Source organism: Comamonas sp. E6 (assembly GCF_001010305.1).
In the GTDB taxonomy this organism is placed as follows: Bacteria; Pseudomonadota; Gammaproteobacteria; order Burkholderiales; family Burkholderiaceae_C; genus Comamonas; species Comamonas thiooxydans.
This window is the reverse complement of the sequence record NZ_BBXH01000016.1, coordinates 1-179,608: the sequence shown is the minus strand read 5'-3', so window position 1 is coordinate 179,608 and position 179,608 is coordinate 1. Positions and strand designations below refer to the sequence as shown.

The 179,608-nt window shown below is 61.3% G+C and carries 157 protein-coding genes, 3 tRNA genes and 2 pseudogenes; 64 read left to right on the top strand and 98 right to left on the bottom strand.

Going from position 1 to position 179,608, the window contains the following annotated elements; genetic code table 11:
* Window positions 1–63: 63 nt before the first annotated feature.
* The 6 genes from gltX to folC form a co-directional block, all read right to left on the bottom strand.
* On the bottom strand, window positions 64–1,473 hold the full coding sequence (gene gltX / locus CSE6_RS15485) for a glutamate--tRNA ligase (protein ID WP_059440907.1): 1,410 nt from the start codon (window positions 1,471–1,473) through the stop codon (window positions 64–66).
* Between the two features lie 150 nt (window positions 1,474–1,623).
* Window positions 1,624–2,835, bottom strand: a complete 1,212-nt coding sequence (locus CSE6_RS15480) for an O-succinylhomoserine sulfhydrylase (RefSeq protein WP_034378566.1) — start codon at window positions 2,833–2,835, stop codon at window positions 1,624–1,626.
* A gap of 298 nt (window positions 2,836–3,133) precedes the next feature.
* Complete coding sequence (gene purF, locus CSE6_RS15475; RefSeq protein ID WP_003061095.1) at window positions 3,134–4,642, bottom strand: amidophosphoribosyltransferase; 1,509 nt, start codon at window positions 4,640–4,642, stop codon at window positions 3,134–3,136.
* Between the two features lie 196 nt (window positions 4,643–4,838).
* Window positions 4,839–5,336 carry a CvpA family protein gene (locus CSE6_RS15470; protein WP_034393958.1) on the bottom strand — a complete coding sequence of 166 codons (498 nt, stop codon included), beginning with the start codon at window positions 5,334–5,336 and terminating at the stop codon, window positions 4,839–4,841.
* 28 nt (window positions 5,337–5,364) lie between these two features.
* Window positions 5,365–6,327 (bottom strand): SPOR domain-containing protein, encoded by a 963-nt coding sequence (locus CSE6_RS15465; protein ID WP_059440906.1) that lies wholly within the window; start codon window positions 6,325–6,327, stop codon window positions 5,365–5,367.
* 58 nt (window positions 6,328–6,385) lie between these two features.
* Window positions 6,386–7,711 carry a bifunctional tetrahydrofolate synthase/dihydrofolate synthase gene (gene folC, locus CSE6_RS15460; protein WP_054075615.1) on the bottom strand — a complete coding sequence of 442 codons (1,326 nt, stop codon included), beginning with the start codon at window positions 7,709–7,711 and terminating at the stop codon, window positions 6,386–6,388.
* Between the two features lie 100 nt (window positions 7,712–7,811).
* Between folC and CSE6_RS15455 the strand changes: the two genes are divergently transcribed.
* The 4 genes from CSE6_RS15455 (at window position 7,812) to argG (ending at window position 10,963) form a co-directional block, all read left to right on the top strand.
* Entirely contained in the window at window positions 7,812–8,174 is a 363-nt protein-coding gene (locus CSE6_RS15455) for an ArsC family reductase (protein WP_034393955.1), read from the top strand.
* A 125-nt stretch (window positions 8,175–8,299) separates the two neighbouring features.
* Window positions 8,300–9,052: a glycine zipper 2TM domain-containing protein gene (locus CSE6_RS15450; protein ID WP_012837577.1), complete on the top strand. Its 753-nt coding sequence runs from the start codon at window positions 8,300–8,302 to the stop codon at window positions 9,050–9,052.
* A 149-nt stretch (window positions 9,053–9,201) separates the two neighbouring features.
* Window positions 9,202–9,519 (top strand): pyrimidine/purine nucleoside phosphorylase, encoded by a 318-nt coding sequence (locus tag CSE6_RS15445; RefSeq protein ID WP_003057202.1) that lies wholly within the window; start codon window positions 9,202–9,204, stop codon window positions 9,517–9,519.
* Window positions 9,520–9,625: 106 nt separating this feature from the next.
* The gene (gene argG / locus CSE6_RS15440) at window positions 9,626–10,963 is read left to right on the top strand and encodes an argininosuccinate synthase (protein ID WP_059440905.1); all 1,338 of its coding nucleotides are present in this window, start codon (window positions 9,626–9,628) and stop codon (window positions 10,961–10,963) included.
* Between the two features lie 108 nt (window positions 10,964–11,071).
* On the opposite strand, the gene CSE6_RS15435 is transcribed toward argG, so the two are convergent.
* Window positions 11,072–11,527, bottom strand: a complete 456-nt coding sequence (locus CSE6_RS15435; protein ID WP_034360486.1) for a hypothetical protein — start codon at window positions 11,525–11,527, stop codon at window positions 11,072–11,074.
* 141 nt (window positions 11,528–11,668) lie between these two features.
* Window positions 11,669–13,663: an acetate--CoA ligase gene (acs, locus tag CSE6_RS15430; RefSeq protein WP_034407401.1), complete on the bottom strand. Its 1,995-nt coding sequence runs from the start codon at window positions 13,661–13,663 to the stop codon at window positions 11,669–11,671.
* Between the two features lie 359 nt (window positions 13,664–14,022).
* On the opposite strand from acs, the gene CSE6_RS15425 reads away from it, so the two are divergent.
* The 7 genes from CSE6_RS15425 to proX (CSE6_RS15395) all read left to right on the top strand — a co-directional run bounded on the left by CSE6_RS15425 (window position 14,023) and on the right by proX (CSE6_RS15395) (window position 21,411).
* On the top strand, window positions 14,023–14,661 hold the full coding sequence (locus CSE6_RS15425; protein WP_034393946.1) for a YqhA family protein: 639 nt from the start codon (window positions 14,023–14,025) through the stop codon (window positions 14,659–14,661).
* 39 nt (window positions 14,662–14,700) lie between these two features.
* Window positions 14,701–14,892, top strand: coding sequence for a hypothetical protein (locus CSE6_RS15420; RefSeq protein WP_152668585.1), 192 nt, complete (start codon window positions 14,701–14,703; stop codon window positions 14,890–14,892).
* A gap of 488 nt (window positions 14,893–15,380) precedes the next feature.
* Window positions 15,381–16,676: a glycine betaine/L-proline ABC transporter ATP-binding protein ProV gene (proV, locus tag CSE6_RS15415; RefSeq protein ID WP_139032104.1), complete on the top strand. Its 1,296-nt coding sequence runs from the start codon at window positions 15,381–15,383 to the stop codon at window positions 16,674–16,676.
* A 15-nt stretch (window positions 16,677–16,691) separates the two neighbouring features.
* Window positions 16,692–17,936: a glycine betaine/L-proline ABC transporter permease ProW gene (proW, locus tag CSE6_RS15410; protein ID WP_012837572.1), complete on the top strand. Its 1,245-nt coding sequence runs from the start codon at window positions 16,692–16,694 to the stop codon at window positions 17,934–17,936.
* A gap of 20 nt (window positions 17,937–17,956) precedes the next feature.
* On the top strand, window positions 17,957–19,012 hold the full coding sequence (proX, locus tag CSE6_RS15405; RefSeq protein ID WP_059440904.1) for a glycine betaine/L-proline ABC transporter substrate-binding protein ProX: 1,056 nt from the start codon (window positions 17,957–17,959) through the stop codon (window positions 19,010–19,012).
* Between the two features lie 174 nt (window positions 19,013–19,186).
* A complete protein-coding gene (proX, locus tag CSE6_RS15400; RefSeq protein ID WP_059440903.1) occupies window positions 19,187–20,257 on the top strand; it encodes a glycine betaine/L-proline ABC transporter substrate-binding protein ProX in 1,071 nt (356 codons plus the stop codon).
* Between the two features lie 107 nt (window positions 20,258–20,364).
* On the top strand, window positions 20,365–21,411 hold the full coding sequence (proX, locus tag CSE6_RS15395) for a glycine betaine/L-proline ABC transporter substrate-binding protein ProX (RefSeq protein WP_080747114.1): 1,047 nt from the start codon (window positions 20,365–20,367) through the stop codon (window positions 21,409–21,411).
* A gap of 76 nt (window positions 21,412–21,487) precedes the next feature.
* Here proX (CSE6_RS15395) and CSE6_RS15390 read toward each other — a convergent pair whose 3' ends face one another.
* Window positions 21,488–22,000: a hypothetical protein gene (locus CSE6_RS15390; RefSeq protein ID WP_059440902.1), complete on the bottom strand. Its 513-nt coding sequence runs from the start codon at window positions 21,998–22,000 to the stop codon at window positions 21,488–21,490.
* A 124-nt stretch (window positions 22,001–22,124) separates the two neighbouring features.
* Here CSE6_RS15390 and CSE6_RS15385 point away from each other — a divergent pair, with 124 nt between their 5' ends.
* Complete coding sequence (locus tag CSE6_RS15385) at window positions 22,125–22,823, top strand: DUF3334 family protein (RefSeq protein ID WP_034360471.1); 699 nt, start codon at window positions 22,125–22,127, stop codon at window positions 22,821–22,823.
* Window positions 22,824–22,897: 74 nt separating this feature from the next.
* Here CSE6_RS15385 and CSE6_RS15380 read toward each other — a convergent pair.
* Window positions 22,898–24,927: pseudogene (locus tag CSE6_RS15380) on the bottom strand (PQQ-dependent dehydrogenase, methanol/ethanol family).
* A gap of 339 nt (window positions 24,928–25,266) precedes the next feature.
* Here CSE6_RS15380 and CSE6_RS15375 point away from each other — a divergent pair.
* From CSE6_RS15375 to CSE6_RS15365, 3 genes are read left to right on the top strand one after another with little or no spacing between them, the layout of a single operon-like run.
* Window positions 25,267–25,749 carry a MarR family winged helix-turn-helix transcriptional regulator gene (locus tag CSE6_RS15375; protein ID WP_034378540.1) on the top strand — a complete coding sequence of 161 codons (483 nt, stop codon included), beginning with the start codon at window positions 25,267–25,269 and terminating at the stop codon, window positions 25,747–25,749.
* Window positions 25,750–25,801: 52 nt separating this feature from the next.
* On the top strand, window positions 25,802–26,998 hold the full coding sequence (locus CSE6_RS15370) for a multidrug effflux MFS transporter (protein ID WP_059440901.1): 1,197 nt from the start codon (window positions 25,802–25,804) through the stop codon (window positions 26,996–26,998).
* Window positions 26,999–27,051: 53 nt separating this feature from the next.
* Window positions 27,052–27,630, top strand: a complete 579-nt coding sequence (locus tag CSE6_RS15365) for an SMI1/KNR4 family protein (protein ID WP_034407389.1) — start codon at window positions 27,052–27,054, stop codon at window positions 27,628–27,630.
* Here the strand turns inward: CSE6_RS15365 and CSE6_RS15360 are convergent.
* The 3 genes and pseudogenes from CSE6_RS15360 to fumC form a co-directional block, all read right to left on the bottom strand.
* Window positions 27,585–27,764: a hypothetical protein gene (locus tag CSE6_RS15360; RefSeq protein WP_059440900.1), complete on the bottom strand. Its 180-nt coding sequence runs from the start codon at window positions 27,762–27,764 to the stop codon at window positions 27,585–27,587. The genes CSE6_RS15365 and CSE6_RS15360 overlap by 46 nt on opposite strands.
* Window positions 27,751–27,981 (bottom strand): annotated as a pseudogene (locus CSE6_RS15355) (SulP family inorganic anion transporter); the annotation flags it as partial. The gene CSE6_RS15360 and the pseudogene CSE6_RS15355, both read right to left, overlap by 14 nt.
* A gap of 90 nt (window positions 27,982–28,071) precedes the next feature.
* Window positions 28,072–29,463 (bottom strand): class II fumarate hydratase, encoded by a 1,392-nt coding sequence (gene fumC / locus CSE6_RS15350; RefSeq protein WP_034360456.1) that lies wholly within the window; start codon window positions 29,461–29,463, stop codon window positions 28,072–28,074.
* Window positions 29,464–29,708: 245 nt separating this feature from the next.
* Here fumC and CSE6_RS15345 point away from each other — a divergent pair, with 245 nt between their 5' ends.
* The 8 genes from CSE6_RS15345 to CSE6_RS26715 all read left to right on the top strand — a co-directional run bounded on the left by CSE6_RS15345 (window position 29,709) and on the right by CSE6_RS26715 (window position 37,396).
* Window positions 29,709–31,895 carry a bifunctional diguanylate cyclase/phosphodiesterase gene (locus CSE6_RS15345; protein WP_238585715.1) on the top strand — a complete coding sequence of 729 codons (2,187 nt, stop codon included), beginning with the start codon at window positions 29,709–29,711 and terminating at the stop codon, window positions 31,893–31,895.
* A gap of 135 nt (window positions 31,896–32,030) precedes the next feature.
* Entirely contained in the window at window positions 32,031–33,584 is a 1,554-nt protein-coding gene (locus CSE6_RS15340) for a fumarate hydratase (protein WP_003061052.1), read from the top strand.
* Between the two features lie 135 nt (window positions 33,585–33,719).
* The gene (locus tag CSE6_RS15335) at window positions 33,720–34,220 is read left to right on the top strand and encodes a GNAT family N-acetyltransferase (RefSeq protein WP_034360451.1); all 501 of its coding nucleotides are present in this window, start codon (window positions 33,720–33,722) and stop codon (window positions 34,218–34,220) included.
* A gap of 300 nt (window positions 34,221–34,520) precedes the next feature.
* On the top strand, window positions 34,521–35,240 hold the full coding sequence (locus CSE6_RS15330) for a hypothetical protein (RefSeq protein ID WP_059440912.1): 720 nt from the start codon (window positions 34,521–34,523) through the stop codon (window positions 35,238–35,240).
* A 208-nt stretch (window positions 35,241–35,448) separates the two neighbouring features.
* Window positions 35,449–36,033: a hypothetical protein gene (locus CSE6_RS15325; protein WP_059440898.1), complete on the top strand. Its 585-nt coding sequence runs from the start codon at window positions 35,449–35,451 to the stop codon at window positions 36,031–36,033.
* Between the two features lie 79 nt (window positions 36,034–36,112).
* Complete coding sequence (locus tag CSE6_RS15320) at window positions 36,113–36,745, top strand: DUF938 domain-containing protein (protein ID WP_059440897.1); 633 nt, start codon at window positions 36,113–36,115, stop codon at window positions 36,743–36,745.
* Between the two features lie 11 nt (window positions 36,746–36,756).
* A complete protein-coding gene (locus CSE6_RS15315) occupies window positions 36,757–37,278 on the top strand; it encodes a DUF2199 domain-containing protein (protein WP_059440896.1) in 522 nt (173 codons plus the stop codon).
* Window positions 37,268–37,396 (top strand): hypothetical protein, encoded by a 129-nt coding sequence (locus CSE6_RS26715; protein WP_274522630.1) that lies wholly within the window; start codon window positions 37,268–37,270, stop codon window positions 37,394–37,396. The genes CSE6_RS15315 and CSE6_RS26715 overlap by 11 nt, the downstream gene beginning before the upstream one ends.
* Before the next feature lie 4 nt (window positions 37,397–37,400).
* Here CSE6_RS26715 and CSE6_RS15310 read toward each other — a convergent pair whose 3' ends face one another.
* The 8 genes from CSE6_RS15310 to CSE6_RS15275 all read right to left on the bottom strand — a co-directional run bounded on the left by CSE6_RS15310 (window position 37,401) and on the right by CSE6_RS15275 (window position 45,294).
* Window positions 37,401–38,279 carry a TIGR00730 family Rossman fold protein gene (locus tag CSE6_RS15310; RefSeq protein WP_034360441.1) on the bottom strand — a complete coding sequence of 293 codons (879 nt, stop codon included), beginning with the start codon at window positions 38,277–38,279 and terminating at the stop codon, window positions 37,401–37,403.
* Window positions 38,280–38,496: 217 nt separating this feature from the next.
* The gene (gene crcB / locus CSE6_RS15305; RefSeq protein ID WP_034378558.1) at window positions 38,497–38,874 is read right to left on the bottom strand and encodes a fluoride efflux transporter CrcB; all 378 of its coding nucleotides are present in this window, start codon (window positions 38,872–38,874) and stop codon (window positions 38,497–38,499) included.
* A 53-nt stretch (window positions 38,875–38,927) separates the two neighbouring features.
* A complete protein-coding gene (mnhG, locus tag CSE6_RS15300; RefSeq protein ID WP_045840133.1) occupies window positions 38,928–39,356 on the bottom strand; it encodes a monovalent cation/H(+) antiporter subunit G in 429 nt (142 codons plus the stop codon).
* Window positions 39,353–39,631 carry a K+/H+ antiporter subunit F gene (locus tag CSE6_RS15295; RefSeq protein ID WP_059440895.1) on the bottom strand — a complete coding sequence of 93 codons (279 nt, stop codon included), beginning with the start codon at window positions 39,629–39,631 and terminating at the stop codon, window positions 39,353–39,355. The genes mnhG and CSE6_RS15295 overlap by 4 nt, the downstream gene beginning before the upstream one ends.
* On the bottom strand, window positions 39,628–40,128 hold the full coding sequence (locus tag CSE6_RS15290; RefSeq protein ID WP_034360432.1) for a Na+/H+ antiporter subunit E: 501 nt from the start codon (window positions 40,126–40,128) through the stop codon (window positions 39,628–39,630). Before CSE6_RS15290 ends, CSE6_RS15295 begins: the two co-directional genes overlap by 4 nt.
* Window positions 40,125–41,957: a monovalent cation/H+ antiporter subunit D gene (locus tag CSE6_RS15285; RefSeq protein WP_034407379.1), complete on the bottom strand. Its 1,833-nt coding sequence runs from the start codon at window positions 41,955–41,957 to the stop codon at window positions 40,125–40,127. The genes CSE6_RS15290 and CSE6_RS15285 overlap by 4 nt, the downstream gene beginning before the upstream one ends.
* On the bottom strand, window positions 41,954–42,319 hold the full coding sequence (locus CSE6_RS15280) for a Na+/H+ antiporter subunit C (RefSeq protein ID WP_003061035.1): 366 nt from the start codon (window positions 42,317–42,319) through the stop codon (window positions 41,954–41,956). Before CSE6_RS15280 ends, CSE6_RS15285 begins: the two co-directional genes overlap by 4 nt.
* Window positions 42,319–45,294, bottom strand: coding sequence for a monovalent cation/H+ antiporter subunit A (locus CSE6_RS15275; RefSeq protein WP_045840132.1), 2,976 nt, complete (start codon window positions 45,292–45,294; stop codon window positions 42,319–42,321). The genes CSE6_RS15280 and CSE6_RS15275 overlap by 1 nt, the downstream gene beginning before the upstream one ends.
* 224 nt (window positions 45,295–45,518) lie before the next feature.
* Between CSE6_RS15275 and CSE6_RS15270 the strand changes: the two genes are divergently transcribed.
* The 4 genes from CSE6_RS15270 (at window position 45,519) to murI (ending at window position 48,237) form a co-directional block, all read left to right on the top strand.
* Window positions 45,519–45,983, top strand: a complete 465-nt coding sequence (locus tag CSE6_RS15270; protein WP_034360423.1) for a GNAT family N-acetyltransferase — start codon at window positions 45,519–45,521, stop codon at window positions 45,981–45,983.
* Window positions 45,984–46,032: 49 nt separating this feature from the next.
* Window positions 46,033–46,623, top strand: a complete 591-nt coding sequence (locus tag CSE6_RS15265) for a hypothetical protein (protein ID WP_059440894.1) — start codon at window positions 46,033–46,035, stop codon at window positions 46,621–46,623.
* Between the two features lie 239 nt (window positions 46,624–46,862).
* On the top strand, window positions 46,863–47,255 hold the full coding sequence (locus CSE6_RS15260; RefSeq protein ID WP_238585714.1) for a hypothetical protein: 393 nt from the start codon (window positions 46,863–46,865) through the stop codon (window positions 47,253–47,255).
* A gap of 85 nt (window positions 47,256–47,340) precedes the next feature.
* Entirely contained in the window at window positions 47,341–48,237 is an 897-nt protein-coding gene (gene murI, locus CSE6_RS15255) for a glutamate racemase (RefSeq protein ID WP_059440893.1), read from the top strand.
* Between the two features lie 9 nt (window positions 48,238–48,246).
* Here murI and CSE6_RS15250 read toward each other — a convergent pair whose 3' ends face one another.
* The 9 genes from CSE6_RS15250 to CSE6_RS15210 form a co-directional block, all read right to left on the bottom strand.
* The gene (locus CSE6_RS15250) at window positions 48,247–48,864 is read right to left on the bottom strand and encodes a M48 family metallopeptidase (protein ID WP_059440892.1); all 618 of its coding nucleotides are present in this window, start codon (window positions 48,862–48,864) and stop codon (window positions 48,247–48,249) included.
* 74 nt (window positions 48,865–48,938) lie between these two features.
* Window positions 48,939–49,568 (bottom strand): DUF6806 family protein, encoded by a 630-nt coding sequence (locus tag CSE6_RS15245; RefSeq protein WP_003061017.1) that lies wholly within the window; start codon window positions 49,566–49,568, stop codon window positions 48,939–48,941.
* 226 nt (window positions 49,569–49,794) lie between these two features.
* Window positions 49,795–49,883: transfer RNA gene (locus CSE6_RS15240), tRNA-Leu, on the bottom strand.
* A gap of 99 nt (window positions 49,884–49,982) precedes the next feature.
* A tRNA-Gly gene (locus CSE6_RS15235) sits at window positions 49,983–50,058 on the bottom strand.
* A gap of 99 nt (window positions 50,059–50,157) precedes the next feature.
* Window positions 50,158–51,780, bottom strand: a complete 1,623-nt coding sequence (locus CSE6_RS15230; protein WP_034410455.1) for a FadD3 family acyl-CoA ligase — start codon at window positions 51,778–51,780, stop codon at window positions 50,158–50,160.
* A gap of 3 nt (window positions 51,781–51,783) precedes the next feature.
* Complete coding sequence (locus tag CSE6_RS15225; protein ID WP_012837543.1) at window positions 51,784–52,851, bottom strand: ferredoxin--NADP reductase; 1,068 nt, start codon at window positions 52,849–52,851, stop codon at window positions 51,784–51,786.
* A gap of 82 nt (window positions 52,852–52,933) precedes the next feature.
* Window positions 52,934–54,670 carry an FAD-binding protein gene (locus CSE6_RS15220; protein WP_059440891.1) on the bottom strand — a complete coding sequence of 579 codons (1,737 nt, stop codon included), beginning with the start codon at window positions 54,668–54,670 and terminating at the stop codon, window positions 52,934–52,936.
* A gap of 15 nt (window positions 54,671–54,685) precedes the next feature.
* On the bottom strand, window positions 54,686–56,416 hold the full coding sequence (locus CSE6_RS15215; RefSeq protein ID WP_059440890.1) for an FAD-dependent oxidoreductase: 1,731 nt from the start codon (window positions 56,414–56,416) through the stop codon (window positions 54,686–54,688).
* A gap of 104 nt (window positions 56,417–56,520) precedes the next feature.
* On the bottom strand, window positions 56,521–57,708 hold the full coding sequence (locus CSE6_RS15210) for an acyl-CoA dehydrogenase family protein (protein WP_045840125.1): 1,188 nt from the start codon (window positions 57,706–57,708) through the stop codon (window positions 56,521–56,523).
* 288 nt (window positions 57,709–57,996) lie between these two features.
* Between CSE6_RS15210 and CSE6_RS15205 the strand changes: the two genes are divergently transcribed.
* The 5 genes from CSE6_RS15205 (at window position 57,997) to tesG (ending at window position 62,677) form a co-directional block, all read left to right on the top strand.
* Window positions 57,997–58,974, top strand: coding sequence for a flavin reductase (locus tag CSE6_RS15205; RefSeq protein WP_003071341.1), 978 nt, complete (start codon window positions 57,997–57,999; stop codon window positions 58,972–58,974).
* A gap of 79 nt (window positions 58,975–59,053) precedes the next feature.
* Window positions 59,054–59,893 (top strand): alpha/beta fold hydrolase, encoded by an 840-nt coding sequence (locus CSE6_RS15200; protein WP_059440889.1) that lies wholly within the window; start codon window positions 59,054–59,056, stop codon window positions 59,891–59,893.
* A 4-nt stretch (window positions 59,894–59,897) separates the two neighbouring features.
* Window positions 59,898–60,692: a 2-hydroxyhexa-2,4-dienoate hydratase TesE gene (gene tesE / locus CSE6_RS15195; RefSeq protein WP_034396858.1), complete on the top strand. Its 795-nt coding sequence runs from the start codon at window positions 59,898–59,900 to the stop codon at window positions 60,690–60,692.
* A 6-nt stretch (window positions 60,693–60,698) separates the two neighbouring features.
* Complete coding sequence (gene tesF / locus CSE6_RS15190; RefSeq protein ID WP_004341179.1) at window positions 60,699–61,622, top strand: acetaldehyde dehydrogenase TesF; 924 nt, start codon at window positions 60,699–60,701, stop codon at window positions 61,620–61,622.
* 14 nt (window positions 61,623–61,636) lie between these two features.
* Window positions 61,637–62,677 carry a 4-hydroxy-2-oxovalerate aldolase TesG gene (tesG, locus tag CSE6_RS15185; RefSeq protein ID WP_059440888.1) on the top strand — a complete coding sequence of 347 codons (1,041 nt, stop codon included), beginning with the start codon at window positions 61,637–61,639 and terminating at the stop codon, window positions 62,675–62,677.
* 149 nt (window positions 62,678–62,826) lie between these two features.
* Here the strand turns inward: tesG and CSE6_RS15180 are convergent, their stop codons facing one another.
* The 4 genes from CSE6_RS15180 to CSE6_RS15165 all read right to left on the bottom strand — a co-directional run bounded on the left by CSE6_RS15180 (window position 62,827) and on the right by CSE6_RS15165 (window position 67,996).
* Entirely contained in the window at window positions 62,827–64,926 is a 2,100-nt protein-coding gene (locus CSE6_RS15180; RefSeq protein ID WP_059440887.1) for a TonB-dependent siderophore receptor, read from the bottom strand.
* A 351-nt stretch (window positions 64,927–65,277) separates the two neighbouring features.
* The gene (locus tag CSE6_RS15175; RefSeq protein ID WP_034360532.1) at window positions 65,278–65,481 is read right to left on the bottom strand and encodes a hypothetical protein; all 204 of its coding nucleotides are present in this window, start codon (window positions 65,479–65,481) and stop codon (window positions 65,278–65,280) included.
* Window positions 65,482–65,832: 351 nt separating this feature from the next.
* Window positions 65,833–66,777 carry an OB-fold domain-containing protein gene (locus CSE6_RS15170; RefSeq protein ID WP_059440886.1) on the bottom strand — a complete coding sequence of 315 codons (945 nt, stop codon included), beginning with the start codon at window positions 66,775–66,777 and terminating at the stop codon, window positions 65,833–65,835.
* A 4-nt stretch (window positions 66,778–66,781) separates the two neighbouring features.
* A complete protein-coding gene (locus CSE6_RS15165) occupies window positions 66,782–67,996 on the bottom strand; it encodes a thiolase family protein (protein ID WP_034360356.1) in 1,215 nt (404 codons plus the stop codon).
* A gap of 210 nt (window positions 67,997–68,206) precedes the next feature.
* On the opposite strand from CSE6_RS15165, the gene CSE6_RS15160 reads away from it, so the two are divergent.
* The 3 genes from CSE6_RS15160 to CSE6_RS15150 are packed head-to-tail and all read left to right on the top strand — an operon-like array spanning window position 68,207 to window position 72,152.
* Window positions 68,207–69,214, top strand: a complete 1,008-nt coding sequence (locus CSE6_RS15160; protein ID WP_059440885.1) for a YCF48-related protein — start codon at window positions 68,207–68,209, stop codon at window positions 69,212–69,214.
* A complete protein-coding gene (locus CSE6_RS15155; RefSeq protein ID WP_034360350.1) occupies window positions 69,211–71,694 on the top strand; it encodes an RND family transporter in 2,484 nt (827 codons plus the stop codon). Before CSE6_RS15160 ends, CSE6_RS15155 begins: the two co-directional genes overlap by 4 nt.
* Window positions 71,694–72,152, top strand: a complete 459-nt coding sequence (locus tag CSE6_RS15150) for a nuclear transport factor 2 family protein (protein WP_059440884.1) — start codon at window positions 71,694–71,696, stop codon at window positions 72,150–72,152. The genes CSE6_RS15155 and CSE6_RS15150 overlap by 1 nt, the downstream gene beginning before the upstream one ends.
* 169 nt (window positions 72,153–72,321) lie before the next feature.
* Here the strand turns inward: CSE6_RS15150 and CSE6_RS15145 are convergent, their stop codons facing one another.
* The 14 genes from CSE6_RS15145 to CSE6_RS15080 form a co-directional block, all read right to left on the bottom strand.
* Window positions 72,322–73,425: a dienelactone hydrolase family protein gene (locus CSE6_RS15145; RefSeq protein ID WP_052052641.1), complete on the bottom strand. Its 1,104-nt coding sequence runs from the start codon at window positions 73,423–73,425 to the stop codon at window positions 72,322–72,324.
* A gap of 71 nt (window positions 73,426–73,496) precedes the next feature.
* A complete protein-coding gene (locus CSE6_RS15140) occupies window positions 73,497–75,008 on the bottom strand; it encodes a DUF1302 domain-containing protein (protein ID WP_004341209.1) in 1,512 nt (503 codons plus the stop codon).
* 35 nt (window positions 75,009–75,043) lie between these two features.
* Complete coding sequence (locus tag CSE6_RS15135) at window positions 75,044–76,423, bottom strand: DUF1329 domain-containing protein (protein ID WP_034360342.1); 1,380 nt, start codon at window positions 76,421–76,423, stop codon at window positions 75,044–75,046.
* 281 nt (window positions 76,424–76,704) lie between these two features.
* Complete coding sequence (locus CSE6_RS15130) at window positions 76,705–78,411, bottom strand: class I adenylate-forming enzyme family protein (protein WP_034396842.1); 1,707 nt, start codon at window positions 78,409–78,411, stop codon at window positions 76,705–76,707.
* Between the two features lies 1 nt (window position 78,412).
* Window positions 78,413–79,540, bottom strand: coding sequence for an acyl-CoA dehydrogenase family protein (locus CSE6_RS15125; protein WP_034396840.1), 1,128 nt, complete (start codon window positions 79,538–79,540; stop codon window positions 78,413–78,415).
* Between the two features lie 133 nt (window positions 79,541–79,673).
* Complete coding sequence (locus CSE6_RS15120; protein WP_034396838.1) at window positions 79,674–80,870, bottom strand: acyl-CoA dehydrogenase family protein; 1,197 nt, start codon at window positions 80,868–80,870, stop codon at window positions 79,674–79,676.
* Window positions 80,871–80,882: 12 nt separating this feature from the next.
* Window positions 80,883–81,950 carry an MBL fold metallo-hydrolase gene (locus tag CSE6_RS15115; RefSeq protein ID WP_059440883.1) on the bottom strand — a complete coding sequence of 356 codons (1,068 nt, stop codon included), beginning with the start codon at window positions 81,948–81,950 and terminating at the stop codon, window positions 80,883–80,885.
* Window positions 81,943–83,754 (bottom strand): long-chain-acyl-CoA synthetase, encoded by a 1,812-nt coding sequence (locus CSE6_RS15110; RefSeq protein ID WP_059440882.1) that lies wholly within the window; start codon window positions 83,752–83,754, stop codon window positions 81,943–81,945. The genes CSE6_RS15115 and CSE6_RS15110 overlap by 8 nt, the downstream gene beginning before the upstream one ends.
* A 42-nt stretch (window positions 83,755–83,796) precedes the next feature.
* The gene (locus tag CSE6_RS15105; RefSeq protein ID WP_034396832.1) at window positions 83,797–84,978 is read right to left on the bottom strand and encodes an acyl-CoA dehydrogenase family protein; all 1,182 of its coding nucleotides are present in this window, start codon (window positions 84,976–84,978) and stop codon (window positions 83,797–83,799) included.
* Between the two features lie 17 nt (window positions 84,979–84,995).
* Entirely contained in the window at window positions 84,996–86,168 is a 1,173-nt protein-coding gene (locus CSE6_RS15100; protein ID WP_059440881.1) for a lipid-transfer protein, read from the bottom strand.
* Window positions 86,169–86,200: 32 nt separating this feature from the next.
* Window positions 86,201–86,617 carry a MaoC family dehydratase gene (locus tag CSE6_RS15095; RefSeq protein ID WP_059440880.1) on the bottom strand — a complete coding sequence of 139 codons (417 nt, stop codon included), beginning with the start codon at window positions 86,615–86,617 and terminating at the stop codon, window positions 86,201–86,203.
* Window positions 86,618–86,629: 12 nt separating this feature from the next.
* Window positions 86,630–87,733, bottom strand: a complete 1,104-nt coding sequence (locus CSE6_RS15090) for an acyl-CoA dehydrogenase family protein (protein WP_059440879.1) — start codon at window positions 87,731–87,733, stop codon at window positions 86,630–86,632.
* Between the two features lie 15 nt (window positions 87,734–87,748).
* Window positions 87,749–88,693, bottom strand: coding sequence for a Zn-ribbon domain-containing OB-fold protein (locus CSE6_RS15085; protein WP_059440878.1), 945 nt, complete (start codon window positions 88,691–88,693; stop codon window positions 87,749–87,751).
* 18 nt (window positions 88,694–88,711) lie between these two features.
* A complete protein-coding gene (locus CSE6_RS15080) occupies window positions 88,712–89,503 on the bottom strand; it encodes an SDR family oxidoreductase (RefSeq protein ID WP_059440877.1) in 792 nt (263 codons plus the stop codon).
* 108 nt (window positions 89,504–89,611) lie between these two features.
* Here CSE6_RS15080 and CSE6_RS15075 point away from each other — a divergent pair, with 108 nt between their 5' ends.
* A complete protein-coding gene (locus tag CSE6_RS15075) occupies window positions 89,612–90,424 on the top strand; it encodes an enoyl-CoA hydratase (RefSeq protein WP_059440876.1) in 813 nt (270 codons plus the stop codon).
* Window positions 90,425–90,496: 72 nt separating this feature from the next.
* On the opposite strand, the gene CSE6_RS15070 is transcribed toward CSE6_RS15075, so the two are convergent.
* Together CSE6_RS15070 and CSE6_RS15065 are read right to left on the bottom strand one after the other, a co-directional pair.
* Window positions 90,497–90,898, bottom strand: a complete 402-nt coding sequence (locus CSE6_RS15070) for a GFA family protein (protein ID WP_059440875.1) — start codon at window positions 90,896–90,898, stop codon at window positions 90,497–90,499.
* Between the two features lie 148 nt (window positions 90,899–91,046).
* Complete coding sequence (locus tag CSE6_RS15065; RefSeq protein WP_059440874.1) at window positions 91,047–91,814, bottom strand: SDR family NAD(P)-dependent oxidoreductase; 768 nt, start codon at window positions 91,812–91,814, stop codon at window positions 91,047–91,049.
* Between the two features lie 108 nt (window positions 91,815–91,922).
* Here CSE6_RS15065 and CSE6_RS15060 point away from each other — a divergent pair, with 108 nt between their 5' ends.
* From CSE6_RS15060 to CSE6_RS15050, 3 genes are all read left to right on the top strand, one after another.
* Window positions 91,923–92,834: a LysR family transcriptional regulator gene (locus CSE6_RS15060; RefSeq protein ID WP_059440873.1), complete on the top strand. Its 912-nt coding sequence runs from the start codon at window positions 91,923–91,925 to the stop codon at window positions 92,832–92,834.
* A 43-nt stretch (window positions 92,835–92,877) separates the two neighbouring features.
* Window positions 92,878–93,318, top strand: a complete 441-nt coding sequence (locus CSE6_RS15055; RefSeq protein WP_034378490.1) for an acetyltransferase — start codon at window positions 92,878–92,880, stop codon at window positions 93,316–93,318.
* A 408-nt stretch (window positions 93,319–93,726) separates the two neighbouring features.
* Window positions 93,727–94,638 carry a bifunctional GNAT family N-acetyltransferase/nucleoside diphosphate kinase regulator gene (locus tag CSE6_RS15050; RefSeq protein ID WP_034378487.1) on the top strand — a complete coding sequence of 304 codons (912 nt, stop codon included), beginning with the start codon at window positions 93,727–93,729 and terminating at the stop codon, window positions 94,636–94,638.
* A gap of 162 nt (window positions 94,639–94,800) precedes the next feature.
* Here the strand turns inward: CSE6_RS15050 and CSE6_RS15045 are convergent, their stop codons facing one another.
* Complete coding sequence (locus CSE6_RS15045) at window positions 94,801–95,178, bottom strand: steroid Delta-isomerase (protein ID WP_034378486.1); 378 nt, start codon at window positions 95,176–95,178, stop codon at window positions 94,801–94,803.
* A gap of 146 nt (window positions 95,179–95,324) precedes the next feature.
* Window positions 95,325–96,098, bottom strand: coding sequence for a 3-alpha-hydroxysteroid 3-dehydrogenase (locus CSE6_RS15040; RefSeq protein WP_034378482.1), 774 nt, complete (start codon window positions 96,096–96,098; stop codon window positions 95,325–95,327).
* Window positions 96,099–96,253: 155 nt separating this feature from the next.
* On the opposite strand from CSE6_RS15040, the gene CSE6_RS15035 reads away from it, so the two are divergent.
* From CSE6_RS15035 to CSE6_RS15010, 6 genes are all read left to right on the top strand, one after another.
* A complete protein-coding gene (locus CSE6_RS15035; RefSeq protein WP_034378481.1) occupies window positions 96,254–98,269 on the top strand; it encodes an NADPH-dependent 2,4-dienoyl-CoA reductase in 2,016 nt (671 codons plus the stop codon).
* Window positions 98,270–98,285: 16 nt separating this feature from the next.
* On the top strand, window positions 98,286–100,412 hold the full coding sequence (locus CSE6_RS15030; RefSeq protein ID WP_059440872.1) for an NAD(P)/FAD-dependent oxidoreductase: 2,127 nt from the start codon (window positions 98,286–98,288) through the stop codon (window positions 100,410–100,412).
* A 187-nt stretch (window positions 100,413–100,599) separates the two neighbouring features.
* Window positions 100,600–101,184 (top strand): nucleotidyltransferase family protein, encoded by a 585-nt coding sequence (locus tag CSE6_RS15025; RefSeq protein ID WP_059440871.1) that lies wholly within the window; start codon window positions 100,600–100,602, stop codon window positions 101,182–101,184.
* A 123-nt stretch (window positions 101,185–101,307) separates the two neighbouring features.
* Window positions 101,308–101,784 carry a GNAT family N-acetyltransferase gene (locus CSE6_RS15020; protein WP_034396803.1) on the top strand — a complete coding sequence of 159 codons (477 nt, stop codon included), beginning with the start codon at window positions 101,308–101,310 and terminating at the stop codon, window positions 101,782–101,784.
* 237 nt (window positions 101,785–102,021) lie between these two features.
* Window positions 102,022–102,513, top strand: coding sequence for a hypothetical protein (locus CSE6_RS15015; protein ID WP_034396802.1), 492 nt, complete (start codon window positions 102,022–102,024; stop codon window positions 102,511–102,513).
* Between the two features lie 279 nt (window positions 102,514–102,792).
* Window positions 102,793–103,626, top strand: a complete 834-nt coding sequence (locus CSE6_RS15010) for an aminoglycoside phosphotransferase family protein (RefSeq protein ID WP_083994745.1) — start codon at window positions 102,793–102,795, stop codon at window positions 103,624–103,626.
* A 52-nt stretch (window positions 103,627–103,678) separates the two neighbouring features.
* Here the strand turns inward: CSE6_RS15010 and CSE6_RS15005 are convergent, their stop codons facing one another.
* The 4 genes from CSE6_RS15005 to CSE6_RS14990 are packed head-to-tail and all read right to left on the bottom strand — an operon-like array spanning window position 103,679 to window position 105,956.
* On the bottom strand, window positions 103,679–103,939 hold the full coding sequence (locus tag CSE6_RS15005) for a hypothetical protein (protein WP_059440870.1): 261 nt from the start codon (window positions 103,937–103,939) through the stop codon (window positions 103,679–103,681).
* A gap of 18 nt (window positions 103,940–103,957) precedes the next feature.
* Window positions 103,958–104,350 (bottom strand): nuclear transport factor 2 family protein, encoded by a 393-nt coding sequence (locus CSE6_RS15000; RefSeq protein WP_059440909.1) that lies wholly within the window; start codon window positions 104,348–104,350, stop codon window positions 103,958–103,960.
* Window positions 104,351–104,367: 17 nt separating this feature from the next.
* Window positions 104,368–105,267, bottom strand: coding sequence for an MBL fold metallo-hydrolase (locus CSE6_RS14995; RefSeq protein WP_059440869.1), 900 nt, complete (start codon window positions 105,265–105,267; stop codon window positions 104,368–104,370).
* 50 nt (window positions 105,268–105,317) lie between these two features.
* The gene (locus CSE6_RS14990; protein WP_059440868.1) at window positions 105,318–105,956 is read right to left on the bottom strand and encodes a DsbA family protein; all 639 of its coding nucleotides are present in this window, start codon (window positions 105,954–105,956) and stop codon (window positions 105,318–105,320) included.
* A gap of 79 nt (window positions 105,957–106,035) precedes the next feature.
* Between CSE6_RS14990 and CSE6_RS14985 the strand changes: the two genes are divergently transcribed.
* Entirely contained in the window at window positions 106,036–106,971 is a 936-nt protein-coding gene (locus tag CSE6_RS14985) for a LysR family transcriptional regulator (RefSeq protein WP_059440867.1), read from the top strand.
* Between the two features lie 33 nt (window positions 106,972–107,004).
* On the opposite strand, the gene CSE6_RS26100 is transcribed toward CSE6_RS14985, so the two are convergent.
* The 3 genes from CSE6_RS26100 to CSE6_RS14975 form a co-directional block, all read right to left on the bottom strand.
* The gene (locus tag CSE6_RS26100) at window positions 107,005–107,148 is read right to left on the bottom strand and encodes a hypothetical protein (RefSeq protein WP_165571734.1); all 144 of its coding nucleotides are present in this window, start codon (window positions 107,146–107,148) and stop codon (window positions 107,005–107,007) included.
* An 84-nt stretch (window positions 107,149–107,232) separates the two neighbouring features.
* Window positions 107,233–108,003: a glucose 1-dehydrogenase gene (locus CSE6_RS14980; RefSeq protein ID WP_034360265.1), complete on the bottom strand. Its 771-nt coding sequence runs from the start codon at window positions 108,001–108,003 to the stop codon at window positions 107,233–107,235.
* A 237-nt stretch (window positions 108,004–108,240) separates the two neighbouring features.
* Complete coding sequence (locus CSE6_RS14975) at window positions 108,241–109,665, bottom strand: coniferyl aldehyde dehydrogenase (RefSeq protein WP_059440865.1); 1,425 nt, start codon at window positions 109,663–109,665, stop codon at window positions 108,241–108,243.
* Window positions 109,666–109,789: 124 nt separating this feature from the next.
* Here CSE6_RS14975 and CSE6_RS14970 point away from each other — a divergent pair, with 124 nt between their 5' ends.
* The 3 genes from CSE6_RS14970 (at window position 109,790) to CSE6_RS14960 (ending at window position 113,251) form a co-directional block, all read left to right on the top strand.
* On the top strand, window positions 109,790–111,124 hold the full coding sequence (locus CSE6_RS14970; protein WP_233425231.1) for an MFS transporter: 1,335 nt from the start codon (window positions 109,790–109,792) through the stop codon (window positions 111,122–111,124).
* Between the two features lie 22 nt (window positions 111,125–111,146).
* Window positions 111,147–111,983 carry an SDR family NAD(P)-dependent oxidoreductase gene (locus CSE6_RS14965; RefSeq protein WP_034360252.1) on the top strand — a complete coding sequence of 279 codons (837 nt, stop codon included), beginning with the start codon at window positions 111,147–111,149 and terminating at the stop codon, window positions 111,981–111,983.
* A 158-nt stretch (window positions 111,984–112,141) separates the two neighbouring features.
* Window positions 112,142–113,251 carry a Rieske 2Fe-2S domain-containing protein gene (locus tag CSE6_RS14960; RefSeq protein ID WP_034360249.1) on the top strand — a complete coding sequence of 370 codons (1,110 nt, stop codon included), beginning with the start codon at window positions 112,142–112,144 and terminating at the stop codon, window positions 113,249–113,251.
* Window positions 113,252–113,427: 176 nt separating this feature from the next.
* On the opposite strand, the gene CSE6_RS14955 is transcribed toward CSE6_RS14960, so the two are convergent.
* Both CSE6_RS14955 and CSE6_RS14950 read right to left on the bottom strand, forming a co-directional pair.
* Complete coding sequence (locus tag CSE6_RS14955) at window positions 113,428–114,153, bottom strand: EthD domain-containing protein (protein WP_059440864.1); 726 nt, start codon at window positions 114,151–114,153, stop codon at window positions 113,428–113,430.
* A complete protein-coding gene (locus CSE6_RS14950) occupies window positions 114,150–115,445 on the bottom strand; it encodes an MFS transporter (RefSeq protein ID WP_238585713.1) in 1,296 nt (431 codons plus the stop codon). The genes CSE6_RS14955 and CSE6_RS14950 overlap by 4 nt, the downstream gene beginning before the upstream one ends.
* A 297-nt stretch (window positions 115,446–115,742) precedes the next feature.
* On the opposite strand from CSE6_RS14950, the gene CSE6_RS14945 reads away from it, so the two are divergent.
* The 3 genes from CSE6_RS14945 (at window position 115,743) to CSE6_RS14940 (ending at window position 118,158) form a co-directional block, all read left to right on the top strand.
* Window positions 115,743–117,185 (top strand): amidohydrolase family protein, encoded by a 1,443-nt coding sequence (locus CSE6_RS14945; protein ID WP_274522629.1) that lies wholly within the window; start codon window positions 115,743–115,745, stop codon window positions 117,183–117,185.
* Entirely contained in the window at window positions 117,179–117,457 is a 279-nt protein-coding gene (locus CSE6_RS26710; protein ID WP_274522628.1) for an amidohydrolase family protein, read from the top strand. The genes CSE6_RS14945 and CSE6_RS26710 overlap by 7 nt, the downstream gene beginning before the upstream one ends.
* A gap of 260 nt (window positions 117,458–117,717) precedes the next feature.
* Window positions 117,718–118,158 (top strand): hypothetical protein, encoded by a 441-nt coding sequence (locus tag CSE6_RS14940; protein WP_059440863.1) that lies wholly within the window; start codon window positions 117,718–117,720, stop codon window positions 118,156–118,158.
* 102 nt (window positions 118,159–118,260) lie between these two features.
* Here CSE6_RS14940 and CSE6_RS14935 read toward each other — a convergent pair whose 3' ends face one another.
* The 7 genes from CSE6_RS14935 to CSE6_RS14905 all read right to left on the bottom strand — a co-directional run bounded on the left by CSE6_RS14935 (window position 118,261) and on the right by CSE6_RS14905 (window position 130,260).
* Window positions 118,261–119,886, bottom strand: coding sequence for an AMP-binding protein (locus tag CSE6_RS14935; protein WP_059440862.1), 1,626 nt, complete (start codon window positions 119,884–119,886; stop codon window positions 118,261–118,263).
* Window positions 119,887–120,151: 265 nt separating this feature from the next.
* The gene (locus CSE6_RS14930) at window positions 120,152–121,510 is read right to left on the bottom strand and encodes an MFS transporter (RefSeq protein WP_059440861.1); all 1,359 of its coding nucleotides are present in this window, start codon (window positions 121,508–121,510) and stop codon (window positions 120,152–120,154) included.
* 103 nt (window positions 121,511–121,613) lie between these two features.
* A complete protein-coding gene (locus CSE6_RS14925) occupies window positions 121,614–124,025 on the bottom strand; it encodes an acyl-CoA dehydrogenase (protein ID WP_059440860.1) in 2,412 nt (803 codons plus the stop codon).
* A 29-nt stretch (window positions 124,026–124,054) separates the two neighbouring features.
* The gene (locus tag CSE6_RS14920; RefSeq protein ID WP_059440859.1) at window positions 124,055–125,761 is read right to left on the bottom strand and encodes a GMC family oxidoreductase; all 1,707 of its coding nucleotides are present in this window, start codon (window positions 125,759–125,761) and stop codon (window positions 124,055–124,057) included.
* An 86-nt stretch (window positions 125,762–125,847) separates the two neighbouring features.
* Window positions 125,848–128,007, bottom strand: a complete 2,160-nt coding sequence (locus tag CSE6_RS14915; RefSeq protein ID WP_059440858.1) for a 3-hydroxyacyl-CoA dehydrogenase NAD-binding domain-containing protein — start codon at window positions 128,005–128,007, stop codon at window positions 125,848–125,850.
* Between the two features lie 17 nt (window positions 128,008–128,024).
* Window positions 128,025–129,230 (bottom strand): acetyl-CoA C-acetyltransferase, encoded by a 1,206-nt coding sequence (locus CSE6_RS14910; RefSeq protein ID WP_059440857.1) that lies wholly within the window; start codon window positions 129,228–129,230, stop codon window positions 128,025–128,027.
* Window positions 129,231–129,516: 286 nt separating this feature from the next.
* Entirely contained in the window at window positions 129,517–130,260 is a 744-nt protein-coding gene (locus CSE6_RS14905) for an SDR family NAD(P)-dependent oxidoreductase (protein WP_034378320.1), read from the bottom strand.
* Between the two features lie 184 nt (window positions 130,261–130,444).
* On the opposite strand from CSE6_RS14905, the gene CSE6_RS14900 reads away from it, so the two are divergent.
* Window positions 130,445–131,578, top strand: coding sequence for a CaiB/BaiF CoA-transferase family protein (locus tag CSE6_RS14900; protein WP_059440856.1), 1,134 nt, complete (start codon window positions 130,445–130,447; stop codon window positions 131,576–131,578).
* A gap of 269 nt (window positions 131,579–131,847) precedes the next feature.
* Here the strand turns inward: CSE6_RS14900 and CSE6_RS14895 are convergent, their stop codons facing one another.
* From CSE6_RS14895 to CSE6_RS14780, 24 genes are all read right to left on the bottom strand, one after another.
* On the bottom strand, window positions 131,848–133,296 hold the full coding sequence (locus tag CSE6_RS14895; protein ID WP_238585716.1) for a sensor domain-containing diguanylate cyclase: 1,449 nt from the start codon (window positions 133,294–133,296) through the stop codon (window positions 131,848–131,850).
* A gap of 616 nt (window positions 133,297–133,912) precedes the next feature.
* Window positions 133,913–135,160 (bottom strand): LuxR C-terminal-related transcriptional regulator, encoded by a 1,248-nt coding sequence (locus tag CSE6_RS14890; protein ID WP_034360209.1) that lies wholly within the window; start codon window positions 135,158–135,160, stop codon window positions 133,913–133,915.
* Between the two features lie 41 nt (window positions 135,161–135,201).
* Window positions 135,202–136,404 (bottom strand): acetyl-CoA C-acyltransferase, encoded by a 1,203-nt coding sequence (locus tag CSE6_RS14885; RefSeq protein WP_059440854.1) that lies wholly within the window; start codon window positions 136,402–136,404, stop codon window positions 135,202–135,204.
* 136 nt (window positions 136,405–136,540) lie between these two features.
* Window positions 136,541–137,026: a MaoC family dehydratase gene (locus CSE6_RS14880; protein WP_034378318.1), complete on the bottom strand. Its 486-nt coding sequence runs from the start codon at window positions 137,024–137,026 to the stop codon at window positions 136,541–136,543.
* A gap of 2 nt (window positions 137,027–137,028) precedes the next feature.
* Window positions 137,029–137,814 (bottom strand): SDR family oxidoreductase, encoded by a 786-nt coding sequence (locus tag CSE6_RS14875; protein ID WP_034360199.1) that lies wholly within the window; start codon window positions 137,812–137,814, stop codon window positions 137,029–137,031.
* 215 nt (window positions 137,815–138,029) lie between these two features.
* Entirely contained in the window at window positions 138,030–139,208 is a 1,179-nt protein-coding gene (locus CSE6_RS14870; RefSeq protein ID WP_059440853.1) for an acyl-CoA dehydrogenase family protein, read from the bottom strand.
* On the bottom strand, window positions 139,205–140,344 hold the full coding sequence (locus tag CSE6_RS14865) for an acyl-CoA dehydrogenase family protein (RefSeq protein WP_238585712.1): 1,140 nt from the start codon (window positions 140,342–140,344) through the stop codon (window positions 139,205–139,207). The genes CSE6_RS14870 and CSE6_RS14865 overlap by 4 nt, the downstream gene beginning before the upstream one ends.
* 68 nt (window positions 140,345–140,412) lie before the next feature.
* Window positions 140,413–141,288, bottom strand: a complete 876-nt coding sequence (locus CSE6_RS14860) for an SDR family oxidoreductase (RefSeq protein WP_034360188.1) — start codon at window positions 141,286–141,288, stop codon at window positions 140,413–140,415.
* 57 nt (window positions 141,289–141,345) lie between these two features.
* A complete protein-coding gene (locus CSE6_RS14855; RefSeq protein ID WP_080746042.1) occupies window positions 141,346–142,935 on the bottom strand; it encodes an amidase in 1,590 nt (529 codons plus the stop codon).
* Window positions 142,936–144,501 carry an amidase gene (locus CSE6_RS14850; protein ID WP_059440851.1) on the bottom strand — a complete coding sequence of 522 codons (1,566 nt, stop codon included), beginning with the start codon at window positions 144,499–144,501 and terminating at the stop codon, window positions 142,936–142,938.
* 100 nt (window positions 144,502–144,601) lie between these two features.
* Window positions 144,602–145,756, bottom strand: a complete 1,155-nt coding sequence (locus CSE6_RS14845; protein ID WP_059440850.1) for an acetyl-CoA C-acetyltransferase — start codon at window positions 145,754–145,756, stop codon at window positions 144,602–144,604.
* Complete coding sequence (locus CSE6_RS14840) at window positions 145,753–146,892, bottom strand: acyl-CoA dehydrogenase family protein (protein WP_034378310.1); 1,140 nt, start codon at window positions 146,890–146,892, stop codon at window positions 145,753–145,755. The genes CSE6_RS14845 and CSE6_RS14840 overlap by 4 nt, the downstream gene beginning before the upstream one ends.
* A gap of 17 nt (window positions 146,893–146,909) precedes the next feature.
* Window positions 146,910–148,064 (bottom strand): acyl-CoA dehydrogenase family protein, encoded by a 1,155-nt coding sequence (locus tag CSE6_RS14835; protein ID WP_034360180.1) that lies wholly within the window; start codon window positions 148,062–148,064, stop codon window positions 146,910–146,912.
* 28 nt (window positions 148,065–148,092) lie between these two features.
* Window positions 148,093–148,851 carry an enoyl-CoA hydratase family protein gene (locus tag CSE6_RS14830; RefSeq protein WP_034360178.1) on the bottom strand — a complete coding sequence of 253 codons (759 nt, stop codon included), beginning with the start codon at window positions 148,849–148,851 and terminating at the stop codon, window positions 148,093–148,095.
* 22 nt (window positions 148,852–148,873) lie between these two features.
* The gene (locus CSE6_RS14825; RefSeq protein ID WP_034360176.1) at window positions 148,874–149,962 is read right to left on the bottom strand and encodes a nitronate monooxygenase family protein; all 1,089 of its coding nucleotides are present in this window, start codon (window positions 149,960–149,962) and stop codon (window positions 148,874–148,876) included.
* Complete coding sequence (locus CSE6_RS14820; protein WP_059440849.1) at window positions 149,959–150,861, bottom strand: enoyl-CoA hydratase; 903 nt, start codon at window positions 150,859–150,861, stop codon at window positions 149,959–149,961. Before CSE6_RS14820 ends, CSE6_RS14825 begins: the two co-directional genes overlap by 4 nt.
* Before the next feature lies 1 nt (window position 150,862).
* Window positions 150,863–151,633, bottom strand: a complete 771-nt coding sequence (locus CSE6_RS14815; RefSeq protein WP_034360171.1) for a CoA-transferase subunit beta — start codon at window positions 151,631–151,633, stop codon at window positions 150,863–150,865.
* Between the two features lie 12 nt (window positions 151,634–151,645).
* Window positions 151,646–152,524, bottom strand: coding sequence for a CoA transferase subunit A (locus tag CSE6_RS14810; protein ID WP_034360169.1), 879 nt, complete (start codon window positions 152,522–152,524; stop codon window positions 151,646–151,648).
* Between the two features lie 16 nt (window positions 152,525–152,540).
* Window positions 152,541–153,443, bottom strand: a complete 903-nt coding sequence (locus tag CSE6_RS14805; protein ID WP_059440848.1) for a VOC family protein — start codon at window positions 153,441–153,443, stop codon at window positions 152,541–152,543.
* A gap of 293 nt (window positions 153,444–153,736) precedes the next feature.
* The gene (locus CSE6_RS14800) at window positions 153,737–154,819 is read right to left on the bottom strand and encodes an alkene reductase (protein WP_059440847.1); all 1,083 of its coding nucleotides are present in this window, start codon (window positions 154,817–154,819) and stop codon (window positions 153,737–153,739) included.
* 9 nt (window positions 154,820–154,828) lie between these two features.
* Window positions 154,829–155,476, bottom strand: coding sequence for a nuclear transport factor 2 family protein (locus CSE6_RS14795; RefSeq protein WP_034378307.1), 648 nt, complete (start codon window positions 155,474–155,476; stop codon window positions 154,829–154,831).
* Window positions 155,477–155,491: 15 nt separating this feature from the next.
* Entirely contained in the window at window positions 155,492–156,259 is a 768-nt protein-coding gene (locus tag CSE6_RS14790; protein WP_059440846.1) for an SDR family NAD(P)-dependent oxidoreductase, read from the bottom strand.
* A gap of 12 nt (window positions 156,260–156,271) precedes the next feature.
* Window positions 156,272–157,003, bottom strand: a complete 732-nt coding sequence (locus CSE6_RS14785) for an SDR family NAD(P)-dependent oxidoreductase (RefSeq protein ID WP_034396751.1) — start codon at window positions 157,001–157,003, stop codon at window positions 156,272–156,274.
* Between the two features lie 234 nt (window positions 157,004–157,237).
* Window positions 157,238–158,725, bottom strand: coding sequence for a short-chain fatty acyl-CoA regulator family protein (locus CSE6_RS14780; RefSeq protein WP_059440845.1), 1,488 nt, complete (start codon window positions 158,723–158,725; stop codon window positions 157,238–157,240).
* A 170-nt stretch (window positions 158,726–158,895) separates the two neighbouring features.
* Here CSE6_RS14780 and prpC point away from each other — a divergent pair, with 170 nt between their 5' ends.
* Genes prpC through prpF form a run of 5 tightly spaced genes read left to right on the top strand, consistent with a single transcriptional unit; the run spans window position 158,896 to window position 165,091 of the window.
* Window positions 158,896–160,092: a 2-methylcitrate synthase gene (gene prpC / locus CSE6_RS14775; protein WP_083994743.1), complete on the top strand. Its 1,197-nt coding sequence runs from the start codon at window positions 158,896–158,898 to the stop codon at window positions 160,090–160,092.
* 24 nt (window positions 160,093–160,116) lie between these two features.
* Window positions 160,117–160,605, top strand: a complete 489-nt coding sequence (locus CSE6_RS14770) for a GntR family transcriptional regulator (RefSeq protein WP_238585711.1) — start codon at window positions 160,117–160,119, stop codon at window positions 160,603–160,605.
* Between the two features lie 25 nt (window positions 160,606–160,630).
* Window positions 160,631–163,258, top strand: a complete 2,628-nt coding sequence (gene acnD / locus CSE6_RS14765) for a Fe/S-dependent 2-methylisocitrate dehydratase AcnD (protein ID WP_059440843.1) — start codon at window positions 160,631–160,633, stop codon at window positions 163,256–163,258.
* Between the two features lie 9 nt (window positions 163,259–163,267).
* Window positions 163,268–163,843 (top strand): 2'-5' RNA ligase family protein, encoded by a 576-nt coding sequence (locus CSE6_RS14760; RefSeq protein ID WP_034410325.1) that lies wholly within the window; start codon window positions 163,268–163,270, stop codon window positions 163,841–163,843.
* 54 nt (window positions 163,844–163,897) lie between these two features.
* Window positions 163,898–165,091 carry a 2-methylaconitate cis-trans isomerase PrpF gene (gene prpF, locus CSE6_RS14755; protein ID WP_059440842.1) on the top strand — a complete coding sequence of 398 codons (1,194 nt, stop codon included), beginning with the start codon at window positions 163,898–163,900 and terminating at the stop codon, window positions 165,089–165,091.
* A gap of 51 nt (window positions 165,092–165,142) precedes the next feature.
* Here prpF and CSE6_RS14750 read toward each other — a convergent pair whose 3' ends face one another.
* On the bottom strand, window positions 165,143–166,090 hold the full coding sequence (locus CSE6_RS14750; protein ID WP_004341372.1) for a sensor domain-containing diguanylate cyclase: 948 nt from the start codon (window positions 166,088–166,090) through the stop codon (window positions 165,143–165,145).
* Window positions 166,091–166,321: 231 nt separating this feature from the next.
* Entirely contained in the window at window positions 166,322–168,331 is a 2,010-nt protein-coding gene (gene prpR, locus CSE6_RS14745) for a propionate catabolism operon regulatory protein PrpR (protein WP_083994742.1), read from the bottom strand.
* A 183-nt stretch (window positions 168,332–168,514) separates the two neighbouring features.
* On the opposite strand from prpR, the gene CSE6_RS14740 reads away from it, so the two are divergent.
* From CSE6_RS14740 to CSE6_RS14730, 3 genes are all read left to right on the top strand, one after another.
* Window positions 168,515–169,489, top strand: coding sequence for a tripartite tricarboxylate transporter substrate binding protein (locus CSE6_RS14740; protein WP_059440840.1), 975 nt, complete (start codon window positions 168,515–168,517; stop codon window positions 169,487–169,489).
* Between the two features lie 75 nt (window positions 169,490–169,564).
* Entirely contained in the window at window positions 169,565–170,566 is a 1,002-nt protein-coding gene (locus CSE6_RS14735) for a tripartite tricarboxylate transporter substrate binding protein (protein ID WP_059440839.1), read from the top strand.
* A 128-nt stretch (window positions 170,567–170,694) separates the two neighbouring features.
* Window positions 170,695–171,555: an oxaloacetate decarboxylase gene (locus CSE6_RS14730; RefSeq protein WP_059440838.1), complete on the top strand. Its 861-nt coding sequence runs from the start codon at window positions 170,695–170,697 to the stop codon at window positions 171,553–171,555.
* Window positions 171,556–171,709: 154 nt separating this feature from the next.
* On the opposite strand, the gene CSE6_RS14725 is transcribed toward CSE6_RS14730, so the two are convergent.
* Window positions 171,710–173,047 (bottom strand): PLP-dependent aminotransferase family protein, encoded by a 1,338-nt coding sequence (locus CSE6_RS14725; protein ID WP_059440837.1) that lies wholly within the window; start codon window positions 173,045–173,047, stop codon window positions 171,710–171,712.
* A gap of 90 nt (window positions 173,048–173,137) precedes the next feature.
* Here CSE6_RS14725 and CSE6_RS14720 point away from each other — a divergent pair, with 90 nt between their 5' ends.
* The gene (locus tag CSE6_RS14720) at window positions 173,138–173,761 is read left to right on the top strand and encodes a DJ-1/PfpI family protein (protein ID WP_034360510.1); all 624 of its coding nucleotides are present in this window, start codon (window positions 173,138–173,140) and stop codon (window positions 173,759–173,761) included.
* 204 nt (window positions 173,762–173,965) lie between these two features.
* On the opposite strand, the gene CSE6_RS14715 is transcribed toward CSE6_RS14720, so the two are convergent.
* A complete protein-coding gene (locus CSE6_RS14715; RefSeq protein WP_152668586.1) occupies window positions 173,966–174,532 on the bottom strand; it encodes a TetR/AcrR family transcriptional regulator in 567 nt (188 codons plus the stop codon).
* A gap of 150 nt (window positions 174,533–174,682) precedes the next feature.
* Here CSE6_RS14715 and CSE6_RS14710 point away from each other — a divergent pair, with 150 nt between their 5' ends.
* Window positions 174,683–175,900 carry an MFS transporter gene (locus CSE6_RS14710; RefSeq protein ID WP_059440835.1) on the top strand — a complete coding sequence of 406 codons (1,218 nt, stop codon included), beginning with the start codon at window positions 174,683–174,685 and terminating at the stop codon, window positions 175,898–175,900.
* A gap of 42 nt (window positions 175,901–175,942) precedes the next feature.
* Here CSE6_RS14710 and CSE6_RS14705 read toward each other — a convergent pair whose 3' ends face one another.
* Window positions 175,943–176,866, bottom strand: a complete 924-nt coding sequence (locus CSE6_RS14705) for a LysR family transcriptional regulator (RefSeq protein WP_059440834.1) — start codon at window positions 176,864–176,866, stop codon at window positions 175,943–175,945.
* A gap of 128 nt (window positions 176,867–176,994) precedes the next feature.
* On the opposite strand from CSE6_RS14705, the gene metE reads away from it, so the two are divergent.
* Window positions 176,995–179,316: a 5-methyltetrahydropteroyltriglutamate--homocysteine S-methyltransferase gene (metE, locus tag CSE6_RS14700; RefSeq protein ID WP_059440833.1), complete on the top strand. Its 2,322-nt coding sequence runs from the start codon at window positions 176,995–176,997 to the stop codon at window positions 179,314–179,316.
* A gap of 210 nt (window positions 179,317–179,526) precedes the next feature.
* On the opposite strand, the gene CSE6_RS14695 is transcribed toward metE, so the two are convergent.
* A tRNA-Cys gene (locus tag CSE6_RS14695) sits at window positions 179,527–179,600 on the bottom strand.
* Between the last annotated feature and the right edge of the window lie 8 nt (window positions 179,601–179,608).

Genomic DNA, 179,608 nt, shown 5'->3' with positions numbered 1-179,608 from the left:
CTCTCTGCAAGACAACCTTTTAATCAGTCGCGTTTTGCAGAGACTTGAATTATAGACAGGTTTTTAGCGTTTTTTCAAACGCGCGATAACTTTTTCACGTCCGAGCAATTCCAGCACCGCATCGACCGAGGGAGTATGGGCCGTGCCCACGGTCAGAACACGTACGGGCATGGCCAGCACGGGCATCTTCACGCCCTGCGCCTTGAGCAGCTCCTTGATCGCAGCCGCAATGGCTTCCTTGGTCCATTCCACGTTTTCCACCACGGCAGCAAATGCATCCAGCACGGGGTTGGCCGCCTCGGTTACATGTTTGGCGTAGTCTTCCGCATTGCGCTCCACGCTTTCCACATAGAAGACCTTGGCCCAGTTGGCCAGATCCACCAAGGTCTCGCAACGATCCTTGAACAAGGCAGCAATACGCACCAGACGGTCATCGGCGTCGATCAGGCTCTCGGCCACACCCACCTTGACGACAAAGGGCTTGACCAGTTGAGCCAGCTCGGCGTCATCCATGGCCTTCAGATGCTGGGCATTGACCCAGCGCAGCTTGGCTTCGTCAAACTGGCCAGCACTGCGGCCCAGGTGATCCAGGTTGAACCACTCCAGGAACTGGGCGCGACTGAAGATTTCGTCGTCGCCGTGGCTCCAGCCCAATCGGGCCAGATAGTTCACCATGGCATCGGGCAGATAGCCTTCATCGCGGTACTGGGTCACGGCCTTGGCGCCGTTGCGCTTGCTCATCTTTTCACCTTGCTCGTTGAGCACGGTGGGCAGGTGGGCAAAGGTAGGCACGGTGGCACCCAGCGCTTCAAAGATGTGAATCTGGCGCGGCGTGTTGTTCACATGGTCGTCGCCACGGATGACATGGGTGATGTTCATGTCCATGTCGTCCACGCAGACGCAGAAGTTATACGTGGGCGTGCCGTCGGGTCGGGCAATCACCAGATCGTCGAGCTCGGAGTTCTGGAACTCGATACGGCCCTTGCACTTGTCGTCCCAGCCCACCACACCGGTTTGCGGAGTCTTGAAGCGCAGCACGGGCTTCACGCCTTCGGGAATCGCGGGCAGGACCTTGCCCTCCTCGGGGCGCCATGTGCCGTCGTAGCGCGGCTTTTCCTTGGCAGCCATCTGCTTTTCACGCAGCGCGTCCAGTTCCTCCATGCTCATATAGCAGGGGTAGACATAGCCTTTTTCCTGCAAGGTCGCCAGCACCTGCTTGTAGCGATCCATGCGCTGCATCTGGTAGAACGGGCCTTCGTCATGGTCGAGCTGCAGCCACTCCATGCCTTCCAGGATCACGTCCACGGAAGCCTGGGTGGAGCGCTCCAGATCGGTGTCTTCAATGCGCAACACGAAGTCACCGCCATTGGCGCGCGCAAACGCCCAGGGATAGAGGGCCGAACGAATATTGCCCAGATGGATGAAGCCCGTGGGCGAAGGGGCAAAGCGGGTGCGAATTTTGTTGTTTGTCATATCAGAAATCCTTGTACGACATTCCCCGTGCCAAGGCTGCGGCGCTTGATACGCACGCAGTCTCGGCCAGAGATGCCGAGCAAGAGCCGCCTCGCAGCGCAGGCATAGTCCCCCAGGAAGGGGAAGGCGCGAAGCGACTCAGGGAGTGTTTCACAGCGTATCCAGTCCGCGAGCCAGGTCGACCTTGAGGTCTTCCAGATGCTCAAGACCCACGGAAATACGAATCAGACCCTGACCCACGCCGGCAGCCTGACGCTGGTCCTCGGTCAGACGACCATGCGAGGTGCTGGCCGGATGGGTGATGGTCGTCTTCACATCACCGAGGTTGGCTGTAATCGAGCACAGACGCGTGCTGTCCACGACATGGAAGGCATTGACACGCAGTTGCTCGGCACCCTCGCCCACCACATCGAAGGCCAGCACCGCACCGCCCATGCCATTTTGCTGGCGCATGGCCAGCTCGTGCTGAGGATGGCTCTTGAGGCCCGGGTAGTACACACGCGCCACCTTGGGATGGGCTTCCAGCCAGGCGGCAAACTCCAGCGCTGCTGCGCTTTGCGCCTTGACGCGCAAAGCCAGGGTTTCCAGACCCTTCATCACCGTCCAGGCATTGTAGGGAGCGATGTTCAGACCGCCGCTGCGCAAGAAAGTGCCCATGACCTTGTCCACGAGGGCAATGGTGCCGCAAACCGCACCGGCCATGACGCGGCCTTGGCCGTCGAGGAACTTGGTGCCCGAGTGCACGACGAGGTCGGCGCCGAACTTCACGGGCTGCTGCAGCACGGGAGTGGCGAAGCTGTTGTCCACGGCCAGCAGCGCGTTGTTGGCGTGCGCCAGCTCGGCCAGTGCGGCGATGTCGCAGAGATCGGTCAGCGGGTTGGTGGGCGTCTCGGCAAACAACATGCGCGTGTTGGGCTTGATGGCCGCCTTCCAGGCTTCGATATCGGTCTGCGAGACAAACGTGGTTTCCACACCGAAGCGTGCCATTTCGGTTCCCAGCAGCTTGATGGTGGAGCCGAACATGGACTGCGAACAGATCACGTGATCGCCCGTCTTGAGCGCCGTCAGCGCCACCAGCAAGATGGCCGACATGCCGGTGGAGGTCGCGACCGCACATTCCGTACCTTCCATGGCCGCCAGACGCTTTTCAAAGCTGGTGACCGTGGGGTTGCCGGTGCGGCTGTAGGTGAAGCCCGGCTCTTCATTGGCAAAGCGGCGCGCTGCGGTCGCCGCATCGGGCTGCACAAAGCTGCTGGTCATGTACAGGGCTTCGCAATGCTCGCCCCACTGGCTGCGCTCGACCGCTTCGCGCACGGCCAGAGTTTCAGGATGCAAACCTTCGGGTAATGTCTTGTTGGTCACAATCGTCAAATCCAGATGGTTGGTACCGGTCATGAGTCCGCTGCAGACCGCCAATCAGGCCCGCACGCATGCTGCTCTACCAGCTTGACCGGCGGCACTCGCCGTGCCGGTCTTTGAATATGCCTTGCTCACATTCCAAAAAATCCGAGTCAAATCAGACTCAAACGCTTTATGGACATACGTCATGTGCTCACTATTAAAGAGCACACCGACCGCGCGGCTCTGCCATTGTCCTCCCGAATGAAAAGGGTTGCCTAAGCAACCCTTTCCGACTCGGTCATCCGCTGCGCTTTAACGCTCAGCTTTCCTGAGCATTGGGCAGAGAAAGGCGCGAAGTGTCTTCGCTCTCCTCTTCGCTGCCGCGGTTGCGGCCCTCGTTGAGCGCCGTCACCTCTTCATCGGAAATATCGCCAGTGATATAGATGCCGTCGAAACACGATGCCTCGAAACCGCTCACCTGGGCATTGATCTTGCCCACGGCCTGCTTCATGGCTTCCACGTCCTGATAGATCAGCGCATCGCAGCCGATGACCTGGCGAATTTCCTCGACCGTGCGGCCGTGAGCCACCAGCTCGGAACGCGTGGGCATATCGATGCCATACACATTGGGGTGACGCACGGGAGGCGCAGCCGATGCCAGATACACCTTGTTGGCACCTGCATCGCGCGCCATCTGCACGATTTCCTTGGAGGTGGTGCCGCGCACAATGGAGTCATCGACCAACAGCACATTGCGGCCCTTGAACTCGCTGCTGATGGCGTTGAGCTTCTGGCGCACCGACTTCTTGCGAGCACCCTGGCCCGGCATGATGAAGGTACGGCCCACATAGCGGTTCTTCACAAAACCTTCGCGATAGGGCTTGCCCAGCAACTGTGCCAGTTGCATGGCGCTGGGGCGGCTCGATTCGGGAATGGGAATCACCGCATCGATTTCATTGGGCGGCACCATGGAGATCACGCGCTTGGCCAGCGTCTCACCCATGTTTAGACGAGCCTGATAGACCGAAATGCCATCCATGGTGGAGTCGGGACGTGCCAGATACACATACTCGAACACGCAGGGATTGAGCTGGGTCTTTTCAGCGCATTGCTGGCTCTCGACGCGACCGTCGTTGTGGACGAAGATCGCTTCGCCGGGAGCAATGTCGCGCTCGAACTGATGGGTTGTACCTTCCAGCGCCACGGACTCGCTGGCCAGCATGATGGTGCCATCATTGCCGCGGCCCATGCACAGCGGACGAATGCCAAAGGGATCGCGGAAGGCCAGCAGGCCGTAGCCGGCGATCAGCGCGATCACGGCGTAAGAGCCCTTGATGCGCTTGTGCACCGCACGCACGGCCTTGAAGATTTCCTCGCTCTGCAGCGGAGCGCCGCTGGAGGCGCGACCGATCTCGTGCGCCAGCACGTTGAGCAGGACCTCGGAGTCGCTTTCGGTGTTGGTGTGGCGATGGTCGGTGTCCGCCAGTTCGCGGCGCAGTTGCTTGGCATTGGTGAGGTTGCCGTTGTGCACCATGACGATGCCGAAGGGCGCATTCACGTAGAAGGGCTGAGCCTCTTCCTCGCTGGAGGCATTGCCCGCCGTGGGATAACGCACTTGACCCAGCCCCACATCACCGGGCAGAGCACGCATATTGCGGGTGCGGAACACATCCTTCACCATGCCCTTGGCCTTGTGCATGAAGAACTTGCGTTCCTGCTGGGTCACGATGCCGGCTGCATCCTGCCCACGGTGCTGCAGCAGCAGCAAAGCGTCATAAATCAGCTGATTCACGGGTGTGGTGCTCACCACACCAACGATTCCACACATAGTTGCGTTCCATCTGTTCGCGAAAGTCGCCCTTCGCCACACTCGCCTGCTTCGCCACCCATTGGCTAGCCTGCGCTTTGATATCCGGCATGGCGGATCACGCCAACACCAAACTCTCGTCGGCACCCACTGCGTTTTACAGCAAGCGCCTTAGCCACTTTCAACCCTTAGGTAAATTGCGGCAAAAAACTTCGCTTCAAGAGGATGCCTTGGGCAGATACTGCCCCCACTCCTCTGGCAGAGCCGGCAGCACCCAGCCCAGCGCCTCGGTCAACCAGGGCGCCAGCACCGAGTCCTGCCACCACAAAGCCTTGTGCAGCGGCGTGTACTGGATCACCAGAGCCAGCACCAGCAGCAGCAGGCCACCACGCAAGACACCGAACAATGCGCCCAGGGTGCGATCCACAGGTCTCAGACCCACGGCCTCAATCAACTGCTTGGACAGCCAGGAGATCACTCCCCAGGCAAACATGGATCCCACCAGCAGCAGCACAAAGCCCGCCGCATAACGCAGTTGCATGTCCCAACCATCCAGCGGCAGCCATACCGCCACCTCTTGCGCCCAGGTCCGCGCGACCATGAAGGCCACCAGCCAGCCCAGCAAGGACAGGACTTCATAGACCAGACCGCGCCAGGCCCCCAGCAACAAGGAGCCCAGCACAACGACCACAAAAATCCAGTCCAGTGTGCTCATCAATCAAACCGTTGCCGGAAAACCGGTCTCAAGCCTTGAACACCGATGCCGGCAAGCCCAGGGCCTTGGCCCTGGCGGCAGCCTTCTCGGCTTCTTCGCGGCTCTTGAAAGGCCCCATGCGAACACGTGTGCGCTTGCCGTCCTTGGTATCCACGGTCTGGGTAAAGGCTCCGGCACCCAGCTTGCCCTTGATTTCGTTGGCCTTGCCGACTTCGGCAAAGGCACCGATCTGAACGATAAAGCGCTCGTTAGTCGCTGCAGCCTCCTTGACCGGTGCCGCTTCCGAGGTACTGCGCCCCTCCAGCAGTGCACGGGCACGAGCGGCCTCATCCACCTTGGGCGTGTCCGGCTTGTGCTTGGGCTCGGGTTTGGCTTCCGGCTTCTTGACCTCAGGTTTGACCTCGGCCTTGGGCTTTTCAGGCTTCGGTTCCGGCTTGCGCTCTGGCTTTACTTCCGGCTTGGGCTCCGGCTTGGGCTCCGGCTTGGGCTGAGGTTTGACCTCTGGTTTGGGCTCGGGCTTGACCTGAGATGCCACCGCAGCGGCAGTTCCGACGGCAGCCGCAGTGACCGCAGCCCCGACCACCGGCGCAGCAGGCACCACAGCGGCCGCCGCAGGAGCTGCAGGCCTGGCCGAGGGGGCAAGCACTTCTTCGCCATCATCCAGAGAAGCATTGGCAGCAACACGCCCTGACGGTGCAGCCGTCTGGCTCGCCACCTGGGTGCCAGGCACGACCTCGGGAGCTGAGTTGGCCTGATCGGGAATTTCAATCGGAATATTGACCGGAATGGGACGTGGCTGCGTATCGAACAGCAGCGGGAAGCCCACCACACCGATCAGCACCAACACGGCCGCCCCGATGAGACGATGACGTGCGCGGCGGCGCATGGCTTCCACGCTTTCGCCCTGGGCCAAGCGGCTGGGGCGCTTGGCTCCGGCCACGGACTCGGCTTCGTCTTTTTTGCCAGGCCAACGGAAATTGAAAAATGCCATGAGTGAGGACTTGTTGAGGCCTGCCACCTGACAAAAGCCGGGGCGGCAGGCCGCTGACTCAGTGAGCCAGGTGTTTGGCGTTCAGACGAGGCGTGCCGTTTTGCAACACTCCGCCCACGGTGAAGAACGATCCAAAGACCACGATTCTATCAGCCGCCTCCGTTGCCGCGACTGCGGCATCCAGGGCCTGCTGGGGATTGGCAAAGGTCTGCATGCTCACATCTTTGCGGATCACGCCCTGGGCCTGCAACTGCTGCAGCTTGGCCTTGAGGTTTTCTGCAGAATCCGCACGCGGCGTGGGCAGATCGGTGAAGTACCAGCGATCGACCAGCGGCCCCACCTTGGTGAGCATGGGCTCCCAGTCCTTGTCGGCCATGGCACCGAATACAGCATGCGTAGTCGGGAAGTAGCCCATGGCATCGAGATTCGCCGTGAGTGCCGCCACCGAATGCGGGTTATGCGCCACATCCAGCACCAGCGTGGGCTGACCGGGAACGATCTGGAAGCGACCGGGCAGCTCCACCATGGACAAGCCCGTGCGCACGGCCTGTGCCGTCACCGGCAGCTTGCCGCGAATGGCCTCATAGGCGGCCAGCACGCCGGAAGCATTCATCAGCTGATTGGCTCCGCGCAGCGCCGGATAGGCCAGCCCCGCATAGCGGCGGCCACGGCCGGCCCAGCCCCACTGCTGCTTGTCGCCGTCGTAGTTGAAGTCCTTGCCGAAGCGCCAGAGATCGGCACCGATTTCGGTCGCATGGTCGATCACGCTTTGCGGCGGCACGGGGTCGCTGACGATGACGGGACGACCGGCACGCATGATGCCGGCCTTTTCGCGGCCAATGCTTTCGCGATCGGGGCCCAACAGTTCCATGTGATCGAGATCGATGCTGGTGATGATGGCGCAGTCGGCATCGATGATGTTGGTGGCATCGAGCCGGCCTCCCAGACCCACCTCCAGAATCGCCACATCCAGCCTGGACAGGCTCATCAGGCGCAATATTGCCAGCGTGGTGAACTCGAAGTAAGTGAGTGCAACCTCTTTGCCATCCTTGACCCTGGCCTGCTCCACCGCTTCAAAATGCGGTATCAGCTCCTCGGCCTTGACGATCTCGCCGCCCACACGGCAGCGCTCTTCAAAGTGAACCAGATGCGGCGAGGTATAGACACCGGGGCGATAGCCGGACTGCAGGGCCACGGCCTCCAGCATGGCACAGGTCGAACCCTTGCCATTGGTGCCGGCCACCGTGATGACGGGGCAGTCGAATTGCAGGCCCATGCGCTGTGCGACTTCACGCACGCGATCCAGACCCAGGGCGATGTTCTGGGGATGCAGGCGCTCGCAATAAGCCAGCCAGGCATCCAAGGTGGGGAATATGGTGTGCATACTGGGCGCTATTGTCGCCCACTGTCAGAGGCCCTATGGCTGCCGGCACTTGGCAAATGCGTTACATCTGACTCCAACCGTTTCACAGCTACCGAACACCATGAGCAAGATCACCACCGTCTACGGCATCCCCAATTGCGACACCGTCAAGAAAGCACGCAGCTGGCTCAGTGAGCAAGGTATTACTTACGAATTCCACGACTTCAAGAAACAAGGCGTTCCCGCCGAGCGTCTGCCCCAGTGGATGCAGGCCGTGGGCTGGGAAAAGCTGCTCAACCGCCAGGGCACGACCTGGCGCAAGCTCGATGACGCGACCAAGGCCTCTGCCGTGGATGCGCCCAGTGCCGCCGCCGTGATGCAGGAGCACGCCAGCACCATCAAGCGACCCGTGGTGGAATGGGCCGACGGGAAAATCACCGTTGGTTTCAAGGCCGATGAATGGGATACGCTGCAAAACACATAAGCAACCGCTCACATTTACACATGGCTTTACCTAGTTTTACGGTGCCGAGTGCTTGAGTTTACGCAGATCCCCTAAACTTTTCGGTGATCTGATGCGTTAAAGCTTCAGAGACAGGAGAGATGTTGATGAAAACTCTGGCAGTTTTGACTTTGACCGCCGTGGCCGCCACCGGGGCCTATGCCCAGGAGCGCGGTCGCGTGCTGTCCTCGACCCCCATCACCCAGCAGGTCGCCGTGCCACAGCAGGTCTGCAGCGACCAGCCGGTGGCGGTTGCACCTCGCCCCACCGGTGCGGGTGCCGTGGTCGGAGCCATTGCCGGCGGCCTGATCGGCAATGCCATCGGTGGCGGCGGCGGCCGTGCAGCAGCCACGGCAGCCGGCGTTGTCGGCGGTGCCATGCTGGGCAATCAGGCCGAAGCCTCCGGCCCGGTGCAGTACCAGAACATGCGCCAGTGCAGCACGCAGACCTTCTACCAGAACCGTACCGTGGGCTACAACGTGACCTATGAGTACAACGGTCGCAACTACACCACGCAGACCGCCAACCCGCCCGGCCAATGGATTGCGCTGAATGTGCAGCCCGTGGCCAACGACCCGGTCTACAGCAACGACGGCTACTACAGCACCCAGACGCCTCCCCAGGGCGCCTACAGCACCAGCTATCCGCAGAACTACGACAGCGGCTATTACGCCCCTCAGCCCGTGGCGCCCACCTACTCGGTAGGCTCGACCTACTCGGCGTCTGACTATGTGGCTCCGCTGCTGATCGGCGCCGCCATCGGTGCAGGCGCCTACTACGCCACCCGCCCCCATTACTACCGCCCTGGCTACCGTCCGGGCTGGCACGGAGGCCACGGCGGCCATGGCTGGCGCCGCTAACCCAAGCCGATCCGGCCTTGCAGGCCGCTCAGGAGCCCCGTCACGGGGCTCTTGTTTTTCCTGCCTTTGCCTGGCATTCGCACAGGTGCAAATCCCGTGGCCTAAAATCAATGCTTTTGATCTTCGACCACGCACAGCGTACTTCTTCCATGACCACCGAAACCATCGCAGGCGTCAGCCTCACCACCAAGGCCAATGTTTACTTTGACGGCAAGTGCGTCAGCCACAGCTTCACGCTGGCCGACGGCACCAAGAAGTCGGTGGGCGTGGTGCTGCCTGCAACGCTGACCTTTGGCACCGCAGCCGCAGAAATCATGGAATGCGTGGGCGGCTCCTGCGAATACAAGCTCGACGGTAGCGACGAGTGGAAGAAGTCCTCGGCCGGCGAGAGCTTCCAGATTCCCGCGAACTCCAAGTTCGACATCCGCGTAACCGAGGCTTACCACTACATCTGCCACTACGCGTAATCCGCGCCTGGCCCGGCTTCGGGTCAGACCCGAGAATTTCAAGCCTTTTCAGCCCCAATCGCTTACCCATCAAGCGCTTGCAGCTATCACTTTGAAGAGAAATCTCATGGAAACCATTCTGCAACATGTTCCCGTCGGCCAGAAGGTCGGCATCGCCTTCTCCGGCGGCCTGGACACCTCTGCCGCCCTGCGCTGGATGAAGAACAAGGGTGCCCTGCCCTACGCCTACACGGCCAACCTGGGCCAGCCCGACGAAGCCGATTACGACGAAATTCCCCGCAAGGCGATGGAATATGGCGCAGAAAAGGCCCGTCTGATCGACTGCCGCCCCCAGCTGGCAAACGAAGGCATTGCCGCCATCCAGTCCGGCGCCTTCCACATTTCCACCGGCGGCATCACCTACTTCAACACCACGCCCCTGGGCCGTGCCGTGACCGGCACCATGCTGGTGGCTGCCATGAAGGAAGACGACGTCAACATCTGGGGTGACGGTTCGACCTTCAAGGGCAACGACATCGAACGCTTCTACCGCTACGGCCTGCTCACCAACCCCGCGCTGAAGATCTACAAGCCCTGGCTGGACAGCAACTTCATCAACGAGCTGGGCGGCCGTGCAGAAATGTCGGCCTTCATGACCAAGGAAGGTTTCGGCTACAAGATGTCGGCCGAAAAAGCCTACTCCACCGACTCCAACATGCTGGGCGCCACCCACGAAGCCAAGGATCTGGAGTTCCTGAACTCCGGCATCCGCATCGTGAACCCCATCATGGGCGTGGCTTTCTGGAAACCAGAAGTCGAAGTCAAGGCTGAAGAAGTCTCGATCACCTTCGAAGAAGGCCGTCCCGTGGCCATCAACGGCAAGGAATACACCGATGCCGTGGAAGTCTTCCTGGAGCTGAACCGCATCGGCGGCCGCCACGGCCTGGGCATGAGCGACCAGATCGAAAACCGCATCATCGAGGCCAAGAGCCGCGGCATCTACGAAGCCCCCGGAATGGCCCTGCTGCACATTGCCTACGAGCGTCTGGTGACCGGCATCCACAACGAAGACACCATCGAGCAGTACCGCATCAACGGCCTGCGCCTGGGCCGTCTGCTGTACCAGGGCCGCTGGTTCGACCCCCAGGCCATCATGCTGCGCGAATCCTCGCAGCGCTGGGTGGCCCGAGCCGTGACCGGCACCGTGACGCTGGAACTGCGCCGCGGCAACGACTACTCCATCCTGAACACCGAGTCGCCCAACCTGACCTACGCTCCCGAGCGTCTGTCCATGGAAAAGGTCGAAGATGCGCCTTTCAGCCCCATCGACCGCATCGGCCAGCTGACCATGCGCAACCTGGACCTGATCGACACCCGCGCCAAGCTGGCCATCTACTCGCAAGCCGGCCTGCTGAGCGTGAGCAGCGCCAACGCCCTGCCACAGCTGGGCAACGACAAGAAGTAATTCGGTTCGCCTGCGTGAAAAAGCCGCTGCAGTGCAGCGGCTTTTTTCATGCCGAATACGCCTCAATCGCTTGTAGGCAAATCGATTGAAGCTATCAGTATTGAGGCATCAGCGATTGATCTGGTGCACCTGCTGTTCCAGCTGCCCCACATAGGCTGCCGTGCTGTTGTCCGACTCCTGGGCACGCTGCACCAGATGCGCTTCCAGCACATCAAGCCGGGCCATCACCTCTTCCTTGTCCCTGGCATGCAGTGCTTCCAGCACACCGCGCAGCTCCGTGAAACGCGAAGCCTCGGCCTTGTCGGCCAGATCGCGCTGGGCCTGCATCTCCTTGGCGTGACGACGTGCCTCCAGCAGCACCGAGCCCTGCATCCACAGCACATAGGCGATGAAGAACACGCTCAGCAAAATCGTCAGCGCCAGCATGAGCACGCCCAGCGGTGCCTGGATTTCGGTCACGCCCAGCGAAACTGCAGCAGGGGCCGACAGCGCCGTCCAGTTGAAGGCGGCCAATACGGCAATCAGGGCCACGATGATGGCAATGCAGATGGTGCGAAAGTTCATGCTCTTCTCCTTGTACTCCGGGATGCCTTGTTTTAACCCAAGATCGCACCGGCTTGCGTCAGCAAGCGCCAGAAATGACAAAGCCGCTGTTGCCAGCGGCCCTGTCGTCATGATGCGTTCAGATCAGCGGCATGCGCCGGCTCAATTGGCCTCCGACAATTGCTCGAGGATCGCGGGATTCTCCAAGGTGCTGGTGTCCTGGGTGATCGCCTCACCCTTGGCCAGCGAGCGCAGCAGGCGGCGCATGATCTTGCCGCTGCGGGTCTTGGGCAGGTTGTCGCCGAAGCGGATGTCCTTGGGCTTGGCAATCGGGCCGATCTCCTTGGCCACCCAGTTGCGCAGCTCGGTCGCAATCTGTCTGGCCTCTTCGCCCGTGGGCTTGCCGCGCTTGAGCACCACAAAGGCGCAGATGGCTTCGCCGGTCAGGTCGTCGGGACGGCCGACCACGGCGGCCTCGGCCACCAGATCGGTCTTGGCCACCAGGGCCGACTCGATTTCCATGGTGCCCATGCGGTGGCCCGAGACGTTGAGCACATCGTCGATACGGCCCGTAATGCGGAAATAGCCGCGATCTTCGCTGCGCACGGCGCCGTCGCCAGCCAGGTAGTAGCCCTTGAGCTCGTCGGGGAAGTAGCTCTTCTTGAAGCGCTCAGGGTCGCCCCAGATGGTGCGAATCATCGAAGGCCAGGGCTTTTTCACCACCAGGATGCCGCCGGCGCCATTGGGGATCTCGTTGCCGGCCTCATCGACGATGGCAGCCGTGATGCCGGGCAGGGGCAGGGTGCAGGAGCCGGGCACCAGAGGCGTGGCACCGGGCAGCGGCGTGATCATGTGGCCGCCGTTCTCGGTCTGCCAGAAGGTGTCCACGATGGGGCAGCGCTCGCCGCCCACATGCTTGTGATACCACATCCAGGCCTCGGGATTGATGGGTTCGCCCACCGAGCCCAGCAGGCGCAGACTGGACAGATTCCAGTTCTTCGGGTGGACGCTGGGGTCGGAGTCCGCGGCCTTGATCAGCGAGCGGATGGCCGTGGGTGCCGTGTAGAAGATGCTGCACTGGTGGCGCTCTATCATCTGCCAGAAACGGCCCGCATTGGGGAAAGTCGGCACGCCTTCGAAGACGATCTGCGTGGCACCGGCCGCCAGCGGGCCATAGGCCACATAGCTGTGGCCGGTGATCCAGCCGATATCGGCCGTGCACCAGAAGACATCGCTGTCCCTGACATCAAAGGTCCACTCGAAAGTCTGCTTGGCCCACAGCACATAGCCGCCGGTGGCATGCTGCACGCCCTTGGGCTTGCCAGTGGAGCCACTGGTGTAGAGGATGAAGAGCGGGTGCTCGGCATTGACAGGCACGGCTTCGCACTCGGTGGATTGACCTGCCAGCGCATCGGTGAAGCTGATGTCGCGGCCCGCGACCATATTGCAGGCAGTGGCCGTGCGCTCGTAGACCAGCACGCTCTTGACGGCTTCGCAGCCGCCCAGCGCAATCGCGTCATCGACGATGGCCTTGAGCGGCAGCTCCTTGCCGCCGCGCATCTGATAGTTGGAGGTGACGACCAGACTGGCGCCCACGTCCACGATGCGCTCCTGCACGGCCTTGGCCGAGAAGCCGCCGAACACTACGGAATGCGTGGCGCCGATGCGTGCACAGGCCTGCATGGCCACCACGCCCTCGATGGTCATGGGCATGTAGATCAGCACACGATCGCCCTTTTGCACGCCGCGCGCCTTGAGCGCATTGGCGAACTGGCTCACGCGGGCGAGCAACTCTTTGTAAGTAACCTTGGTGACCTCGCCGCCGTCGGCTTCAAAGATGATGGCCGTCTTGTTCTCCACGGGCGTGCCCATGTGCTTGTCCAGACAGTTGGCGCTGGCGTTGAGCTCGCCATCTGCAAACCATTTGTAGAACGGCGGGTTGCTCTGGTCCAGCACCTGGGTGAAGGGCTTGGTCCACTTCACGTTCTCGCGGGCCAGCCGTGCCCAATAGCCTTCATAGTCGCGTTCGGCTTCGTCGCACAAGGCCTGGTACTGCGCCATGCCCGAGATGCGGGCCTTGGCGGCGAAATCCGCCGGGGGCGGGAACACTCGGTTTTCCACCAGCACGGATTCGATGGTTGATGTCGCAGCGCTCATCGTTTTGTCTCCTGATGCATAAGCAATGAAATAATTGTGGGTGTACTGTCAAGGCTCGGTCTTACACCCCACTGACTGAAATTGACAAGCGGCTTTTGCGTGCCGTCAAGTCTGTCATTCGCTCCCATTTTTGCAGCAGAAAGTGCCTGCTTGGTGTTGATTTGCTTGCACTTTTTTCAAAATACCCTGGAACAAACCCTTAGAATCGCGCACCTGCTGCTGCAGAGGCCTGGGCCCACATTACGGCCTGCTCTCGAAGGCGCAGGCAGTCCGGGACGCGGCCCCAGCAAAACCAGTCTTACAAGGTGGCGGCATCCCGTTGCCCACCCATCGCATCCAGTCCGCCCCGAGCACACATCATGAGCCGCATCCCTTCCGACGAAGCAGGCAATTCCACCCACCACACGCCGCATGGCGGCTTCCAGCCCTCTGGCGCATTGCGCCCACTGCCCTCGCTGATCTTTGCCAGCCGCTGGCTGCAGCTGCCGCTGTACCTGGGTCTGATTGCCGCCCAAGGTGTCTATGTCTGGCACTTTCTGCTGGAGCTCTGGCATCTGGTGGAGGCGGTCTTCGGCAATCAGGAAGCCCTGCATGCCCTGATCACCAATATTGGCTACAAAAGCGATGTCCAGATCACCCATCTGAACGAAACCATCATCATGCTGGTGGTACTGGCCTTGATCGATGTGGTCATGATCTCCAACCTGCTGATCATGGTCATCGTGGGTGGCTACGAAACCTTTGTCAGCCGCATGGGCCTGGAATCCCACCCCGACCAGCCCGAGTGGCTGAGCCATGTGAATGCCTCGGTACTCAAGGTCAAGCTGGCGCTGTCCATCATCGGCATCAGCTCCATCCACCTGCTCAAGAGCTTTATCAACGCCGGCAGCTATGAAGTGCAGGTGCTGATGTGGCAGACCATCATCCATGTGGTCTTCCTGCTCAGCGCCCTGGCCATTGCGCTGACCGACAAGCTCACCCAAAGCGCTCATCATTGAGACAGCACGTCCTCCCCAAAAAGCCCCGCATGGTTGACCATGAAGGGGCTTTTTTCATGCCCGTGGCAGCGGCAAAACGCGTCAAAAGCTGACAACCGGCAAAAAAAAGCCCTCGATAAGCTGCCACGCCTTATCTATCAAGCACTTGCGCCTCCTGTTTTTGCGTATGCAAATGTTTCAATGGCGCGATTTCCGGCGGATGCAGACAGCAAAGCTTACAGTTTGATTTGACGCATAAAACCCAATTCGATATATTAAAAAGTCATTTACAACCTGCCGTGCAGGTCGTCACCGCATTGTTGAGATGCGGTTGACTCACTTCCCGGCGGATCGTTGTGTCAATTCATGAGCGCTTGCCGCTCTTTGGCGCAGCCCCGTCAACCGGGCCGAAACACGGCCCTGATGTAGGGGGCTCTCCCCGGCCGATATTGCCGGGGTTGGCCTGACAAGAAGCCGTGCAGACGCGTGCCAGTCGGTACCCGCTCTGCCAGCCAGCTGCTTCTTCCAATTTGCCAGCTCTTGCGCACACCTGGCTGTGCCATCCGGGCTGAAAACTCGGCGCCATCGCTGCGCCATCTGCATTGCGCAGCCCTGTCCACAAGGCCGGGCTGAGCTGCGGCATCAGGGCTTTTATTTTGGCTTGTGCGCCAGCGCCCACCGGCATTGTCGGCTGTGGGCGCTGGACTGTGTTCCATCTCATCAAAAAGGAGAACGCCACAGTGGCCAAGCAAATCGCTATCGATCATGTCTTCAAGGTCTTCGGCAACGATCCGAAAACCGCGCTCAACCTGGTGAAACAGGGCCGGAGCAAGCAGGAGATCCTCGCCCAGACCGGGCAATCCATCGGCGTGTTCGACGCCGACTTCACCATCGAGGCCGGTGAAATCTTTGTGGTCATGGGCCTGTCGGGCTCGGGCAAGTCCACCCTGGTGCGCATGCTCAATCGCCTGATCGAACCCACCAGCGGCCGCATCCTGGTCGACGGCCAGGACATCAATACGCTCAATGACAAGGAACTGCGCGCACTGCGCCGCAAGGACATCTCCATGGTGTTCCAGTCCTTTGCCCTCATGCCCCACCTCACGGTGCTGGACAACACGGCCTTTGGTCTGGAGCTGGCCGGCGTGGACCGCGCCACACGCCAGCAGCAGGCGCAGGATGCCCTGGAGCAGGTAGGCCTGGGTGCCTGGGGCGCCTGCTATCCAGACGAGCTCTCCGGCGGCATGCAGCAGCGCGTGGGCCTGGCCCGCGCGCTGGCCTCCGACCCGTCCATTTTGCTGATGGACGAGGCTTTCTCCGCGCTGGACCCCATCATCCGCACAGAAATGCAGTCCGAACTGTTGCGTCTGCAGGAAATCAAGCGCCGCACCATCGTCTTCATCTCTCACGATCTGGACGAAGCCATGCGCATTGGCGACCGCATCGCCATCATGAAGGACGGCATGGTCCAGCAGGTCGGCACGCCCGACGAGATTCTGCGCAACCCGGCCAACGACTATGTGCGCACCTTCATTCAGGGTGTGGATGCGGCAGCCGTGTTCAAGGCCTCCGACATCGCTCGCCAGGCGCTGACCGTGATTTCGGAGCACAGCGACCGCGGTTGCCGCGCCGCGCTTCGCCTGCTGGAGGACTCCGACCGCGATTACGCCTATGTGCTCAATGCACGCAAACGCTTTCTGGGCGTGGTCTCGTCGCAGTCGCTGCGCGATGCGCTGCACGGCCACGAGGGGATGCTGGGCCTCAAGCACGCCTTTATCTCCGATGTGCAGCCTATAGCCAGCAGCACGCCGGTGGCCGAACTGTTCGGCACCGTGGCCACTCCGGCCTACCCGCTGCCCGTGGTGGATGAAGAGGGCAAATACCTGGGCGTTATCAGCCGCACCACCATGCTCAAGTTCCTGGATCGTGCCACCCCGCCGGTGCCGCCACCTCAGAAGGAAATTCCGCCCATCAAGCTGGATCAGCACTTCCAGCCCAAGCCCAACACGCAAGCTGCCCAGCACGCTGCGCATTAAAAGAAGGGAGCCGATTTGAACGATAACGCACTGAACAACCCCAACACAGAAACCACCAGCACGGCTTTTGACGACCCGTGGGCCGCAGCCTCTGCGCCAGCCACCGAGCCGGCCAGCGCCAATGTCACTAGCTCGGCGGCAGATGCCGATCCCTGGGCTGCCTCCTATGCCGATGCGGATGCCGGCTCAAGCACCGATGCCTGGAGCAGCGGCGATGCTGCCAGCCAGGCCAGCAGCACCGACTGGCTCAGCGCTCCCTCGCCCACCGATGTGCCCGAGCATGACGGCGGCATAGGCCAGCTCTGGCACCAGATCACCACCGAAGGCCTGCCCGTGCAGGACTCGATCAACAACGGCCTCACCTGGGTGGTTGATCATTTCCGTCCCTTCTTCCAGGCTGTTCGCACCCCCATCGACGCCACGCTCAACGGCGTGACCGATGTGCTGCAGACCATCCCCATGCCCGCGCTGGTGCTGCTGATTGCCCTGCTGGCCTGGCAGTTTGCAGGCCGCAAGCTGGCCATTGGCTCGGCAGTTTCGCTGCTGATTGTGGCCCTGCTGGGTATCTGGTCCGAAGCCATGGTCACGCTGGCCCTGGTGCTGACCTCGCTGTTCTTCTGCATCGTGATCGGCCTGCCCGTCGGCATCTTGCTGGCCAGCAGCGACCGAGCCCAGCGCTGGACGCGCCCGCTGCTGGACGCCATGCAGACCACACCGGCCTTCGTCTATCTGGTGCCGGTGGTCATGCTGTTCGGTATCGGCAATGTGCCCGGCGTGATCGTGACCATCGTGTTTGCGCTGCCGCCGCTGATCCGCCTGACCAATCTGGGCATTCGCCAGGTACGCCCCGACCTGATCGAGGCCAGCCGTGCCTACGGTGCATCGCCCGCCCAGTTGCTGTGGAAAGTCCAGCTGCCGCTGGCCATGCCCTCCATCATGGCCGGTATCAACCAGGCGCTGATGCTGTCCCTGTCCATGGTGGTGATCGCTTCCATGATCGCCGTCGGCGGTCTGGGCCAGATGGTGCTGCGCGGCATTGGCCGTCTGGACATGGGTCTGGCCACCGTCGGCGGCCTGGGCATCGTGCTGCTGGCCATCGTGCTGGACCGCATCACCCAGGCCATGGGCGAGCCCAAGCGCGGCAGTGCCCGCTGGTGGGCCACCGGCCCAGCTGGTCTGGCCGTGCGTCTGCTGGGCAACAAGCGCTCGGCACCGGCTCCCAAGCCCGGCAGCGAAGCCACCAAGCCAGCAACGATCTGAATCAAGAACAAGGAGAACGCATGAGTACAGCCACCAACACTGCCAGCATCCGCCACGGCCTGGGCCACTGGCTGCTTGCCAGCACAGCCGCAGCCTCCATGGCCCTGTCCATGGTGAGCACCGCTGCTTTCGCTGCCGACGAACTGCCGGGCAAGGGCGTCAAGGTCCAGCCGCTCAAGAGCTCGATTGCCGAAGAAGCCTTCCAGACCCAGCTCGTCATGAAGGCCCTGGAAAAGCTGGGCTACGAGGTCCAGCCCATGAAGGAAGTGGAATACCCCACGGCCCATATTGCACTGGCCAACGGCGACGCCACCTTCATGGCCAATCACTGGAACCCGCTGCACGCCGACTACTACAAGAATGCGGGCGGCGACGCCAAGCTCTACCGCAAGGGCGTGTTCTCGGCCAATGCGGCCCAGGGCTATCTGATCGACAAGAAGACGGCCGATGCGTACAAGATCACGAATCTGGGTCAGCTCAAGAGCCCCGAAATTGCCAAGCTCTTCGACACCGACGGTGACGGCAAGGCCGATCTGACGGGCTGCACGCCGGGCTGGGGCTGCGAAGCCATGATCGAGCACCAGCTTGGCGCCTACAAGCTGCGCGACACCGTCACTCACAAGCAAGGCACCTATTCGGCGCTGATGGCCGACACCATCACGCGCTACAAGGCCGGCAAGCCCATCCTCTACTACACCTGGACGCCCTACTGGGTGAGCAATGTGCTCAAGCCCGGCAAGGATGTGGTGTGGCTGGAGGTGCCGTTCTCCGCGCTACCCGGCGAACAGTCCGGCACCGACACCAAGCTGGCCAACGGCAAGAACTACGGCTTCATTGCCAACAACCAGCAAATTGTGGCCAACAAGGCCTGGGCCGAGCAGAACCCTGCGGCAGCCAAGCTGTTTGAAATCATCAAGCTGCCCGTGGGCGACATCAACGCCCAGAACTACATGATGAGCCAGGGCCAGAACAAGGCCTCCGACATCGAGCGTCACACCGACGGCTGGATCAAGGCCCATCAGAAGACTTTCGACGGCTGGATCAGCCAGGCGCTGGCGGCTGCCAAGAAGTCCTGATCACAATCCCCGAATCACGGCGACCGCTTGCGCGGCCGCCGTTTTTTTATCACCGGGCCGCCTCAAGATAAAACGCCCCTCCTGGAGGGGCAGCGAACCACACGCAGTGGGGAGCGTGGGGTGTCATTTTCAATCGGGCCGCAGGCCCACCCAAGCCAAGGAGAGACAAGAACAATGAGCAAGTCTGTGCAGACCCAGACCCCAAACCGACGCACCAGGCGCCAGCTGCTGCTGGGCATGGCCGGCGCCGCAGCGCTGAGTCTGGGCCAGTCACCGAGCTGGGCAGCCGGCCAGAATGTGCCTGGCGATGCGCTTCCGGGCAAAGGCATCACCGTGCTGCCCGTCAAGAGCGCTCTGGCCGAGGAGAACTTCCAGACGCTGCTGGTGATGAAGGCGCTGCAGCAGCTGGGCTATACCGTCAAGCCCTGGGAAGAGCTGGACTACCCGCTGATCCACGTGGCCGTGGCCAATGGCGATGCCAGTTTCATGGCCAACCACTGGAACCCGCACCACGCCGAGTTCTATCAGCAGGCCGGTGGCGACGCCAAGCTCTCGCGCAAGGGCGTGTATGCAGCCGGTGCGGCCCAGGGCTACATGATCGACAAGAAGACGGCCGACGAACACAAGATCACCCATCTCGACCAGCTCAAGGATCCTGGACTGGCGGCCCTGTTCGATATCGACGGCGACGGCAAGGCCAATCTGATCGGCCCCAACGCCGGCTGGGGCGGCGAGGCCGTGGTGGCCCACCAGATCAAGGCTTTCGGTCTGGAAAACACCGTCAGCTACACACAGGGCAACTATCCGGCCCTGATTGCCGACACGCTGGCGCGCTTCAAGGCCGGCAAGCCCGTGCTGTACTACGCGTGGACACCGTACTGGCTCAGCAATGTGCTGCGCCCGGGACAGGAAGTGGTGTGGCTGCAAGTACCGCGCTCCTCCATGCCCGGCGTGCAGGCCGGCACCGACACCCGGCTGCCCAATGGCCGCAACTACGGCTTTCCGCTCAACAACGAGTACATCGTGGCCAACAAGCTCTGGGTCGAACAGAACCCGGCTGCCGGCAAGCTGTTCGAGATCATGCAGATTCCCATCAGCGACATCAGCCGCCAGAACCAGCTGCTGCGCGAAGGGGAAAGCAAGCCCGCCGATATCCACCGCCATGTGGACGCCTGGATCAAGGGCCACCAGAAGACTTTTGACGCCTGGATTGTCCAGGCCAAGGCCGCAGCCCTGAAATCCTGATTCGCCAACTGCGCACCGAACCAAGTTCGGGCGCCGTTTCTTGCATCAACCCTCTCGCTTTTTTCATGCCGATTTCGGGGTAGGCACCCAGCATCCAAGGAGTATTCATGCACCGCGACACGCCCGCACATTCCCCTCTCCCAACCCTGCAGCCCCGATACCGCTATCTGGCTGCCATCGCCTTGCTGAGCTTTGGTGCTGCTGCCGCTCAAGCGCAAACGAGCTCTGGCGATCTGCCCGGCAAAGGCGTCTCGGTGCAACCGCTCAAGGGCACGGTGGATGAGGAAATGTTCCAGACCCTGCTGGTTTCGCGTGCTCTGGAGAAGCTGGGCTACCGGGTACAACCCGTCAAGAGTCTGGAAAACGGCACCCAGCATGTGGCCGTGGCCCAGGGCGATGCCACCTTTACCGCCACTCACTGGATGCCGCTGCACCGTGCCTTCTATGAGAGCAATGGCGCAGACAAAGCCTTCTATCGCGCAGGCACCTATTCGCGCAATGCGGTCCAAGGCTATCTGATCGACAAGGCCACGGCCGAGAAGTACCGGATCACCAGCATCACGCAGCTCAAGGACCCCAAGCTGGCGGCGCTGTTCGACACAGATGGCGACGGCAGGGCCGATCTGACGGGCTGCAACCCGGGCTGGGGCTGCGAGCTGGCCATCAACAAACATCTCAAGGGGCTGGATCTGGAGTCCAGCATCACCCACAGGCAAGGCAACTACCAGGCCTTGATTGCCGACACTATCACCCGCTACAAAAGCGGCAAGCCCATTCTCTACTACGTCTGGACCCCGTTCTGGGTGAACACCGTGCTGCGCCCGGGCAAGGAGGTCAGCTGGCTGGAGGTACCCAATGTCCCCGGTGCCCGGGGGGAAGACCAGACCCAGCTACCCAATGGCAAGAATTATGGCTTCCAGCTCAATCAGCAGTACATCCTGGCCAACAAGGCCTGGGCCGAGAAAAATCCGGCCGCTGCCAAGCTGTTTGCCGTGATGCAGCTGCCTATCGAGGACATCAACGCCCAGAACATGCGCATGCGCCAGGGCGAGAGCAGCTCGGCCGACGTCAGCCGCCATGTGGACGGCTGGATCAAGGCCCATCAGCAGACTTTTGACGGCTGGCTGGAGCAGGCGCGCGCCGCTGCAAAATAAGGATTAAAAACGGCTGCAGCGCTTTATGGCAAAGCGCTGACAGCCATCAAAAGTGATTTCGACAGCGGGCCACAGCCTACCAATTGGCCTTGGCATTGCGGCAGGCCGCCTGGCTGGACAGGGCGACAAAGCGCTCCACCCGCAGCGCCAGCATCTTGCGCCCCTGTCGGGCCAGCACCGGATCAGCCACGGCTCGCTCCACCACCCTGCCCTGTATCTCGGCCAGCATGGCGACGGTGGCACTGCTGCGCGTGTTCAGATAGGCCTGCTCCAGCAGCACGCTGTCTCCCTCGGGCAGCACGCCGATGATCTGGCCGCTTTCGCATTCCTGAAACCGGGCCGTCTCGCCGTCCAGGCTGTACAGGCCCTGCCAGCGCCCGCTTTCCTCGCTAGGCTTGAGGCCTGCGGCGGCAGGGCCGGCCTGCCTGACCTCGGTCTGGGCCTGGGCCTGCTTCTTGCCCGTCAGACCGGTCCAGGTCTTGTCCCAGGTCTGGGAAACCTTGTCCGTCATGCCGGACAAGCTCGAACAGGCGGTCAAACCCGTCACAACAATGACACTGGCCGCCAGGCGCCACAGCTTGCTCTGCATGAATACCTCTGATTTTCCAAAAGCAGGCACGTTAACAGACAGCGGCAGCCGTCAATTGCTGCAGATATCTCTATGCAACAAAGTGTTGCATACATAATCAGCGATCTCTTGAACCAATGCAGCCATGAGCCAACCCACCGCCCCCATCGTCCACGGCACCGAAGATGTGCTGATTGCCCTGTGCAACTCCGTCTCGCGCGTGCTGCAGGTGGCCACCCAGTGCCCGATTCAGTACTCGGGCATGGTGCAACGCATCACCAAGACCAGCCTCAAACCCGATATCGGCTGCTTTGTGCTGATCGATGGCGGCTTTTCTGCGCTCATCATCATCAACTTCTCGGCCGATGCGGCCATGGAGCTATACCGCAGCTATCTGCTGTCCATGGGCATGGCCGAGAGCGATCTGGCCAGTTCCTATACCTCGGACGATGTGAGCAACGTCATGGGCGAACTGATGAACCAGGTCGTTGGCGACTTCACCAGCAAGGTGCAGCGTGAGCTGCAGACCCATATCGCGCAAAGCCAGCCCAAGATGATCCGCCTGAACAAGCAGGTCAATCTGAGCGTGGATGCCAATCTGGATGCCCCGGAAGCGCGCCGCGTGACCTTCTACACAGGCAACAACAACATCTTCTATCTGGAGATGGCGGTGGATCACATGGAGTTCATCAAGATCAAGGACTTCGAGGCCCAGGAAAAACCGGACCCTGATCTTGTCATGGCCCAGGCCCGTGAAGCCCAATCTGGACAAGCGCCTGCCACTATCAATACTGCTGTAGCCTCCAGCGATACAGACGACCTGCTCAAGTCGCTGGGCCTCTAAGACAAGAGCCCTGCCGTGCCAACGACGGCCCGGGAGCTCGCGTTTGCAGGTGATCGGTCTTGCGTCGGCGGCGCTTACCGGCCTTTTTCTGCCGGCAGGCCCGGTCTTACCGCATCTGCCATTGCGAGAATAAAGGCGCGTAGCTTTTGCACATCGTCATCGCTGAGCTTGCCCGCAAAATCGGGCATGCCACGCGAAGTGGCCGGGCCGTTGATGATGAAGCTGCCCAGATTGTCAATCATGGCCACAGGCAGATAGGTCAGGCTGGGCAGGGCTCCGCCCTTGCTGATGCCAGGATAGCCGTGACAGGCAATGCAGTTGCTGTTGTAGAGTGCGGCCCCGGCCGGCACCAGTTGCTGGTCGTACTTGAGCCCACCGATCAGGGCATTCATCTGATAGGCCACCCGTTCCGGCATCGGGGCCTTGCCTCCCAGCACAAAGGTATAGACCGTGCCGGGGCTCTTGAAGTCGGCCACGCGGTCACCGAGGCCAAAAGCACCACCCCAGCCCACGGCAATCGAGACATATTGCCTGCCGTCCAGTTCATAGCTCACCGGTGCCGCAATCACACCGCTGCCCATGGGAGCAGCCCAGAGCTTTTTGCCGCTTCTGGCGTGATAGGCCACCAGCCGCGCATCGGCCGTTCCCTGAAAGACCAGATCACCGGCCGTCGCCAGCGTTCCTCCATTCCAGGGCGAGACATGCTTTCGATGCCAGGCTTCCTTTTGCCGCACCGGGTCCCAGGCGATCAGGCGACCAAAGGGCGGGCTGCTGGGCTCCAGCATCACGCGCCCCGTATTCCAGCCGGTATTGCTCATGAGCTGGCCCGGCGTATTGCTGTTGAAGCCGCTCCAGTTCGGATCGTCGGCCATGGCCGTGGGAATATGCTGGGCCGGAATATAGGCCAGCCCTGTCTGCGGGCTATAGGCCATGGAATGCCAGTTATGCGCCCCCAGAGGGCCGGGAATGATCTCGGCCTTGCCGGCGCCGCGCACGGCCTCCTCCATGATGGGACGGCCGTTGCCGTCATAGCCCCTGGCCCAGTTCACGGGCACAAAGTTCCTGGCGGAGATGAATTTTCCGCTCTGACGGTCGATCACAAAAAAGTAGCCGTTCTTCGGCGCATGCAGCAATACTTGCGCAGCTTGCCGTCAATTCTGATGTCAGCCTGCACGATATCCTGGGCAGAAGTGAAGTCCCAGTTATCGCCCGGCGTTTCCTGGTAGTGCCATTTGTAGGCACCCGTGTCCGGGTCCAGCGCCACGATGGAGCCCAGATAGAGGTTGTCTCCCCCCGCAGGACTGCGCTTGCGGTGCGCCCAGGGTGAGCCATTGCCCACGCCGATATACATCTGATCGAGTTCAGGATCGAACACCAGCGAGTTCCAGACCGTTCCGCCACCGCCGCTCTCCCAGTACCTGCCTGCCGGGTCCCAGGTTTTGGCCGCCTCCTCCAGCGCCTTGCTCTCATAAGCCTGAGCTGGATCGCCTGGCACGGTATAAAAGCGCCAAACCTGCTTGCCGGTCTCGGCGTCGTAGGCCGTCACATAACCGCGAGCACCATATTCGGCGCCGCCATTGCCGATATAGACCTTGCCCTTGAACACGCGCGGAGCACCCGTGATGGTGTATGAAAAATTCTTGTTGCCTATGGTGTCCGTGGACCAGACCTGCCGGCCCGTGGCAGCGTCCAGCGCAATCAGCCGCCCGTCGAAAGCACCCACAAACACCTTGCCCTTGTAGACGGCCACACCGCAGTTGACCACATCGCAGCAGCCTTTGTAGGCCATCTCGCGCGGCACCTGTGGGTCGTAGGTCCACAGCGCCTTGCCCGTACGCGCATCCACCGCATGCACCACGCTCCAGGGGGCGGAAACATACATCACGCCATTCACCACGATGGGAGTGGCTTCCACGCCGCGCGACGAATCGAGCTTGTACGACCAGGCCAGGCCCAGTTGGTCCACATTGCCACTGTGGATCTGCTTGAGCGGGCTGAAGCGATTTTCCTGATAGTTCAGCCCATGGCTGGGCCAGTCCTTGCCGGTCCTGGCATTGGCTTCGATATGAGCGTCATCCACATGCTGCCCAGCCAGCGCCGGCATGGAAAGCCAGCCCAGCAATCCTGCAACGGCCAGGCTCACCAAACGCCGGTTTGGCCTGTGGTGGGTGCGGATGCACGCAGGGTTTTGCATAGAGTCTGTCTCCTGTGGTGATGGGTCGCTCTGCCGCAGTTCTCCCGCCAGCTTCGGAAAATTCTTGGGCAAACAGGAGCAGCTCGCATCACAGGCAAATCCGCACTCCGTTTGGACGATGCGTCGCACGTCTGACAAGGTGCCATGTCCGACGGCAGCAGGTCACAGCATCCTGGCTTAAAACCCTGTTAACAAGATAAATACTGTTTGCGCAATAATTTGAATACCAACTATTTAAATGCATTCGGAATGTCCAGCACCACCTCACTGTCCAGTCGTCAGCGCCAGCTCATGTTTGTCATGGCGCAGGTCAACAAGCAATGGCGTCGCACGCTGGACAAGGTCCTGGCACCCCTGGGTCTGACGCAGGCGCTGTGGCTGCCCCTGGTCCACCTGGAGCGCAGTGCGGGTGCCATGCGGCAAAAGGACCTTGCTCTGGCGCTGGCGCTGGACAGCTCTTCCATCGTGCGCCTGATTGACGGCCTTCAGGCCCAAGGCTGGGTGGAACGCATCGATGATGCCGATCGGCGCGTCAAGCGCATACAGCTCACGACGGCCGGACTAATGCAGGTCGAGACCGTCAAGACCATCGTGGCGGATGTCCGCAGCGAAGTCATGCAGGAGCTGCCCCCCGATCTGCTGGATGCTGCACTGGATGCACTGGAAACCATGCTGGAAAAGATGGCTGCGCTGGAAGCAAGCGCCAGCGAGGGCTCCCAGCCCGAACGCTGAACTAGCGCCACACACAACAGAACCCTCACGGCCAGTTCCGGATTTCACTTGTATGCAAAGTCCCGTCACCCCTGTACGCAAAGCGCCGCTCTGGCTGCTGGTCATGGTCACCATCGCCGGCACCATGGCCATGCATATGTTCATCCCGGCTCTGCCCGATGCAGCTCGCCACTTCGGCGCCAGCAGCGGACAGATGCAGCAGACCATCACCGTCTACATCCTCGGCCTAGCACTGGGCCAGCTGATCTACGGCCCCATGTCGGATGCACTGGGCCGCCGCCCTCTGTTGCTGGTCGGGCTGTGTCTCTACACCGTCGCCAGCCTTGCGGCCTTCCTGGCCCCCAGCGCGAATATGCTGATTGGCGCGCGCCTGATTCAGGCTCTGGGCGGCTGCGCCGGCCTGGCACTGGGCCGCGCCATTGTCCGCGACACTGCGACACCCGAAACCGCCGTGGGCAGTCTGGCCTTGCTCAATCTCATGATGATGATTGGCCCGGGCATCGCCCCCTCCATAGGCTCAGGGCTGGATGCACTGTTCGGCTGGCGCATCATTTTTGCGGTGCTGGCGCTCATGGGCGCGCTGACGGCCATCGGAGTCTGGCGCCTGCTTCCTGAGACCGGTCACCCCACCGGCAAGCTGAACTGGCGCACCGTGCGCAATGACTATCGAACCTTGCTGGGTTCACCCCAGTTTCTGGGCTTCGCCATAGGCGGCGGTAGCGCCACCACATCCATGTACGCCTTTATTGCTGCAGCGCCGTTCATCTTCATCGAGCAGTTGCACACCAGCAAGGCGCAGCTTGGAATCTACCTCGGGGTGCTGATGGCCGGCATGGCAGCAGGCAATGCGCTGGCACGCCAGCTCATCAAACGCTGGCCACTGGAGCGGCTGATACTGGGCGGCAATATGCTGAGCCTGGGCTGCGCGGCAGCACTGGTAGTCCTGACGCTGCTGCAGCTGATCAACGTGCCCGCTGTCGTGACATTGATGCTGCTGTTTACCTTGGGTTCCGGCATGACCAGCCCTGCCGCACTCTCCAAGGCTCTGGGCGTGCACAGCGATTTGACGGGATCGGCCGCCGGCGTCTACGGCTTTTCCCAGATGGCCGTGGGCGGTCTGTGCACGCTGGGAGCCAGCCTGGGCAGCAGCCCTGCTCTGTCGGCCTTTGCCGTGCTGCTGATTGCCTGCGTCGTGGGCCAGCTGGGCTTTCGCAGCGCACTCAGGATGAAATCGGCCTCTAGTGCTTGATGGAAAATCGTAAACAGCTATATATTCAGTAGCAAACAGATTCAAGGAGCACCATGTCATCCATCGCCCAAAGCTGGCAGCGCATCAGCGCCTGGTATGCCCAGAACACACCCAAAGACACTCTGGTCTTGGCCGATGGCGCCAGCGAGGCAGAAATTGCCGAGCTGGAAGCCGCCCTGGGTCAACGCCTGCCGGACGATGTGCGTGAGTCACTGGCCCTGCACAACGGCGCGGCCAATGAGGCCTATCTGTTGTACTTTGGCGAGCTGCTGTCCACACAGCGCATGCTGGAGGTCTGGCAGATGTATGCGGACATGCAAAAGAGCGAAGGCTGGGGGCTTGGCCCGGACTACAACCCTGACTATCTGCAAGGCCCCCTGCGCCCCGTGTACTGGGATGCACTGCGTATTCCCCTGACCGACAACTGCGGCGATGGTGCCATGCTGGACCTTGCGCCAGCGGCTGGTGGCCATGCGGGCCAGATCATCGAGTTTGATCACGAGGCAGGCCCCAAGGGCGTGTTTGCACCCAGCTTCTCGGCCTGGCTGGCACTGCTGGCCGACGAGCTGGAGCAAGGCAAGCATGTCTATATCGAAGACGCAGGCTGCGTGGCACCGCCGGGCACCTGGTGAAAATCGGCGTTCAAGGCCTGCACGGCAGCGTCCACCCTCCAGGCCGAATAGCAGTCGGGGTTGAGCCCCGGCATCTGCACGCGCTGCAGCAGCTCGCGCAGACTGTCCTTGACGCGGGCCAGCCGCAGCAGCACAGCCCGCTGAGAATGAGGTCGACGACACAATCGCAAAGCGGCTGGTACCGAGCAGCCCATAGACCAGCAAGCCCGCAAACAGCGCAATCACCCCGGCCTGGGACGGCGCACCGGCAATGCCTGAATAGGCCACGGCCACGGCCTCGGGCAGCAGCAGCCCCGCGATAGACAGGCCCGCAATCCAGTCCGCGCCCACAGGCATCCAGCGCGCAGTCATAAAGGCTTGTGCAGATTGCTGGTCACACCTGACCAGCCGGGCAAAAAGAAAAGAGCCCGGCAGGCGGGCTCTTTTCAGGACGGAACCGGCTTACAGATTGCCGACCATCTGCTCGGGCACGACCCACCGATCGAACTGCTCGGCCGTCACATGGCCGCTGGCAATGGCCGCGTCACGCAGGCTGCTACCCTCCTTGTGCGCCTTCTTGGCAATATAGGCTGCCTTGTCGTAACCGATATGCGTGTTGAGCGCTGTCACCAGCATCAGCGAACGGCCTACCAGTTCGTCAATGCGCGCACGGTTTGGCTCTATGCCCACGGCGCAGTGATCGTTGAAACTGACCATGCCGTCGGCCAGCAGGCGCACGCTTTGCAGGAAGTTGTGCGCCACCATGGGGCGGAACACATTGAGCTCGAAGTTGCCCGAGGCTCCGCCGAAATTGATGGCCACATCGTTGCCGAACACCTGGGCGCAAAGCATGGTCACGGCTTCGGACTGCGTGGGATTGACCTTGCCCGGCATGATGGACGAACCCGGCTCGTTCTCCGGGATCGAGATTTCGCCCAGGCCGCTGCGCGGCCCGGATGCCAGCCAGCGCACGTCGTTGGCGATTTTCATCATGCTTGCAGCCAGCGTCTTGAGAGCGCCATGTGCATAAACCAAGCCGTCGCAGCTCGCCAGGGACTCGAACTTGTTGGGCGAGGTGACAAACGGGGAGCCCGTCAGTCTGGCCAGTTCTGCCGCCACGCCTTCGGCGTAGCCTTTGGGTGCATTCAGCCCCGTACCCACGGCCGTCCCCCCCAGTGCCAGCTCATACAGATGCGGCAATGCGGCCCGCACATGGGCTTCGCCATGGGCCAGCTGGGCAACCCAGCCGGATATTTCCTGACCCAGCGTCAGCGGCGTGGCATCCTGCAAATGCGTGCGACCGATCTTGACGATATCTGCAAAGGCTTCGCTCTTGGCCAGCAGCGTGACACGCAACTTGGCGATGGCGGGCAGCAACTTGTGCTCGATGGCCGTCACCGCAGCCACATGCATGGCCGTGGGATAGACATCGTTGCTGGACTGGCTTTTGTTCACATCGTCATTCGGGTGCACCAGACGGGCTTCACCGCGCTCGCCGCCCATCAGCTCGCTGGCCCGGTTGGCCAGCACCTCGTTGACGTTCATATTGGTCTGGGTGCCGGAGCCGGTCTGCCAGACCACCAGGGGGAACTCATCGGGATGCTTGCCCGCGAGCACCTCATCGGCGGCCGCATTGATGGCTCTGGATTTTTTCTCGTCCAGCAGACCCAGCGCCTGGTTGACGCTGGCAGAGGCCTTTTTGACCTGCGCCAGCGCAGCAATGATTTCACGCGGTTGCTGCTCGCCGCTGATGTCAAAATTCTGCAGCGAGCGCTGCGTCTGCGCGCCCCAGAGCTTGTTGGCGGGTACATCGATCAGGCCAAAAGTGTCTTTTTCCTGGCGGGTGACTGTCATGGAATCGCTCCTTGCAATACAACTCGGCGCAGCTGGCTGAAGAAATCTGGCTGCCGTTGGCCGCAAACGGAAGTCGACCCACCGCCAGGCAGGCCACTTCCACAACCGGTTCATGCTAGCTCAGCCCGGCAGGCGGCAAGCACAATCGAGGCAACACCCCTGCGCCGGCAAGGCCAGAAATACATAGTTACATTAAATCAATGTCGGACAAAGAATCCGACCGGCCTTGCTGGCCCGCCACATCAATGTTCACTGATCTTTCCACCCCCATCGCCACCACCGTCATGACATCAAGTTACAGCACGATGATGGTGTGTGTCTCCATCGTCATCGCGGTATTTGCCTCTTTTGTGACGCTGGGTCTGGCCCGTCGCATGCGCATGGCCTCGGGCAGAATCGGACGCATCTGGTGGGCCATCGGCGCCATGGTGATGGGCACGGGGGTCTGGGCCATGCACTTCATCGGCATGCAGGCGTTTGAGCTGCCCATCACCCTGGGCTACAGCGGTGCTCTGACGCTGGCATCCTGGGTCGCGGCAGTCGCGGCATCGGCATTGGCCTTTGGAATGGCAACCAGGGCCGAATACCGCTGGCCTCATTTTCTGGGCGCCTCGCTGCTCATGGGCGGCGGCATCTGCGCCATGCACTATCTGGGCATGCTTGCCATCGAGATGTCCATCCCGATTGCCTGGGACTGGCCGCTGGTGGCGGCCTCCGCTCTGATCGCTGTACTGGCCTCGGCCACGGCGCTGACTCTGTTTCGTGCACTTTTTTCGCTCTCCGGCAAGCGGCTGTGGCTGTTCCAGACATTGGCGGCACTGGTCATGGGCTTTGCCATCTGCGGCATGCACTACACCGGGATGTCGGCGGCCAGCTTTGCCAGCGGCTCGGTCTGCCTGAGCGCGGACGCTCTGAGCGGCCCCGAGCTCACCACCATCATCATCATCACCACGGTCATGCTGCTGATTGCGGCGATGTTCAGCACCTTGCTCGATGCGCGCCTGCAGAGCACGGCCTTCAAGCTCAATCAATCGCTGCAGGAAACCAATGCCAAGCTGCAACTGGCCAATACCGAGCTGCGCCAGCGCGCCTTTGCCGATCCGCTGACCAATCTGCCCAACCGCCTGCTGTTTGAAGATCGTCTCATCCATGCCCTGCTGCGCCTGGAGCGCGCCAACCGCTCACGAATCAAGGAACGGCTGGGAATCTTGTTTGTGGATCTGGACGGATTCAAGCCCATCAACGACTCCTTTGGCCACGCCGCAGGCGATCAGATCCTCGTCAGCGCGGCCGAACGCCTCATGGCGGAAGCCCGCAGCAGCGATACCGTGGCCCGCGTGGGCGGAGATGAGTTCCTGGTGCTGCTGGAGGACACCCAGGACGTGGCCGCCTGCATGGCGGTGGCCAATCGCATTCTCAAGGCGCTTAGTCAGCCCTTTCGCCTAGGCAACAAGGAGCTGCAGATCACCTGCTCCATCGGCATCGTGGCCTTTCCCGACCATGGTGACCGCGACCACCTGATCGCCAATGCCGACGCCGCCATGTACGCAGCCAAACGCAATGGCGGCAACGGTTTTGCAGTGTTCGAGCCGCATATGGGCAGCGACGCCTCCGAGCAGCTGGAGCTGCAAAACGACCTGCGCCACGCCATTCAGCGCGGTCAGATGGAGCTGCATTACCAGCCCAAGATCGACAGCGAGCGCGGCAACATCATCGGGGTCGAGGCGTTGCTGCGCTGGGCTCACCCGGAGCGCGGCATGATAGCGCCCGATACCTTCATCCCTCTGGCCGAGCGCTTCGGCATCATCAACAGCCTGGGCAACTGGGTGATCGAAGAAGCCTGCCGCCAGTTGGCCCTGTGGCGCGATATGGGACTGCAGATGCGGGTGGCGATCAATCTTTCCGTGCACCAGCTGCGCGAAAGCGGCCTGGCAGATCGCATCACCCAGACGCTGCTGCGCCACGACGTACAGGCCAGCCAGCTGCTCTGCGAGATCACCGAATCCGTGGCCATGGAAGACACCCAGGCCACGCAGCGCGCAATCGAGGAATTGCGCGACATCGGCATCTTTCTCTCTATCGACGACTTTGGCACCGGCTACTCCAGCCTCAACTACCTGCGTCAGTTGCCCGCGCAGCAGTTGAAGATCGACCGCAGCTTCATCCGCGACCTGGAAACCGAGGAAGATGCCCGCGCCGTGGTCCATGCCGTCGTGCGCCTGGCCCATGCCCTGGGCCTGCGCGTGGTGGCCGAGGGGGTGGAAACTGCGGGTCAGCGGGACATCCTGATCGACATGCAATGCGATGAGCTTCAGGGCTACTTCTACGCGCGCCCCATGTCGGCGGACAGCCTGCTGGCCTGGGCAAGAGGCGATCGCCGAGGTGGTCAGGCCGATTTCTCGGCCTCCATCCTCGGCGCACTGACCGGCTAAACGCCGCACAGCACCCACCAGTCATATATAAGACTGGTGGGTTATGGCTGCAAGAATTGTCGTCTGGACCGATAATCGATGGGTTTACCGTGCGCGCCCCACGCGTACAGATTGCAACCCCCGAGAAGCTTCACGATGACCACCTCCATCCGCCAGCAGGACCTGATCGATTCGATCGCAGGTGCCCTCCAGTACATCAGTTACTACCATACGCCGGATTTCATCCAGCATCTGGCCCGCGCCTATGAACGCGAGCAAAGCCCTGCGGCCAAGGATGCGATGGCACAGATCCTGACCAACTCCAAGATGGCGGCCACCGGCCAGCGCCCCATCTGCCAGGACACCGGCATCGTCAACGTGTTCCTGAAAGTGGGCATGGACGTTAAGTGGGAAGGCTTCACCATGGGGTTGGAAGACGCCATCAATGAAGGCGTACGCCGTGGCTACAACCACCCCGACAACACGCTGCGCGCCTCCGTCGTGGCCGATCCCCAGTTCAAGCGCAAGAACACCAAGGACAACACCCCCGCCGTGATCAATGTGCAGATCGTGCCCGGCGACAAGGTGGACGTGACCGTGGCCGCCAAGGGCGGCGGCTCCGAGAACAAGTCCAAGATGATCATGATGAACCCCAGCGACAACATCGTGGACTGGGTTCTGAAGACCGTCCCCACCATGGGCGCAGGCTGGTGCCCGCCCGGCATGCTGGGCATTGGCATCGGCGGCACGGCTGAAAAGGCCGTCCTGCTGGCCAAGGAAAGCCTGATGGAAGACCTCAACATGTACGAGCTGCAGCAAAAAGCTGCCAGCGGTGCAGAGCTCGACGACGTGGAAAAGCTGCGCCTGGAACTGTTCGAAAAGATCAACGCCCTGGGCATCGGTGCCCAAGGCCTGGGCGGCCTGACCACGGTGCTGGACGTCAAGATCAACATGTACCCCACGCACGCGGCCTCCAAGCCCGTGGCCATGATTCCCAACTGCGCCGCCACGCGCCACGCCCACTTCGTGATGGATGGATCAGGCCCCGTGCACCTGGATGCCCCCTCGCTGGACACCTGGCCCAAGATCGACTGGCACCCCGACTACAACAAGTCCAAGAAGGTCGATTTGAACAATCTGACCAAGGAAGAAGTGGCCAGCTGGAAACCCGGCGACACACTGCTGCTCAACGGCAAGATGCTGACCGGCCGCGACGCTGCCCACAAGCGCATCCAGGACATGCTGGCCAAGGGCGAGAAACTGCCTGTGGACTTCACCAACCGCGTGATCTACTACGTAGGCCCCGTGGACCCCGTGCGCGACGAAGTGGTCGGCCCTGCAGGCCCCACCACGGCCACCCGCATGGACAAGTTCACCGACATGATGCTGTCGCAGACCGGTCTGATCTCGATGATCGGCAAGTCCGAGCGCGGCCCCGTCGCCATCGAGGCCATCAAGAAGCACAAGAGTGCCTATCTGATGGCCGTGGGCGGCGCCGCCTACCTGGTCTCCAAGGCCATCAAGCAAGCCAAGGTCGTTGGCTTCGAAGACCTGGGCATGGAAGCCATCTATGAATTCGACGTGGTAGACATGCCTGTCACCGTGGCCGTGGATGCCGGCGGCACCAGCGCCCACATCACCGGCCCCGCGATCTGGAAGGAAAAGATCGCGACCGGGGAATTCAAGGGCATTGAAGTGGCCGGTGTGTAATCACCCAGCAGGCCCCGCCATAAAGAACCGCCTTCGGGCGGTTTTTTCGTCCCGAAGCTTAAAGAAAGCAGTTGAAATAGGCTGATGGGCCGAATTGGCCTTTTCCCGATATTTTTCGAAACCCCAATCCAACGCATGCATATCCGAGCAGAACTCCCCACCGATGCCAAGGCCATCGAGCAAGTGACGATCCAGGCCTTCAAGGACGCACCGCATACCGATCACACCGAGCAATTCATCGTGCGTGAGTTGCGCGCAGCCGGGGCGCTTGCCCTGTCCCTGGTCGCAGAGATTGACGAGCAAATCGTCGGGCATGTCGCCATCTCTCCCGTCACCATCAGCGACGGCAGCCAGCACTGGTTCGGCCTGGGCCCCATCTCCGTCATTCCCCAAAGACAGCGACAGGGTATTGGCAGTGCACTCATGCAGGCAGCCATCAGCGCTCTGCAAGCGCAGTCTGCGCGGGGATGCGTGCTGCTTGGCGATCCGGACTACTACCGACGCTTTGGTTTCCGGACGGTGCCGGGCCTGGTGCTGCCCGGAGTGCCTGCCGAGTACTTTCAAGCACTGTCTTTCGAAGGCCTGCCGCCGCAAGGCGAAGTGAGTTATCACAGGGCATTCAACGCCCGGGACTGAGCCTGCCGGTTTTGAAAGTCTGTCGGCTCGGCGGCGAGGCGGCATCCACACTCGGCCATCGGCGCAGCACCGATGACAAAGCCGATGTGCTGGCCAAGCCGACATGGGGTACACAGCCGCCATCAGCAAGCAAAGCTTTCGGGGTTCACGGCAACGCGATGCCTAGTCTTCGTCGAAATCAGGGCTTCTTGGTAAATACGAGACACAGATACCAAGCATGCTAATTAAGATATGCGACAGAGTGGGTATTTGTCTGACGCCGTCCAGAATGATTTGCATCGCAAGCACAAGGAGTTCAGCATGAGCCATGTCGCAGCAAAGATGGTGACCGGTGCGCTGGTGGCGCTCTCGGGCTTTGCTTCCGCACAGACTCAGCAGCCATCGGCTGCGCCCAAACCGCTGCCCCCCCCTGCGACTCAGGTATTGGTCCCCCAGGGAGTCTATGCGCAGATCGACACCAGACTGGGGCAGGAGGCGCTTCGCTTGCTGTCGCAGGGTACGCCTCAGCAGCAGCAAGCCGTGCTCGAGCGCATACGCGCCGCGCCCGAGCGCTTTCAACCGCCCGTGTTCTATGTGCTGTCGCAAACACTGTTCAAGGCAGGTCTGCGGGACGAGGCTGCCTTCTGGTTCTACGCCGGCCAGCTGCGTGCCCGCTTCGACGCCAATCGCTGCGCCGACGTCACTGCCAGACAAGCGGTCGATGTGATGAATCAGAGCTATGGAGCCCCCATCAACCGCCATCTGTTTCAGGATCTGGACAAGGCTCAGGAGTTGATCGCCAAGGTTGTGGACTGGGATCGCCGCACACCCCACGCCTACGACCCGCACTGGATCAATCTGCACGGGATGCAGGCGGTGCAGGCCTCCCGGGACCCGCAACTGGCCGCCAGGCTGACGATGGAATCGCTGAGCCTGCCAGCCGCGCAGTGGCCTAGCCTGGCCGAGCAGACGCGCACCAAGTATCTACAGGGCTATCAGGAAGCCATCAGCCAGCTCAAAGCCGAATCAAAATCCAAGTGAACGATCGCTTCCGGCCCGCCGAAATCAAAGTCAAAGGTTCTATATCCCTTATGTAGAAATCGCTTGCGGCTACTCTTTTTGAATAATCTTCCGGCAAGACTCCACGCAATCTTGATGGCAGCCCCTATTGGCGCATGCCCTGTTTGCTCTACGATGACTCAGACCTCTGCACCCTGGGCCACTGCAATGCCACTCAAAAGGAGTCCTCATGCACAAGATTTTTGCGCTGTTGACGACCACCGCCCTCGTCGCCTTGCTGACCGCCTGCCTGGTACCTGAGCGCTTCTCCGCCAGCGTGGAAGTGCAGGCCGATGGCGGCTACAGCTACCGCTTTGACGGCACGGTGGTGAATGCCCTGGCCGTAATGAAGCTCAGAAAACAAGGTGTGCTGAGCGAGAAAGATCACCAGGAGCTGGCGGCGCAAGCACAGCAGCTGAGCCGCGAACCCGAGGTCAGGAAAGCCGTCTACAAAGGCAATGCTCGCTATGCGCTGGAGATTGCCGGCCAGCGAAAGCCCGGTGAAGGCCTGCAACTGCTGGACATGTTCACCGTGCAGACCGACAGAAACGGCGTGATGACGATTGCCGCCAAACCGCTCAAGGACAAGGAAAAGAGAGACTTCGCGCAACTGGGCATCACCATGAACGGCAGCCTGAAGGTCAGCCTGCCCGGCAATGCCGAGGTACTCTCGCAAAACGCCAGCTCCACGCCCACGCTGGGCCTGGGCGCGTACAGCTGGAAAATCGGCAGCCTGAACGTACGACCCGAGATCAGGCTGCGCTTAAAACCGTGAAGGCTGTCGCAGTGCTCGGACTTGGCATTTCGGGAGAAGATGCCTGCACGATTTCCCGTGTCTGCCCGCCAAGACCCTTATGACCCCAAACCTTCCATCGACAGCCCTGCAACTGCCTTATTCCCAGGCCTGCGAAAACAATCAGGCCGCTATTCTCGAAGTGCTGAAGTCCGCTTTTCAGCACAGCCGGCATGTGCTGGAAATAGGCTCCGGCACCGGGCAGCACAGCGTGTACTTCGCACCGCGCCTGCCGCAGCTGGTCTGGCAGACCAGCGACCTGGCCGACAGTCATGCAGGCATCCAGGCCTGGCACGCCGCCCATGGAGCACCCAATCTGCGTGCTCCGCTAGAGTTCGACCTGGCAGCCGATGCCTGGCCCGCAACCACGGATCCATCAGGCTTTGATGCCGTCTTTACCAGCAACACCTGCCATATCGTGGCCTGGCCGCTGGTGCAGCGCATGTTTGATCTGGTGGGCTCGCACTTGCCCGAAGGCGGCGTGTTTGCCATCTATGGCCCGTTCAACTACGGCGGCCACTTCACCAGCGACAGCAACCGCGCCTTCGACGCCTGGCTGCGCCAGCGTGATGCGCGCAGCGGCCTGCGCGATTTTGAAGCCATCGTGGCCCTGGCCGGTCAGCACGGCCTGCAGCTTGAACTCGATCAGGCCATGCCGGCCAATAACCGCACGCTGGTCTTTCGCAAACGCTGAACTCTTACATCATGGCCGCCATCTTTGCCTACCAATGCAGCAAATGCGATCAGATTCACGAAGGATCGCCAAGCTTTGCTTTCGATGCCCCTGCACCCTACCGACGCCTGAACGAGCAAGAACGCGAGGAATGGGCCGAGCTGAGCGACGAGCTCTGCGTCATCGCCCACCCCGAAGGCACGCAATACTATGTGCGCGCCCTTCTGGAAGTGCCGATCCATGGCCTGGACGAGCCCTTTCTCTGGGGCATCTGGGTGTCGGCCAGCGAAGCCAGTTTTCAGCGCTATCTGGACTCCTTCGACAAACCTCCCGAAGACCCGATTTTCTTTGGCTGGCTGTCCAATCTGATTGCCGTCTACCCCACGCAAAAATCACGCCCGGCCGATGTGCATATCCAGGCCGACGGCACACGCCCGCGCGTGGTGCTGCACCGCTGCGATGAGGAAAGCGATGCGCTGGTCGTCGATCAGCATGAAGGCATTTCGATCGCGCGTGCCCAGCAACTGGCCGAGCAATCGCTGCATGGCATTTAAGCCAAACATGGCCCAAGCGCTGGCTCCTCAAGAGCTATCTTCATGCATTGATGGGCAACAAAAAACCGCCAGAGGAAAATCTTCTGGCGGTTTCTGGCCGTTTGGTGATCAGGCGTGACTGCTTATCCGTTGCTCCAGCCAGTCTGGTAGAACTGCTGGATGAAGGACCAGGCCTCGGCCGGATCATCGGTGTAGCGGAACAGGTTCAGATCCTTGGCGGAAATGGTGCCCTCTTCCACCAGCACATCGAAGTTCAGCACCCGCTTCCAGAACTCCGTGCCGAACAGGATCACGGGCACGGGCTTGCTCTTGTGGGTCTGCACCAGCGTCAGCACTTCAAACAGCTCGTCCATGGTGCCGAAGCCCCCAGGAAAGGCCACCAGCGCCTTGGCGCGCATCATGAAATGCATTTTGCGCAGTGCAAAGTAGTGGAACTTGAAGCTCAGCCCCGGCGTGATGTAGGGGTTGCCATGCTGTTCATGCGGCAGATAGATGTTCAGCCCCACATTGGGAGCACCCGCATCATGCGCGCCGCGGTTGGCCGCCTCCATGATGCCGGGGCCACCGCCCGTGCAGATGTAGAAGCGCTCGCTGGGCGCCTGCTTCATGCCTTCGGTCGCCACGATGCGCGCAAAGGCGCGTGCCGCCTCATAGCGCTCGGCATTGCGCATGCCACGTTCGGCCAGCGCCATGCGCTGGGTATCGCCGCTGGCCTTGGCTTGCGCAAGCTGCTCGCGCGCCTGCTCCATATCCACAAAGCGTGCGCTGCCGTAGACAACCACCGTGTGCTCGATGCCGCGCTCGATCTGGGTCAGATCTGGCTTGAGCATTTCCAGCTGCATGCGGATGCCACGGGTTTCGCGGCGGAACATGAACTCCGGATCGGCGAATGCAAGGCGGTTGGATTGAGGTTCCAGCTCTTTGCCGTTATGGGCCTGGTTGTGCAGCTCGGCCCAGGCATTGGCCAGATCGGTATCGGACAGGGGTGAAGAAATTTGCATGGACCCTCGGTTCTTAGAATGCTGAGCAGCACGGACTACAGCCATCCCTAAAGATTTCGTAGCGCTGACCGCCCATCCGTCAAGTACTTCAAGCTCAAATGCACCTGTAGTGCAGATGATGCTTGCACTATACGCTCACAAAGCTATAGCCCTGGAGAGTATTTCGCCTCTAAACGCTGAAGCAGTTTGCCGCAATAGTGGCAAATGGTCTGCCAGCTTAACGGCTGAACCCGATGCTCCAGCTGAGCATACCCATGTAGGTCATGAACAGAGAGCCGACCAGATGCACACAGGCCCAGCCCAGGGCTGCGGCCAGGCGCTGCTGCTGCAGCAGGCCGATGACCTCGGCCGAGTAGCTGGAAAACGTGGTCAGAGCACCGAGAAAGCCGGTGATGATGGCCAGTTTCCAGGCCGGGTCCAGCTGGGGCATGGCCTGAAACAGCGCGATGAAGACGCCGATCAGATAGCCGCCGATCAGATTGGCGGCAAGAGTGCCCCAGGGCATGCTGGCTCCGGCACTCAGCCACAGTCCCAGCCCCCAACGCGACAGGGCGCCTAGGCAGGCACCGATGCAGATGGCAACAATATTGAGCATGGCTGCCAATCTAGCGCAAGACCGCGGCCCTGAAAGGCTTGGGCGGCAGGATTTCAGGCTTTATGCGCCGCAGGCTTTTCATCGGCCTCGGCGGCCTCTTCCTCGTCCAGGGGTTCGTTGCGCACCAGATTGCTGAGCGTGGGCGGTACGCTCTCTCCTGCCCGGCGCGAGCGAAACAGCGCCGCGCGCATGAGGAAGATGGTGGTGATGGGCACGGTCACGGCAATGAAGATGGCAATCAGCACCGAGTGCATGACAAAGCCCTGGCCGCTGACGGAAAAATAGATCCAGGTGGCATGCATGATGAGCCAGCAGCCCATGGTGGCGATGATGGAGGGCGCGTGCACGCGCTCGAAATAGCTTTTGAGCCGCAGCAAGCCCACGGAGCCCATGAGAGCAATCAGCGAACCACCGAAGACCAGGGCCGCCACCAGAATCTGGGCCCACAGCGGCAGATCCACGCCAATGACCTCGGTACTCATTCGATCACCTCGCCGCGCAACAGGAACTTGGCCATGGCCGTGGAGCCGACGCAGCCAAACAGAGCCACCAGCAAGGCTGCCTCGAAATAGTTGGTGCTGTCATACAGAATGCCCATGACCAGCATGACCAGCATGCCGTTGAGATACATGCAGTCCAGCGCCAGCACGCGATCTTGCGCATGCGGCCCCTTGAGCAGACGCAGCACCGAGCAGCCCATGGCCGCCAGCAGCATGACCAGAGATGCCATCAGCACCCAATAAAACCAGGGATTCATTCAAAAATCTCCATCAGCAGGCTCTCGTAGCGGGACTTCACAAAGTCGGCCATCTGCTTGGCATCCTCCACCTCCAGCGCATGCAGCAGCAGCATGGAGCGGTCGCGCGAGATTTCGGCCCAGGAAGTGCCGGGCGTCAGGCAGACGATCATGGCCAGTACTGCCAGCCCGTTGGGATCGCGCAGCTCGAGCGGAATATGGACAAAGGCCGCCGGGTGCTTGCGCATGCGCGGCAGCAGCAGAAAACGCACCACATTGAAGTTGGAGACCGAGGTGTCGCAGACCACACGGAATGCCAGCTTGAGAATGCTCAGCGGATGGCTGACCCGCACCGGCAAGGGGCGCAGGCCGCGCAGCAGCACGGGAATCAGCAGGCCCAGGATCAGGCCCAGCAAGATCTGGCCGGCACTGACCGAGCGGTTGAGCAGCAGCCACAGCACCAGCAGAGCTACCGACAGCAGCGGTGCCGGGAAGATGGATTTCATGATGTTCTTCATGGGCGGCCCTCCTCTTTCTGAGCCGAGGCGGCGGTCTGGGTAGCGGCATCCTGCGCAGCTTCGCTTTCATCGCCGATACCGGGGACGGGCTCCGCCTGCATTTCCAGCGCGGCAGCACGTGCCGCCGCCTCGGGACCCGCAGCCTCCTGAGCCTTCTTCTCCTTGGGCGCAGGTACCGGAGCAAGACCCAGGACGGTACGCACATAGACATCGGGCGAATGCAGGGCATTGGCCGCTCGCTGGGTATAGCGCATCACATCATCGGCCTTGACCGTCAACACCACACAGCACAGCAGCAGTGCAACGATGGGCAGGCCTTCCGCCACCTTGAGTGATGGCGCGCTCTGCTCCGGATTGGCCCAGAAATGTCGGATGCCGGCGCGCGTGAGTGCCACCAACGCCATCAGACCGGTGATGATGAGCAGGGCCACCATGCTCCAGCCCAGCGGACCGGCCTTCACACCACTGGATGTCCCCATGCCCAGCGGATTGAGCAGGCTGGTCAGCATGGCGAATTTGCCGAGAAAGCCGGCCAGAGGCGGCAGGCCCGAGATCAGCAAGGTGCAGGCCATGAAGCTCAGACCCAGAAAAGCCGCCGCTGCCGGGAAGGCACGGCCGATCATGAGCTCTTCATCATCGTCGAGATTGAAGCCTTCGGTGGGCAACAGCTCTGCATTGAGGAATGGCGCTTCATCATCCTCATAGGGCTCGCCCGCGTCATCATCCACGCGCCAGCGGTCCACCACATCGGCGATCAGGAACAGGGCCGCAACTGCCAGCGTGGAGCCCGGCAGGTAATACAGCAGGCCGGCTGTCAGCAGATTCTGGCCAAAGCCCGTCGCGGCCAGCAGGGTACCGGACGAAAGAATGGCGGCGAAGCCCGCCAGATGGGTCAACCGTTGCGAGCCCAGCATGCCTATCGCACCAAAGGCCATGGTCAGCATGCCGCCCACGATCAGCCAGGTACTGCCAAACAGGGCCGATGCCCCGGCTTCCGAGCTGAACAGCAAGGTCCACAGGCGCAAGATGACATAGACCCCCACCTTGGTCATGAGCGCAAACAAGGCTCCCACCGGCGCAGTCGCCGCACTGTAGCCAGGCACCAGCCAGAAATTCAGCGGCCACAGCGCCGCCTTGATCAGAAAGGCCGTTCCCAGCACACCCGCTGCCGCATGCAGCAGGCCGCGGTCGGCGTCCTGCACCTGCGGAATGGCGCGGGCCAGATCGGCCATATTGAGCGTTCCGGTAATGCCGTAGAGCATAGACACGCCGATCAGGAACAGCGAAGACGCTGCCAGATTGATGGCGATATAGTGAAGGCCGGCCTGAATGCGCGTGCTGCCGGAACCATGCAGCAGCAAACCGTAAGAGGCGGCCAGCATGATCTCGAAGAACACGAACAGATTGAACAGATCGGCCGTGATGAAGGCACCGCTGAGCCCCATCAACTGCAGCTGGAACAAGGGGTGGAAATGCACCCCGGCCTTGTGCCAGCGCGCAGCGGAAAACACCAGCGCCGCCAGTGCCACCACATAGGTGACCAGCAGCATCAGAGCAGTCAGCCTGTCCAGCGCCAGCGCGATGCCAAAGGGCGCCGGCCAGTTGCCGGGCATATAGACCGACATGGTGACGGCAGAGCCCGCCTGGTTGGTCCAGCCCAGCAGCATGACCACGATCACCAGACTGATCGTGGTGGACAGGATGTTCATGCCCAGCTTCAGGCGCTGACGCTCTTCACGCAAAAACAGCATCAGCGCTGCCGTCAGCATGGGCAGCATGATGGGAGCCAGCATCAGGTGCGGCATCAAACGCTCGGTCCACCCAGTCATAGCATTTCCTGTTCGGTACGCGAGTGCACGCCATCCACATGGTCGTTTCCAGAAGCGCCGCGCGATGCCAGCAGCACGACCAGGAACAGCGCCGTCATGGCAAAGCCGATGACGATGGCTGTCAGCACCAGGGCCTGAGGCATGGGGTCTGCATAGTGCGACAAATCGGTCGGCACACCGTTTTGCAGCACCGGCACCTTGTTGATCGACAGGCCCTGGCGCCCCATGGAGAAGATGAACAGATTGACGGCATAGGACAGCAGCGCCAGCCCCATGATGACCTGGTAGCTACGCGGGCGCAGCAACAACCAGACGCCCGAGCCGGTGAGCACACCGATGGCAATGGCCAAAACGATTTCCATTACATACCTCCCCTTGCCAGTGCTGCAGCTGTGGCTGCCTGCACCTCGGCCTCGGCCTTTTTGGCCTCTTGTTCCTGCTCTTCCAGCAAGCGTGCATGGAAGCGGTGTCCGCGCACCGATTGGTGGGCTATCGCCGTCAGGATCAGCATGGTGGAGCCCACCACCAGCGCAAACACCCCGATATCGAAGAAGGTGGCGCTGGCGAGATGCACATGTCCCACCAACGGCAGCGAAAAGTCAAAGCTGTGGCTGGTCAGGAAGGGGTAGCCAACGGCCACCGAGCCCAGGCCTGTGCCCAGCGCAAAAAGCAGACCTGCGGCAATCCAGCGACGTGGATACAGCGGCAGATGCGCCTCCACCCAATGCGTGCCCGAGATGATGTATTGCATCAGCAAGGCGACCGAAAACACCAGCCCGGCCACAAACCCGCCGCCAGGCTGGTTATGGCCGCGCACAAAGATATAGGCAGCCACCAGCGTCGCAAACGGCAGCAGCAATCGCACCAGCACGGCTGGCACCATCAGGTAGCCCACGGCTGTATCGCTGGCATTGCGCGGGTTGAGCAGGTCGGTCTGCAAATCGCCAGGCACATAACGCTGCTGCTCCGGGATGTCCATGGCCTCGCGTGCCGGACGGAAGCGGCGCAGCAGCGCATAGATGACGATGGCCACAATGCCCAGCACCACGATTTCGCCAAAGGTGTCAAAGCCGCGGAAGTCCACCAGCATCACATTGACCACATTGGTGCCGCCACCGCCGCCCAGCGCGTTTTCGAGGAAAAAGGTGGAGGTGCTTTCATAGAAAGGCCGGCTCATCATGGCAAACGCCAGCCAGGCCATACCGCCACCAGCAATCAGCGACAGCACCAGATCGCGCAGGCGGCGTGCCTTCGCCCTGGCATCGGCGTTATCGGCCGTGCGCATATTCTTGTCCCGCTTGGGCAGCCAGCGCAGCCCCAGCAGGATCAGCACCGTGGTGGCGACTTCCACCACCAGTTGAGTCAGAGCCAGATCGGGAGCCGAGAACCAGAGGAAGGTCAGCACCGTGCACAGGCCCGTGCCGCCGAGCATGATCAATGCAGTCATCCGGTGGTACTTGGCTTTCCAGGCCGTGCCCAGCGCACACAGGCAGCCAATCGCCCAGAGCAGGACAAAAGCCGAAGACACGGGCAAAGTGCCGCGATTGCCCAGCTTCATGCCCCATAGCCACATTGGCAATGCTGCTGCCACCAGAGCAACGCAGACCAGCCACAGCATCTGCCACTGCAGGCGGCGCGTGGACAGATTGCGGCGCCCCGCCCGGCCCAGCCAGGTGATGCGAGCCAGCAGACTCTCAAAAATCCTGCGACCGCTGACACGGCCCAGCACGGGCGTCGTATCAAAGTGTCCGACCGTGCGCTGCCAGCGCAGCATGGTGTAGAGCAAGATACCGCCAGCCAGCGCCACCAGGCTCATGATGAGCGGCATATTCCAGCCATGCCAAATGGCCAGGCTGTACTGCGGCAAGTCACCGCCTACGACTGGAGTTGCAGCGACAGCCAGAAAACCGCCCACTGCCCAGGCCGGGAAGATGCCGACGATCAGGCAAGCCAGCACGAGCAGCTCCACCGGTACACGCATCCAGTGCGGCGGCTCGTGCGGCTCGTGAGGGAGATCGTTTGCCTGGGGCCCAAAAAAGACATCGAACGTAAAGCGCAGCGAATAGGCCACGCTGAACATGCCCGCCACGGTCGCAACCACGGGTAGCACAGTCTTGACCCAGGGTGCTGCATCCAGATAGACGGTCTCGGCAAAGAACATTTCCTTGGAGATGAAGCCGTTGAGCAAGGGCACGCCGGCCATGGCGGCACTGGCCACACAGGCCAGCGTGGCCGTGATCGGCATCATGAAGCGCAGGCCCGAGAGACGCCTGATGTCACGCGTGCCGCTTTCATGGTCCACAATGCCAGCAGCCATGAACAGCGAAGCCTTGAAGGTCGCATGGTTCATGATGTGAAACACCGCCGCCACGGCGGCCAGCTTGCTGTTCAGGCCCAGCAGCAAGGTAATAAGACCCAGGTGTGAAATCGTCGAATACGCGAGCAAACCCTTGAGATCATGCTGGAACATCGCGCAATAGCCGCCAATCAGCAGCGTCATGGCACCTGCTCCACCGACCAACCAGAACCATGCATCGGTGTCTGCCAGCACCGGCCACAGCCGTGCCAGCAGAAACACACCGGCCTTGACCATAGTGGCCGAGTGCAGATAGGCCGACACGGGCGTGGGAGCCGCCATGGCGTTTGGCAGCCAGAACTGAAATGGAAATTGAGCACTCTTCGTTAGCGCACCAAGCAAAATCAGCACCAATGCCAACAGATAGAGGTGACTATCGCGAATCTGCTGCCCTGCAGCCAGAACATTGTCGAGGTCATAGCTGCCCACGATATGACCCAGCACCAGCATGCCCACCAGCATGGCCAGCCCGCCCGTTCCCGTGACCGTCAAAGCCATGCGTGCGCCCCGGCGCGCATCCTTGCGGTGATACCAGTAGCCGATCAGCAGGAACGAAAAAAGACTGGTCAGTTCCCAGAAAAATACCAGCTGAATGATGTTTCCCGAGAGCACCACCCCCGCCATGGCCCCCATGAAGGCCAGAAAAAACGAGAAAAAGCGCGGTACAGGATCAGTGGGCGACATGTAGTAGCGCGCGTAAAGCACCACCAGCGCACCAATGCCGAAGACCAGCATGGAGAACAGCCAGGCGAACCCGTCCATGCGGATCACCAGATTCAGCCCCAGCGCCGGCAGCCAGGAAATCTCCTGCCTGAGCACCGCTCCATCGGCCATTTCCGGGAACAGCATCCCTACCTGAATTGCGCATATCAGCGCAATGACACCCGCGAGTGTTGATTCAGTATTGCGCGCATTTGCAGGCAATAAAGCAGCCAGAAGGCTGCCTGCAAAAGGTAGGAGGATGAGGTATATCAAGGGCATGGGCGGATCATTCTAGAGGTTGACGTTATTTTTTCCGCTATAAAAACCTGAGCATTTCACAGACTTTAGACCACAGTTCACCTTTAGTTGATGACAGAAAATCCATCAAAACAGCGGGTTGCATGCAGATAAAGAAGTGCTTCCACAGCCGCCCTTGCGCGCGGCACCGGTGTCATACATCTGCTGCAAACCATTTTTGCCAAACTCAATCAATCTGCCAACCCATGCATGTACGCAGCTATCGCCCCGGAGATGAAGTCGCGCTATGGCAGGTGTTTCACGATGCTGTTCATCAGCTGGCAGTGAATCACTACAGCCAGGTGCAGCTTGACGCCTGGGCGCCACAACATCCCGACTGGATGGAGTGGCGCCAGCGCATCCAGGCACTCAAGCCTTTTGTCGCTATCTGCGCCAATGACTCACCCATGGGTTATGCCGATCTGCAGGCCAATGGCTATATCGACCACTTTTTTGTAGCCCCGCAATATGCGCGCCAGGGCGTGGGCCGATTGCTGCTTGCACATATCGAACAAGCAGCACGGCAAAACGGCCTGTCTGAGCTGACCGCCGATGTCAGTCTCAATGCCCAGGCTTTCTTCGCTCATTTCGGCTTTGAGCTACAGCGCCAGCAAATCCCCGTCGTACGTGGCATTGCCCTGAGCAACGCGCGTATGCGAAAAACTCTTTGAGCCTGGCTCAGATCAAACTACCGGCAGCACCCCAACCGATGCAACAAGCATGAACTGGCTCTGGAAACCCGAAACACCCAATCCACAGAAATGGCTGATCGTCGCTTTCATGGCGGTGATGGTGGGCGCACTCGCCCCCATTTTCTGGCGCAGCTTCATACCCGATGCGCATTGGCAGCTGATCGCGCTGTATCTGGCGCTGGCACTTACGGCAGCCGCCGGCATCTGGCTGCTGCGACTCCATAGGCTGGGACTTTGGCAACCGGCAGGCCCCTGGCTCAGCTACGGCCCCATCAAGCGCTGGCTGATGGCCTTGCTATGCACCGCTTTCATGGCTTTCATGCTCTGGCTCAACCTGGCAGCAACCCTGCCCATGGCCTATACGGCGGTCCTGGGAAGCAATACCAGCATGCAGACCATTGCCGAGAAAAAACGGGGCACAGGCCGCCATGCCTGCCGCCATCAGCTCAAGCTGCCCGAAGTCGACTACCTGTTTTTCGAGTTCTGCATTGATGAAGATGGCTACGACAGCCTGCCATCTGCCCCATTGCCCGCCTCGCTGTCCATGCGCGAAAGCTACTTCGGCAGGCTTGTGGACAGCATTCGTCTGGCGGCCCCACAGCAAAAAGATGAGCACTGATCGCTGTGCCACAATAAAAAAACATCTGACTGACTACTGAAACTACCAGTAAACAAACGCTTTCAGCTCCTTTTTTATCTTTTCAAGCCGTCATGCAAATTCTTCTGCCTCCACTGATGCTGATTTCCGGAATGGGCTTTGTGCTCAGTGCAATCACACATTTGGCGGCATTTGCAGGGCAGATCGATGCACTTGAAACACACTTGCCTCAAGATGTCCTGGAGACATTCACAAGCGCCATGACCATCGGGATTTTTGCCGTCTGGATGCCTGCGGCACTGATTGCTCAGCGCATCAACAACGGCAATCGCCTGCAGTTTTCCTGGAAGAAGGTGCTCGCAGGCTGCCCCTCCTGGATGCGCAACACTGCCTATGCGGTCTTCATTTACGCTTTTGCCAACTTTTTTCTCGGCATTGCGGGCGGCATGGCGGAGCAGCAGCACGGCTTGCGCGTGTTCTCGGGCCACTGGATGATCTTCTACGGCATGGCGTTTTGCATCTTCTTCTCGAGCTGGAACCTGCCTTCCATGCTCAAGACCCGCCACTGCCCGGCCGGGCATGAAGTCGGTCATGGTGATAATTTCTGCCCGACCTGCGGCTTGCCTGCAGCCCAGGACAGCCCGAATCCCTGATAAACCATAGCCCTGGAGGCGCCGCCGGCACCCAAAGCGGCGCATACTGACGGCCGCACCATCGCCTCCACCTACCTCTTGCACCATGCCCACTCCTCACTCCCCCATCGGTATTTTTGATAGCGGTGTGGGCGGCCTCAGCGTGCTGCAGGCACTGCGCCATGAGCTGCCGCACGAGCAGTTTGTCTATCTGGCCGACAGTGGCAATGCACCCTATGGCGATGCACGCGGCGATGCGTTTGTGCAGGAGCGCAGCCTGGCCATTGCGAAATACCTGCTGGAGCAGCACGACATCAAGATTCTCGTGATTGCCTGCAATACCGCCACCGCTGCGGCCGTGGAACTGTTGCGCGAACGCCTGCCGCAACTGCCCGTCATTGGCGTGGAACCGGCGATCAAACCTGCCTCTTTTTCCAGCCAGACCCATCATGTGGGCGTGATGGCTACCCGGGGCACCATCTCCAGCCAGCGTGTGGCACGCCTGGTGTCGGAGCATGGCCAACGCGCCGAGTTTCACCTCCAAGCCTGCGACGGCCTGGCCAGGGCGATCGAGCAAAGCACGGAGCAGGCATTGCCCGAGGATGCAAGCGCCACGGAGATCAGAGCGCTGTGCGCAAAGTACACAAGCGCTTTGGGGAGTTTCGGCCTTAAGACAGGACAGATGGATACGCTGGTGCTGGGCTGTACCCACTATGTGTTCGTCAAGGACGATTTGCGTGCCCTGCTGGGGCCCGATATCCAGTTCCTGGACACGGGGGCCCCCGTGGCACGCCAGACCCGGCGCATGCTGGAGCAGCGCAATCTGCTGGGAGCCGAGACCGATGGATCGCTGCAGCTGGCCCAGGCCGATCAGATTCAGCTCATGACGACCGGCCGCCTGACGGCCATGCAAGCCGCGGCCCAGCGCTGGCTGGATCTGCCCGCAGGCTGCAGCCTGGCCGTCAACGTGTGCTCGCCAAGCGCCTTGGCCACACCCGCCTGATCTGCGCCATCAGCTCCAGAGCAGCTCGCCACCCTGGTCCAGATAGCTGAGGTAAAAGCGCACATCGAACTCCAACTGATGGTAATCAGGCTCCATATGCGTGCATAACTGATAGAAAGCCTTATCGTGATCCATGATGCGGATATGCGCGAGCTCATGCACGCAAATCATGCGCAAAAACGCATCTGGCGCCTGCTTGAACATGGCCGCCACATGAATCTCGTGCCGGGCATTGAGCCTGCCGCCATGCGCAATCGCACGCCGCGTATGCAGACCCAGGGCATTGCGCACCACATGAATCTTGCTGTCGTAGGCCACCTTGTTCAACTGCCCTGCATTGCGCAGATATTGCGCCTTGAGCGCATCGACATAGTCATAGAGCGCCCTGTCCGTGCGAACCGCGTGGGCCTGCGGATATTTGCGCAGCAGCCAGTCACCGGCCCTGCCCGCGAGCAGCCAGTCGCGCACCTGATTCTGCAGCGATGGCGCGTAGCCCGAGAGATAGGGCAATGCCAGAGGCATGGATGCATTCACCCCTTCTTCGCCCATGCTGGCGCGCGCAGCCCTGTCCTTGCGCAGCTGCTGGGTAACGGCTCCTGAATACTTGGGTGTAGGAATGGGCTTCATGACAAAAGACAAGCCCTCCGCCACAGTCTCGGGACTGCAGCACAGAGGGCTTTGACAGCGGATGATCGAAGGAATCAATGCAGATGGCGCGGGCGGCGATTGCCGCCATGACCGGAGGCCGAGCCCCCCGATCCACCACGCGGCGGCTTGCCCAGCTCCAGCGAGCTGACCAGGGCTTCGAAGCGCTGCGAGAACAGCTTGTCGATCTCCTGCACCACTCCGCCGAGCTCTGCGCCGTCAAAGTGACGCTCCATCATGTTGATGACATCCTGCACCAGCAGATCGCGCTGCACCTGCATGATGGCCGCAGGATTGGGGCCAACAAACAGCATCAGGAAGTCATCGCGGCTTTGCGCCTCGGCAGGAGCCTCTTCCTCGTCGAACTCGGTGTCGTAGAAGGTCACTTCGATGGGCGAGCCCTGCTCGGCCAGCTCGTTGAGCCCCATGCACATATCGTCCAGGGACTGACGAAAATCATCGTCACCACGCACGGTCCAGCACATCTGCAGCAGGTGCTCCTTGGCGTCGAACTGAATGCCGGGCTCTTCTTCATAGAGACTTCCCTCGCCGTCGGTCAATGAGCGCGCGCCAGCATAGGCCCACAAGGGACGCAATGCATCTTGCAGCTGCTCATACGTAACATCAGCACGGAGCAGAACCTGTCCGTGGACATGAATTTCAAAAGCAGCGTTGTAACTAGACATCTTTTTTCTCTGGGAGTGCAGGCCTCGTCAGCATGACAGAACTGCAAGCCATATTGCATCGAAGCCAGGACTTTTCCAAGCGCCTTGGCCAAGCCTGACGCCCACAGCCCTACGGCATCGCAGTGGCTGAATTTTCCCACCTTCAGCAAGACTGCGGGCAGCAACGGCTACTCAAGTCACAAATAAAAAAAGCCCGCTACACAAGATATAGCAGGCTTTTCAATTCTGGTGCCCCGAACCGGAATCGAACCGGTACGCTTCGTTAAAAGCGGCAGATTTTAAGTCTGCAGTGTCTACCAATTTCACCATCGGGGCCCACTTCACAACCGGCGCAGGGCGCCAGCGAGAAGTATTGCATCAGCCATGCGACCAAAGCAATAAAAAAGGGAAGCTTTTGCTTCCCTTTTCAAAATCTGGAGCGGGAAAACGGGTTCGAACCGTCGACCTATACCTTGGCAAGGTATCGCTCTACCAACTGAGCTATTCCCGCATTTCTGCAAAGCCGTTCGCCTTACAGAGCAGACTTGAATTATAGCCACGATTTTGAGCCGGTTTTCGAAAACCGCGTGGCTTTTTCAGATAGTCCTGTTCAGGCCGGCTGTGAAGCAGGCGCGAGCCGGCTCTTGACGATCTGCAGCAGATCGCGCTTTTGCACCTTGTTGGAGGCATTGACGGGCAGGCCATCGAGCTGCAAAACAAAGCGCGGAACCTTGTAGTTGGCCATATTGGCGCGGCACCAGGCGATGAAGGCCTCCTGGTCCAGTGCCACGCCGTTGCATGTCACCACACAGGCACAGCCTACCTCGCCCATGCGCTCGTCGGCCACCCCGACCACGGCAACCTGCGCCACATCGGGGTGGTTGGACAGCATGCGCTCGATTTCTGCGGGGTAGCAGTTGAAGCCGCCCACGATGAACATATCCTTGAGGCGGTCGGTAATACGCAGGTAGCCGCGCTCGTCAAGCACTCCCACATCGCCTGTATGCAACCAGCCATCGGCATCAATGGTTTCTGCCGTGGCCTTTTCATCCTCGAAGTAGCCCTGCATGATGTGATAGCCGCGCAGCAGCACCTCCCCCGCTTCACCTGGGGCAACAGGCTGTCCTTGCTCGTCCACACAGCGCACCTCGGTCCCGGGCAGGGCCTTGCCACAGGTATTGGCCACGGTTTCCACATTGTCGGAGGGCTCGCAGAGCGTGGCACAACCGCCGCACTCCGTTAGGCCGTAGGCCGTGGTGACATTCATGATGCCCAGCTCCTCGCGCATGCGCTTGATGAGAATGGGAGGTACTGTGGAAGCACCGGTCACGGAGGACTTCAGCGAACTCAGATCGAAATTCTTGAGCCCCGGATGCGCCAGCATGGACAGAAACAGAGTGGGCGGCCCGGGCAGGAAGCTGATACGGTCGCTCTCGATGCGATGCAAGATGGCTTGCGCATCAAATACCTGCTCGGGATAGACGGTGGAGCCCTGCAGCAAGGCCGCCACCCAGCCGGCCTTGTAGCCAAAGGTGTGAAAGAACGGATTGACGATCAGGTATCGGCTGCCTTCGGTCAAACCCACCACATCCGACCAGGCCTTGAAAGCCAGGATCGTCGGGCGGTGCGCGCACATCACTCCCTTGGGGCGTCCCGTGGTGCCGGAAGTGAACATCAGATCGGCCGTATCGTCGGGTTTGATCCGGGCTTCACGCTGCTGCTGGGCTTCGGCAGTCGTGCCATCGGCCCTGGCCATGAACTGCGCCCAGTTCATATCTGCGCTGGGTAGCACCTTGTCACCGAGTACCACCACCTGCTGCAGTGTGACAGGACGCAGGCCGTTCAGCAGATCCGGATAGTAGTTGTTCAGGAAGTCGCCCACGCACACCAGCACCCTGGCACGGCTGCGTTCGAGAATATCGGCAGCCTCGGCGCCCTTCATGCGGGTGTTCAAGGGCACCAGCACGCCGCCCGCAGCATGCACACCGCAGGCGGCAACGATCCACTCGCTGAGATTCGGTGCCCACAGAGCCACACGGTCGCCGGCCTGCACGCCCAGACTCATCAAGGCACGAGCGGCCAGGCGGCTTAGCTGCTGCAGCTGGGCATAGCTGATGGATTTGCCGTTTTCGACAATCGCCGCGCGGTCGGAAAAGCGGCTGACCACGTCAGCCAGCATACCGGGCAAGGTCAGCGAAGACTCGGGCATCGCGTTCTGGTTGGTATTCGACATAAGTTACTCCGGAAATTTGACGCGCAGCTTTTCGCTGGTGGGCACGGATTGACAGGCCAGCGTCCACTTCTTGGACAGATCCTTGGCATCCAGCACTTCGTTGTGTCGCAGATGTACGCTGCCGTCCTGCACCTGGCACATGCAGGATGCGCACATGCCGGCCTGGCAGGAGTAGGGCACATTGATGCCGGCGCGCAGTCCGGCCTCCAGAATGGTCTCCGTGCCACTGCAGTTGAATTCGTATTCCTCGCCGTCCAGACGCAACTGCACCAGGGCCTGGTCGACAGCAGCCTCCACGGGAGCAGTTGCCTCCTGCATCAGTTGCAGAGTCTCCTCGTCAGGCAGAGAGACAAAGCGCTCCACATGTACCTGCTCGGCAGGCATGCCGGCCTCGATCATCGCGGCCTGTGCGGCATCCATGAAAGGGCCCGGCCCGCAGATAAAGGCCTGGCCAGCATCGGCCACCCAGGGCGTGGCCCAGGCTGCGAGCTGCTTCTGCGAAGGTGCGCCTTGCACAGAGTCCAGCCAGTGAATGACCTGCAGGCGATCTGGATACTCGGCCGCCAGCTGCTGCAGGTCCTTCTTGAAGATCACCGAGCGCTCATCACGGTTGGCATAGAACAGCACCACATTGCCCTGATGCTGCTTGAGTACGGTGCGCAAGATGGAGAACACCGGTGTGATTCCGCTGCCACCGGCCAGCAGCAAAAAGTTCTGAGACAGATTCCGGGGCGAGAACAGGCCCGAGGGAGGCATCAGCTCGATGGAATCACCCACCTGAACCCTGTCGCAAACCCAGTTGGAGCCTCGTCCCTTGTCGACGCGCTTGACAGTCACCCGCAAGGCATCGTCGAGCATCGGGGCACTGGACATGGAGTAGCAGCGAGGTACATAACGGCCCTCGATAGGCAGTCGCAGGGTCAGAAACTGGCCGGGACGATAGCTGAATTGCTCAGCCAGAGCCTCTGGCACCTCGAACACAATTGACTTGGTATCGTGCGTCTCGTCAATCACCGCGCGCACGCGCAGCGGGTGATACCGCGATGCGGTTGTTGTGGCTTCACTGCTCATTTCTTCTTACCCCTTACTCACTCACTCTTTTGTGCAACCTTGCACTGGCGCCCCGGCACAAGATCGTCCCCAATCCACGGGGTCAGGAACTGACGCTCTCCACAGCGCTTGCCTGCGGACACACTGCCTGGGCAGCAGGGGACTCGTCCCCTTCCAGTGCAGCCGCCTTGCCCGCTCGGCGGCCCGAGAACACGCAGTCGGCCAGGGACAAGCCGCTCACATAACGCGAGGAGGCCACACCAATGGCGGTGCGCCCCGCGGCATACAGCCCGGGAATGTCATAGCCGGCACCGTCAATCACTGCACCGTTGTCCTCGTTGACCTTGAGGCCCCCCAGGCTCAGGACGGCCAGCGGGAACATCTTCTGGCTGATGGAGATATCGATGGCAAACAGCGAGCCGCCCTTGAACTCATGACGCATGTCCTGGGACTTGCCCAACGGGTCTTCGGTCTCACCGCGTGCAGCGGCATTGGCGCGATCGAACTGGAGCTGCAGCACTGTTGCATCCATGCGAAGCTTTTTGGCCAGGTCGGCGACAGATTTGCCCTTGATCGCGACCTTGTACATCAGCGCCAGCGCGGGCATGGACTGGAAGGCCCACAAACCGCCAAACAGGCACTGCCACGCAGCCTGCCTGCGCAGCTTGCTATCAATGATGAGCCAAGCCTGTCCCCCCTGCTTTTCCATCATCTCGTAGCCGAGCTTGGCACCGTAGACCTGTTCATTGCAGAAGCGCTCGCCTTTGGTGTTGACCACCAGACCCTTGGGCCAGACCGAGGGTGGGGTGATGAAGCGCCAGGCCGAAATATTGTTCAGGTCCTGAGCGATCCCTCCCACAGATTGCCCGAGGCGCAGACCAGAGCCATCGCAGCCCGCAGCACCGGTCAGCCAGCCGGGCTTGTAAGCCGGCGCATGCCGTTCCAGCAACTCCGAATTGAAGATATAGCCGCCAGTGGACAGCACCACACCTTTGCGAGCACGGATGTAGCGCTTCTCGCCGATCTCGCTTTCGATCTGCGCAGCTTCACGACGACCCGCCTGGGCACGTGGTGCCTGATACAAACGCCACTTGGCCACCAACTCATCGAGTTTCTTGTGGCGTTCGGTACGTGGATCGCCTTCGGGCAACACCATCACCTCCACGCCCAATACACGGCCACTGTTCTTCTCGCGCACCAGGCGCTGGACGCGGGCCTGCGTCAATGTGCGGGCTCCGTGCGCCAATGTGGATTTTTGCAGCGCGGCAAAGAACGTCGCACCCGACTGCCCCTTGGCCACCACGCGATGACCGCGCGGTGCAGGCTTCTTGACCAGTTGCGGGTTGCCGTAGGCGGGCACCACTTCGTTGCCCGAGTAGTACAGATACATGCCATCGGTCGGATAGGAGGTCTTGTACGCAGGCATGGTCGACGCAAAGGTAGCGCCCTGCTTTTCCAGCCAATTCAGGTTGGCCACGCTGTCGCGGCTGAAGCGAGCCAGTGTCTCGTCACTGACCACACCATTGACCTCATGCTTGAGGTAGGCAGTCATGGCTTCGGGTGAGTCCTCGAAGCCCGCCTCCTTCTGGTACCTGGTACCGCCACCGGCATAGACCACACCACCCGACAGCACACTGGCACCACCGCCACTGAAGCGGTCTATCACCAGAACTTCGGCCCCCTGCTCGCGCGCCTCAATCGCTGCACTGGCACCTGCGCCTCCCCAGCCGACCACCACCACATCGCTTGCATCGGACCACTGAACCTCATCGGCCGACCCCACATCCAAGACTGCCCCCACAGGATTGATGGTGCTGACATGCTTTTTGAAATTGGACATCTCTGCGCCTCCAGATCAAACCGTCTTGCCCAGCAGATGCGGGTTCTCGAGGGGCAGGGGCTTACCCACCATGTCGGCCACGGCGCGAAAGGCAAAAGTCATGGCAGGCCCCAAGGTGGAACCGGCGCCTGCGTAGGCCGGCCCCATGACGGAGGCGGAGTTGTTGCCCACGCAGTACAGCCCCTCGATGATCCTGCCTTGCGTGTCGAGCACACGCCCCTCTCTATCGGTAAGCAGCCCTCCCTTGGTGCCGATCTCGCCGGGCCACAGGCGCATGGCGTAGAAAGGACCTTTCTCGATGGGGCCGAGGTTGGGATTCTTGAGACGCGGATCGCCGTAGTAGCGGTCAAACACATTGCCGCCCCGGTCAAAGTCCAGATCCTTTCCGGTTCTGGCGTATTCGGTCATGCGGCGCGCACTGTCCTGCAGGCCAGCAGCGTCCACGCCGATCTGGCGCGCCAGATCTTCCAGCGTCTCGCCCTTCCAGTAGACATTGTTCAGCCAGCTCTTGCGTACCTTGCTGTCCGGCACGGCCGAGCCAGGCATCAGCGGCCCCATGGGGTTTTGCGCGCGGAAGCTGGCGTCGAACACAATCCATGCAGGCACGCCGCCATTGCCCTTGGCATGTTCGGCCAGCATGGCCTGCTGAAATTCCGGATAAGGGCCGGACTCGTTGAGAAAGCGCTGCCCTATGCTGTTGACAACCATGCACCCCGGCAGCGAGCGCTCCACGAAAATGCCGCGAAAGGCCGGCTCCTTGGGAACATCCATGGTGGGCACGCCCCAGGACCAGTCCATCAGCGCCAGCTGCGCGCCCACGGCCTGACCAGCCCGGTGAGCATCACCGGTATTGCCTCCCACTGGGGTGGCCGTCCACTCTGCCTTGGTGGGCTTGTTCAGATACTGGTCACGCATCTCCTGGTTGCGCTCAAAACCACCAGCACCCAACAACACGCCACGTCTGGCGTTGATCTGCTGGCGCTGACCATTCCTTTCAACGATGACACCCGTCACACGGCCCGATGCATCCTTCACCAGCTCCTTGAGCGGAGAGTTGCGCCACATCTCGACACCGACCTTGTTGGCAGCAGTCAGCAGGCCTGCCACCAGCGCCTGGCCGCCCGTCATGCGACGATCGCGCTTGGTCTTGTTGCGCCAGGGGTAGTCCAGAAAATACTTGAGCATGATGCCCAGGATGGTGAAGCGCGACTTGAGCTCGCGCGAGAGCATGGAATGCGCCTCGAAGGCACTGATGCTCATGCGGCCGAACAACTGATTGCCGGGAGGGCCCGGGCGCATGGTTTCCAGCGCCGTCAGGCCCAGCCTGGCGGCATTGAAGTCAACCGGATCCATGGTGCGACCGCCGGGCCTGGAGCCTTCGATATGGGGGTAGTAATCCGCATACTTGGCCATGGCGCGATAAGGAATCCCGATCTGGCGCAGATACTCGGCCATCTTGCTGGCGGTTTCCACATAGGCCAGCACGCGGTCGTCCGTCGCCATGCCGCGCACACAGCGCTTCATATAGCCAAATGCGGTTTCCAGATCGTCCTTGATGCCAGCGGTCTTCTGATCGTAATTGAGCGGGATCCAGATGCCGCCCCCCGACAGGGCCGAAGTGCCGCCGAACAGCTCTGTCTTCTCCACCACCAGAGTCTTGAGGCCCTGCTCCTGCGCGCGAATGGCGCCCAACATGGCACCTGCCCCCGACCCCACGACGATCAGGTCATATTCTTGTTCTGCCATACCTTGTCTCCGTCAATCTTTTGTTTTATGGATGGACTCTCGCAAATAGACGCTGGCGGCAGCCTCCGTTGTGAGAGCGCTGCCGCAGCTTGGCCCGAATTCAATCAGACAAAGGGCTCCTGGTTGGGAATGCCCAGCACATGCGAGCCATAGGCGCGCACATAGGCATCCGTATTGTTCGCAATGTGGGTACGTCCCTGATGGATGTCGCGGAAGATGCGCTCGATGGGGTTGTTCTTGAAAGTACCGCTGGCTGCGCAGGCACGCATCAGCTCATTGGCATGAAAGCCCGTCAGCTTGGGAACGTATGACGCCTGAGCACGCTGCAGCAGACGCTCCTCCAGCGTCAGCTGAATACCAGTCTTGGCCGCATCCACAATGCGTGCGTAATTGCGGAAGAGAACCATCTTGAGCTGGTCCAGCGCAATCGTGGCTTCGGTCACGGCCGTCTGGGCGTTCACGTCCTCGGCCATCCTGTTGCCATGCTTTCCAACGTGCGCCGTCGCGCGCTCGGTGAACGACGCGATGGCGCTTTCCAGCGCGCCCAGGCAGGCGGTGGACACCGCACGCTGGAACACATGGGTAAAGGGGATGCGGAACAGCCAGCTGGTGTTTTCCATGCGGCCGGGGCAGCCCACATCGCTGTGGTCGTTGGTGTACTGGATGCGATGTGCCGGGACAAACGCGTTTTCCACCACGATGTCATGACTGCCTGTACCGCGCAGGCCCAGCACATCCCAGTTGTCCTCAATGCGGTAGTCCGCCTTGGGCACCAGAAAAGTCACATGCTCCAGGCCAGGCGTGCCATCACGCTTGGGCAGCAGACCGCCGAGAAACAGCCAGTCGCAATGCTTGGAGCCGGTGGAAAAGCTCCAGCGACCGTTGAACCTGAATCCGCCTTCCACGGGCTCGGCCTTGCCAGTAGGCATATAGGTCGAGGCGATGCGCACGCCGTTATCCTTGCCCCACACATCTTGCTGAGCCTGGTCGGGGAAAAGCGCCAGCTGCCAGGGGTGAACGCCGACCACCCCGTAAATCCAAGCCGTGGACATGCAGCCCTTGGCCAGCTCCATCTGCACGCTGTAGAACACACGGGGATCCATTTCATAGCCACCCCAGCGCTTTGGCTGCAGCACACGGAACAGCCCCGCCTCAGCCATCTCCTGAACGGTTTCGTCGCTGATCTTTCCTTCGCGATCCGCCTGCTGCGCGCGCGCCGCCAGCTTGGGCGCCAGAGCCTTGGCACGCTCGATCACTGCCAGCGCATCAGGGGTGAGGTAGTTATCTGTCATTGTGTTCATTCAGGTCTCCAGTTGCCGCTCCACCGGACGGCTTGTGGTGTGGTGGGCAAGGCCTTTTCGCCTATGACAGAAATGCTCTCACCATGCAATTTTCCGTTCATCGTCCGATCAGACTAACGATGAAGCAGGCGTTTGCGGACGTCTCCAAAGCCTGATCCCGCACAGCAAAAGCACGGAGCCTAGGACAAACACCAAGCCCTGTTTTGCGCTGCTAGTCCATGTGAAGGATTCATAAAAGCCCTGTTCGCAGCACTCTTGCACCAAGGAGACATTCACCCCATGCAAAGCACTGCAGCAACCTTCGACCCCAAAGACTTTCGCCGCGCCCTGGGCATGTTTGGTACCGGGGTCACCATCGTCACCACCCGTGCAGAGAATGGCGAGCCTGTAGGAATCACCGCCAACAGCTTCAACTCGGTTTCGCTGGAGCCCCCCATGGTTTTGTGGAGCCTGGCCAAGAACGCCCGCAGCCTGCCTGTGTTCCAGAACGCCGACACCTGGAATGTGCACATCCTCTCCAACGAGCAAGAAGCCCTGTCGAACCGCTTTGCCCGTGCTGGCGAAGACAAGTTCTCCGGCCTGCCGCTGGACTCCGAGGCAGCCCATGCCCCGCTGCTGCAGGACTGCAGCGCGCGCTTCAGGTGCAAGACGGCATTTCAGTACGACGGCGGCGACCACATCATCTTTGTGGGCGAGGTGACCGACTACGACGCCAACCCACACCCTCCCCTGCTCTACGTGACCGGCGGTTACGCCCTGGCTTCACGCAAGGCCAACGCCGTGGCCAGCGAACCTGCCGCAGACACCAATACCGCCTACTCGGAAAACCTGATCGGATATTTGATGGGCCGCGCGCACTTTCAATTCCTGAGCGGCTTGCGCAAGCCCATGGCTGCTTACGGCATGACCGATGCCGATTTTTACGTGCTCTCGCTGCTGAGCATCCAGCAGCCCCAGTCGCCTGCCGAAATTGCATCTCACATGGCCTACACCGGCACCGACATCGGAGCCGTGGCCCTGCAGTCGCTGATCAGCAAAGGCTGGGTGGAGGAAAGCCGCGAGCGCGCCGAGTCGCTGCAGCTCACGCCCCTGGGCAACGAAGCCATCTTGCGTGTGCTGGCGGCAGCCAAAGCCGTGGAGACCGATTTGATAGCAAGCCTTGGCGAGATGGAGGCAGCCACGCTGCGCAATCTGCTCAAAAAGGCGATTGCCGCCACCGATCCCGGCCTGCCCAAGCTCTGGCAAGCCAGGGCTTGATAAGCCTCGTCATCCCAGATTTCTCACCCGAAGGCAGGAGACAGCCTTCGCCTATCCACTCCAAGCATAAAGAACAGAGATGAGCCAATTTTCCATCCCAGAAGGCAAGTATGTGGACATCGGCAATGTGGCCGGTCATCCTCAGCGCGTTCACTACCATGAGCAAGGCTCTGGCGACCCCGTGATCTTTTTGCACGGCGCTGGCACCGGTGCCAGCGGCTACAGCAACTTCAAGGGCAACTACCCCGAGTTTGCTGCGGCCGGCTTTCGCTCCATCGTTCCCGACCTGCTCGGTTACGGCCTCTCGTCCAAGACCGAGGAGCCCAGGCAGTACGACATGGATTTCTTCATCGCCGGCGTCAAGGGACTGGTGGAGCAGCTGGGCCTGAAAAACATCACCCTGCTGGGAAATTCGCTGGGCGGTGCCGTGGCGCTGGGCTATGCGCTCAAGTACCCCGAGGACGTCAAGAGCCTGATCCTCATGGCACCTGGTGGCGTGGAAGAGTTTGAAGCCTATATGGCCATGCCCGGCATTGCCAATATGTTCAATGTCTACAAGTCGGGCAAGACCGGCCCCGAAGCCATGCGCGCCGTCATGAGCATGCAGGTGGTGGACCAGTCGCTGCTGACGGAAGAAATCATCAATGAACGCGCCCCGATTGCGCTGACCCAGACCGAGGCCTCGCGCCAACGCCTGTACATCCCCAATATGACCGAGCAGCTGCCTGATCTGAAGTGCAATGTGCTGGGGTTCTGGGGCATGCAGGATGCCTTCAATCCCGTGGGTGGTGCCGACAAGCTGGCCAAGGGCATCAAGAACTGCCGCGTGGTGCTGGTCAACCAGTGCGGCCACTGGGTGCAGGTCGAGCATCGCGAGATGTTCAACCGCACCTGCATAGACTTCATGAAAAACGGTTGAAGCCATGAGTGACAAGCAATTCATCGAACAGCAAGGCCAGCGCCTGTATGACGCGCTGCGCACCGCCAGGACGCTGGCTCCGCTAACCGAAAGCCACCCCGAAATGACGGTGGAAGACGCCTATCACATCTCCCTGCACATGCTGCGCCTGCGCGAAGCATCGGGCGAACGTGTGATCGGCAAGAAGATAGGCGTGACCTCCAAGCCCGTGCAGGACATGCTGAATGTGCACCAGCCCGACTTCGGCTTTCTCACAGACAGCATGCAGTTTGAAGACGGCGCAGCCGTCTCGCTCAAAGCATCCGGCCTGATCCAGCCCCGCGCCGAAGGCGAAATTGCCTTCATGCTCAAGAAGGATCTGCAAGGCCCGGGAGTGACCAAGGAAGACGTGCTGGCCGCCACCGAGTGGGTCGCCCCCTGCTTCGAGATCGTCGATTCGCGCATCAAGGACTGGAAGATCAAGATCCAGGACACCGTGGCCGACAACGCCTCCTGCGGCGTCTTCGTGATCGGCAAGCAGCACACAGATCCGGCTTCGCTGGATCTGGCCGCTGCCGCCATGGAAATGCGACGAAACGGCCAGCCCGCAGGCTCTGGCCTGGGCAGTGCCGTGCAGGGCCACCCTGCTGAAGCCGTAGCCTGGCTGGCCAACACATTGGGCGCTTTTGGCATTCCTTTCAAAGCCGGTGAAGTGATTCTCTCTGGCTCTCTCGCCCCCCTGGTGCCCGCCGCCGCCGGCGACCATTTCGACATGGTCATCGAAGGCATGGGTACTTGTTCCATTCAATTCACCGAGTAAGAAACCATGACGCAAAAAAAGATCAAGTGCGCACTGATCGGCCCCGGCAATATCGGTACCGATCTGCTCATGAAACTGCAGCGTTCCCCCATACTGGAGCCTGTGTGGATGGTCGGCATCGACCCTGAGTCCGATGGTCTCAAGCGTGCCCGCGAGATGGGCATCAAGACCACGGCCGACGGTGTGGATGGCCTGCTGCCCTTTGTCAAGGAAGACGGCATCCAGATCGCCTTTGACGCTACCAGCGCCTATGTCCACGCCGAAAACAGCCGCAAGCTCAACGAGCTGGGCGTGCTGATGATCGACCTGACGCCTGCAGCGATCGGCCCCTACTGCGTGCCCAGCGTGAATCTGGCCGAGAAGGTTGCGGAAAAGGCCATGAACGTGAACATGGTCACCTGCGGCGGCCAGGCCACCATCCCCATGGTGGCTGCGGTTTCGCGCGTGCAGGCCGTGAGCTACGGAGAGATCGTGGCCACGGTATCGAGCCGCTCGGTCGGCCCCGGCACGCGCAAGAACATTGACGAGTTCACGCGCACCACATCTGGCGCGGTCGAGAAAATTGGCGGCGCCCAAAAAGGCAAGGCCATCATCGTCATCAACCCCGCCGAGCCGCCGCTGATCATGCGCGACACCATCCACTGCCTGACGGTGGATACGCCCAAGCCTGCCGAGATCGAAGCCTCGGTGCACGCCATGATCAAGGAAGTGCAGAAATACGTGCCCGGCTACAAGCTGGTCAACGGCCCCGTGATCGACGGCAACCGCGTCTCCATCTATATGGAAGTCGAAGGCCTGGGCGACTACCTGCCCAAGTACGCGGGCAATCTGGACATCATGACCGCCGCTGCGGCGCGCACGGCCGAGATGTTTGCCGAAGAAATCCTCGCCGGCCGTTTCGAGTTGGCCGAAGCCGCTGTTGCCGTCTGATCCAGGAGAAGAACATGTCCCTCAAAGGTAAGAAGATCACCGTTCACGACATGACGCTGCGTGACGGCATGCACCCCAAGCGCCACCAGATGACCCTGGAACAGATGAAGTCCGTGGCCACTGGACTGGATGCCGCTGGCGTGCCCCTGATTGAAGTGACCCATGGCGACGGCCTGGGCGGCAGCTCGGTCAACTACGGCTTTCCTGCTCATACGGACGAGGAGTACCTGTCCGCCGTCATTCCGCTGATGAAGCAGGCCAAGGTCTCGGCCCTCTTGCTGCCCGGCATCGGCACTGTCGATCACCTGAAGATGGCCCACGAACTGGGCGTCTCCACCATCCGTGTGGCCACGCATTGCACCGAGGCCGATGTCTCCGAGCAGCACATCGCCATGGCCCGCAAGATGGGCATGGATACCGTGGGCTTTCTCATGATGGCGCATATGAACAGTGCCGAAGGTCTGGTCAAGCAAGCCAGGCTGATGGAAGGCTACGGCGCCAACTGTATCTACATCACGGACTCGGCCGGCTATATGCTGCCGGACGACGTGAAGGAACGCCTGTCCGCCGTGCGCCAGGCTCTGAAGCCCGAGACCGAACTGGGTTTCCATGGCCACCACAACCTGGCCATGGGCATCGCCAACTCTCTGGCTGCAGTGGAGGTCGGTGCCAACCGCATCGACGCTGCGGCTGCCGGCCTGGGCGCCGGTGCGGGCAACACGCCCATGGAAGTGCTGGTAGCCGTGTGCGCGCGCATGGGGATTGAAACCGGCGTGGACGTGTTCAAGATCCAGGACGTGGCCGAAGACCTGGTCGTGCCGTTGATGGACTTTCCCATCCGCATCGACCGCGACGCGCTGACCCTGGGCTACGCAGGCGTCTATGGCAGCTTCCTGCTGTTTGCCAAGCGTGCCGAAGCCAAGTACGGCATCCCCGCGCGCGAGCTGCTGCTGGAACTGGGCCGCCGCGGCATGGTGGGCGGCCAGGAAGACATGATCGAAGACACGGCACTGACCATGGTGCGCGAGCGCCAGAGGCAGGCTGTGGCGGCCTGATACGTCTGACTTCAGGCTCTCTTTGCCACTTTGATCGGGTTCAGCGGCTGCTTGGGGCGGCCGTTGAACCCTTTTTTTGCGGCATCGGCCTGAGCATCAGGCCTCCATCCATCCAGGCCAGCCTGCCCGGGCTACATGGCACATCTTTTCTAGAAGCGATAGCGCGCCACCACCTGGGCCGAGCGCGGTGCGCCCGGCAGGTTGAGGTTGGGCGAGCTGCCATGACCGGCCACGATGTAGCGACGATTCAGCAGATTGTTGAGCTTGAGCTGCACATCCCAGGAGCCCATGCGGTAGTAGGCCATGGCATCCACTGTGGTGTAGCCTGGCAAGGTCACGGTATTGCCGGGATTGGCGAACCGGGCGCCGACATAGTTCAGCCCCCCACCCAGGCCGAAGCCGTGGCCCAGTGCCTTGGTCACCCATAAGTTGGCGCTTTGCCTGGGCGTCAGCGTGGGGCGCTTGCCCTGGACCGGCTGGCCGGAATCGACGGCAGGCGATGTGGTCATCTCGCCATCGAGGAATGCATAGCCGGCCCAGACCTGCCAGGTCGGTGCAATCTCTCCGGCAAACGTCAGCTCCAGCCCGTTGGTGCGCTGCACGCCCAGAGGCACAACGGTGTTGCTTGTGGGGTCGACGCTCTTGATATTGGTGCGCTCGAGCTTGAATAGCGAGGCCGTGACCGAAGCCTTGCCGTCCGGCAGATCCCATTTGACTCCGACTTCCTGGCTGGTCGTTTTCTCCGGCGCCAGCTGTGCATTGTTGGCAGCCAGCGCAAAGGTTTCACCAGAAGGCTGGAAGGACTTGCTCCAAGAAGCATAGTAGGACCACGCCGACGAGGGCTGATAGACCAGCCCGACGCGCGGACTCCAGGCAGTGTCCGTACGGCTCAGATCCGGCTTGCCGGGCTGACGCTCATGCGTTTCCTGCTGGAAGCGGTCATAGCGCACACCAGCCAGTGCCTTCCACTGAGGACTGATGGTGACCAGATCCTGCAGGTAGGCGCTGGCCACCTTGAAGACGCTGTGATTGTCCGCCGCAGGCTTGCCGTCGATGCGCAGCGGCAAAGTCGGCAGCACCGGATTGAACAGCGAGACCGTTGCCACATTGGCTCGGCTGTATGACAGCAGATCCTTGCTCTGTCGGCCGAATTCAAAGCCGTACAGCAGCTGATGCTTCATCCCGGCGAACTCGAGCTTCTGGCTCAGCTCGGTCTGGTTGAAAAATCCGCTCTCGTCACGCTGCACATTGCCGCGTGTCAGCGATGCCGTCATCGCCTTCTCGTTGACCGAGCCCACGAGAGTGTTGTTTCTATCCAGCGAATAATCGTAGTAGCGCAAGGCATTGCGCAAGGACAGGCTGTCGCTGATCCGGTGATTCAGCGTGGCCCCCAGCGATGCCACTTCGGCACGGCTTACATCCACATCCCTGGCATTGGCCGCGCCGTAATAGGTACCGGGTGACACATTGACTGGCCGGCCCTGGTACGCGGGGATGCCGAAGTCCGTGAGGCGGCTGTCCTTCAGATAGTCGGCCTGCAGCAGCACGCTGGTGTCCGAGCTGGGCTTGATCAGCACCGATGCCGCAAGCGCCTTGCGATCGAGAAATTGCTGGTCGCGGTAGCTGTCGGCGCGCTCAACGGCGCCGGTCAGGCGATAAGAGACCGCACTGTCCTGCGGCGCGCGCGCCAGGTCGAACTCGCCACGGCGCTGGTTCCAGCGCCCCAGAGTCAAGCCCACTTCACTGAGATTGACGCCGGGCTTCTTGGTGATGCGATTGATCAGGCCGCCCGACGAGCCGCGTCCGTACAGCACCGATGCCGGACCCTTGAGCACTTCGATCTGCTCGATATTGGACAGATCGCGGAAATACAGCGCGTCATCGCGCAAGCCGTCCACAAACTGGTCGGCAATGGCGGAGAAGCCGCGGATGGTGACCTGATCGCGCTGACCGTCACCATGAGAAAAGCCCACACCAGGCACGGCCTTGAGAGCGTCCTGCATGGATTGAGCGACCTGATCGCGCAGCAGGCTCTGAGGCACCACATTCACGGTCTGAGGAATATCACGCAACGGGGCCTCGATCTTGGTGGCGCTCGTTGCCGTGGGTGGGTTGTAGCCGGAATCGGGCTGGCGATCGCTGCGGACCTGTACTTCCTCCAGCACCACCTCTGAAGCTTGCTGCGCCCACGCTGCACCGGAAAAAGCCAGCCCCAATGCCGCTGCCAGCGGCGAATACCTCAATGCCATGAATGCCTCGTTATACGGAGTTTTAATTCGGCTTGGCGGGTATCGTCCGCAGCAGGGACTACGGCATCAATTGGCTACAACCTGTGTGCTGTGCAAAAGCGTGCGCATCATAAGCGAGAATCAGTCTCATTTACCTGTACTTTACAGTACAGAAATTATCTGGAGATCAAAGTCATGTACATGCTTTGAAAGCAACAAGAGTCCATGGCTTAACAAAGCCGTATCTGCCCCTCCGAGGCGGGCTGGAGGCGATGCCGATACAACGGCAACTCGCTGCCATCAGGCCGCCGATTTCAGGACCGATCAAGGGAAAACGAGAGGACTCAACCGGCAGAGCTTTCAGCCCAGGGCTCAATAGCCCGATGCAAAAACCGCGTTCCAGGAGGTCTGGGCACTGGCCAGCACGATGCCAGCGGGCAGCTTGACCGCAGACTCCGCCTGCCCTGCCACAGCGGTACCCTGCGGCAGATTCATGGCAGGCAGGTACAGCGCCAGCGCGGCAGCCACCAGCGACACTGCGCGAAGCGCATTCATCCAGCGAAAAGAGGTTTTCATGCTTGTCTCCTTTACAGGCTCTATGGCCTTTCTGGTTTGCAGTATGGCCAGCACGGAAAACGCAACATCGTCCATTTTGATGAGCAGGTATTTACTTAGGTGGCAACCCCAGATCGCCGACCCGAGGGCGCCGCCGCATGGCTTTGACTCCTGCCGGCAGAGTTTCAATAATTTGATAGCTGCCATCGCTTTTAATACATAGGTATACAGCCAATTTGACTGATATTTCTCGCATTCCAACAGAGACAGGATCCCATCTGTGTACGGCCGCAAAAAAAGGGCTTTGCTTGCGCAAAGCCCCAACCCTTGAAGAAACTGAAACACCCGCCTTCACCGGGCGGGCAACGGCGATTACATGTAGAGAATCACCAGGTCGTTGATGACTGCAGGACGGTCCTGGCCGACCACATGGATGTTGAGCTCCATCGTGGCCTGCACGCCGCTCTTGACCTGCTCCACAGCCTTGATGCGAGCCCGCGCACGGATCTTGCAGCCGGAGGGCACGGGGGTCGGGAAGCGCAGGCGGTCCGAACCATAGTTGACCATGTTGTTGAAGTCCACCACCTCGTAGTCCAGCGGAATCCTGAGCTGACTGGCCAGCACCTGCACCAGAGCGCCGTGGGCGATGGTGGTGCCGAACGGGCTTTTCTCCCGCGCCTGCACGGGGTCGGTGTGAATCCAGTAGTCGTCGCCGGAGAGCTTGGCAAACTCGTTGATGACTTCCTGGCTTACAGTGAACTCGTTGGACCAGGGGCTGTACTCCTCGGACACCAGCGACTTCATGGCCTCGATGTCCTTGACGGAAATCTTGCGCTTGGCTGCGGCAGCCTCCTCCACCACGGCAACCGCAACTGCGGCCTCGGCGTCGGCCTTGATGACGGTCGGGTGGCTGCCCGCACGGGCGGTAAAACGCAGCAGGGTGACCTCGCCGGGGCGCTCGTCAAACACGGGACGCACCTCCATGCCCACCTTCAGCGCCTCGGGATCCACGCCGACCATGGTGGTGTTGATGCGCACGCCTTCACGGAGTTCGACCACGGCCAGGGCCTGGGGCATCTCGTCCGTGAATTCGGGCATGGTGGGAATGCGTGCGATGGTGAAGCTGTAGAGCGTGCCTTCGCCCGACACTTTGTTCCACTTCAGGGTGCGCGATCCGCAAGTGGGGCAATGGGTGCGTGGGAAAAACAGCGAGTGTCCACGATCGCATTGCTGAATGCGCACTTCGTGGGCCTTGAGACCCTCCCAGTACGGCGCAGAAATTTCCGTGGGATGGGGCAGAGGTTTGTTCCAAGCCATGTTCTTATGCTCCCCGCAGGATCAAGGCGCCCTGCTCGCTCATCACGCCACCGGTGCCGGACACATAGGCCAGATCGTTGCGACCCAGCTGCCTGTCGCCGGCACGCCCCTGAATCTGGTGCACCGCTTCAATCACCTGGGACATGCCGCCCGCTGTTCCGGACTGACCGAAGCTCAGCTGGCCGCCATGGGTATTCATGGGGAAGTTGCCCTTGAAGGTGAAATCGTTGTTGCGCAGAAAGTCCATGCCCTTGCCCTTCTCGCAAAAGCCCGCGTCTTCCAGCGTCAGCATCACGGTGATCGTGTAGCAGTCATAGATCTGCGCCATATGCATGTCTGAGGGACGCATGCCCGCCATTTCGAAAGCCTTGGCAGAAGCCGGGCCGATGGGGGTCTGCAGCATGTCGGCCATATAGGTGGGTGACTTGCTGCTCACATGCTCGCCGCAGCCGACGATGCTGACGGGGCGGTGTCTGGTGGTTTTGGCGCGATCGGCACGCGTGACGATCATGGCGCCGCCACCCGCAGCCGGCAGCACGATTTCCAGCACATGCAAAGGGTCGGCCACCATGCGCGAGTTCAGCACGTCATCCACCGTGATGGGCTGACCGTAGAACATGGCGTCGGGGTTGTGACAGGCATTGAAGCGCTGGTCCACGCTGATGCGTGCCAGAGCGGCCGCGTCGTAGCCATGGACCGCGCCATAGCGCTGGGCGATCATGGCATAGCCGGTGTTCTGCGCCATATGGCCATAGGGCAGGTCCATCTCGGCCTCGGGCGCTCCAAAGCGAGTGCTGTGGCCGCCAAAGCGGCTGGCCTTCATGACTTCCTTGATGTGGTCGTCATGTTCTGAGATCGGTGCCATGCGCGAGGGCAGCACGCAGACCACGGTGTTGCACAGCCCCAGCTCGATCGCAGCAGCCGCGCGCCAGACCATGGCCACGGAACTGGCTCCCCCCAGGTCCACGACTTCGGCAAAGTTCAGGCGCACGCCCAGGTATTCGCCGGCCATGGCCGGCACAAAACAGCTGGCTTCATGAAAGTGCGGAGCGCTGGTGATCAGACCGTCCACCTCGGACAGCTCCATGCCGGCGTCCTCCAGAGCCTGCAGCGTCAGATCGGCCACCTGTTCCAGATGGAACATGCGCGGCGCCGTTGCGTACTTCTGCGGCTTGTACTGCGCGACGCCAACCAGCGCCGCTTTTCCTTGCAAACCCATATGTCTCCCTTACCAAGAAAGTGTGCATTCATTGTGTAAATGAAGCAGACCGAATCCATCGTCTGTAGAGACTAAAAAGCCGGCCCCGTACATACCCCTAATTCTCCGGGCAAACGTCCATTCGGACGATGTTGCTGAAGCTCCAAATCAAGAACCTGCACCCGTGTTTGCAATACATGCACAGCGTGTACGAATCAATAAGGAGACAACGTGAAAACAGCCGTCGGTATAGGCGCAGCAGCATTGGTGGCCTTTGCCTCAGCGCTCGCCTTTGCACCCCGCACACCGCCCCCCCTGGCCCCCACCACCATTGGCATCGAGCGCAGTCACTTCAACACCATCACGCAGGCGGGTGATCGTCTGCTGACAGCCGGCGCACTCGGTGAAATCCTGTACTCGGACGACAAGGGTGCTCACTGGCAGCAGGCACAGATCAAGGAACAGCGTCAGGCGCTCATCGTCAGCATGGCTTTTGCGCCCGACAGAAAGACCGGCTTCGCCGTGGGGCACGAAGGCTGGATTCTGCGTACCAAGGACGGAGGCAGCACCTGGGAGGAAGTCGCTTTCTCCAAGGAAAACGGAGAGCCTCTGATGTCGATCGCGCGCCTTCCTTCGGGCGACTGGATCAGTGTCGGCGCCTTCGGCCGTGCCATCACCTCCAAGGATAACGGTCAGACCTGGGAGCAGTTGCCCCTGCCCTCAGAGGTGGAGGACAAGCACATGAACCGCATTGCCAGCTCCGAAGATGGCAAGCACTGGCTGATAGTGGGCGAGCGCGGCCTGGTCATCAAGTCCGAGGACTCCGGCGCAAGCTGGCAGATCGAGCCCGGGTTCTACAACGGATCTTTCTACAACGCCATGCCTACACGCGACGGCGGCTGGCTGATCTATGGCATGCGCGGCAACGCCTTTGTGCAGGCCGCACCGGGCGCGCAATGGGTCAAGTCGACGATTCAGGCTCCGGTCTCCTTCTTTGGCCATGCCCAGGAAAAGGACGGAACCATCATCCTGGTAGGACAGGGCAGCATGCTCGGCCTGAGCAGGGACGGCGGCAAGAGCTTCAGCCTGCAACGCGCCAAGGGCCGCGCCACCCTGACCGACATTGTGCTTACCGGCCCCGACAGCGGATGGATGTCCAGCGACGCAGGCCTGCAACCCTTTCCCCCACCACAACAAGCCAAGGCAGCCGCTCAGGCTAACCCAGGAGCGACACAATGACTCTGAGCGAACCCACCAGCCGGCTGGACCGGTTTATTGCATCCACGGCACGCTGGCTGATCTCGTGGAGCAAGTCCATAGTCGTGCTGACGCTGATTGCCACGGCATTGCTGGCTGTCTCGGCCATGCGCACGCACCTGGATCCGGGCTTCAACAAGTTGATCCCCATGCGTCATGAGTACATGACGGCATTTCTCAAGCATTCAGCCACCTTCTCCGGAGCCAACCGCATTCTGGTGAGCGTGGAATGGAAGGGCCGGCAAGGCGATATCTATAACAAGGAATTTCTCGAAGCCCTGCGTGGCGTGACGGACGAGGTCTTCTTCACCCCCGGCGTCAACCGCGGCCAGGTGTATTCGCTGTTCACACCGAACGTGAAATACATCGAGATCACCGAAGACGGCTACGTGGGCGAGGTGCTGATTCCTTCGCGCTTCGAGGCCAACGAACAAGGTCTGGCCCAGGTACGCTCCAACGTGGCCAAGTCCGGTCAGATCGGCTCTCTGGTCAGCAACGATCTGAAATCCGCCATGGTGCGCGCCGACCTGCTCGAGGTCGACCCAAAGACCGGAGAAAAGCTCGACTATCACAAGGTTGCGCAGCGCCTGGAAGAGATCCGCAGCAAGTTCGAAGGCAAGGACATCTCCATCCACATCATTGGTTTTTCCAAGGTACTGGGCGATGTGATGGACGGCCTGACCACGGTGATGACCTTTTTTGCCATCGCCTTTGTCATCACGGCCATCATGCTGCGTCTCTACACCAAGTCAACCAACATCACGGTGGTCGGCCTGGCCGTGGCACTGCTGCCCGTGATCTGGCTGCTGGGCATTTTGCCGCTGATCGGCTACGGCATCGACCCCATGTCGATCCTGGTTCCCTTTCTGATCTTCTCCATCGGTGTATCCCATGCGGTGCAGATGACGGGAGCCTGGAAGCATGATGTGCGCGCCGGCCTAAGCTCCAGGCTGGCCGCCGAGAACGCGATTCGCAAGCTGGCCATTCCCGGAGCTCTGGCGCTGCTGACCAATGCTCTGGGCTTCATGGTCATCATGCTGATCGACATCCCCATCGTGCACGAGTTGGGCGTGACCGCCTGCATGGGCGTGCTGCTGATGATCATCACCAACAAGGTGTTCCTGCCCGCAGTGCTGGCCAATCTGCGTCTGGAAAAAAAGGCCATGCAAGCCCCCTCTTCCTCAGCCAATGGCCGTAACCCCATCTGGTGGAAGCTGTCGGCACTGGCCGAAGGCAAGCCCGCAATGCTGACTCTGGTGGTGTCGCTGCTGCTGCTGGCCGCCGGCACCTACGAATCGCGCAATCTGCTGACAGGTGATGTGGGAACGGGCGCTCCCGAGTTGCGCGCCGAGTCGCGCTACAACCGTGATAACGACACCATCATCGGCAGCTATTCCATAGGCATGGACGTGCTGTCCGTCTTCGTCGAAACCTCCAACCTCGACGAAGGCTGCCTTAACTGGCAGGTGATGAACGCCGTGGAGCGCTTTGAATCGCGCATGCGCCGGGTTGACGGTGTGCAATCCGTCTCCACCGTCTCCGGTCTGGCCAAGATCGCGGCCTCCAGCAACAACGAGGGCAACCCCCGTTGGGCAGCTCTGCAGCGCACCGAAGCCGCGTTGCGTTCGGGTGCCAAGGCACTTTCTCCCGATCTGGGCCTGAACACCGAGGGCTGCAAGGTCATCAATCTGCAGGTCTTCCTCAAGGACCACGAAGGCGCCACGCTGACCCATGTCGTCAATGAGGTGCGTGATTTCATCGCTGCGGACAAGACGCCCAACGTCAAGTTCCTGCTGGCTGGCGGCAACGCCGGCGTGGCGGTCGCGACCAACGAAGCCGTGGAACATGCCGAAGTGCAGATGCTGGGCTCCATCTTCGGCGCCATCACGCTGCTGTGCTGGCTGACCTTCCGCAGCTGGCGCGCCGTGCTGTGCATCGTCGTGCCCCTGGCCATCGTCTCCATACTCTGCAATGCCTTGATGGCCATGCTGGGCATAGGTCTCAAGGTCCCCACACTGCCCGTGGTGGCGCTGGGCGTGGGCGTGGGCGTGGACTACGGCATCTATCTGTTCGAGAGCATGCAGCATGAGCTGCGCGAGCGAGACATCACGCTGCGCGAGGCTTTCTATGAAGCCATGCGCCAGCGCGGCAACGCCGCCATCTTCACGGCGCTGACCATGTCCATAGGAGTGGGTACCTGGGCGTTCTCGGCACTGAAGTTCCAGGCCGACATGGGCATCTTGCTGGCCTTCATGTTCCTGGTGAACATGCTGGGCGCGATCTTCCTGCTGCCTGCCATGGCCTACTGGCTGAATGTGGGCGCGGCGGAAGCCAGGGCGCGCATCAAGCGCCTGCACCGGCAGCCCAGACACGCCCATGCGACGGGCAGCGCAGGCGGTATCAGCCATGCGGGCGGCATGCTCAAACCCGAGCCCCAGTCATCCGTGAACGGCAAAGTGTGATGCAGACCGCAGCAAGCACGCTGGAGCAGGTTCTTCTTGAACATGCTCTGGCCCAGACCCTGACCCGCTACGCCACGGCCTGCGACACACGCAACTGGGACTTGCTGCAGCAGGTGTTCACACCTGACTGCACCACGGTCTACGGTGGCAACTACATCTGCGAAGGGGTCGCCAAGGTCCGCCGCATGATCAGCACCCATCTTGACGGCTGCGGCCCCACCCAGCATCTGCTGGGCAATCTGGAAGTCGATGCAGCCGACCCGCAGCGCCCGCTCAGCAGGATTCAGGTGCGAGCCGCGCATCAGGGACTGGGCGAGCGCAGTCATCTGCGCTACGACGCCATTGGTTTCTATGAAGACGAATGGGTAAGGCTGCCCGAAGGCTGGCGCATCCAGAAGCGCAGCATGACCATGTTGCTTGAGATCGGGGAGCGCTCCGTGCTGCAGCCCGGCACCTGAGCTGCCGCACTCCATCAATCAAGCCGCGCGGCCACGCTGCACGGCTTTTCTGCTTCCGGACGACTCAATTGACAGAAGCCTACGCTCCATCAAAAAAGAACTTCGGGCAAATTTGACACGTGAAAAAGGCCAGCATTTGCTGGCCTTCTGCTTTTCCGCCGAGTCCTGTCTACTGCTCGAACTTTACCTTGAGAAACTGCAGCAACTGCTTGCCGGCCAGACTGCGTGCGGTTTCATCGCGTCCGGCGATATAGCCCACCTTGACGCAGTCCCCCAGAGCCTTGCCGCTCTGCACCCGAATCCTGTAGCGGGTCTGGCGATCGGACTGGGCCCCGGCGGGAATCAGCGGCTGGCCATTGAGGACGGGAAAGTCCTTGTCATTGAACTCTATCGTGCAGCCGGACAGATAGGGGCGGTTCGTCATCTCTCGTGGCTTGTCGCTTTCCCAATCATGGCCTGCTCTGGCATAAACCACCGTACTGACCTCGGAGCCCGCCTCACGCAGGATTTTTTCCTGCTGCGCACAGGCCACCAGATCATTCGATGCATCCTCCCCCGCTCTGAAGCTGAGCAAAGGCGAACCCGTGGTTTTGCGTGACTGCAGCAGCGCATAGCAAGGCCCGTAAAAGTCCACATGCAAGGCAAAGGGCTGAATGAAAGGCGCCAGCTTGTCACGAATGCGCGCATCCAGGCTCATGCGTGCCGCAATTCCGCCTTTGGAAAATCCCATCACCCCGATACGCCAGCCATCGATGGCCGGGTGCTTGTTCAAGGCCTTGAGGGCGGCATAGGCATCGGCCACGGCATCGAACTCGGAGGTACCCATGATCTTGAGCGCATAAGGCATGTCTTCGCTGATGCCACGCGGCTTGAAGTTATCAACCAACAGCGCAGCTATGCCGTTGTCGGCCAGCATCTGGGCCGTTTCGCTCTCGCGCCCGGGAATGGCCCCCGCGCCACCTGGCAGGACAACCATGGCCGGTACCTGCTTCTTTTCGCTGGCCCCCTTGGGCAGGAACAGCTTTCCCATACCCATGGTTGCCTCTGCCCTGGCAGGCTGACTGAGCAGCACATCGAGGTCGTACGGGCTGCTGGACTTGAAACGGATATCGCCCTGTGTATCACCATGCAGCTCCGTGGGGGCCATCAAGGGAGCCACCTTGGGCAAAGGAGGCAAAGCATCGAACAGATGCTGTCCTGATGCCGCACTGCTCATCAGGCTCAGGGCTGCAGCTCCCAAAGGAGTTACCCATTTTCCGGTCAGTATTTGCATTCGCTTGCGCCTCTTTCAAACACAAAAGCCCGGAGAGCCGGGCTTTTGTGGTGTTGGCTCGTTGGTGTGGTTCAGAACGAGTACTTGGCGGTAACAGACAGCTGGTCGCGGTCGGCCAGCGGGCGTGCACGCAGGGAATCGGCAGAAGGATTGCCCAGGTAGTTGATGTAGGCCACGTTGATCGAGAAATTGCTCTTGCGAACGAAAGTCGCGCCAATGCTCAACCGGCTGTCGCTCTGGCCGCCGCCGAAGGTGCCAACCAGAGAACGGCCGCGCAGTTGCGACTGGTAGCTGATGGGGATGCTCAGATCCCAGCCTTCGAAGATGCCGGGGTAGCCCAGCGTCAGGGTCGCACCGGCCACCAGGGAGTTGCGGGTCTTGAAGCTCAGGTTATCGGTAGAGCTGCCATCGGCCACACTGATCACGCGAGAGCCGGAAATTTCGGCAGCCAGGGACATGTCGTCCGCGATACCGGTGCGGCCGATATTGAAGATACCGCCGACGTTGCCCTGCACAACATCGCCACGCACCGCCACACCATTGCCGTTGAGCACTGGCGTACCTTTTCGATAGCTGGCTTCACCAAATGCAGAGAACTTGCCGAAGGTCGTGCTGACCGTCGTTCCCAGCATCTTGATGTCGTCGAAATAGCGAACCTGATAGCCGGTCGGTATCGCACCATTCATGTTCACGACCAGCGATGGAGTGCGGTCGTTGTAGTTCAGGTAGTACAGACCGACTTCCGTCTCGTCGGTGACGCGGTAGCGACCGCCGATACCCCACTGACCCGAGCTGCTGGGCCGGATGTCGGTACCGCGTCGCAGGCCGCGACAGGTCGCACCGTTGTAGACGCCCAGGCAGGAGGCGCCGGGACCCAGGGCATTGCTGGTGCTGGTGTACATGCCGGGAGCCGGCAGCAGCGTTTCATGGAAGCCGAACTGGTAGTGACCAAGCAGCGAGAGTTTGGGACTGACTTCCAGCGAAGCCGAGATCTGATCTTCCGGCAGAAGGATTTCCTTGACCTCAGCGCCAGGCGAAGCTGCCTTTGCTGCATCGCTGGGTCCCTGGGCCGCAGCGATATTGGCAAAGTACATGGACTCGCCCCAGTTCACCACCTGCTTGCCCAAGCGTACCGTGGCGCGGGCCTCGCCCATGTTGAAGCTGGTGTAGGCGTAGGTATCCAGAAGGCGCGAATAGCCGCCACCATAGCGCTTGGCGGCAGAGTTGAACTCATTGACGGGACCTGCCGTGCTGATCGGTCCCTTGTTATCGTTGCGCTGGTGATATACGTCGTCATAAAAGGTGCTGGCATTCAGCACAAAGCCGCTGTCACCTTTTGACAGCTTGCTTTCCCAGACGGCACCCAGTCGGTTCGCCGTCAGAGCACCTTTCTTGAAATTGTTGTTGCCGTCTGTGTTCAGCACCGGAGACGGGTTATCCAGACGAACACCCAGGCCATAGCTCACGTTCAGACGCCAGTCGAACTTGAGGCCATCTCCCAGCTCGACAGTCTCCCCCGCCTGAACTGCTCCCATACCCAAGGACAGCAGTGCCGCCACTGCGATGGGCGTGAGTTTCTTCATATTGTTTTTCATAGTGAGTCGCTCGTTGATAAAACTTAGTTGCCCGCGTTGCGTGCGGCTTCTGGTGTGAACATGGCGGGCACGAGATCACCCTTGTTCAGGATGGGTCCTTGGGGACGCTCCTGAAAAAGGTTGTAGCCCATGTAGCCGCCGGAATTCAGGTCGTGATAGAAGGACGTGCCTGCATGCCAGGCCTTGATGTCAAAGGAGTAGTAGTAGTTGATGAAGGCGTGCTGCCACAACTGGCCACGCGCGTCGTACATGTCCGCGGCCACTGCCTGGCCGGTGTCCTCGTCCACGAACAGCACACGCTTGCCATACACATGTCGGAAACCGTCCTTCAGCGTGCCTTCCACGGCCCAGACTCTGCGCAGCTCGTAGCGCATGAAGTCGGGGTTGGCATGACCGGGCTTGAGCAGGTCGGCATACTTCACCGTGGGCTGATGGATCTTGTAGTTGTTGGCGGGGATATACATCTCCTTCTTGCCCAGCAGCTTCCAGCTGTAGCGCTCTGGCGAGCCATTGAAGAGACGATCCGAGTCGATGGTCATCTTGCCGCCGGTACCAGCCATGGGCTGGTCAAAGCCATACTCGGGCACCTGGCGCACGCGGCGTGTACCGGGGTCATAGCTCCAGGCCAGGCGCTTGTCCTTGCCAAAATTGACGGGCTCCACCGAGTGGGTCACACCGCCCTTTTCACGCTCGGGGGCCAGCGTTCTGGTGCGGGTATAGGCCATCACGCCCTCGACCGGCTTGCCAAGCATTTCAGGCTTGTTGACCATGTCCAGGTTCAGGTTCTGCATACGGCCAAAGCTCATGCTGCCGTCCGACAGCACATTCGCCATGTCACGCGTGATGGCCTCGGTGTAGGCACGCGTGGGCAGCAGGTTGTTCCAGATCACTTCCTGCCCGGTCTTGGGAATCGGGAAGTTGATCGCACCAAAGCTACCCTTGATTCCCATGCCGTTATCGACGACCTCGGACTCCAGTGCATTCTTCTTCAACACTGCACAGACCTCATCGGTGTAGCGGAAATCGCGATGCCCCTTGTAGACCGGAATCTGCATGGTCTTGGAATACTTCTGGAACATGGCTTTCTGACCAGCACTGAGCTTGTCGCCATACTTCTCCATGTTCTCCGCAGTGATCACGAACAGTGGTTTTTCATCGGCATAGAGATCCACGGGGTGCTTGCCGCTGGATTGCACATGAGCCACGCCTGCAGGGGCACCGACCCATTTGCCTGTGAACTCTGGAATCGTGCCTTCCTTGTTGCCGGCCTTGATGGCACCCACGCATGTCAATTCCTTGCCCAGCTGTTCTGCCTCGTTCGCCGGCACCTTCGCCCATACCGACGTCGCCACCATCAAACCCACTGCCGCTGCGAGTGGAGTCTTGGCTGTCACAAACTTCATCTCTGTCTCCTAGGTTCTAGAACTTATTTTTGGCGGGTGCTACAAACGAGGTACATTGCCTCGCATCGCCCCATTGGTTTTGCCGTTTGCAGGCAGTTGCATACTGCGTCAGCAGGTCTCTTCAACCATCGTCTGAGTTGACTACTGACAGACCCTAGCGACCTAGTCCACATGGGTCACCTGAAGCGCCGCCCCGAATGAAAAAACCTGCTGGTGCACGAAGCAGCAGCAGGCTTTCGGAGCGTGATCGGGAAAGTCCTAGGACCACCCAATTCCGTGCATCAGGTCAGCAGGTGAGCGCACTCCTTGCGAATCGATGCCTTGAGCATCTTGCCTGCGGGATTGCGAGGCAAAGGCTCCGCGCGCACAACGATCCGACTGGGAACCTTGTAGCCCGCCAGACGCTGTGCCACGAACTCGCGAAGCAGCTCGGGAGTCACCTGACTCCCGGACTTTCCGACCACCACGGCAACGACCTGCTCGCCCGTGACCTCATGCGGCATGGAGAACACAGCAGCCTCTTCCAGTGCCTCATGCTGCAGCAGACAGGCCTCGACCTCCGCCGCAGCAATCTTTTCACCGCTGCGGTTGATCACGTCCTTGATGCGATCGACGATGGTCAAAAAGCCTTCATCGTCCAGAACGCCTATGTCTCCGGTGTGGAACCAGCCGCCCTGCATGGCTTTGGCTGTGGCCTCTGCATCACCGCAATAGCGCTCCATCAGGGTCACGCCACGCAGCCAGACCTCACCGGGCTCACCGATAGGCAAGGCTGTGCCATCCAGGTCTGCGATTCGTACCTCGATGATGGGCGACAGCACCCCCGAGCTGCGCGGATGCGCCTCGAACATGCGCCCCGAGCTGCCTGCGCAGACTCCATTGGATTCGGTCAGTCCAAATCCAATGCCTGACATGCGCCCCTTGAACTTGGCCAAAACCTCATCGATCAGGCGCGGGTGCAGGCCCGCTCCGCCAAAGCCCACACCGGAGAGGTTGCCAGAGCTTTCAGGCTGCTCGAAGCCGGGCAGTCCAATGAGCTGCTGCACCATGCTGGGCGCACCATTGAACTGCGTGACCTTTTCCTTGCGAATCAGCTCGGCCGCCTTCTCTGGCTCCCAGCGGTGCACGAAGATCAGGCGGCGACCATGGCGCAGGCTGACCAGCAACTGGGCATGCAGGCCGCTGACATGAAACAGAGGAACTGCCGACAAGGTCGTGGGCTGCAGCTGTCGCGCCATGATGGCGGCGATGGCGTCCGGCGAAGTCATGGCTGCCACTGCACCGATGAAGTCAATATTGAAGATGCCCTGGCAAACGGCGCGGTGGGTGGATTCCACGCCTTTGGCCCGGCTGGTGGCACCCGAAGTGAACAGAATCAGCGCAGGCTCATCGGCACTCAGCTGCGGCGACACGAATCCATCATGACCGCCTGCGGTCAACTCCGACCAGCTGATATCGCCCCCCTCGCCATCCACCACCACCGTCTTGATGGCAGTCTGCGCAATGGCCTGGCTGATGCGAGCATGGCGGTCCGCATCACAGATCAGCATCACCGGCCCGGTGTCCTCCAGATTGGCCATCAGCTCGCTGCTCAGGCCAAAACTGTTCAAAGGCACCGGCACTGCGCCAAGCAAGGCAATGGCAGCAAAAGCCACGGCCCATTCGGGACGGTTGCGCATGGCAATCGCCACCCGGTCGCCGGGCTTGATGCCGCGCTGCTTCTGCAAACGACTGGCCAGTGCATCGGCTGCTGCAAAGAACCTGTCAAAGGTCCATCGATCCTCGCCATAGACCATGAACTCGGCCGCACCATGAACCCGGCCGGCGTCAATTACCTGTGCCAGATTCTGAAAGGCATTGCGATAGGCTGCCACGCTGCGCCCATCGGACAGCGTGACCTGCTGCACTTCAAAAGGTGCACCCTGCGAAGTCAGCTGCTCACGAATGTTCCTGATCTTTTCACCCATAGAAACCAAGGCATCGCTCATCTCAGAAACCTTTCAGTTGTGCAAAGCGGTTGCGGTGATAACCACCGTCGCCCAGCAGGCGTTGCAGAACGCGTGCCCGCTTGAAGAACAGGCCAATATCCAGCTCATCGGTCACCCCGATGCCGCCATGCAACTGGATCGCCTCGTTGCACAGCTTCTCGCACAAGTCAGATGCCTTGGCCTTGGCCGCACTGACCAGCTCGGGCACCTTGGCTTCCAAACCTGAATCAATGGCCTCGAAAGCTGCCAGCACACAGCTCTCCAGCAGCTCAAGCTCCACATACAGACGTGCAGCACGGTGCTGCAATGCCTGGAATGAGCCGATCTGCACGTCGAACTGAACGCGCTCCTTCAGATAGCTAACCGTACGATCAAACACCTCACGCATCAGACCCAGAGACTCTGCGGCCAGGCAGGCACGGGCTCGATCCAGCACTTCATCAAGCACCTGAGCAGCAGGCCGGGCCACCAACGCCATATCAGCACTCAGCTCCACCTTATCGAACTGCACGCGGGCCATGTTACGGCTGTCAATCATGCACATGGGTTTGATGCTGACGCCTTGTGCATCAGCTGGCACCAGCCACAAACCGGGAGCCCCTTCGCCAGACGCCGCCAGCACCACAAAGCCATTGGCGCCCACGCCATCCATCACAAAGGCTTTCTCACCGCTCAGGCACCAGCCCGTGCTGGTCTGCTCGGCTACCGTGCTCAATCTGGCTGAAAGATGCTGGCCGGACTTTTCATCCAGAGCCAGTGCCAGCCTGGCCTGCCCGCTGCCCAGCAGGGGCAGCCACTGCGCCTGCTGGGCTTCGGAGCCGGCGCGAATCAGCAGCTCAGGTGCGATCACGGCCTGGCTCAGCAGCGGCTGTGCCGACAGGTTTCGGCCGATGGCTTCAAACACCGCGCCCATGCCCAGATAGCCCGCAGCCAGCCCGTCATGCGACTCGGGCAGCACCGCCACGGGCCACCCCATCTCCACCATCTGCTGCCACAGTTGTGTATCAAAGCCCTGTTCCACCTTGTCATCCCGCAGACGGCGCTGCTGGGCCACGGGTGCCTCCTGCGCGAGAAAGGCAACAGCACTGTCCTTGAGCAATTCCTGCTCTTGCGACAAAAGCATGGTCATATTCTTGTCTCCATTTCAATTCGTTATCCTCAGCCTGCGCGACCAGCACTGCCCAGCTCAGAGCCGGCGAGCAAGGACCTGGGCAGCCCCGTCGCCCCGCAGCGAGGCTGTCGCCGCACAGCGGCTCAAGGGGTCAAGGCAATTCCAGCACTCGCTTGGCAATGATGTTCAGCTGCACTTCCGAACTTCCGCCTGCAATCGTGTAGCTCTTGGAGCGCAGCCATGCACGACCTATATCGATCTCATCGGCTGTGAAATCATCGCCTGCCTCCCAGCCCAGACCGCGCAGGCCCAGCACCTGCTCCAGCAGTTCGTACTTGGCGACTTCCTGCTCGGTCTGCACCAGCTTCATGATGCTGGAGGGGCCAGCAACGTCCTGACGCGCCAGAGCCTTCTCGGTCACCCGACGATGGGTCAGAGCGAAAGACTGTGCATCCATTAGCAGTCCAGCCAGCTTCTCGCGCAGCGCACCATCGCTGATCCGCCCCTGCTCGTCCACCATGTAGGGCAAGGCGGTCTTGAGTGCATCGTGCGACGGCGCGCCACCTTCCGTGAACTTGGACATAGCCGCACGCTCATGCTGGAGCAGCTTTTTGGCCAGCGACCAGCCTTCGCCTTCCTTGCCCACAAGCTGTCGCACAGGCACCCGCACATCGTCGAAGAAGACCTGACAGAAACTGGACTTGCCGCTGATCAGCTCTATGGGCTTGACCGTGACGCCGGGACTCTTCATGTCGATCAGCAAAAAGCTGATGCCGTCTTGCTTCTTGCCTTCGCTGCTGGTGCGCACCAGCGCATACATCCAGTCGCCCTTGTCTCCGTCCGAGGTCCAGATCTTGCCCCCGTTGACGATATAGGCCTCGCCCTGCTCGTCCGTCACGCGCCTGGCCGAGGTCTTGAGGCTGGCTAGATCGGAGCCGGCATTGGGCTCCGAAAAGCCCTGACACCAGCGCTGCTCGCCGCGCATCATGGGAACCAGATGCTCGAGCTTTTGCTCATGCGTCCCCACCTCCACCAGAACCGGCCCCAGCATCCACACGCCCAGGTTGTACTGGGGCTGACGGCAGCCAAGACGGGCCATCTCCGTGTCCAGGATTCGGGCTTCCCTGGGGGAGAGTCCACCGCCGCCGTATTCACGCGGCCATGACGGTGCAAACCAGCCACGGTCACGCATGCGCTCGAACCACAGCTTCTGATCCTCGTTCAGAAACTGCAGCTTGGAGCTGCCCCAGACCATCTCCTCTGAAACAATGGGCCGGCGCATGCTCGCAGGACAGTTCTCCTCCAGCCACTGCGCCACTTCTTGTTTGAATGTTTCCAGTTCCGTCATGGCTTCCTCACCTCAGGCCAACGAGAAATATGCAATCTTGCCCTCACCCGGGGTACGCAGCAGCGTTCCATCCTGGTGAAGCAGGTTCAAATGGGCTATCGTTTCCCCTAGTGCCATCAGGCGATCCACGGGGCTGCGCAGCCTGGGAAAGAGCACGGGCACCAGCTCCGCAGCCGTTGCCCGCCCCACCTGGCCCAGATGTCCGGTCAGCAGTGCAAACTGCTCGGCATGGTGCTCGAGCACCTGCACCAGGCGCTCATGCAGGCCGTAGAAAATGCCCTGGTGCGATGGAAGCACCAAGGTCTCGGCCGGCAGCTCACGCAAACGATGCAGCGAATCGATCCAGAGCTTGAGCGGATTGCCCTCGGGCTCGATGGGGCTGACCATCACATTCGAGGTGATGCGCGGCAGCACCTGATCACCGGCCAGCAAAATGCCGTCTTCCTCGCAATACAGACAGGCATGCTCGGGCGAGTGCCCCTCGCCCAGCACAATGCGCCATCGGCGCTCCCCGATCTGCAGCACCTCACCCGGACGAATGCGCTGGTAATGGCTGGGCTGCCTGGGCATGAACGGATCCTTGCGCATGGCAGCCAGCATGTCGTCCAGCTCTTCGCTGCTCACCCCGGCACGCGCATAGAACTCGCGATGCGCCTCGGGCAGAGGATCGGGCGGCGGCCCCATCAGCGAGCGCAGCATCATGAACTCGCCATAGCTCATGAGCAGCGGCACGCCAAAGCGCTCCTGCAACCACCATGCCGCACCCGCATGGTCGTAGTGACAGTGGGTGCAGATCACACGGGTCAGCGGCTGGCCGGCCAATTTCTCCGTGAAGATCTTCTCCCACAGCTCGAAGGTGCCGGGAATTCCCAGCCCCGTATCCACCACCGCCCAGCCGTCGCCGTCCCTGAGCAGATAGACATTGATATGGTCCAGAGCCATGGGCATGGGCATGCGCAGCCACAGCAGGCCGGGGACGATCTCCACATGGCTGCCATCGGCTGCAGGCGGCGCAAAGGGATAACGCAGCACATCTGCGGGCTTGGCCCGTACGCGCTCCTGCGCGACGGCGCTATCCACGCAGAGCCTCTTCAAGCGTTGCAGCGTTCAGCGGCACATAGGTCTGCAGCTTGTCATTGCGCACAAACAGCGGGTCGCCAGTCTGAGCGCTGTCATAGCCCTGCTTTTGCAGATCCACCTTGCGCAGCTTGTAGTTGCCGGTCATGTCCGGCGTATCCATCAGACGCACGAACAGTGGTGCCGCATAGCGCGGCAGACGAGCGATGGCCATCTTCCAGAAGGCCTTGGGATCGAATTGGGCTCCCTCATGCATCACCAACGCTGCCATGCCCGCACGGCCACCGTGACCGGGAACCTGCACACCATAGACGGTAATCGCATCCAGCCCCTGAAAGTCCCCGAGTGCGTCGCTGACCTCCATGGTCGAGACGTTCTCGCTCTTCCAGCGGAAGGTATCGCCGATACGATCCACAAACCAGCAGTAGCCGTCTTCGTCGCAGCGCAGCAGATCGCCCGATGTCCACCACACATCGCCCTGCTGGAAGACATTGCGCAGCAGCTTCTTTTCGGAGGCCTCCTCGCTGGTATAGCCTTCAAAGCGCCCAGCAACCACACCGGGATACTGGATGACCATGCCGATGGCCTCGCCGGGCTCGTTCACGCCGGCCAATTGCAAGAAGCCGTTTTCATCTCGGATGTAATCGCCTTTTTCCTGGTCGTAGCGAACCAGGCGCAAATTGGTTTTTTCCCAGAAGGGAACGCGGCCGCAGGAGCCGATGCGATTGTCCAGGTTGATGGTATTGGTGTTGGACTCCGTGCCTCCCCAGCCTTCATAGATCTGGAACACGGCGCCAAAGCGCGATGTCCATTGCTGCCATATCTCGGGCGTGAGACCGGTTCCGGCCATCTTGCGCAAGCTGTGCTCCCGGTCGCTGTCCGTCGCGGGCGCGCTGAGCAGGAAGCGGCAGATCTCCCCCACATACTGGCAAAAGGTAATGCCATGTGCGCGGATATCGCGCCAGAACTCGCTGCGGCTGAACTTGCGGCGCACCACGATGCGCGCTCCTGCAGCCATGGCGGTTGCCGTCAGCGACATGGAAGCCGCGCCGTGGTAGAGCGGCAAAAAGCAGTAGAAGCAGTCATCCCGGGTGATTTCCCACAGCAGCTGCATGGAGTCCCCCGCCATCAGCCAGCGTGCATGGCTGATGACCGCGGCCTTCGGCAGGCCGGTGGTGCCGGAGGTGAATATGTACTGCGCCGTATCGCCGGCCACCACGCCCTCGCGCCACTCCAGCGGTACGGCCGTGCCGTCCCGGCTCATGGCAAGAGCCTGCAAATCAGAGCCGAACTGCTGAAGAACTCCCGCCGCGGCGGGGCGCACTTCATCCGGCCAGTGCCAGTAGCTCAGCGCGGTGTTCAGTCCTTCGGTCTGCGCAAAGCGCTCTGCGCACTCCTCGCCCACGATCACATGGCTGGCGTTGGTCACCTCCAGTGCGTGCGTCAGAGGCTTGCCCATCACATGGGTGTTGATGAAGGCCACCACGGCACCCAGCTTGGCCACGCCAAACCAGGCAAAGAAGAAGGCTGGGCGATTCTCGATGGCCATGGCCACCACATCGCCCTTTCTCACACCCTGCTCGTGCAACGCACGTGCCACTTGATTGGCGCGCTGGTTGAATTGCGCATAGGTGTAGCGCACATCGCCCTCGGTCAGAAAGATGCGCTCGCCGAAATCTCGCGCACAGTCCTCCAGACGATCAGCCATGGTGTAGGGCGTATCGGCCAGGTACTTGGCCGCAATGGGCGCGCGACGATCCAGCTTGAGCTGGGTCTGCTCGCGCGACACCACAATCGTGTCGCTCATCACATGTCTCCTTGGTATTTGTTATGTGTGAGATGTCTTCGATCAGCGCTGGGGGCGCGGCATTCCGAGGCCGAACTGGGCAATCAGCTCGCGCTGAATTTCGTTCGTGCCGCCACCGAAGGTGTTGATGGTGGAGGCGCGCAGCTCATACTCCAGCTCGCCCATCAGATAGGAAGCCGCCGAGCCACCACGCACCAGAGCGCTGCTGCCCACGATGTCCATCAATCGATGCAGCACCTCGACCACGCCTTCCGAGCCATAGACCTTGGTGGCAGATGCCAGGCTCACGTCCATGGCACCGGCTTCCAGACTGGCCGCGATGCGGAAGTTGGTCAGTCGCATGGCTTCAAGGCGGGCATAGCACTCCGCAAGACTGCGTCGCACCCAGGCCTGATCGACAGCGCGACGGCCCTGCTCATCCTTGGCCTTGGCCCATTGCAGCACCTTGACGAAGGGGGCGAACACCTTGTCCGACCAGGCCCCCAGACCCAGGCGCTCGTGGTTGAGCTGTGCAGTGATCAGCTTCCAGCCCCCATTGAGCTCACCGATCAAACGTGCTGCCGGCACTTCAACGTTGTCGAAGTACGTGGCTGCCGTGTAGTTGCCCACGGTCTGAATCAGCGTATGCGAAAAGCCCTTGTCCCTGGTATCCACCACCATGATGGAAATACCCTTGTGGCGAGCCAGTTCCTGGTTGGTACGTGCGGCCAGCCACACATAGTCGGCAGATTCAATGCCCGAAGTCCACAGCTTCTGGCCGTTGACCACGAAATGCCCGGTCTGAAGATCGCCCTGCAGCTGAGCCTGTGTCTTGAGCATGGCGAGGTCGGAGCCAGCACCGGGCTCGGAGTAGCCAATGGCGAAAATGATGTCGCCGCTGGCCATGCCGGGCAGAAACTCCTGCTTCTGCGCCTCGGTGCCATGCTCCATCAGCGCGGGGCCGACGGTGCTGATGGTGACGAAAGGCAGGGGAGCTCCGGCAATATTGGCTTCCTCAAAGAAGATCAGCTGCTCGGTGGCCGACAGGCCCTGGCCGCCGAATTCCTTGGGCCAGCCTATGGCCAGCCAGCCATCGCGCCCCATCTTGCGGATCAGTTCGCGGTACTCGTCGCCGCCCTCTGCACCGCGCATGCGGGCCTTGAGCTCGGGCGTCATCAACGCCTGAAAGTAGTCACGGCACTTCAGGCGCAGCGCATGCTGCTCGGGAGTCAGGTCAATGAACATGAATGTCTCCCTTGCAATCAGGCCTCGTCGCCCAGAATCAGGCCGCTGGTGGGCACGCCTGTACCGGCGGTCACCACCATGTTGTGCACGTCCTTGACCTGATTGACGGAGCTGCCACGGATCTGGCGCACGGCTTCGGCAATGCCGTTCATGCCATGGATATAGGCTTCGCCCAGCTGGCCGCCATGGGTGTTGATGGGCATGGAGCCGCCGCGTGCATGCTCGCCGGCGCGAATGAAGTCCTTGGCCTCGCCGCGCTTGACGAAACCGAACTCCTCGAGCTGAGGCAGCACAAAGGGCGAAAAATGGTCGTACAGCACTGCGCTTTGCACATCCTTGGGAGTCATGCGGCTTTGCTGCCACAGCTGACTGGCGACATGCCCCATTTCAGGCAGGCCGGTGATGTCCTCGCGGTAGAACGAGGTCATGGACTGCTGACCGTCAGAGATACCCTGGGCAGCCGCCTTGATGTAGACCGGCTTGGCCTTCATCTCACGGGCACGGTCGCTCGATGTGATGACCATGGCCACGGCCCCGTCGGACTCCTGACAGCAGTCCAGCAGGTGCAGCGGCTCGCAGATCCAGCGGCTGGCCTGGTGCTCCTCCAGTGTGATGGGCTTGCCGTAGAAGAATGCGTTGGGATTGGTGGCTGCAAAGTCGCGCACGGCCACGGCCACGCGGCCGAAGTCCTCGCTGGTCGCACCGAAGGCATGCATATAGCGGCGGGCAAACATGCCCACCCAGGATGCCGGCGTATGAAAGCCGTGGGGCATGTACCAGCCATAGTTCACGTTGTCAAAGAATGGCGTGCTGCCAAAGCCATAGCTGCCGGTGCCAAAGCGGTACCAGCTGCGCTCATTCATGGCGCGGTAGACCACGACCGTCTTGGCAACGCCCGTGGCCACGGCCATGGCCGCATGCAGCACGGGGCCGCAGGCCGCGCCACCACCATGCGGAACCTGCGAGAAAAAGCTCACATTGCGAGCCCCGAGCAGGCGGGCGATTTCATACTCGGGGACCTTGTCCACGGAGTACGAGGAAAAGCCGTCCACTTCCTTGGGGTCGATGCCGGCATCGCTCAGCGCAGCCAGCGTGGCCTCCATGGCCAGACGCAGCTCGGTACGGCCCGAGTTCTTGGAAAATTCTGTTGCACCCAGACCCACAATGGCGGCGCGACCGGAAATATTCATATCGTTCACAGGAATGTCTCCGCTTGTTGTTCTTAGGCCAGGGCCACTTGCACAGTGCCGCTGACGTGAGAGCCCATGGCATTGCTGCCCTTGAGCGTGATCTGAACGCTGCGCGTGGCCTCGTTCTTCTCGGTCACGGAGCCCGTGAACTTCATGGTGTCGCCGGGGTAATTGGGAGCCCCCAGGCGAATCTTCAGATCCATGAGACGCGCATCGTCGCCAGCCCAGCTCTCGACAAAGCTCTGCACCAGACCGTTGGTGGTCAGGATGTTCATGAAGATATGGGGTGAGCCCAACTCTCGCGCGGCATCGCGGTCATGATGTCCGGGGAAATAGTCACGCGTGGCGATGGCGCCGCCGGCAATCAGCGGCACGGTGATGGGCACGCTGACGGGCTGCAGTTCGTCGCCCACGTTTACCAACTCGAAGCGAATAGATTGATTTGCCATGTTGTTGTCTCCTTAGCGGTCTTCGGGCAGGTCGTACTTCCAGCCGAGCGTGTCGTTGTCTGCGAGCCACTGGCCCAGCGCTTGCAGGTGCTGCTCGGCACTGCCGACTTCGGCAGCCAGTGCACGACACCAGAACATGAAGCGGTGAATGTGATAGGTCACATCCACGCCCATGCCGCCATGCACATGCTGTGCAACGCGGCCTACCTTCAGGCCCAGCTCGTTGGACTGGGCGCGCACCGCGTGGGCCTGCGGCGTGCAAGGCAGGCCGGCATCCAGACGCCAGACCAGCTGGCTCAGTGCGCTGCGCTGCGCCTGCATGAGGATGTAGCCGTCGGCCATCTGGCCCTGCACCAGCTGGAAAGTACCGATGGGACGGTCGAACTGCTTGCGCTCGCTCACATACTCCACGGTGCGGCGCAACTGCTCCTGTGTCACGCCCTGCTGCAGGCTGGCCAGGCAGGCGATTGCCATTTCGTTGACCCAGTCCAGCGCACGGCCGCCCAGCACGGCCAGCACCGGCGTGTTGCGAAAGCTGATGTCGGCCACCGCACAGTAGTCTTCGCGCATGCCGGCCACGCGGCTGACGCCATCCGCCTGCAGGCTCACCAGCACCAGCTTGATCTCATCGCCCGCCGCCGCTGCCACCAGAGCCACCCTGGCCTGTTCGCCCAGCGGCACGGCTTGCAGCTGGCCTTTGAGTCGCTCACCCTGCAGCTCAAGCGCCGGCCCGCGTGTAGCCACTGCAGCCTGCAGCGACAGAGCCAGCAACTCGCCCTCCATGGCGGACTGAACGACTGCGTCCTGCCCTTGGGCAAACCTGGCAATCGCGGCAGCAGCGACCTGCTGCTGCCACAGCGGAACCTGCGCCAGCGCACGGCCTTGCTGCTCCAGCACGGCCAGCATCTCGCTCATTCCCAGACCCAGGCCGCCTGCAGCTTCCGGCACCAGGATGCTGTGCAGGCCCGCAGCCACGCACTGCTGCCACAGATCCTGCATGAAAGGCTGGCCCGAGGCATCGTGCTCGCGCAGCTTGTCGTCGGTGCAATAGTCTGCAAACAGGCTTTGCGCCATGTCTGCAAATGCACGCTGGTCTTCACTGAGTTGAAAGTCCATGACGGTCTCCTCGCATCAGCCCACGGGACGGAACTGGGCCAGAGTCAGATCACCGTCGAAGGTGTTGAACTCAACCTGCACCTTTTGACCGATCTGCACCTCGCCGGGCTTGACGCCGACCAGCTGGGCAATCAGACGCACGCCCTCTTGCAACTCCACCAGACCGATGGGATTGGGGTGGTCGAAAGGCGGTACTTCGGGGTAGTGCATGACCACGAACGAGTACACCGTGCCCTGGCCGCTGGCCTGCACCGTGTCCCAGTCGAACGAATGGCACTTGGGGCAGACGGGACCGGGTGGATGGTGCAGATCTCCGCAGCTCTTGCAGCGCTGAATCAGGAGCTTGCCTTCCTTCAGGCCTTCCCAGAAGAAGCGGTTGTCATCGCTCACGCCGGGAGCGGGCCGCTTGATCTTCGGGGCGGCCGCCTGCGCGGGTTCGGCCTTTTGCACATTGGCGGGACGGAACTTGAAGACGCGGAACATCAACTGGCCGACCTTCTCGTCTTCGCCATTCGCTGCCTTGATCGAGAAGTACTCCATGATCTGCGTGACAAAGTAACCCGTGCCCAGGGCCGTGGTCTTCTCTTCGCTGATGGCTTCCAGGCGTGTCGTGTAGTACAGGTCTTCACCTTCGAGCACATCGCGCTCGAAGCTCAGCTCGGAATTCACCGCCACGGTGGAAGGAAAGTCGTGCGCTTCGATCAGCTTCAGAACTTCATAAGGATTCTCTGTCGTGGAGCCTGGCGGGTAGTTGTTCTGCACCGGCCCTTCCATGCACCAGACCTGCAGCATCGCGGGAGGGGCAATGGTCTTGCCATCCTTGTTGGTCTTTACGGCCACCCCCATCAGCTCGCTCCACTGACGAATCATGGGGCTGTTGACCTTGTCCCAGGCATAGACACGCCCGTATTGCTTGCCCACGTATGCGCGGACCTCTGCCATCCAGTCTTGATCGGTCAAGATTGTCTCCTTTGAAATTCAGTGTTTTTGTTGCACGGATTCCGAGTTCGATGCGCTCAGAAATGCGGGGCGCTCACCACCGCCATGCAGCAGCAGATTGGTGCCGCTCATGTAAGAGGCGTTTTCGGAAGCCACATACAGACAGGCATTGGCAATGTCCTGCGGCTCGGCCAGACGACCCGCAGGAATGGTCCCGGCGACAGAGGCAATTCCCGCCTCATCCCCGAAATGCAGGTGCGACTGTTCGGTGCGCACCAGGCCGGGGCTGACCGCCACCACACGCACCCTGGGCGCCCACTCCACGGCCAGAGAACTGACCAGGCTAAGCACTGCAGCCTTGGCCGCTCCATAGGCCGCCGTACCGGGGGAAGGACGCAGCGCGCTGATGCTGCCGATGCAGACAATCACGCCACCGCCATCCTGCTGCTGCATCACGGCATTGGCGGCCTGCGAGGCGTGCAAGGTCGAGAACAGATTCAGACGCAGCACGCTTTCATGAAAGCGCGGAGACACCGTAGCGGCATCCACATGGGGGGCGCCACCGGCGTTGTTGACGAGAACGTCCAGACGGCCATGGCGGCGCTGCACCTCATCGACCATGTCCTTGACGGCCTGGGCCTCGCGCACATCGCATGCAACGAAGTCTGCGCTACTGCCATTGATGCTTGGCAACGCTTCAGGTTGCTGACGGCCGCACACCACTACCGTGGCACCTGCCGCGAGAAACGCCTGGGCAATGCCCTTGCCGATGCCCTTGGTGCCGCCAGTGACCAGCACTACCTTGTCTTGAAAGCTTTTGTTCGTATCCATGCCTGCCAATTTAGGTTTCGGCACCAGCAGCAGATACGTCCAAAAGGACGATGTTGCTCTATCCCTTGAAAACGACCATCGTCCCTGTTCAACTCCTTGGGAATTCCTATGTCGGCATCGCTTTCCGCTATTGAAAACATGGACGCCGCGCAGCGAGAGCTACTGGTTCGGCATCAGGACCATGGCGTGGCAATCGTTCAGCTCAACCGCCCCGAGGCAACGAACGCGCTGAGTCTTTCTCTGCAGGCTGCGTTGTCCAGGACCTTCGCTGAGCTGAGCGCAGACGCCAGCGTGCGCTGCATCGTTCTGACCGGCGGCGACAAGGTATTTGCGGCAGGCGGCGACATCAAGAGCATGGACTCCTGCGGCCCCATAGAGATCATGAAGCGCCACACCGAGCGCGTCTGGGCCCCCATTGAGAAATGCCCCAAGCCCATCATTGCAGCGGTCTGCGGCTATGCCTTTGGCGGCGGGGCCGAGCTGGCCATGCATTGCGACATCATCATTGCGGGGCAAGGGGCCAGCTTTGCACAGCCCGAGATTCGCATCGGCATCATGCCCGGTATCGGCGGCACCCAGCGGCTGGTGCGCGCCGTGGGCAAGTTTCAGGCCATGCGCATTCTGCTGACCGGCAAGCCCGTCAGCGCCGACGAAGCCTATGCCATGGGTCTGGTCAGCCTAGTCTGTGCAGACGATCAGGTAATCCCTGAGGCGCTGAAAATGGCAAAACTGATTGCCAATATGCCGCCACTGGCCGTGGAACAGATCAAGGAAGTGGTGATTGCAGGCATGGACGCCTCGCTTGATGCCGCCCTGATGCTGGAGCGCAAGGCCAACCAGATCCTGTTTGCGACCCGCGACCAGAAGGAAGGCATGAATGCGTTCATTGAGAAACGCCAGCCGGTGTTCAAGGGGGAGTGAACGCATCAAGCCAGGGCCGCAACATCGCCTTGCTGGAGGGCGGTGCAGCAGCCCGAGGGGCTAAGGCGGCCCTCAGTCATTGCGCATGCAGCCACCGGCAAAGCTTGACCACAAAGGCTGCGACTCCAGATGTGTATGCTTTTGCTTGAGAGCCGAAAAAGGCGAGTCCAGCGTGCCCAGTGCGATACATATCCAGTCGGCCCAGTCACCGGCCTGCCTGGACCAGAACAGGGATGAGCCGCAGTGCTGGCAAAACTGCCTGTGCACGGAAGCCGACGATGCATAGGATTTGATGTCGCTTTGCCCAGAGACTATGCACAAATCCTTGCGCGGCACGGCGCCATAGCTCGCAAACGCGGAGCCATGGCTTTTACGGCACTGCCCGCAATGGCAGTGGGTCACGGCCCTGGGCGGCGACAGCAGCCGATAGCCGACTCTTGCACATAAACAGCTTCCCAGATAGTTATCGGGCACGACTCGGTCTCCAAATCCTCTATCCCCAACACCTGGTCCGCAGGCATCGAATATCTGCCGCTGCGTGTCTGCATGCATCCCATATGCCTTGACCGCCCTGGCGCTGCCGGGCAAGGCCGCGTTCCGAATGGAGTTGCCCGGCGTACGCTCAGAGCATCATGCCACCAGACACTTCAATGCGCTGGCCCGTGACCCAGTTGTTGCCATCGGCAAGCAATGCGGCAACCGCGGCGCCCACATCGTCGGGGCGCCCCGCCCGGCCCATGGCGGTCAGGCCGCTGATATGGGCGTTGAGCTGTGCATTGTCGCGCACCACGCCGCCACCGAAATCCGTCTCTATGGCGCCGGGGGCAATGGTGTTCACGGCGATGCCGCGTGCACCAAGCTCCTTGGCCAGGTAGCGCGTCATCACCTCAATGCCGCCCTTCATCACCGCATAGGCGGCGTAGCCGGGGAGACTGAAGCGTGCCAGCCCGGACGAGGTATTGATGATGCGTCCGCCGTCCCGGATCAGGGGTAGCAGTTTCTGCGTCAGAAAGAACGTGCCCTTGAGGTGAATATCGACGAGCAGATCAAACTGCTCTTCCGTGGTTTCGGCAAACGGCGCCACCAGGCCGATACCGGCATTGTTCACCAGATAGTCCAACTGTTCGCGCTGCCAGGTATCGGCCAGCACGCGCCTGACGCTGTCCGCAAATGCGGCAAAGCTCTTGCTTTCACCAACGTCCAGGCGCAGCGCCACGGCGCGACTGCCCTGTGCCTCGATGCGGGATACCAGCTCCTGCGCATCGCTTTCGCTGTCCTTGTAAGTGATGATCAGATGAACGCCGAGCTCGGCCAGCTTGAAGGCTTCGCTACGGCCCAGGCCACGGCTTGCGCCGGTGATCAATGCGATACGGGGTGCAGATGCTTGCATGTCGGTCTCATGGAGGATGTCAACAAGCCAGCACTTTAGGTGTTCTCCATTCATGAATAAACACTTTGAAAAATATCGCACTGTTCACTTTGAAAATACAATAAAGCCATGGATTTCAATGCGCTTCATGTGTTCACCCGCGTTGCCGAACTCTCCAGCTTCACCCAGGCCGCAGAACAGCTCGGGCTGACCAAAAGCCGTGTGTCTACCGTGGTGCAGCAGCTGGAAAAGCAGCTGGGAACCCGTCTGCTGCAACGCACCACCAGACATGTGCGGCTGAGCGCCGATGGCGAGCAGTTCCTTGAGCGCAGCAAGGAACTCATGGCCGACCTGGAACAGCTGCAAGCCATGTTCCAGCCTGCCGCCAGCGGGCTGCGAGGCAGTCTGCGCATCGATATGCCCAACTCTCTGGCCCGGGATGTCGTCATTCCGAAACTGCCCGAATTCCTCTCGGCCCACCCTTTGCTGGAAGTAGGCATCAGCACCAGCGACCGCCGCGTGGATGTGGTGCAGGAAGGCTTTGACTGTGTGGTGCGCATTGGCCCGCTGGCAGATACCGACCTGATCGCCCGCACCATCGGTGAGATGGAGATGTGCAATCTGGCCAGTCCCGCCTATCTGGAGCGCCACGGCACGCCCGCAACACTGGCCGATCTGTCACGGCACCGCATCATTCACTATGCGAACCAGCTCGGGCGGCATGGCGCGGGCTGGGAGTATCAGCACGGCAAGGAGACCGCCTTGCAGCCCATGCGCTGCGCCCTGGTGGTCAACGGCACGGATGCCTACCAGGCAGCCTGTCTTGCCGGCCTGGGCCTGATTCAGGCACCCGTCCGGGGTGCGCGCCATCTGCTCGATCAGGGCCTGCTGGTCGAAGTCATGCCCGACTTCAGGGCGGCGCCCATGCCGGTGTCCCTGCTGTATCCGCATCGCAGGCATATCGCGCCGCGGGTCACCGCATTCCTGAACTGGATCACCGAGGTGCTGGAGCCCCATCTGGCAGACATGGAGCGCGCTTGATGCCTGGCCACGGGACAAGCGTGTTCGTACGCATAATCCGGCGATGACTTCCATTCGAGCTTCCCGCCCCGACGAAGGGGCACGAGCGATCGAGATCTGGCGCCAGGCCGTTGATGCCACACATGACTTTCTGAGTCCGCAGGATCGCGCAGAGATTGACGAGATGGTGTGCGGCTTTCTGCCAGACGCCCCGCTTTGGTTCGCCGTCGACGAGCACGACCATCCCCTGGCATTCATGCTCATGGACCAGGGCCATATGGAAGCGCTGTTTGTGGACCCCGACTTCAGGCACCAGGGCCTCGGTGCGACGCTGGTGCGCCACGGCCTGGCACTGCATCCCGAGATGAGCACCGATGTGAACGAGCACAACGCTCAGGCAGTGGGCTTTTACGAACGCCTGGGCTTCAAGCGCACGGGCCGCTCCCCGCATGACGGACAAGGCCGCGCCTACCCCATCATCCATCTCAAATACGCCAATCCCTGAATGACCGGCCGGCTGGACTACGCACGTCGACCCGGCACGGATCGCAACATCCAGCGCTTCAAATGCTATCTAAATAAGAGCATATTGCGCCTGTCTTTTATTGACTATGACCACAAAACATTCAAAATTCGAATGCAGTCAGGCGCAAGCAGCTTCTGAATACAGAGCATCGCAGTCGCCGGCTGCTGCTGTGTTGCAGCGCCGGCGCCATGGTTTCTCCGGCTCCGGGGCAAGCGCCGCACGCCACACCACAGGCTCGCCATAGACCGAGCAAAGAGATGCGAGATCAGCGCTGCGCCTGCGCAGCAGAATCCGCTTGCCTAGAATCGGCGCCTGTGTCGAAAGAACCGTCATGGCCCGCGCCGTGGCCATGAAAGGCTTTCATTCTTGCAACCGACGGTGTTGAAGATGAGCAAGCCTTTCATATCCCTGTGTCCGGAAATCACGCGGGCCAATGCACTGAATCTGATGGACTGGCTGAGCGACGAAGACGTCGTGCGTCACCTCAGCGATTCGCGTCATGTCTCGCGTCACATAGAGCAGCTCATTGACCGGGTTCAGCTGCCCATACTCACCCATCTCTTCAATCAGGGCGGCCGCTTCTTCATGGCATACGACCGCGACGACCTGCCCGTGGGCTTCGTGCGCCTGATCCGCAATGGACCGGACTGCGAAATCGTGCTGGTCATCGGCAAGCGCGACAACTGGGGGCGCAAGCTCGGTGCCAGCGCCTTGCACGAGGGCATGAAGCTGGCCTTTTTCGACATGCGTGCCGAAAGACTGATTGCGAGGATCCATGCCGACAACACGCGCTCGCTCAAGGCCTTTGCGCACAACGGCTTTGTGCTGGAGAGTGAAACGCCCGCACTCAAGTCCTATGCGATGACGGCGCAGCGCTACCTCCAGCGCTTGCGCGCCGGGCTGCCGGGAGCGGCGGGCGGCATTTGCATCACCGCCGTGGATCAGTCACGCCTCAGAGATCTGCTCGCCCTGGAATGGGAGTCGCAAGCGGTCGATCTGGAGCATGAAATCGAGCGTGCCGCCGTCGTCGATGCCCGGCAGGTACAGCGCAATGTGGTCACGATGAACTCCAAAGCCTTGCTGCGCCTCGATGAGGTGGCCGTCGAAGTGGCCCTGGTCTATCCCGAGGATGCCGATGACAGTGCAGGAAGGCTCTCGGTTTTCTCGGGCGTGGGCACGGCCATTCTGGGCTGTCGGGAAGGAGACCGCATCGACTGGCGGATTCTCGATCGCACCTGCCATATCCGGATCGAGAAAGTGCTCTACCAGCCCGAGGCAGCCGGGCACTTCCATCTGTAAGCCGGCTCAGGCTGGGGGCATTCACTGCACCGCCTTGAACAACAAAATCAATAGCATCTCCCGCTGTATCTCAATGGATTTCAGATTCAAAGAGTCTTGTAATCCTTTTAAATCAAGCGAAGACAGCTTCCATATCAGAAGCAGTCAAGCGCCTACCCCTCCTCAGACGGCGGCGTGAATATTCTTCTCGCCAAACAAGGCGCGCATGCTCACCACCTTGCCGGCGCCATTGAAGCGAAAGTGATCGATGGGCGCAATCACTGTCTTTCGGCCCTGATACTCGAAACTAACGGTGAAAGCGAAGGCCGCCTCGTCGGCAACCGCGCGCACCTCCTGCGTCAGCTCCACCACTAGCGGCAGCTTGAGCGAGTTGGCGTAAAACGCACGAATCGCAGCCGTGCCGCACCTCGGCTCGGAGCCCACGGGGTCTTCCACCGTGGCGTCATCGGCAAACAGCGCGACGATGCCGTCCAGATCGCCAGCGTTCAGCGCAGCCACATAGCGCTGCACAACCGCGGTCATATGTTCTGGGGTATTCATCTCAAATCATCCTTTTAGCAAGCGCCGTTGGAAACCGGCAATGCCCAAACAAGGGACGGCAAGCAAAAAAAGCCGCCTTGCGGCGAGGCCATAGTCTCCCTCCCGCAGAGAGAGGGGGGAAGACGCAGGGCCTGCCTCGGGGGAGGTCAGAACTGTGTCGGACGCATCACCGCATCAATGCCGCCATCAATGACGATCTGCGCTCCATGCACATAGCTTGCGGCCGGGCTCATCAAAAAGGCGATGACCGACGCCATCTCGGACGGCTCGGCTCGGCGGCCCATGGGAGGCACGAACTTGGCAATGGATTCGCCATAGCGCGGATCCTGCAGACCCGCCTGCAGCAAGGGAGTCTCGGTCGCGCCGGGGGCGATGGTATTCAGACGCACGCCGGCCTCGCCCCAGACGGCGGTGCGTTTGCGCACAGCCACCGTCAAGGCATTCTTGCTGCCCGCATAGGCCAGATTGCCGCCCTGCTCTCCCGCTTGTTCGACAATGGCGCGGGCCTTGGCTTCCTCGCCGGCCTCCAGTGCCGGTGCCAGTGGGTTCTTGTCAAAAGCCAGATGCGCGGAAGCCACGGACGAGATGACGACGGCTGCGGGCTGCCGGCCCTGTTTCAGCAGCGGCAGAAAAGCATCCATCAGCTCGGTCGCGCCAAAATAATTGACCGAAACCACATTGCCGAGCACCTTGGTCTGCGGCCCCAGGCCGGCGCACAGCACCAGGCCGTCCATGCCCTTGCTGCACTTCGCCAGTACATCGGCAATCGCCTGCTTTCGACCTTCGGCCGTCGAGAGATCGGCAATCACTTCCGCATCGCGTATATCGATGCCTACGATCTGGTGGCCGGCCGCTTCCAGGACCTTGCGCGTAGCGGCACCAATGCCGGTGGCGCAGCCGCTCATCACGATGATGGACATGTCTTGTTTCCTTTTGTCTGGGTGGTGATGGCGCACATCTAAGCCCATCATGAAAACTCAGACTACATGCAAACGGACGATGTAATTCCCCTAGGGAAAATTTACCGTGGCCCTTCCTACACTGGCGCAACATCTGCGCGTGAGGAAATCCAGCCATGTACCCCCATCTCTTCCAGCCCATCACCATCGGCCATATCACCCTGAAGAACCGGGTTCTGATGGGCTCCATGCATACCGGGCTGGAGGATCAGGCGCAGGGTTTTGAAAAGCTGGCCCTCTTCTACACCGAACGTGCACGGGAAGGGCTGCAGCTCATAGTCACCGGGGGCTTTGGCGTCAACGAGTACGCACTGGGAATGCCCGAGCATGCCGAGTTCTCGACACTGTGCACGCCAGAGCAGGCGGCGCGACACCGCCTCATCACCGATGCGGTGCATGCCGAGGGCTGCCATATCCTCATGCAGGTACTGCATGTGGGCCGCTACGACCACGGCAGCGGCGGCGTCTCGCCCAGCAGCGTGCTCTCCAGGCTCAGCAACCGCAGCTCGCGCGAACTCAGCGCGGCCCAGATCGAGCAGATCATTGCCGACTATGTGCGCTGCGCCTGCCTGGCCCGCGAAGCCGGCTATGACGGCGTGGAAGTCATGGGCGGCGAGGGCTATCTGATCAACCAGTTTCTGGCGCCGCTGACCAACTTCCGCACCGACGAATGGGGCGGCAATGCCGCCGGCCGCAGCCGCTTTGCGCTGCGCATCGTACAAGGCATACGCGCGGCTGTGCCCGAGAACTTCGTCATCAGCTTTCGCCTGTCTCTGATGGACCTGGTCGAGCATGGCAGCCACTGGAAGGAAGTACTGGACCTGGCCCGCCAGCTGGAAGCCGCTGGCGTGAACCTGTTCAACACCAGCGTGGGCTGGCATGAGGCGCGCATTCCCACCATCGCCATGATGGTGCCGCGCGCTGCATTCAGCTGGGCTGCCGAGCAACTCAAGCAGGCAGTCAGTGTTCCCGTGGCGGCCAGCAACCGCATCAATACCCCCGAAGTGGCCGATGACCTGATTGCCCAGGGTCATGCCGACATGGTGGCCATGGCTCGCCCCTTTCTGGCCGACCCGGCCTTTGTGCGCAAGGCGCAGGCGGGCCAGAGCAGCGCCATCAACACCTGCATTGCCTGCAATCAGTCCTGTCTGGATCGCATCTTCACGCGCCAGCAGGTCAGCTGCCTGGTCAACCCCAGAGCCTGCCGCGAATGGGAATGGCCGCAGGAAAAAGCCGCAGTTCCGCGCAAGATCGCCGTGCTCGGTGCTGGACCCGCAGGACTGGCCTGCGCGCGCGAGGCGGCCGACCGAGGCCACAAGGTGACGCTGTTCGAGCCCGGCATCCGCATCGGCGGCCAGTTCTTTCTGGCGCAGAAGGTGCCCGGCAAGCAGGAGCTGGGCGAGACGCTGCGCTACTTCGAGCATGAGATCCAGCGCCTGGGCATAGAACTGCGGCTCAACACCACACCGGACATCAACACCCTGAGCGTCTTTGATCACGTGGTCGTGGCCACGGGAGTGACACCGCGGCGCAGCGGCATTGAGGGCGAGAACAGCTCCAAGGTGGTGGACTATATCGAGGCCTTGCGCAGCCCCCGCTTTGTCGGCGAACGCGTGGCCATCGTGGGCGCGGGGCCGCTGGGCTTTGACATGGCCGAATTGCTGGCCCATCACAAGGCCGACGACGGCAGCGTGGCCGCCTTTGACCGCGAATGGGGCATTGATCCAAAGCGCGAGCAGCGCGGCGGCATCAAGGCCAGCGAGAAAGCCGATTCGCCGCGTCAGATCTGGCTGCTTCAGCGCAGCAAGGCGGCCATGGGCAGCACCTTGCCAACCACCACGGGCTGGATTCGCCGCGCCCGGCTCAAGAACAAAAGCGCACGCATGTTCAACGATGTGGAGTACATCCACGTCGACGACAACGGCCTGCACCTGCGCATACGCGGCGAGCAGCGCTGCCTGAGCGTGGACAACATCGTGGTCTGCGCCGGCCAGGAATCACATGACCCCTGGTCATCAAGACTTCAAGCACAAAACATTGCGCACACAGTGATTGGGGGCGCGCGCAATGCCCACAAAATTGATGCAGCGCGCGCCATCGAAGAAGGGGCCGAACTCGGCCGAAAACTATAGGAGACAGCGAAACAAAATGAGCAATCCCCACGCATCAATGCTGGAGCCGGGCCGTATCGGCACCATGGAGCTGAAGAACCGCATCATCATGGCCCCCATGGGCGAGAACTACGGCGGCACCGACGGTATCTGCGGCGAACGCGCCCAGGACTATTACGAAGAGCGTGCCAAGGGCGGCACCGGCCTCATCATCATGGGCACGGCCGCCATCTCCTGGCCCACCGGCACCAGCGAGCCGCACCAACTGGGCATCTCCAACGACAGCTTCATCCCCGGTCTGGCCGAAGTCACGCGCCGCGTTCACTCGCACGGCGGCAAAGTCGCCATCCAGATCAATCACAGCGGCAAGGTCGCTGCCAATGACCGCACCCACGGGCGCGAGATGTGGGTGTCCTCGATTCCGCCCGACGGCCCTGTGGCCGAAGCCATGCGCACCGTCACGCCCAAGGAGTTCTCGACCTTTGTGGGAGTTGGCCCCTACCCCGACCGCTACCGCGTGATGGACAAGGCCGATATTGCACAGATGGTGGAATGGTTTGCTGCGGCCGCCCTGCGCGCCAAGCAGGCCAACTTCGATGCTGTGGAAGTGCACTGCGCGCACAACTACATGATCGCCAACTTCCTCTCTCCCTTTTTCAACAGCCGTACCGACGAATACGGTGGCAGCTATGAAAACCGCAGCCGCCTGCTGCGCGAAGTGCTGACTGCCGTGCGCGAGCGCGTGGGCGCCGACTTCCCCATCTGGGTGCGTATCGACGCCGAGGAAATGCACACGCCCGGCGGCATCACCATGGACGAGGCGCTCAAGACCGCCAAGCTCTGCGAAGAGCTGGGCGTGGATGCCATCAATGTCTCGGCCTATGCGCGCCTGCCCACAGGCACGGCCTTCACCGATGCACCGATTCCGCAAAAGCAGAATGCCTATCGCGAATTTGCCACCGGCATCAAAAAGGCTGTCGGCATTCCCATCATCTCGGCCGGCCGCTGGGAGCTGGATGCCGCCGCCGCCGCCATCAGCAATGGCGAGATTGACTTTGTGGCCATGGGCCGCAAGCTGCTGGCCGACCCCGACCTGGCCAACAAACTGCAAGCCAACGCCGCCCAGAGCGTGCGCCCCTGCATTTATTGCTATGCCTGCGTAAGCGAGATTTTCATCAACAAGGGCATCAAGTGCGCGGTCAACGCACAGACCGGCCACGAGGCGAGCAGGACCATCACCTTTGCCGAAAAGCCCAAGCATGTACTGATCGTCGGTGGCGGCCCTTCGGGCATGGAGGCCGCCCGCGTCGCCGCCCTTCGCGGCCATCGCGTGACGCTGGTCGAGCGCAGCGACCGCCTGGGCGGCACGCTGTTCTTTGCCGCACTGGCCTATCCCGAGAACGGCCGCCTGCTCGACTATCTGGTGCGGCAGATGGACCACCCGAACATCCAGCTGCGCTTGAACACCACGGTCGACGCCGGGCTGCTGGCCGAGCTGCAGCCTGACGAAATTCTGGTGGGCACCGGCGCCAGGCGTGCCGCGCCCGCCATCGAAGGCGCGCAGCAAAGCCATGTCTGGAGCGGCGACGAACTGCGCCGTCTGATGACGGGCGATCGCGCCGAAGAAATTGCCAAGGCCAAGCTGAATCTGGCCGAGCGCGCGCTGTTCAAGGCCGGCGGCATGTTCAAGGTGACGGACAGCACGGCAGCGATCCAGAACCTGTCCAAGCTGTGGATGCCCCTGGGCAAGCGCGTGGTCATCATCGGCGCAGGCCTGGTCGGCCTGGAACTGGCCGAGTTCCTGCTCGATCGCGGCCGCGAAGTCACCGTACTGGACCCCGGCACCCATCCCGGTACCGAGCTGGCCATCGTGCGCCGCTGGCGCGTGTACGACGCCGTGAAGAAGCACGGCAAGCTGCTGATGCAGTCCAACGTCACGCGCATCGAGCGCAAGGAAGTCGTCTGGACGGACAAAAAAGGCGAGGAATACCGCACGCCAGCCGACTCCGTGGTGCTGGCCATTGGAGCCGAGGCTGACTCCGCCGTTGCCGACCAACTGCAATCCCTTACCCGGACTCCCGTGCGCCGCATCGGCGACTGCCAGGACCTGGGCTATATCGAGGGCGCCATGCATTCAGGCCATCAGGCCGGACGCGAAGTCTGAAGATACTCCTTGATAGCTGAAACCGCCTGCGCGCTCCATGCACGCAGGCGGTTTTCTATTGGAGTCATCGCATTTCGGTAGAACGGAGCAAGAGGCTTAATCTGGCCGGAAGCGGGTCTCCGCAACTGCAGCAAAATAGGCTCGAACCTGCCTCTCACTTTTGCTCCACCAAGGATTGACTGTCCCGATGCCTACGCCTGAGCGCTTCGTTGCGGATGTCCTCCAAAATATCAACAATCGTACGATTCTTGAACGCTGGGATGATTTGAATCTTCCAGATGGCTGGCTTGTTGCAGGCTGCTTATTTCAGACAGTTTGGAATTTGCAGGCGCAGCGGAATCCAGAGGATTCCATCAAAGACTACGATCTCTTTTACTTTGATCCATCGAGCACCACTGACGGTGCGGAGCAGAAGATGCAAGCACATGCCGATCGCGTTTTACGCGACCTTGGCATCAGGATTGAAGTCACGAACCAAGCTCGGGTTCACTTGTGGTACGAGTCATATTTCGGTCGCCCATATGAGGCACTGCGAAGCTCTTGCGAGGGAATAGACCGATTCCTGATCCCAGCTACCTGCGTGGGTCTTCGCCCAGGCGGCCTCTATGCACCGAACAGCCTGGATCTGATCTATGACGGAGTTTTGGCACTCAATCCATTGACGCCGCATCGTGAGCTTTTCCAGCAAAAGGCCGAGTCTTACCAAGCGCGTTGGCCATGGCTGCGAATCGTTGCCCACGGTCATCAGCCTCAGAGAATTGATGCACTCTGATGTGTGCCTGCATGTCCGCCCAGGGTCGTGCTGGGACGGTGGCCTACCGGCCACGAGCAGACCTTACACTTCGGTGCAGGCCGTTCAATTTACTCACGGCTCGCACTATGAAAAGTCTTTCCCATGTCTAAAAGTGACGCTGCAACAACTGTCGTAGTAAGAGAAGTCCAGCCACATGACTTTGAAGCCTGGCTTTCACTCTGGGATGGCTATAACGCTTTCTATGGAAGGTCCGGAGCTACCGGACTGGCGAAGGAAATTACCCAAAAGACCTGGGAGCGATTCTTCAATCCCATCGAACCTGTATTTGCGCTGGTCGCTGAAGATGCAGGAGAAGTGGTTGGTCTAGCGCATTACATATTTCACCGTAGTACTACGAGACTTGGTCCGGTCTGCTATCTGCAGGATCTTTTCACGGCCCCGAAAAGGCGTCAGCTTGGAGTTGGAAAGGCCCTGATCAGCAAGGTCTATAAGCAAGCAATGCTGGCTGGCTCAAATCGCGTCTATTGGCAAACACAAGCAACCAATGAAGCCGGCCGAGCGCTCTACGACAAGTTAGCCAAACATAGCGGTTTCATCGTGTATAGCCATGAACTGTAGTCTCTCACTCCAGATGGGCGAATGAGGCTCGTCAATTAATGCTGGCTTTGGGTTGACTCGATGCTCGAATGCAGCCGCTGCTTTCAACCAGGACGCTCTTGCCCAATGCCGGCCTCTGCATCGACCTGGTCAGGGCATGCATGGCCCACAGCGTCCAGCTCGAGATAGACCCAGCCTCACGAGCTGTATAAAGAAACAGTAGACTTTGGACTTGATAGCTCCAGGAAAAGTCCAGACATGCCAGCAGAACTCGAACCAGAAGACGTCTCCATCTTCGAAGACCGCCTTTGGCACCACAAGGGCTGGGAAGCCCGCGTCATCAAGAATGAAGACGACGATGGATGGGCGGTGTCAATGACTCAGGACGGCCAGGCGGAACCAGCTCTGGTCGGACCATGGACCATGGGGCGCGACAAGAAGAATCCCAAGCCTCTTGACGTGTCGGCCTTCAACACGCTGGTGAAAACTGCCAGCGAAGTGATACGTCGCCATGAGCAGCACCAGGCAGCGCTGTTGCACAAAGCCATACAGATTGAAGTTCGCGGATTGCGCGTGACGGTGGCTCTCGATATTGAGCCCGATGAGGACAATCCCACGGCGACTCTCACGGCCACCGCGGCGGACGGCAGCGAATTGGCCAAGGTACGAGTCCGGCCGGACCATAGTCTCACCCGTGCTTCTGCACAGCACTGGGCAGACGCAGGCTACCCGCGTGAGAGCGAGGACTGAACCTCCGGACAAGACCCTTGTTCAGAAGTCGGGGGCCCTTTCAGGGCGACCAATGTCCGTAGCATGGCCTTGGCTGCTTGTGGAAGCTGACTTGAGCACCGGAAGAATGTAATGCCGGAGAAATTGAGCACACCACCCAGCCGACCTTCCCAGGCATGCCCGACACTGCGGAGCCCCGGTCAAGGAGCTGCATTGACCCGTTGAAACCACAGCCGTCAGCGGACATTGGATATCGCACCACATCTTCGGATTGCATGAGTTAGCTCGAAAATCAGCCAGATGCCCAACCTTGACCTGTTTGATATCCATCTCCACCGCTGGAGTGCGAAGGCGGCTGGTGACCCCTTCACAACTCATACAAGTGACCTTCTGCCAGTCATCCTTGCAAGGAACTGGGCAGATCTTCCTGCGATGATCAAGATCACGCGAAACCTTGACGAGCGCATCGGCGGCAGAGTGCTTCAATGGTGGGACTGCAATGGCGCAGCGCAAGTCTATGCTTGCGACCAAGATTCAGGAGCGCTGCTGATGGAGCGCGCAACCGGCTCCAGGCATTTGCTGCACATGGCTAGAGAAGGCGAAGATGATGCAGCGACAAGCTGTATCTGCCACACCATCGAGCAACTGCATTCAAAGAGATCCTCGGCACCACCCGAAGAACTGCTGCCGCTGACGGATTTTTTTAGGTCACTCGCGTTGATGGCGCAGCAGGAAGGCGGTTTGATGGCCGAATGCGCAACGGTGGCAGCTGAGCTGCTGCATGAGCAGCGCGAGCCTGTCGTCCTGCATGGCGACGCGCACCATGGCAACATACTCGATTTCGACAGACGTGGATGGCTGGCGATAGATCCAAAGCGCGTCACAGGTGAGCGGTACTACGACTACGTTAGCGTGCTGTGCAACCCCGACCTGGAGACTTGCACCGACCCGGGGCGCTTTGCGCGGCAGCTTGAAGTAGTCATCAATGTCACGGGGCTGGAACGTTGGCGTTTACTCAAATGGGTGATGGCTCACGCCGCTTTGTCGGCAGCCTGGTTCCTGGAGGACGGAGAGCGCACCAGGGCCAACAGGCAGCTGGCCGTTGCGCATCTCGCCCGACAGGCACTGGGATGAGGCTTCCAGCTCTGCCGCCAAAAAGCCGGCTCTCGGACGGCCGGCCTCGGGTTCACGCGCCGGACCGAGCGCGCAGCGCCGCTTCGAACCGAGCCAGCTCCTGCTGCAGCGTGCCGCGCTGCCTGAAGCGCAGGCCTGCCCGCTCATACCAGTTCTCGGCGTCCTCCAGATCGCCTTCCTGCAGATGCAGCAGTCCGTGCAGCCAGGCCGCGAGCAGGCCTTCATGTCGCTGCACGGCATCGTGCGCGGCATTCCATTGCCCGGCTCGCATCAGCGACAAAATGACTTGCAGCTGCGCATTGACTTCGCTCATGACAGGACTCCGTCGCGCTCAGGCCAGCAGCGCCTGCTGCACCAGGTGGCTGTCCACATACTGCTCCATGCTCGTGATCCTGCCCTCCTTGAGCCGGTACAAGTGAGCGAAGCCCGCCGTCATCGCCTTGCCCGTTTTGCGGTAGGTTCCCGAATAGACGCCGAAAGCTGCCACACGGTCGCCATCGGCCAGGTAGGTGTGGACCTTGGCGCTGTAGCCGTCCCACTCCGTCGCCAGCCGCTGGAACACGCCCGCGACGATCTCCTGCGGGCCGACATAAGTTCCTGCATAGGGAAAACCGGCGGCCTCGGTCCATTGAGCATCGGGCGCCAGTGCTGCCAGCAGATTCCTGCCGTTCTCTTCGGACGAACCTTCGTAGGTCGCGCGGATGATATCCAGATTGGTGGTCATGGTGTGCATCCCGGGCTTCAGCCCCACTTCATCTCACCCATGGCCACCTTTGCGCCGATCTGCAGCGCGGCGGCCAGGCCGGCGTCAGGGTAGCGCTTGTTCATGGCTGCGATCAGCGCGTCGCCATTGGCCGCCCTGGCCAGCTCCTGTTCGAAGGCCAGCAGGTACTCGCGGGTGTAGTTCACGGCCGAAACATCCAGCGCTCCATGCGCGCCCAGGTGGCCCGGCACGATCACGGCCGGATTGCGCGCAGCGATGGCTTCCAGGTTCTTTACCCAGGCCGCGCGAGAGGCTGCCGTCGGGGTATCGGCCGTCCACACATGCAACCCGGAGAAGATCAGCACGCCACCGAAGACTGCATTCAGCGAGGGGACCCACAGGTAGCGGCGGTTCTCCAGTCCTTGTGCCTTGACGATTTCGATGGTGTTGCCTTCCAGCATCAGTGCAGGGCCGTCATAGGCTTCAGGAAAGACGATGTCGGCAAGCTTCTGCGGACCGTTCTCCTTGAGCTGGGGCGCCCAGGTAGCTATCTTCTTTTGCACATTGGCACGGATGGCGGCAATGGTGTCGGAGGCTGCCAGCACCCTGGCGGCGGGGAAGGCGGCCTTGATCGGGCCCAGGCTGAAGTAATAGTCCGGGTCGCTCTGGCTGACGTAGATGGTGGTCAGCTGCTTGCCCGATGCCTTGATGGCTTCGGCCACGGCGCGTCCATCGGGCAGGGAAAAGCCGCCGTCGATGAGAATGGCCTCCCTATCGCCCGAGAGCAGCACGGGCGCACGGAAGAAGCCTTTGTCGCCTGCGGGAAAGTGCTTCCATTGCAGCGTGGAATGGCCGCTCACAGCTGCGGCGCAACCAGCCAGGCCTGTGACAATGCCGGCAGCGGCGGCGGTTTGAACAAAGTCTCGACGATTCATCATGATGGTCCTTCAGTGAATTTCAAAAATGGCGGGGGTCAGACGCGAAAGGCTCAGGCCGCGCTGAGCTGCTCGGCAAAGGCCTGCGGGTTGGAGTAAGCGGCACTGGAGTTCAGCAATTGGCGCTGGCCATTGGTTTCCAGGATGAAGCTTGGAACGCCACGCGCGCCAAGCTGGCTCTGCAGCACCTTTGCGCCTTCGATGCGGGCGCGATTGGCAGCCAGTAGTTCTCCATCGGACCGGAGCAGGCTTGCAGCAGCCTGCTCCAGCCCCAGGGCCTGCAGAACGGCCATCAACGTGTCCGGTTGCGTGATGTCCTCGCCATTGACGTAGCGGGCATGCTGAATGGCCTCAAGGGCGTCAAGCTCATGCTCTGGGGTGCACAGACTGACGGCGCTCAGCGCCAGAGTGGCTGGGCCGCTGTCGAACAGTTGCTGACGATCCGACAGCACATGGCTGCGGTAGCGCTCGCTAAAGCGCTGGCCCGTCAGGCGCTCGATGCGCTGATCGTTGCTCCAGGCATAGGCGGCAAAGCCATCGTCCATGAGACGTGCACCCGCGCCTGCGAAAAGGCCGCTGGGCAGCAGGCGCAGTTCAACCTCAGGCACTTTGCCCAGAGCCGCCACCGCTGCGGCGGCACCGTAGCACCAGCCGCACAGGGGGTCGAATACGTAATGCAGGGTCTTGGTCACCGAGGGCTCCTTTGCTTCAATACCGTGATCGTAGGAACAAAGCATTGACAGAAAAAGCCTGATCGAATAGATAAACTGTATGTCAATAGCAAACAATTCAGAAGAATCCGTCGCCGGCAGGCTTGCCAATCTCAAGCGCCTGGCCTACTTTGCAGCCGTGGTGGAAACCGGCAGTTTCACGGCGGCTGCGGACCGGCTGGGCATCACCAAGGCCGTGGTCAGCCAGCAGGTCGCAAGGCTGGAGCGCGAATTCCACACGACGCTTCTGACCCGCACCACCCGCAAGGTCGTTCCCACCGATGCAGGCCGGATCTTTTATCAACGCTGCGCATCCATCCTCAAGGAAGCGGGCGATGCTTTCGACGAGCTGGGGGAAGTTGCGGCCGAGCCTTCGGGAACCTTGCGTCTGACCGCCCCGCTGGACTATGGCATCACGGCAGTGGTGCCAGCCATCACCGAGTTCACGCGGCACTACCCCCAATGCAAGGTGGACGCCGTGTTCAGCGACCAGCCGCTTGATCTGATGTCGGGGCAGGTCGAGCTGGCAATCCGCGTCGGCTGGCTTTCCCACTTGAATGTACAGGCCCGTCAGATCGGGAGCTTCAGGCAATTGCTGGTCGCCGCTCCCTCATTGCGCCGGCAAGTGACGCAGCTCAAACAGCCACAGCACATCAGCGAGCTGCCCTTTGTCGCGAACACGGCCTTGCGTGAACCCTGCAACTGGAGCTTCTCGCGCAGCGAGCTGGACCGCCAGAGCGTGACAGTGCACCCTGCGATCTCGCTCGATGCGACACTGGCCGTGCGCGAAGCCGTGCGTCATGGGGCTGGCTTGTCGGTGCTGCCCGACTTTGCCGTGGCCGATGATTTGAAGAGCGGCGCGCTGATACAGGTGCTACCCAGTTGGTCGCTGCCATCGGGGGGCGTTCATGCCGTGTTCCCGACCGCACGATTCCGACCGGCAAAGGTCAAAGCCTTCGTGGACCTGATGCAGGAGCAAATCCGCTCCAGGGCATGACCAAGGTCGGCCATCAGACAGCTGACAAGCGGCTCAGGCGATGGCATGCTGAAGCCACATCGGACCACCACCACACAGCAGCCACGCCATCCGGGCAGCAGCTTGCAGACCTTGCAATTGCGCTTGACCGGGAACGCAGCGGCTCGATTCCTGCTGCGGATCGAGTTCAAGCGACATCGTCAAGAGTGCATAGAAAAAGGGAGCCCAAGCCCCCTTTTTCTGTGCGAGGCGGTCGCTCCCGCCTGAGCGATGCCATCAGACTCAGAAGTTGGGCGCTTCCACACCTCCGTCCACCCCCAGCACTTTACCGGTCACCCAGCTCGATGCGGGGCTGGCCAGAAACAGCGCGGCACTGGCGATGTCTTCGGGCTGGCCCATGCGTGCCATGGGTGTGGTCTTTTCCATGCGCTCCTTGCGATCCGGCGTGAGAAACGGCGCCAGTGCATCGGTCATGATGGTGCCGGGCTCGATGGCGTTGATACGCACCCTGGGACCGAAGTCCTGCGCCAGGCAGCGTGTCATCTGGTTGAGAGCGGCCTTGGCCGCACCATAGGCGCTGAAGTACTTTTGCGAGTAGCGTGCCGCCGTCGACGAGATATTGACCACGGCTCCGCCACCCGCAGCTTCCATGGCCGCGGCCGCCTTCTGAATCAGCGTGTATGCAGGCACCACATTGAACGCCAGCATGTCGCCCACGGCCTTGCCCGCCACCTTGCGCGGGTCGTTGGGGCCGCCACCGCCCACATTGTTGATGAGCACATTGATCTTGCCCAGCTCCTCCACAGTGCGGACGATGAGCTTGTCCAGATCTTCTTCCTTGTTCACATCGCCCTGCACGGCAATGGCGCGGCGGCCCAGCGCTTCAATTTCGGCCTTGACTGCCTTCAGATCCGCCTCGGTGCGCGCAAACAGCGCCACATCGGCGCCGGCCTTCGCCAGCGTGACAGCGCATGCACGACCGATACCCTTGCCCGCGCCGGTCACCACGGCCACCTTCCCCTCCAGCGAAAACTGGCGAAAAATCTCGTTCATGTCTCTTCCTATGATTGCGTTCAGACCCGCCCATGCTCTGTACGAAACGCTTTCAGGACATCAGCCAAACGGACCATGGGACAAGCCCCATGGTCAGCCCCGGCAGCTTGCGTCAACACGCAAGAATCGAGCCCTTGAAATTGATAGCGCTGCACCAGGGCAGAGCCGCGAATCAGGCAAAGTCCAGATCAGGGGCAGCGAGCAAGGGCCAAAGCGGCCCCGCCGCCGCGCAACGGCTCAGGGGGTGACTGCTGCCTGCAGCATCTGTTCGAACTGCTCGTTATAGGGCGGCAGCATGCCCCACTCGCGACGCGGGTCGTGGTTGCCGGCCTTGTAGACGGAGCGGGCATGGCTGAACTCGAGAAAACCCTCGCGGCCATGATAGTGGCCCATGCCCGAAGCGCCCACGCCGCCAAACGGCGCATCCTCCAGCGCCGGATGCATGACCACATCATTGATGGAGACACCGCCGGACAGCGTGTTGTCCAGCACCCAGTTCTGCTCCGTCTCGTCGCTACCGAAGTAGTACAGAGCCAGCGGGCGCTCACCGGCATTGATCGCGGCCACGGCGTCGCGGATGTTCTGGAAGCTGCGCAGCACCACGGCCGGGCCAAAGATTTCGTGCTGAGAGATTTCCGCTTCAGCTGGCGGGTTGACTACCAGCGCCAGCGGCAGGCGGCGGTCTGCGCCGGCTTGCGCGGCACCGACTTCCAGCACGGTCAGACCGCGCGCCTTGGCATCATCGACATAGGCTTTCACACGTGCGTGGTGGCGCTCGTTGATCACGGGCGTCATGTCTGCGTTGCCTGTCACCGAGGGATACAGCGCCTGGTATTGCGAGACAATGCCATCGGCCAGCGCCTGCAGGCGGGATTCATGGACCCAGACCACGTCGGGTGACACGCAGAGCTGGCCGGAGTTGAGCGATTTGCCTACGGCGATGCGCTCGGCCGCATTGGCGATGTCGGCGGAATCGCCCACCAGCACGGGAGACTTGCCACCCAGCTCCAGCGTCACGGGCACCAGGTTCCTGGCGGCAGCAGCCATGATGAGCTTGCCCACGCTGGTGGAGCCCGTGAAGACCATATGGTTCCAGGGCTGCTCGGCAAACGCCGCAGCCACTTCGGGGCCTCCCTGCACCACGGCCAGCACCTGGGGATCAAAGCGCCTGGCCACGGCCTCGGCCAGCACCTGGGCCGTACGCGGCGCAATTTCGGAGGGCTTGAGCACGGCCCGGTTGCCAGCCGCGAACGCGCAGGCCAGCGGCGACAGCAAGGTGAACAGCGGTGCATTCCAGGTGCCGATGATGCCGATCACGCCCTTGGGCTGGTACTTGACCCAGGCCGTGGCGCCAAACATGTCAAAGGGTTTGACGCTGGGACGTTCGGAGTCACCCAGCCAGTCCCTGAGGTGATCGCGTGCATGCTTGAGCGAGGAGAGCGAGCCAAGAATGTCATTGGCCAGCGAGAACACGGCGGGGCGGCCACCAAAGTCTTCGCCCATGGCCTGGCAAAGTTCCTCCTTGTGCTCCACCAGCATATCGATGACTTGCTGAATGCGCTGCATGCGCACATCGGCGCTGACCGCAGCCTCTTCGATAAAGGCCTGTTTTTGCATGTCCAGCAACTGGCGAATGCCGATGGACGAATTCGTCTGGGTCATTTTGTCTCCTCGATATTTCTCTTGAAAGCCATGAACGGAAGGCACATGCTCAGACCTCCGGATTTCGCGGTCGTCGTCCAAAAAGACGATGGCATAACCCTAAGCCCCTCGCACGATGCAGCGCATGCACACCCCTCAAACTCCGCCTCCCGCCGTCAGCTGGCGCACTCATCTCAGCCTCGCCCTGCTGGCGCTGGTCTATATTTTCTCCTTCATTGACCGACAGGTTCTGTCTATTTTGCTGGAGCCCGTCAAACAGGAATTCGGCGCCTCAGATACCGAGATGGGTTTGCTCACGGGGCTGGCCTTCGGTCTGATCTATGCCATGCTGGGTGTGCCTGTGGGGCGTCTGGCCGACACACGCAACCGCCGCAACATCGTGGCCCTGTGCTGCGGGATCTGGAGCCTTGCCACCGCTGCCTGCGGCATGGCCACCCAGTACTGGCACATGCTGCTGGCCCGCATGAGCGTGGCCGTGGGCGAAGCCGGCGGCATGGCGCCCTCGGTGTCCATAGTCTCGGATCTGTATCCTCCCAAGATGCGTTCGTTTGCCATCAGTCTGTTCATGATGGGCCCCAACCTGGGAACGCTGCTGGGACTGGTCATAGGCGGCATGGTGGCCCAGCATTACGGCTGGCGCTCCGTGTTTCTCGCCTTCGGCATTCCGGGCGTCATTCTTGCGCTGCTGGTGTATTTCTTTGTCAAGGAGCCGGCACGTGGCGCCTATGAAAGCATCAAGCCCGCAGCTCAAGACAGTGCTCCGCGCGAATCCATGTTTCGCCAGATAAGGCGCCTGCTGGGCATGGCGCCGCTGCGCTATATCTGCATCGCCTGCGGCGTGGCCGGTATTGCAGGTTATGGCTACGGTGTCTGGGCGCCGAGCTTTTTCATGCGCATTCACGGCATGAGCATCTCTCACGCCGGCCTGGTGTTCGGCCTGGCCAGCGGCCTGGGGGCCGTGTTCGGCGCCATGTTCTGCGGCTGGCTCAGCGACAGATTGACCCAGCGCGACTCGCGCTGGCAGCTGCGTCTGGCCGCCATGGGCACCTTCTGCGCCGTGCCTGCAGGCGTCGCCGTGTTTTTCTGGCCTGTATCCGACTTCTGGACGGTTGCCGGCATCAAGGTCCCCTATGCCATGGCATTCGCCCTGCTGTTCGGCTTTTTTGCGAGCTGGTTTGCCACGCTCTCATACAGCGCCGTCAGCCAGATGGTGACTGCAGCCGAACGCAGCGTCGCCTCGGCACTTCTCAATCTTTTCATGACCTTGCTGGGCGTGGGCCTGGGTCCACTGGTAACCGGCATTCTGTCGGACTACTTTGCCCGGACCCATGGCTCCGAAGGCCTGCGCTGGGCGCTGATGGGTGTGACCTCGCTGCTAGTCATCACTTCGCTTTTCTTCGCCTTGGCCATCCGCCCCTATAAGCAGCGCCTGCAGCAGTTGCAGATGAATGCCGCCTGATCATCAAAAATTGGAGACTCTCATGAGCCGACCCGTAGTTCTCATCACCGGTGCCAGCCGCGGCATTGGCGCTGCAACCGCCGTCTTCTTTGCCACCAAGGGATGGCGCGTGGCCATCACCGCCCGCACGCTGACCGAAGGTGCGCAGATGGAAAACCAGCTGCGCCTGCCCAACGGCCAGCTTCTGTCCGGCAGTCTGGAGTCCACAGCCAAGGCCATTGAGGCCGCTGGGGGCGAGGTGTTTCCGCATGTCATGGACCTGATGGACCTGAGCAGCCTGGACAAGGCCGCCGACGCCGTACTGACACGCTTTGGCCGTGTCGATCTGCTGATCAACAACGCCGTCTACCAAAACCGCGAAATCAACCACCTGATCCCCGAGATAACGGCTGAGTCGCTGCAGCGCTCCATGCTGGGCAATGTCATCGCCCCTTTCCATCTGGCTCAGCGCCTGCTGCCGGCCATGGCGTCACAAGGCGGCGGCCGCATCATCAATGTGTGCTCGGCTGCGGGCCAGTACAACCCGCCCGTGCCCGCCGACCAGGGCGGCTGGGGCTTTGCCTATGGAGCCTCCAAGGCCGCCATCGCGCGCCTGGCCGGCTGCATCAACACCGAATACAAGCAGCAAAATGTGCGCGCCTTCAGCGTCAACCCCGGCGTGGTGAGCACCGAGGCCGTCAAGGCCACGCTGGGCGACGATGGCCTGCTGGCTCAGCGCTATGGTGCCTCCACCCCCGAAGAAATTGCGGCGGCACTGTTCTGGCTGGGCACTGAGAAAGACGCTCTGCCACTGGCCAAGAGTTACACCATGATTGACCTGCAACCACTTCACAAAGAGCGCGTGGCTGCGACCATGTGAGCCGCAGGTAAGCGTGCGCAAACACCCAACCAAGGGCAAACCCTGTGCGGTTTGCGCCAGATCAAAGCCGCGCCTTCACTCGTCCAAACAGAGTATGCGCGGCGACGCCGCTTGCCAGAAGATTCATCCGTCCAAAACTAAATACGGAGACCTCTGCAATGGCAACCACGAAGGACTACCGCCTCGGTGAATTCACCTACCCACGTGGCTGGTTCATGATTTCCGAGGCCAAGGCGCTCGACACCCACAAGCCCGTGGCCGTGCGCTTCTTCGGCCAGGATTTCGCGCTGTACCGTGGCCGCGAAAGCGGCAAGGTCGTGCTGCTGGACGCTTACTGCCCCCATATGAAGACCCATCTGGCAGCGCCCAATGCCACCAGCTATGTGGTGATCGACGGCGGCGGCAGCAATGTGGAAGGCGACGGCATCCGCTGCCCCTATCACGGCTGGCGCTTCGGCGCGGACGGCAAGTGCAACCACATCCCCTATCACGACGGAGCCATTCCGGCAGCGGCTGCGGTCAAGAGCTGGAAGGTTGTTGAGCAGTACGGCGCCATCTGGGTCTGGTTCGATCCCGAAGGCGGCGAGCCCGACTACGATCTGCCCACTTTTGGCGACTGGCATGACGAGACCTATGTCAACGGCCAGTGGGACTACCTGGGCGAGCTGAACCAGCACCCCATGGAGGTCGTGGACAATATTGCCGACTATGGTCATCTGAGCCCCATCCACGGCTCCACCGTGGCGCGCTTCGAGAACGAGTTCAAGGGCCACAACGCCATCCAGCGCCAGTGCGGCGGTCACCGCACCCTGGTGGGCGAAGGCGGCGCCAGCGCCGATCTGCACACCGACACCTGGTACCACGGCCCCTCCATCCTGGTCTCCAAGGTCAGCGGCATGTTCAACTCCTTCATGATGATCATGCACACCCCCATCGAGGACGGCAGGATCAAGGTCTGGCACAACCTGCTGGTCAAGACTGCACACGGCGGCCTGCCCACCAAGGCGGACGAAATCGCGGCCAAACAGTACCAGGAGGCCAGCCGCCTGGCCTTTGCTCAGGACTTCGAAGTCTGGTCTCAGAAGGCGCCCTGCCTGAACCCGCTGTTCATCCCCAGTGACGGCGCCTTCCTCAAGGCCCGCATCTGGTACAAGCAGTTCTACAACCCCCGCGCCAAGGCGGCCGAGTATCTGGACCAGTGCGAAGGCAGGTACATTCCTCGCGGAATGGTGGCCTATACCCAGGAAGCCGAGGAAGCGACGGCCTGATCCCGAGAATCTCCAAGGCCAAAGGCCCATGCGCTTGCATGGGCCTTTTTTTGTCGGGGTGAAGGTCTGCCTTTTAAAACCATAGCTTCCAGCGCTTTATCTCCATGGAAATTCAATACAAAACATATTGAAATCCTTATTCATAAAGCGCAAGCAGCTACTATCTTTTCAATCCCTCAAGGTCTGGCATGTGTCACCTCCGTCAGCATGAAGACATGCTCGCCCCAGCCGAACTCGCCGTCCTGCGCACGGGCCGAGACATCGAGTGAAGCCGCTGCCGCCTGCGCCTGCTCCACCGTGTCAAACCACCACTCGACCACATGGCGGTAGCCGTAGCCGGAAGGAGGCTGCTCATCAATGGTGTTGCAGACAATGCGGCTGGCCAGGTCCAGAGCAAGGCTTTGCCACTGCGGTGGACAAATCTCCGGCAAGGCCGCAGCACCCCGCCAGACGTCGCTGCGCTGCAAAAAGCCGATCAACATGACTTGTTTATGCTGCGGCAAGACATCTGTGCACAGGTTGCCACGCAACACCTGCTGACGGCATAGCAGCGAGAAATTGCGAACATAGTCGGCAAACACGCGCGGCTCGTCGGGGCGCATGACGGCCAGGGTTTCGGGGTCGCTCCAGATCGCAGAGCCCGCTTCGCGCTCGGCCAGCACCATGAGGTTGACGCCGTCATAGTCCTTGCCCAGCTCTGCGGCATCTGCCTGCAGATGGCGTGAGCACTGGGCCACGGCCTTGACGCGCTGGCCCACGTTGCGACACTGGCGGCCCAGCGCGGAATGCTCGCGCCATGCCTGCGCGAACTCCTCTGGGCGCAGCGCCGGGTTGCGCCGCGCCAGATAGATCATCTTCCAGACGACGCAAGAATCCTTCTCGGTCACTTTTTCCGCCTTCATGCGGCAGCGACCACGGGCGCGTGGGCCTTGCGATAGGCGCCGGGGTAATGCTGCAGAGCACGGTAAAACGCCCATACCGCGGGCAGCAGCGTGCACATCATGATCGCCATGGCATAGCGCAGGCCTTCGCCGGGCGCAACAGTGTTGAGCACATCACTGAGCCAGCCGGCCACGATAGGCCCCACTCCGTTGCCTAGCAGGGCTCCGGCCATCAACACCATGGCGCTGGCCGTGGCTCGCCGCTCGGTCGGCACGACCAGGCTCAAGGCAGCGTAGGTGGCCGGAGCCCACCAGGATGTGAAGAACGAATAAATCAACATGCAGGCCATGGACAGCATGAACATGTCCGAGCCCACCAGCAGATAGCCAAAACCCAGCACCATGGCCAGGCTGGTACCGATCACGGGGATGCGAATCTGCCAGCGCACATCGCTGCGCGCCAGCCGGTCCGTCAACCAGCCAGAAAAGAGGCTGCCCGAGACCGAGAGCACAGCGGCCCCTGCAGAAATCGTCCCCGCCTGTTTGAGACTGAGATCGAAACGCCGCGCAAGCAAAGCCACATTCCAGGCGCCGATCGAGATTCCCGCGATCAGGACACAAGCAGCGCCCACGATTAGAAATCGGGTCACGGGCTCGCTCCATATCAAGGCGACGGCAGATTTGGCCTGCTGCCGGCCGTCCTGCGGCTCGGAGATCACCTGCGCGATGGCCCGAACGGGTTCGCTGATGCTCAGGCGCAGCACCAGGGACAAGACCATGATGGCCACACCAATGATGACCATGGTCACACGCCACCCCCACCACTCGGCAAACAACGGCCCCAGAAGCAAGGCCAGCAAGGCGCCCATCGCATTGCCGACACCAAAGACACTCATGGCACGCGAGCGCTCATGGGGCTTGTACAGATCGGCCAGTATGGACATGGACGCAGCGCCGCCACCGGCATCCCCCAATGCGGCACCGGCGCGCGATGCAGTCAGTCCACCCGAGCCAGTGGCCAGCGCGCCCAGCGCCGCCACGCTGCCACCAACGCCACGGCACCAGGCAATCAGGCTGCGGCGCTCTTTTCTGTCTGCCAGTCGTCCCAGAGGAATGCCCAGCACTGCGAACGTCAGCGCAAAACCGAGTCCGGTGATCAGGCCGATCTGCAAGTCCGAGAAGCCGAACTCCTGCTTGATGGGCTGCAGCAGCACAGCCAGGATCTGCCGGTCCATGAAGGTCAGGGCAGACAAGGCCGTCAGCAGCGCCAGCACATACACTCTTGATGAGCTTTGATGATTTTTGTTTGTCATTGTTTTCTTGGTTTTTTGCATCACGTCATGGCTCTCGTCGCTGCTCACGCCTCAGCAGCGCTGTCTGCCCTCGGACGCAAGGAGCGCGAGAGCAGGTCTTCGCGCACGTCTCGCATCGCGGCCGCATCCATGTCGAGTCCGATGGCGCCGCCTTGAGCATCGTGGTCATGAGCAGCCGCCCTCACATCGTCCCAACGGACGATTCCCTAACCCGGATTGGCCTTGGGTGCGGATTGCCTCTTAATGGAATGCGGCTGCGGGCTCGACCGCATGCCAGAACCTCAAGGAGACTGACACATGCAGCAATTCGACTTGCTGATCCGCAACGGCCGCATCGTGGACGGCACCGGCGCCCCTGCTTACCGCGCAGACCTTGGCGTGCGCAACGGGCGCATCGCCGCCATCGGCCAAGACCTGGGAGCCGCCGCGCAGCAAATCGATGCCGACGGATTGCTGGTGACGCCGGGCTTTGTGGATGTGCATACCCACTTTGACGGTCAGGCGACCTGGGATGAAAGGCTTTGGCCAAGCTCCCAGCAGGGCGTGACCACCGCAGTGATTGGCAACTGCGGCGTGGGATTTGCCCCCTGCCGGCCCGAGGACCGCGACACGCTGATTGAGCTCATGGAGGGCGTGGAAGACATCCCCGACACCGCGCTGCATGAAGGCCTGCCCTGGAACTGGGAGAGCTTTCCTGAGTATCTGCAAGCCTTGGCAGGGCGGCACTACGACATCGATATTGCAGCCCTGCTGCCTCACGGTCCGCTGCGCGTCTATGCCATGGGCGAGCGCGCCATACGGCGCGAGCAGGCCAATGCCGAGGACATCGGCAACATGCGGGAGCTGATCAAGCAAGCCCTGGCAGCCGGAGCCGTTGGTCTGTCAACCTCGCGCACCATGGCCCATCGTTCCAAGTCGGGGGACTTCACCCCCATGTACCAGGCCGTGAGCGAGGAGTTGCTGGAGCTGGGACTCTCGCTCAAGAGCTATCCGAACAGCGTCTTCCAGATGATCTCGGACTTCGAGCACATCGAGGACGAATTCAGCATTCTCACACGCGTCAGTCAGGGCACGGGCTGCGCCGGCACTCTCACCGTGCTTCAGTATCCGCACCGCCCGCAGCTGCACCGAGAGCTGCTACGGCATATTGAAACAGCCAATGCCGGCGGGCTGCGCATCATGGGCCAGGTGCTCAACCGCCCTGTGGGCGTACTCATGGGGTTTGAATGCAGCCTGAACCCCTTTTCCTGCAAGCCCAGCTATGAAGCGCTGGCACAGCTCAGTCCGGCAGAACGCATCAAAGAGCTGTCCCGACCAGGCACGCGCAGCGCCATCCTCGGCGAGAAGGACCGCAATCCCCACCTGTTCATGGAGTACTTCGGCCAGAACTTTGCGGGCATGTACCCCTGGAGCGGCCAAGAGCCCAACTATCTGCCGCAAGAAGGCGATTCGGTTCAGGCTCTGGCCGACGCAGCCGGCCAGCCACCGCTGGATTGGATGTATGACTTCATGCTGGGCAATGAAGGTCAGGCACTGGTCTATCTGCCCATGGCCAACTATCTGGACCATGACTGCAGCGCCCTGCACGAGCTGCTCGGCCATCCCCACACCGTACCCGCCTTGGGCGATGGCGGTGCCCATGTGGGCACCTCTGCGACGGCAGCGCCACGACCTTTCTGCTCACCGAATGGGTGCGCGAGCGCGGCCTGTTCAGCATCGAGCAGGCCGTCCATATGCTGACGCAGCGGCCGGCTTCGCTCTACGGATTTGCCGACCGAGGAGTCCTGCAGGTCGGCAAACTGGCAGATCTCAACCTCATCGATCTGCAGGCACTCAAAATTCTGCCGCCGCACATAGCTCGCGACCTGCCCGCCGGCGGCAAGCGCTTCCTGCAAGGCGCGCAGGGCTATCGCTACACCATCAAGTCCGGCCAGATCACCTACCGCGACAGCATGGCCACCGATGCATTGCCGGGCCGCTTGCTCAAGCGCAGCGAGCACAGGGTCAGCTGAGCGCTGCCGATCCTCCCCACCAGGCCTCGAAGCAAGCCCGGCTCTTGAGGCCTGCGCTCGTTTTTCATCCCCTCCTCATCCAAAAACGGACCAGATCCGTCAGACCCGCCCTGCTTGCGAGCAATCATCCTCCCTGGCCTCCTTCGCAGAAATAGGGCGCCTCGACCAAGCGCCTTGAGCAGGCACATCGAGCAGATCGTGTTCACGCCATGTGGATGCCAGCGATATAGTGACCCCGTCATCTTCCACGTCCATACCCCATGCATTTGCGCAAGTTCCGTATCCCGCCTCAGACCTGGCTCATGCTGCTGAGCTTTTGCGTCATGCCTTGCAGCGCGCAGGAAGCTGCGGCCTGGGAAAAGCAGGTCACGGGCCGCACTTCCATCACCCCGCTGGGCACGATTGACTACGAGGTGGGCTACAGCAGCGCAGGCTTTGACCATTTCTCTTCTGAAATCGTGGCCAGATGGAATGACGGGGGAGCGCAGGAGCAGACGCTGTACGAAGGCATTTACGACCGGCCGCCCGCCAAGGTCTGGGGGAACGGGCCCCATCTTTGCATTGCCATGCAGACCTGCGCGCGCTATTCGGATCGCTGCAGCCGGTATGTGATTGCACACCGCTATGACACGCAAGCCAAAGCCTTTGTGGCGCTGAAGTCCGAGAAGACTGCCCGCCGGATCTGCGCTGCGCCACGCTGAAGATAAAAAAAAGAAGGAGGCCGGAGCCTCCTTTAAATCCCGTCGTCAGGCGCGACGAACAGGGTATCCCTTGTGCTGTCTGTAACTGTTCTTCCCTCCGGTTCAGGCCGCTACGGCGCCAAGCGGTTCATGTTCTGCCGCATAGGCCTTGGCCCAGCGGTAATCCGCCTTGCCTGCCGGGCTGCGCTTGACTTCAGTGGCCAGATACACGGCGCGCGGCAGCTTGTAGCCCGACAGATTGCTGCGGCAGATCTTTTCGAACTCCTGCAGATCAAACTCGTGGCCCTGCTGCACCTGCACCACGGCCACCACCTTGCTGCCCCAGCGTTCGTCAGGAAGGCCCACGACCACCACATCCTGAACCGGCGGGTAGCGGCGCGCGGTTTCCTCCACCTCTTCGGGGTAAACCTTCTCGCCTCCTGTGTTGATGCACTGCGAACCACGGCCCAGCACCACATATTCACCCGTGGTGTCGATGCGGGCCCTGTCCCCTGTCAACACCCAGCGGCTGCCCTCGACCATCACAAAGGTCTCGGCCGTTTTCTTGGGATCTCCGTAATAGCCCAGGGGCATGTGACCACGGCGCGAAAGAATGCCTTCCTCACCTGGCTGCGTCAGAATGCGCAGATCTTCGGAGATCACGCTGAGGTCGGGACGCGGCGCGATGCGCATAAAGCCTTCGCCCTCGGGCGTTTTCTCCCCTCCGCCCAAGACTCCGGATTCGGAGCTGGCCATGCCGTTGTTGAGCACCAGATGAGGCACCTGCACCAGCAGCCGCTCCTGCAGATGACGCGAGAACACGGCACCGCCATTGCCGAAGATCATCAGTGACTTGAGCGGCCAGCGCCCGGGGTTCTTCTCCAGCGTCTGGATGATGGGCAAGGCCATGGCATCGCCAACCACGGCCATCACATTGATCTGGTGATGCTCGATCAGATCCAGCATGTGTACGGGATCAAAGTTCTTGCGATCATTCACATAGACCGGATGTCCGGAAAACAGGCTGATCAGGGTGGCCCACATGGCTGCGCCATGCATGAGCGGTGCCGCCGCCAGATAGGCCAGCGCCGGGCCGTTGGGTACCAGTTGCAGCAGCTCCTCCGGCCTTTCGATGGGAGGTCTGCGGAAGTAATAGCCGCCACCGCCCAAGGCCCCCATGAACAAGGATTTATGCGGCCACATCACCCCCTTGGGCAACCCCGTGGTGCCGCCGGTGCAGAGCATGAAGATATCGTCATCGCTGCGCTCGGCGTCCGTGAGTTCCCGTCCACCTTCGGCCAATACGCGCTCGTAGGGTTGCACTGTCCTGGGCAGGCCATGGCGCTCCTCGCCAACCCGCAGCGCCAGACGCAAAGTGGGCACCAGGGCAATGACTTCCAGCACCGACGCATCGAAGTCCGCACCATAGACCAGGCCGCGCAGGTCCAGGCTGTTGAACAGCCCCTGAAGCTCATCGGCCACGTAGCGGTAGTTGACGTTGACCGGCACGGCACCGATCTTGCTGCAGGCGAAAAAGGCCTCCAGATACTCGGCGCAGTTGTAGAGCTGGATGCCGACGTTGTCGCCCCGTCCTATGCCACGCGCACGCAGCGCATTGCCCAGCTGATTGGCTCGCTCATCGAGCTGCTTGAAGCTGAGCTTCTGCCTGCCGCAGCCAAAGGCAATGCGATCCGGCACAGCTTGCACCACCAACTCAAAAATATCCGCCAGATTGAAGGTCCGTGTCATCTCTTGTCTCCGTCTGTCTTCCCGTTTTTACGAATCCACTTGTCCCGCAGGTGCTGCAATGCTCGACGACGGCCTGTCCACATTCATCGTCTGCTTGAACCTGGTGCAGACCCTTGTGGTTTCGAGGGTGCATGCTCGCAGATAGGCAAGCAGCCCCCAACAGCACCTACCCTTAAAAAACTTCCGCCAAGGCATTCCCCAAGACTTAGTCGAAGAAAGCACAATCTCAGTGGAAACTCTCTCCATCGTCTGTTTCCAGATCGCTTCAAGCGATCTTTTTCGCAGTCACCATCGATACATAGGGCTTGATGGTCCAGGCATAGATCAGCAGTGCCAGCGCATAAAAGGCGAGCATGCAGACCAGCGCCCAGCGCAGCGATTCACTGCCCGCCCGAACGATGAATGCATCGCTGAGCAGACCCACCGTCAGAGGTCCCAGACCACCACCAACTGCAGTCAGCAGCAGGTTGTAGATGGACAGAGAAGTCGCCAGACGGCTGGAGGCAATCACATTGGTCAGTGCAGCAAACACCGGCGCGGCCCAGAAGCTGGAGAAGATGGAGAACAGGCCGTAGTAGGCAATCGCATGCGGAATCTGCAGGCCGGCCAGCGTCCACTGTCCCGCAGAATCATTCAGATAGAAAGCCAGCCCCAGCGGAATCGAAATCAGCGTCCCCAGAACCGGAACTCCAATCTGCCAGCGCACATCCTTCCTTGCCATCAGATCAGTGACCCAGCCACTGAGCAAAGCCCCGAAAATCGCCCCCGGCCCGCCGATGAATCCCATGATGGCGCCCGCGTCCTTGAGCTGAAGACCATGGGAGCGCACCAGAAACGCGGTATTCCACATGCCGATCGCATAGCCCGAGAACGCCATCAGCATGCTGGCTAGCCCCAGGCCCACAAACGCCTTGTTGCGCACCAGGGCTGACATCACCTCGCTGAACTTCTCGGTTGCTGCCTGCACCACGGCACGCCCCTCCTGCGCGCCGCGCACAGGCTCACGGCAAGTCATGCGCAGCACCAAAGCGATCAGCACGCCGGGCACAGACAGCCACAGAAAGGCCGCACGCCAACCATGGTGCTGGGCAATCCAGGCTCCCACGCCCAGGCCCACCAGCGAGCCCAGATGCGGGCCCAGGCTGAACACGCTCATGGCTCGGCTGCGCTGTTCGGGCGGGTAGACGTCGGCGATCATGGTGGTCGATGCCGCCGTGCTGCCCGCCTCGCCCACAGCCACGCCCACACGAGCAGCCGTCAGGCTCCAGAAGCCCACCGCCATGCCGCAAAGACCCGTGGCAACGCTCCAGCCGGCGCAGCACCAGGCAATCAGGTTGCGGCGGTTGGTACGGTCGGCAAAGCGGCCAAATGGCACTGCCAGAATGCTGTAGAACAGAGCAAAGGCCAGACCCGTGAGCAGGCCCATGGCACTGTCCGAAACCCCCATCTCCTGCTTGATGGGCTGAATCAGCACCCCCATGATCTGACGGTCTATCATGCTCACGCCATAGACGAGCAACAGCACCAGCAGCAGATAGTGACGACGCCAGCCCGTCACATTGCTGGCCGGCATCACCCTGGCCGAAGCGGCTTGCGGCACACGGGCCGCAGCAGATGCACTCATTTCCTGTCTCCTGAAAAACGTGATCTCCGCCACGTGGATTGAATGGAGTCTTGTATGCCCAGTAAAAAGGACGCGGCACATTGCGGTGTGCCGCGCCAAGTCACTAGGCAAGCAGTTCGCAGAAAGGCAGGTCCTTGTCCGCACGGGGCTCGGCAGCCAGCCCCAGCACGCGTTCGCCAATGCTGTTGAGCACCACCTCGTCGGTACCGCCCGCAATGCGCATGCCGGCAGAGCCGAACCACAGGCGCTCCACCATGGCAAAACGCTCTCCAAGTTCGCTGGCGGCCAGCACGCCGCGCTCGCCCAGCAAGTCGATGGCGAAATAGCTAAAGGACTGCAGCGCGGCAGCAGCCACGTTCTTGGCGCCGCTCATTTCGGGGCCGGGCTGTCGACCCTTGCTCAGTGCCGTCAGAGCGCGGCACTGCAGCAGCCATAGCGCCTGCTCCTTCAGATAGAGGTCGGCCCAGCGCTCGCGCAGGCGACCGTCCTGCAGCGCCGGCCTGCCGTCAAATCGATGATCGGCCAGCAAGCCAGCCGTGGTGCGCCACAGCTCGGCGGGCATCACTCCGCCAATGGCCAGGCGCTCTGCCATCAAGCCTGTCAACGTGACCTTCCAGCCACCGCCCAGCTTGCCCACCATCTGACTATCGGGCACGAACACGTCCTCGAAGAAGACTTCGTTGAACTCGGACTCTCCCCCTGCCTGGCGAATCGGGCGCACGGTAATGCCGGGCGACTTCATGTCCAGGAAGAAAGTGGTCAAGCCTTCAAACTTGCTGGTTTGGGGATTGGTACGAGCCAATACCAGACCAAACTGGGCAAACTGCGCGAGAGAGGTCCAGACCTTCTGGCCGTTGACGATCCATCCCTCGCGGCCATCGGTCGCACGCTCGGCACGGGTACGCACCATGCCCAGGTCAGAGCCTGCGCCGGGTTCACTCAGCAACTGGCACCAGAGGTTTTTTCCGCCCAGTGCCGGGGCCACATGCAGGGCCAGCACTTCGGCGCTGGCGTGCGCCATCACCGATGGCAAAACCATGCCCAGGCTGACGTTGAACATGCCCGTTGGCACCTTGACCCGCCCCTCCTCCTGGCGCCAGATCAGCTCCTGCATGGGTGTACCGCCCCGGCCACCCAGCACCTTGGGCCAGGTAATCGCACCAAAACCCGCTGCTGCCTTCTTGCCCTGCCAGAGCCGGGCTGCCTCCATGCGCTGCTCGGCAGTCATATCACGACCGAAGTAGTCGTCGGCACTGGCCTTGGGCTCGGCATTGGCTTGCAGCCAGGCGCGGCATTCGGCGCGGAAGGCGGCTTCCTCGGGCGTGTCCTCAAAGTCCATGGACTGGCGGTCAGCCGCGGTCGAGCTCTGCACAATCGTCTCTTTCGCAGGAGCAAGCAATCGCTTTTGCAACTCGGCCGCCACCTGCTCGCGCCAGGCGTGGATACTGCCCAGCTCCACGGCCTGCTGACGCGCACGGCGGTAGAACAGATGGCAATCCAGCTCCCATGTATAGCCCATGCCGCCATGGGTGTGCAGGTTTTCCTGTGCAGCATCCGACAGCGCCTGAGTGCTGCTCACGCGTGCTGCGGCGGCTGCGCCGGGCAGCTCGGACGCACCATCAGCCAGAGCCATGTCTGCCGTCAGCGCCCAGGCTCCGTAGTAGCAATGCGCACGGGCCAGCTGGTTGTTGGTGTAGAGATTGGCCAGCTTGTGCTTGATGCCCTGATAGGACCCAATGGGCCGGCCAAAGGCCTTGCGCTCCCTGGCATAGTGGCAGGCCATCTCCAGCGCGGCGTCGGCTGCTCCCAGCTGTTCAAAGGCCAGCATGACGGCAGCACGATTGCGCACGCGTGCCAGCACCTGGGCAGCGCTGCTGGCTCCGTCAAGTTGCTCGGCCGCCGTGCCGTCAAAGCGCAACAAGGCATAGGGCTTGGAAGGATCCAGCGTCTTGAGCTTCTTGCGCTGCACCGAGCCGTCACACCTGAAGGCCACCAGCACATCCGCCCCCATCGCATTGCGCGCCAGCGCCACCCCCCATTGCGCGGCCATGCCATCGGCCACCAGCGGACACTCCCCCTTCAAGGTCTTGCCGTCAAACAGGGGCAGAGCGTATGGCGGCTCCTGCCCGTCCGTCGGCGCTGCCAGACAGCCAATGCTTCCACCCGAAACCGGCAGCAGCCATTGCCTTCGTTGCGCGGACTGCTCCTGTGTAGATAGCAGGACGGCCTGCACCGCCAGATACATGGTCGATGCCAGAGGCACGGGACTGAGCTGGCGGCCCACTTCTTCGGCCACCACGCACATCTCCATGGCACCGAGGCCGATACCGCCACAGTCCTCCGGCAGCATCAGGCTGCTCACACCCAGCTGGGCCATGCCGCTCCATACGTCCTGGGCATGGTGACCCTCGCCCTCGAGCAAGGCACGCGCCTGCGTCAGCGGCGATTCCCTGGTCAGGAATTTTCGTATTTCGTTGCGCAATGCATTCTGGTCGTCACTGAAATCGAAGTTCATCTTTTTGTCTCCACCCAATCTTCCAAAGCTCAAACCACGGCGGCGGCGCATGCGCCATCCGGCAGCACGGCTGCCACATTCCACCGCCTTGCAGCGGGCGGTTCCAGGCCCAGCACCAGATCTGCGCCCTTGTCGCCAATCACCACCGATGCCGCATTCGTGTTTCCCGACACCAGATGCGGCATGACCGAGGCATCGATCACGCGCAGACCCTGCACGCCCTTGACCCGGAGGTCGGGGGTGACCACGCTTCGCGGATCGGCCGCATGGCCCATGCGGCAGCTGCCGCTGGCGTGGTGGCCCGATCCCATGTACATGGAGATCCAGTCCAGCAGCTCCTCGTCGCTTTGCAGGCCAGGTGCCGGGCGCGTCTGCGCTTCGATCAGGCCGGCCAGCGCGGACTGCTGGGCAATCCTGCTGGCCATGCGTACTCCATGGAGCAGCGCCTTGCGGTCACGCTCGTCGTGCAGAAAGTTCATGCGAATGCTGGCCAGCTCCTCGGGCTTGCTGCTCCTGAGCCTGAGCTGGCCGCGTGAATAGGGCCGCACCTGATAGGGCGCCATCGTCATGCCGGGGAAGGCCTCGGTGCGGTAGTTCTTGCCGCCCTGCATATAGCCCTCGATATCGCCGGTCACGGGCAGGCCGTGAATCTGGATGTCGTTGTAGGGCAGGCTGGAGTCACTGCGGAACCATGCGGCAAACTCCGAGGCCGGCATGGCCATGGCTCCCTGCCTGGTCAACAGGTACTGAATGAGCGAAGCGCCAATCCCCAGGCCGCGCAGCGAGCGGTTGAGGCTGGGCGTTCCGGCCTTCATGCGCCAGGACATGGGGACAATCGCATGGTCCTGCAGATTGGCGCCCACCCCGGGCAGATCCACCTTGACCTCGATCCCCATCTCCTGCAGGTGCGCTGCCGGGCCGATGCCCGAAAGCATCAGCAACTGGGGCGACTGCAGGGCCCCTGCACACAGCAGGACTTCCTTGCTGGCGCGAGCTGCATGGCTTGCGCCAGCCTTGTCCCTCCAGTGCACCGTGCTGGCGCGCAGCCCGTCCAGACCTATGCGGGTGACCAGCACCTGCATGCGCACATCCAGATTGAGCCGCCGCATGGCGGGCTCGATGGCGTTTTTGGCCACCGACGAGCGCTGACCATTCTTGAGATTGACCTGAAACAGCCCTGCCCCGTCGGGATGGCCGTTGTTGAAATCCTTGCATGCGGGCATGCCGGCTTGAATGGCGGCCTGTACCATGGCCAGCGATACGGGATGGGGATTGTGCAGATTGTTGGCCGTCAGCGGCCCGCCGCGCCCATGCCAGGGCCGGGTGAATTCTTGTTCGCTGCGCTGCTGGTCTTCGGTGCGCACAAAGTAGGGCAGCAACTCGTCATAGCTCCAGCCCACCGCCCCTTGCTCAGCCCAACTGTCGAAGTCCGCGCGATCGCCGCGCACATAAATCATGCCGTTGATGGAAGATGAGCCCCCCAGGCGCTTGCCTCGCGGCAGGCTGATGCGGCGCTTGGCTGCGTACTGCTCGGGCTCTGTTTCGTGCCCCCAGGAATAGCGGGAGCTGTTGATCATCTGGCCCCAGCCAGAAGGCATGGAGACCAGCAAATCCTTGTGGCTTGCGCCACCTTCCAGCAGCAGGACCTTGTGCTGTCGGTTCTCGCTCAGCCGTGCGGCCAGTGTGCCGCCCGCCGAGCCCGCGCCTATGACGATGTAATCGAAGACTTCATCCATGGCTTGTCTCCATTGATTGTTATTGGATGAGTGACTGTGTCGAGCCGATACCGGGTGAGCGCGCCCGCCCACCCTTTGCGGCCTGCTCAGGCCCTGGCAGTCTTTCCGTAGAAGGTCTGCCCCCTGGCCGCCATATCGCGCAGCATCTGTGGCGGGCGCAGTTGCTCGCCAAACAGATCTGCCAGGCGATCGGCCTCGGCCACGAACTGCGCCAGACCTATGCCGTCGATAAAGCAGAAGGGGCCGCCGGTATAGGCGGGAAAGCCCACTCCCAGAATCGAGCCGATGTCGCCATCAGCCGGCGCCAGCAGCACGCCTTCTTCCATGGCACGCGCTCCTTCGACGGCCTGCACATAGAGAATGCGCTGCCTGAGGTCGTGCGCGCTGGGCTGCAGGTCTTTCAGCGGGTAATGCTCGGCCAGGCCCGGCCAGATGCGCTTGCCGCTTTCATCGTAGTCATAGAAGCCCTTGCCCACCTTGCGGCCCAGACGGCCCAGCTCGAACAGCTTGCCGATCACCGGCGCGGAGCGACCGGGCTTGTATTCCCCTGGGAACTCTTTGGCCTGGGATTCGCCCGCATGCTTGGACAGATCAATCGACAGCTCGTCGGTAATCGCCAGCGGCCCCACGGGCATGCCCGCATGCTTTGCACAGTTCTCTATCAATGCAGGGGCAATGCCTTCTGCCACCATGCCGATGGCGTCATCCACAAACGCGCCGATGAAGCGGCTGGTGAAAAAGCCGCGCTTGTCGTTGACGACAATGGGCGTCTTCTTGAGCTGAGCCACGAAATCCAGTGCCTGCGCCAGCGTGGCATCCGATGTCTGCTTGCCGCGAATGACTTCCACCAGCGGCATCTTGTCGGCCGGCGAGAAGAAGTGCAGGCCGATAAAGCGATCGGGCCTGTCGCTCGCCTGCGCCAGCAGGCTGATGGGCAGGGCCGAGGTGTTGCTGGCCAGCACGCAGCCAGGCGACAGCACGGTGTCCAGCTTACGGGTCACTTCAGCCTTGATGGCACGGTCTTCGAACACGGCTTCGACCACCATATCGGCATCTCGCAGCAACTCGTAATCAGTGCCGGGAGTGATGCGAGCGAGGATGGCATCGGCCTTCTCGCGGCTCTGGCGGCCCTTGTCCACCTGCTTGGCCAGTGTCTTCTCGGAGTACTGCTTGCCCTTGTCCGCAGCTGCCTGATCCCGGTCTATCAGCACCACCTGAATACCGCGCTGGGCGGCCACCAAGGCAATGCCCGCGCCCATCATGCCTGCGCCTATCAGACCCAGCTTGCGGCATTGGAAGGGCTCCAAGCCTGCAGGACGGTGCATACCTTTCTCGGCCTTGGCCTTGTTGACAAAGAGCGTGCGAATCATGCCGCGCGCCACGGGACTACGCGACAGCGTGGCCATGTATTTGCTCTCGATGCGCAGGCCCTTGTCCATGGGCAGCTGGCAACCTTCGTAGATGCAGCTTTGAATGCACAGCGGCGCCGGCATATTGTGAAAGGTCCTGGCCTGCAGCATGGTGTTGCCCACCACGAAAGCCGGTGCCACGCGCGCATCCAGCGGGCCGCCACCGGGGATGCGAAAGCCTTTCACATCCCAGGGCTGCACCGCCGTGGGACTGGCCAGCAGCCAGGCCTTGGCAGCGCCGAGCAACTGCTCGGGAGCCACCACCTCGTCCACCAGTCCGGCCTCCCTGGCCTTCACGGCCTGCAGCTGCTTGCCTTCCATCAGAAAGGGCATGGCAGCCAGAATACCGATCATGCGCGGCAGGCGCTGGGTGCCGCCGGCACCGGGCAGCAAGCCCACTTGCGCCTCGGGCAGACCGACCATGACCGTGGGTGCATCGGCTGCAATGCGGTGGTGGCAGGCCAGGCAGATTTCATAGCCGCCGCCCAATGCCATGCCGTTGATTGCCGCCACCAGCGGCTTGCCCAGGGTCTCCAGTTTGCGCAGCAGCCTGGACAACGATGCGCAGGAGGCGAACAGTTCCTCGATGGGCATGTCCGCCATGGCGTCGATATTGGCCTCCATGCCCATCAGGTCGGCCCCCGCGACAAAGCTGTCCTTGCCCGAGGTGATGATGCCGCCGCGCACCCGGTCGTCGCCTTGCATGCGTGCAATACAGGCCTCCAGGCTGTCCATGAAGGCCTGGTCGATCACATTCATGGTCTTGCCGGGGTAATCCAGCGTCAGCGTGGCAATGCCGTCCCCATCTACGGCGTAGCGAATGATTTCCGTTGTCATGATTTCTGCTTCCTCACTCACACGCGTTCGATGATCATGGCCGAGCCCATGCCCGCCGCCACGCACAGACTGATCAGTGCCGTGCGCTTGCCGGTGCGCTCCAGCTCGTCCAGCACCGTGCCCAGAATCATGGCGCCGGTGGCCCCCAGCGGATGGCCCATCGCGATTGCTCCGCCGTTGACGTTCATGCGCTCATGGGGAATGTCCAACTCCTCCATCATGGTCAGCACCACCGTGGCAAAGGCCTCGTTGAGCTCCCACAGATCAATGTCCGAAGCCTGCATGCGCGCCCTGGCTAAAGCCTTGCGCGCGGCATGGGCCGGGCCATCCAGCATCAAGGTCGGCTCGGAGCCGATGCTGGCAAAGGCGCGGATGCGGGCCCTGGGCTTCATGCCCTGCCTGGCACCGGCCTCGGCCGTGCCGATCAGCACGGCAGCCGCACCGTCGACAATGCCCGAGCTGTTGCCTGCATGGTGATGATGGTGAATCTGCTCGACCTGCGGATAGCGCTGCAGCGCCACGCTGTCATAACCGTATTTCTGACCCATCTCGGTGAAAGCGGGCTTGAGGGCGGCCAGCGAATCGGCGGTGGTCTCGGCTCGAATGGTCTCGTCCTTTTCCAGCAGCGTCATGCCCAGGAAGTCTTTGACGGGAACGACAGACTGGTCAAAGCGACCTTCCGCCCAGGCCTTGGCCGCGCGCCGGTGGCTTTCGGCCGAGTACTCGTCCAGATCACGGCGGCTGTGGCCGCGCAGCGATGCCAGCAAGTCTGCCGAAATGCCCTGCATCACAAAATAGGTCTTGCTGGCCAGCTGCGGGTCCTGCGCCCAGGCGCCGCCATCGGAGCCCATGGGTACGCGGGACATCATCTCCACGCCGGCACCGATCGTCATGTCGGCCTGGCCGGCCATCACCTTGGCTGCGGCAAAGCTCACCGCCTCCAGGCCCGAGCCGCAGTAGCGATTGAGCTGCACGCCGGCCACGCTCTGCGCATAGTCGGCCTGCAGCACCGCCATGCGGCCCACATTGCCACCCTGCTCGCCCACGGGCACCACGCAGCCCATGATCACGTCGTCCACCACCGCCGTATCGAGCCGATTGCGCTCACGCAGCGCCACCAGCGGCTGCGCGGCCAGCCAGACCGGCGTCACCTCATGCAGTGCTCCATCCGGCTTGCCCTTGCCTCGGGGGGTTCGGACATGGTCGAAGATCAATGCCTCCATCTGCTTTCCTCACATCACCAGGTTGTTATCGAGTTCTTTTTCAGATTGCCATACGGCTTTTGCCCAAACCTACCTGATTCGGACTAGGGGCAGACTATGAGAAAAACCGGCCGCAACCGCCCCTGGTGGCACATGGCTTGCACCTCCGGGCGCGAAAGCCGGTTTGCGCCGCCAGAATGCCCGCACCGGAGGCTCTGTCGCCTTCGCTGCCACAACTCGCGGTCCCATGAGTGACAAAAAAGCCTTCCGGCTTGCACCGGAAGGCTGTTGAGGACGGCTGCTGAACTCAGGCCACCAGACCACCGCCGTTGACCGGCAGCACCTGGCCGTTGACCCACTCAGCCTCGGTCGATGCCAGATAGCTCACGGCCGCACCCACATCCTGGGGCGATCCTGCCCGGCCCACGGACGTACCCTTTCTGGCAATCTTCTCCGAGCCTTCCCAGTTGTTCATGGTGCCCAGCGACAGAGCGTTGGCCGTCACCCCGTGCGGGCCCACTTCGCCCGAGAGATTGCGAATGAAGCCAATCGCGGCCGCCTTGGCTGCACCATAGGCGCACAGCCCCATGCCCGTGGCCGTGCGCGCCGCGTCGGAGTTGATGGCCACAATGCGCCCCCAGCCCTGCTCCTGCATGGAGGGCAGCAGAGCCTGGCAGGCATGCATCAACCCATGCAGATTGAGCTGCAGCCAGGCGTTCCATTCGGACTCGGGCGACTGCAGAAACGGCGTGTAGCCCCAGCCCTGGGCCGGGATACCGGCGTTGTGCACAAAGATATCGACCACACCGACCTCGTCCCGAATGCGCTGCACCATGGCAAAAATGGCGTCGCGATCCGTCAGATCCGCCGCCTGTGCCGATGCCTTCAATCCCGCTTCGCGCAGCTGACTTGCCGCACTCTCGGCGCGGTCCTGATGAAAGTCGTTCACCACCACATGCGCGCCCTGCGCGGCCAGCGCCTGCGCGATGCCGAACCCCATGCCGCGCCCGGCACCGCTGACCAGCGCCACTTTCCCATCCAGCCTGAACATGTATTGCTCTCCTTTTTTTATGGAATGTCCAGTGTTGGCCTGGCTTTCACCCCGGACATACTCCAAACGGACGGGTCCAAAACCGGCAGGATCCACAAGATAGAAAAGTCGCAGACAAAAACAGGAGACCGACTTGAGTACAGAACACCCTTTTCAAGGCCAGAGCCCGGGGCCTTTGAGCGGAATGCGCGTCATCGAATTTGCAGGCATAGGCCCTGCCCCCTTTGCCGGCATGATGCTGGCCGATATGGGTGCCGAAGTGATTCTCATCGAGCGCAGCGCAGACCATGCTGCGGCATCCCGCTACCCGCGCATGGCGCAGAACCGGGGCAAGAAATCCATCGCGCTGGACCTCAAGTCCGAGGGCGGACGCGCCGCCGCCTGGAAGCTGATCGAGTCTGCCGACGCGCTCATCGAGGGCTTCAGACCCGGCGTGATGGAGCGCCTAGGCTTCAGTCCCGAGGAAGTCGCCCGCCGCGCGCCGCGCCTGGTCTTTGGCCGCGTCACCGGCTGGGGGCAGACCGGCCCCCTGTCCCAGGCCGCAGGCCATGACATCAACTATGTGGCGCTGACGGGCGTGATGTCCACCTCCATGCGCCCCGGCCAAGCTCCCGTGCTGCCGCCCACCATCGTGGGCGATATGGCGGGCGGTGCCATGTTCTTGCTGTTCGGAATCATGTGCGCCATGCACGAGGCTCGTCAATCCGGCAGGGGCCAGGTGGTGGACGCAGCCATGATCGACGGAGTGAGCGCCATGAGTGGTCTGATGCACCAGATGCGCAGCGGCATGGGCTACTGGAAGGACGATCCCGCACAGAATCACTTTCTCAACACTTCACCCTTCTATGAAGTATTCGAGTGCGCAGATGGCAAGCACATCACCCTGGGCGCCATCGAGCCGCAGTTCTATGCCTTGCAGCTGCAAAAGCTGGGCCTGAGCGATGTGGACCCCAGGCGCCAGTACCAGAGCTCCGACTGGCCCGAAGTCAAGGCCCGCGTGGCCGAAATCGTGCGCAGGAAGACGCAGGCACAGTGGAGCGAAGAGCTCGAAGGCAGCGATGTCTGCTTTGCCCCGGTACTGAGCCTGGCCGAGGCACCCGCTCATCCACACAACGCCCAGCGCAATCTGTTCGTCGATCTGGAAGTGGACGGCAGTACCCAGCGCCAGCCCTCACCGGCCCCACGCTTTTCACGCACCCCAGCGCGCCGCCCCACACCGGGAACCAGGATCGGGCAGGACACCGATGCCGTGCTCGCATCCCTGGGCTATGCCAGGGCAGATATTGCGGCGCTGCGCGCCAGCAAGGCATGCGCCTGAGCAAGGCATGCGCCCGAGCAACTGCCTGAGACAGCCACTATCAAAATAAAAGCTGCCAGCACAATATATCAATGGAATTCAGATACTTTCAATGCTGCCATCTATTGATATCAAGCGCTTGCAGCTATTAGTTTTGTATGCAGTTCTCCTTGCCGGGCAAATGCCGTTGGCCGAGAACCGGGGTGCATGCTTCAACGCAAGGCAAGTCCGGTAGGCACCAGGCCCCTTGCGCCACGCCGGTAAGCCAGGCAAGGGTTTGCGGAGCACTATTATGAATACGCGCTTGACAAAGCGACCTTGTTACGGCCCGTCATCTTGGCGCTGTACAGCGCCTTGTCGGCCGAACGCAAAATCGTCGGCATATCCAGATCTCTTGCCGGCACCCAGGCAGCACAACCTATGCTGACCGTGACGCACCCGAATTCGCTTCCAGTGTGCGCAATGGCAAGCTGTGCGATCGCCGCACGAATATTCTCGGCAATGAGCGCCCCTCCATCCAGGGGCGTGTCGGGCAACACCACGATGAATTCCTCACCTCCATAGCGTGCCGCACTGTCTTCCGGGCGCCGAATATTATCGCCAATGCATTTCGCCACGGTCGCCAGAACAGCATCCCCGGCCTGATGCCCGTAAGTGTCGTTATAGGCCTTGAACCAATCGATATCCACGAACAACAGCGAAAAAGCGCTGTGATTCCTTTTTGCCCTGCGCCATTCGTGATCGATGATTTCATCGAGTTTGCGGCGGTTGCTCAAGCCAGTCAGGCCGTCGGTACGTGCCAGCATCGCCAATTCAGACTCTGCGCACATGCGGCGTTTGAGCTGCACTCCGAAAGCGAAGGACAGGCCAATGAAAGCCATGGTGAGCATCCCCATGACAGAGGTAATCAGCAAGGCTCTCTGTCGCCAGACCGCGTAAATATCGGAATGCGCCTTGGCCACCATGATGATGAATGGCAAGCTGGGCAGATTCTTGAAGTAATACGCCCGCTGGGCCCCATCAAGGTACGACGTATCCGAAAAACTGCCTTCGGGTGCCGACATGAACTGCTTGAACGTGCTTGCATTGCGGATATTGCGCCCGATGACCTTTGCATCGAAGGGCTGCCGCATCATCATGGCTCCGTCTTTCCTTATCAAGGCCAGCGATCCGTGTTTACCTAGCGAAAGCGCAGAAAACAGTTTCTGAAAGTACTCCAGCTGAACATCTATCAGCACAATGCCGGCAAAAGAGCCGTCCGCATGGGAAATCCGACGACTCAGAGGAATGCTCAGGGAGCCGCCATGCAGCGCGGATGAATAAGGGTCCCCCACGTAGAGCCCGATGCTTGGGCTTTCTTTGTGCACCTTGAAAAAGTCATGATCCGAGTAATGCCCATTCACCGAATTCTCGACCCCTGCATTGAGGGCAATTTTTCCGTCTGCGTCAAGAACCAGGATGGATCCCAGATAGGTCGCGGTCGCGGCCTTGTCGAACAAGGCCGCATTACGCAAATGCGGCGAGGCGGCCATCACCTCGGAGTCGTTGAGTCCATCGACCACGGCTTGCAACGACAGTGCATAGAGCTCGAAGTTCCGAACCACGTCATTTTCAGCAAGAAGGGCAACATTGCGTGATGTTTCTATCGCATGCTCCATTGCATCCAGCCGACTCTGATAGAGGACGACGGTACAGATCACTGTCATCGACAGCGCAATAATCCCACCCACCAAGAGCATTGCATAGGGCGCACCAGAAATGAAGTTGAAGTGATCAAGAGCAGGCTTGCGAAATAGTTTCATGTCGTTGCTGTATTTGAGCGAGCCGGTCACATTTCTTCTGTTTAGCCATGCAAGTGCTTTCTTCCGTAGGAACACCGGATACTCACCCTCGCGCACGTCATTCTGCCTTGGTTTCTCTAGTGAGGGGCGGGGGTTATCTTGCTCTGGAAGGCATTCGCACCGCGACCGCCAGCTTGTTTTCAAACGATTGAACTTGCGCGGATGGAATATATGAGAAGCAAGCCAGGGAGACCATGTGGCCATGCTGCGCGGACAAGCTGTGCGCAAGCAAACTCCAGGGCCTGGAGATTGATTTCGCCAAGGAATGCATGGACCACAATCGCTGGGCTTGCCTGCAACCGTAAAGTCATTTCTGCACAGGCGCCATTTCGACCTGGCCTTCAATGAGTCGAGGCTGCTCCACGCCCGATCACAAGCGGCCTGAATCCGGGCCTCCCATCGACATGCTGTCGCGAGGAATTTTCCACGGTCAGGATTGAAAGCAGACTGCCCGGCTCTGCTCCATATACAAAAAAACGGGCCGAAGCCCGCTTTTTATTTCCACCAACCGTGGTCACTTGTTCCCCAGCCAGGCCACGCTGTTGAGGAAGATGCGCACCAGCTCGGTCTGACGGCGCACCCCCGTCTTGGAGAAGATGGAGCGCAGATGGGCTCGCGCCGTGTTGCGGCGGATGTTGAGCGCTTCGGCAGCCTCTTCAAGCGACAGGCCGTTGGCCAGTTGAATGGCCAGCGAAGTCTCGGCCGGCGTCAGCTGGAACAGCTGCTGAGCCAGCTTCACGGGAGGGTCGGCCTTGCCGCCGGTGTCGCGTACAAAGACGGCGACACTGGGACGCTGCTTGCCCTCGGTCCACTCGTCGGGAGAAATGCTTTGCACCACCACGCCCCAGTTGAGCTGGCCGGACTGCCGGCTGACCGACATGCCTTCGGTCATGGACAGGCGCGAGACCTGGGTATGCATGAGCGCATCCTTGATCAGGCGCTGCAGCTTGCGGTTGTCATTGGCGTAGTTGGCCTCCAGCATGCCGCCGGAGATCTTGAGACCGTCCTGCATGTCCAGAATGCTGGCCGCAGCGGGATTGCACTCCAGCACATTGCCGTTCTGATCGAGGATGACCACCCCCACCATCAGCTGGGCCGTGGCCTTGCTGTAGAGGGAGATGACCTGACGGTCCTGGTTCACCGAAAGATGCAGGTTCAGCGCGCGCTTGATATGCGGCAGCATCATGGCGCCAAAGGCACGCTCCTGCTTGTTGAAAGCCGGGGCACCTTCGGGCCGCGTGATGCGCAGACCGTAGACGCAGCTGTCCTTGGTGACGATGTCGGCAGCCATCACGTGGAACACCTGCAGCTGCTTGCACCAGTCGTTGTAGTAGCTTGAAGCGCGCCACTCGGACTCGGGCATCACATCCCCCACGGTCACGATACGATCGGTAGGCATGCTGCGAAACGGGCTCATGCTGATCTTGGGGCAGTTCGGCATCAGATCGCGGCGGTCGCCTGCGGCCGAGACGATCAGCCCCACATCATCGGCGGAGCCTGGGCGCACTATGAGCGAGGCGTAATTGCCTCCCAGTTGCAGACGCAGAGTCTCCAGAAAAGGCTTCCAGCCTTCCGGGTCCATGGCAGCTTCATAGAGCTGACTGATCAGCGCACTGAACTGCTCGGCGCTCACGAAGGGTGCATCGGCCGATGCGCGCACGGGGGCCGGGGTGTCGAATATGGGCACATCCTTGATCACGCAAGCGATGGAACTTGGCGTGTAGGTGGAAAAACCCATCTTGGCGAAAGCGCTGTCCATCATGTTCAACTCCTTGGTTGAAGGTTGGTTGCAGACAGATCGGATCAGCTCAACTCAAACAGGCCGGCAGCGCCCATGCCGCCGCCAATACACATGCTCACCACCACAAAACGCACGCCGCGGCGACGCCCCTCCAGCAGGGCGTGACCAACCAGACGTGCGCCCGACATGCCGAAGGGGTGGCCGATGGAGATCGCGCCGCCGTTGACGTTCAGGCGCTCATCGGGAATGCCGAGTTTGTCGCGGCTGTAGATCACCTGGCAGGCAAATGCCTCGTTGATTTCCCACAGGCCGATGTCGCCAACCGTCAGCCCATGCTGCTTGAGCAGCTTGGGGATGGCATAGACGGGGCCGATCCCCATTTCATCGGCACGGCAGCCTGCCACGGCCACGCCGCGATAGATGCCCAGAGGCGCGAGGCCGCGACTGCGGGCTTCGTCGGCACTCATCACCACACAGGCGCTGGCACCGTCAGACAGCTGGGATGCATTGCCGGCCGTGATGAACTGGCCTTGCTCCACCCACTGGCCGTTCTTCCATACAGGCTTGAGCTTGGCCAGACTCTCAAGCGTGGTGTCCGCACGGTTGCCCTCGTCGCGGGTCAGCGTGACTTCCTCGCTGCCGGTGACATTGCCTTCCTTGTCAAACAGCTGCTTGACCGTGGTCAGCGGCACGATTTCATCGTCGAACAGACCACGGGCCTGTGCGGCTGCCACGCGCTGCTGGCTGCGCAGCGAGTACTCGTCCTGGGCTTCACGACCGATGCCGTAACGCTGGCTGACCAGCTCGGCCGTCTCTATCATCTGGATGTAGGCTGTGGGCTCTGCGGCCAGCACCGCCTTCGATTGGGCCCGGTACGAGTTCTTGTACTTGTTCTGCACCAGGGAAATGGACTCCAGGCCGCCGGCCACAGCGATATTCATCTCGCCGGTCATGACACCCTTGGCAGCCGTGGCAATGCTCATCAGGCCCGATGCGCACATGCGATCGATCACCATTCCGCCCACGGATTCCGGCAGGCCGGCGGTGTAGCCGCACAGACGCCCCAGGTTGTAGCCCTGCGTGCCCTGCTGCGCGGCAATGCCCAAAATGACGTCATCCACATCCGCACCAGCCACGTTCGCCTTGTTGAGCGCCGCGCGAATGACGTGTCCGCCCAGCACCGGGGCTTCGGTGTCGTTGAAGGCACCACGGTAAGCCTTGCCTATGGGGGTACGTGCCGTCGAAACGATGACTGCGTCTTTCATGTCTTTGTCTCCTAACTTTCTTGTCGTCGCGCCCTGGGCAGCTTTTGCTGCCGTATCGAGGTCGGCTACTCTGTCGGCAGCTCATCCCTCTTCACAAAAAATGCAATCGCCCACCGAAGCAGGCGCTTGCACACACTCAATTTTCCTGGATAAAGAACAGCCTGCTGATGGTTTCAACCACACAGCCGGGTTTATCCTGATTCCTGACCTGTACGGTGATTCGGATCGTGACCTGTACGCCGTCTTCCCCGATAGGCGTCGCCGCCACCACCTCGCCGCTGCCACGCACGAAGCTGTTCACCAGCACCGGAGCCGGAAAACGCACCTTCTCGCAACCATAGTTGACGCCCATCTTCAGCCCCTGATAGCTGACCAACTGAGGTAAAAACAGATTGGCCAGAGACAGCGTCAGATATCCATGAGCCACGCAGGCGCCGAACGGGCCGTTCCTGGCCTGCTCGGGGTCCACATGAATCCATTGGTGATCGCCCGTGGCATCGGCAAACTGATTGATGCGCTCCTGCGTGATCTGCACCCATTCGGTCTCACCCAGCTGACGCCCCACCGATGCCTGCACCGAGGCTGCCGAGTCAAACAGCATCTTGCCTGCGACTGCATTCATGCTCAGGCCCTCTGCGAACTGACGGACACCACTTCACCCGTCATGTACGAGGAGTAGTCGCTGGCCAGGAAGATCATCACATTGGCTACTTCCCAGGGCTCGGCACCCCGACCAAAGGCTTCCTTTTCGGACAGCTTGGCCAGCAGCTCTTCAGAGGCGGACTTCTTGAGAAAGGCGTGGATGGCGATGGAAGGTGCCACGGCGTTGATGCGAATGCCGAATTCGGCCGCTTCCAGCGCCGAACAGCGTGTGAGGGCCATCACGCCCGCCTTGGCGGCCGCGTAGTGAGCCTGCTCGGTCTGAGCGCGCCAGCCCAGCACCGACGCGTTGTTGACGATCACCCCCTTGCCGCGTGGCTGCATCAGCCTGAGCGCTGCGCGCGTCATGCGGAAGGTGCCGGTCAGCGTGATGTCGATGACCTTGCTCCACTCGTCATCGCTCATGTCGACGACCTTGCAACTGGTTCCCAGACCCGCGTTATTGATCAGCACATCGATACCGCCCATGGCGCTGTCGGCTTCGGAGATCAGCGCCTGAACCTGTTCTTCCTTGCTCACGTCGCAGAGCTTGCCAAAGACCTGGTGTAAACCCGTATCCTTTTTGATCTGCTCCACGGCTTCGGCCAGCCGACGCTCATGCACGTCGGAGATAAACAAGGCCTTGCAGCCCTCCTCTGCTGCCCGTTTTGCAGCTGAAAAGCCGATACCGGCGCCAGCAGCAGCGGTAACGAGCACAGTTTTGTCTTTGAGCAGGCCGTGGGGAGCAACGTAAGAGGGAGCGCTAGTCATTTGTCATTCAAAAGTAGTTGCCTCGATCTTCCGATCGCCGCTGCGCTGCAGCATCGTCACTTTGGACGATAGGTCATTCCCTAATGTCGCTGGGAGGACATTTCAAAGGAGAAAATGCTGCAAACCACCAGGGAGAACCCACGGTTCACAGCATCTTCTTTGGAGCCACTCAGCGTATTCACCTACTCCAATGACCAAGGAGCAGGCGCGCTCGATCAGCGCGGCATGCCCAGTGCACGTTCGGCCATGAGGTTCATCTGAATCTCGTTGGTGCCTGCGTAGATGGTGTCGGCACGGCTGACCAGCCATAGCTGCTGCAAAGCGCTGAACGCGGGATCCTTGAGCACCAGTTCGCCCTGCTCGCCCAGCACATCCATGGCCAGCTCGCCCAGATCACGGTGCCAGTTGGACCATGCGTATTTGGATACGGAAGCCACACGGAAGGGCGTGCTCTCATTGCTGGAGCGCAGCGCATGGGCGCGCAGAGTCTGCAGGCCCATATCGGCCTTGGCCAGGCGCTGACGGATCAGCGGGTCGCGGGCAGCGCCATTGCGCTTGGCCAGGTCGATGATCAGGTCCAGCTCATAGCGGAAATGTGCCTGCTGGCCCAGAGTGGAAGCACCGCGCTCGCAGCCCAGCAGATACATGGCGACCTTCCAGCCATCGCCCACGGGGCCCAGATGCAGCTCGCCTTCGGTGCGTGCGCCGTCAAAGAAAACTTCGTTGAACTCCGAAGTGCCGGTGATCTGGCGAATCGGACGCACCTCCACGCCGGCCTGCTTGATGGGCACCAGCAGCAGCACCATGCCCGCATGGCGGGGGCTGGCAGTGCTCGCTCCGACCTCGTCGGTGCGAGCCAGCACAAACACCCATTCGGACTCATGAGCCCAGGAAGTCCAGACCTTCTGACCGTTGATCACCCACTCGCCCGTGACCGCATCACGATGGGCTTTGGTACGAATTCCCGCCAGGTCGGAGCCCGCACCGGGCTCGGAGTAGCCCTGAGCCCAATAGTCGGTACCGGCCAGAATGCCGGGCAGAAAACGCTGTTTCTGCTCTGGCGTGCCAAAAGCCATCAGCGTGGGGGCCAGCAGGGTCTCGCCGATATGACCGATGCGGCCGGGGCCGCCGCAGCGCACATACTCCTCGTGGAAGATGACTTGCTGGGCCAGCGGGACGTTGCGGCCGCCGTACCGGGTCTCCCAGCCCAGGCCTGTCCAGCCGCCCTTGGCCAGCTCCTGCTCCCATTCCTTGGCCAGTTGCGCGTCATAACCTTCGGCACCCAGACCGCTGGCATGCTTGAGCGGGGCGAACCGCCCTGTCAGATGTTGCGCCATCCATTCACGCACTTCAGCGCGAAAGGCTTCATTGATTTCCGACTCCTGCATTTTCATGCTGCCTCCGTCACGCTCTCGTCCAACAAACGCGCAGCCACCAGCTCGCGCCACTGCTCCACCGTGCCCATGCGCTGGCTGGATGCCTGCGCGCGGCGGAAGAACAGATGCGGATCAAACTCCCAGGTGAATCCCACTCCGCCGTGCAACTGAATGCTTTCGCGCGTGGAAAAGAGAGCAGCCTCCGTTGCATCTGTGCGAGCTTGAGCCGCGAAGTAGCTCAGATCGCTTGTGACATCGGCGCTATCAGCTATGAAAGCTGCTGCATAGACGGCAGAACGAGCAGTCTCCACCTTCACCAGCATCTGCGCTGCCCGGTGCTTGACGCCCTGAAAACTGCCCACGGCCTTGCCGAACTGCTGACGCTCTTTGGTGTATTCCACGGCCAGATTCAGCGCGCGCTCGGCCACACCGACTTGTTCAGCCGCCAAACCGATGGCCGCCAGATTGCGGGTCTGCGCCCACAGGCTCCTGAGCGCCTCGCCATGCATCAGCACGGCAGCGCCAGTCAATCTCACATTAACGGCCATGACATCGGCACTGCTGCGTGTGGCGTCCACCGTAGTCAGCGCCTGCACGCTCAAACCTTCTTCCTTGGCTTGCACCTCCAGCAGGCCCAGCGAGCCGCAAGGCAGGGTGGCGGGCAGCAGGAACACATCGGCATGTGCTCCTGATCCCACCTGACTCCACTGGCCATTGAGCACCAGCGCATCGCCTTCGAGCTTCACGGTCGCGGTCGCGGTCAGTTCGCCACGCACCGTCATGCCCAGCACGCAGATCCGGCCCGAGGCCGCCAGGCGCTCCACCACACCCAGGCCCTGCCCGGTCTGGCTCAACGCTTGCCACAAGGGCGTCACTGCGACGACAGCATCAAAAAACGGCACACAGGCCAGGTGATAACCCATCTGCTCCTGAAGCAGAACCAACTCGCGCCAGCCCAGACCCATGCCACCTGCGGCTTCGGGCAGGGCCACGCTGCACCAGCCCATGTCCAGCACTTCCTGCCACAGGGCACGGTCCAGCCCGCCCTCTGTTTCAGAAACCTTGCGCACCTGCGCCGTGCTGCATTTTTCCTGCAGAAACACCGCGGCGCTCTCGGCGATCATTTTTTGTTCTTCGTTCAGACTTAAATCCATGATGGCTCGCGTCCTGAGTTCTTCATCGAATGGGAAGGCCGGGCCCATGCCCCGGCTGATTCTTCTGCTTAGGTCCCGTAGACCTTCTGAGGGGCCTTGCCCTCGGCGATCAGCTGATCGACCACACCTGACAGCTCGGCAGGCTCCCAGCGCGCCTGCTTGTCATTGATCTTGCCGGTGAACCAGCCGTCGGCCACGGACAGCTCGCCGCCCTTGGCTTCAAAGCAGCGGCCCGTCACATGCCTGGACTGCGCGCTCCCCAGCCAGACGACGATGGAGGCCACGTTCATGGGGTCCCAGACGTCGAAGCCGGATTCGGGCTTCTTGACCATATCGGGCATGGCGCCTTCGGTCATGGAGGTGCGCGCAGCAGGTGCCAGACAGTTGGCGGTGATGCCGTAGCGCGCCAGCTCCGCGGCCTGCACCAGTGTCAGACCGGCGATGCCGGCCTTGGCTGCGGCATAGTTGCTCTGGCCTATGGAGCCTTGCAGGCCCGCGCCCGAGCTGGTGTTGATGATGCGTGCATCCACGTCCTTGCCGGCCTTCTTCTGATCGCGCCAGTAGCCGCCAAACACCTTGGCCATGCAGAAATGTCCGCGCAGATGCACGCGCATGACCATATCCCAGTCCTCTTCGGACAGGCTCAGGAACATGCGGTCGCGCAGCACTCCCGCGTTGTTGACGATGACCTGCACATCGCCAAAGGCGGCCAGTGCCGCATCGAGAATCGATTGCGCCCCGGCCACAGTGGTGATGTCACCGGTGTTGGCCAGCGCCTTGCCACCAGCGGCCTTGACTTCCTCGGCCACGGCCTGGGCGGCTTCGGCACGGATGTCGTTGATCACCACATTTGCACCTTCTTGTGCGAAGGCCAGCGCATAAGCGCGGCCCAGGCCACCGCCTGCACCGGTGATGACGACGGTTCTCTGGTTGCAAATACCCATTTCTTTCCCCTTTTGCTTGCAATGCAGACAACCTCATGGCCGTCTGCCTTTTTGAAATTACGCTTTGAAAACCGACAGATCAGGCTGACGATGTGCCCAGGGAACGGCTTGCTCCAGCTGCGCGGCCAGCGCCAACAAACGCCCTTCGCGGCCGAACGGTGCAGCAAAGTGCGCGCCCACAGGCAAGTTGTCCCTGGTCCAGTGCATGGGCACGGACATGGCAGGCTGGCCTGTCATATTGAAAAGCGCGGTATAGGGCGAAGCCTTGACGGCTTCGCGCGCGAATGAGTCATAAGGCTGGTCCAGCGTCAGCACGCCCAACAGCGGTGGCGGCACAGCCATCACCGGGGTCAGAATCAAGTCGTACTTCAGAAAGAATCGGTCCAGAATCTGGCCGGCCGTATCGAAGTTGGTACGCGCCATCAGCATCTGCTCGGCGGTATAGGACTTGGCCTTTTCCAGATACAGCCAGTCCATCTGCTCTACCTCATCCTGGCGCACGGCGCGACCCAGCAGCTTTTCGCGGGCGCGGATGCTGGCCATCATGCCCACGGATGTCACCACGCCCAGGCCCGAGAACACCTCAGCCACAGGCAACTCCGGCATGTCCTCCACGATTTCATGTCCCAGCGCCAGGCAGGCCTTGATGGCCTTGTCCACCGCAGCCTGACAGTCCGCATGCACGGGAATGCCAAAGTAGTTCCTGGACCAGACGGCGATCCTGAGCTTCCTGGGTGCCTGCTTGAGGGCGTCCAGATAGCTGCCCTCCACGTCGCGCGGCGGCACGGTGCGCGAGCCCGGCTCGCGCCCCTGCGTCAGATCGAGCAGGTGAGCGCTGTCGCGCACGCTGCGACTGATGACATGGTTCATGGACAAGCCCATCCAGCCTTCCATATTGGCCGGACCGGCGGGCAGACGGCCGCGGCTGGGCTTGAGGCCAAACAGGCCGCAGTGCGAAGCGGGAATGCGAATGGAGCCGCCTCCATCGCTGGCATGGGCCACGGGCACAATGCCTGCGGCAACCACCGATGCCGCACCACCCGAGGAACCGCCCGTCGTGTGGGCAGCATTCCATGGATTGGGCGACTTGCCGTAGAGCAAGGACTCGGTCGTGGGCGTCTGGCCGAACTCGGGCGATGCGGTCTTGCCAAAGATATTGAGACCGGCCGCCTTGTAGCGTGCCACCAGGGTGCTGTCGTACTCTGCCACGGCCCCCTTGAAAAAGCGGCAGCCGTTGGTTGTGACCGTTCCCTTCAGATACTGGTTCAGATCCTTGAGCAGAAAGGGCACGCCCCACATGGGCGCCCTGGCTGTGGCTTCGGCACGTGCAGCGCTGCCCAGAGCCGACATCTGCCTGGCCTGATCACGTGCCAGATCGTAGTCCTTGATGACCACTGCATTGAGCTTGGGCAAGGCCTCCGTACGTGCAATCGCCGCTTCCAGCGCTTCCAGCGGCGTGATATCACCCCGGCGAATCTGTTCTGCCCAGGCGTAGCCATCCACCGCCGTCGCCTCATTTTTCTTCTGTGCAGCCATTGCCGGCATGGCTGTTGCTGCGGCCACGGCACCTGCGCCCTGAATAAAGCCACGACGATCCACACCTTGATTCACTGATTCCATGCTCTCCTCCTTCTTGTTGCTGGACATTCAAGCCTTGAGTGCGGACAGGTCCGGCACGCGATGTGCCCATGGCAAGGCTTGCTCCAGCTGCGCCGCCAGACGCAGCAAGCGGCCTTCGCCACCAAACGGTGCGACAAAGTGGGACCCCACAGGGAGGTAGTCTGCCGTCCAGTGCAGCGGCACGGACATGGCCGGATGACCGCTGATGTTGAACAGCGAGGTAAACGCGGAGGAATTCATGGCCTCGGCGGCATAGCTTTCATAAGGCTGATCGAGTCGCAGCGCGCCCAGTTTCTGTGCAGGCACCACGGTGGTGGGCGTCAGAATCAGGTCGTACTTGGACAGGAATGCATCGATCAATTGCCCCGCCTTGTCGAAGCCTGCGCGGCCACGGTACAGATCCAGCGCCGAGGCCTTCTTCGCGGCCTGCAACGCAGCCCAGTTCAGCGGCTCCATCTCGTCTTCGCGCACAGCGCGGCCCAGCTGCTTCTCACGGTATTCAATGGCGCTGAGCAGACCTGCCGACATGCCTGCACCCATACCGCCAAAAATTTCGTTCACCGGCAGCTCCGGCATGGCCTCTTCAACAAAATGCCCCAGGGCCTCGCAGGCCTTGGCCGCTTTGTCCACAGCCTCCAGGCATTCGGCGTGCACGGGAATCCCGAAGTAGTTCTTGCGCCAGACGGCAATACGCAGCTTGCGCTCGGGCTGGTGCATCGCTTCAAGGTAGCCCCGAGAAACATCAGAGGGAGGTCGCACTCGCGAGCCGAACTCGGGCCCAGCACTCAAGTCCAGCAGCAAGGCTGTGTCGCGCACGCTGCGGCTGATGACGTGGTTCACCGACAAACCTGTTGCGCCATCCAGCGCTCCTGGCCCTGCAGGCACACGTCCACGACTGGGCTTGAGTCCGAACAGGCCGCAATGTGCGGCCGGTATGCGGATGGAGCCGCCACCATCGCTGGCATGACCCACGGGCAGAATGCCGGCCGCCACCACAGCGGCAGTCCCACCGGAAGAACCGCCCGTGGTATGCCCGGTGTTCCAGGGGTTGGGCGTGACGCCGTAAAGCTTTGACTCCGTGGTAGTCGTCATGCCGAACTCGGGAGATGCCGTCTTGCCAAAGATGTTGAGACCCGCAGCCTTGTAGCGCATCACCAGCGTGGAGTCCTGCGAAGCGACAGCATCCTTGAAGAAGCGGCAACCATTGCTGGTCACGGTTCCTGCCATGCTCAGACCCAGGTCCTTGAGCACAAACGGCAGACCCCACAGCGGGGCTTTGTCAGTCGCCTGTTTGCGTGCATCGCGGCCCATGGTCGAGAGCTTCTTGGCATGCTCGCGGGCCAGTTCGTAGTCTTTGATGACCACGGCATTGAGCTTGGGCAAGGCTTCAACGCGCGCAATGGCGGCATCAAGAGCCTCCAGCGGCGTGACATCGCCTTTGCGCATCTGCGCTGCCATGGTGATGGCATCGGCCTGCGCAACGGTCCTGGTGCCGACTTGAGCTTGCGCTGCTGGCAGACCCAGCGCTGCCGCCGTGGCAGTTGCTCCTGCCAGGAATGCTCTGCGATCTGAATCCGTCGCTTTGTCTTGCATGTCTTTGTCTCCGTTGATATTTTTGTGGATGACTTGCTAAGCTGCCAACACCGGATCTCCAACGCAATACAGGCACCCAGGGGGGCCTGCATGTCTGCAGTCAGAGTCTCTCGATGATGCTCACATTGGCCTGTCCTCCACCTTCGCACATGGTCTGCAAGCCGTAGCGCCCGCCGGTGCGCTCCAGCTCGTGCAGCAGCGTGGTCATGAGCTTGGCGCCTGAGGCTCCCAGTGGATGGCCGAGCGCAATCGCACCACCGTTGACGTTGGTCCTGGCATGGTCGTAGCCGGTCTCCTTGAGCCACGCCATGACCACGGAAGCAAAGGCCTCGTTGATCTCGACCAGGTCGATGTCGGACATGGTCATGCCCGCCTTCTTGAGCGCATATTCCGTGGCTGGAATCGGCGCGGTCAGGTGCCAGATGGGGTCATCGGCGCGCACGCTCATATGGTGAATGCGGGCGCGTGGCTTGAGGTTGTAGCGCTTGAGCGCTGCTTCGGACACCACCAGCACGGCAGCCGCCGCATCGCAGGTGGAGCTTGAGACGGCTGCAGTGATGGAGGGATAGTCGGGGTCCACCGGCTCCAGCGTGGCCATCTTCTCCAGAGTCGAGAGGCGAGCCGTCTCATCCATCCTGAAAACGCCAAAGGGGATGATTTCACGGTCGAAGCGGCCCTCGGCGATCGCATTCAAAGCGCGGTCGTGGCTTTCCTTGGCAAATACTTCCATGTCGGCACGACTCACGCCCCAGTGGTCGGCAATACGCTGGGCGGCGTAGAACTGATTGACGGGTGCGTTACCGAAACGCGCCTGCCAGCCTTTGCTCTCGGCAAACGGCGTAGTAAAGCCCAGGGGCTGACCGGCGAGCATGGCCGAGGAAATGGGAATGGCGGTCATGGTCTGCACGCCACCGGCCAGCACCACGTCCTGCGTGCCACTCATCACGGCCTGGGCCGCAAAATGAATGGCTTGCTGGGACGAGCCGCACTGGCGATCAATCGTGGTGCCGGGCACGTTCAAGGGCATGCCGGCTGCCAGCCAGGACGTCCGGGCAATGTCGCCAGCCAGAGAACCTATGGTGTCCACGCAGCCAAAGATCACGTCGTCGTAATCGGCTGCGGGAATGTCGTTGCGCTCGACCAGCGCTTTGATCACATGGGCGCCGAGATCGGCACCGTGCACAGTGGCAAGAGAGCCCTTGCGCTTTCCGGTAGGAGAGCGCAGCGCATCAACAATATAAGCCTGGGCGCTCATGCAGCCACCTCTTCCGCAACGTTCTTAATAGCACCTTGCGCAGAGCAGGAGGCACATGAATCGATTTCTCGATCAAAAGTCGATCCGGGGCCCACCGGGGCATTGGGACTGCGCAGCAGGCCCTGAGTCAGGCGGGCCGCGTGGTATGCCTTGTCGCCCCAGGCAGCGTCCAGCACCCAGGCGCGCTTCATGAACATCTGCAGATCGACTTCCCAGGTGTAGCCCATGGCGCCATGCACCTGCAGACTGTTACGTGCCGCAAACCAGCTCGCTTCACTGCACTGGAGCTTGGCGTGCGAGATACGCACGGCCAGATCGGGTTCACCGTGCTGCAGCGCATAGAAGGCACGGTAGAGCACAGGTTTGGCAAACTCGATCTTGGTGACGATGTCCGACAGGTGGTGCTGCACGGCCTGAAAGCTGCCGATGACCTTGTCGAACTGCTTGCGCTGCGCCACATAGTCCACCGAGAGATCCAGCATGCGCTGAGCCTGGCCCAGCATCTGGGCAGCTGCGGCGATTGCACCGCGCTCGCCGGCAGTGTCCCAGACCTTCTGACCCTGAGTGCCGTCGAGCAAACGAGTGGCATCGGATGCCGTCCAGCGTACCCGTGACAGACGGCGCGAAGAGTCGATACTGCTCAGCGCCGTGATCTCGCACTGTGCAGGCCTGACCAGGTGCAGCTCCAGGCCGGTGGCCGTGGCATGGGGCAGCAACAGCACATCGGCCAATGCCGCGTCCGCCACATTGAGGTTGACGGGATGGCCCACGGCCACGCGGCAGCTGCCTTCGGCAATCCTGGACAGCCAGACACGGCTCTCATGTCCTTGCGGCAATGCACACAGCATGCCCACGGCCACATAGGCGGTGTCGCTCAGGGAATCGGGCAGAGCGTAATAGCCCACTTCCTGCAGCAGCAGTGCCCAGTCCACATCGGCCATGCCCATGCCGCCATCGGCTTCGGGAGCGGACAGGCCCATCAGACCTTGTTCTGCAATCTTGGCCCACAACTCGGGGCTGCGACCGGTCGGAGTTTCCCAGATGTCGCGCAGCAGCTCGGGGGCTGCTTCGGTCATCAGAAAGCGGCTGATCGAGTCACGGAATGCGATCTGATCTTCGGTAAAGGTGAAGTCCATGGTTGTCTCCCTGCCGATCAGGATTTGGGCAGACCCAGCATGCGCTGAGCGATGATGTTGCGCTGGATCTCGTTGCTGCCCGCGTAGATGGGACCTGCCTGCGAGAACAGGAAACCTTCCAGCCATTCGTTGGCCTCGACGTCATCGATGAGCTCGGCACGCGCGCCCAGAATGCGCATCGCGGTTTCGTGAATCATGATGTCCAGCTCGGACCAGACAATCTTGTTGGTGCTGGCTTCGGCGCCAATCTGTGCGCCCTTGTTCAGGCGGCCCACCGTGTGATAGGAAGACAGCGTGTATGCCTCCGCCCCCTGCCAGGCACGCAGCACGGCATCGCGAATGGAGTGATCGCGGTCGGCCTCGACCTGATTGCGCAGATACAGGTCCACCAGCTTCTGCGCACTGCGCTGATAGCGGGCGGGAGAGCGCAGCAGCAGGCCGCGCTCAAAGCCGGCCGTCGCCATCGCCACATGCCAGCCTTTGCCTTCTGCACCCAGCAGGTTCTCCACGGGTACTTCGACATCGTCGAAGAAGATTTCGGCAAAGTGCTCACGGCCATTGATGGCACGAATGGGACGCACGGTGATGCCGGGCGTATTCAAGGGCACCAGTATGTAGCTCAGACCATGATGGCGGCTTGATGTCGGATCACTGCGGAACAGGCCGAACACCCAGTCGGCAAAGATCGCACGGGTAGACCAGATTTTCTGACCGTTCAGAATGAACTTGTCACCCATGCGTGTGGCGCGGCTGCTGATGGCAGCCATGTCCGAGCCGGCGTTGGGCTCGGACCAACCCTGTGCCCACATATCGTCGCAGCGGGCCATACGGGGCAGAAAGCGGGCTTTCTGCTCGGGCGTGCCGAATTCCATCAGCGTGGAGCCCAGCAGCAGAATGCCGTTCTGGTTCACGCGGGATGGCGCATCGGCTGCCCAGTACTCTTCTTCAAAGATCAGCCATTCGGTCAGGTCGCAGCCGCTGCCGCCCAGGTCCTTGGGCCAGGTCACGGCGCTGTAGCCGGCGCTGGCCAGCTTGGCTTCCCACTGGCGGTGCTGCTCGAAACCCTCTCGAGTGTCATAGCTCTGCAGTCGTTCCTTGGGCACATTGTTCTTGAGCCATTCACGTACCTGGGCACGGAAGGTCTTCTGCGCTGGGGTGTATGTCAAATCCATGGTTGTCTCCTCTTCGCGCTAGTGATGCTCAGAATTTGGCGTCGCGCTTTTCCACAAAGGCGCTGCGCGTCTCGGCGGAATCTGGACTCATATAGGCTTGCAGGGTGAATCCCTGCTCCCAGCGGTATTTGTCTTCGAGATTGCCGTCTTCGATGCCGGTCAGCGCCTCCTTGGCGATGCGGATCATGGCGGGGCTCTTGGCGGCAATCTTGTTGGCGATCTCCATGGCGACGTCGCGCAGCTGCTCACGGGGAACAACACGCTCGATGGCACCCAGGCGCAGGGCTTCTGCCGCAGCGATCATCTCGCCCGTAAAGAACAGATAGCGAGTCTTCTGCACGCCGAACATGCGCTGCAGATGGGCGGCACCACCCATGGCTCCGCGGTCCACTTCAGGCAGGCCGAAAGTGGCGTCTTCCGCGGCGATCACGATGTCCGATGCCCCGCAGATACCGATGCCGCCGCCCAGCACAAAGCCGTGCACGGCGGTGATGACGGGTACCTTGTTCAGGTGCACGGCCTTGAACGTGGCGTAGTTGCCTGCGTTCACGTCGATGATGAGCTTGTCGTTGGTCGCCAGCTCCTTGATGTCCACACCCGCGCAGAAACCACGGTTTTCGGCACGGATGACGATCACGCGCACCTCGGGCCTGTCGCCCAGCGCCTGGATTTCCCGGGCCAGGCCATTCCAGCCGGCTGCATTCAAGGCATTCACGGGAGCACGGTCTATCACCAGCTCCGCCACGCCGTTGTCATGAATATTGGAGTGAAATTGTTGAGTGGACATATCCGGTCTCGTTGGCTTGTTGTTATGCGGGAGTCAATGCGTTCAATGCGTTGCGACGGTCCATGGCCTGGCGGACAATGCCGCCTATCACTTCCTCGCAGCTGTCGAGCCGGCCAATCAGCGCGGCCACCTGACCGGCAGACATCACGCCCTCTGCGGGATTGCCATCGACCATGGAGCGCTGCAGCAACATGGGGGCGTTGGCAGCCATCACGGTCTGTGCGACGGAAGACGAGTCTTCGCGCATGGCCTTCATGAAGATGCTCAAGGCCTGGCCCGTGGTCATGCCGGTCTCGGCCTTCCACTGCAATGCCAGACCCAGGGCGATGCGCAAGCGCTTCATGGGGCTGGCTTTTTCGAGCATGGCCAGGTATTCGTTGGGAATCATGCGCTGGGGCATGCCATCGACCAGATGCGAGATGGAGATCTTTTCCGCATCCCTTGCAGCCAGATAGCGCTGCAGCGTGGCGGCGGGCACCTTGGAATCACTGGTCATCAGAAACCGCGTGCCCATGGCAATACCCGATGCGCCATAGGCCAGAGCAGCCAGCAGGCCACGGCCGTCATAAAAGCCACCTGCGGCAATCACGGGCACCTCGACCGCATCCACTACCTGAGGCAGCAGCACCGTGGTGGGAACGCTGCCGGTATGGCCTCCCCCTTCACCGCCCTGCACAGTGATGGCATTGGCGCCCATCTCGATCGCCTTCTGGGCATGCTTCAGGGCTCCCACTGTGGGCATGCAGACGATGCCGGCATCGCGCAGACGGCCTATCACCTTCTTGTCCGGACCACGGCCGTAGCTCACCGCACGCAGACGGTACTTCACGGCCAGATCCAGCAGTTGCTGGGCATTGGGCTGAAACATGTGAAAGTTCAGCCCGAAAGGTTGGTCGTCGGTCTCGCGCTTGACACGCAGAATTTCGGCTTCGATCCTGTCGGCGGGAATGGTGGCGCCGGCCAGAAAGCCGAAGCCGCCGGCGTTGGTAGTACCTATCACCAGATCAGCGCCCGCCACATAGCCCATGGCAGTCTGGATGACGGGGTAGCGGCACCCCAGCAGGTCGCAGATAGGAGTGCGCAGACTGCCCATATCGTTCATATTGCTCATGCCTTTGACTCTTCTTTATTGGCCTTTGCCATGGACCTGGCATCCTGGCCGCCCAGTTGCCCCATGCCCATCGCCTGACTGTGCGCGTGAGCAAAGTGGTGGTAGCCAAAAGCCATGTCCATGGTGGAACGCAGCCCCTGCAGCTCTTCAGCCTTGTTGACGACCATCTTGGTCAGTGCCAGGCCCAGACGCGGCTGTGCCACCATGCGCTGGGCCATGGCATAGACCTGGTCCTCGAGCTCGGCACGCGGAACCACGCGGTTGACCATGCCCATCTGATAGGCGCGCTCTGCCGGCATGCGCTCGCCCAGCAGCAGGAACTCCTTGGCAATACGCGGATGCAGTTCGTGAGCGTGGGCGAAGTACTCCACACCGGGAATGCCCATGCGCACCACGGGATCCTGGAAAAACGCATCGTCGCTGGCCACGATCAGGTCGCAGACCCAGGCCAGCATCAGACCGCCCGCCACGCATGCCCCCTGCACCATGGCAATCATGGGTTTGGGGATCTCGCGCCAGCGTCGGCACATGCCCAGGTAGACCTCCTGCTCGCGGGCAAACAGCTGCTCGCCGCCGGGCTTGTTGGTGTGGTCCCACCACAGGTGTGCACGGTCAAAGGACTTGTTGATGTCTCGGCCGGGCGTGCCGATATCGTGACCCGCACTGAAGTGCTTGCCTTCGCCGCGCAGCACGATGACCTTGACGCTATCGTCATCGGTCGCCTTGCGGAATGCAGCATCCAGCGCATAGGTCATCTGCGAGTTCTGCACGTTGTTGAACGTGGGCCGATTCATGGTGACCGTGGCAATGCCGTTGTCCACGCTGTAGAGAACGGGCTCGTCCGTTTCATAGACGGCTTTGTCCTCGCGTGTCACAAATTCGCTGGATGCATCATCCATATCAGACTCCCATGGCCGTAGCGCGCAGATTGTGCGGATCGAGCTGAGCCAGCAAGGCCAGTTGCTCGGGCGTGGGATCAGGTGTCACTCCCACGTTCTCGGGAACATGGATCGGAAAGCCCGTGGCCTCCTTGACCTGCACCGCCGTCACGCCGGGATGCAGCGACACCAGGCGCACTTGATGACTGGGTCCGCCAAAGTCCATCACACACAGGTTGGTGAAGATGAAGCGAATGTCGGTGGTCTCCTCCAGCGTCCAGCCCTTGGCCAGGCGCGCAGGGTTGTAGCCCACGCTGCCCACGGCATCGACCTCACCCGGGACAAACACCTTGGTGCTGTGGTTGGGCACAAAGAAGGAATTCGCGTGGTTGATCGAATTGCCGGGGAAGCCGCGCACCCCCAGCATCATGGACTTGGGACGAGCGTAGTCGCTGCCCACCATGGAGATATTGCCCTGACCGAAGCGGTCCACCTGCACGGGGCCCACCATGGCGTGGCGCTTGCCTCCCCAGACGTTGTCGAAGATGCGCGAGAAACCCATCCAGCTTTCGCGCTTGATCTTGTATTCACCTCGTGGACCTACGGGCACGGGCTCATTGACCACCCAGGCTTCGGAGTCCGTCATCATCAGATCGGTGTTGATGGAACGCATGCACAGCGAAGCCGCCAGACGTGGCACCAGGCCAATGCCGGTGGCCAACACCTCGCCGTCGTTTTCCCAGGCACGTGCCGCGGCGCAGATGACGCGATCTACCAATGCAATTTCACTCATCTCTGTGCCTCCTCAGAACACGGGCAAGGGCAGGCGCTTGATTGCTTCCATGCCACCCACTTTTTCCAGATATTCCTGCTCCGTGCACTGCACGTATTTCTGCTGGTAGCTGCTCCAGCCGCCCTCTTCCTTGCTGCTGGCCGCGTATTCCTTGAAGTGCTTGACATCAAAGCCATACAGAGGAGCACAAGACGATGGGTGAGCACCGCCGGGCAGATGCACGACACCCGTGGTTTCAGAGCGCTCCCAGAACACCAGGCGCGCGGCTTGCTCCGAATCGAAGCTGCTGGACTCAACCAGTTCATCGCAGCTCACAAACGTATTGGTTGCGGCTCGCGCAAACAGGTCGTCCATATAGATATCGGGACCGGCAATCTGGCAGACACCGCGAGAGTCCGCGCGATCCACGTGCAGCAGGGCCACATCCAGATTGATGGCGGGCATCGCCACCCACTCCTTGCCGTCGTAGGGCGATTCGATAAGGCGAATGGAGCTGTTGTGCTTGAGCACATCGGTGCCCAGACCGACTCGGGTGGGAATGTAGGGAATACGCATGCCGGCAGCCTTCAGGCCCAGCACCATATGACCTTCGTCAATTTCCATGACCTCGATCTCACCACTCTGGCGGGCCTTGCGAAAGTACGGCTCCAGCGGGATGAAGTCCAGCGACACGAAGGCGAAGATCAACTTCTTGACCTTGCCTGCCGCACACAGCATGCCCACATCGGCACCGCCATAGGCCACCACGGTCAGATCCTTGACGGGGCTGCGCAGCAGCTCGCGCACCAGGGCCATGGGCTTGCGCCGGGGCCCCCAGCCACCAATTCCGATCGTCATGCCGTCCTTGATGGATGCCACAACGTCCTTCGCTGTCATCAATTTATTGGCCATGTCTCCAAGCCTCCTATCAGTTGTTTTCAGGGCGGCCCACGCTGAAGTCGTGCCCCCAGAGGCTTACGGTCGTGAACTCGTGCGTGATGTGATGTTCCCAGTCGATGATGGCGCCGCCATAGCCGAACTCCAGGTCGAAGTTGGAAGGCGTCTTCATGTAGAACGAGATCATCTTGTCGTTGGTGTGCTGACCCAGAGTGGCCGAGAGCTTGACCTGGCTCTTTTGCATGCGGTCCATGGCACGACCCACTTCGGGCATGTTGTCCACCTCCACCATCACGTGCACGCAACCCGAGGGAGAAGGGAATTCGGCCAGAGCCAGGCTGTGGTGACGAGCGTTGGCGCAGTGGAAGAAGTGGATTCGGACCGTGGGGCCGGCATCGCCTGCGGGCTTGAAGTTGTAAATATCCGAGAGGCCAAAGCCCAGCACATTGCGCACAAAGGCCACGGTCTTGTCAAAGTCGGGAGCAGGCAGCACGGTGTGACCCAGACCATAGTCACCGGTGATGAAGCGCGAAACACCCTGGGGCGATGCGAAATGGCTGAAGTCGGACTTGAAGCCCCAGACGATCTCATGACGGTTTCCAGACGGATCCATCACGATGGCCAACTCCTGCACATGGCGCTTGGCACACAGTTCGGAGCTGCCCATTTCGTAGTGCACATCAGCGGCCTGCAGCACCTTGAGCGCCTGCTCGAAGGCTTGCTTGTTGGCCACTTCCCAACCGGATGCGGAGTATCTGTCATTGCTGCCAAGCTGAACCTGGAAGCGAAACTGACGCTCATCCATCTTGATCAGCAGATCGCCATCGGCAGTAGTGCTCGGCATCATGCCAAGCACGTCACGTGCGTAGTTGACCCAGCGATCCAAATCAGAGCTCTCGGCAACAACGTACGCTAGTCCACGTATTTCCATCATGATGTCGGGGCCTCCAACCCAAATCCTTTAGTGATGCAGAGGATTCTGAAGAGGAGAGCCTTTGCAAACATCGTCCATTGAGACTAACGATTTGCCGCTTCACTACCCAAATTTAATAGCACTCATACAAGAATCAGCATGTAGTTCAGCGGAATAGACTAGATTGCTTTCAGCCTTTTGAAACAGGCCGATCCGACACCCTTGCGACAGCCGTGAAAACCCGCAGTACAAAAAAAAGGCCGCACCCCCATACGGGAATGCGGCCAACACGATGAACTCAGTTTCTTGATGGATCAGACGGTCTGCACTTCTTCTGCAGACGCATAGTCGTTGTAGCCCCTGGCACCGGGGGTGTAGAGCGTGTTGCGGTCAAACCTGGCCAGAGGCAGGCCCTGGCGCATGCGCTGCACAAGATCGGGGTTGGCGATGAAATGCCGCGCAAAAGATACCGCCTTGCCCTCGCCTGCCTGCAACGCGGCTTCGGCGCTTTGCGCATCAAAGCCATCGTTGAGAATCAGGTTCTCGCCAAAGTTCTCACGCGCCAGCTTGAAGGCATCGATTGAAGGATCGAAGACCGCACGCATCACATGCAGATAGGCAATGCCCAGCTTGGCGGCCTGACGCATCAGCTCGGCATGGGTTGCCGCGGAGTTTTCATCCGCCGTGTCATTGAAGGTGTTGCCGGGGTTCAGGCGCAGCCCCACGCGATCGATGCCGATGGCCTCCCCCATGGCGCCCAGGCATTCCACAGCGAAACGTGAGCGACTGCTGGCGTTGCCACCATATTCATCGGTACGCTGATTGGTACTGGAGTGCAGGAACTGCAGACTCAGATAACCGCTAGTGCCATGCAGCTCGACGCCGTCAAAGCCCGCATCCATGGCGCGCCGAGCAGCTGCAGCATGCCCGGCAATCGCCTTGCGCACTTCTTCGGTGGTCAATGCCTGGGGCTGGTCGAAATCCTGCATGCCTGCCGCATCGGTCCAGATCTTGCCCTGAGCCTGAATGGCGGACGCCGATACGGAACGCACACCAGCGGGTTTGATATGGCTGCTGCCGATACGACCGGAGTGCATGATCTGCAGCACAATGGATCCGCCACGCGCATGCACGGCGTCCGTCACACGGCGCCAGCCGCGCACATGAGCGGCAGTTTCGATGCCAGGCTGACGACAGTAGGCTTGACCCGTGACCTCGGGCCAGGCCCCTTCAGCCACGATCAGGCCGGCATCAGCGCGCTGGCCATAGTGCTCGGCCATGATGTCGGTGGGCGTGCCATCGGCATCGGCGCGATTACGCGTCATGGGGGCCATGACCACGCGGTTTTGCAGGACGATCTTGCCCAGCTGTGTGGGCGTGAAAAGCGTTTGACTCATTCCGGCTCCTTAGCGCACACGCATGCGCGGCGCGGGGGTACCACGGCGCATGGTCTTGAGGAACTGCTCCAGCGGCGCGGGTGCAGCCACCTGGGGCAGCTCGTCCTTTTCGGGGCGGTTGGCCCAGAATTCCTTCCAGCTCGGGAACAGGTCGTGAAAGGCTCCGTGATAAGGCTCGCGGCCGGGCCAGCGCATCTTCATGTCGCCAATCGGCGGCTTGTTCAGGTCGGTGGCATACCAGTAACAGGGCAGACGGCGACGGAAGAACCACTGGCCGTCAATGCGCTCGTAGTCGTCCCAGTACAGCATCTGCATGATGACCCACTCGGCACCGCACTCATGCTCGTTCTTGGAGTAGACCACGCCGGTGGCGTGATCCTTGTCCACGAACTCGATGATGTGCTGCCCCAGATGGTGCGAGGTGCCCGTGAACTGGTCACGCAGCGTGCTGTCCTGCCAGGCCATGAAGTGCGCACGCCCGACCTTGTCCTTGCCCACCTTGATATCAGGTGCAAACAGGTTCACATGGGCGTCCATGTCACGCATGTCCAGGGACAGGGAGTACTTGCCAGCCAGCTGGCGAATCGCATCCAGCGACTCCAGCCTGTCGATACGCTCATCCAGCGTTTGCGGCCACTGATTCACGGGTTCACTCATCTCTAAAGCTTTCTGTTACAGCGCAGTCACCAGAACGGCGGAACGACCACCATCCACGGGCAGTGCAGCACCTGTCACATAGCTGGCTTCATCGCTGGCCAGGAACAGCACGGCATTGGCCAGCTCGCCGGACTGACCGACACGGCCCATGGGGATGAGCTTTTCGGTGTTCTTGCGCGATGCCTCATCAGCCAGCATTCCCGCTGTCGCAGGGGTCTCCACCACGGCAGGAATCACCACGTTCACGCGCACGCCAGCAGGCGCACCTTCGGCGGCTGCAGCACGCGAGAAGTTGAGAATGGCCGCCTTGGCTGCCGAGTAACCCGACATAAAAGGTGTGCCCAGCGTGCCGCAGATGGAGCTGATATTGACGATGGAACCACCCTTGGCCCCCATCAGCTTCAGCGCTGTGCGCGTCCCCCAGAAGGTGCCATCCACCGAAGTGCTGAAGTTGGCATGCCAGTCGGCCGTGGTCATGCTGTCGATGCCGCCCCATGTGTAGGCCATGGCGTTGTTGACCAGAATGTCCAGGCGGCCATGCTTTTTGGCAGTCTGCTCCAGCGCTCCGACAAACTGGGCTTCGTTGCCCACATCGGCCACGATGGCCTCGGCACTGCCGCCTGCCGCCTTGATCCTGGCCACGACGTCGTCGAGAGGCTGCTTGCGGCGGCCGCAGATCACCACGGTTGCCCCCTCCTGTGCGAAACGCTCAGCCGTTGCGGCACCGATACCGGAACCACCACCGGTCACAAATGCAATCTTTCCTTCCAGACGCTTGCTCATGCTTGTCTCTCCTTAGAGGAAGGCGCTGCCGCCGTTGACTGCCACGTTCTGACCCGTCACAAAGCCGCTGTCGTCGCTGGCCAGGAACACTGCCACCTTGGCGATGTCTTCTGGCTCAGCCATGCGGCCCATGGGCACGCCGGCGATGATGGCATCGGCCCACTCCTGGGGAATGCCCTGCATCATGGGCGTGTTGGTGGGTCCGGGAACCAGTGTGTTCACACGGATCTTCTTGGACGCCAGTTCCTTGGCCATGCCACGGGTCAAGCCCATCAGGGCGGCCTTGGAAGCGCAGTAGTGCGCCGGACCGTCACCGCTGACAGCCGAGGTGCTGGAGATATTGACGATGGCACCACCCTTGCCTTCCTGCATCTGCTTGACGGCGGCACGGGCGCAGTAGAAAGCGCCGTTCAGGTTCACGCCAATCACGCGCTCCCAGGTCGCGTCAGGAATATCGGCAAATTGGTCCACCGAGCCTACACCGGCGTTGTTCACCAGCACGTCGACGGCGCCGAGCTTTTCGCGGATTTCGACAAACAGCGCATCGACCGCAGCGCTGTCGGCCACATTGGAGGAACGGGCCAGATGCTTGCCGCCCTTGCCTTCCAGGGTCTGTCTGGCTGCTTCTTCATTCAAGTCCACGGCCACCACAGTGGCACCCTCATCGGCAAAACGCTGTGCAATCGCTCGCCCCATGCCCTGGCCCGCCCCCGTGACCACGGCAACTTTTCCGGCTAAACGCATTCTTGTCTCCTTGTTGATGTGCAATCAAAACTTGGAGACAGCGTATGAAGAAATCGCCCTCAGCCCATCGTCCAAGAAGACTAAGCAAATTTTCTCTGAATGCTATCAAATAAATAGCAGCAAATACAATACAGATTTTTGCTCCAATGCATTTTCACGCCTGTTAATCAGTTGACGACAGCAATCCAGCGTCAGATGCCTCCCTCTCAACTGCACCGCACATGGCAGCAGCAACTAGCCGCCATAGGGGACAAATCCGCTCTCGTTTTCATTGACTTTGAGCGGTTTGGCTACGTACGGAAAAGCACGTTGCGGGCAAGCGCTGCGCTCGCATACCTTGCACCCCATGCCGATAGGTGTTGCCGCTCCTATATTGCGCAAATCCATGCCTTGGGAGTACACCAGCCGCGCGGCGTGCTGCAAGTCGCAGCCCAGGCCGATGGAGAAGGTCTTGCCTGGAGCCCCCCAGCCCTGGCCGGCATGGCTGATGGTGCGAGCAATCCACAGGTAGACGCGCCCGTCCGGCATGCTGGCGAGCTGGGGCACTATGCGTCCCGGCTGGGTAAAAGCCTCGTACACCACCCACAACGGGCAGGTGCCGCCTGTCTTGGAGAAATGAAAATGCGTGGCCGACTGGCGCTTGCTGATATTGCCGGCCCGGTCCACTCGGATAAAGAAAAACGGCACACCCGGCGCATCGCTGCGCTGCAGGGTTGAGAGGCGATGGCAGACGGTCTCGAAGCCCACACCGAAGTGCCTTGCCAGCAAGTCTATGTCGTAGCGCAGGCCTTCGGCTGCACGCAAGAACTCTCCATATGGCAGCACAAATGCCCCGGCTACATAATTGGCCAGCCCCATGCGTGCCAGCCGGCGCGTGGCCTCGTCCTGCCAGGGCACGCTTTGCAGCTCCCTTTCAATCAGTGAATCAAACTCCAGCAGCGCCAGTTGCGTAGCCAGCTGAAATGCCTGCTGCATGGGACTCAGCTGCGGAGCCACATACAAGGTGCGCGTGAGCGCATCGTAGCGCCTATGGCTGCCCGCTTTCTCAGCAGTCCCGACATGAGCATGCAGAACCAATACACCATGTCGTGCCTGCAGCCGGTATTGCAGCCAATCATGCAGATGACCGCCTTGCTCCGCAGCCTGCCGAGCCAGCGCTTCGGCTGCACGATCAAGCGCATTAAGGTAATTGCGGTGGGAAAAAAAGAAATCACGAACCGCCTCGAAGGGCATCTGGCGCGAGGGCTGCGTCAGCAGGCCTGCCATTGCGCCATTCCCGGCGACATCTCTGTGAACTGAGGTGTCGGCATCCGGCCCGGCGCGGCCATCACCCAGATGGGCGGTCAAGGCCTCCAGCCGCTCGGCGTCCGCCAGGTGACGCTGGTGCATGGCCAGCAGCATCTGTGCCAGCTGCGGCAGCTTGGCTGCGACCTCACGCAGCTCGGGAAGCGGCACCGAACCTTCTGGCTGAGGCATGGCGGCCACCGCATCGCGCAACTGCGCCAGCAAGCGGGCCTCCTCATCCTCGGAGAACTGCTGGATATCGACGCCCAGCACTCTGTGAATCTTGAGCAGCACGGCCACCGTGAGCGGACGCTGATCCTGCTCGATCTGATTCAGATAGCTCGGTGACAACTCCAGCGCCTGAGCCAGCGCAGCCTGCGTAAGACCACGCTCGGCACGCAGGCTGCGCAGACGCACGCCCATGAATGTCTTGGCCACTTACCTTCTCCCTATTGCCGGCTCCAAATATTCGCAAAATTTGCAAATACATGCAATCACCTTCGCAAGCATTCACCAATTCAGCTCTGTACGCATAAAAAACAAATGCGTAGATTGCGAAGTATCGCAGACCGACAAGGACCTGCGCTGCACATCCAAAGGAGACACCCATGAGCACTGTGACAGCCCCAACATCCCCAATATCTCCAACCGCCATTAACCACGCCGCCGCAAGCTTCAGGCCAAAAAAATCCGTCGCCCTCTCCGGCGTGACAGCAGGCAACACGGCACTGTGCACCGTGGGCAGGAACGGCAACGACCTGCACTACCGCGGCTACGACATTCTGGACATTGCCGAGGTCTGCGAGTTTGAGGAGATTGCCCACCTGCTGGTACACGGCAAACTGCCCACCCACGCCGAACTCAGGGCCTACAAAGCCAAGCTCAAGGCTTTGCGCGGCCTGCCCGGCAGCGTGAAGACTACGCTGGAACAGCTACCCGCCGCCAGCCATCCCATGGACGTGATGCGCACCGGTGTCTCCGCCCTGGGCTGCGCGCTGCCGGAGAAAGACGACCACAATCCTCCTGGCGCCCGCGATATCGCCGACCGCCTGATGGCCTGCCTGGGCAGCATGCTGCTTTACTGGTACCACTTCAGCAACTCGGGCCGCCGCATCGAGGTCGAAACCGGGGATGACTCCATCGGTGGCCACTTTCTGCATCTGCTGCATGGCACAAGGCCGTGCGAGAGCTGGGTGCGCGCCATGCATACCTCGCTCAATCTGTATGCCGAGCACGAGTTCAATGCATCGACCTTCACGGCCCGCGTGGTGGCAGGCACGGGCAGCGATATGTACTCGGCGATTACCGCTGCGATAGGCGCTCTGCGCGGCCCCAAGCATGGCGGAGCCAATGAGGTGGCGTTCGAGATCCAGAAGCGCTACGACAACCCGGCAGAGGCCGAGGTCGATATCCGCCGCCGCGTGGATGCCAGGGAAGTCGTGATCGGCTTCGGCCACCCCGTCTATACCGTGAGCGACCCTCGCAATGTGGTCATCAAAGGCGTGGCCAAAAAGCTCTCGGACGAGGCCGGCAGCAGCAAGATGTACGACATTGCCGCACGCCTGGAATCGGTGATGTGGGAGGTCAAGAACATGTTCCCCAACCTCGACTGGTTCAGCGCCGTCAGCTATCACATGATGGGCGTGCCCACCACCATGTTCACGCCGCTGTTCGTGATTGCCCGCACCAGCGGTTGGGCAGCGCACATCATCGAGCAGCGCCAGGACAACAAGATCATCCGTCCCAGCGCCAACTACACAGGCCCGGACGACCTGCATTTCGTGCCTATCGAGGCACGCCAGTAAGCTCCAGCAATGTCTGCCCAGCCCATGCAAGCCCATTCCCTGTGCATTGCCATCGCCGACAAGCTGCGCGAGCGCATTCTGAGCCATCAGTTGCCGCCCGGATCGGACATCAACGACGGAGCACTGGCCCAGGAGTTTGGCCTGAGCCGCACTCCTGTGCGCGAGGCCATGAAGCTGCTATGCCATGAAGGACTGCTAAGCGCACAGCCCCGGCGCGGCATGAGCGTGACCTGCCTGAGTGCAGCCCAGGTGGCCGAGGCTCGCTTGCTGAGCAGCCTGCTGGCTGGCCATCTGGCGCGGCAACGCCAGATGCAGACTGCCAGCACGCAGCTTTGCGAGCAGTTGCTGCGCGTGTCGCAGGCCCGGCTCCAACTCGCACTGGGTACACAGCCCACCATGCAGCCGACAAGCCAAGCGCCGATGCCTTCACCATTGCCTGCAGCCCTTTCACAATCCCCGCACTGCCACAGCGCCGGCAACGCAGAAGCCTCACGCTCGGCTCTGGCCTATTGAGACTCCTAAAAGAATCCCCGAGACAATGACTCACCACCCCTACCGTAAACCCTTGCCCGGCACTGCGCTGCATTACTTCGACGCCCGGTCCGCTGTGGAAGCCATCCGCCCCGGCAGTTGGACCACACTGCCCTATACCAGTCGCGTCCATGCCGAGAACCTGGTGCGGCGCAGCGATCCGGCCCACCTGACCGAGTACCTCAGGCAAATCGTTGATCGCAAGCGCGAACGCGATTTTCCCTGGTTCCCGGCCCGCGTGGTCTGCCATGACATCCTGGGCCAGACAGCGCTGGTCGACCTGGCCGGCCTGCGCGATGCGATTGCCGAGCAAGGTGGCGATCCGGCCGCTGTCAATCCCGTGGTGCCCGTGCAGCTGATCGTCGATCATTCGCTGGCCGTTGAGTGCGGTGGCTACGACCGCGAGGCCTTCGAGAAAAACCGCGCCATCGAAGACCGGCGCAATGAGGACCGCTTTCACTTCATCGACTGGTGCAAGCAAGCCTTCAAGAATGTGGAGGTGATTCCGCCAGGCAACGGAATCATGCACCAGATCAATCTGGAGCGCATGAGCCCTGTGATCCATGCTATCGATGGTGAAGCATTCCCAGATACTCTGGTAGGTACCGACAGCCACACACCACATGTCGATGCACTGGGAGTGATCGCCGTGGGCGTGGGTGGACTGGAAGCCGAGAACGTGATGCTGGGCCGCGCCTCGTGGATGCGCCTGCCCGAAATCATTGGCGTGCAACTCACTGGCAGGCGGCAGCCCGGCATCACTGCCACTGACATCGTGCTGGCTTTGACCCAGTTCCTGCGTCAGCAAAAAGTGGTGGGAAGCTATCTGGAGTTCCATGGTGAAGGCGCGCGCAGCCTCTCCATCGGCGACCGCGCCACCATCTCGAACATGGCACCCGAATATGGAGCCACGGCGGCCATGTTCGCGATCGACGAGCAGACGATCGACTATCTGCGTCTGACGGGGCGCGAGCCTGAGCAGGTGCAACTGGTCGAGAACTACGCCAAACAGGCAGGTCTGTGGGCAGATAGCCTGGAAAGTGCCGAATACGAACGTACACTGAGCTTTGACCTGTCCGGAGTGGTTCGCAATATGGCCGGCCCTTCCAATCCACACGCCCGCCTGGCAACCAGCGAGCTTGCAGCAAGAGGCATTGCCGGTGAGTGGACGCAGGCCGAAGGGCAGATGCCCGATGGGGCCGTCATCATTGCAGCCATTACCAGCTGCACCAATACCAGCAACCCACGCAATGTGATCGCGGCCGGCCTGCTGGCGCGCAATGCGCGCAATCTGGGCCTGACCCGCAAGCCCTGGGTCAAGACCTCTCTGGCCCCCGGCTCCAGGACCGTGCCCCTGTATCTGGAACAAGCCGGTCTGCTACATGACCTGGAAGCGCTGGGCTTTGGCGTGGTGGCCTTTGCCTGCACCACCTGCAACGGCATGAGCGGCGCTCTGGACCCTGTGATTCAACAAGAGATCATCGACCGCGACCTCTACACCACGGCCGTGCTCTCGGGCAACCGCAACTTCGATGGCCGCATCCACCCCTATGCCAGACAGGCCTTTCTCGCCTCGCCTCCGCTGGTCGTGGCCTATGCGATTGCGGGCACCATGCGCTTCGATATCGAGAACGATGTGCTGGGCGTCTTCCAGGGCCGCGAAATCCGCTTGAAGGACATCTGGCCCCGCGACGAGGAAATCGACGCCGTGGCCAAGGCTGCCGTCCAACCCGAGCAGTTCCGCTCGGTCTACGAGCCCATGTTTGCCATCCGCGCAGACCAGGGCGAGAAGGTCGAGGCACTGTATGACTGGCGCCCGCAAAGCACCTATATCCGCCGCCCACCCTACTGGGAGGGAGCCCTCGCGGGCGAGCGCACTTTGCGCGGCATGCGCCCTCTGGCCATATTGCCCGACAACATCACAACCGACCACCTCTCGCCCTCCAACGCCATCCTGATGGACTCGGCCGCAGGCGAGTATCTGCACAAAATGGGTCTGCCCGAGGAGGACTTCAATTCCTATGCCACGCATCGCGGCGACCACCTGACCGCACAGCGCGCCACCTTTGCCAATCCCAAGCTCCTCAACGAAATGGTGGTGGACGACCAGGGCAAGGTGCGCCAGGGCTCTCTTGCTCGCGTCGAGCCCGAGGGACTGACCATGCGCATGTGGGAAGCCATAGAGACCTATATACAGCGCAAGCAACCGCTGATCATCATCGCCGGCGCCGACTACGGCCAGGGATCGAGCCGTGACTGGGCAGCCAAGGGCGTTCGCCTGGCCGGTGTGGAGGTCATCGTGGCCGAGGGCTTCGAGCGCATCCACCGCACCAATCTGATCGGCATGGGGGTGTTGCCGCTGGAGTTCCTGCCCGGCACGAGCCGCCACACACTGGGGTTGAATGGCACCGAGAGCTTTGATGTCATCGGCCAGCGTAGCCCCCAGGCCAGGCTTACACTTCATATCCACCGCACGACCGGCGCCCGCACCGAAGTGCCGGTACTGTGTCGCCTCGATACCGCGGAAGAGGTCTCTATTTACGAAGCCGGTGGCGTGCTGCAGCGCTTTGCCCAGGACTTCCTGGCGGATAGCGCCACAGCCGATTCCGCGTCAACGGCTGAACTTGTGAGCTAAGGAGCAGCTATGAGCCAGGCACGCATGCTGATTGTCACCCAGCCCCAAAGCCCGGAACGTCATCGCCTGCGTGCCCGGATCAGCGCCTTGGGCCTTGATAAGGACCTGGGCGAGCGCATGTTCTCTCCAGATAACTGGCACCAAACCTGGTGTGGCCCCTTTGACTCCGGGCAAGAGGCACTGCTCGCCTTGCTGGCCGCAGGCAATGCAGTGCAAGCGGCGCAGCTGAAGGCCTTCGAGCTCAGCTTCAACCGCATTCGCGGTGAGGAGGGCGAGCGCATTCACTGGTCTTTGCTAACCCGCGGACGTCCAGAGCCTTTCAACCAGCTGCTGACAACGCTGCAGACCGAGTTGAAATCCCACGGTTTCAAGGATGGCGGCCATAGACCGCATATCACCATCAGCTACAGAGCTCTACATGCCCTGCCCACTCGGCGTATCGATCCCGTCGACTGGCTGATCGATGAGATCCAGCTGGTCGAGCGAACCGGCACAGGCAAGCAGTTACGCTACCAGGTGCTGCATCGCTGGCCATTGGCTTCCGGCTCTCCGCCTCGTCCTCAACAGCTACATCTGTTTCACTGATTCAAGGCTCAAGCCCTGGCTTGAGCCTTGAATACCTTGTTTGTTTGCCATTCCATGTCCCTCACTTCGCAAATCCGCATTCCCGCCACCTATATGCGCGGAGGCACCAGCAAAGGTGTGTTCTTCAAGCTGCAGGATCTGCCCGAAGCGGCCCGGCAGCCCGGCCCTGTTCGCGACGCCATCTTTCTGCGCACTCTGGGTAGCCCCGACCCTTATGGCAAACAGATTGACGGCATGGGCAATGCATCATCCTCCACCAGCAAAGGCGTGATCCTCAGCCAGAGCACAAGCGCCGATCACGATGTGGACTATCTGTTCGGCCAGGTGTCCATCGATCAGCCTTTTGTGGACTGGAGCGGCAACTGCGGCAACCTGAGCGCTGCCGTCGGCCCCTGCGCCATTCACATGGGGCTGATTCCGGCCGAGCGCATTCCGCACAACGGCGTGGCCGTCATTCGCATCTGGCAGGCGAATATCGGCAAGACCATCATCAACCATGTGCAGATTCGCGATGGTCAGGTGCAGGAAACCGGGGACTTCGAACTTGACGGCGTGACCTTTGCCGCTGCCGAAGTGGCCCTGGAGTTCCTAGACCCCGCCGATGAAGGTGAGGACGGAGCTGCCATGTTTCCCACCGGCAATGTCAGCGACGAGCTGGATGTGCCCGGCGTCGGCCGCTTTTGCGCGACCCTCATCAATGCCGGCATTCCGACCATCTTTCTCGATGCCAGAGAGCTGGGCTATACCGGCTGCGAACTGCAGGATACCATCAACAGCGATGGCCCCGCCCTGGCCAGGTTCGAAGCCATCCGCGCCCATGGCGCACTCAGGATGGGCCTGATCAAGGATCTGGGTGAAGCTGCCACACGCCAGCACACGCCAAAGATAGGCTTTGTGGCTCCCGCGCAAAGCTACACAGCCTCCAGCGGCAAAGCGATTGCCGCCAAAGATATCGATCTCGTGGTGCGGGCGCTTTCCATGGGCAAGCTGCACCACGCCATGATGGGCACGGCAGCCGTCGCCATAGGCACGGCTGCCGCCATTCCAGGCACGCTGGTCAATCTGGCGGCGGGCGGCGGCGAGCGCCAGTCCGTACGCTTCGGCCATCCCAGCGGCACCCTGCGTGTGGGGGCCGAAGCCAGGACCGACCAGGGTCAATGGCAAGTCACCAAGGCCTTGATGAGCCGCAGCGCCCGCATTCTGATGGAAGGCTGGGTACGGGTGCCGGGCGAAGTGCTGCAGGCCTGACACCGGGTATTTCCTTGCCGGGCGCCTGCCACACGCAGGCCTGGGCAGGGTTCAAGCGCTCAAGATGACGCTTTCAATCCGGTGGCGGCCTTTGTTCTTGGCCGCATAGAGCTGCCGGTCCACGGCTTCGATAAAGCTGGCAGGTCGATCATGCTCTGCCGGTTGCACCGTGCCCGCACCAATGCTCATGGTGACCCGCCTGCCATGGGGCGACAGCGCATGCACGATGGACTGCTTCTGGATCAGGCGCTGGCAGCGCTCGGCCACTTTTTGCGCAGTTTCGGCATCGGCTTCGGGCAGCAGCACCACAAACTCCTCGCCACCGTAACGCGCCACCAGGTCACGCTGTCCGTCCAGCGCCAGGCTCAGGGTCTGGGCAATATCCACCAGACATTTGTCGCCCTGGATATGACCGTACAAATCGTTGTATTGCTTGAAGAAGTCGACATCGAACAGCAGCATGGACAGGGGCTTGCCATCGCTGCGCGTGCGCTCCCACTCCTGCTCGAAGCTGGTATCGAAGCAGCGCCGGTTGGCAATGCTGGTCAGGCCATCCTTGAAGGAGAGCACTTCCAGCTCCTTCTGCAAACTCAGCAGCCTTTCCTCGGTCTTTTTGCGCTCGCTGATGTCGAACATGAAGCCGATCAGCGCTTCGGCCTCGCCTTGCGCATTGCGCACCACATGGACCACATCGCGAATCCAGACATAGCCGTTGTCCTTGGTCAGCGCGCGATAGTCAGCCTCATGGTCCACGCCGGCCTGGGACTGGCTCACGCAGAAATTCACCACATATTCGCGGTCCTCGGGGTGCATGCGCATGGCCCAGTCTTCGACACTGACCCAGCTTTCACGACTCCAACCAAGCAGGCTCTCGATCTGAGGGCCGATATAGGCGAACTTCATGGTCGCCCAGTCGATCTTCCAGGGAATGGCCTTGGTGGACTCCAGCAAGGTTCTATAGACCGCACTCTCGTTCTCAAGCTCGCTCACGTCGGACATAACCCGTCTCTCTCCCGATCTCAATCGATAAAACATCAGGCCCGGCTGTGGCACCAGCCTCGACCCGGCACGCCAGACAGCGGAGCCTGCAGTCTTTCACACCCAGAAAGCCCGAGGCACAACCCAATCTCCGCTTGCTGGTGATTGTTGCGCCGGTTGCCGCAATTCACGCCATGCACTCGCGATATTGGCCGAAATCATACGTATGGCGGACCTCACGCTGCAACGCCGCTAAGCCTTCATGCGCCGCCATAAAGTGGCCCGGCTGATGCCGAGAATTTCACAGGCCTGTCGCTGATCACCCCCGACCGACTCCAGCACCTCGCGCAATCGCTTCTGTTCGGCAAGGCGACCCGCGTCCCTGAGCTGTGCCTGCCGGGCCGCAGCAGGCTCGGCCAGAGCCAGGCCGTCGGCGCACTCAGGGAAGACTTCAAGCAAACGCGCCATATCCAGAAGGCCGCCCCGGCCTGAGTCCAGATAGTCGCTGCAGGCCAGCAGGCGCTCCACCCAGTTGTCCAGTTCACGGACATTGCCGGGCCAGTCATGCGCCGCAGCCCTGGCCAGCAGTGCATCGAGCTGCTGCTCCACTCTGTCATGCAGTGCGCGGGGCAACCCGCTTGCAGCGTTCAGGCGCTGAGCCAGCATGGCGCGGCCCAGTTCAGCAACATCGGCACCACCTCGCATTTGCAGCGAAGGCGTGCTCAGGCGCAGCACCGCCAGCCGGTAGTAGAGATCGCGCCGGAACCGGCCACGCTCCACCTGATCCGCCAGATCCGCATGGGTGGCGGCAATCACGCGCACATCCACGGGAATCGGCGTGGTGGAACCTACGCGCAATACCTCGCGTTCCTGCAGCACGCGCAGCAGTCGCGATTGCAGCACCAGCGGCATGTCGCCAATTTCATCGAGAAACAGGGTCCCGGTATGCGCTGCCTCGATCAGCCCGGTCTTGCCGCCGCGCCTGGCCCCGGTAAAAGCGCCTTCCTCGTAACCGAAAAGCTCGCTCTCCAGCAGGCTTTCACTGAGCGCCGCACAGTTGACGGCCAGAAATGGCTGTTCCGCACGCCGTCCTGCACTGTGGATACCCTGCGCCACCAGCTCCTTGCCGGTCCCGCTTTCACCCAGGATCAACACCGTCGCATCGCTGTTCGCGTACTGCCTGGCCAGCAGTCGCACGCGCTGTGCAGCGGGGCTGCTGCCCAGATAGTCTTCAATGCGCCAGCGTACACCGGCGGCTCTTTGCCGCTGATTGGCGCGCAGGCTGCGATCGGCCCGCTGGATGACGGCTGGATCGCGGCAGACCAGCAAAGCGCCGGTCACCAGCCCGTTCTCCACAATTGGCGCACGTCGCACCACCAGGGTACGCAGGGCCAGTTGCAACACCTCTTCTCCACCCTCCTCGCCAGCGAGCGCCCGAGCCGTGTCCAGGGCCGGAGCCACCTCCTCCAGCATGCGGCCGTGCAAGGCCTCGACCGGGGCACCGAGCAAGGTGGCCATGCATGGGTTCAGCGCGCAAATACGGCCACGCTCGTCCACGGCCACCACACCGTCCTGCAACTGGTGCAACACGGTTTCCAGCCGTTGATGCCGGTCGCGCTCGGCACGTCGATGACGGGCCAGCAGCAGGGCGTCGCTGAGTGCCTGACGCACCGAAATATCGGAATACAGCAACACGCTGGCCATGCCCGCCTGCTCTGCTAGATCGGCCACCAGGCCCGGCGCCACCACGGCACCAACGCCCGACGCCTTGAGTTTCTGCACGCAGGCCGGCGCGTCATGCGGACCTTGATAGGCGATCTGGACCAGACCCAGGCCGAACAGGCTGTCGAACTGGGCCACCACGGGCGACGGCACCTCGAAGTTGACCAGGCCCACGCGCGGAGCCTCTTCCGTGGTCTGCAACTTGGCCTGGCGCAGCGCCTGCAGCAAATCCAGGCCACGCACTTCTACCATGGCCAGCGGAATGTCCACGCGCTCTCGAATCCAGGCTCCACTGGCTCCCGCCCCCACCAGGGCATCGATGGGCTGGCGCAGATTGAGCGCCTGCACCTGGGCCACCGCATCATCGAAGGAGGCCGAGATATGCGAGAACCTGGCCTCACCCGACCAGGGCTGTGCCAGCCGCTCCAGCACCCGCCCCACACGGTAGCGGCCTACGGTGACGATGTGCGGCAAATGCGGCTGGCCGGCTGCTGGCATTCGTTTGATGCCATCGTTCGATATCGCGCCTGTTTCATTCATGAAAACAATTATTTCATCAATGAAATACAACCAATACACCGCTACCGGCAGCTAGTCCACAGAATCACAAAAACCCCAATGATTTCAAACACTTGATATTCAGAGGGTTTTCCCTAAATTCGCCTGGCACAGTGCTTGCGGTATCGGGCCATACCAATAGGGATTTGGATCCAGGAGATATCCATGTTTTTGAACCGTCGCAATCTTGTTGCCAAGGCCTTGACTCTTTCCGTGCTGGGCACAGCCGGCCTGGCCCAGGCCGCCGACTGGCCCACGCGTCCGATTCGCCTCGTGGTGCCGTTTTCCGCAGGCGGCGCCAATGACTTGATGGCCAGATCGGCGGCCGAAGGCGCCTCCAAGATCCTTGGCCAGCCCGTGGTGATCGACAATCGTCCTGGCGCGGGTGGCACCGTAGGTGCCGATATCGTGGCCAAGGCCCAGCCCGATGGCTACACCCTGCTGGTCAGCGCGGCCGGCGTCATCTCCAACAGCATGATCAAGAAGACCATGCCTTTCAAGGACGATGCGCTGCAGCCCGTGGTGATGATTGGCCTCGCACCTTCGGTGATCGTGGTGCCCAAGAACGCGCCCTACAACAATCTGCGCGACTTCGTCGAAGCCTCCAAGAAGGGCGCCGGCTTCAACTTTGCCACCGCCGGCACGGGCAGCACGCCGCACTTCGTGGCCGAGATGCTGAATGTGAAATACGGCGCCAAGCTGCAGCCCGTGCCCTACAAGAGCGGTTCGGAGAGCACCACGGCCGTGCTGGGCGGCCAGGTTGAAGGCACGTCCGAAGCCAGCATCATCGCGCTGCCGCACATCATTCACGAGGGCAAGTTCAAACCTCTGGCCACGACCTGGACCCAGCGCATCTCGGCCTACCCCCAGCTCTCCACTGCTGTGGAGCAAGGCTTTGCCGATCTGCAGATCGCGCATTGGGCCGGCATTCATGCCCCCAAGGGCACGCCACCCGCCATTCTGGACAAGCTGGCAGCCGCCGTGGACAAGGCCATGAAGGAACCTGCCACCGTAGAGAAGCTCAAGGGACTGGGCATCGAGCCGGTCGGCGGCACACGTGCGGAATTCGTGAAGTTTGCCGATGCCGAGCGCAAGCGCCTGGGGGAGATCGTCAAGGCAGCCCATATGCAGGAAAAGTAAGCTGAGAAGAAAACATAGCATCCAGCGTATGGCCCATATACGCTGAAGCCTGAAAATAGTACTGAGAGCTGATTCATGATTTCCCGTAGAAATGTCTTGCTCCGCGCCACTGCCTGCGCCGCCGCCGCTACCGCCTTGCTGGGCGGCGCCTCTGCAGCCCTGGCCCAGGGCTCGGATGTCTGGCCCACCCGCACCGTCAAGCTCATCGTGCCCTATGCGGCAGGCGGCTATGCCGATACCCGCGCACGCCTGATTGCCGACTCGCTGGGCAAGGTGCTGGGCCAGCCCGTGATCATCGACAACCGCGGCGGTGCCGGCGGCGTGACGGGCACGGATGCCATCGCCAAGGCCAACGACGGCCACACCTTCGGCTTCGGCTCGCCCGGCCCCCTGGTCACCAACCCCATGCTGATGAAGAAGATGCCTTATGACGCCAAGACGGCGTTCAAGCCCATCATCCTCATCGAGCAGGCTCCCCTGTTTCTGACCACGGCTCCCAACCAGCCCTTCAAGAGCGTGCAGCAACTGCTGGCCCATGCCAAGGCCAAGCCCGGCGATCTGACCTATGGCTCCTCGGGCGTAGGCGGGGCCCACCATCTGTCGGGCGAACTGCTGGCCTATCAGACCCAGACCCAGCTGACCCATGTGCCCTACAAGGGAGGCTCGCTGGCGGCCACCGACCTCATGGGCGGCCATCTGGCCATGATGTTCGAGATGGGCTACTCGGCCCTGCCCTCCATCAAAGCCAAAAAGATCAATGCCCTGGCCGTCTCGAGCAAGACCCGTCTGGCTGTGCTGCCCGAGGTGCCCACGCTGGACGAAGCCGGGGTCAAGGGCTTCGAGTCGTACAACTGGCTGGGCATGATTGCGCCGGCCGGCACGCCCGACGCCGTGGTGGCCAAGCTCAACCAGGCCGTCAACGAAGCGCTCAAGACCGACAAGTCTCTGCGCCAGATGATCGAAAGCAGCGGCGGCCAGATCATGGGCGGCACACCCCAGGCCTATGGCAAATATCTTGAAGCCGAGCGCGCCAAGTGGGGGCCCGTGATCAAGAACGCGAATATTTCGCTGGACTAATCCCCCTGAGCCGCTCCGCAGCCTTGGCCGCGAGGCGGCTGCTGCCAGGCAGCGCCCTGCCTCGTCAAGGCTGACAGCCGACTGCGCAGGGCAGATAAGCATCAGAGTCTTTTTTATCAAGAAATCTCATGAACCCCAAACAACAACTCAAAGCCCTGGCCGATGCCCGCCGCGGCGTCATCGTGCCCGGTGCATTCAACGCCATGTCGGCGCGGCTGATTGCCGATCTGGGCTTTGAAGCCATCTATGTGACCGGTGCCGGCGTGACCAATATGTGGTTCGGCATGCCCGACCAGGGTTTCATGGGTCTCAGCGATATCGCCGACCATACGGCCCGCATCCGCGACGCCGTGGAAGTGCCGCTGCTGGTCGATGCCGACACCGGCTTCGGCAACGCCGTCAACACCTACCACGCCGTGCGCACGCTGGAGCGTGCCGGCGCCGACTGCATTCAGCTCGAGGACCAGGTCAGCCCCAAGCGCTGCGGCCACTTCAATGGCAAGGCCGTGATCGAAACCGGCGAAATGCTGGGCAAGATCAAGGCCGCCGTCGATGCGCGCCGCGACAGCGGCACTCTCATCATGGCCCGTACCGACGCGGCCGCCGTCCACGGCTTCGAAGCCGCCATCGAGCGTGCCCAGCAGTTTCAGGAAGCCGGCGCCGACATCCTGTTTGTCGAGGCCGTCACCCAGGCCGAAGAAGTGCGCGCCCTGCCTCAGCGCCTGCAAGCTCCCCAGCTCATGAATATGGTCATTGGCGGCAAGACCCCCATCTTCAACGCCGACGAACTGGGCGAGCTGGGCTATGGCTTTGTGCTCTACGCCAATGCCGCACTGCAAGGGGCCGTGGCCGGCATGCAAAAGTGCCTGACCCTGCTGCGCGACGATCACAAGGTCGATGAGGACCCCGCCATCGTCGCCCCCTTCCTTGAACGCCAGCGGCTGGTGAACAAGGACTTCTGGGATGGGCTGGAGCAAAAGTACCAGTAATCCGGTCTCCGGACCCTGCGCCTGAATCGCGTGCAACGTTGATACATCAGGCGCCGCACGCCATGTTTTCAGGCCTGTGTGACCATGGCCGGCAGCATTCCCCCCTGGCTACGGCCCCAAAACCGGATGCACAGGGAGCTCTGAGCATCATCCTCTAATGCAGCGTGGCTCCATCCAGCGCCAGCCTGACCCGCATCAAGGCATGCCGAAGTTTTTCGAGCGGCACCGAACCCAAGGCCAGCCGCAGTGCTTGCGGCACTTGCACGCCAGTGGCAAAGGGTTCGGCCGTTGACACGGAAATTCCTGCCGTCTGCAGCGCCATCGCGACCTGATCAGCCCTCAGGTCATCCTGCATGGGGAGCCAGACAAAATACGAATTGAGGTGGCGCATACAGGGCAGCCCTTTGAAGACCTGCGTCACCTGTTTCTGACGCATCTGGGCATCCTCTCGCTTCTGAGCTTCCAGCCTGGCAACAGTCCCGTCTCTCAGCCAACTCACAACCATGGCGGTCATGACTCCGGGGGTGTTCCAGGTCGTTGCACGGATAGCTCGCTCTATCCGAGGTATCCAGGCTGCCGGCGCAGCCACAAAGCCCACCCGCAAACCCGTGGCGACACTCTTGGAAAAGCCTGATAAATATACCGTGGACTCAGGCAGCAGTGCGGCCATGGGCGGTGGTGCGTCCTGAGCAAGAAACGCATACGCGGCATCTTCAATCAACAACAGGCCATGGCGACGGATCAACGCTGCAAATGCATGACGTCGGTTGATGCTCATCACCCATCCAAGCGGGTTATGGAGAGTCGGCATTGCATAGACCGCGCGCACCTTGCGGCGTCGGCACAGCAGCTCCAGCGCATCGAGGTCCGGCCCCGAACCAGCTGCCGGAATGGCAATCAGCTCAAGCCTCAGCTGTTGCGCCAGCACCTTGAAGCCCGGGTAGCTCAAAGCATCAACAGCCACTACATCGCCAGGTTGCAGCAATGCCATGGCCGTGCTTGCGAGTCCATGCTGCGCTCCATCCACGATAAGCACCTGTTCGGCAGGAACCGTCAGCCTACGGTTTTCAAGGTATAGGGCGATAGCCGCTCGCTCATGGGCCCGGCCTCCGTGCGGCTGATAGCGCAGCAGTGCCTCCAAATCTCCACTGGCGGCAAGCTGACGCAATGCAAAGCGCAGCAACTCGGCTTGACCTGGAAGAGCAGGAGCGTTGAAGTTCAGGTCCAGCATGCCTATCGCAGCGGCATGCTGGTCGATACCGAGGCCACGTGGCAGCGCTGTTTCGCGCACAAAAGTTCCTCGCCCCGTTTCGCCACTGACCAGGCCCATGGCCTGCAGTTCGGCATAGACACGAGTCGCCGTGACCAGGGCCAGTCCCTCCCGGGATGCCAGCTGCCGGTGGGTGGGCAGGCGTGTGCCTGGTGCCAGTCGGCCTTCGCGAATTTCCGAGGCTAGCTGGTCCACCAGCTGCTTGTATCGGGCAATCGGCATATAGAACCTGTATCCATGACAATTATTTGAGTGTATTGGACCTCATATCTAGCATGAGCATTGATACAAGTTCACATCCGGAACATCCCAATGCATATCGCAATCCTGACTTTCGAAGGCTTTAACGAGCTCGACTCACTCATTTCTCTAGGCATACTCAACCGCATCAAGCGACCCGGTTGGCGGGTGTCGATCGCATGCCCGAGCGCACGCGTCAGGTCAATGAACGGGGTGGTCATCGAAGCCCAGGCCACTCTGGAGGATGCGGGCGCTGCAGATGCGGTCATCGTGGGCAGCGGAATGCAAACGCGTGAGGTCGCGCGCAATGCCGACCTCATGTCAAGGCTCAGGCTGGACCCTTCACGGCAACTGATTGCTGCACAGTGCTCCGGCACGCTGATACTGGCCAAACTCGGCTTGCTGAATGGCGTGATGGCATGTACCGACCTGACAACCAGGCCCTGGGTTGAAGAGGCCGGCGTTCGCGTGCTGGAGCAGCCATTCTTCGCAAACGGCAACGTGGCTACCGCAGGAGGCTGCCTGGCAGCGCAATACCTTGCCGCCTGGCTTATTGCCCGTGCCGAGGGGATCGAGGCCGCCAGGAGTGCATTGCATTACGTGGCCCCTGTGGGTGAAAAAGATGTTTATATGGCCCGGGCCATCGCCAATATCTCGCCTTACCTGCCTGACTTGCTGCATCAGCGCGATCGCTGAAGCGCGCTGAAGACCTCTGACAACTCGAATGCAGCCGGTCGCCGGTCCCGGTAAAGCCTCCGAGCCCGGACTCTTTGCACATTCCGGATTGTTCGCTTGCACAAAATCGCTGATGTCCTCAGCTCGAGAACACCCTGGCAGTCAAAACGATCCTCATTCTGGCTGCTGCAGGCAAAACACAGCAGGCATGGCTCTGACAATGGCTCAGGCCGTCTTCCAGCCTTGCAGCATCAAATCCAGCGCCTGCAAGGACTCGTTCAGGCGCTCGGGTGGAGCGCCCTCCTCGGCAATCCAGAAAGCCGCTTCGATCAGGCAGCCGTTGAGCAACCTTGCCAGCGCCGGTGCACTGGCGTTCACGATGACGCCCTCGTCGATGAGCTGCTGCAAAAAACCGGCGATAAAAGCAATGCATTGCTGGTGCTGCTGCCCCTGGTCGGTGCCGGTGAGCACGGAGCGTGCATCCTGCAACACAATGCGGCGAATTTCAGCCTCCTGCGCCATGGCCAGATAGGCGCGGCAATAGGCCAGAAAGCCTTCCCATGGATCGTCATGGCCCCGCAGCACTAGCTCCAGCCGCTGGTCCATTTCTTCATCCATCTGGGCCACCACGGCAGCCAGCAGGCCGGGCTTGCCACCAAAGTGGTGATAGAGCGCGCCGCGCGTCAAACCGGCCTGCGCAGTCAACTCGTCCATGGCGGCCTGGGCGTAGCCATGCTGGGCGAAAGCGCTGCGCGCAGCACTGATCAGCTTGGCCCGCGTGGCTTCGATCATGCTGGCACGACTCTGGCGAACTTGGGTCACTGCGAACTCCCGGCAATATTCACATACAAAGCGTATGCCAATCATACGCGCTACATCCCAAGCTCCTAGAATGTCACTCGCATACACGATGTATGCAAGTGAATCTATTCAAGGGTTTCCATGTTGAATGCTTACCGCAAGCTGTTTACGGCGCCGGGCAGCACGGGCTTTGTGCTGGCCGGGCTGCTGGCGCGGCTGCCGCTGTCGATGACGGGGATTGGCTTGATCACCATGCTGTCGCAGCAGCGCGGCGCCTATACGCTGGCAGGCATGGTGTCGGCCTGTTTCGCGCTGTCGATTGCCGTTCTGGCACCGCGCATCTCGGCGCTGGTTGACCGTTACGGCCAGTTCAGGGTGCTGCCGTTTGCGGCCGCCAGCAGTGCGCTGTCGATGCTGGCCTTGCTGGCCTGCGCCCACTGGCAGGGGCCGGACTGGCTGCTGCTGGCACTGGCCGCTGCCGTCGGCAGTCTGCCCAGCATGCCGGCCATGGTCCGCGCCCGCTGGACAGCGATCTACAGTGGAACGCCTCAGTTGCAGACCGCGTTTGCACTGGAAGGCGTGCTCGACGATCTGGCCTTTATCGTCGGCCCGCCGCTATCGGTGGGCCTGAGCATGCTGCTATTCCCTGAGGCCGGTCCGCTGGCAGCAGCGCTGTTCCTCATCATCGGCGTAGGCCTGTTTGTGGTGCAACGCCGTACCGAACCACCTGTCAGCCCCCATACCAGCTCGGAAAAAGGCAGGGATTCGTCGATGCTGCGCCAGCCCGTGGTGCGCACGCTGGCGCTGTTCATGCTGGCACAAGGCGTCATCGTGGGCGTGATCGATGTGGCCAGCGTAGCCTTCGCCACGGCTCAGGGCCAGCCCGGCATGGCCAGTGTGGTGCTGTCCTTCTATGCGCTGGGCTCCTGCGCCATGGGCTTGCTGTTTGGCACGCTGCGCCTGCAGATGCCGCTCAGCCGCCAGATCGTCTGGGTCGGGGCATCGGTCGCCATCTCCGCCCTGCCCCTGTTGCTGGCCAGCAATCTGACCGCACTGACGCTGGCCGTGCTGCTGGCAGGCATTACCTTTGGCCCGACGATTACCGTGGCCATGAGTCTGGTGGAGCAGCAGGTACAAGCAAACCGACTGACCGAGGGCATGACCTGGCTGCTGACTGGCCTCGCCAGCGGTGTGGCCCTGGGCGCTGCCGCTGCCGGCTGGCTGATCGACCACTGGGGCGCACAGCAATCGTTTGTGCTGACGCTACTGGCGGGCGGCGCCATGTGGCTGTGGGGCGTGCAAGCCGGACGGCAAGCCGACCGTGCATCCGCACCGGGCATGACGGCCATCAACATGTGAGTCAGCCGCTAGTGCTTATTCAGCCGTCGGCTGCCGCTCTTCTCAAGAGTCGTCCTGCGCGGATGCGGCAGCCGGCAGAGCCAGACCAGGTGCTCGTGCCAGCGCAATAAAGGCCTGCAGATAGTCGGTATGCAACTCTGCCTCGCGCGCGCCGAGGTAGATTTGCTTGGCTATGCCCTTGCTGCCCAGCTTCACGGGTACGACTGCCATCTTTTCGGCATATTCCAGAGCCAGCCAGCGCGGCAGGGCCGCGACACCCCGGCCGCTGGCGACCATCTGCATCATGATGTCGGTGGTCTCTATGGTTTTGTGGCGCCTGGGCGCAATGCCTTTGGGCAGCAAAAACTGAGTATAGATATCAAGCCGGTCTACGGCCACGGGATAGGTAATCAGCACCTCGCGAGACAGATCATCGGGCTTGACATGGTCGACCTGGGCCAGGGCGTGATCCGCAGCCACGACCAGCACCTGCTCATAGTCAAAGACGGGCTCGAAGTGCAGACCCGGCTTGAACAGCGGATCGGGCGTAACCAGCATGTCGATCTCATAGCCGAACAGCGCACCGATGCCGCCAAACTGGAACTTCTGCTTCACGTCCACATCCACGTCGGGCCAGGCGGCCAGATATGGGGAGACGATTTTCAGCAGCCACTGGTAGCAGGGATGACATTCCATGCCGATGCGCAAGCTGCCGCGCACTCCCAGAGCAAATTGCTGCAAACGCGACTCGGCCAGATCCAGCTGAGGCAGCACGCGGTTGGCCACTGCCAGCAGGTATTGACCCGCCTGCGTCAGGCGCAGGCTGCGCCCTTCACGCAACCAGACATCGGTGCCGAGTTGGGCTTCCAGCTTTCTCATGCTGTGGCTCAGGGCGGACTGGGTGACGCACAGCACATCAGCTGCCGCAGTCAAAGAGCCTTGTTTTTCAACCTCTTGCACGATGGCGAGATGGATACGCTCAATCATCTGTGAACACAATTCATGGATACATGAGAAACAACCATTTTACTTCATGCATCGATTCCAGGAACATCCAGTCCGCTGACCCGAGCCACTCTGGCCATGGGCCGAAGATCACAAGACTGGATTTCTGCATGACGACTATTCACAACCTGGGCTTTCCTCGCATCGGCGCAAAGCGCGAACTGAAGTTCGCGCTGGAGTCCTACTGGAGAGGTGAATCCTCGCGCGATGCGCTCAAGGCGCTGGGCGCCGAGCTGCGCCAACGCCACTGGACCGCGCAGCAAGAGCTGGACTGGGTGCCCGTGGGTGACTTCGCGTTCTACGACCAGGTACTGGACATGAGCTTTACGCTGGGCAATCTGCCCGAACGGGTGCAAGACTTCGAAGGCGATGCGCTGGACAACTACTTTCGCGTGGCCCGTGGCCGTTCGGCGGTCACAACCGAATCCCGTAGCACCGGCCACACCCACTGCTGCGCTGGCGTCGCCGCGGGCGAGATGACCAAATGGTTTGACACCAACTACCACTACATCGTGCCCGAGTTCAGCTCGACCACCGAATTCAAGCTTGATGCATCGCGCCTGCTGGAACAACTGGCCGAAGCCAGGACACAAGGCATACAGCCCAAGCCCGTCCTCATAGGCCCCGTCACCTATCTGGCGCTGGGCAAGGCCAAGGACGGCGCCAGCAAGCTGGAGCTGCTGCAGCGGCTGCTGCCCGTCTATGCGCAACTACTGGATGCGCTGGCAACCCGGGGTGTGGAATGGGTACAGATTGACGAACCCATCCTGGTCACCGAACTCGATGCCGACTGGCAACATGCGTTCAACACTGCTTACCACCACCTCAAGAGCTGCAGGGTCAAGCTGCTGCTGGCGACCTATTTCGGCCAGTTGGCCGAAAACAAATATCTGGCAGCAAACCTGCCCGTAGCCGGCCTGCACATCGATGCCATCAACGGCCAGGACGATGTGCAACAGCTGCTGGGGCTGCTGCCCGCGCACAAGGTACTGTCGCTGGGCGTGATCAACGGCCGCAATATCTGGAAAACCGATCTGGCTGCCGTGCTGGACTGGGTGGAGCCGCTGGCAGAGCGCCTAGGCGACCGTCTCTGGATTGCGCCATCCTGCTCCTTGCTGCATGTACCCGTGGATCTGAACAGGGAACAAAAGCTGGATGCCGACATCAAATCCTGGCTGGCCTATGCTCTGCAGAAACTGGATGAGCTGCGCGTGCTGGGCAAGGCTTTGCGCCATGGCCGAGATTGCGTCAAGGCCGAACTGGCCGACAACGCTTCAGCTCTGGCTGCACGCCGCACATCGCCTCGCGTCCACAACCCCGTGGTGCAAGCTGCGGTCAAGCAGATCAGCGCCGGGCTGGGCCAGCGCCAGAGCAGATATGAAGCACGCGCCCCCAAGCAAGCCCGCTTGCTCAAGCTGCCAGCCTTCCCGACCACCACTATCGGCTCTTTCCCACAGACGGCAGAGATCCGCCAGGCACGCAGCGAATTCAAGGCCGGTCACCTGGATTTCGCCCGCTACCAAGGCGCCATGCGCGCTGAGATCGAACGCTGCGTGCAAGAGCAGGAAGCTCTGGGGCTGGACGTTCTGGTACATGGCGAGGCCGAGCGCAACGATATGGTCGAATATTTTGGCGAGCAACTCGACGGCTATGCCTTCAGCCAGTTCGGCTGGGTGCAGTCCTATGGCTCACGCTGCGTCAAGCCGCCCATTCTATTCGGCGACATCAGCCGCCCCAAGGCGATGACGACGGAATGGATCCAGTACGCCCAGTCCTTGACCCGCAAACCCATGAAAGGCATGCTGACAGGCCCGGTCACCATCCTGAACTGGTCATTCGTGCGCGATGACCAGCCGCGCGCCACATCCTGCTATCAGCTGGCTCTGGCGATTCGCGCGGAAGTGCTGGATCTGGAAAGAGCCGGCGTGCGCGTGATCCAGATCGACGAGGCTGCATTGCGCGAGGGCTTGCCATTGCGCAAATCACAATGGAAGGAATATCTGCACTGGGCCGTGGAGTCCTTCCGCATCAGCGCCAATGGCGTTGCCGATGAAACCCAGATTCACACCCATATGTGCTATTCGGAGTTCAACGACATCATTGCTTCGATTGCAGCCATGGACGCCGATGTGATCACCATAGAGACTTCGCGCTCGGACATGGAGTTGCTGAAGGCCTTCGAGCACTTCGATTACCCCAATGAGATCGGTCCGGGCGTCTATGACATCCACTCTCCCAATATTCCCACCAAGGCAGGCATTGTGGAGCTCATGCAAAAAGCTGCAAAGCGCATTCCCACGGAACGCCTTTGGGTCAACCCTGACTGCGGTCTCAAGACACGTCAGTGGGCCGAAGTGATTCCGGCGCTGCAACATATGGTGGAAGCCGCCAAGACATTGCGTCAGAGCGTGAAGCTGGCCGAGCCCGCCTGAACGCGGGCATCACTCCCGTCTTCTCCGACTCGCCCAGGGCGTTGCCCTGGGCTTTTTCATAGCGAAAGGACATGGCCTGCAGCAGGCCTGAGTTGCATAGGGCGATGCAGATGCGGCGCCCACCTTCAGGATTTGCGGCGTATTCAGATACCAGGCGCACAAAGCAAAAAGCCCTGCAGACTTTCATCTGCAGGGCTTGTGCCACAAGTTTGGAGGCGCGAACCAGAGTCGAACTGGTCTAACCGGATTTGCAATCCGGGGCATAACCGCTTTGCTATCGCGCCGCTATCAC

What these genes read in the sequence shown, in the direction of transcription:
- mnhG (WP_045840133.1), bottom strand. Translation starts at nt 39,356, where the DNA reads ATGAGTACCGAGGTCATTGGCGTGGATCTGCCGCTGTGGGCCCAGATT.
- CSE6_RS15045 (WP_034378486.1), bottom strand. Translation starts at nt 95,178, where the DNA reads ATGAATACCCCAGAACATATGACCGCGGTTGTGCAGCGCTATGTGGCT.
- CSE6_RS15135 (WP_034360342.1), bottom strand. Translation starts at nt 76,423, where the DNA reads ATGAAGTTTGTGACAGCCAAGACTCCACTCGCAGCGGCAGTGGGTTTG.
- CSE6_RS15260 (WP_238585714.1), top strand. Translation starts at nt 46,863, where the DNA reads ATGACCATCGGGATTTTTGCCGTCTGGATGCCTGCGGCACTGATTGCT.
- CSE6_RS14785 (WP_034396751.1), bottom strand. Translation starts at nt 157,003, where the DNA reads ATGCGTTTAGCCGGAAAAGTTGCCGTGGTCACGGGGGCGGGCCAGGGC.
- CSE6_RS14880 (WP_034378318.1), bottom strand. Translation starts at nt 137,026, where the DNA reads ATGAATGCAGTCGCAGGCAAGATGCTGTTTGACTCGGCAGCCTCGGTG.
- CSE6_RS14705 (WP_059440834.1), bottom strand. Translation starts at nt 176,866, where the DNA reads ATGATTGAGCGTATCCATCTCGCCATCGTGCAAGAGGTTGAAAAACAA.
- CSE6_RS14830 (WP_034360178.1), bottom strand. Translation starts at nt 148,851, where the DNA reads ATGTCCACTCAACAATTTCACTCCAATATTCATGACAACGGCGTGGCG.
- CSE6_RS14940 (WP_059440863.1), top strand. Translation starts at nt 117,718, where the DNA reads ATGCATTTGCGCAAGTTCCGTATCCCGCCTCAGACCTGGCTCATGCTG.
- CSE6_RS15365 (WP_034407389.1), top strand. Translation starts at nt 27,052, where the DNA reads ATGTCATCCATCGCCCAAAGCTGGCAGCGCATCAGCGCCTGGTATGCC.
- CSE6_RS15435 (WP_034360486.1), bottom strand. Translation starts at nt 11,527, where the DNA reads ATGAACTTTCGCACCATCTGCATTGCCATCATCGTGGCCCTGATTGCC.
- crcB (WP_034378558.1), bottom strand. Translation starts at nt 38,874, where the DNA reads ATGCTCAATATTGTTGCCATCTGCATCGGTGCCTGCCTAGGCGCCCTG.
- CSE6_RS15175 (WP_034360532.1), bottom strand. Translation starts at nt 65,481, where the DNA reads ATGAAAACCTCTTTTCGCTGGATGAATGCGCTTCGCGCAGTGTCGCTG.
- CSE6_RS15080 (WP_059440877.1), bottom strand. Translation starts at nt 89,503, where the DNA reads ATGGATACGAACAAAAGCTTTCAAGACAAGGTAGTGCTGGTCACTGGC.
- CSE6_RS15375 (WP_034378540.1), top strand. Translation starts at nt 25,267, where the DNA reads ATGTCCAGCACCACCTCACTGTCCAGTCGTCAGCGCCAGCTCATGTTT.
- prpF (WP_059440842.1), top strand. Translation starts at nt 163,898, where the DNA reads ATGTCCCTCACTTCGCAAATCCGCATTCCCGCCACCTATATGCGCGGA.
- CSE6_RS15280 (WP_003061035.1), bottom strand. Translation starts at nt 42,319, where the DNA reads ATGGAAATCGTTTTGGCCATTGCCATCGGTGTGCTCACCGGCTCGGGC.
- CSE6_RS14895 (WP_238585716.1), bottom strand. Translation starts at nt 133,296, where the DNA reads ATGCTCTTGGTGGGTGGGATTATTGCGCTGTCGATGACAGTGATCTGT.
- proX (WP_080747114.1), top strand. Translation starts at nt 20,365, where the DNA reads ATGCACCGCGACACGCCCGCACATTCCCCTCTCCCAACCCTGCAGCCC.
- CSE6_RS14710 (WP_059440835.1), top strand. Translation starts at nt 174,683, where the DNA reads ATGTTGAATGCTTACCGCAAGCTGTTTACGGCGCCGGGCAGCACGGGC.
- CSE6_RS14965 (WP_034360252.1), top strand. Translation starts at nt 111,147, where the DNA reads ATGAGCCGACCCGTAGTTCTCATCACCGGTGCCAGCCGCGGCATTGGC.
- CSE6_RS14825 (WP_034360176.1), bottom strand. Translation starts at nt 149,962, where the DNA reads ATGAGCAATATGAACGATATGGGCAGTCTGCGCACTCCTATCTGCGAC.
- CSE6_RS15295 (WP_059440895.1), bottom strand. Translation starts at nt 39,631, where the DNA reads ATGAATCCCTGGTTTTATTGGGTGCTGATGGCATCTCTGGTCATGCTG.
- CSE6_RS26100 (WP_165571734.1), bottom strand. Translation starts at nt 107,148, where the DNA reads ATGTCGCTTGAACTCGATCCGCAGCAGGAATCGAGCCGCTGCGTTCCC.
- CSE6_RS14855 (WP_080746042.1), bottom strand. Translation starts at nt 142,935, where the DNA reads ATGTCCAGCAACAAGAAGGAGGAGAGCATGGAATCAGTGAATCAAGGT.
- CSE6_RS14975 (WP_059440865.1), bottom strand. Translation starts at nt 109,665, where the DNA reads ATGACCCAGACGAATTCGTCCATCGGCATTCGCCAGTTGCTGGACATG.
- folC (WP_054075615.1), bottom strand. Translation starts at nt 7,711, where the DNA reads ATGCACACCATATTCCCCACCTTGGATGCCTGGCTGGCTTATTGCGAG.
- CSE6_RS15165 (WP_034360356.1), bottom strand. Translation starts at nt 67,996, where the DNA reads ATGGGTTTGCAAGGAAAAGCGGCGCTGGTTGGCGTCGCGCAGTACAAG.
- CSE6_RS15270 (WP_034360423.1), top strand. Translation starts at nt 45,519, where the DNA reads ATGCATGTACGCAGCTATCGCCCCGGAGATGAAGTCGCGCTATGGCAG.
- CSE6_RS14920 (WP_059440859.1), bottom strand. Translation starts at nt 125,761, where the DNA reads ATGGATGAAGTCTTCGATTACATCGTCATAGGCGCGGGCTCGGCGGGC.
- CSE6_RS15055 (WP_034378490.1), top strand. Translation starts at nt 92,878, where the DNA reads ATGACTTCCATTCGAGCTTCCCGCCCCGACGAAGGGGCACGAGCGATC.
- CSE6_RS15370 (WP_059440901.1), top strand. Translation starts at nt 25,802, where the DNA reads ATGCAAAGTCCCGTCACCCCTGTACGCAAAGCGCCGCTCTGGCTGCTG.
- CSE6_RS14910 (WP_059440857.1), bottom strand. Translation starts at nt 129,230, where the DNA reads ATGGAGGCATTGATCTTCGACCATGTCCGAACCCCCCGAGGCAAGGGC.
- CSE6_RS15145 (WP_052052641.1), bottom strand. Translation starts at nt 73,425, where the DNA reads ATGCAAATACTGACCGGAAAATGGGTAACTCCTTTGGGAGCTGCAGCC.
- CSE6_RS15130 (WP_034396842.1), bottom strand. Translation starts at nt 78,411, where the DNA reads ATGAGCGATGCCTTGGTTTCTATGGGTGAAAAGATCAGGAACATTCGT.
- CSE6_RS14980 (WP_034360265.1), bottom strand. Translation starts at nt 108,003, where the DNA reads ATGAACGAGATTTTTCGCCAGTTTTCGCTGGAGGGGAAGGTGGCCGTG.
- CSE6_RS14985 (WP_059440867.1), top strand. Translation starts at nt 106,036, where the DNA reads ATGTCAATAGCAAACAATTCAGAAGAATCCGTCGCCGGCAGGCTTGCC.
- CSE6_RS15155 (WP_034360350.1), top strand. Translation starts at nt 69,211, where the DNA reads ATGACTCTGAGCGAACCCACCAGCCGGCTGGACCGGTTTATTGCATCC.
- CSE6_RS14960 (WP_034360249.1), top strand. Translation starts at nt 112,142, where the DNA reads ATGGCAACCACGAAGGACTACCGCCTCGGTGAATTCACCTACCCACGT.
- CSE6_RS14800 (WP_059440847.1), bottom strand. Translation starts at nt 154,819, where the DNA reads ATGAGTCAAACGCTTTTCACGCCCACACAGCTGGGCAAGATCGTCCTG.
- CSE6_RS14835 (WP_034360180.1), bottom strand. Translation starts at nt 148,064, where the DNA reads ATGGATTTGACATACACCCCAGCGCAGAAGACCTTCCGTGCCCAGGTA.
- CSE6_RS15455 (WP_034393955.1), top strand. Translation starts at nt 7,812, where the DNA reads ATGAGCAAGATCACCACCGTCTACGGCATCCCCAATTGCGACACCGTC.
- CSE6_RS15010 (WP_083994745.1), top strand. Translation starts at nt 102,793, where the DNA reads ATGCCCAACCTTGACCTGTTTGATATCCATCTCCACCGCTGGAGTGCG.
- prpR (WP_083994742.1), bottom strand. Translation starts at nt 168,331, where the DNA reads ATGAATGAAACAGGCGCGATATCGAACGATGGCATCAAACGAATGCCA.
- CSE6_RS14900 (WP_059440856.1), top strand. Translation starts at nt 130,445, where the DNA reads ATGCGCGTCATCGAATTTGCAGGCATAGGCCCTGCCCCCTTTGCCGGC.
- CSE6_RS15110 (WP_059440882.1), bottom strand. Translation starts at nt 83,754, where the DNA reads ATGAGCGACACGATTGTGGTGTCGCGCGAGCAGACCCAGCTCAAGCTG.
- CSE6_RS14750 (WP_004341372.1), bottom strand. Translation starts at nt 166,090, where the DNA reads ATGTCCGACGTGAGCGAGCTTGAGAACGAGAGTGCGGTCTATAGAACC.
- CSE6_RS15390 (WP_059440902.1), bottom strand. Translation starts at nt 22,000, where the DNA reads ATGCAGAGCAAGCTGTGGCGCCTGGCGGCCAGTGTCATTGTTGTGACG.
- CSE6_RS15025 (WP_059440871.1), top strand. Translation starts at nt 100,600, where the DNA reads ATGCCTACGCCTGAGCGCTTCGTTGCGGATGTCCTCCAAAATATCAAC.
- CSE6_RS14810 (WP_034360169.1), bottom strand. Translation starts at nt 152,524, where the DNA reads ATGGCCAATAAATTGATGACAGCGAAGGACGTTGTGGCATCCATCAAG.
- CSE6_RS14795 (WP_034378307.1), bottom strand. Translation starts at nt 155,476, where the DNA reads ATGAGTGAACCCGTGAATCAGTGGCCGCAAACGCTGGATGAGCGTATC.
- CSE6_RS14970 (WP_233425231.1), top strand. Translation starts at nt 109,790, where the DNA reads ATGCACACCCCTCAAACTCCGCCTCCCGCCGTCAGCTGGCGCACTCAT.
- proX (WP_059440903.1), top strand. Translation starts at nt 19,187, where the DNA reads ATGAGCAAGTCTGTGCAGACCCAGACCCCAAACCGACGCACCAGGCGC.
- CSE6_RS15050 (WP_034378487.1), top strand. Translation starts at nt 93,727, where the DNA reads ATGAGCAAGCCTTTCATATCCCTGTGTCCGGAAATCACGCGGGCCAAT.
- CSE6_RS14815 (WP_034360171.1), bottom strand. Translation starts at nt 151,633, where the DNA reads ATGAGTGAAATTGCATTGGTAGATCGCGTCATCTGCGCCGCGGCACGT.
- CSE6_RS14735 (WP_059440839.1), top strand. Translation starts at nt 169,565, where the DNA reads ATGATTTCCCGTAGAAATGTCTTGCTCCGCGCCACTGCCTGCGCCGCC.
- CSE6_RS15075 (WP_059440876.1), top strand. Translation starts at nt 89,612, where the DNA reads ATGTCGGCATCGCTTTCCGCTATTGAAAACATGGACGCCGCGCAGCGA.
- CSE6_RS15345 (WP_238585715.1), top strand. Translation starts at nt 29,709, where the DNA reads ATGTTCACTGATCTTTCCACCCCCATCGCCACCACCGTCATGACATCA.
- CSE6_RS14955 (WP_059440864.1), bottom strand. Translation starts at nt 114,153, where the DNA reads ATGAAGGCGGAAAAAGTGACCGAGAAGGATTCTTGCGTCGTCTGGAAG.
- CSE6_RS15275 (WP_045840132.1), bottom strand. Translation starts at nt 45,294, where the DNA reads ATGCCCTTGATATACCTCATCCTCCTACCTTTTGCAGGCAGCCTTCTG.
- CSE6_RS15335 (WP_034360451.1), top strand. Translation starts at nt 33,720, where the DNA reads ATGCATATCCGAGCAGAACTCCCCACCGATGCCAAGGCCATCGAGCAA.
- CSE6_RS15385 (WP_034360471.1), top strand. Translation starts at nt 22,125, where the DNA reads ATGAGCCAACCCACCGCCCCCATCGTCCACGGCACCGAAGATGTGCTG.
- CSE6_RS14850 (WP_059440851.1), bottom strand. Translation starts at nt 144,501, where the DNA reads ATGCAAGACAAAGCGACGGATTCAGATCGCAGAGCATTCCTGGCAGGA.
- CSE6_RS15315 (WP_059440896.1), top strand. Translation starts at nt 36,757, where the DNA reads ATGGCCGCCATCTTTGCCTACCAATGCAGCAAATGCGATCAGATTCAC.
- CSE6_RS15285 (WP_034407379.1), bottom strand. Translation starts at nt 41,957, where the DNA reads ATGACTGGGTGGACCGAGCGTTTGATGCCGCACCTGATGCTGGCTCCC.
- CSE6_RS15105 (WP_034396832.1), bottom strand. Translation starts at nt 84,978, where the DNA reads ATGTTCATTGACCTGACTCCCGAGCAGCATGCGCTGCGCCTGAAGTGC.
- CSE6_RS14870 (WP_059440853.1), bottom strand. Translation starts at nt 139,208, where the DNA reads ATGAAAATGCAGGAGTCGGAAATCAATGAAGCCTTTCGCGCTGAAGTG.
- CSE6_RS15040 (WP_034378482.1), bottom strand. Translation starts at nt 96,098, where the DNA reads ATGTCCATCATCGTGATGAGCGGCTGCGCCACCGGCATTGGTGCCGCT.
- CSE6_RS15310 (WP_034360441.1), bottom strand. Translation starts at nt 38,279, where the DNA reads ATGCAAATTTCTTCACCCCTGTCCGATACCGATCTGGCCAATGCCTGG.
- CSE6_RS15000 (WP_059440909.1), bottom strand. Translation starts at nt 104,350, where the DNA reads ATGACCACCAATCTGGATATCATCCGCGCGACCTACGAAGGTTCGTCC.
- metE (WP_059440833.1), top strand. Translation starts at nt 176,995, where the DNA reads ATGACGACTATTCACAACCTGGGCTTTCCTCGCATCGGCGCAAAGCGC.
- CSE6_RS15205 (WP_003071341.1), top strand. Translation starts at nt 57,997, where the DNA reads ATGCAAAGCACTGCAGCAACCTTCGACCCCAAAGACTTTCGCCGCGCC.
- CSE6_RS15150 (WP_059440884.1), top strand. Translation starts at nt 71,694, where the DNA reads ATGCAGACCGCAGCAAGCACGCTGGAGCAGGTTCTTCTTGAACATGCT.
- CSE6_RS15465 (WP_059440906.1), bottom strand. Translation starts at nt 6,327, where the DNA reads ATGGCATTTTTCAATTTCCGTTGGCCTGGCAAAAAAGACGAAGCCGAG.
- CSE6_RS15220 (WP_059440891.1), bottom strand. Translation starts at nt 54,670, where the DNA reads ATGTCCAATTTCAAAAAGCATGTCAGCACCATCAATCCTGTGGGGGCA.
- CSE6_RS14730 (WP_059440838.1), top strand. Translation starts at nt 170,695, where the DNA reads ATGAACCCCAAACAACAACTCAAAGCCCTGGCCGATGCCCGCCGCGGC.
- CSE6_RS15340 (WP_003061052.1), top strand. Translation starts at nt 32,031, where the DNA reads ATGACCACCTCCATCCGCCAGCAGGACCTGATCGATTCGATCGCAGGT.
- CSE6_RS14925 (WP_059440860.1), bottom strand. Translation starts at nt 124,025, where the DNA reads ATGAACTTCGATTTCAGTGACGACCAGAATGCATTGCGCAACGAAATA.
- CSE6_RS14905 (WP_034378320.1), bottom strand. Translation starts at nt 130,260, where the DNA reads ATGTTCAGGCTGGATGGGAAAGTGGCGCTGGTCAGCGGTGCCGGGCGC.
- CSE6_RS15450 (WP_012837577.1), top strand. Translation starts at nt 8,300, where the DNA reads ATGAAAACTCTGGCAGTTTTGACTTTGACCGCCGTGGCCGCCACCGGG.
- CSE6_RS15330 (WP_059440912.1), top strand. Translation starts at nt 34,521, where the DNA reads ATGAGCCATGTCGCAGCAAAGATGGTGACCGGTGCGCTGGTGGCGCTC.
- CSE6_RS15250 (WP_059440892.1), bottom strand. Translation starts at nt 48,864, where the DNA reads ATGAAGCCCATTCCTACACCCAAGTATTCAGGAGCCGTTACCCAGCAG.
- CSE6_RS14945 (WP_274522629.1), top strand. Translation starts at nt 115,743, where the DNA reads ATGCAGCAATTCGACTTGCTGATCCGCAACGGCCGCATCGTGGACGGC.
- CSE6_RS15120 (WP_034396838.1), bottom strand. Translation starts at nt 80,870, where the DNA reads ATGACGGAACTGGAAACATTCAAACAAGAAGTGGCGCAGTGGCTGGAG.
- CSE6_RS15425 (WP_034393946.1), top strand. Translation starts at nt 14,023, where the DNA reads ATGAGCCGCATCCCTTCCGACGAAGCAGGCAATTCCACCCACCACACG.
- CSE6_RS15265 (WP_059440894.1), top strand. Translation starts at nt 46,033, where the DNA reads ATGAACTGGCTCTGGAAACCCGAAACACCCAATCCACAGAAATGGCTG.
- CSE6_RS15245 (WP_003061017.1), bottom strand. Translation starts at nt 49,568, where the DNA reads ATGTCTAGTTACAACGCTGCTTTTGAAATTCATGTCCACGGACAGGTT.
- murI (WP_059440893.1), top strand. Translation starts at nt 47,341, where the DNA reads ATGCCCACTCCTCACTCCCCCATCGGTATTTTTGATAGCGGTGTGGGC.
- CSE6_RS14715 (WP_152668586.1), bottom strand. Translation starts at nt 174,532, where the DNA reads ATGATCGAAGCCACGCGGGCCAAGCTGATCAGTGCTGCGCGCAGCGCT.
- acs (WP_034407401.1), bottom strand. Translation starts at nt 13,663, where the DNA reads ATGAGCGCTGCGACATCAACCATCGAATCCGTGCTGGTGGAAAACCGA.
- proX (WP_059440904.1), top strand. Translation starts at nt 17,957, where the DNA reads ATGAGTACAGCCACCAACACTGCCAGCATCCGCCACGGCCTGGGCCAC.
- CSE6_RS14840 (WP_034378310.1), bottom strand. Translation starts at nt 146,892, where the DNA reads ATGGACTTCACCTTTACCGAAGATCAGATCGCATTCCGTGACTCGATC.
- CSE6_RS26710 (WP_274522628.1), top strand. Translation starts at nt 117,179, where the DNA reads ATGCTGACGCAGCGGCCGGCTTCGCTCTACGGATTTGCCGACCGAGGA.
- CSE6_RS15095 (WP_059440880.1), bottom strand. Translation starts at nt 86,617, where the DNA reads ATGGCAAATCAATCTATTCGCTTCGAGTTGGTAAACGTGGGCGACGAA.
- CSE6_RS15170 (WP_059440886.1), bottom strand. Translation starts at nt 66,777, where the DNA reads ATGGCTTGGAACAAACCTCTGCCCCATCCCACGGAAATTTCTGCGCCG.
- CSE6_RS14860 (WP_034360188.1), bottom strand. Translation starts at nt 141,288, where the DNA reads ATGGGTATTTGCAACCAGAGAACCGTCGTCATCACCGGTGCAGGCGGT.
- CSE6_RS15020 (WP_034396803.1), top strand. Translation starts at nt 101,308, where the DNA reads ATGTCTAAAAGTGACGCTGCAACAACTGTCGTAGTAAGAGAAGTCCAG.
- CSE6_RS15320 (WP_059440897.1), top strand. Translation starts at nt 36,113, where the DNA reads ATGACCCCAAACCTTCCATCGACAGCCCTGCAACTGCCTTATTCCCAG.
- CSE6_RS15140 (WP_004341209.1), bottom strand. Translation starts at nt 75,008, where the DNA reads ATGAAGAAACTCACGCCCATCGCAGTGGCGGCACTGCTGTCCTTGGGT.
- prpC (WP_083994743.1), top strand. Translation starts at nt 158,896, where the DNA reads ATGAGCACTGTGACAGCCCCAACATCCCCAATATCTCCAACCGCCATT.
- CSE6_RS15230 (WP_034410455.1), bottom strand. Translation starts at nt 51,780, where the DNA reads ATGTCGAATACCAACCAGAACGCGATGCCCGAGTCTTCGCTGACCTTG.
- CSE6_RS14995 (WP_059440869.1), bottom strand. Translation starts at nt 105,267, where the DNA reads ATGATGAATCGTCGAGACTTTGTTCAAACCGCCGCCGCTGCCGGCATT.
- CSE6_RS26715 (WP_274522630.1), top strand. Translation starts at nt 37,268, where the DNA reads ATGGCATTTAAGCCAAACATGGCCCAAGCGCTGGCTCCTCAAGAGCTA.
- CSE6_RS14890 (WP_034360209.1), bottom strand. Translation starts at nt 135,160, where the DNA reads ATGATGGACAGCGCTTTCGCCAAGATGGGTTTTTCCACCTACACGCCA.
- CSE6_RS15210 (WP_045840125.1), bottom strand. Translation starts at nt 57,708, where the DNA reads ATGACAGATAACTACCTCACCCCTGATGCGCTGGCAGTGATCGAGCGT.
- CSE6_RS14770 (WP_238585711.1), top strand. Translation starts at nt 160,117, where the DNA reads ATGCAAGCCCATTCCCTGTGCATTGCCATCGCCGACAAGCTGCGCGAG.
- CSE6_RS15090 (WP_059440879.1), bottom strand. Translation starts at nt 87,733, where the DNA reads ATGGACTTTCAACTCAGTGAAGACCAGCGTGCATTTGCAGACATGGCG.
- CSE6_RS15065 (WP_059440874.1), bottom strand. Translation starts at nt 91,814, where the DNA reads ATGCAAGCATCTGCACCCCGTATCGCATTGATCACCGGCGCAAGCCGT.
- CSE6_RS14760 (WP_034410325.1), top strand. Translation starts at nt 163,268, where the DNA reads ATGAGCCAGGCACGCATGCTGATTGTCACCCAGCCCCAAAGCCCGGAA.
- CSE6_RS14805 (WP_059440848.1), bottom strand. Translation starts at nt 153,443, where the DNA reads ATGATGGAAATACGTGGACTAGCGTACGTTGTTGCCGAGAGCTCTGAT.
- CSE6_RS15030 (WP_059440872.1), top strand. Translation starts at nt 98,286, where the DNA reads ATGAGCAATCCCCACGCATCAATGCTGGAGCCGGGCCGTATCGGCACC.
- purF (WP_003061095.1), bottom strand. Translation starts at nt 4,642, where the DNA reads ATGTGTGGAATCGTTGGTGTGGTGAGCACCACACCCGTGAATCAGCTG.
- CSE6_RS15225 (WP_012837543.1), bottom strand. Translation starts at nt 52,851, where the DNA reads ATGAGCAGTGAAGCCACAACAACCGCATCGCGGTATCACCCGCTGCGC.
- CSE6_RS14950 (WP_238585713.1), bottom strand. Translation starts at nt 115,445, where the DNA reads ATGACAAACAAAAATCATCAAAGCTCATCAAGAGTGTATGTGCTGGCG.
- acnD (WP_059440843.1), top strand. Translation starts at nt 160,631, where the DNA reads ATGACTCACCACCCCTACCGTAAACCCTTGCCCGGCACTGCGCTGCAT.
- CSE6_RS14865 (WP_238585712.1), bottom strand. Translation starts at nt 140,344, where the DNA reads ATGGATTTAAGTCTGAACGAAGAACAAAAAATGATCGCCGAGAGCGCC.
- CSE6_RS14725 (WP_059440837.1), bottom strand. Translation starts at nt 173,047, where the DNA reads ATGCCGATTGCCCGATACAAGCAGCTGGTGGACCAGCTAGCCTCGGAA.
- CSE6_RS14790 (WP_059440846.1), bottom strand. Translation starts at nt 156,259, where the DNA reads ATGAGCAAGCGTCTGGAAGGAAAGATTGCATTTGTGACCGGTGGTGGT.
- CSE6_RS15445 (WP_003057202.1), top strand. Translation starts at nt 9,202, where the DNA reads ATGACCACCGAAACCATCGCAGGCGTCAGCCTCACCACCAAGGCCAAT.
- CSE6_RS15125 (WP_034396840.1), bottom strand. Translation starts at nt 79,540, where the DNA reads ATGACCATGCTTTTGTCGCAAGAGCAGGAATTGCTCAAGGACAGTGCT.
- tesE (WP_034396858.1), top strand. Translation starts at nt 59,898, where the DNA reads ATGAGTGACAAGCAATTCATCGAACAGCAAGGCCAGCGCCTGTATGAC.
- CSE6_RS15470 (WP_034393958.1), bottom strand. Translation starts at nt 5,336, where the DNA reads ATGAGCACACTGGACTGGATTTTTGTGGTCGTTGTGCTGGGCTCCTTG.
- CSE6_RS14915 (WP_059440858.1), bottom strand. Translation starts at nt 128,007, where the DNA reads ATGACAACGGAAATCATTCGCTACGCCGTAGATGGGGACGGCATTGCC.
- CSE6_RS14845 (WP_059440850.1), bottom strand. Translation starts at nt 145,756, where the DNA reads ATGAGCGCCCAGGCTTATATTGTTGATGCGCTGCGCTCTCCTACCGGA.
- CSE6_RS14875 (WP_034360199.1), bottom strand. Translation starts at nt 137,814, where the DNA reads ATGACTAGCGCTCCCTCTTACGTTGCTCCCCACGGCCTGCTCAAAGAC.
- CSE6_RS14820 (WP_059440849.1), bottom strand. Translation starts at nt 150,861, where the DNA reads ATGGATGATGCATCCAGCGAATTTGTGACACGCGAGGACAAAGCCGTC.
- CSE6_RS15035 (WP_034378481.1), top strand. Translation starts at nt 96,254, where the DNA reads ATGTACCCCCATCTCTTCCAGCCCATCACCATCGGCCATATCACCCTG.
- argG (WP_059440905.1), top strand. Translation starts at nt 9,626, where the DNA reads ATGGAAACCATTCTGCAACATGTTCCCGTCGGCCAGAAGGTCGGCATC.
- CSE6_RS14930 (WP_059440861.1), bottom strand. Translation starts at nt 121,510, where the DNA reads ATGAGTGCATCTGCTGCGGCCCGTGTGCCGCAAGCCGCTTCGGCCAGG.
- tesF (WP_004341179.1), top strand. Translation starts at nt 60,699, where the DNA reads ATGACGCAAAAAAAGATCAAGTGCGCACTGATCGGCCCCGGCAATATC.
- CSE6_RS15005 (WP_059440870.1), bottom strand. Translation starts at nt 103,939, where the DNA reads ATGAGCGAAGTCAATGCGCAGCTGCAAGTCATTTTGTCGCTGATGCGA.
- CSE6_RS15290 (WP_034360432.1), bottom strand. Translation starts at nt 40,128, where the DNA reads ATGAAGAACATCATGAAATCCATCTTCCCGGCACCGCTGCTGTCGGTA.
- CSE6_RS15100 (WP_059440881.1), bottom strand. Translation starts at nt 86,168, where the DNA reads ATGAATATTTCCGGTCGCGCCGCCATTGTGGGTCTGGGTGCAACAGAA.
- CSE6_RS15420 (WP_152668585.1), top strand. Translation starts at nt 14,701, where the DNA reads ATGAAGGGGCTTTTTTCATGCCCGTGGCAGCGGCAAAACGCGTCAAAA.
- tesG (WP_059440888.1), top strand. Translation starts at nt 61,637, where the DNA reads ATGTCCCTCAAAGGTAAGAAGATCACCGTTCACGACATGACGCTGCGT.
- CSE6_RS15215 (WP_059440890.1), bottom strand. Translation starts at nt 56,416, where the DNA reads ATGGCAGAACAAGAATATGACCTGATCGTCGTGGGGTCGGGGGCAGGT.
- fumC (WP_034360456.1), bottom strand. Translation starts at nt 29,463, where the DNA reads ATGACAGTCACCCGCCAGGAAAAAGACACTTTTGGCCTGATCGATGTA.
- CSE6_RS15060 (WP_059440873.1), top strand. Translation starts at nt 91,923, where the DNA reads ATGGATTTCAATGCGCTTCATGTGTTCACCCGCGTTGCCGAACTCTCC.
- CSE6_RS15015 (WP_034396802.1), top strand. Translation starts at nt 102,022, where the DNA reads ATGCCAGCAGAACTCGAACCAGAAGACGTCTCCATCTTCGAAGACCGC.
- CSE6_RS14885 (WP_059440854.1), bottom strand. Translation starts at nt 136,404, where the DNA reads ATGAAAGACGCAGTCATCGTTTCGACGGCACGTACCCCCATAGGCAAG.
- CSE6_RS15325 (WP_059440898.1), top strand. Translation starts at nt 35,449, where the DNA reads ATGCACAAGATTTTTGCGCTGTTGACGACCACCGCCCTCGTCGCCTTG.
- CSE6_RS15200 (WP_059440889.1), top strand. Translation starts at nt 59,054, where the DNA reads ATGAGCCAATTTTCCATCCCAGAAGGCAAGTATGTGGACATCGGCAAT.
- CSE6_RS14935 (WP_059440862.1), bottom strand. Translation starts at nt 119,886, where the DNA reads ATGACACGGACCTTCAATCTGGCGGATATTTTTGAGTTGGTGGTGCAA.
- gltX (WP_059440907.1), bottom strand. Translation starts at nt 1,473, where the DNA reads ATGACAAACAACAAAATTCGCACCCGCTTTGCCCCTTCGCCCACGGGC.
- CSE6_RS14740 (WP_059440840.1), top strand. Translation starts at nt 168,515, where the DNA reads ATGTTTTTGAACCGTCGCAATCTTGTTGCCAAGGCCTTGACTCTTTCC.
- CSE6_RS15180 (WP_059440887.1), bottom strand. Translation starts at nt 64,926, where the DNA reads ATGGCATTGAGGTATTCGCCGCTGGCAGCGGCATTGGGGCTGGCTTTT.
- CSE6_RS14720 (WP_034360510.1), top strand. Translation starts at nt 173,138, where the DNA reads ATGCATATCGCAATCCTGACTTTCGAAGGCTTTAACGAGCTCGACTCA.